Genomic DNA, 230,686 nt, shown 5'->3' with positions numbered 1-230,686 from the left:
TCGGTCAAATTCCTGCCCATCAGGGGAATATCCCCCCGGTGCATCCTCGGTTAACCGGTGGGAAAGGTCGCCGCTTATAACCACTGCCGCCCTCCGGTTGATGCGCTGCAGGACTTTGCCGATAATTTGTCCAAAGGCAAATAATTGTTTTGCCGGCAGCATACCAAAAGTAATGTGTACCATAGGCATGCGGACCCCTTCTTTATGTAAAAAGTAGAGAGGGACCATTGCACCGTGATCCAAAACCGCCTGCACTCCGTAAGCTGTGGCTTTTCGTTCTGTTATTTTGGCTGTGCGGATACCGGCCCGGTCTGCTTCCACCTCAATGGCTTCCAGCAGATGTTTATCGTTATGATACTTAAGCTCTACATTGGGTGCCCCAAACCGTGCCAACGATCCGCTTAGCGTGCTCTCTGCCAACATGGCCACCGCATCACGGAAAACAGGTCCGTGCGGCGAAATTACCACCAAAGTATCGGCGCCGCTTCCCTTCACCCGTCGGGCCATCTCCTCCATGGCGTCTACGGTTGCGGAGACTTTTTCGGCCTCTTTTCCGCCAACTTCCGGAACAATGATGGGCGGATGAGGATAAATTCCGGCATGAACAACTTTACCCACAACATAAACCTCCTTTATACAGTTAAACATCACTTATTATTTCCGGAAATGTTTTCCTTTACATCATCATAGCGGATTTTTTTATTGTTAAGCAATTCAATATTTTGATAAACTGTCAGCAAGGCTTGTTTTTAATGTTTTGTTAATGGACCAAAGGGAAACAGGTACGAAAAAAAATAACTCCCTCGGGAGTTATTGTGTCGTATCCAGATACTGATTGATAGCCACATACATGGCCCAGGCCACCTTGGATTGGTAGTGGGGGTCACTCAACAGACCGGCTTCTTCGGGATTTGAGATAAAACCGGTTTCCACCATGGCACCGGGCACTTTTGATTTATTTAAGACCAGATAATCACCCGGTTTAGCCTTGCGGTTGGTATTTTCCAAAACACGGATTAATTCCTGCTGAAGCAGTTGAGCCAACATCCGGGAGGCTTCACAGTCCCCCCTGTAAAAGACCTGGGCGCCCCGCCAGCGCGGGGCAGAAATGGCATTGGCATGGACGCTGATTAACAGGTCCGGATTTGCATCCTCTATAATTTTCAACCTGTTTTTCATGTCCTGATTCTTTTTGGGGCCGGCGGTGGGCAGCACCAACAGGTCCCGGTCCGTTTCCCGTGTCATTACCACGCGGGCGCCGGCAGACTGCAAATAATCGCGCAATGCCACCGAGATGCCCAGCGCCACCACTTTTTCTGTGATATTATTGCTTGCTACTCCAGGGTCATAACCTCCGTGCCCCGGGTCGATGACAATGGTTTTACCTGTCAGAGGCAAACCTGACACCATCGCTGTACTGCTGCGCCCCAGAACCGTTTGCAGCAACAGAACCGCTGCCAGAATCAGCACCAGGCAGATAAGAATCCTTGCTCTTCTGTCTACTTTAGGCGTAAAATAAAAGGTGACACGCATCAGGCAGACCCCCTTTCATTTATAATAATATGTCCCGGAATACCCGGTTATGAAAAAGAGGTATTTTATGAAGCAAAATCCTTACTTTCAACTGTTTAGCACATTCTTTAAAATAGGCGCCACCACTTTTGGCGGCGGGTATGCAATGCTGCCCATCATTAAACGGGAAGTGGTTGAGACCCATGGCTGGCTGCATGAAGACGAATTTGTGGACGTCCTGGCGGTAGCCCAGTCCTCCCCCGGAGCGGTGGCCATCAACTCGGCTATCTTTATCGGCTGCAAACTTCATGGCTACCCCGGAGCGGTGGCTTCCATGCTGGGGGCGGTACTGCCCTCGTTTATCGTCATTTTAACCATAGCTATCTTTTTTGCCCGCTATACAGAAATACCGGTGGTGGCCGCTGCTTTTGCCGGTATCCGCCCTGCTGTTGCCGCTCTCATTGCTGCGGCGGTTCTTAAAATCGGCAAGCCGGTCCTAAAAAGCCGGACACAAATAATTTTTGCCCTGGCCTTTCTAATCCTTTCCTCGGCTTTTAACGTCCATCCCGTGGCGGTTATTGTATTGGGTGCCGGCAGTGGACTGCTGCTGTCTTATTTGAGCACAGAGCAGGATGGGGAGGATAATGAGTCATGATTATATTGCAGCTTTATATGGCGTTTTTAAAAATCGGTATGTTCAGCATTGGCGGCGGTTATGTGATGCTGCCTTTAATTCAAAAGGAAATCATTGAAAACTACGGCTGGCTGACCCAGACAGAATTTGTGGATATCATCGCCATTGCCGAGATGACACCGGGTCCCGTGGCCATTAATTCTGCCACATTTATCGGTTATCAGACCGCCGGAATCTGGGGCGCCGCTTTTGCCACCGCCGGCGTGGTTACCCCTTCCTTAGTCCTGATGGTCTTAGCAGCAAAAATGATTAACCGCTTCTATGAAAACCGTTGGGTTCAGGCCGCATTTGGCGGCCTGCGCCCTGCCGTCATCGCTTTGATTGCCGGCGCCGCCATCTATGTGGCCGGCACCGCCATTACTGACTACATCTCAGTAATTTTCGGCCTGGCAGCGTTTGCCCTACTGATTTTTACCAAGCTCCATCCCATTGTGGTATTGGCCATTTCCGCGGTGGCGGGTATAATTATTTACTTATAAGCACCAAAAAACGGAGCCTAGCCTAAACGCTGCTCCGTTTTTTTAAATTATGAAGGTTTGTGTTATTTTGCTCTTCCTCTAAGGGCTCTGAGACCGGGATCTCTTTTGCCGGCACACCGCCCACAAAGGTGGCGGGCATGATATCATGATTCACCAAAGAATGTGCCGAAACGGTGGCTTCATCGCCCACGGTAACACCGGCCAGTACGGTGCTGTTGGCTCCAATCATTACATCGCGGCCGATGACCACTTCTCCGGTGGCCCACTGGCGCACCATAAACTCATGGGCCAAAATTGTGGTGTTGTAGCCGATAACACTGTTATCACCCACCGTTATGAGCTGGGGAAAAAACACATCAAACATTACCATTAACCCCACCGATACATCCTTGCCGATTTTTATCCCCACCATGCGGTAGAGGAAATTTTTCAGACGCAATGAGGGAATGAAACGGCACATAAAGATTACGGCGAAATTAAAGCAGACCCGCAGGGGATTAACATAACTTGTCCAGTAGTACAGCGAATTTTTCGGTCCGGGAACCTGATGCCTGGTAATTTTTCTCTTCATCGCTGCAGCACCGCCAGGATTTCAGATAAACGCTGCTTATATTCATGCCTCTCCACAACTGTGCCCGTCACCAAAATATCGGCCCCTGCCTCCAAAAGCTGCCGGGCCACCGCAGCGGTGCGAATACCTCCGCCCACAATAACCGGCATCTCCACCGTGTCTTTTACCGCTTTGACCATTTCCGGCGGAACCGAGACCGGTGAACCGCTGCCGCTTTCCAGATAAAGATACTTAAAGCCCATTAGTTGAGCTGCAGCGGCATAGCCGCAGACTGTCCATTGGTCATCCCGGTCGATGAGGTTTGCCTCTCCCACTTCGCCCACACTCATGCCCGGTGCGATAACAAGATAACCGGTGGGCAGCACCTCAATATTTAACTGCTTAATCAACATGGCACTTTCAGCATGCACGCCCACAACATAACGGACATTGCGTGAATTTAATAATGAAATAAAGAGCGTGGCATCAAATGTTAAGCTATATGCTTTATCCTGTCCGGGGAAAAATATCACCGGTTTTTCCGTAACTTTTTTCACTGCATTTACGGTGGCGGATAAATTAGCCTGATTAATGCCGCTGGAGCCGCCGATTAAAAATCCGTCTGTTCCCAACTCATCTGCGGTGGCGGCAACTTCGCCCGCTCTGTCCGCCGGCTGCTTGGCCGGATCAATTAGAGTAAGATGCGCCGGACGAAATGTGATAATTTGCTCCAAAGTTTTACGGACATGCATCTTTTCACTTCCCATACTTAGACGTTTGAAACCATTATAGCGCAAAAACAGACTTTTTTTCAATTTTTATTAATATATTGCCACTCATACTCTGCTGTGCAAAGCAAATCCTATAACTGACCCGAAAATTTATCGAGGGGGAATGAAATGTTTAAGCATGAAAAGCCCATGCTTCATCCGGTTAAGGTAGATGCGCCCAACCCGCAATATGCGGCTATGCTGCAGGAGCAGCTGGGCGGTTCAAACGGTGAGTTAAAAGCCGGTTTGCAATACATCGCCCAAAGCTTCCGTATTAAGGACCAGGAAATTAAAGACCTGTTTTTGGATATCGGTGCTGAAGAACTGAGCCATATGGAAATGGTGGCCACCATGATTAATATGTTAAACGGCCATGATTTGGAAGCTGACGCCATGTCCGGCGGCAGTATCCAGGCTCATGTTCTGGGTGGGTTGGCTCCCCTTTATACCGACGCATCCGGCTTTCCCTGGACCGGGGTATACGTAAACTGCACCGGCGACCTGCCGGCAGATATTCTGTCCAACATCGCTGCGGAGCAAAGGGCTAAAGTCGTCTATGAGTACCTATACCGTCAGATTAATGACAAGGGTGTACGGGAAACTATTGATTTTCTTCTCAATCGGGAAGAGGCCCACAACGCCTTGTTCAGGGAAGCTTTGAATAAGGTGCAAAACGATGGATCCAACAAGGATTTCGGTGTCACGGAAGATTCACGCCTCTACTTTGACCTTTCCACACCAGGCAAGTTCTTTGAGCATCCCTTCCCCACTCCTCCATCGTTTGCCAACCCCAACCAGGCGCCGATGCAATAGCCGCAGTTGAAGACCCGCAAGGGTCTTCATTTTTTGTTATAAACCCGTACAGTGAGTTTTTTTGTCAAGAATGGTTTTCACTTGATAAACAAGCGCTATCATTATGAGCATACAGATACTTACATTATCCCAAACATTCAACGTTTCTCACCGATTTTTATTGCTTTTTTTTTCCGTTACATTGTATAATATGAGTACCACTGCTTTTCCGTGGGGTTTCGGGAAATCTAGACTCCTTTGTTGGTCGGTTAGATTTACCAGTCCACGTTTCAGAAGTCAGGGGAACCACAACAAAGGAGGTTTTTGTATGTACACGGACAAAACACTGGAATGTCGTGACTGCAAAGAGGATTTCATCTTTACAACAGGGGAACAGGAGTTTTATGCGGAAAAAGGTTTTGAAAATGAGCCGGCCCGCTGCCCGTCCTGCCGCTCTGCCCGTAAACAGCGCAATAGCGGTGGAGAACGGCGCATGTATGCTGTGACCTGTTCCGATTGCGGCGTGGAAACAGAAGTGCCCTTTAATCCCACCAACGACCGCCCGGTTTATTGCCGCAACTGCTTCCAGAACCGTTAAGCAGCATTTTTTCGGCAAAGAAATCACTTGACAGGACAAACTGTAACTGACTATAATAGAAGACAATTATATTTCTTTTAAGCAATGACGGGGAAGTTGGATAACAAACGAACCCTCAGCGAGCCGGGGAAGGTGCAAGCCCGGCGGTTACGAGTTATCGAGGTTCACCCCTGAGCTCCGTGCTGAACGTAAGTAGGCGCTGGCGGCCTCCACCGTTATCTGGATAGGGTATCGATATATAAAAAATATGTCCGTACCTGAAATAAGCCGGAATGCTATTTGGCATTCAACAAAGGTGGTACCGCGGGAGATCTCTCTCGTCCTTTCTGGACGGGAGAGTTTTTGTTTTTCAAAGTATTCCAATGGAGGTGTAAGCAAATGTTAGGTATGGTAGATGCCTGGGTATCGGCAGCCTGGATCCTTTCTGTCGGCTCCGCTGTAGGTTGTGTTGTGTATGGGGCAATGCACTGGAATTACGAGGACGAGGAGTAAACAGGAGGATCTTATGAATATTACTACTTTAACCATTGTCATTTTGATCTACCTGGCAATTATGACCGGACTTATGGCTCTGGGATACAAAAAAACCAAAACCGATGCAGATTATATGGTGGCGGGACGCAGTATGCATCCCTGGGTAATGGCCCTGTCTTACGGCGCAGCGTTTATCTCTACCTCCGCCATTATTGGCTTTGGCGGTGCTGCCGGCCTGTTTGGCTTTTCTTTGCTCTGGCTCACCGTGTTAACAATCTTTGTTGGAATCTTTATTGCTTTTGCAGTTTTTGGCGTGCGCATTCGCCGTATGTCCTGTAACTTAAACTGTGATACATTTCCCTCCATGCTGGGTACCAGGTTTCAGTCCAAAGGGCTGACCGCTTACGCAGGACTTTTAATCTTTCTTTTAATGCCGGCCTACACCAGCGCAATTCTCATTGGCGGAGCCCGCTTTCTCCAGGACGCCCTGGCCATGCCCTTTAACATCAGCCTGCTGATTCTGGCTGTATTGGTGGGTATCTATGTGGTAAGCGGCGGCCTGCGCGGTGTAATGTATACCGATGCCTTTTTTGCCGTAGTCATGCTCATTGGCATGGCGGCACTGCTTTTAAGCACATACAACGCAGTGGGGGGCATTATCCCCGGGCACACCGGCCTCTCCGCCCTGGCCTCCATGGTGCCGGAAGCGTTAACCGAACAGGGACACCGGGGATGGACCGCTATGCCCGCCGTTGGCTCCAGTATCTGGTGGACCGTTATTTCCACCATGGTGCTGGGAGTTGGCATTGGTGTTCTGGCCCAACCACAGCTGACCATGCGTTTTATGACGGTAAAGCAGCCCAAATCAATTTACCAGGCAATTTTGGTGGGCGGCATATTTATCTTCTTTATGACCGGCACAGCCTTTATTGTGGGACCGCTTAGCAACCTCTATTTCGTACAAAACCAGGGGCAGATTGCCCTGCAGGTTGCAGAAGGCAACATGGACCGCATCATACCCATCTTCGTTTCACAGATTATGCCTAACTGGTTCCTCTATTTCTTTATGCTCTCTCTCTTATCCGCCGCAGTGTCAACCCTGGTCTCCCTTCTCCACGTCCAGGGCGCAGCCTTTGCCCGGGATTTGGTAGACACCTTGGGGGCCGGCAAACTCGTTCCGCAGTTTGGCACCAGGCACTGGGCCAAAGCAGGCGTTCTGGTATCCCTTTTGGCCGCCGTGGTACTGGCCTATGTTCTGCCGGCGGGCGTAATAGCCCGTGCCACCGCATTCTGGTTTGGCATCTGTGCCGCTGCATTTCTGCCTACATTGACCGCAGCGCTGTACTGGCCCGCCGCCACCAAAGCCGGCGCCCTGGCCAGCACGATTTCCGGCAGCCTCATCAGCGGACTGGGCTACGTTCTCCTCAAAGAACAGGAAGCGGTGGCCATCGGCCTTGTATCACGACTCTTTGACCGTGCCACCCTGCTGCCGTTTCCCTGGACCCATATCGACCCGCTGATTTATGCACTACCTATCAGTGCAGTGGTACTGGTCGTTGTCTCCCTTGTTACTCAAAAACCTGCTGCTCAGCATTTAAAAGATACGTTTGATAAAGTAGCCTAAGAAAAACGCTCCCACAAGGGAGCGTTTTTTAGTGCCTGGCCACCATCACTGTAGCCGGCGAATCGTGGCTAATATACTTATCACGCTTAAAGTTGCCAAAGGTTTTAACGTCAGTAAACCCGGCAGCTTCCATGTCATTTTTTAAATCCTGCTGACGGATAGGTCGAAGTTCTACACTGTTATCCAGGCGTTTTACCGAACCATCATCCATTTTCAGCTCCAGCACGGAATCAAAAATTAGCTTATTTTCACTTTGCGGGCGATATGTGCGGGTAAAACGTAAATGCTCGCGCTCAATAAGCGGCAAATCTGTATCACCCCGGGCCAGAATACGGTCAAAATTTACAATCTGAAAAACGGCCACCCCGGGTGTCTCAAGTACGCCATACATTGCCTGCAGTGTTTCCTGCAGTTCCTTTCTGCCCGTAAGGTGCGCAAGCGAGTTGCCAATACAAAACAGGCCATCAAACTTCTGTCCCAATGATTGCGGCTTGCGCATATCCCCCACAGCAAAAGAGGCATCCACGCCGAATTGTTGCGCTTTTGTCCTTGCCTGCTCAATCATACCCGGTTCTAAATCTGTCCCCCAGGCTTTATACCCCAACAGCGCCAACTCTATGGAATATGTCCCAGTTCCACAGGCTAAATCCAGTACCGAATTTGCCCTAACCACCTGAAACTCACGGTGTAAAAAAGTCAGCTTAGCAGGTTCGGACGGGAAAATATCATCATAATAACGGGCCAATGTTTCATAAAACATTTCCTTACTCCTTTCGTTACCGGATTCAGTAAGAAACTACGGGGACTGAATTGAATATTATATAGTAACACAGCTGGAGGTGATACCATCATAAATATTCTCATCACCCTGTGGTTTAAATACTTCCGTTACCTTTGGTCTGCCCTCAGACATAAACATTCAATTAAAGAGCTGCACTGTGAATACTTTGAAATCCCGGAAAACATAGCAGAAATAAAGGGTACAATGCGGGCTCTCCACAACAATTTTGTCTGGACTCAGGACGGGCCGGGCCGTCTCTTTGATAGCATAGACTCTCCCGCTTCATGTTGGGACAGAGCTTTTAACTATCCTCCCCTCAGGGATGATTGTGACGGGTTCCATTCTGCACTGTACTGGGCGGTTTCGCAGCATTTTTCCTGCCGGCTTCTTACGGTGGCAACACTGCCCCTTCACCATTCCCATACGGTTCTCATTATAAGAAACAAAGGACAATATCATCTTGCTAATTATACCTACCTCAGTACCGCTTTATCCGATTTAGATGCTGTTATTAAAGATTTGTTCAGAACCTTTTACCGCGACAAGAACGTTCAGATGGTGACCTGGGAACTGTCGGTCTGGGACAAAACAAGATGGACGCATGCTCCTTTGCAGGATTTCTTACATTAAGGAAGAAATAACCTTTACTGTGCATAATATTTTATACCAGAAATTTTTAAAAGGAGCTGTATCATGACAACGGACAAGTCAAGAACATTATGGGGCATTATCGTCATCGCCGCCGGTATCGTACTGCTACTTAACAACCTGGATTTTACAGACATTAATATATTCAGGTACTGGCCGGTTTTGCTGATTCTCTGGGGTTTAAACGCACTCTTTACCGGCAGCCGTAACCTGGCCGGCCAGGGCATCTCCGTCTTTGCCATCATCGTTGGCGCCATTCTTTTAGCCAACAACCTGGGATACACCGACATCAGACTGGGAGACATACTGCGACTCTTCTTCCCCATACTGATTATTCTCATTGGCATCAGCCTTTTTATGGGACGCTCCGTTTCCGGAAAAACCACCTCTGCCATTATGGGTGGTGTGGAACGAGGCAAGAAAAACACCTGGCACCTGGAAAACGGTTCCTACCTGGCATTTATGGGCGGCATTGAGTTAGATCTGAGGCATGCCATTATTCCCGAAGGAGAAACTTTCCTGGATCTCACCGCCATCATGGGCGGCATCGAAATCCGGGTTCCCGCCGACCTGCCGGTGGAAGCCGACGGATTTGCCGTATTAGGCGGAGTGGAGTTTTTTGGTGAAGGCAGCGGCGGCATAATCGGCTCAGCCCGCTACTCCCCCGAGGACAAGAAAGACAACACCAAAATCTTAAAAATTCAGTCCCGGGCCGTTATGGGCGGGATAGACATTAAAAGAGTATAGCCTTACCCTCTGAGGATTTCCTCAGAGGGTTTTTAATTTTCCTCGTAGCGGACGCACAGCTCACAATAATCATCGCCATCGGCAATCACACTGGGAAATTCCAAAGTCATTCCGGTAAAATTACTGACCATGCCCAAATCACCCCACCGGGCCAGACGGCAAAGCCGGGAAACCTCCTTCTCAGACAAGCCTCTTTTACGCCACGTCTCCACCAGTTCACAATGATGAAAGCGCAACCTGCTGGCTGTGGGACTCACTTCTAGGGCTTCCATGGCAAACGCCCCGCAGCCATACCCACTTTGCAATGCGGCTGCAAAATCAGCTGCATTTTTAATTTCCCCAAGCCGTTTTCCTTTCTCCACACCAAACTGCCAAATAGCTTTTTGTGCCAATTCATCGGTATTTACGCCCTTCTCTTCTGCAGCCTGCAGTAAAAGGTAAAACCAGGTGGCCCGGTCGGCTATGGCTGCCCGATACGCTTTGGTAATCTCTGATACTTCCTGTTTACTCACAAACAACATCCTTTCATGAAGCAAATAAAAGATAGCAATATGCCAATTTCACCAACACCTTCTCTAAAACCTGTTTTGTCCAAACATCTTAATTAAATATTAGGAACTTATCTTACTGCTACCTGTGTTTTTCCAGTATAAACAAATCAACCCGGCAAAAAATAAACCTGTAAGACAAACTAACAAGGAGGTCATGTTATGGAGCGCGCCCATAAAGATTCATCCCCCATTACAAGGGTAAAATGTGTGGTTGACAGTTGCGAATACTGGGACAACGGTAACCAATGCCTGGCATCAGCCATTGAAATCCAACCACCACAAGCCTCAGATACACAGGACACAGACTGCGCAACTTTCAAGCCCAAATAATTAAAGATACAAAAAGCTCCGCAATTGCGGGGCTTTTTTGCAGTATTCAGCCTTTCACAGTCGTGCTATAATTATTAATATTAACCATAGCGCAGAACCGGAGGGTTTTATGTTTACATTCAATAACATACGTTACAAAGACATTTTAGAAATCGAAGACTTACTTATTCCCGTTAACAAGGTCACCTGCATTGTGGGTGAAAGCGGCAGCGGCAAGACCACACTTTTGCGCCTGCTTAATAAAATGATCAGCCCTGATGAGGGAGAAATATTTTTCCATGACACGCCGTTAACAAATATTCCTGCAGTGGACTTACGTCGGCGTGTTGTTATGCTGTCGCAGGTTCCGGTAATTTTTCCCGGAACAATTGAAGATAATCTGCAGGCGGGGCTAAGCTTTTCAGAAAAGCCTTTAGCAGAGGAGCAAAAACTCAGGGAAGCTCTATTACTGGTACACTTAAACAAAGACCTGGCGGGCGAGGCGGACAAGCTGTCCGGAGGCGAAAAACAACGATTATGCCTGGCCAGAATGATGCTAATGGAACCGGAGGTAATGCTTTTGGACGAACCCTCCGGAGCACTGGATGAAGATACTGAGGAGCTAATCATCAACAGCCTGGTTAACTTCGCCCGGGACCACAATAAAACGCTGATTATGGTCACCCATTCTAAAAATGTGGCCCGTCAATATGCACAACAGATCATTGAGGTGCGCTCAGGAAAAATCATCAGGCAGGAGGAGGTGGCAGGTAATGCAGGACGTAATTAAACTGCAAATCTGGCAGTTAGGGGCAGCCTACATCTTTATCCTCCTGTTAATGGCCATTGTCCGTATTAAAGGTATTCCCCGGGAAAAAGAAATTATCATTGCCACATTACGCATGATTTTGCAGCTAGTCCTCACCGGATACGTTCTTGTCTATCTCTTTGAAAATCCCAGCCCTTTATTAACGGTACTGGTAATCACGGTAATGCTGGCCTTTGCCATCAATAATATCATGAAGCGGGTCAAAGTTGCCCTGTCGCAAAAAATAAAAAAGGTTATTGCTTTTTCCATGGCCATTGGGACATTGGCCAGCCTGCTTTATTTTCTCCTTGTGGTTATAGCCCTTTCCCCCTGGTATGAACCGCGCTACTTTATCCCCATCGCCGGCATGATTATCGGCAACTCCATGACCGGTATCACCCTGGGGGTAAGCCGACTGGTGGAAGGCATGCAATCCCAAAAGCAATTGGTGGAAGCGGCCCTGATGCTGGGCGCCACCCCCAAAACGGCAGCCAAACCCATCGTAAACGGCGCCTTCGATTCCGCCATTGTCCCCACCATAAATTCCATGGTGGGCATGGGCATCGTCTTTCTCCCCGGCATGATGACCGGACAGATCCTCTCCGGCGTCTCCCCCCTAACCGCCATCGAATACCAGATTGCCATTATGCTGGGCATCGTAGGCAGCGTAGCCCTCACCGTCATCCTCTTTGTGGAACTAGGCTACAAAACATTCTTCAACGAAGAACAACAACTGGACCTCTGAGACAAAGGGGACAGGTGATTTTGTCTCACAATGTGGACAGAGGGACAGGTTTATTTGTCCACAAACAGACAACTCCCCGCCGGGACCCGGCGGGGAGCTTTTGCATTACAACGGCAGCGGTAGATTTCCTGTAAAATACAAAGCTGCCACCACAAGAATAATTGCCAGAAACGCCAAACGCACAGCCATTTTCACCACAAACCGAACCACCAAAAAAGCCGCCAGGACTATCACAATCAAAGGCAAAAACTCCATTAGCCCGTCCATAATCCCCACCTCCAAAAGACTTGTCGTATTTTATTATGCAGATATAAAGAAAAAAATGCCAGCTACGGTTTATCTGAACTGACATTATCATATTCTTTATTAAGAATCAATAAGAATATAAGCTTGCCGGTATCGACAAGAGGGTCCTCAAGCCCCCTCGCTGTCCGGTTGATATTCCAGGATATCCCCCGGCTGACAATTAAGCTCTCTGCAGATTAAGTTCAGTGTGGAAAAGCGAATCGCTTTTACCTTGCCGGTCTTAATGTTTGAAAGGTTGACAACACTGATGCCAATTCTGTCGGCCAGTTCGCTCAATTGCATCTTCCTGTCTGCCAACATTCTGTCAAGTCTGAGAATAATGGCCATGATTTTACCCCTAAAGTGTAGCGTCATACTCTTCCTGCAGGTACGCGCCATAGCGGAAAACACCTGACAGAATGAGCATTAACAGCCCAGTTAAAATCATATTGCTATTGACGGAATAGTTAACAGAAAGCGCGGCAAGATCCAGTGCCTGAATTATTGCGTAGGCAGCCGCAGCTTGGGTTACCCCGGCAAATACCGAACCCACGATAAAAACTATTCCTATAGAAGTAAGCCTGCGGGCGTTTTGCCTGATAAAGGGCGTCCCTTTCTCCACAGATTTAAGCACACCACTGAGAAAAAATAAAACCAGCCCATATACCGCACTGTAAACAACAACTGAGTATAATATTCCTGCCACAACAGTTCGACTGACTCCAGGGTCGGTACTCTGTTCTGCCAAACTAAGGTTATAACGAATTACCCCGTCTGTAAGCCCCAGGTTAAAATATTCCATTGTACCCCAGCCAAAGGCAATATTCTGGGCTGTTGAAATGTAAATTGCCAAGGGTAGCAAAATCAGCACCACCAAAGCAGAACCCCAGTACCCTACTTGTGACAGCACCCGCAGTATTTTAGCCAGCTTTCTGTACCTCTCAACGGCAAAATCCGTAGACATAGATAATCACCCCACAAATTGTTCTTGAGGTGATCATAACATGATAATTTATACTATGTCAATAAGTTTTTAATGTTTATCGTTAAGTTTTTAATGATTACCCTTGCCCAGCAACCCATAAAACACCAACTCGGCAATCTCCCTGCGTAGCTTTTCATTGTCTTCGTCAAAGAACCCCGGACGTTCCATAGTTGCTCTGGCTCCTTCAATAAAAAGCAGCACACCCTTTGCAGAGATACCGGGGTTTACGTACCCCTGCTCCTGTCCTTGCTTTATAAGCCTGAGCACAGCTGGCAAAGTCTTGCTTTGCGTAAATTCATCCAACATTTCCCTTAGCTCAGGATCTTCCATGGAGATAAACTGTAAAAAACCTCTGTCTTCTATTTCTTTGGCCGATTCTTTTTTAGCAAACAGTAGTTTTTCTATTTTTTCCGGAAAAGGAATGTCCCTGGCCACCAATTCTTCCATCTCAGCCAGCTTTTCCTGCATATACTGCTCCATTACCAGATGCACCAAACGATCCTTGCTGCCAAAATAGTTATATATCGTCACCTGAGAAACATTGGCCATATCGGCAATTTCGGCAATACTTGTGGCACTTGGCCCGTTGGCAAAAAACAGTTCCCGGGCAGCGGCCAGTATAGCTTCTTTTTTTTGCTGCGTGCGCTTTTCGTATCCATCCATCGTTATCACCCAATTTAAGTATAACAAAGTTTTGAAATATCGCAAGCATCACGGTTCAAATCATTGACACACACTTTGCGCAGGAGTAGAATGAAATCAAGCAGCACATTCATTTCAAAACATGGGGGTGAACTGATGATTTCTGTTAAAGGGTTGACGAAGACCTACAAAAACGGCAAAGGGATATTTGATTTAACCTTTTCTGTAAACGAGGGGGAAGTTTTTGGCTACCTGGGCCCTAACGGTTCGGGTAAAACCACTACCATACGGCAGCTGATGGGCTTTACCAATGCAGATAAAGGTACCTGCACCATTAATGGTATGGATACCCGTACCCAAGCTAAAGAGATTCAGAAATCACTGGGCTATCTGCCCGGGGAAATCGCTTTTTTTGATGAGATGTCCGGCACACAGTTTTTGCAGTTTATGAATGATATGCGTGGCGTTAAAGATAACACCCGCAAAAAACAGTTGATCGAGCGCTTCGATTTGGAAACGGACCGTAAAATCCGCAAAATGTCCAAAGGCATGAAGCAAAAGGCAGGTCTCATTGCTGCTTTTATGCACGACCCCTGTGTCTACATCCTGGATGAACCCACCAGCGGGCTGGATCCTTTAATGCAAAAAACCTTCATTGAATTGATCCTGGAAGAAAGGAGCCGGGGCAAAACCGTCCTAATGTCCTCCCATAGCTTCGAGGAAATCGAGCGAACCTCCGACCGTGCCGGTGTAATCCGTGAGGGCAAGTTGGTGGCGGTGGAAGATGTCCACTCCCTTAAGGCTTCCCAGCGCAAAGCTTTTCTGGTTACGGTGGCCTCCCCGGCAGATGTGGACCGGCTAAAAGTCAGTGAGTTGGAAATCGGGAAAATCACCGGTAACCAGGTTGAAGTTTATATCAGCAGCGAATACGACCGCTTCATTGGCGTCCTGGCCGATTGCCATGTAAAAGGGCTTGATGTTATTTCCCAAAGTCTGGAGCAGGTCTTTATGAAGTACTATGGCCAGGAGGTGCAGTAATGAACGGTACACTTTTTAAAGCAACACTGAAAGCAAACTGGGTTATTGCCTTAATAATATTTCTGGTAATGCTCATGTATCTCTCGGTTATTATCTCCATGTTTGATCCGGAGAGCATGGAAGGTCTGATTGCCATGATGGAAACAATGCCCAGGGAACTGATTTCAGCCATGGGCATGGATGACCTCAGCACCGAACTTACCGCATTTCTTGGCAGCTACTATTACGGGTTTATCGCCATTATGTTTCCTATGATTTACTGTATTATCGTTGGTAACCGCCTGGTCGCCCGCCACGTAGACAGCGGTTCCATGGCCTATCTCCTCTCCACCCCACATACAAGGGTGACCATCATCTCCACCCAGGCTCTTTATTTCCTTATTAGTATTACGGTGTTAATGGCCCTGGTTACACTACTTGGTCTCACCTTTGCCCAGGCCCTTTTCCCCGGCGAACTAAACGTCTCCGGCTTTTTGCAAATAAACCTGATTACACTGCTTACAACCTACGCCGTCAGCGGCATCTGCTTTTTCTTCTCCTGCCTCTTTGATGACACCAAGTATTCCCTGGCTTTCGGAGCAGGGGTTCCCATTGCCTTTTTTATCCTGAACATGCTCGCCAACGTGAGCGAGCAATACGCCTGGATCGGCAATTTTTCTCTCTATACCCTGCTGGATCCCGGTAGAATCCTAAGTGGTGATTCCTTTATGGTCGTGGCCGCCGCAATTCTCATTGCTGTCTCCCTAGCTACCTACATCGGCGGCATCACAATCTTTAATCGCAGAAGTCTAGCTCTCTAACAAGCACAAAAGCCAAGACCCTGTGGTCCTGGCTTTTTATAATGAATTAATTGGTTGTAACAGAAACATCTTCATAATCAGAAAGCTTAATATTAATAGAACCCGTTGCATTATCACCGACCGCTTTAATTCTGTTTCTACCGTTGGGTACAGTTATGGCAGCACTGCCTTTTTGAGACTGACCGATAATTTCTTCCACTTCATTGTCCTCTGTTATGAGAACCAACTTAAACCTGCCTTCAGTAATATCCAGGACCGCATCAACTGTAACAGTTTGGTCCCCATTGGAATTTAAAATCCACCAGGTTTCCATGCCGTAAAATGTTTCAAAAGCGATATCTGCCGTATCCCCTCTCACACTGCCTGAACGTACAAAATAAGTATAACTGTCCGTCCGTTCAGCAATTCTTGACGGATTGTCAAATATCTTCTGCTGCTCTGCAGTCACAGTGTTTAAAATATCTCCGGCACACCCAGTGATAAGAACCATCCCTACTAGAAGTAAAATAAGTACAGCTTTTTGTTTTCTCATCATATCCTCCACTAATAGATTTCCCTACCTATTTTATATCGAATTACATTAGATAAATAGTTGTTAATTGCAAAAACATACCGTACTTCAAAAATTTAAAATAACTGCATCAAGGTTACGGAATATCCATATTACATTGCGCAGAAAATATATTTAACTCAAACAATGGAGGTTTTACTATGTCGGACTTTGCAGCGCAAGTAGATGTGCGAGAATATCCACCTAAAGACAGGCAAGCAAAGATTTTTGGCACCTATGACAGTCTAAAACCGGGTGAACAAATGGAGTTAGTTAATGACCATGACCCCAAACCTCTACGCCATATGTTCATGGCTGAACTGCCGGATCAATTTATCTGGAACTACCTGGAAGAAGGACCGGATGTATGGCGAGTGGCAATACAGAAAAAAGAACATATCAAGTGAAAGCCGGGTAGAAATTACCCGGCTTTATTGTAAAATATCCATTATCCTCTGGTTATCCGCCAACCATTTCCTATGTATCTGATAGTCCGGCATATACTCACCAACTGTTTGCCAAAACTCCTGGGAGTGGTTATGGTGCTTTAGGTGGCAGAGTTCGTGAATAACCACATAATCTATGACCTGGAGAGGACACATAACCAGCCGCCAGCTGAAATTTACCGTTCCTTTTGTGCTGCAGGAACCCCACCTTCTTGACGCATTGGTAATGCGCATCGCTTTATATTCCAGGCCCAGACGCTTAGAGTACAAATCGAGCCTTTTTACAATAACTTCTTTAGCCTTACTTTTGTACCACAAAATCATAGTCGCCTTCACATCATCGATTCCATGTGGCACTAACAGGCGGTCATCATTTAACCGTATTTGGCCTGTATAATCATTGAATTCCAGTTGATAATCCTGACCAAGATAGGGAAACCACTCCCCCTCCCGACAAAGCAAAGGAGGATAGAGCAAGTTCCTTTCCCTGATTCTTTCCTGTGTCTGTCTTATCCAATCTGCTTTTTTGATCACCAGATCCTCAATATAAGAATTGGGAGTTTGTAATGGCGCCCGGACAATCAATTCGCCCTCGGAGTTTATTATGAGGGCAACTGTTTTTCTTTTTGTTCGGATAACCTCAAAAGACATTTGTCTACATCCCTTCATCCTCTTTTAAAACATCAGCAAGAAAACCCCGGACATGCTCCATACATTGCTTGGCGGTATCCAATGACAGATGTTGCTGGTAACAATGGAAGCCTTTCTTTTCTGATTTAGCAAAAAACAGCGCCCTATGCCAAACATTGTTTTTGGATAACTCGGCGGACAGGGCCTCAGATTCGGGATGAAGACCGTCTACCTGGCCACTGCTGATAAAAGCTGGAGGAAAACCAGGGGTGATATTTTTTTTAACGGAATAATGGTCCAGAGAGGGAGACTCTGATATGTTAGTTCCCATATACAATTCAATATCCGCTTTAATTCCTATGAATTTACGGGTTACCGCGGTGACCGGATCGAACAGGCCGCTAAAAAGAAGCACACCGCGGATATTTTCCGGAGCAACAGGCACATCAAGGCCGTGCTGCTCTGCCAGTTTATTGTTTGTGCAGATTGCTGCGGCCAACCCGGCCAGGTATGCACCCGCCGAATCTCCCGCTAATATCAGCCGGTTACTGTCACCGTGGTAATGGTGGCAATTGTCTCTGACCCAGGCCATGGCAGAAAAAACATCTTCGATGGCCGCGGGATTTTTATGTTCAGGAGCCAATCGATAGTTAAGGTTTACAACGCAGTAACCATATTGGGAGAGGGTCATGCAGTACTGCCTGGTGTGAAGTTTATCCCCTGCCAAAAAGCCGCCGCCGTGGATATAGATAATTACTGGTAGCGGACCTCTGGTGTCCTGGGGATAATAAACATCCAATAGATGCGCCATCAACCCGGTATTCTTATAAGGGATATCGGCAATTACTTTAATGCCCGGGGGCAAAACAGCGCCCTTTGCCTGCTTCTCGGCTAACTTATCGATAATTTTCCAGACAAACTGAACAGTTGCGTACTTAATGCTGTTTAACACTCAGTCACCACCACTTTATAGCAAACGTGAATTACAGATTTATTTTATCATATATGCAGCAAACATGATAAATTATCTTTTTAAATTATAACCTTTTTTACTTGTTAATAGTTGATAATGGTTTATAGAAAAGATATAATGGACTTGGAGGTGATGTCATGTCCTACGACAAGGAACTGATAACAGCCCAGGCACTGGCAGCAGCGCTGAATCTGTCGGTGGAAACCATTTGGAGATACACCCGGGAAAAAAAGATACCCTATGTAGAGCTGGGTAAGAAGCAATACCGCTACAATTTGGAGGAAGTGGTTAAAGCCCTAAGCACTTCCCCGGTTCGGGAAAAAACTGCAGAATATAAATCAGATAAAGAATACACCTATGATGACTATCTTCAGCTGCCGGAGGAGCCCGGGTATCGTTTTGAGATTCTCGAGGGAACGCTGGTTAAGGAACCGTCGCCAAATGTTACACATCAAAGGGTTATACGCAGGTTGGTGAGAATGCTGGAAGATTATTTCTGGCAGGTTGATACCGAAGGGGAAGTGTTCATCTCTCCTTTGGATGTAACTTTGGGCAATCTGACAGTTGTTCAGCCGGATCTGTTCTATATTTCAGGAAAACAAAAATCAGCAATTGAAGACCAGCGCATTGACGGCGCCCCGACACTGGCAGTGGAAATCCTATCCCCTACCACCAGTCGCAAAGACCGGATGCAAAAGCGGCAAATATATCAAAAAGCCGGCGTGCAGCATTATTGGCTGGTCAGTCCGGAGGACAAAACATTTGAATGCTTTGTCCTCCGTGATGGCTTCTACGCTGTTGCTGCACAGGGCATGGATGATGAAGTGCTGGAGCATCCAAACTTTCCCGGGTTGTCTGTCCCCTTAAAAGAATTATGGCATAACCCATAAGCTTGATACAAAAAGGAGAGAACCGTTTAGGCTCTCTCCTTTTTATTACCTTTTGTTCCGGTTTTTGCGCTTGTTTTTCGGTTTATTGTGCCTGGATTTTCGGTTATCTGGTTTACCCGGTTTACCGTATTTACCGGGCTTTTGGGGGCCGGCATCTTTTCTGGGACGAATCAGGCATTTCTTGCTGAAGCCGATTAAGTCGGTACGGCCCGCTTTAGTCAGTGCTTCATGAACCAGATTGTAGTTTTGCGGTTTACGGTATTGGATAAGCGCCCGCTGCATGGCTTTTTCATGGGGAGACTTGGGCACATAAACCCGCTCCATGGTGCGGGGATCAAGCTCTGTGTAGTACATGCAGGTGGATAATGTACCCGGAGTGGGGTAAAAATCCTGGACCTGCTCTGGCATATAGCCCAGGTCCCGCAAATACTCAGCCAGTTCAATGGCATCATTTAAAGTAGAGCCCGGATGGCTGGACATCAGATAGGGAACCAAAAACTGCTTTAAGCCCAGTTTCTCATTAACCTGATGATATTTTTTGACAAAGCGCTCGTAGACATGCTTTTGCGGTTTGCCCATTTTCTCCAGCACCGCCGGTGAGATATGCTCCGGTGCAACTTTTAGCTGGCCGCTGATATGGTGCTCACACAGCTCATTAAAGAATTCATCATTCTGGTCGTGCATCAAATAGTCATAGCGCAGGCCTGAGCGGACAAATACCTTCTTCACATTGGGCAGTTCCCTTAACTTACGCAAAAGGTTCAGGTAATCACGATGGTCAACCTTCAGCTGTTTGCACGGTTCTGGGAAAAGACATTGTTTGTCGGCACAGACACCGTGCTTCTCCTGCTTCTTGCAGGCTCGATGCCGAAAGTTGGCGGTGGGCCCGCCCACATCGTGAATGTAGCCTTTAAAATCCGGCTCCCAAACCATTTGTTCCGCTTCCGCCAAAATAGACTGATGGCTGCGAGACTGAACCACCCGTCCCTGGTGGAAGTTAAGGGCACAAAAGTTACAGCTACCAAAGCAGCCCCGATTGCTAATCAGGCTGTACTTTACTTCTTTGATGGCGGGAATGCCGCCGTCTTTCTCATAACTTGGATGATAAGTGCGCATATAGCGCAGGGAGTAAATCTGATCCAGCTCCGACTGCTGCAGCGGTTGGTGGGGAGGGTTTTGTACCACATAAAAATCCCGGTACGGCTCCACCAGCGGTTTACCGGTGATGGCATCCATATTATTGTACTGCACCATAAAGCTTTGAGCATATGTTTTCTTGGATTCCAGGATTTCATCATAACTGGGTAAGAATTGCGGTTGGTAGGGCCTGTCTTTATCCTTTGTCTTATAAACGGTACCTTTGATAAAGGTAATTTCTTCGATGGGTATACCGCTTTCCAGAGCTTCAGCGATTTCAATAATCTGTCGCTCCGCCATCCCATAAACCAGAAGATCCGCTTTGGCATCTAAGAGAACAGACCGTCTTACTTTATCACTCCAGTAGTCATAGTGAGCAAAGCGTCGCAGACTGGCCTCGATGCCTCCCAGGATAATAGGCACACTACCGTAGGCCTCTTTGATGCGCTGAGAATAAACAATGCTGGCCCGGTCGGGACGATAACCGCCTTTACCACCGGGAGAATACAGGTCGTCCTTCCTCTTCTTTTTAGCCACGGTGTAGTGATTAACCATGGAGTCAATGTTTCCGGCTGTAACTAAAAAGCCCAGCCTGGGTTTACCCAATGACTTAAAGTCTTTCGCGCTCTGCCATGAAGGCTGAGCAATAATACCAACTTTGTAGCCGCGGTTTTCCAGCACCCGGCCGATTACGGCGGCACCAAAGGAAGGATGGTCCACATAGGCATCCCCGGAGACCAACACAAAATCCAGCCGGTCCCAGCCGCGCTCTGACATATCCTCTTTATTAATGGGTAAAAACTGTGTCATGAGTTTCTCCTTTGTGCCTACCCGGAAAATGGCTTAAATTTGCCGATAATTTTCTCAGCCACCTTAATTCCGTCCACGGTGGCCGAAATAATACCGCCGGCGTACCCGGCACCTTCGCCAATGGGGTAGAGGCCCGCCACATTCATGCTTTGCATTGTTTCACTGTCTCTTTCAATGCGTACCGGAGCCGAACTTCTTGTCTCCACTCCTGTTAACACTGCATCGGAACGGGCAAATCCCCGCAGCTTCTTATCCAGAGAGGCAATTGCATCCTGCAGAGACTCCACCACATATGCAGGTAAACACTGCTTTAAATCGGTGAAAGTTACGGCGGGGAGAAATGATGGTTTAATGTCTCCCTGCTGAGTGGAAGGCTTTTCTGCCAGAAAATCTCCCACCAGTTGTGCCGGTGCATTGTAGTTTTGGCCACCTGACACAAAAGCCGCCTTTTCCCATTCTCTCTGATATTCGATACCGGCCAGAGGGTGCTCACTGCCGAAATCTTTTGGGCCCACCTGCACCAACACCGCACTGTTGGCATTTTCCCTGTCCCGGGCATATTCACTCATCCCGTTGGTGACCACAGTATTGAGCTCTGAAGCGGCAGCCACCACGGTGCCCCCGGGGCACATGCAGAATGTATAAACGGAGCGGCCATTTTTGCTTTGATAGGTGAGCCGGTAGTCCGCTGCGCCCAGACGGGGATGTTCTGCCTGCTCTTTGTATTGTGAAACGTTAATCAGAGTTTGGGGATGTTCAATGCGCACCCCGATGGAAAAAGGCTTTTGCCGGATATTAACTTCCCTGGCGTGAAGCATCTGGTACGTATCCCGGGCACTGTGCCCGATGGCCAGGATTACCGCCTCTGCCGGAAGCGTTTCCTTATCATTTATTATAATGCCGGCTACGTGGCCGTTCTCAATTAAAATATCGGTAACTTTGCTGCCAAACCGGACCTCGCCGCCCAACTCAATTATGCGCCCACGGATATTTTTTACCACCGTCTTCAAAATGTCCGTGCCGATATGGGGCTTGGCGGCATAAAGGATTTCTTCTGGTGCTCCCGCTGCCACAAACTCCTCTAAAGCTTTGCGTGAGCGCAGGTCTTTGGTCCGGGTAGTCAGTTTCCCGTCGGAGAACGTTCCCGCTCCCCCTTCCCCGAATTGAACATTGGATTCGGGGTTTAATTTTCGGTTGTGCCAAAACTCCTCCACATCCCGGGTTCTGGCATCCACATCCTGGCCGCGCTCTAATAGAATAGGCCGATAGCCCCGTTGTGCCAGAATCAGTCCGGCAAACATGCCGGCGGGTCCGGTTCCCACCACCACCGGGCGGTGCTTCAAAACGCCATCCCCGGCCTCTGCATCCCGGTAGCGCAAGTCCGGGCTTTTTTGCAGGCTCTTGTTTTTTCGCAATACCCGCTCTTCATCGGTAACTTCCACATCAACGATGTAGACAAAGCTTATTTCATGCCTTTTTCTGGCATCTATGGATTCCTTAAAGATAGAAAAACTACTGATTTCCTCCGGGCTGATTCTAAGCTTCTTTGCTATTTTATTTTTCAGCAGCTTTCTGTCCTCGTCTACAGAAAGCTTAACTTCATTTACTCGGATCATATTATTCTTCCTTTTTCGGTTCTTCCTGCTATTATATCCTTTACTTTCAGGTAAAACAAATACCGGATGCTCTGGGGCATCCGGCAAATAAACACAGTTTTTAAGGATCACTTTGTTTTCTTAAGTCCGTTCCCTGGGGATCAATGCTCCAGTCAAACTCCCCTTCTAAGTGAATATCCGCTGTAAAATAAAGGCGTTCTTCACTTTCAGACCAGTCAACATTTCTAAAGCGCGGAAAAGTATCCTCTGCACTTAAATCCGGATCTTCTGACAGATCACCTCCGGATAATGTAAATTCCTTTTCCATGGAGCCCGCATTATCAACTGTCAGGTAAAAACCTTCTCCCACCGCCGTAGTAAGTGTATAGGCAAGATACGTTCCTTCAGGCGACCACAAAAACTCATCTACCTGTCCGTCGTTTTCCTCATCTATCAGGGTGACTTCTTCCGTTTCCAAATTTACTACCCCCACAAAGGACATGTAAGAGGCTGCAAAATAACTGTGCACTGAAAAAGCCAGCTTATTTTCGTCCGGAGACAAAGTGGCCGTATCCAAAAAGAAAGGATAAAGGTCTTTGGGATAAACCGGGTCCATAAATGCGGGAGTTTCCTCAAAAATGTCATCCCAATTCTCTGCGGCCCAATCTTTAAATTCTGCAAAAGTATATTCAAAAATTATGCTGCCTTCCTCATCCACAACTTGCAGCGTCTCTCCTCCATGGTCTTGCTCATTGGCAAACTCAACGCTTCTGGAAAGCTGCTCCTCTTCTGTAAAGCTTGCTGTCAGCGCCACATCTTCTTCAGCAATAAAATCATAGCTTTTTTCTGAGCTGATTTTTTGTCCTTCTATAAACCAGCCGGCAAACTCATAACCCTCCAGGGGGCTGGCTTCAACAACTACGCTTTCTCCCGCTTCATAGGTTCCGCCTCCTGTTACTCCTCCTGCTCCCTGAGGGTCTGCCTCAACACTAACTTCATATTGGGCAGAGCATCCTGAGATGAACTGTGCAAAAACAAAAAGTATAAGGAGAATAAACAATCCTGAGCCTACTTTTCTGCGCATTTTATCCCTCCTCATCTACCCCCTTCGATATATTCCACCACTTACCTTTAAGAACACACTTAAAAAAGTATTAAAATTATGCCAAACATATTAAGACATATTGGCATAGTCCGCTGGATGGAAGCAACACAGAAACACCGGAGCAAAGCTTCCGGTGTTTCTGTGGGAAAGTGTTTATTTGGCACAGTAAATAGGAACCGCATCTCTTAAGATGACAGATGAACCGGGCTTTTTAATAATATCATGAACTGTTAACACCTGCATAAACCTGCTGCTATAAAATGGATGTAGTTCATTTCTGCAAATCTTTTTGAACCCCGCCGGAGTTCTGCAAACCTACTCAGCAGCCTACTTCTCCATAATTTCCACAGCAGCTTTCACCGTTTTTTATTTTCAGCCAGTTGTTTTTCAGGACCATTCTTATTTTCGATATAAAAGGCTCCGGGCTTTCCTGCCAATTATTAAAAAAAGACTTTAAAGAAGGACGCTGTCTCTGACACATAATGACACCCCTGACTTTTTATTTTTCGCCGGTGACGTATCAATTTAACAAGGGAGGGTATGCAGTGAATTATTATGAACAGTTCATAAACTATTTTGAGCGGGAAGACAAAGAAAACTGTGTCCGCTATGCCTTAGGGTTGGTTGATGAAGGTAAAGTTGATGTTATTACTCTCTATAATAACATATTAAAACCTGCTTTGTACGAAATTGCGGGAAACAAGCGACCACAAAAGATCTCTGTCGCTCAGGAGCATCTGCGCACTGCCATTGTGCGCACCATCATCGAATGCTGCTATCCTTATGTTCTTCAGGCAAGAAAGAAAAATGGAGCAGGGGAAAGAGTAATGATACTCTGTCCGGTGGAAGAGTACCACGAAATCGGACCCCGAATGGTGGAAGATTTTTTTACCCTGGCCGGCTTTAATGCCTTATATTTGGGGGGAAACACGCCTCTGTTTGGCCTTGTAGAGATTTTAGAAAAAAACACCCCCGAATACATTGCCGTTAGCGTAACGAACTATTACAACATTTTTGCTGCCAAAAAACTAATCTCTGAAATTCGCAGCAAGTTATCCTACAAACCCAAAATTATCATTGGCGGCTACGCTTTTCAAGACCGGGACGATCCGACACAAGACCTGGGAGCTGATCTTTACCTCAACTCCTCTGAAGATATAGACCGGCTGGGAAGAGGTGAATTTCATGAAGTTCGCACTTAGTATAGCGTGGCGCTTTTTGATTTCGGGCAAAGGGCAGACACTGCTTATTCTGGCCGGAATTGCTATTGGCATTTCTGTGCAGTTGTTTATCGGGCTGCTGATTAACGGACTGCAAATTAGTCTTGTAGACTCAACCATAGGCAACGCTTCACAAATTACGGTGGAGGCAGAACAAAAAAATGAAGTATTCTCAGACTGGCAAGAAAAAGAAGAGCTTATATTAGAAAACATTGAGGGAATCAGGTACACGTCGCCTACTCTTACCTTACCGGCTTTTATCAGCTTTGATGACAATGCAGAAGCAGCAGTATTTAGAGGCTTTCTACTTGAACAGGCAGACAATATTTACGGTATTAGTTCCAAAATTGTGGCCGGAAATTTGCCAACATCAGACGGCGAAGTAGTGGTGGGAGAAAAACTGGGCGACGACCTAGACCTAAACGTTGGAGATGAATTAACCTTTTTTAATTTTGACGGGCAGCGTGGTGAGGTGATAATTAGCGGTTTTTTTGATCTGGGAGTTTCCAGCATTAATGAATCCTGGGTCATCAGCACATTAGAAACTGCTCAGGAAATTTTTGAGCGGCCTGACTCTGTTTCTGCCCTGGAGATTCAAATTGAAGATGTCTTTGAAGCCGATACACTGGCGGGTCAGATAGCAGAACTGCTTGCAGGAAACGAGCTGACCGTTTCTAACTGGAAGGAAGCCAATGAAGAACTGTTAAGCGGTTTGCAGGGACAGGATATTTCCAGTATTATGATACAGATTTTTGTTGTTGTGGCGGTGGTCTTGGGGATCGCCAGCGTTTTGGCAATCTCGGTTATTCAACGATCCAAACAGATCGGCATTCTAAAGGCCATGGGGGTAAACAATCAAGTATCAAGCCTGATCTTTTTATTTCAGGGCCTGATTCTTGGCATTGCCGGCGGAATTTTGGGAGTTATCATTGGCTTGTCATTATCGCTTGCCTTTATGCAGTTTGCAGTAAACCCCGATGGTTCTCCGGTGGTGGAGATATTTATTGATTATCGTTTTATTCTGTTCTCGTTTTTAATTGCGGTAGTAGCATCAGCCTTTGCTGCTCTGATTCCGGCAAGAAAATCATCCCGACTTGAACCGATTGAGGTGATAAGAAATGGATAAGATTCTCACTTTGCAAAATATAGATAAAGTCTATGGAACTAAAGTAAAAACCCAGGTTCTTTTTGATATTAACCTGAGCTTTGAACCAGGATCTTTCAACTCTATTATTGGCGAATCGGGCAGTGGCAAAAGCACCCTGCTAAATATTATCGGCACCTTAGACAAACCAACCAGCGGGAAAGTTCTCATTAACAATGTGGATACTGTAAGCCTGAACAACAAAGAACTGGCCAAACTAAGAAATGAGACGCTGGGCTTTGTTTTTCAGTTTCATTACCTACTGCCTGAGTTTACAACACTGGAAAATGTACTGATACCGTATCTGATAAAAAACAAAAAGCCTGACAAAGAGATTCTCCGCAGAGCGGAAGAGCTTATCGAAATTGTGGGCCTGGAAAAAGTGAAAAATAATTTATCCACCGATATGTCAGGGGGGCAGCAGCAAAGAGCCGCCATTGCCCGGGCCCTAATTAACAGACCTAAAGTAATTTTGGCCGATGAGCCCACCGGCAACCTGGATTCGGAAACCACTGATAAAATCTACAACCTGCTAAAGGAAATAAATCAGGAATTCCAGTCGACTTTTATTGTAATAACCCATGACAAAAAAGTAGCAGAAAGAACCGACAGAATAGTGGAATTAAAAGATGGCAGAGTTCACCTGGATCTCCTCAAAAACCAGAATAAAACCTGACGTTCTCATAAGAAAGGCACGCTTATTCAGCTCCCTCAACGCGTGCTTTTCAATACCGGTTACCTTAGCAGCTTCGCAAACTACGAAGCGTTATAATTTACTTCCGGTATAAACAAGGGGCTAATCTTGCGATTAGCCCCTTCTCTGCCACATCGCTTTCTATACTAACCTGTTAAACAATATATCTTCCACATTTCTTCTTCCATCGATTACTGCTAGTATCCAGACATTCTTACCTTCAAGCTTATAAATAATTCTCCAGGGCTTAACGATAAGCTCCCTGTAAATCAATACCCCAAAAAACTGCAGTTCAGGAACAACCCTTCCCCTGAAAGGTAATTGCCGCAAATCTTTAACGTGCTCTTTAATCTCCACATAGATATTCTTTGCCTGACGATTACTGTGGGAGGAAATATATCTAATTATACTTTGCAGATCTTGCAGAGCCGTTTTCGTCCAAACAACACTATAGAGTTCTTCACTCATCATCTATTCCCAACTCACGTTCCATGGTTGCAAAAACATCTTCCTGGGCTATAACATTTCCTTCAGCAATATTACGCTCGCCTTGGGCTAGCAACTTTAATAAGCCAAGCGCCTTCTTCATTTTCTCAAACGTTTCAGTGTCCACTAACACAGCTTTAGCCTCACCGTTTTGGGTTACATAGACCGGTCGATGAGTCTCATTTACCTGAGCAAGCACCTCAGCAGCATGCGCTTTAATATAAGAAATAGGCCTGATATCCTCTTTACTGTTCACAAATGCCACCTCCTGTACAAATATAGTACTAAATATGGTCCGAACAGTCAAGGTGCCTTTGGGGGTGCGGTAAAAAAAAGCACTCAGGGAACAATAGTTTTCCCTGAGTGCTTTGAGAAAGTGGGACAGTTGACCTGTCCCCTTGTCCCATTTAGATGCCTAATTCTTTGCGTTTTTGTTCGATGTGGTCGACGTAGATTTGGACTGTTTTTTCGGCGTCCATTTCTACTACTACTTTACCCAGGCCCAGGGTTTCTGTGGTTTCGGTGAGGGTTTTGACTACTACTTCGCTGCCGGTGATGGAGGGAACGGGGGCTACGTGGACGAGCCAGCCCAGAGCTACCGCTGTACAGGCGTCGGCCACAGCTTTTTGCTCCAGGTATTCCGGTGCGCCGATAACAAGAGGCAGCTTGTTGGTGTCCACATCCAAAGCATCGGCCAGTTCCATGGCGGTTTGCGTCATCTTGCCGATGTCCACACAGGCGCCGTAGGTCAACACGGGTGGAATGCCTAGCTGCTGGCAGACAGCTTTAAGGGTGTCGCCGCATTCTTCCGCCGCTTTGGGATCGGTAAGCCCGGTGTATTCCATAACCGAGGAAGTACAGCCGCCGGAGAGGACCAGAATATTGTTTTCTATTAAGCCTTTGGTAATCTTGAAAATGTTGCTGCCGCCCTGTCCGTAGCGGGCGGTGGTGCAGCCCACGATGGTGGCTACGCCACGGATGTTACCGTTGGCGATCTGGTCGATGAGGGGTTTAAAGCTGCCACCCAGAGCATTTTTGATGGATTCGGTACTAAAGCCCACCATGCAGTCGGATACGTGGGGCGGGATGTAGGTTTCACGGCCTTCGGCCTTACGGTTTTTAAATGATTCGATGGCCATATCCAGTGCTTTGGCCGCCTGTTCCTGCATTTTTTCCGGCACAAAGTCCAGGGTATCGGTGCCCTGCAGCTTAATGACGGGATGGGTACTGAGGAGTTTTGTGCCAAACTTCTTGGCAAAGAGCGGCATGGTGGGAACGGTACAGTTATAGTCAAACATGAAAAGGTCTACCACGCCGGTGGCCAACAGATACTCCTGGGAGAGCCATTCGCCTTCCTGCCCGGCGTAAGCGCTCTGGTTATGGGTTCCTTCATAGTTAATCAACTGCTGCCCTTCACAAACATGGCCCAAAATCTGAATTCCTTCGGCTCCCGCATCTTTGGCTTTCTGCTGCCATTCTTCGCTGGAAGCCAGATCAATGGCCACATGGGCCAACAGCGGCATATGGCCGTTGGTGATGACATTGACCTTGTTTTCTTTTAACAGTCCCATGTTTTGCTGCTTCTTGGTAATAGCCTGGGTTCCCATCAAAATTTCCTGGAGAATATTTAGCATAAACAGGCCCTGGTATTCGTTGGCAACGCCGAGGCGCACACCTCTGACCAAAAATTCCACCGGGTCGGAGGTGAAGTTGGTCATACACTGGGTTTGGGCGTAAGCTACTTCGCTGTAGCCGCCGCCGGGAAAGATGCCCAGTTTACGCCACAGTTCTTTTCTGCGGGCAGGAGCAAAAGCTTCCACTGTTTTTGATTCCACATGGAACGGGGCATGGATATCATTCATTACCCAGTCGGCAAAGTCCACCGCCAGCTTTTCAATGGGCTGGTTGGCATCAAGCCCTGCCATATCCGCATATTTCTTGAGTTTCTCCGCATCGCGGATTTTCAGGCCGCTTTGGGGATGCTCTCCGGCAGCCTTAAGCGTTCTGGCGGCCTGGTGGCAGTGAAAGATATTGGCGGCGGTACCGATGGTGACGTGGCGGTACATAAAGTTTCTGGCCACCATGGTGTGGGCGTCCACGCCGCAGGTGCCGCGGGGAGCTTTTTTGCTTATACGGCAGGGGCCATTGGCACAAAGCTGACAGGATAAGCCCTCAATGCAGAATTTACACTGGGTGGGCTGCTGCTGGGCAAAACGGTCAAAAACGTTGGTCATTTCCGCATTATGTACTACCTGATACATCTCCCGCATGGCGGGGTCGATAATAACGTTTAGGGGATAGCCCTCTTTGCTTTGATCGTCCTTTTTAATATGGTCGCGCTGCCACTGATGAACCTTTTCCATGTCCGGTGATTTTTCAATTTTTTGATAGTCCACCGGGCTGCCATGCTCATGCACGGCGGGGTCGTTAAAATCTTTATTGGTCAGGTCCGCGGCAAAGGTTTTGTCATCACCCCTCATTGTTTCCGCACTTTTGGTAAAGGAACTGAAGATGTCTTTAATTGACAATGGATAAACCTCCCTTAGGTTTTTATCATTTCTATTCTCCCTAATGGAAGGGATAAGTATGCTAAGGGATTTGTTTCCATTGGGGCTTGTCTGCTATAATAGGATAGAGTATAAAGAAAAGAGCAGCGTAAAAACTTTCTATGAACCCGTTTTGCGGGTTTGAGCATAAGGGGGAGTAACAGATGTCAAACGAAACTGAAGTTCAAACCAACTTTATCCATAACCTCATCAAAAAAGATGTGGAAGAGGGAAAAAACAACGGGTCGGTACATACCCGGTTTCCGCCGGAGCCAAACGGTTACCTGCATATTGGACATGCCAAGGCTGTTTTATTAAATTACAATCTGGCGAAAACTTTTAACGGCAAATTTAATGTACGCTTCGATGATACCAATCCCATCAAAGAAGAGCAGGAGTTTGTGGACTCCATTCTGGAAGACCTCCGCTGGCTGGGGGTGGATTGGGAAGACCGTCTGTTCTTTACCTCCGACTCCTTTGAAATCAAGTATGAGTTTGCGCAAAAACTAATTAAAGCGGGCCGGGCTTACGTCTGCGACTTGGACCCGGAACAAATCAGGGAATACAGAGGAACCCTGACAGAACCGGGCAAAAACAGTCCGTACCGTGACCGCTCCGCGGAGGAAAACCTGGATCTTTTTGAACGGATGCGCCAGGGTGAATTCCCCAACGGCTCCAAGGTACTGCGGGCCAAAATAGATATGTCTTCCGGCAATCTGAACATGCGGGATCCGGTAATTTACCGCATACTCCATGCCCATCACCACCGCACCGGAGATAAATGGTGTATCTACCCCATGTATGATTTTGACCATCCTTTTACCGATTCACTGGAGGGCATCACCCACTCCCTCTGCTCCATTGAGTACAGCGATCACCGGCCGCTCTATGACTGGATTGTGGACAACGCGCTGGAGCTGATGCCGGAAGTAATGAAGAGCCGCTCTCAGCAAACCGAGTTTGCCCGGCTGAATATGACCTACACCGTGATGAGTAAGCGAAAACTGCGTCGCTTGGTGGAAGAGAATCATGTGGAGGGCTGGGATGATCCCAGAATGCCCACCATTGCCGGTTTACGTAGGCGGGGCATTACACCTGCGGCCATTGCCGACTTTCAGGAACGGGTTGGCGTGGCCAGAGCTGACAGCACAGTGGATTTGGCTATGTTTGAGCACTGTATCAGGGAAGATTTGGGCGAAAAAGCCCATCGTATGATGGCGGTTTTAGACCCTCTAAAAGTGGTGATCACTAACTGGCCGGAGGATAAAGCGGAAATGCTGGAACTGGAAAATATGCCGGGCGACGAAAATGCCGGTACACGCCAGGTTCCCTTTGGCCGGGAAATCTATATTGAACAGGAAGACTTCATGGAAGAGCCGCCCAAGAAGTTTCACAGGTTGGCTCCCGGCAAAGAAGTACGCCTGAAAGGCGCGTACGTGATTCTCTGTGAAGAAGTAATAAAGGACGCCGACGGCAAGGTTGTTGAGCTGCGCTGTACTTATGACCCGCAGACCAAAAGCGGGCAGGACACCAGCGGTAAAAAAGTAAAGGGCGTTATCCATTGGGTGTCGGCAAAGCACGCCGAAAAAATTACTGTGCGTATGTACGATAATCTGTTTACCAAAGAGAATCCCGAGGATGAAGAAAACGGTGATTTCTTAAACAATATAAATCCCGATTCACTGATTACCCTCACCGATGTACCGGCAGAACCGGCCATTGCCGAAGCACCGGCGGGGAGCCGTTTTCAGTTTATGCGCAAAGGTTACTTCTACCTGGATCATGTGGATGCAGCCAAAGGTAACATCATTTACAACCGTATCGTAGGCCTAAGGGACACCTGGGCCAAGAAAAATAAATAAAGCAGGCCCCACGTTCAATGTGAACGTGGGGCCTTTATGGTTAGCTCTGCCTTTTTGCCTGGCTCTTTTTTAATTGGTTTAGGTCAAACGGTGTTTCCTGATAGACAAAATAATTTAGCCAGTTGGAATACAACAAATTGGCATGCCCGCGCCAGGTAACAATAGGGGGCTTGTCCGGATCATCATTGGGGAAATAGTTTTGGGGCACCTTGATATCCAGCCCTTTGGCAATGTCTCTGTCATACTCGGCCTTAAGGGTATGCGGATCATACTCGGAATGACCGGTGACAAAAATCTGCCTGCCCTGGTCTGTCTTCATCAAGTAAACTCCTGCCTCTTGTGATTCGGCCAGAATATCAATTTCGCTTACTTTTTCGATATCTTCCCGGTGCACTGTAGTGTAGCGGGAGTGGGGCACGTTGAAAACATCATCAAATCCCCTAAGCAGCATGGTGTTTGGTTTGGTTATAGTATGCGGAAAAACACCGAACATTTTTTCTTTTAAAGGGTGCTTCTTAATACCATAATGATAATATAATCCGGCCTGGGCGCCCCAACAAATATGGAATGTGGAAAATACATTATGCAGGCTCCACTCCATAATTTCTTTGAGCTCTTCCCAATAAGTAACCTCTTCAAACTCCATCTCCTCAATGGGAGCACCGGTAATTATCAACCCGTCAAACCTCTCGTGCTTAATTTCATCAAAGGTTTTATAAAAACTGGTCATATGCTCCTGCGGAGTATTTTTCGGACAATGGGTTTTGGGATGAACAAAATACGCTTCCACCTGCAAGGGCGTGTTCCCAATCAGGCGCAGCAGCTGTGTCTCCGTAGAAATCTTTGTGGGCATGAGGTTTAGAATGGCTATTCGTAACGGCCGGATATCCTGAGCAACCGCCCTGGTCTCAGACATGACAAAGATATTCTCACTGTTTAACGTCTCCGCCGCCGGCAAATCATTTGGAATTTTAATAGGCATCTGCACTCACCCCAACTTATTCTGCGATAGTTAATAAAAATATAGATTTTATTATAACACATAAACATAAAAACTCAACATCTTTAAATAACCAGACAAGGGACGGTTACTGTGTGGCCCGATAACAAATCAGCCTATTTATGTAGACCATAATCATCCTTTCGACTGTTTTACCCTCTTTGGCCTCTTGGTAGAATATAAGCAAAAGATGTCGGGAGGAAAAAACAATGAAAATCAGACTGGAAAAGTTTAATCCTGAAAAACATGATAAGCAGATGGTGGCTACTCTCATTTACGATGCTGATATCGAATTTAATACTCTGGTATACGGTAAAAGAGAAAAAGCAGTCCAATGCATTACCAGGCTGCTGAGCATGGAAAATAATTATTTTGCACATCCTTACGTAGAGTGCGTAATGGATGAAGAAGAAATTGCCGGAGTGGTTGTCAGCTTCCATGGCCAAGATAAAAAGGCTATTGACCAAGTTTCCGGAAAAGCTTTTTGTCAGGTATTCGGCCTTTGGTCATTTTTAAAAAAGATCCCCACCTTTATCAAAATGGGCAAAATTGTATCCAATAACATTGATGAAGACGGGTATTACATTCATAGCCTATGCGTCCGTGACTCATATCGCAGCCGGGGAATTGGTACCCAAATCATTAATGAGTTGGCAAAAAAACATACTAAACTCTATCTGGATGTTAACATCCATAATACTCAAGCAATTAAGTTCTATCAAAAAACAGGTTTTAACATCGAGTCGGAAAATATCATGCAGCACAAAAACAGAAAAATGGGTACTTTTCAAGTAAAAAAAGCTTTAGCATAACCTGCAGGAATACGCTAAGCATCACCCCTGAAAAAATGATTTCAGGGGTGATGCTTATCTATGGAATCTTTTGCTCACAGGGCACCTTTGTCTGGCATAAACCGCAGCCGGAGATTCCCACACCATATTCTTTGTTATAGACAGGGTAAACTTCATTTCGTGTGTAGTTAAAACACTTTTCTTTGTCGTGGCCCTTTTCTGTTATAGCACCGGCAGGGCAGCGTTTTATACAGGCTCCACACTTTTTTGAAGTACAGTACAGACAATATTCATAAGGACCCTGATATACCCTTGGGGTAGGTGCTAGCTTAGCCTCTACTATAATGCTGCCGCAGCGGTGGGCAATCCCCTTTTCTGTGATTAAAGCATCGTTTAAGCTAAATGTTCCCAAGCCACAGGCATAGGCTGCGTGGCGTTCCGACCAGGTAGAGGCAAGCCCTGTTCTTTCAGAGTGAACCCTACTCCACTCTTTACTAATGGACGGTGCCACGGCACGGAATCCTTTGCTGCTAAAAAACTTCTGTAGATGCTCCCGCAACTTATTATTAAACATTTCCCCGAAATAGCGGGTATGTGCCCACTCTCTGGAAGGATAACGAGAATGTAATCGATTACTCTCGATTATCTCTCTGTTGATAGGAAGTATCCAGCTGATTACTGTTCCTGCAGCAAAACTGCTCACACCAAACTCTGCAGCAAAAAACTCCGCAGGAGTTAAATGAAAGTCTCCTATTATCTCCTTATAGTCTGTAAACAATGGATCAAGGGCATCTGCATAACCTATCAAAGGCTCAATAAAATATGGCTTATCAGTGGCAGTCAGCCGATTATGCTCACTATTGTTTACAAAGCGTTTTATCTCCAGCTCGATAATATCCTTCATAAATTTACCTCATTTTAAGAATAGAATGTCGGGCCTTGGAATAGTCAAAGGTGTTAACGCAAAATGATTAAAAAGATTAAACCTGACCCCCGGAAGGGAGTTCTACGGTGAATGTGGACCCCTGCTGTGGCTTGCTTTCTACACGGATCTTGCCATCGAAGAGGTCGAGGATACGCTTTACCAAGGGTAGGCCTAATCCATTACCTTCGTTTAAATGAGTTTTGTCACCCTGATAAAACTTTTCAAAAATGCGACTTATTGCATCTTCACTGATACCGATGCCATAATCGGTGATTTGCACTTTTATTGAGGACGTATTCTGCTCCAGGCTAACAAAAATTTTACTATCATGATGAGAAAATTTAATGGCATTCCCCAAAAGATTCAGCCATACCTGCTCCAGCAGTTCTTCATCCCCATGATAAGTTACTTTTTCCAGTTCAATATCAAATTCAATATTTTTCTCGGTCCATAAATGCTCCAGCAGTAAGATACTTTTTCTGATTTGCTCATCCAGTGAAAAGGCTGTCTGCTTTTCTACAAATTCCTGGTTCTCCAGTTTGGAGAGCTTTAAGATGTTGGCGGAAAGGTTGGAGAGTCTTTTTGTTTCGTTAACAATAATATCGGTATATTCCTGCCTTTCCGTTTCAGACAGCATTCCTTGTTGTAGCAGTCTTGCAAATCCCTGAATTGAAGCAATGGGTGTTTTAAATTCATGGGAAACATTAGTAACAAAGTCTTTACGCAGGTATTCTATATTTTTCAGTTCTCTGGTCATGCGGTTGAAGTTTTCTGTAAGCTGACCAATTTCATCATCGCTTTTGTATTCAAGTTTTACATCAAAATTGCCTTTGGCCACTTCCTGTGTTGCTCCGCTTAGTTTTACTACGGGTCTGACTACTCTTTTTATCAGGAGGATAACAAGAAGGGCAGCAATTAAGACCGATGAAAGGAGCGTGAATGCCACACGGGAGCCGGCAATGCGAAAAACTGTGTTATGCGGTTGCAGCCTAATTTGCACAACCTCACCGTCTACCATGAAAATCGTGGCAGTGGCGTGAAATTTACCGCGGGACAAAAATACCATCTCATTATCTTGAACTCTTTCAATTTCCTCCGGGGTCATCTCCTGCGCTTCCATGTCTTCAAGGCGTCTAACTTCATACATGGGAGATGAAATAAAGCTCAATATTTCATCCATGCTTAACTCTGTCTTTTGCCGCAGTTCTAAGATGGATACGGCAATGGTTTCCTGGTCACGCCGGATTTCTGTACGGATGTCGTCTGTGAAAAAGATTGAAACGAGAAAAGATAAAATCGAAGAAAAAATAATCACAGCGATAAAAAACATGGCCAGTTTTACGCTGATTTTCTTCATATCTTTTTCTCCGCCTTATAGCCCAGTCCCCGAACCGTTACAATTTCAAATTCGGGAAAGTCGGCAAATTTCTCCCGCAGTCTTTTGATATGCACATCCACCGTCCGCTCATCCGCCTCTGCATCCATACCCCAAATTTCATCCATCAGCTGTTGTCTGGTAAAAATCTGCTTTGGGTAGCTCAAAAGCTTAAATAACAGGTAAAACTCCTTTTTCGGTAATATATAGGAGTTATTATTTCTATGCACTGTCAGCGTATCATAATTCAGTTCCACTTCTCCGATAGATAAACGCCGTTCATTAATAATACGGGAGCGTCTAAGCAGTGCGGCCACCCTTAAAACCATTTCATCCATGTCCACTGGCTTCACCATATAATCATCAGTTCCTACCAGGAACCCCTTTTTCTTATCATCAAAGGTTTCCCTGGCAGTTACCATTAAAACGGGCAGATTATTATTTGCTTTTCTCAGCGTGTCTGTCAGCGCGTATCCGTCCATATTTGGCATCATAATATCACAAATAATCAGATCCACATGAGCAGAGTCCAAAAGCTCCAAAGCCTGCACGCCGTCTTCGGCACATAAAACGTTATAGCCGTTTTGTCTTAGCACGGCCTTCATCAGTTTTTGCAGGTTCCTATCATCTTCAACCACCAGAATATTGAACATGCATTTCACCTCTGCCCCATATTATATCAAAATTGTAGTACCGACTCATGGTATCCTGTAGCTATCAACTCAACGTCATATAGATAAGGGACGGCCGGGCCGTCCCTTATGCTTTACATTTTGTCAACAGCCGGCACTTCATCTCCCACATCAATCTTTTTCATAGATTTTCGATGGAGAATGTCGTACATGATGGGAACCACCAATAGGGTAAGCAGAGTGGCATAAGTCAGACCACCAATGGAGACAACCGCCATGGGTTGAGTCATCTCCGCCCCTTCGCCCACCGCCAGAGCCATGGTGCTCATGGCTAAAATGGTGGTTAAGGCTGTCATCAGAATGGGGCGTATCCTGGTGCGGCCGGCCTCAATTAATGCGGCCCGCTTATCTTTGCCTTCCAGGCGCAACTGGTTTACATAGTCTACAAAGACAATCCCGTTGTTTACCACAATACCGGCCAGAACCAAGAAGCCAAGCATGGCCGGGACAGATAGCTCCATACCAATAATCCACGGCAAGAGCAAACCACCTGTAAAGGCCAAAGGCAGAGTAAAGAGGATAATAAACGGTGAGAGCAGGCTCTGGAACTGGGCCACCATAATCAGATAGATAAAGATGACGGCCAAGGTGATCATCAGAATCATATCGGAGATGGCACTGGCGATCATTTCGTTTTCACCGGCAACTTCCACCGTAATTCCCGGAGGCGGGGTGTAGTCGGCCAGAGTACGCTCAAAGTCACGGCTCACCAGGCCGATGTTGTAGCCATAATCGACATTGGCGGTGACGGAAACATAGCGTGACTGGTTATCGCGGAGTATTGATGAAGGGCTCTCCGCCTCGTAGATTTGTGCAATATCACCCAGGCGTACTTCGCTCTCTTCACCGTTTTGCCCGTTTACCGTAAAAGTATAGTCGCTCACATTATTGCGGGTTAGCTCTCCGTTTACTGCTTTAACCACGATAACGGCGTATTCGTCTATGCCTTCAGTTAAAGTAGTGGCTTGCGTTTCAGTGGACAGGGCCTCAGAAACCTTCTGGAAAACCTGGGCTACCGTCAGCCCTTCTGCCATGGCAGCATCTTTATCCACCATCACCCTGGTTTCTACCCCGGCATCCTCATCACCGGCGGAAACATTGGTGGTGCCTTCTGTAGCAATAAGCAGGTCTGCTACTTCATTGGCAACATCGGAGAGCTCATCTAAGTCATTGCCTTTAATTATTATTTCCATACCGCTGCCACCCATGGCAGCCATATCCATATCAGAGGTGGAGACAGACATTTCCACATCCAAGTCCTCGGTTTTGTCCAAAATGGCTCTGGCCACATCCTGGTTTGTCATTTGGCGGTTTTCATGCAAAAGGATATAGAAGGAGGCACCACTGCCGGATCCGCCTCCGCCCATCATCATACCGCCGCCACCGTTTCCGGACATGGCGCCCACACTGTCCACAGCCTCGATCTCTAAAATACGAGCCATTACTTCATCCGCCATGGCGTAAGTGTCTTCCCGCTCACTGCCTTCCGGCATGGTAAGGCTGGCACTCATCTGCGGTGCATCCATCTCCGGCATGAAGCTGGTCCCCATGATGGTGACTCCGTACAGACTTAAACCAAACAGGAATACTACCAGGATTAAGACAACAAATTTATAGCGCAATGAAAAGTCCAGCACTCTCGCATACTGATTCACCAGAGCATCGAACCATTTATGCCTCTTCTCATTGGTAGACTTCATCACAGTGGAGGCCATACTGGGCACCACCGTCAGAGCCACCACCAGACTGGCCAGCAAACTGTAGGCAATGGTTAACCCCATGTCACTGAAAATCTCCCGGGAAATACCGTGGGTAAAGACAATGGGTAAAAACACACAGACGGTGGTCAGGGTTGAAGCAAAGATAGCTCCTCCCACCTGCCTTGCCCCCTGCACAGCTGCCCGGTGGACAGGCACACCTTCATTGCGCATGCGGTAAATGTTTTCAATCACCACAATACTGTTATCCACCAACATCCCAACACCAAGCGCCAGACCGGAAAGGGAGATGATGTTGATGGTAACGTTACTGAAGTACATCAGCGTAATGGCAAACATTAAGCTAATGGGGATGCTAAAAGCAATTACCAAAGTAGGCCTGATATCTTTTAAGAATATAACCAGCACTATAATTGCCAGCAACCCACCAACCATCAGGTTTTGCAGGACGCTCTCAATGGTCATGTTAATATATTCGCCTTGGTCCATCAAGGGAAGAATACGCAAGCCTTCGTGCTCGGCGGTTAAATCGGCAATTGTCTCATTTACGCGGCCGGCCACATCGGCTGTGGAGGCGGTGCTTTGCTTCTGAAACATCAGCATTACACTGTCGTTGCCGTTTACCTTGGCATAAGTTTGGGCGGCATTGTCGGTTACTTCAATCTCGGCAATATCGGAAAGATAAACATCACCGATACTGTCCATGGAAAATACCAAGGTTTCTTCGATGGATTCCACCGTCTGGTATCGGTCTCCCACCTTAACCAGGTGTCCGTCTTCCCCTTCATCAATATATCCGGCAGGCATGTTAAAGTTTTGCGCCTGCAGGATACCGCTAAGCATCTCCGCGGTAACAAAATTACTCAGGTCTGCACTTTCACGGGCATCTTCGCGAGCCTTCTTTAGCTCCTCAATGCCTTTTTCCAACTCACTCTGACCGTTTTCCAGCTGCATCTGAGCTTTGGCAAGCTCGATGGACAGAGTCATTTTGCCCGTTTCCAGCTCTTCGTAACCTGCTGTTGCTTCGGCCAATCCTTGCTCCAGCTGCGGTTTCATTGCCTCCAGGGTCATCTGCCGCACCGAAATATTTTGCAACTCCGCATCGATGGCGGCTACCCGGGAACTGGCCATGGAGGCCATCTCCATCATTTCTACCATTTCACTTTGCGAAAGCTGAGACAGCTCAGCGGGAAGATGGGGGGCAAGCTGCTCCATTATAGAATCAAATGCTTCAGGAGAGAGGGCAGCTACGCCACCGGCAAATGGCTGACTAAACACAGGACCTAGTTCGGTGAGCTGAGAAAGGGCTTCCCTTTCCTGTTCAAAGGCCATCCGCTGGCCTTCAAGCAAAGTCTCCTCTGCCAGCAAAGCATTGAGATTGGCAATGGCATTATTTAGCTGCGAACTGGCCTGGGCCAGTTGAGTCTGCTGGTTCTCGGTTTCCGCCTCCAGATGGTCACGGGCGTCAACTAGCTCTCTGCGCGCCTCTTCCAATTCACTTTCTGTTTCATCCATGGTGCGGTCCAGGTCTCTTAGCACTTCTTCATTAAGTGCATCGATTTTCTCCTGGTCCAGCGTTATGCGTATCTCTCTTTCCAACAACCCTGAGGCGGTGACAGAGGCCACACCGTTAATCCGCTCAAAAGTAGGCAGAAGTGAATCGCTGACAAAGTCGGATACTTCCGCCATACCGGCTCCTTCCATATCAACGGTGGCCACCATGATGGGCATCATATCCGGATTAAGACGCATCAGCATGGGGCTGCCAACATCACTGCTCAACTGCGATGAAATCATATCCAAATTATTGGACAGCTCAATCATGGCCGTATCCATGTTGGTCCCTTGGACAAACTCCAGGATAATTAAACTGGAGTTTTCATTAGATCTGGAGCTGATACTGCTTAAACCGCTGGTGGTACCCAAAGCCGATTCCAACGGCCGGGTCACCGATAACTCTACCTGCTCCGGGCTGGCCCCCGGGTATGAGGTTACTACCACCACATAAGGCAGCTCGATATCCGGTAGCATATCGGTGGTCATGCCGGAAAAAGAAACGAATCCCAGAACTATTACCAGAATCACTGCCACAAGCACAGTGTATGGACGCTTGACACTAAATTGCGAAAGCATAATTTCCCCCCTGATATGTTAGGTGATTAATCATTACTCTATCTTTAGTACGGTTCTAACTAAAACTAAACCAACCGCATAGTATTATAAATCGTGAATGTGAACTGAAGATGAACTCCTTGTTAAGATTATCAAACTTTGCCCCTGTCAACAAGTTAAAAGAACACCGCTTTTTCCTCATTCGGAAATTGCGGTGTTCTCTCTGCTTTAAAACTATGCCGTTTTCTGTAACAACCAGGTCACCCCGGTCAACCCGCTTTCTAGCTCGTCGCACTCGGCCTGCTGACTGAAAATGTATCCTTGAAACATGTCCTTTTTTTCCGGAAACTTTCTCATTAGCTCCCGGGCCCGTTGAACTATCTGCTCTTGCTGGCTGCGGTTTATGGCAATAAGCTCGTCATGGTCAATGGGCTTTTCGGCAATCACCGCTAGATCTGCCTTGTTAAAATACTGCAGCCAGTCGCCACGGGAGGGGTATGGGTTATCTGAGCCGCCGTTGGCATACGCATCATCTAGGAAGATAAACCCTCCCTGCTTAATGGTACTTTTTAATTTAAGAAGCGTTGTTAGCGGATTGCCCAACACATCCCCCACCGCTCCCAGAATAACAAAATCATAACCCTCCTCAACTCTCACTGATTCATTAATATCATCCACAACAAACTGGCATAAATGTTGTACTCCATATTCCATAGCCTTTTCTTTGGCATAATCAATGAATTGCGAAAGGATGTCAATCCCCTTAACCTTACAACCGATGGATTTTGCCAACCCAATGCTGACAGCTCCTTTTCCGCATCCTAAGTCAAGTACTTTGCTTTCTCTGGATATGTTTGTGTGCTCTAAAGCCAGCGCAATCATATCCTTGGGGCTTGACCCAAGTTCCCACAAATCCTGCAACAGATAAGGCAGGTGCGGTATTAATTCCGTAGTTTCCGCTGTCAGTGAACGGGCTAATTTCTCTTCTCTTTCAGACATGACCCCCACCCCCTGTATTGATATCTTGGTCATAAAAACTTATCTTTCCTCAGGGTTACCCAGTTTCACATTAATATCTCTATAATTTCAGCAATGGTTCCGTTTTCTACCAATATCATTATTCCTAGCCCAATAAAAACAACAGGGACTATTATACGCTCATATTTTTCAATAGTACCGCCTAGCTGCTGTAACTTTGCCAGTCGGTAACCAAGATAGCACAACAGGGCCACTCCCATGTAAAATACTAATACAGTAACCACAAGCTCCGCTTGTGATATAGCGGCAAAAAGCGGTATATATACACCCAGGTTATCTCCTCCGCTGGCAATGGTGATGATTGTCATGGCTACCAGAAGGTTGCCGTGTTTTTTATTAGCAGCGAAGTATATTTTCTCCAGGCTCTCCTCTCCTTCCTGTTCAAATAGGACTTTCAGGCCCAATCCCAGGGGGACAAAGCCCAAAAGCCCAAGAATCCATTGCTCAGGAATAACCCGCAGGCCAAAAGCAGACAAGAGGCTTACTGCTATTAAAACAGAAGTCCCTAAAACCTTACCCCCAACGATGCGCATAACGGTAGGGTTGTCCTTCTTATGGGCAAAAAATACCAACAGAATTATTAGATTATCAATACTGGTGGCAACATATACCACTGCTGCAGTAATTATTGTAGTTATCACTTAACAGCTCTCCCGTTGTTAGTGCATTATCAAAATTATACCCGCTACTACTCACAGCCTGCCTTAAGCAATTATTAATTAGCTTCTCCCACAGTAAATATTGGGTAGAGAAAGATTTTATAAATTATGGTAGAATTACAGTAGACTGGATAAAAAGGGGGAAAATGAGATGTGGCTTTATTTTGCCCTTGCGGCAATATTCTTTTTAATCGGCCTGGCTATCCATGTTTTTAAGTGGTACTTCTTAATTGCGGGCTATAACACCATGTCCAAAGAACAACAGGCACAGGTGGATACAGAAGCACTGGGACGGTTGATGGGGTATTATTCTTATGCCAACGGTTTTGTATTATTTGTGACTGGAATCTTATATGCCTCAGGTGCAGACATCGGCATTGCCCCCTCCATTGTTTTCCTGGTTATTTCCACAGTGTACCTGCTTATAAAAGCTCAGCAGTATAATGGCAACATATCTGAAACAGGTGGAGACCTGATCCCGGGTGCACGTAAACAAGTGAAAGCCCCACTGGCAATTATCGTGGTCACACTTCTTGGAGTCGCTGGCTTAATGTATTTTTCTTCCCAGCCAACTTCCGCTTCTTTTTTGGAAGAAGGCCTGCAAATACATGGCATGTATGGCCAAACATATGCCTGGGAAAGTATCGAAGAGGTTAGACTAATTGAGACGCTCCCCACGGGCCTGCGGCGCACCAACGGGTCTGGACTTGGCCCCCATTTAAAAGGCAACTTTAGCTCAGAAGAGTTCGGAGCTAAAAAACTGTTTGTCAACAGAGACAATCCTCCTTTCATCTTCTTAAGTAACGGGGAAATAGTAATTTTCAACCTGGCAGAAGCTGAGGAAACAAAAGCTGCTTATGAACGGATTCTTGAGGAAATAAATAATTGATTGCATTCGGCCAATGCGGCCGGTTATTTCTTTTAAAAAAGGGCCCTAAGGGGCGCGAGCAACCGAACCCTTAGGTCGCATGGACGATATGATAAACTAATTCCGGCCTCTATCTAAAAACCGCCGCAGCATAAAGCTGCGACGGTTTTTGTTTTAACCGTGTATATCCCGCTGTCGATATCCCCTAAAAGCTGCAGCCAATAACATAACGGCTACGATGCTTAATACTGTAACTGCTGTCAGATTAAAATCCTCCAGAGGTACCTGCGGAACGTTACCAAAGGGAGAAAGAGTAGCCATCCATTCGGGAAACTGCAGAAGATTTCCCAGGTAGACAACAATAAAGGAATAACCCAGATAGAGCCAGGTAAGCCCTGCTCCTTTAGGGAGAACGCCTACCAGAAATGCCGCTAACCCCACCATTGCCCCTATTGCCGGCAGGTAAACTGCGGAGGCACTAAGAGCCGAGTTTAAGCTAATGGTATCTTCCATCACTGCGGCAGCTGCTGCCCACATTCCGAAGGCGCTTAGCAGCATGGACAAGAACCCAACCACCAGGGCAACAGAGAGGAAACTGGCCATCAGGTTGGCCCGGGAGACCGCACGGGCCAATAAATGTTCGGTGCGGTTTTTGTTTTCTTCTGCCAGTAGCTTAAGGGTTATTAAAAGGGCCGGAATTGCTGCCACCATGGACATAATAGACATAATCATGGTCATAAACTGCTCTGCCAGGGTAAAACCTTCTCCTGGAGGCAGTATCTGCTGCATCATTTCACTCTCGGCAAAAAATGCTTCCAAGTCGCCAAAAACAGAGCCGTAGGAGGCGCCAAGCACAAACATTCCGATTAACCAGGCGATAATCATGGTCCGCTGCAGCTTCAGGTTTAACCCTAAGGGACTCTGCAAAAATGCGGATGCTGTACTTCTGCCTGGTTTGGCCGCAATAAAGCCGGCACCCAAATCACGGGTTGAGTTAAGTTTGAGAGCAATGGCGCCAATTACTATGGCCGCCCCCACCAAGGCAAACACTGGCCACCAGTAGTCGTTGACATAGACCTGTGCATGCATGATCCAGCCCAGAGGAGAGAGCATGGACAAAGTTTCATTACTCACATCCCCTATGGCACGTACCAGATAGGCCACCCCTAAAAATGTGAAGGACAAACCGACGGTGCCGCGAGAGCTTTCCGAAAGCTGGGCAAAGAAAGCGGTTACAGCGGCAAAGAAAATCCCGACAGAACCCAAAAGGGCACCGTAGAGCAGGGAGCCGGCCAAATCCATGCTTTCCTCCCCTAAGGAATACATGCTAAAACCGGTCAGCACCGTGAGAAGAACATAGGTTAAAAACAATACCAACAATACAGCGGCTAAATTAGACAACCTTCCCACCGGCAAGGAGCGCAGCAATTCAATGCGGCCCGCTTCTTCATCAGCGCGGGTGTGGCGGGCTACAAGCAGGATGGCCATAATTGCCACCGCTATGGCGGTAAAAAGCAGCATCTGATGGCCCATCATGGCGCCGATGGTATAGTTGTCTAAACCGAAACTGGGCCCCACCATGGCGATCATGGCCGGGTTTCTCATGGTTTCAGCGATGGCCTGCCTCTCCAGCGGTGTACCGTACATTTCCTGAAAAGCCGGCACCACTACGATGGTAATTACTATCAGACAAATTAGCCACACAGGGATGCGGATACGGTCACGGCGCAAAATCAGCCTGGCGTACCTTCCCACATTTTGATAGAGCTGCTTGACCATTACGATTCACCCCCGACTCCTTCATAATGGCGCATAAAGAGGTCTTCTAAAGTGGGTGGAGCACTTTCTAATTTAACAATATCAAAGGAGCTCACATGTTTTATCACATTACCCAGCTCTTCTGTGTCAACCTGGAGGGTAAGCTTATTATCTTTTTGCTCAATATCATGGACTCCTTTGAGCTCTTCAACACCGGTAATTTCCTGCTTGGTCTCCACCAGCACGCTGGTTCTGGTTAAATGGCGCAGCTCTTCTAAAGTACCGGACTCAATAATTTTGCCTTGGCGGATAATGCTTACCTTGCTACATAACCGCTCCACCTCAGACAAAATATGACTGGATAGAAGCACGCTTTTGCCTGCATCTTTGGCTTCCATCACACAGTCCTGAAAAACTCTCTCCATCAACGGATCCAGTCCGGAGGAGGGCTCATCGAGAATATAGAGGTCCGCATCAGAGGAGAATGCCGCAACCAGAGCCACCTTTTGCCGATTCCCTTTGGAATATGTACTACACTTTTTGCTGGGATCCAAAGCAAACCGCTCAATTAGTTCTTCCCGACGGCTTTTGTTGTTTGTTCCACGCAATTTAACAAACAAGTCGATTACCTCGCCACCGGTAAGATCGGGCCACAAGTTCACATCACCGGGTACATAGGCAATTTGTTTGTGGATTTCCACCGCATCTCTCCAGGCATCTTTACCGAAAATGCTGGCACTGCCTGAGGTGGCTTTTAAGATTCCCAGCAGCACCCGGATTGCAGTGGTTTTCCCTGCACCATTGGGCCCGATAAAACCATAAACTTCCCCTTCGTTCACTTCCAGATTAATCTGATCCAGTGCAGTGAACTTACCAAACTTTTTTGTAAGATTGCTAACCTTAAGTACCGTCATCTTTTGCAAACCTCCCTTGTTTTTGTTTTTATTTATCACTTGGTTTAATGGTTGTTTTCGTAGTAGATTCGTCTCAGGACTTGCAGAAATTCGAAAAAATCTTCCCAATAAGGGTCAAAGTCCACCTCTGTCAGGTTGTGATCTTTTAGTGATGCCAAGAGTTCATTGGTGTAACCGTCCATTGACCACTGTATCAGCTTGATAATCTGCTCAGAGGGTATATCCTTTCTGAATAATGAGGTATCAATGTCCTCAAATAATTTGGCAAAGCCTTCGGCTTGTAGTTTACTCACCCGCTCTGCCAACTCCGGCGGCACCCCTTCCAGATTATTCATATAGAGATTGCCGAAAAAATTAAACACATGAGGGTTTTTTACGTAAGCCTTTAATTTACTTACTGCAGCCAATCGATACCTCTCAATAAAATCAGTCTGGTTAGTATCGAGTTGACTGAGATAATCTTTCAAAACAAATTCCAAACCATACTCCACTAAATAGTTAAAAAGCTCCTGTTTACTCTTAAAATAATAGAAAAGCATTCCCTTGCCGATACCGGCCTCCTTTACAATCCGGTTGGTTGACGCCTGCTCAAAACCCTGCCGGGCAAACTCCAGATAGGCTGCATCTAAGATCCTCTTTTTTTATCAGGCTCCAGGTTCTCAAACTTATCCGTAATAGCGCATCCCCCCTAACGTGCAACCCCAAAATAGACCACCTTGGTCTATTTTTAATATAATATGCTTCGACCACACTGGTCAAGAACATTTTCCATAATTTCTCTTAACAAGATATTAAGCAATAAAAAAACCCAGGCGAATTTTCACCCAGGCTAATCTTGCCTTTCATCTTCCACAGGAACACTACCAAACAAAACCCGCAAGTAGTCGCGCTTAGCATATAGAACCCTAGAAATAAAAACGGTATAGTTTTCAAGTTTATAGAAAATGAGGTGGTTTGCACAAACAAGAAACCGATAATCTGTCTGCATATCAATTATTGTAGAAAGTGATGCTCCCAGTTCAGGATACTCCGCCAAAGTACGTATTCTCTTCATTATTTTTGCAACCAAACCTTTTGCAGCCTGTGGGCTAGACAACTCTTCAGAAATGTACTTTTTAATTTCTGCCAGATCATTTTTCGCCTCCGGAGAAATCTTCAACTCATACATCGTCTATCCCCAGCTCGGCCTCCACTTCCTCGATAGACATCCATCCTTTTTCTTTTGCTACTTGCTCACCCTGAGCCAGTTGCGACAGAAGTTTTAAGGATGCTTTTAACTTTTCGTACTCGTCAATGTCAATGATAACAAATTTACCTCTGCCATTCTTAGTTAAAAATACTGGTTCACCATATGCAATATCACGCAACACTTCATTATAATTTCTTAAGTCGGAAATAGGTTTAATAATTGGCACAAAACCCCTCCTTCCTGCTGCTATAATTATACCATTATTTTACGTAATATTCATCTTAATTAACGCACCCATAAGTTCTCTTTTACTAATTTTACTAATTAAGCACAAACTTCTTTCTCTCCTGTTTGCAAATGCGCATAATTGTGTCTTTTCCGGTAATCAGTGCGGTGGGCAGGCCTCCGGGAGGTTGCAGCCACTGACCGCTTAAGACGATGTTATCAAGGCCTTTGATCTGGCCGGTGTGGGCTAATTCTTTACTGCGGACTGTCGGCCAGAAAGCCATAAAGGAACCGCGGTAAGCATTGCAGTAGCTTTCAAAAGTTTTCGGTGTGGCCACATCCAAAACCTTAATTTTTCCTTCCATGTGCGGCAAACGGGTAACTATAGCTTGGAGAACGTCCTCACCGATGCGCCCTTTCTCCTCACGGTAGGCCTGTTTATCCTGGGACAGTGCCTGCCACACCTCATAGTCGGCCGCTTCCTGATTAACACTGACTGTGATGACGCTATGACCCTCCGGTGCAAAGCCAGGCTCGTAGTCATAATGGGTTAAAGTAAGATAATCAACGGCGTTGGCGCCAACCTTAACGGGTGCTACCGGAAAACGCAGGGTGCGGGGAATTTCATTCATTTTACCTGCGTAACCCAAAGCTATACGCACCTCTGAAGCCAGAGGATAGTCTGTGGGGTTATTGTATCTTTTTTCAAATTCCGGGTCATTATACTCTCCCTTAAGCAGGCGCTCAAACAACACTTTGGCATCGCAGGCGGCGATAAAATAATCTGCGGTGAAAGTTTTACCGTTATTGCAGATCACACTGGTAACCTTGTTATTCTCAATGGAAAGACTTGTTGCTTCACATGGGGATTCAACCACGCCTCCCAAAGAGAGGTAACGTTCTTTCATGCGCAAAGCTAAAGCTCTGGAACCTCCCAAAGGGATGCCCGCCTGCCCTTTGGTAAAGGAGCCCATGGCAAAAATTATTGAGCTGGCGGAAGCGCCGAAATCCTCCGGCACAAAGTAGGCAAGAGCCCCACTCAAGGCGGGATGTTTAAAGCTGTTGGCATAGTCCAGCAGACTGATTTTGCCGTACTTTTGCATAATCATGCCCGCATCCTTCATGGAGAGCATAAACTTCACTTTTTCCAACACATTCATCATATCCATCGGTTTACCGGTGGGTATCTCAAAGGACTGCAACTTTTCAATGGCCTGGCAAAAATCATTAATAGCCTCTTCGTCCTCCGGGGAAATCTCAAGCCAACTGGACTTCAGGCGTTCTAAGTCACGGTAAAAGTTAACCTGGGTGCCGTTATGCTCAAAAGTAAGGAAACTGTCTGGTTGATAAACGTCCACACCGTCCAAAGCGCCTACCGTCTTCCACAAATCGTTTATGGGAGTTCCCTGCTTTGTGCCAACCAGCCAATGAATACAGCCGTCAATATGGTACCCCTGGCGGTCCCAGCCGGTGCACTCCCCGCCCAGGGTATGATGTTTCTCCAGGATAACACTTTCAAAGCCATTTTTTTGGGCAAAGATTCCCGCACTAAGCCCCGCCACGCCCCCGCCGATGATAACAACCTTTTTCATTATCTCTCTTCCTCCCGTTTCATCTGCTGCAGTCTAAAAAGCTCTTCTCCCACTTCAAGTAACAACTCTTCTGCCCCCTGCTCATCAAGCCAGGCTGGTATGTTACCGGTAGCCACCATGGCCGAAAGCCCGGTCTGAAAAACTCTCAATTTTAAAAACAGACGTTTTCTCTGTTCCACGCTCCAGTCTCTCATGTTCTCATCCCCACCCATAGCATCAACCATGGCTTTTTCTACCGATTCATAGGAAGCCATGTAAGGATTAGGCTGCAGCGCCAACTCACGAAACAGCACCGGATACTGCCGGGCAAATTCCAAGCTGGCTTTGCCGATCTTGGCAAACATGTCTTCCCCATCCTGTGCAGCTGTCAGTTCATTGGAGAGCGCGAAGACACGCTCCACCACAGCAGCCGTCAAATCATCGATGTTTGCAAAATTAACGTAGATTGGCGCCACGGAACAGCCCAACCGTTTAGCCACACTGCGGGCAGTAATTCCGGAAAACCCTTCTTCTTTGGCTATTTCAAAAGCAGCGTGCACTATCTCTTCTTTGCTGAACTTTGTTTTAGGTGACATCTAACTCCTCCTCGAATAACTTATGTTATATAACTTTAGTTATATTTTACTTAAAAATAATTTGCCTGTCAACCCTTTTCAGGCAAAATATAACGCGTGTTATACAAAATATAATATCTCTGCACTGGGAAAATATACGTTAATCTTTTCTGACAAGTATCGTTCTGCTTCCTGGTATTGTTCCTTTGTATAGACATACTTGCCGTAACCAAACTGACCGTATTTAAAGCGGCGCTCCTCTTCGCTTAGGGGAAGCTCAGATGAGGGAAAAATGGCAGCAATGTTTTGCTTGCCACGGGCGGTAAAACGGTGGGTTATGAGCTCAAAAGATGGTGCCGCTTTGGCAGGCAGGGTGTCCTTCATTTCTAAGAGCAGTTCTTCATAAGACTTTTGCCAACCGTCATAAAGGAAGATTGGAGCTACAAGAAAACCCAGCTTATAGCCGGCCTGAAACACTTTAGCTGCCGCCTGCAACCTGGCTGTCAGGCGTGGGGTGCCATGTTCAAAGCGGTTAATAATTTCCGGCGTATTGACCGAAAAACGAAACTCCGTTTTTCCTTGGTGTTTTAAATCCAGCAGCGAGTCAACACAGGTAAATTTGGTGACAAAGCGAAAGCGGGCGTGCTCTTGCTTAGCAAAAAAGGTAATGGCTTGAGCCAGTGCCCCGCTGTAGGGCTCAAGGGGGAGCGGATCTGAGGTGGCAGCACCTTCAAATACTGTTTCCTCTGGTGCTCTTTCTTTAATTACTTTCTCTGCCCGCTCCAGGATTTCTTCAACATTTACATAGAGCCGCACCACCGGCTGGCGGCCCAGGGTGGTGTGCAGATAGCAGTATTCACACATGCCGGGGCAGCTGGTGGAAAGAACCAGCTGAAAATCAGCAGACGGACGGCACTTGGCAAATTCCCCATCCTTTTTTACTCCCACCACCAAGGTGCGCTTGGCTTCTTTAAACTTTTCGGCGGGATCTTTGCCGGGCAGTCCGGTAACCCGGTTATGGCTGCCAATTACCCGAACTTCTTTATCTTCTTTTCGAAATCTCTCCCACAGGGAACGCCCTAATGGATAATCCAGGGCCCGTTCTTCAAACAAGACCCGCTGTGGAGCAAAGCATGTATTATTAGTCATAAAGAAACACTCCTTGAAGATAGCATTCCCCTAAAGAGCGTTTATTTTCGTAAATGTTGATGCACTTTTAGTGAAAAAGCGAAGACAGATCTGTTTGTTTAGGTTGATAAAAGTTGATAATAGCTAGCAGCTGATATATGTTAAAGCTGGAGGCGACTGGCGTGTCGCAGAGAAAAAAAGTAGAAGGTGATTAGGCATTTCTGCCCTAACCACCTTTTTTTTATTTCTAGATAACGCTAGACTCCGGCCGGCTGCCGCTGTTTTGTTCTGGCGATGGTGGTGTTATCTTTTTTACGGTCTTGCAAAGCTGGCACAGCATTGGGCTGTACCTCTGAGCGGTAATCCTGACCCTTCATCTGCTGATGGTTGTAAACTGCTTTATGGCTGGGGACTGCCTGAACATCGTGATTCACTTGATTCTGATACCAGAAGAAGGTATGGTAATCCGGCAGGTCATTGACATTCCTGTAATTTTCTCTGTCAGATGTTAATTCGATTTGCTGTGCAAGGATTTTGCGTACATAGTCCCTGGTATCGTGGAACTGCAGCAGTTTGGGGAAGGCTCCGCCATTGGGGATGACCTGCTCCCAGTGTTTGTTTTCATATTGCTGCAAGAGAGCTGCTGCTCTTTCCAGATGAGCTATTTCCTGATGCAGATGCATTTCCCAGATTGATTTCACATTGGGGTCAACCTCGTCCATATAGAAGGAATAATAGAGGTAGCATTCTGTGTACTCATGCATCAGCAGGTTTTCAAGCCACGTGCAGTTGGGGTCCATCAGTGACCCGTAATGAGAGACGTGCTGCTCTTCAATCATAGCAATTTCCTGATACAGCTGTCGGCCCAGGTCATTGTAGTAAGTGTTGCCTATGTTATTGTAGAAATTCATGGTTTGCTGCTCACCGGCTGTGATAATGTGTATGTTTAGCTTGGTCTGGATATCGGCAGTTTTAAAATCGATTGGTCCTTTTACCGAATCATTGGGATGCCGGTGTTCGGCAATGGTGGGACGTCCCGGAGTAATCTCAACATAATCCTTAACCAATTTCTGAGAAGGAATGTTTTTATCCAGATCCAGCAAGTTGGCATAGCGGTATAGATGATCAAAATCCTCCAGGAGAGCAAAATCCAGAGCTTGTTTTACATAAGGATCAGGTTCATTTTGCGCAAGCCAGGCGGTCAGATCCACCGCCACATGCTCGTAGCCGATGGTGGTTTCCAGCGGTGTTTCACCAATTGGTGAGAGCCAATTGATTCGCTTTTGCTGCTGCTGCTCAATGCGGCGTGAAAAGGCAAGATCGCGGCGCAGTTCATTGTTGGTACAGTTACGGTGGAATTGATGGGAGAACATGGCCGCTTCCACTTCGATACCGTTCATCAAAATGATCCGGATCTTGGTGTAGGGGTCAACTTCCATTTTTGAGTACGGCTTGGGGTAAATACCGTTCCAGTCGGTTATGGCATCGCCAAGCAGCATTGGTTTTTCATGAAAAGGGTTAAACATAAGTAGTCTCCTTTCGTTTTTCAATCATTTTAATTATTCCAGTATGTTAAGCGACATATTCTGCAAAAAAAAGGCACAAGAAAGGCGCGCTCTTTCGGTTTCCTCAGCGCGCGCTTTTGTACTGCTTACCTTAGCAGCTTCGCTATCTGCGAAGCGTTATAATTTAGCAGTAAAAAAATAGCACACACACCAGTGCGTGCTACAGAGGTTTGTGGACAAATTAACCTGTCCCTCTGTCCACAAGTACTTTTACAAAAAATGTTCTGGTGCGGGGGCCGTCAAATTCGCAGAAATAGATTGATTGCCAGGTTCCCAGCACCATTTCTCCGTTTGTGATTGGGATTGTTTGTGAGGGGCCCACAGTGCTGGCTTTAAGATGGGCGGCGGAGTTACCTTCGGCATGCCGAAAGTCAGGGCTGTCCCAGGGATATAGTTTATCCAGATGAAGGAGAATATCCCGTACCACATCGGGGTCTGCCCCTTCATTGATTGTGATCCCCCCTGTTGTATGGGGGCAGTAAATGGTGACCAGGCCTTCCTTTGCTCCCGCCTCACCGATGGCTTCCTGCACTTTCTGGGTTATGTTTAACATCTGGGAGCGATTGTTGGTGCTTAGTTGAAACTTTTTTAGCATTAGGTCCTCTCCTCTCATTTAAGAGCATTTACCGTCTTGTTCATAGATGCCGGTGGTATCCTCTGCTTTAATAGGCAAATTTGCCGGGAACATGGGTATCGGTGTAAATTTAAAACGGTTATATTTATGCAGGAGGTCTATTTTTTCCTTTAATTTAGTGTCTTCAATAATACCTTCCCTTATATAGCGATTTAATGTGTCATAGGTAAATCCCAGCACTTCCTCATCTGTTTTTCCTGTAAGCCCGTCTTCCGGGGGCTTGATAAGGAATTTTTCCGGAACGCCCAACTTCCTGCCAACCTGAATAACCTCATCTGAGGTGAGCATTGCCAATGGGGAAAGAGCTCCCGCCGTATCGCCATATAATGTGGTATATCCTATCCAATCCTCGGAGAGATTGCTGGTATTTAGCACCCTGCTTCCCGGTATAGACTGCGAAATTGCATATAGTGCGGTCATGCGCACCCTGGGAGGCAGGTTTATTTTTGTCTTATCCGATACTGACGGGATAAGATGACCCCTTAACCCTTCTAAAGCAGAGAAAAAAGCTTCCGTCACGGGATTAATTTGCATAACTGCATGGGGAATATCTAGATGAGTGCATATTTCATAGGCATACCCGATGTCTTTTTGTATACCGTCCGGCATTAAAACACCATACACATTTTTATTGCCCAGTGCTTCCACACATAAAGCAGCAGTAACAGAACTGTCTTTCCCTCCGGAAATTCCAATCACAGCCTTGCTTCCACCGTTGATTTGCATAATATTTTTTATCCAGTTGATAAGTTTTGCAGTAATATCATTTAACTTCTCCTGCTGCAATTTCATTAGTAACTCCTCACCTTCATTTTCATGCCAGCCATTATGTCTAACGCCTTTTTGTGCAAATCAGGATCAGAACTGAGGCAAAGTGAGCTGTTAATAATTACATCCGAGGTTGGAAACATGTTTTTAATGACGACGGCATTTGCCAAAACACAAACGTTGGTTTCTACTCCCACCAGTTCGATTTCTTTAATATATTGTGTTTTATCTGCACACTTTTGCCTGAAGGCTTCAAACTCTAAAGGTGAAATAGCATGATACTTTTTTTCCAGTGCATGGTGTTTTTTAAGATTTTCCTTAAGTAGAGGGTAAATAGCCTGTCCCCATTTTATTTCCTCTTTGCTACGCATATCTTCCGGCACCATATCATGGATGTTGAGCGTATAAAATATTAAATCTCCCTTTTCTTCATATATTTTAATCCGCTCCAAAATCCCGGGAATCAGCATCTCAGCCCCTTTTACAGCCATGCTCCCCCTCTTCGGATCTACAAAATCGTTTTGCATATCTATAATAAACAGCATAAAATCATCCCTATATTTCAGATAATTTAAAAGGGAACGTCCGTATTCGGGCGCTCCCACCTGCAATGCCTGATATAGCCTGCATTGATATTATATATTTATTCTGTAGGGCTCTTTTCTTCCAGACATACCATGGGCAGGAATAGCTAAGTTAATGTTACCATGTTAGAGTAGGGTTATTGGTTAATCTAATATAACAAGTAACGAAATATTACTTACCACAACATTTTTTATACTTTTTCATGCTACCGCAGGGACATGGTTCGTTGCGGCCAATTTTTTTGCGGGTTTTCAGGTCGATAACGTTTGATTCTTTTTGTGCAGCTGTTGACGGCGGGGTGCCTAACGGTGTTAAAGGCTTCTTGTTTTTTTGGGATAACTCATTAGGGGTATACCCTTTGAGTGCCCATTGTCGGGTATTATTATATAAGTTCATTATTTCCGCTGTCAGCAGTTGGGCAAAATCAAATGATGGGATCTCCACCTGTGTTTGTAAGTACTGAAGCAACTCTTCCGGTTTGGCGCCTTGATTAATACTTTTTATTAACTGCCAGGCGATTTCATTTGTCTCTTCATCTTTTAACTTATAATATTTTAAAAGCAGATTAATAAACTTGTCCATAGCCGGAGTCCTGTCAATATAGCCCGGCTCCCCGGCTTTTAAAAACTCTTCTGTGGTAAACGGATAGTAATTAAGGCCTGATTTGGTTTTCTGCTCATCCACTATTTTTCCGGGGTCAGCAACCCGATGGTCATAAATACTGTATTGGGAATATCTCATCTCACCATAGTAACCAAAAGCATGTAATATTACTTCTAAAAACTCGGAAGGATTGACATCCCTGCCTGTCAGTTCGCTAATCTTCTCAGTAATCAGTTCTACATCCATAACCCCGTAATAATAGATCATGCCGGAGGTTAAACGCAGCCACTGCGTATTGCGTTCTACTGTTTTTTCCAGCTTGTCTCCATCTGTCCGGACAAACAACTCCACAAGCTCTGACGGCAAAAACAGTACTTTCTTCCCCTGCTTCATCCCGGCAAAAGCAAGGCCGTATCCCATCAGAGCCGATGCCTTCTTCATCGAAATGTCTACGTTGTCTAAGGAACCTGAATTGGCGGCAACAGCTTTTATCAGCTCATATCTTTCCCTATCCAGACTATAAAGAAGCGTCTCAAATTCAGCAGGAATCACTTTAACGAGCTCGGCGGCCAAGTCTGCTTTGGTCAGGGAGCTTAAACCCTTCAGGCTCAGGTTCTTCCTGATTTTGTCCATTTCATCTTTGGTTAACCCCTCAATGGCCTCGGAAAGGCTGCCTGAAGTATCAACATTTCGCCAAAAACGCTTTTCTTTCTTCTCCTGTAGCTCTCGGATATGGCCGCTTTCTTTTCCTACCATATCGGATAAAGCCTTTTCTGTTCTTCTGTCCATGTACCATTCTCCCTTAGCATATTTATCTTCCTAACCTTTCGTCACCGGCAATGGTAATTCCTACTAAAACAGCACCAATATTACAATTCCTCCCCAGAAGCTATCAAGACGGCTTGGTTGAAGTGGCCCAATTCTGTGATATAATTAACTGTGATTAAGAATAAATGAAATTCCCATAGGACAGTTAACTTAGCATCAAAGCAGACAGATAGCTTCCCGACACCAGAGACTTTAATGGGAAAGAGATGTGAGCAGTTTGGATAAGAAGCTTATTTATGACAAGATGAAATCACTGTATTCTTTTATGGAGTACTTCAGCCCAAAACAGGAAGAATTATTTATTGAGGGTATGTTCAGCCGTCAGTTTACGCCGGGAAGTGTGCTGATGGAGGACGGTTTCAGCTGCAATAATATCTTTTTCATCTTAGACGGCTCCATTCGGATCTCCAGGATTTCCGAAGAAGGTCGGGAGGTTGTCTTATACAGAATCCACCGGGGCGACTTCTGCCTGATGACGGCCTACAGTATTATGACCGACACCGACTTTCCGGCCATTGCTCAGGTGGAAGAGCAAACCGAAGTTATTGCCCTGCCGGCCAAGGTTTTCAAACAAATCTTACAGGAAAATCCGCAACTGCAGAGTTTTATTTTTGCCAGCTCTTTAAACAGGCTAAAAGATGTGATCGGGGTCTTGGAGAACATCACCTTCACCGGCATAAAACAGCGCCTGGCCAAGTTCCTGATTATGCTGGCAAATGAGCGCTCCAGCGATAAGCTAAAGATTACACACGAGCAAATCGCATTAGAGATCGGTTCATCCCGGGAGGTTATCAGCCGAACACTGAAAAACCTGGAAGAAGAAGGGGCTGTGCAGCTTTCCCGAGGTCGGATTCAGATCTTATCCCTGGAATCTTTAAAAAAAATAATTCTACTGTGACTTAGTCACGGTATTAAACCTCTCTGTATTGTATTATTTAGTTACAGTTTACGGTGTTGCTCCGGAGCACACTAAATATGATACAATAAGGAGAGAAACATAATGAGAAAAGATTTAAAAGTTTTTGGTGTTAGTGCGTTGTTGTTGGTATTTCTCCTGGGCTTCTTTCTCCAAGCACCAGCTGCATTTGGGTATCCGGCAGAATGGAGAGGAAACGCGGATCCGTTTGGCGTAACAGAGCAAGAACAACAGGAACCGATGCAAATGGTTCTGGAAAATGAAAGCAAGTATGATTTTACAGAAACAGTAGAGCGTTTTAAGCAAAATGTTGAGGATGCCGGCTGGTCAGTGGTGGGAGTTTATGATTACAAGGAAATTTTAGCGGAAAAAGGTTACGACATTCTCGATATTGAGATCATTGCCCTGTGCTCAGGCGAATACTCCGCTCAAATCTTGCAAGGTGACCATGAGCGCATGGTATCTCCCTTAATGCCCTGCACCATTGCCATCTATGAAAAAAGCAATGGCAACACCTATATCGCCCGCCTGAATTCCGGTGTAATGGCTGCTCCGTTTGGAGGAGTTGTGGCAGAAGTCATGGAAGCGGTTGCTGAAGAAACAGAAGCAATGGTCCAAGACCTTATTAAGTAAGCCATATTAAAAGTCCACTCTCTTTTTGAGGGTGGACTTTTTATGTTACTTGGTTGTTTTGGCTTTTCTTTTTTCTGATACTGCTTCGGAGACCATGCAGTACATACTTTCCACTCCGCTCTTTGTAGCTTCAAAGTTAAAGGCGTTTTCCGTGGCGATACCTATGCTATCCGCTTCTCTGGCAGCGTCAATGTTGGCCCCCAGGAAGATAAACTCCCAGTTATATTTCTTTTGCTGATGCTTTATAAGCTCCTTAACTTTTTCATAAGTAAACTCCCGGCTGGCATTTTCCAATCCGTCTGTTGTAATAACAAAGATTACTTTACCCGGCTTTTTTTGCTCATTTGTTCTTGCCAGCCTGTAACCTACATCGAGTATGGTTCTTCCCACCGCATCCAGCAGAGCGGTAGACCCTCTGACATAATATTCATTCTCCGTTAGCACTGCCTTTTCCGCTTTGATGCCATTCCACAACATTTCGTACCTGTCATCAAAAAGTATTGCTGAAACAATGATATTACCCTCTAACTGCCGCTGCTTCTCAATGAAAGCATTAAATCCCCCAATGGTATCAGTTTCAAGCCCTCCCATGGAACCGCTCCTGTCCAGCAGGAAAATAATTTCCGTTAAGTTAGTATCCATAATTACCATCCTTTCATTTTAATTCATGTTATAATAATAGCTGAATTCAACCATGACCTGGTCGCCTGGCTAGCGACATTTTGGAGGTAATCCGGATATGCTTAATAAAAAAATGCTGACAGCATTACAGGAGTACGTTGACAATCACCTGGAATGTTCTAACTTTGTCCGTTGCGAGACTCCGCTGTATACAGAAAAAGAAATTTCTGAGAACATACCACAGAACGAACTGGATGATTTTATCAAAACCACACGTCAGCCAACATTTAACCAGGTGTTGTTCAGTTTCATTGATAAAACCGGCGCCAGAGACACAGAAGTTTACAAAAAAGCCGGGCTTGACCGCAGACACTTTTCCAAAATACGCTCCAACCCGGAGTACCGCCCGGGTAAAAATTCTGTTATCTCCCTGGCCATGGCATTGGAACTAAATAAAAAAGAAGCTGACAAGCTCCTCAGTGCTGCCGGCTATTCTCTGTCTGAGAGCGACACTTTTGATTTGGTAATCCAATTCTGCCTGGAAAAAAGGATTTATGACCTACATAGTATAAATCAGGCTTTAGACTATTTTAGCCTAAAGCCTTTAGCAGGAGCTTTGGAATAGTAGAAAGGATACTTTAATAGTGAAGACATTCTTAACCTGGCTGAAAAAAAGAGCAGTGCAAACAACAGAATATGACAGCCACTTTTGGCTTGTAACAGCTAAAGGTTTATGGATAGCGGCAGGCCTGGCAGTAATCATAGCAGGACTGGGGAACCCCACCGGTTTGGGGCTAATCCCTGATCTAATCATCTATTTCACCCTACATATTATTGGTTTCTTTTTGTTAACCAGAGTGACGGCCTTTTTGCTCTCACTTATGCATTTACCGGTTCCACGTTTATTTGTAAGTAGTTTGCTGTGTACAGGTTTCTTAACTTACTATATTTTATATCTTGATAAGCTGGGAATTCTGTTCTCCGCCATAATTGGGGTTACCTATGCCGTGGCGGGATTTCTGCTGGGACTGTTTATTTTTTTTCTCACCAGCAGAAAAATAAGCTTAAAACAAAAAACAGCTTTTGTTATGCTCCCTGTGGCCTTTTATCTAATCTTCCTTTTCTGGCCCCCAGGTGGTGATACCGCGCATCCCGGGTTTTCCCCCGATGCCGGCCAGATTGTCCCCCTGTCGGGTAACAGTCCGGCCACACCAGGAGGATATCCATATCACTATTTTACCTACGGTAGCGGTGGGGACAAACACCGTCCGGAGTTTAATTCAGGTGCAGAACTGCTGTCCACCTCTGTGGATGCATCCCATTATATTGATGAGTGGCCCTGGGTACGGAACTTTTTCTGGGGATTTGATGAAACCAGCATTCCTTTAAACGGCCGCGTATGGATGCCAGAGGGCGAAGGGCCATTTCCCCTGGTTCTAATTGTGCACGGAAACCACAGAATGGAGCATTTTTCCGATGACGGCTATGGCTACCTGGGGAAACTCTTGGCCAGTCGGGGCTTTATTGCCATTTCTGTGGACCAGAACTTTTTAAACTATTCAGGCTGGTCGGGCATCCCTAAAGAGGACATGAAACTGCGGGCCTGGATACTGATGCAGCACCTATTACAAATTGAAGATTTTCAGAGAATGCCGGATACACCCTTTTACCGGCAGGTTGATCTGCAAAATATTGCTTTGATCGGCCATTCCAGAGGAGGCCAGGCGGCGGCCATGGTGGCAGACTACACGACCTGGTTTACTGATGACCCCACCGTTTCAGGCATGGAAGACCTGGGAATCCAGGCAGTGGTGGGGATAGCCCCCACCGATCGCCGGATTAACGGCCGCGCTGCTAATTTAAATGATACCTTCTACCTTGTTTTGCACGGAGCTCAAGACGGTGATGTAAATTCTTTTGTGGGTGACCGCCAATATGCCCGCACTGATTTTGAACAGGGCTCCCGGAGGTTTAAAGCCTCCGTCTATATCGGGGAAGCTAACCACAGCCAGTTTAACAGCGACTGGGGCCGAATGGACAGCTCACCTCCCCGCGGGTTATTTCTTAATCTAAGAGATATTATGGAACCCCAGGAACAGCAAAAGGTAACCCAAGTCTACATTGCCGCATTTTTGGAAACTGCCCTCCGTGGCAACCAGCAGTTTATCCCCTTATTCAAAGACTATCGCTTTGGCGCAAACTGGCTTCCTGATGCTAAATATATAAGCAGGTTTGCCGACGGGCAGATTGTGCCCATGACGGAGTTTGAAAGAAACAGTGATCAGACCGCATTTGAATACGATGTGGAAGTGGAAGCTGAGGGGTTCTCACTATGGGAAATCCAAGAAGCCCTGGACCGACGTCGTAGAAATAAAGGTTTTTATGGTGTTACTCTGGCCTGGGAGGATGAAGGTCGCTATAGTACAATTCTAACCGATGCTTACCGCGCACAACTGTCTGGCCAGCCCCAGAGCGTGATTGTCTCCATGGCTAATCTGGAAAGGGAGATAGCAAAGGACTACACCTTCCCCCTCTTTGCCCCTGTCATTGAAGTTGAACTGCAAACCACAGACAATATTGCCGTGCGCCTTCCCCTTGATCAATTCATGCCATTTGCAGAGCAAATTTATATTCAATACGGGAAAATGAGCTGGTTTGACAGCTTGATGAGAAGTGGCAAATACGAGGAAGCAGCGGAACCGGTGTTCCAGACTTATGAGCTTCCGTTGCAGGTTTTTAAAGAGCAAAACCCTGATTTACAGGCCGAAAAAATTGCCAGTGTTACCCTGCATTTCTCCTCCGGCCCCGGCAAGGTTATGATAGACTCTTTAGGATTCTCTCTAAAATAGTAACAGGTGGTGGAGCTAGCGTTAGCTCTACCACCTGTTTGTTTTAGGTTAGCTTTTGTGCAGTTTTAGTCTGGAGCAACTCCCTTTCTTCCTGTCTTTGGTGCTCATCCATCTCCCGGCGTATTTCCCGGTTTATTAACACCGACAAAAGGAGAGTCATCACCACAGTAAGCCCGTCAGCCAACGGCTGAGCATAAATTACCCCATCAAGGCCAATATAGCGGGGAAGTAATATTACAAAGGGAATTAATAACAGTCCTTGACGGGATACGGAAAGTATCCCTGCAGGGACGGCTTTTCCCAAAGCCTGGAATAAAGAAAAGTAGACAAGCTGGAAACCCAGTAGCGGAAAGGGGATACTATAGGCCATTAGCGCATGGGAACCAATCTGCAGAACTTGGGGATCATTGCTAAACCAGGAGATAACAAGTTCTGAAAAAAGTATCAACAAAACTGCCAACCCCACAGTAAAGCCTGTGGTAACTTTAACGGAGAAGCGAATGGCTTCCGTCAGACGCTCAAACTTCTTGGCTCCATAACTAAAGCCGGCAAAGGGCTGAAATCCCTGACCATATCCAAATACCGCAAACATCCCCAAAGACATCACCCGCTTCACAATTCCCAAGGCCGCCACAGCTGAATCCCCGTAGGGCATGGCAGCGGTGTTAATCATAGCCATAGCCACGCTATTTAAGCACTGGGTCAAAAACATGGGAAAACCTACTTTGATAATCTGCGTCACTATCACTTTGGAGGGCTTAAACATTGCAACAGAAAGCCTGATATAGCTTCGTCCGGAATAAAAGTACCACAATTGGTAACCCACCGCCACTACCTGGCTAAGTACGGTGGCCACCGATGCTCCCAGCACCCCCATATTAAATGTAAAAATTAAGAGCGGATCTAAAATAATATTTAGCACTGCTCCCATTACCAATGCAGTCATACTGGCATGGGCACTGCCTTCAGCCCGCAGAATATTATTTAAAGTCATTTTCAGCATAATAATGGGCGAACCAATTACCAGTGCCTGCGCATAAGCCACAGCATGTGGCAAAATGGTCTCGGTGGCGCCAAACATGCCCAATAACGGCTCCAACCAGTATTGTCCCAAAACAGCAAAAATCACACCCATCAGCATTACCATACCAACAGCGGTGGCAGCGGTGTGCTCCGCCTCCTCTTTATTATCACGGCCAAGTGAGCGGGAGATATATGACGCGGCACCCATACCCACAGCAATGCCGATGGCGGCAATCAATATAAAAAACGGGAACACCACCGACACAGCTCCGATGGCACTGGTGCTGATGCGGCCCACAAAAATAGTATCTGCGATATTATAGACTCCATTTACTACCATTCCGATAATGGAGGGAATAGCCAGGGCCAGAAGAGTTTTTTGTACATTACCTTCCCTAAGCATGGCAGTTCGTTTATCCGGTACTGTCACAATTACACCTCTTTTATCCACTGCACATAACTCAGTTAAATATCAACCATTCTTCTGTCAAAGGATTATGCGCATACCTTCAGTTTAAAGCGGAAAACATTAATAAGACCTTATAAAACCCAGCTTACTTTACTGGCAAAAAGGAAATCTGCCAATTTTGGCTGAAGTTTAAATATAGCAATTAAGGAAAGGGTGAACTACATGGAACTACTGGAGCTTGCGCAAAAGCGATATTCTGTCCGCAAGTTTGACTCCAAGCCGGTAGAAAAGGAAAAAGTGAAAAGCATTTTGGAGTTTGGCCGACTGGCTCCCACAGCAAAGAATTTGCAACCTCACAAGCTGCTGGTTCTGCAGGAAAAAGACAGCCTGGCCAAACTGGATAAGTCGGCCAAAGTCTATGGCGCCCCTTTGGCCATTGTTACCTGCGCCGACCTGCAGCAGTCCTGGAAGCGTCCTTTTGATAACATGGACAGTGCAGACATCGATGTCAGTATTGTTACCACCTACATGATGCTGGAAGCAACACGCCTGGATTTGGGCACCCTTTGGGTCTGCTACTTTAATCCGGAAGTTTTGCGTAATGAATTTAACCTGCCGGAACACATTGTTCCTGTTAATGTACTGGGCATCGGCTATGCGGCAAGCGACGCTCCCCCCAGTCCGGGACAGGGCAAACGCAAGCCCTTGGAGGAAACAGTCAGCTTCGAAACTCACAACTGGATGTAAGAACAAAACCGTTGGGTCATCTTAAACCCAACGGTTTTCTTATTTTTTTAAGATAAGCTTCTTTCCCCGAGTCTGTACAGACGTAATTTCCAAGACCTTCAAAGTCCTGATCTTATCTTATTTCTTTCTGCCCACGCACATATCCTTTCCACTATTCTTTTTTGTCCCATGCTTGCCTGTTCGTTTACTAAATTTACTGGGCTGATGTTGCCTGTTTTGGGATGATACTGACTTTTTGTCCTGGCGTTCCGGTTGAATTCTACGCTGCTTCTCACTATTCTTTGGCGCATTTAAGTTATCAATAGAGTAGCCCAGGCCTTTTTCTATTGCCTGAAGCATCGGGCTGTCTTTGGGCGCCACAAGTGTGAGGGCCAGGCCCTTTTCTCCCGCCCGACCGGTGCGGCCGATGCGGTGAATGTAGCTCTCCAAGTCTTGAGGGATGTCATAATTGAACACATGGGTAATCCCTTCCACGTCCAAACCCCTTGCCGCTACATCCGTTGCCACCAGAAGTTGTATATGTGCTTGGCGAAAACGTTTCATGACCTGCTCGCGCTTAGCCTGCGACAGGTCTCCGTGTAATTCATCTGCAGAATAGCCATGCTCAAGCAGTGCTTGGTTTAGTTTGGCAGCCCTTCTTTTTGTCCGGCAAAAAATTAACGCCAGAAACGGACGATACTGATCTATCAACTTAAATAAAGTATCCTGCTTTGCCCGGTCTGTGGTAGACACCACCAGCTGGCTTATTTCATCCAAAGTAACTTTTTTACTCTCTATTTTAATATCCACCGGAGTCTTCATGTAACGCTTGGCCAGATTGCGGATGCTGCCTGGCATGGTGGCTGAAAAGAGCATGGTTTGGCGCTTTGGGGAGGTTTGCCCGATGATTTGGTCAACTTCCGGTAAAAATCCCATGTGCAGCATCTGGTCTGCTTCATCGAGAACTAACATTTGCACACCGCTAAAGCTAATAGTCCCCCGCCGCATATGATCTAATATCCTTCCCGGAGTTCCCACCACGATATGAATTGCACCTTTTAGCTTCTTAATCTGCCGCTCCACATCCTGTCCACCATATACTGCCAATGAATTTGCACCAACTGTACTTGCTAACTTGTTTAGTTCAGCTGTAATCTGCAGAGCAAGCTCTCGGGTGGGAGTAATAATCAGCGCCTGGATAAATGGTTTATCTACCTTAACTTTCTCCAAAATGGGCAGCAAAAAAGCCAGGGTCTTTCCCGTGCCGGTTTGGGCTTGAGCCACAATATCCTTACCAGACAGTAAAGCCGGGATTGCCTGCGTCTGCACAGGGGTTGGCACGCTAATTCCTAACTCTGCCAATGTTTTATGTAATTCTCCTCTTATTCCTAATGAAGCAAAATCTTTGGTCATGTAAGCTACCTCTTTCTTCTTAAATCTAATCTTTAGTATGCCAGAACGAACCAATATTAGACAACTCCAAAAGTGGGAAAAAAGAAAGCTGCGTAACGCCCACACGTTTCGCAGCTTCAGGATGTTTTTAACTAAACGGCAGTCCGTTCCAAATACTCATCATAGCTAACACGCAAATCCACAATTCCCGAAGGTGTAAATTCCATGATGCGGGTAGCAATGGTTTGGACAAATTGACGGTCATGGGAGGTAAAAATGATGTTGCCGTTAAAATCCCGCAGACCGTTGTTTAATGCTGTGATTGACTCTAAATCCAAATGGTTTGTAGGTTGGTCTAACAGCAAGACATTGGCATGACAAAGCATCATTTTAGCCAGCATGCAGCGTACCCGCTCTCCACCGGAAAGGACCTTCAGTGATTTAAGGGCCTCTTCCCCGGAAAAGAGCATTTTGCCAAGAAACCCTCTGACATAAGAATCAGCTTTATCTGTAGAAAACTGACGCAACCAATCCACCAAATTCAGCTCTTCGTCCTGAAAATAGGGAGAACTATCTTTGGGGAAATGGGCGTTTGTTACAGTCACACCCCATTTATAGTGGCCGCTGTCTGGCTCCATTTCACCGCTTAGTATTTTAAGAAGTGTGGTATAGGCCACCTCATTGGTGCCAACCAGAGCAATCTTATCCTCTTTGGCCATGGTAAAGCTAACATTGTCCAGGACTTTTTCCCCGTCAATGGTCTTACATAAATCCACCACAGTAAGGATATCGTTACCCACTTCCCGCTCCGGCTTAAACGCCACATAGGGGTACTTACGGCTGGAGGGTTCAATATCATCCAAATCGATCTTTTCCAGCATTTTCTTACGGGAGGTGGCTTGCTTGGATTTGGAAGCATTGGCACTAAAGCGGGCCACAAACTCCTGCAGCTGCTTTACCTTCTCTTCTTTTTTCTTGTTCTGGTCACGCATCATCTGCAGTGCTAACTGGACTCATACCAGAAATCATAGTTGCCCACATAGAGCTTGATTTTGCCGAAATCCACATCGGCCATGTGAGTGCAGATTTTATTAACAAAGTGACGATCGTGAGTCACCACAATAACGATACCCTGAAAAGCAATCAAAAACTCTTCCAGCCAGGTAATGGACTTAAAATCCAGATGGTTTGTAGGTTCGTCTAGAATGAGAATGCCAGGGTTACCAAAGAGTGCCTGAGCCAGCAGTACTTTCACCTTTTCTGCCCCTTGTAACTCAGACATAAGCTTATCGTGTAAATCAGTCCCAATACCCAATCCTTGCAGCAAAGTGGAAGCTTCTGATTCCGCTTCCCAGCCGTTCATTTCAGCAAACTCCGACTCAAGTTCTGCCACTTTCATTCCGTCATCATCACTGAAATCCGGCTTACTGTAGAGCTCTTCCTTCTCTTTTATAATTTCATGCAGTCGTTGGTTACCCATAATAACCGTATCCAGTACCACACACTGATCGTATTGGTAATGGTCCTGTTTTAAAATGGACATCCGTATCCCACTTGCTATTACCACTTCACCACTATCCGGTTCAATTTCACCGGCCAGGATCTTTAGAAAAGTACTCTTTCCCGCTCCGTTTGCCCCAATAACTCCATAACAATTGCCAGGGGTAAACTTTAAGTTCACATCTTCAAAGAGCTTGCGCTCGCCAAAGCGCAATCCAATATTACTAACTGTTATCACGTTGTCCCGCCTTTATTGAAAGTTTTGCACAAACGCACATTTAAGTATTGTAACACAAACAAACCCCCTTGCACAGTACAAAATCCGCACAAGGGGGTTATAACCGGGGCCTCGCTTATGTACTAACCTGTTATAGGCAATACATACAGCAAGATAGAGAGAAAATGGCACACACTGCCGCCAATCACAAATAAGTGAAAAATGGCATGGTTGTATGGAATCCTTTTAAACAGATAAAAAATGGCGCCGGCAGAATAGAGAATACCACCGCTTACCAACCATCTAATACCCTGGCCAGAAAGGTTTGCAAGTAACGGATTAAAAGCCACCACAATTGCCCAACCCATCAAAACATAGGTCAATGTTGAGATAACTTTGAACCTCTTCACAAAAAACACCTTAAGTATTATTCCCACTATGGCCAGGCCCCAGATAAAGCCGAAGATGGTCCAACCCAGAGGACCACGCAAAGCTATCAGCGTAAACGGAGTGTAAGTGCCTGCAATGAGCAGATATATTGCGGAATGGTCCATGACTTTAAAGATTGCCTTGAGCTTCTGGTTTGTAAAGCTGTGATAGAGTGTTGAAAACAGGTAGAGAACGATTAGCGTAGTTCCATAAACGCTAAATGTTACGATATGCCACACACTCCCCCTTAGTGCTGCAAATACAACCAGCACTGCAAGTGCGGCAATGGCAAGTACTGTACCTATTCCGTGTGTTATGGCATTGGCCATTTCTTCAGCAGGACTATAATTACCTGTGTTTTCCACTTTCTTTCCCCTTTCAGATAATCGTTTCTATAAATTAATCAGACCGAGAGCTCCCATAGATACAATGATGCCACTGAACCGCAGGGGGAGCATCTTTTTTTGCTACAACTTATTCTACCATACATACTTTAGATGCAACCAGACCAGCGACTACAGAATTTCTAAGGGTCATAAGTTAAATCCCAGCGGTTGCGCTGGCAGGAGCTGTTTTCCAGTTTAGTATAAATATAAGCAGCTTTGAAACATTTCAGGCAGTTGAACCCATGATTCACCTTGTAATGTGGGTGATAATTTTAACCACCGCTCTCCCTGCATTAGGATACTTCCTGATAACCAATTACATCTTAAGCAACCGACTGAATCTGGAGTAGAACAAATAACTCCCTCATTAATCTGAGGGAGTTATTTTGAATTAATCCAAAAGATGCATAAAGGGATTAAGTTATCAGCACACCGGTCATGGTGACTTTTTTATTTTCGTCACACACTATCACTTTCTCTGCATTGTTTATAATAGTTGTCAATTGTATTTTGCCATCCCACAGGGTAGCAAGGTGTTTTAAGGTTTCATAGGCGTATCTTAGTTCCAATTCCCTGCCGTCAAAATCATGATTCAATTTCAGGGTGCGGTCCCGCTGCGACATTTCCACAACCTGAATAGAGGGCATTGAAGACATCCCCACACTATTGGCAATGGTATCTCTAATGGATTTCCATCCTTTATCGTCAGCAATTTCCTCAATAATATAGAAGCTTCCTTTTTTGGCGTACTCAAATAAATTCAGTTCCCGGCAAATTTCTTCGGTTAGATATTTGCGGATAAAGGATGCATCCCGCTCCATACCACGGACTTCAAAAATTTTATCCCGCCCATATCTTTTTTCAATATCTTCAAATATTTTAAAGCCTACGTAGTATGGATTAAGACTACCATAGAAAGGCCGGATAACCTGGTTATGCCGGTTCAGAAATTCTATGTGCAGCTGTTGAGGTAGTTCCAATTGATTTAAAATCCTGTAATGCCAGAAACTTGCCCAGCCTTCATTCATAATTTTTGTCTCGATTTGCGGAATGAAATAGTTTGTTTCTTTTCTTACAATTTGTAAAATATCCTTTTCCCAGTCTTCCAGGCGGCCATAATCAATGAGAAACTGGACGAGATCATCGGTTGGTTGCAGCGGAATACGGTTCATATCGGGGTAGGAAATTTCTTTTTTTTGCTCCAGCGGACTGTTTATTTTGATGTCTTCATAGTACTGCTGGAGCATTCTGTCTTTTTTTTCCGCATCTGAAAGAGGTTTTTCCCCCACCACCCTGCTTATCTGAAACCTTAATGCATGAGCAGCGTCCAGAATACGTTCAACCTTCTCATAGCCAATACTGGGATCCTGTATATAACTCCTGATTCTGTCGGCATGATTTTTAAACATTTCCACTGTTATCTCAGCCCGGGTACCCTGGGCGAATAATCTGTTATTTTTGAAAAAATCATTATGTCCATAAACATGGGCAATGGTCAAAATTTGCAAAAGGAGTGTATTATCTTTCATAAGATAAGCGATGCAGGGATTTGAGTTAATAACCATTTCGTAGGGCAAGCCAACTAAATTATATCTGTAGAGTGTTTTCTTTTTTTCATATACTTTTCCGTAGCTCCAATGCGAATAATGGGCCGGCATACCTACGTAAGCTTCATAACAAAGCATATCCTCATAGCTGCAGATTTCAAATTCCTGCTCATAATAATCCAGGCCCTCTTGGCGGGCAATAGCTTCAATCTTATCATTCCATTGCTCCAGTTGTTGAAGGGTATATTCTCCCATATGATTTATTACTCCATTAGCGCTCGCTCTTTGGCTAATAACTTGCGAAGCGCAGGAATAATATCCTCCTTCTTTGACATGGTAACAATCGTAAAGTTGGGATAATCTATTTTAGTAGCAAACTGCGTTTTTATCGTACTGAAGCGCTGCATAATCTCTCCATAACCAAACAGATTACAGATGCTACACAGTTTTTTGGCCATCTCCACTGCCTTGGCATCATCTTCCTGCCAATTATCACCGTCACTGCAATGGAAAGCATAAATGTTCCAGATGGACGGGTCGTATCTTTCTTCAATTATTTCCAGAGCTTTTTCATAACCGCTGCTTATGTACGTTCCGCCCGATTCCCCTTTATGGAAGAAATCATCTTCTGAAACTTCCTTGCCAACCGTTGTATGGGCAACAAAGACGATCTCAACATTAACATACTTGGTTCTTATAAACTGATAAAGAAGAAAATAAAAGCTGCGGGCCAAATACTTTTTTGTACTGTACATGGAGCCGGAAGTATCCATGATACAGATCACCACTGCGTTTGACTCCCGTCGTATTTCCGGGCGTAGTCGATAGTATCTTAAATCGTCTTCTTTAAAGGGAAAACGCTCCGTTTCTTCCTCAGGTTCCGGCACTGAAGGTTTAGGCTTACCCCTTTGCGATGCCTTCTTTCTTTTTATCTTCTCAATGACCGACCTCTTTTTGGCCAGTCGCGGGGGAATCCCCTTTCTCTGATAACCCAGCTTCTTGAATATTTTTTCCGATTCAAGTTCACTGAATTTCTTTCTCTCCATAAAAGGCAGATCCAAATCCTCAAACAGGTAATTCATCAGTTCCTCGATGGTAATTTCTGTTTCGTAGATATCCTCACCTTCGGAATTACCTGCTTCGCCGTGGCCCTGGCCCTCATCCACCTGATCCTGACCTATCTTATCGCCCCTTTTTTCATCGCCTTTTCCCGTCCCTACACCGGGTTTGTTTCTCCCGTAGATAAATTGGTATTCTTTTAGGCCGCGAATGGGAATCTTAATTTTTTTGTTTTTGCTTTGGCCGATGATGCTCTCCTCGGCAACAATATCTTTAATATTGCGCTTAATGGCATCTTCCACCAGTTCCTGATGCCTTCTTCTGTCTTCTCCAGAGCGGTCCCGCCCCCTGTTGTCAAACTCTCTGAAAATGGCCATGTTTATCACCACCATTTAGCATGTGTTTAATCCTTCCACAGATTATTGGCAGCATATTTCAGAATTACATTACAGCAATGTTCGCAGTAACCGTTCTTTTTCATTTCTTCCACCATTGCGCCGTACTTTACATTCTGCTCCTTATCCCTTACTTTGGAGCGGGTTATTACACGGCTCAATTCCTTAACAGATGTGGTTAACTTTTTCTCGATGGCTTCTTTTAGAGGCTCATAGCTTTCATAATCTATTTTCCCGCCGCCGCGCATTACAAAAAACATATAGGATGTTATGTCCTGACGAAAACCGCCGGCAGCAGACTGGGTGATATTAATCTGTTCTTCGATGGACCTCATAAACGACTCATCGGGTTCCAGTTCCTCACCGGTATTACTGTCTTTGATTTTTGTTTTGTTTACATAGGCTTCGGCATGATCCAGATAATTGTTAAATAACTCTTCCGCCTGTTCCCTGTATCCATGGATAAAGGCCTTGGTTACTTCTTTTTCCAGAATATTATGGTATTCTTTTTTAATTGTATCCTGTAAAAAATTCAGATACCTTTTCTTATCCGCATCCCCAATGGTTAGTTCTTTAACCGATTTAACAAGGGTCTCTAAGACAGAGATGGGATTGATGCAACCATGCTCGGATTCAGTCATGGCAGAATCCAGCGCTTTCATAATAAAACGGGTGGAGATGCCGGACATCCCTTCACGTTGTGCTTCCTCACGTAATTCTAAAATATCAACTTTTTTTGTTGCGCCCTTCTCAACAATTTCTTCTCCGTTGTAGATCTTCAGTTTTGTTAAAGGATCGACTTTAGGTGAAGGCGTCAGGCGGGTAAGGATTGCAAACATAGAAGCAACTTGAATGGTATGCGGGGCAATATGTGTTTTAAACTGACTCTTGTTGATAATTTTATTGTAGATTTTTATTTCTTCATTTAGCTCCAAACAGTAGGGCACTTCTATTTTAACGATTCTGTCCAGTATAGCCTCGTTGGTATGGTCAGCTTTAAACTTGTTCCATTCCGCCTCATTGGAGTGGGCCAGAATAATACCGTCAAAATAGATCATGGAGCCCTTGCCTGGAGCAGGGACAGACTTCTCCTGTGTGGCGGTAATCATTGTGTGAAGATATTCCACTTCATTCTTAAAGACCTCAATAAATTCCACAATCCCTCTGTTGCCCACATTAAAAGCGCCATTTAAAGATAACACTCTGGGGTCATCTTCAGAATATAAATCTATCTTGGATATATCTACCGAGCCGATTAAAACAGAGGTGTCCTGGTTATTGGGATCAACGGGGGGGACAACTCCTACTCCTTTTCTGGAACGGATGCTGAAATCTACCGTTTCTACAGGAAAATGTTCGTATTCGTTATTGTATTCCTCTTTTAGTCGATACCTGCATACCGGGCATAAATCGCCTTCTATTTGTACTTGTAAAAGCTCTTCAAATTCCGCTCGCAGATGTTTGGGTATTAAATGGAGTGGTTCTTCCCTCATGGGACATCCCTTAAGGGCATAAATGGGCGGGCTTATCTCCAAAGCTTTCTTTAAGGCCTCCATAATGGAAGATTTCCCAGCCCCTACAGGACCCACCAGATAGAGGACCTGACGTGCTTCCTCTCCTCTCATTGCCGCAGCATGAAAATAACTGACGATTTTCATCAATGTTTTATCGATACCAAAAAACTCATCTTTAAAGAAATTGTACTTCTTCAGTACTGTGTGGCCATAGATTCTTCTTAGCCGGGGATGGTCTTCCGTGTTAACAACCTCTACCCCCCGATTGACAATCAATTCATGCATCCGCTGATGTGCCAGCATACAAAGGGACTTATCGGCCTGGAGAAGCGCCAGGTAATCCAGAAGCGTCCCTTCAAACATTTCTTTCTTTCTTTCCTGCCGGTCTTTATTAATGAGGTCTTCAAGCTGTGTCATTTTGTATACCACCTCACAATAATTGAATATACCTCTTACTCCGGAAACAAGCCACCATGCCCAGCTTAACAACAAGAAAATAATAAATCTCACAATTACAGTAGGTTTAGCTAAACATTACCAACATTTGGGTACTTTTTATTCTCCAGATAACGCGTGAGTTTGTACTCTAAATATATGAAGCACATCTGTTTTTATAACCGACAGGTTCACAACAGACATTAAAAGACCGCCGGTCAAGAATAATAGACCGGCGGCTAAAAATTGATCAGGTCCCGCAAAATGTTCGGTATGGACGTCCTGAAGGTTCAGGCAGTGTTGTGTACTCAGCCTGTTGAGGGGAGTGGGCATAGGGGTTTGACAAAACAGCCAATAGTCTCTCCATGACGCTATAATCCTCTTTCTGAACTGCTGCCTGCAGAGCTTCTTCAACCCGATGGTTACGGGGGATTATGGCCGGATTGGACTTTCGCATCAATTGCCGGGAGGATTCTTTTGAATCCTCCTGCCTTTCCAGTCTGGCCTGCCATAGCTTGCGCCACTCTGCAAATTCTGTGCTGTCATACAAATCCGTATCCTCAAACACATCTAAGGTTAAAGCCCGGAAGGTATTTGTATAGTCGGCACCATACTTCTCCATTAAATCGAGTAGCTCTTCAATCAGGGATTCATCACCCTGCTCTTCATTGAATATTCCCAGTTTCGCTCTCATTCCCGCCAGCCAATTGCAACGATATAACTCAGAATAACCTGAAACAACTTCCTGGGCCAGTTTGACGGCCCGGTCCTGGTTCTCATGCAAAAGCGGCAACAGAGTTTCCGCAAACCTGGCCAGATTCCACCCGCCAATACTGGGTTGATTACCATAAGCATAGCGGCCGTGGGCGTCAATGGAACTGAACACAGTTGCCGGGTCATAAGTATCCATGAAGGCGCAGGGCCCATAATCAATGGTTTCACCACTAAGAGCCATATTGTCGGTGTTCATTACTCCGTGAATAAAGCCGGCCAACTGCCATTTAGCAATCAGAGAAGCCTGACGTTTCACCACTTCCTGAAGTAAAAACAGATAGCGATTAGGGGCATCATCATAACCGGGAAAGTGCCTCTGCAACGTATAATCAGCCAGAGACCGGAGATCTTCAGTAGAACCCCATTCTGAAACGTATTGAAAGGTACCAACACGGAGATGGCTGGAAGCCACACGGGTCAGAATTGCACCGGGCAGCTCTGTTTCGCGGGATACCGGCTCTCCGGTGGTCACCACCGCCAGGCTGCGGGTTGTAGGAATACCAAGCCCGTGCATTGCTTCGCTGATGATATATTCGCGCAGCATCGGTCCCAGAGTCGCACGACCATCTCCCAAGCGGGAGTATGGTGTTCTGCCTGAACCCTTAAGCTGGATATCGAACCGTTCTCCTGCAGGGGTAATTTGCTCACCAAGCAAAATAGCACGACCATCTCCTAACATGGTAAAATGGCCGAATTGGTGACCAGCATAGGCCTGGGCAAGAGGCAAAGCTCCTTCAGGAATGCGATTTCCCGCAAAAACCGCTATGCCCTCATCTTTTTGCAGCTCCACAGCATTCAACCCCAAAGCTTTTGCCAGCTCTTTATTAAGGATAATAAGTTTTGGTGAGGGTACAGGGATTGGGTTAAGGATGGAAAATAATGATTCCGACAGCCGGGCAAAGCTGTTATCAAAATTCCATCCTGCTTTTTCTTGTGTCATAGTGTCTCCTTCCTAAAAAACTATTTCAATTTTAGTTTAAACATATACAAAAACAAAAATCATGAAGTTTTTCTTATTTTAATCATTTAAAAAACCACAAAGTCAATGACCGACCTTATGGTTTAGATAGAAATTATAAAGTTTACAGGCTATACATTTATAAAAGCGCACATCAATGCTTGTCAATGTATTTCTGTAATTTGTCATGCCAGACAGCAGGTTCATAGCTTTCTGCAACAGTTTCCTGTCCAAAGAGCAAATCAATAATATGCCGTGGCATTTTGCCGCCAATCTGCATTGCGTTGATGCAGGATACGCAATAAACTACCACATTTTCAGCAGGCATTTCGTTGGCGCGTTTTTTCATTTGTTCTTTGACCTTATCAATAGGCAAAGAACCATAAAAACTATCTCCACAGCAAATAGAATTAATAGCTGTTTTTTCAGGTTCTATAGTCTCAATGTTCATCTTTTGCAAGAGCTTTCTAATGATAGAATGGGTTTTCTTCTCAGCTCGGGTAGAACAGGCATCGTGAATAGTCATTTTTGCCCCTTTATAATCAGGGAATGGAAATGTTTTGCTCTCCGCCAGGATTTCCCATAATGAGATGGTGGAAATGCCGCCATGCTCTTTCTTATATCTGCTTTGACAACCCGGGCATGTGTTAATAACCGTGGTGCCGGGTTCCAGATTAGAGGCATGTCTGCAACAAATCAGGTGTTCAGGGGTGTCTCCCAGAGTTTCATATATATATCTTAATGCTTTTTTGGCAAGCTCAGGCTTATAAAGTACAAGAGCACAGCCGGGGGCAAAAACTTGCTTCATTACAACCACTCCTACAATTATCTACTAACAAGTATCTTATAAGAAATATAATCAGATTTCCACCTCAATTTTTTTAAAACACAAAAAAAAGACCAGGACGACAAACGCCCAAGCCTTTTACAGATGTTTACCGCATCCTTAACATTTGTCGGACTTGAATGTTCCACAGAAGGTCATGTCAGGACCACAGTCTTCGGTTCCGTTCTTGGCCACCTTTACCTGTTCAGCAGTACAGTTCATGTCCTGCCAATAATTACAATCCTTGACTTCGCACATAATTTTTTTGTCAGTCATGTGTTGTTCACCTCCTTGTCCACTATGATAGACTATATTTTCTCTATAGACATTAATATTTTCATACAGTTTTTTTTACTGACTTACTGATGAACGCGAATATTTACTTGTCTATTTTCAGAAGATAAAGTAAAGGAGGGATTTGTTTTGACTCAAACTATAGGTCAAATCATGACTAAAAATGTTGTTTCCGTTTCTTCTCAGCAAACTGTGCAGGAAGCTGCTCAATTAATGAAACAGCACAATATTGGCGTTATTCCTGTTGTGGATAATGGGCAGCTAAAAGGGATTGTTACCGACCGTGACATCACCATCCGGTCCACAGCCGGTGGAGTAAATGCAAATACACCGGTGTCTCAATGTATGTCCACCGATGTAAAGTTTGCAACTTCCAACATGGATGTTCACGAAGTGGCAAACTTAATGTCCCAGCATCAGATTCGCCGTTTACCGGTAGTTGAGAACAACCAGCTGGTAGGCATGGTGGCAATAGGCGACCTGGCCGAAGAAAGTATTTACAAAAACGAAGCCGGAGAAGCATTAAGTAATATCTCCACTCCGGCTAAGCCGGAGCAGCTGGAGCAATAGCTAACCAGCAGGCAGTTTAATCTAACAAATATTTAAGGTAGTGTGCGAGCACACTACCTTTTCCATGAAACAAGCCAACGAGAGAGCCTTTCCGCTCACCGTTGGCTTGTTTTCCATGCTTTTAGGAGATTTCTGTTTACTCTAGCCTAGTTACATATTTTTCAACTTATTGCTGACCAGAAGATAAAATGCAAAGCCAAAAACAGAAGCGTTAACAAGAGCTCCGACCATGAAAGTAGAGCCGAAAAACTCTAAGGCGCTTGATATTCTATCCTGAAGATTGCCCAACTGCAAAATAGTGGTGTACTGATCGATGATAAACTCCCCTATGTTTTCACTCCCTGCAATTGGAGACAGGATTAATCCTCCAATCACCAGGTTTAAAGCATACATAAAAGGAATTACAGGCCCGGTGATAATGCTGGTACCAGTTGCACTGGTACGATTTACTCTGAAAAGAACCGCAAGCAAATAAGCAAAAACGAAGCCAAACCCCATAGTAGGAAAAAAGTTTATCCCTACGCCCAGAGAACACCCCAGGGCAACTTTTTGAGGCTTGTCCTGCTTAATCTGTTTCTGTATTATGTCATAAAACCGCTTTTTAATTTTTTCCCAGCGAGAAGTTTTCTTTTGGGCCAAAGGTTTATTCCTCCTAATCTACTACTACTGTTAATTTTACAGCAAACCATAACCTACGACAATATGGGTAGGACCATCCGTTTTATGGCAGAGGAATATTTAGGCGTTAGTAACATAAGAGACCGCCGGAAAGATATGACCGGCGGTCTCTTAATTGGGTTAAAACCCTGCTAAAAAAGCGGCATATTCAAAGAGTGTGGTTGTCACTTTATAATACATCTGTTCATCATTTAGGGCATAAACAGGGTATTTATGATCTTGGAGCTTATTTACCTCTAAAACCCACACTTTTTGATTTTCGTCAACAATAACGTCTACCCCCAGATCACCATAGTTACCACAGCAAAGATCCAGCTTTTCACAGATGAGGGTACAAGCCTGAATTATTTCCTGCTCTTTTATAAAAGCGTCTCTCTCATTATATTTGAACACAGTTTTTAGTGCTTCATTACCTGAAAGAGCATATCCTGCTAACAAAAAGTTTGTGGCTATGCTGTCCTTTTTTCCGAACCTGGCGATATTACCACTACAAACCCACTTTCCCAACCTGTTTTTTTGCATAATCACTCTAAAATCAAAGTGTCGCTCTTCGTGAGTTTTAACGGGAATGGCCTGCTGTACAAGGTAATCTTTTTTCTGGTTGATTTCATTGATAAAATGCTCAATTTGTTCAGGGTCGGTATATTTTTTTGTTCCTCTAAGTCGATAGATAAAACTATATTCAGTCCCTGTCCGTACTACCTTAATAATTCCTTTTGCTTTATGACTATTTACTTTCTTTAAATATACCTCACCGTACAAATCCAACATTTCCTTGATGTCTTGAAAGCCTGTAACCCTCCTGGTATGGGGCAAATATTTCTCACAATCTTCATTAGGTGATAGCCAGGCCCACAATTCCCACTTATTGAAGAAGTAGGTATTAAACAGCTTATCTCCCAGTTCATTAATAATCTGATCATAGAGCCGGGCACTAAACCCTGTCTTGCGATACATGGCACCGGGATATGGAAAAGTGCCTTTCTTCCACTTGTTCTCAGCACCATGAGTTGGGTCATAGTAAAAACCATCTATCTTTTTTTCTTTGGTATCGATTCCGTCTATGGCACAAATATAAATCAGTCCCTGAAAGTGTGGGTAGGCTGCAAAGTAACCTTCAAAAATGTCTAATTTTTGCTCCAGCTTCTCCGTACTGTGAATCGTTAAAAAAGCTATCACCGGTCCTATTTTAAGATTTCTGCCATCCCACTGCATGTCATAATCATAACAATCCGGCAGAGTATATTCTTGCAGCAGATGCTCTGACAGGCCAATCTGGTAAGGTGCTAGTGTAGGTTCCAGAACAATATTTACTTCTTTCTTCCACTGTCCGAAGTGAAAAATCACTTTTCTTGGCAGCACATCAGATTCCTTGAAAACATCGGGTGACAACATAATTTGCGTTCTCTTCAACTTGCTTTGACTAACTATCTTCATACTTGCTCCTCTCCAAAGCCCGCCAGAAACTTGGCATAAAGCATATTAGCTTTCTTGATCTGGTAAAAAGTTTGCCGGTCGTTGGCATCAATGGAGATAGTGTGGTTGGGATCTTTATTGTTGATTTCTATGATCCAAATCTTAAAATCCTGATCGATGGCCACGTCGATACCTAGATTTCCTACGTGGATGCCACATTTCTCCAGGTTCAACGCGGCATCGATACAAACTTGAGCTATCTCCTGGCGGAATTTATAGGCCCTCTCGGCAGATAAACTGAAAATTCCTGTAAAGGTACTCATAGCTAACTCAGCACTACCCCCATCGGAAATATTGCTCACATAGCTGCCACTTTTGCCAAAGCGGGTAATAAGATTAAAATCTTCCCACTTGCCGTTCTGGTCCTTAACCAATAACATTCTAAAGTCTATGACTCTATCCTCATGTTTTAGTAAGGACAGTGGCTGCTGAATAATATATGCGTCTTTGCGTAATAGCCGTTTCATAAATGCCATGGCTTCTTCTTGGGTTTCAATTATTTTTTTCTGGATATTTCCTTCTTCCCTAAACTTAAAAACATAATGATTCCCGATTTTTTTAGCCGTTAAGATTCCTTCCCCCTGACTGCCAGAAATAGGTTTAATGAATGCTTCATTGTAGGTTTTTAAAAACCACAAAGCATCTTTGGCCGTTTCATACAAGATTGTCTCCGGCAAATAAGGTTTTGTTGTCTCAAAATTGGACAGCCAAGTGTGCATTTCCCACTTATTAAAAATATAGCTATTAAAGATTCGTTGCCCAAGCAAAGAATGAAAGTGGTCGCGAAGAGATTTTCTCATTCCCGCTCGTTTAAATAAAGATGCGGGAAACGGGTAAAGTCCTTGCTCCCATTCATTTAGATCTGGATTATAAATATAGCCGTCAATTAATTGCTTCTCTGTGTCTACGCCTTCTGCCGAAAAGGCTAAAACAGCGCCGCCTATGCTTTGGTAGTCATAAAGATAATTAGTCAGGTTAGAGATGTATTCGTCTAAGTTTGCCTTCTTCCTAAAAGCCAACAACCCAATATAGGGCCCAAACTCCATTTCATATTGGCGTATTTTCAACATATACAGAGGCTGAAGTGGAACCTGTAGTGCCCGAATAACATTACTTGACAGTAAGGCCTCATTCTTTGCAAGTTCAGGGGAAACGTACACACTAACCTCACAGCATCTACTCCCAAACCTCACATAAGTGATTTTTCGTTCTTGGCCAACTAAGCGGGAACTTAGCGTAATTCTATTTTGAAACTGTTCATCAGGTAATATTTTTATTAAGTTATTCATGCTTTTTACTCCTCTTAAAACCTGACAGCTTAACAGCATAAAAAAGGGGGGCCGAACTGATATGCAAGTAATTTTTGTACTCCAGCCTTTTAAAACCATTAAATGTGGGTCTGACATTGGCTTCAATAAACCAGATGTTTTGCTGCTCATCAAGCGCAAAGTCTAACCCGAATTCAGCAAAATGCCCATCTCCGTCATCCATCACGGTGCAAAACTCTGTGGCTACACTTATTATCTGTTTTTTTATCAATTTGACGTTAGTCTGCGGTCCGTAGGTGAGTTTAATGGCTTGGTTGATGGTAAGAGCTCTTCCCCCACGGGAAATATTTGTCAAATAGCTATTGGCTCCGGCAAGACGACATTCGATGCCGTTGCATTGCCAGCGCAAATTATCATTTTTTTGCATAATGATACGAATATCCCAGGGAGAACCATTAATCTTTGAAAAGGCCAAAAAGGGTTGCACCAGATAATTTTTTGTCAGGTACCCTCTTTCTGAAATATAGTCAACCGCCTTTTCTCTGCTCAGTTTGATTCTGATGGGAATAGCTTCTGCCAAAGAATCTACAATAGATAATTTATCGCCGTCCTGTTGGAGAACACAGATACCTCTCCCCCTGGACAAATCAGCAGGTTTTAAAATGATTTTGTCATAGCGGTCTAAAAATCTGTGAAAAACATCTATTGTCAATTTAGCCGTTTCAGGGAGGTAACGTTTAAAAGAAGGAAAACCTTGCAGCCTCTGATACATCTGCAGTTTATCCAGTTTTCTGTCATTAAACAAAGTACTTCCCACCGTCTTTTTTAATAGTTCCACATCTTTATCCTCATGATTGAACGCTCTCCGATAAATAACTGATGGAATTGGGCATTTTCCGTAGCGCCACTTCTTTTGTTTAACATCGAAGTACAGTCCGTACACACTCTCTGAGCGCCAATCAATTGAACATAGTTTAAAAGCCACAACAAGGCCTCCAAATTCTTCTGCCCTTACCATCGCATCGGTATATTCCTGCATAGTATTATGATGGTAATAATATTGCTGTTCTCCTAACAATAAACCAATTACCGGGCCTAGCTCTATCGTGCTTTCTGTTATCTTTAACTGATAGGGTTGCGTTGTCACAAGACACAATTCCTCTATCAGTGCTTTAGACAAATAGGTTATGCCATTGTCGATCTCTCCGTCCTGCTTTATCATACTAATGCCATTCTTCTTAACTTGCGCTGTAATTCTTTTGGCACCATAGACCAGCGTCACCTCATCAAACTGCAAATCGGTGCCAGGAATGCAAATCGTCTTGGCCGGACCTTCGTGCTCCTCCGTCATTTTCTCTATGCTTATCCATCTCATGAATACCACCTTTAATCCTTATTGCTAAGAAAAATCAAATACAAGCCAATGTTTAAAATGTACTTATGCCAAGTGAGAGAATGTTCATATAGAAAGTTCTCTTGTTCTGCGCCTCCCACACGCAGCAGGTAAGGGTTGGCATCTAGGTCAACAATAAAGTCAAAATAGCAGCTTCCTATATTAGGGATATAGAAATCTAAAATTAGGCTGGCGTCTATAGCAGCATCATGTATTTTTTTCTTTAAATTGCTAAGTTGATCCGGAAAAATTTCCAGTAGGATTTCTGCCAATTCGCCTGTGGAACCATCGTAGATGGAGTCTTTTGCAAAGATCTCTTTTTTGGCTATTAAGTCCAGCAGTTCCCACTGACCGTTGATGTTTTTTTGCACATACCCTCTTATTTCCAGAGGTGAATAATTCCAATTTACCGGCAAGGGGTCCTTAACAAGCATACATTTCTTGTCTCTTACTAGTTTTTTTAGTGATTTATACAGCTTCTCCCCCACAACTACCTGCCTGAAATTGCCGAGCTTTATTTCATATTGCTCACTGTCCTCATTGCTATTAACTTTTTTTATTACGATTGCGCGACATTTTTTCTTTGCCCGCTGGGGTAGTACATAGAAGCGGTCATGCTTTTTGGAAAACGTCTTTAATGAAGTAGCGGTAAGCATAATGTAGGGCAGCAGAAAATCATTTGTTTGCGTAATTCCGCTAATCATATCAAATAAGACGTTTTGATAAAACTTATTGATGGGATTTATAACTTTAATGTGTTTGGCCATTCGCAACTTGCGCATCTTGGAGACGCTGGAGGTCTTAGAGTGAAGAACAAAATTAAAAATTAGCGGTGGAATTTGACTGTTAACCACCTCTTCTTTGCTCCCGTCAAGTAAAACTGCGTTATCTATTTTGCTTTTATCTAAATCAATGTCGTTAACAGTAAATAACACCATTCTCTTCTTGTACTTCCTGGCAACCTCTTGCATAATCTGCTTCATTGCAATAAACCAATGGTGCCTGCTTGCATGCACTATAAGACCGATATCAACTGTTTTTAACTCATGAGCTTCTACAGTTGGTTTTTCCGTCTTTAAATCCGTACATGGTTCGTCTTTGCTCTCAGTTTTCAGAAGCTCAATTACCGCAGTCAAATCTTGCTGAAGTTTTCGTTGCAGCTCATTATTTTGCTCGTCAAAGACCCGGAAAATATTTTTAAGTTCCTCATTCAAATTTATCGCCCCGTCGATAAAATTCTAAGCCCTGTTTTAGAGTATGATGCAGAGATAAACTCTGTGCGGAAAAGAAAAGGACCTCTTTTGCAAGGCCTTCAATTTTCAGTGGATTTGATGGTCATAATTTGCCTTCGATATGATTGGTCCATTTTATCAAGAGACATTTTTAATAATACAACCGTATTCTCATCTGTTATTGATAATAATTTTTCCTGCAGTTCCTCCGCTGATAAGACGTTAAACACATTTGCCTGTGCAATCCCTGCCTGAATTGCTGCATCTCCAATATCTTGGGCATCTTTGCCAATGGTAATCAAACAGCTAATTCCAAGCTCTTTCATTCTTGCTCCCAGCTTTACGTGTTCCTCATGTTGCTTTGCACCTAAACGTTGCAGCTTGCCAAAAACTGCTACAGACTTCTTATTCTCAGCAATTTTTTGAAGCACTTTTAATGCGGCATAAGCAGAAGATGGATTTGAGTTCCAGGTATCATCAATGATGGTGGCACGATTTAGCCCGCGCTCCACGCTAACGTGTCTCTCCATTTGTTTGAAACTTCCTATCCGTTCAATACAACTTGACAGGTCCATACCCGTTAGATGAGCGGCGGCAATGGCGGCGGCAGCATTATAGACACATTGCTCACCCAGACCCGGCACATAAACTCTCTTTGAACTATGGCCCTTAACGTGTAGCTGAAACACCATTTTTTCTGCTGCATACTCTATTTGCGAGATACGGTAAGCACATTCACTTTTCTGTCCAAAATAGTATACCTGCCCTTTAAAGGGATGTAGATCAATCTTTTTTATATTTTCATCATCGCTATTTAGCAGTAACTGGCCTTTATAATCTAGTGCCTCAAGCATTTCACCCTTAGCGCCAATATACCGTTCAAGTGTTTTGCAAGTTTCTAAATGGGCAGTACCAATGTTTGTAATCATTCCAATGCTTGGTTTAAAAACGGCGCCACTTTTTCTGATGTTTCCCGGATAAGAAACACCCATTTCAAACACAGCAACGTCTGTATCCTCATTAATCCCCAGCAAGTATTTTAAATTTAGCACAATGCCATTCATACTTTTATAAGTGCATTGCACATTTTGCTCTCCTCGTAAAATATGGGCAAGCATTTCTTTAGTGGTGGTTTTCCCGGCAGTGCCGGTGATCCCAACTACAGGAATAGTAAATAATCCACGGTAATAAGAGGTAAAGCTAGCTAAAGCATTAACGCTATTGTCTACTGTTATCAAGGTAACATTATCATTTAATTGATCAAGATCAATCTTTTTATCCGTTACAATTGCTACTCTTTTTTTATATCTATTAAAGTTCTGGTCGATGGTAAGTCCTTTTTTGGTATGAAAAAATAAGGTGCCGTTTCTTAACCCCGGTGAAGATGTTTTAACGTCAATTATCTCAAACTCTGAGGAACCGGCGATAACTTCACCATCTATTACAGCAAGAATTTCCTTTAAGGGTAATGCCTTCAATTTAATCCTCCTTAGCTAATAAATACTTTCCATAGAGAATTGGTGTTTCAAAAGCTGCTCTCCATGCCTCATATAACTGAGCATCTTTAAACGAAAGGCGTAAGCCCCTGCCATTACATTCGATTAACTTCAGATTCCCATCTTTGGTTACACCCAGATCGATACCTAAATCAGCCAGCCCAGGATACTCATTTTCCAGCGCCTTTGCCGCTTGGAAACAAAACATTTCAATCTCTTGGAGCAGCTTTGCCTCATTAAACTTATTCTCCAGGAGAACGTCAAGCGAATATGCTTTTCCGCCCTTTGCTATATTGGTGACAAAATTGGTGTCATGAGCAAGTTTCCCCACCACTCCGGTGACTTGCCATTGTGCTGTGCCGTTTTTCTGATACGCAACACGCAAGTTATAAACACAACCTTTATATTTTGCTAAAGGAATAAACTCCTGCACAGCATAACTTCTACCCGAGATATTCTTTAGCAGTACCTGAGGAAATTCTGCGCTGAAAGAAGACTGCTTCCACTCTTTTTCCCGATTACTATAGTGAGTTAGCAGAAATTCTTCTCCTGTTCTTTCTAGCTTCATTAACCCATGCCCAAGGCTTCCTCCATTTGGCTTAAGGATAATAAGTTTATATTTTTCCAGCATGGCGTTGATGGTTTCCTTTGTTGCCCTGTACGTTTCAGGAAGGTAGGGGCGCAGCTGAGGATCCTGCCAGAGCAAATTATGAATCTCTAGCTTTAGGAAGCGGTTCCAGGGATTATAAAGTATTTTTCCGTCTGCCAATAGTGCATCAACTTTTGCTTTGGACTTCTTTGAAAAATATAACCCCCGATTATGAATTACTTTTGGTACAGGAATTATGGTCTTACGGTAACTGCCTGCATCGTTTTTTACATAAGCTTGAACCTGGCCTTTTGTTAGGTCAATATCACTTAACTGAAAGAAAGAAAGAGCAATGTTGTGTTTCTTGGCAGCGTCCTCATAAAAAGCTATATTTTCATAACCCGTTCTGCCAAATGGAATCCCCCAATAAACTAATTTATCAACTAAAACCCCCAAATTCTCTTCTCTGTGCATCATTAGCTGTCATCGCTCCTACCTTTTTCTTCAACCCTTTTTACTTCTGCCAATAAAAACCGGGCATAATTAATAGGTGTAGTAAATACATCCTTCCATTCATTGGCGATTAGCTTACCATTTTTCAGTGCCAAGGTGCCATAATCAGAAACGTGGTTAACTTCGATTAGGTAAGGAATGCCATCTTTAGATAGTCCGATATCAAAACCGAAGTCCGCCATATCTTTTTTATATAAACTAATATGGTTGGCTAGCTTTAAAGCTAAATCACAAATATCCATTTTTACTTTCTCCAAATTAAAAACGGGGTGATCCGCTAATATATATTCAATAGTTGTGGTGGTGCCGCCTTGACCAACATTGGTTAAAAATTGCCCGTCCGTTGCCACCTTCACTATAATTGCCGATACCTGCCACTCTCCCAGGTGGTTTCTTTGTGTTGACACCCTCATGTCGAACGGATTGCCTGAAAATGTTGCCAGGTCAATTGTTTGCTGCACCAAATATCGCCTATTTTTTATTTTTGTCAACAAGGTTGTCGGCAGTTCATCCTCAAAGAAAGTCTGTTTCCAAAGACCTTTTTTTCTTTCCTTTGATTTTTCATACAAACACCAAATGTCACCCTGCATTTTTTCTAACTTCATAATCCCTCTTCCAACTTCCCCGTTATCTGGTTTGATCATAAGGCTATTAAATTGACTCATCATTTCATTAATTGTTCTCGGTGAAGCTATTTTCGTTTCCGGTTGGTGTTTATTAAGCTCTTCATTGTCCCTGACCATTTTATAAATTTTATATTTATTATTATTTCTATAAGAGTTGAAGACTCTTATACCCTCGTTCATTAAAGATTCAATCAGTGGATTAATACTACTTCGGTGTCCCGTACGCTTATAAATAACCCACGGTTTAGCAACCTCCCATAACACATAGCTATTCTCCCTTTTTACATACGCCATAAAGGGCTCTTTAGTGCTTTTAAGGTCCTTGAAACGAAAATAGCATATAGATAAGTCATTCATTCTGGCGGCCTTTTCGTAAAATGATAAAATCGCTTTTAATTTTGGGCCAGGTTTAGAGAGATGATTATATTGATTAACAGGTAAGACGATGCCAATAAGATTTTCCTTGTCCATAGAGTTGCTCGCCTCCCCTGGCAGATTAAACAGTATTTGCTACCACACTCCCACCATATGTTTTTCAATATCTTTTTGTGCTTGTCTTGCTATAACACCCCGTACACACACAGCAATCCATATGTATTTAAAATCAAACACCTCGCGGCTTAGCACCTGTAGAAATTTTGAGTTAAGTGTCCACTTGAGTTTGCTGTATGCCCGGGACTACAGTCTACTTTAGCTTATATAACTTGACTAATGTTCTTTTGGGACTTTAGGTGCCCCAGACACAAAAAGTAGCGTTTCCTTTATGGAGAACGCTACTTTGAACTACTTATCATATTTCAGGTCTTTTTTCTTAAACATATTGGCTTTCAGGGCTTTATTGGTACCATGTTTATGTATACTTTTTAATTGTGCCTGCTGAGACTGGACCTCCCTGGGTTGTGGGCTGCCTTGGGGCCGATGAAGGCTTTTTTGCGTTTCTGGTTCACGATATTCGTACCCCGGTTCATCCGGCCTGCGCTTCATGTTATACACCTCCTAGTGTAAAGACGTTGAAGTCAGATGCTATTAATAATGTATCCATAATAATTTACATTATAAACAGTCAGGCCCCCCTACTTATTTTGTAGGGGGGCCTAATCCTTTACTTTATCCAAGCCTTGTGGTATGTTTTCTTACCTTTACGAATTTTTATACCGTTTTTTAATTGTTCTGCAGTTATATTAGTATCTATGCTTTCAACCTTCTCATCTTCAACAAATACGCCTCCCTGTTGAACCAACCGCCTTGCTTCACTTTTCGAAGGCGTCAGGCCGCATGCCAGCAGCAAGTCCAAGATACCGATAGCACCATCGGTTAACTGCTCTGTGGTAATTTCAGTAGTAGGCATATTAGAATCATCGGTGCCCCCTGCAAATAGTGCATGAGATGCGCTCTTTGCTTTTTTTGCCTCCTCTTCCCCATGAATCAGCTTAGTCAGTTCATAGGCCAGGATTTCCTTGGCTTCGTTTAGCTGGCTGCCTTCCCACTTATCCATGGCTTCAATTTCTTCAAGCGGCAGGAAAGTGAGCATACGGATGCATTTTAGGACATCAGCGTCGGCAACATTGCGCCAATACTGGAAGAACTCAAAGGGCGGCGTTTTATTGGGATCAAGCCAAACTGCACCCTTTGCAGTCTTGCCCATTTTATTTCCTTCGGAAGTCATTAACAGTGTAATTGTCATAGCATAAGCATCTTCGCCTAACTTGCGGCGAATCAGTTCCGTGCCGCCCAGCATATTAGACCACTGGTCATCGCCGCCAAACTGCATATTGCATCCGTATTTCTGATACAGGTAGAAGAAGTCGTAAGACTGCATGATCATATAATTGAACTCTAAAAAGGACAGGCCTTTTTCCATTCTCTGCTTATAACACTCTGCACGCAGCATATTGTTTACAGAAAAGTGAGGCCCTACTTCCCGCAGCATATCAATGTAGTTTAACTCCAAAAGCCAGTCGGCATTGTTTACCATGATGGCCTTGTCGTCACCGAATTCGATGAACTTTTCCATCTGTTTTTTAAAACACTCACTATTATGCTGGATTATTTCCGGAGTCATCATATTACGCAGGTCGGTACGGCCGGAAGGATCTCCGATATAGGCAGTTCCACCGCCTAACAGAACTATAGGCTTGTTGCCTGCCATCTGCAAACGTTTCATCAGGCTAAGAGCCATAAAGTGTCCAACATGTAATGAATCCGCAGTTGGATCAAAACCAATGTAGAATATTGCTTGTCCACTGTTGACCAGTTCCTTAATTTCTTCTTCGTCGGTAACCTGGGCTATCAGGCCACGGGCTATCAGCTCGTCATAGATTTTCATAATTACAACTCCTTTAATTTGAATAACAAATAAATATGCCCTCTGCTCCAATTGGAACAGAGGGCAAAAGATTGCGGTACCACCTCTGAAACGGGAATTCCTCACGGAATCCCCCTCAGCGAGTGTAAAAACACTCACACGCTGTTTCGGGCGTACCCGGCAAGCCCTACTATCAATTCAGGCAGCAGCTCCAGGATGTATTCAAATCAGCACATCTGCAGCCTCTCACCATCCGGCTGCTCTCTGAAAAGATGTATCCGACCTTACTTTTTCCCTTCATAGCTTTTACACAATTCAATTTTATTATATTCTAGACCATTAAACAGAAAAAGTAAAGTCACATGTCTATTGGCCGCTTGCCTGAAGTTCTTCCAAAAATGCCAGAAGGATTCTGTTTAGTTCTTCTGGGTTATCCTGATTGGCTATGTGGTGCGCATCCTTTATCACGGTGAGTTGGCTGTTGGGGTTGTTTTCATGCATTTTTTGCATGTTATTTTTTACAAAAGGCGCTTCATGGTCACCGTGGAGAAGAAGCATGGGCTCTTTTGCAGGCTCCGGAAGACCTTTAATCATATCCCTTAGCAGTTCACGGGTAATATGAGACATCACCTTTTTTCCTGTTCTTGCAGCGGTCTGTTCCATATAAGCCCTGGTTTCCGGCTTTAATGCGCGGTGGCTGGCAAATGTTTTAAAGACCGACTTCTTGGGATAGAGGCTGATGAAAAGTGCGATCAGGGGATTGAATAATTGTAAAAGCGGTGTATAACCGGGGTACAGTGACCACCCTCCGATATGGACGGTGGCTTCTACTCTTTCAGGATGCCTGTAGGCCACCTTCTGGGTAACGAAACTACCCAGGGACTGGCCAACCAGAATAGCTTTATCTGTTCCCGTGTGGTCCAATAACTCCACAATAAAATCGGCAGCAGTGTCGGTGAAAGATGACTTGTAGTCCATAGAAGAGGATAACCCGTGAGAGGGCATATCCCAGATTAATACCCGGTACCGGTCTTTAAGTGCATCAGCCTGCGGGAAGAATGTCTTGTGATCCATACATATGCCATGAGAAAAGACTAAGACCGGTGCATTGTTTTCTTCGCCGTGCAACTCGTAATATACTCTTCCCCTGTCATTTTCGTAATACATGAGCGTCCCTCTCTTCATTAAATCATTAATAACCTACTACACAGTATCCAGTACAGTGACATACCAGATTGACCTGCAGGCGCTTTTATATTACATTCCAGAAATAGAAGATCCACGACAAAGCTGCCGAAAACAATGCGAAGAAAGTATAGTGAATTCTTCCGGCAAGCTTCCAGTTACCCTTAATCCATGCAATTACCGCAAATGTTAATACTGCTAATGTCACAAAAACCATGGCATACGGCACTATTAAGTCTATCAATGAAGTAAGTGTAGAAGGCGGAGTAAATGCCGCTGCCGGCAAGCCGTACACGGGATCCGGTTCACTCCCGGCCAGAAAACCGCCTACAAAGATCAGGGTGAGCAAGCCTTGAAAAACTGCTGTTCTTTTCGCCAATATAGAACCATTTTGCAGTTCTAAGCCTTGAACATTCTTTTTGCGTATTTTAACAACCAGCCCCTTAATTCCCCAATAAAACAGGCTGCCGATAATAAACAATGCAGAAGAAAGAAGCATTAAGAGAGTTAGCCCGCTGGTCTCATACCAAGAAGCCCTGGAGTAGCTCATGGGACCATCGGTCATCAGCATTGATTTGCCCAGACTATCTGTTCCAAAAACTATGCTACTGAAGGCTCCGCCATGATCGTTGCTTCTACCTTCACGCAAATTTTGATAAACTCCCGGCTCTACTTCTACAAAGCGGCTTGTTTCCCCAAGATGGCTGACTAATAAATAGCCCTCGTCGTCAGCTTCAACCTGAACTACCCCTATCATTAAACTCAAAAGCGCATCCATGGTGGTAAATGATCGTCTATTTTGATAATACTCGCCCACAAATTCCAAAGACCTGGTTTCCATACCTGCGGCAGGTTCAGGGGCAACCACTTCTTCTGAGGGAAAATAGCGGTCCATAAAACCCTGGAATATTTCCATGTTTACAAGAAAATTTCCACCACTTTGAGAGATAAAGAAGCCTACATCCTCTTCAGGCACCAAAAACAGTCCTGTATCATAAAGCAAAGTTCCTCCGGGATGGTGAAATGTTTCTCTGTTATTAAAGGTGGACTTAATAAATCCATGGGCCATACCATCCAAACGCGGATGATGGGTATATTGCTCAGCAAACATGTTGTGCACAGTTTCCTCTTTTAAGATACTGGCTTCATCAAGCTGCCCTCCCTGAAGATAAGCCAACATAAACTTCGCCATATCTTCGGCGCTGCTGCTCATACTGCCTGCCGGCTCGGAGACAAATTCAAACTTGGCTTCCACAAACTCCCCATCCACATAGCGATAGGGTTTTGACATATTATCAGCTAAACTCTCCGGTATTGGCTGACGAAAGGTACTGTATTCCATACCCAGCGGCTGATAAATATTTTCCTCCACATACTGTACAAAGGGAACTCCTGACACGGCCTCCACAATATAGCCTGCCAGGGAAACTCCGTAATTTGAGTACGCACTAACCTCACCCGGTGCAAAAACCCTGACAGGCCTATGTTCACGCACGTACTGCTCAAGAGGAATTAAACTATCCTCAGAAAGGGAGAAAACCTCCATCATATAATCTTCAAAGCCTGGTGTATGTGACATTAGGTGCCTGATGGTAATGGGTTCAGCCTCAGTGCCACCCTGTTTGTATTCAATGACATTAGGAATCTCAAAGTCTAAATACTGGTTAACATCGGTATCTAAGTCCAGTTTCCCTTGCTCCACCAGCTGCATTATCGCTGTCCAGGTAAACAACTTCGCGGTAGACCCGATTCTAAAAAGAGATTTTTTCGGATCTACAGGTTTTCTGTTTTCATAATCTGCATACCCGTAGCCCTTAGCTAAAAGGATTTCGCCGTTATAGACAACTGAAACTGTTAAGTTTGGAATATTAAATTCATCCATTTGCTGACCTATAATTGTGTCCAAAAACGCTTCTACCTCTGCGGCATCCAGGCCTACGGCCGAAGCTGAGGCCGCTTTCACACTTACACCGGGAAGCAACAGAATACTCACAATCAAAGCATAGCATAACATTCTTTTTAATTTATTCATTTATTCCACTCCCTCACTTTCAATTTTAATTATAGGCTGGGGTACTGAACAAAAACAAAACCATTTCTAAACATTTACATCTAAAAAATCCCTCCTACGCTATGGTAAGAGGGATATGTGCAGACGTCTGTTTTGTTAAATCATGGCAAATTGTACAAATAAACCTCTCAACCATTAAGAAAAATAAGGCATGTCAAAGCTTTGTTTATATGCATCATTTGCTTTTAACTGTTGATCCCAGAAAAAGTTTATTATTTTCTTGCCAACTAAGTTAAAAAGAATTCCCATGCCTTTTCCATACCGTATTGGTCTGGCCAAACGGTCAATGTCAGTTGAGTTAAAACTCCCTTCATGCACTACGTTCTCGATGGCCTTTACCAATGGTGCAATCATTTGATCCTGGGCCTGAACCGGCCTCATGCGCAAGCTTTCCACCCCGCCTTTAATGGCTGTACCAAGATAAGCCCTTCCCAGCCTGAGAGCCAATTGCTCAAAGTATGCTTCAAGATAGTGCGATTGACTGCTTTCAGGAAAACCAGACTGGACAAAAAAGCTTATGCTCCCTTCAGAGGCTGGCAGTTTCTCCATAAACCCCATTACATGTGAAGGCATTGCGTGGACATAGAGGGGCATAAAAAACATTACATCTTTCTCTCTTTGAAAAGACTCTGCCCACTCCTCCCATTTTCCACTTTCCTTTAAATCACGTACCTCTACCCTGTCCCCAAGGGCTTCAACCACTTTTTTCAGAATAAGTGCAGAATTGCCACCACCTCTTCTGGGGGAACCGTTATAGATCACCAGTTTTTCTGCCGGTTTAGATGAAGCAAAGGGCACACTTTGCCTTTTTGCTTTTCTTTCTTCCAACGTACGCAGCTTAAGACTGCCTTCTTTTACAATGCGGTACGCTTTAGCTTTAAAATGGTAGGCTGTACGATACAAATAATCCTCAATAACCTGTTCCTCTTTTTTAGTTAATCCGTCAGTATCAAACAGAAATACCATGTCAGGATAGCTCTTGTATCTGGCCACATGATGGCATTCTCCGCCTACCATTTCTATGTAGGGATGGTAGTGGGGAATAGTCCTGTCAAAAAAAGCTTTGGCTTTGTGGTTGATAAATCCCTGAGCTGTATCCATCAGTAAAATTACAGTATCACTGTTTACATAGCGTGGATATGATTTAACCATTTCATCTTTCATCGCACATCTGCCCGGGGTCTTTAGCCAACAACTCCAACAGCCAATACATGCCGTTATTGACTCCCCAACTAATTTGACAACCTGCAAAGGTTCATTATAAAGTCCTTGGATAGCATGGTAAATTTCATCATCTTGTTTATCTCTTAAATCAAACACTGTTTTCATTTCTATCTCCCTTTCAGGGATTTTCGCAGGCACTATCTTTATGTTTAGATATACACTGTGCCTGCCTATCCCCATTAATTTCAGATGATTGGCTATACCTAATATAACCTAACATTCTGAACAAAGACTGAACATTCACCCATGATGTGTGTTAAGTTGCGAAATATCAGTTTTCTTGCCTGATATTTCTTGTGAGCTTAACGCTGTAGTGCTATAATCTTAGGCAATAAGTAACTTTTAGGAGGACAAGATGAAACAGGACATGATCGTTATTTTGGATCTGGGAAGCCGGGAAAATACAGCCATAGCCAGATTAGTAAGAGAGCTTGGCGTTTATAGTGAAATCCACCCCCATGATATTACTGTAGACGAACTTTCGCAGCTGTCAAATGTTAAAGGCATTATCATAAACGGGGGCAACAATAATCTGATTGACGGTGTAAGAATTGATGTCAGCGCAGATCTTTATAAAGCGGGCTATCCCGTCATGGCGGTCGAACATGAAGCGGCAACGTGTGAGAACAAAAGAGAACGCTGGCCTGAAACGGAAGCAGAAATAAAAGAAGTGTTAAAAGAGTTCGTCTTTAATACCTGCCAGGCCACTCCAAATTGGAACATGAAAAATTTCGTTGAAGACCAGGTTGAACTGGTAAGAAAGCAGGTAGGAGACAAAAAGGTCTTACTTGCCTTATCCGGTGGAGTGGACAGTTCAGTGGTTGCGGCACTACTCATTAAAGCCATTGGAAAGCAATTGGTGTGCGTCCATGTTAATCACGGCCTGATGCGCAAGAATGAATCGGAAGCCGTGGTTGAAGTTTTCAAGAATCAACTTGATGCCAACCTTATCTACGTTGATGCCAGCGAACGTTTCCTCAATAAACTGGCAAACGTATCTGATCCCGAGGAAAAAAGAAAAGTTATCGGTACTGAATTTATCCGGGTGTTTGAAGAAGAGGCAAGGAAACTGGAAGGCATAGATTTTCTTGCTCAGGGCACCATTTATCCCGATATCGTAGAAAGCGGCACAAAGACCGCCAGCGTTGTAAAATCACATCATAACGTAGGTGGCCTGCCTGAAGATCTGCAGTTTTCATTGGTAGAGCCCCTTTACCATCTCTTTAAGGATGAGGTACGAGCCTGCGGTATCGAACTGGGCCTGCCGGAAGATATGGTTTACAGGCAGCCATTTCCCGGGCCCGGGCTTGGGGTACGCTGCCTCGGTGCCATCACCAAAGACCGCCTGGAAGCAGTAAGAGAATCCGATGCAATCTTACAGGAAGAGTTTGCAAAGGCCGGCTTGGATAAAAAGGTCTGGCAATACTTTACCGTTGTGCCCGACTTTAAGTCTGTTGGAGTAAAAAATCATACCCGCTCCTTTGAATACCCTGTTATTCTTAGAGCCGTAAACACCATCGATGCCATGACAGCCAGCATTGAACAGGTAGACTGGCCTGTCCTCTTGAAAATTACCGACCGAATTCTAAATGAAGTCCCCCACGTAAACCGTGTCTGCTATGACTTAAGTCCAAAGCCCTGTGCCACCATTGAGTGGGAGTAAACAAAAGAAGTTTCTACCACATAAATAGATTACAGAAGCAGCCTTCATCCCGTGGTTTAAATCACAGGATGAAGGCTGCTTCTTTCCATACATTTTTTCTTTTCATATAATGATAGATTATTTTGCTCTTTGACCCAAGACACGGTTTTAGCCGTGTGGAGTGTCAATTAATATTATGCTCCATTCGGCCAATCGGCTCGTATAACTCCACATGTCCTCCAATCGATTCACCTATCTGGCCTTCGATTAATATTTGCACCTGATCTATGCTTGAGAACTCTGTCAGTGTGTTAACGATAGAAGCAATAGTCAACAATTCACCGAGGCTACCTCCCGGGTGGTTATCCCGCAATTCACTGGAAAAGTCCACATAGCAAATACCATCTTCAATACGAATGCCAAGCAACCTCGTTTCCTGGGGGACAGAACGGCCAAGATACTCAGATTGGGGCCCGGCAATCAGCTCATTCATAGCTCTTCTGGCAACTCCTAAGTCAGTCATTGTCACAACACGTCTCTCAAGGCGAACACCACTGCCATCTGGGAGGAAAAAATACAGATTCAGGCTATACTCAAACGGTTCCCGATTCGGTTCGGGATTTGGGTCGGTAGCTGGAATAAAGATATAGTAACCCGCGGTAAAGGGGTCGTCACCAAAATCCATCAAGCGTTCAAAGGACTGGATCCCAGCGCCTTCTTTTATTACCCGCTCTTCCCAGTATTGGCTGTTTTGCTCCTCGTGGCGCACTGTATATACCTTTATCCCATCTTCAATATTTACTCCTGTAATCATTCCTGTAATTGCCGCTTCATTGCCCTCCTTATCCGTTACCTGCTCCTGCCAGGATGTCCCGGCTGCCAACGGTGTTTTTATCAGTGTCAGCCGGTCAAACTTGGAATCCAGCATGGCTTCTTCCGTTTTGACCTGCACCATACTGTCCTCATCCACAATATATGAAATTAAAAGAGAAAATTCCAGTTGTGATTCACCGTCGGAAGCGTCATATACTTCTCCGGAGATATGGTATTTACGCTGGCCCTCCATCTCTGTTACAGAATCCAGGCTCATTGTATGTCCGTATTCTGCAAAACCACTGTAGTGCCATTCAAAACCTTCTTGTTGCGGCAATAAACCCGCCAACTCTTCAGAAACGGCAGGCGGCGGTGGTATATCATTGTCACCGATTGGCTCCGGGTCAGGATCCGGGCCATTAACTCTGCAGCCTGAAAGCACAGCAAAGAGCAGCGCCAATGTAATAAAAACGGAGATTCTTTTTGTTACCTTATTCATAATCATTCCTCCAGTTTCTAGTCCCATTTAATAATAAAGCAAAACCCAATGGCCATAATCGATCCCACCTGTCCGGCCCGCCATTTGTACCGTTAAATAATGACAAACATATCCCCACCTTATTTTATGAGTAAAAAGCGCCTACGGTGCGGACCCGTAACAAGCGAGATTCTCCCATTAATATCAAAAGCATCATGCCTCAAGAAAAAATTAAAGTACCTGAAAAAAAATAGCTGCTGCAACGAACTTATCGTTGCAACAGCCATTTTTAGTTCAATGCGGTCACTTCCCGATCATTGCATCTGCGTTAGGTTTTCACCCTTAATTAATAATGCTTCAAATTGGCTCACCAATTGTTATTGCTTGAGTATAAACTTAGTAATTGTCGATACAATAAGTATACAAAAAGAACGGAGAGGTTTGAAAGAATTGGACAGTAAAGAACTAATACACAAACTCAATTGGTTTTATAGTCTCGAACTCAATCAGGTTGATTTATATATGGCTCAAAGCAATCAAATAGATGACATATATATCCGCAAAGCCCTAGAACGTGCATCCTATGTAGAGCAACAACATGTTGATAATATAACTGAAATAATCAAAGAACTAGGTAGCAAACCTACTGCCTTAGGTGATGTAATATCCCCTGTTCTAGGAAAAATTGGCGGGAATTTAACCTCGTTAACCGGTCTTGTGCCTATGTTAAAGGCCAATATTCTTATAGAAAGAAAAGCAATGAGTGACTATAAGAATTTGCTTTTAAAAGTTAGTGACCAAGAAATTTTTAATATTCTTTGGTCAAATTTAATTGATGAAGATTTCCATACATCATGGTTCTCAAGCAAGGTTCAAGAATTAGAGGGTAAGTCCTTACATTAACCAATTATATGAGTTCCCCCATCCTTTGTGAGAAATTCCTTTAAGCAATTAACCATGGGCTTAATATAGTCGCTACTAGAATGGTCGTAAGAATTTAGAATAGCTTTACTGGTCCCATCTTCTATGTCTGATTTATTATTTTTAAGCTCCAGGAATTTACTATAAACTTTCATTATTGTTTTATCAGACAGACTCATTTTTTCATAATTCATCCCACTTTGAAAATAAAAGAAAGGAATATCGATTAGCTCATTTTCTGAAAAATTATCTGCTTGTATCGTAGAAATAATCATCATCAGTCACAAAATCAGGATGTCTGATCATGATTTTGTAAACGAGCTGACTTTTATCAAATGTATCTGCTGTTCTTCCTTCCTCTGTCAAATCCCATATTCCTTCTAATGGATATACTGTGTATTCAAAATAACCAGGGGGTGTAATACCTTTCTTAGGCATCATTCAGTTCCTTTATTAATTGATCCTCATATTTCCATCCTTCTTATAGTTTAGGAACTGTATCGGCAGTGCTGGTTAGAACAGCTTTTTTCTCGGGGCGCTTTGTGTTCAGCATCAGTAAGAAAGAAATGAACGCGCAGAAAGCAGCGATATTAAATGCCTGGTTTAGCGGAAACGCGGAACCGATCCAACCGCCCAGCGGCGCACCAAACCCGTAAGCTAGATAAATAATACCATAGTTACCGCCATAATCCCTCGTACCGTAAAAGTCGGCGGTTAAAGACGGGAAAACTGCCATAAAACCGCCAAAGCATGCCGCGATAGTAAAAAGAGCAATGGCGAAGGTAATGCTTGAATTGATAAAGCCAAAGGTTAGCATAACCACTGCTGTTATCAGTGAATATATAGCAATTGTCCTAGTGCGTCCAAGTTTGTCGGAGGCGGCACCCCAGAAAATTCGTCCACCGCCGTTAAATAACCCAAGCATACCTACAATAGCCGCAGCTTCTGTCACAGTGAGTCCGGCAATTTGCTGACCCACAGGTGATGCAATTCCAATCATCATTAAGCCCGAAGCGGTTCCAACCATGAACGAAATCCAAATTTTATAAAACGCTAGAGTTGAAACCATTTCTTTTTGATTAAAGTGAATAACATTTTTTTGAGTCCCAGTGGGTTCCCAGCCTTTTGGCCTATAGCCCTCAGGAGGCAGCACCATCCACTGAGCTCCGATGGCAACAAGCACAAAATAAGCAACTCCTAACACGCGCATAGCAATTAATGGACCGATGCTTTCGATTAACATCTGGCCGATAGGGCTGAAAACAATGGTGCCCAGACCCATTCCCGCCACTGCAACACCGCTGATAGTACCCCTTTTATCAGGAAACCATTTATTGCAGGTTGCCAGCGGCGTAATATAGGCAAACCCAATACCAATGCCCCCCAAAACGCCATAAAAAATATAGAGGTGCATTACGCTTGTTGCAAAGCTTGAAAGGATCAGCCCTAGCCCAAGCATGGCTCCTCCGGCAATTGTCACTTTTTTGGGGCCTATTTTATCTTGGATAAGCCCGCCTGGAATTGCTCCAAAAGCAAAAAATAAAATCACAAGGGAAAATACAAAATTAAGCGGAATCGTTAGCGAATCAGGAGACACTCCCTGATAAGCTGCAAGGATTTCAGCTAAAGGCTGCCTATAAATACTCCAAGCATAAACCGCACCTATACATGGAATAATCAATAATGTCCCTACAACAACTAGCCAACGGTTCATAAGTTTCTGTTCGGACACTCAGACATCCCTCCAAATTTTGTCTTGCTAAGAAATCTTCTTTAGGTAACGGAACCCAGCCAACGTTTCCCCCGGAAGCGGGGCTCTTCCATAGGAATTGTCATATCTGCCTACCTGTATGACTCCACCATCTTATTACTTTTGCGATAGCATCCTCTTATTACAGCCCCCTTAAGCCTTAAATTGTTTCAATTTTCTGAATATTTAATTTAATTATATTGGCTTTTTTTCACGTTGTCAAACCTACAGGGAGCCAACCGGCTCTTCCGCTTTATTAAAGAACTCCAGCACAATCACTTTAAGTTGCGCAAAATCTTTTCCATGGCTTTTCCTTTTGCCAGCTCATCGATTAGCTTGTCCAAATAGCGGATTTCCTGCATAATTGGTTCTTCAATTTCCTCTACCCGTACACCACAGATTACACCTTTAATCATAGCACGTGATGGATTAAGTTGAGGTGCTTCTGCAAAGAAGGTCTCAAAGTCTGTCTGGTTTTTCAGCTGCGCTTCTAACTCTTCCTGGCTATATCCGGTTAACCAACGGACAATTTGATCGACTTCAGTTTTCGTCCGCCCTTTTTTCTCCGCCTTGGCAACATAATGGGGATAAACACTTGCAACACTCATTGTATAGATTTTATGTTTAGTCATGATAAACCCCCCTCTATAATCTCCCTGAACAAAAACAAACTTGTTCAAACGGCCAATAACTGAGAACCGCCGAATATTATTGCCATATTTAAAAACCACGTACTGGATTTAATTACTGAGCGATGGGACAGGATTTTAAACAATTGAAGCAGGAATATTGAAAACCGATAAATCCGGCTTGATACAAACGCCAATAATGCTCATCTTTTAGCATTGCCTTCTGCTCGTCAGATGTACTATCTACTAATTTTTTTCTAAATGCCATATCTGCCCCAAGTCCGTAGGGCTGTGAATTTTTTAAGCACTTACCCACATGTGTCTTGCTTTTCTCATCTAAAGCTCCTCCAGGGCAATTTTCAACACAAATATTACATTCAATACAAAAATTATCTGTAATAGGAGGATCCGTTGGCAATTCTAAGTTAGTAAGAACAGCTGTAAATAATACCCGGGTTCCCAGCTCGGGGTGAATTACAAGATTGTGTCGCCCAAATACACCTAAACCAGCCGCCACAGCAGCGTGGCGCAGGGAAACATCACCTATAGCTCCTGAGGTTTTGTGACTCATCTCCAGAGGGTAAGATACAGAAATTGTCATAGCTTTGGCATGAAGTTCTTTTTCAATAAACTTTGCCAGTTTGTAATTACAGGAACGTGAAAATTCCATCACATCCAATCTGCCGTTCATGGCAACCTGCATATTAGGACTTTCGCAAGTGGAAAGTTCCTTATAAGCTAAAACAATAATAGATTGAGCCTTTGGAAAGATTGACTCAATTTTAGGTGATCTGGGGCTGTTATAATCTGATATTTTTGCAAAGCCTACATCGTCAACTCCCATACCTAAAACAAATTCCCTAATCTTATCTTTCATGAAAATCGGCCTCCATTTTCTTCTCCCAATATCTAGCCAGCTATTTCAAAACAATGTCAGTTACATCATTTTGCAGCTTTTTAATAGCCACTCTTCCCAATTGCGACCTTCAGCTGTTTTTTCAAAAAAGCTTTGACATACCCCGTTCTACGAAAGCAGATGGCATTAGGGTGGCGTCATCTTGCTTTTCTTTTGTTTGTTTCCCTTTGGTAGTATCCATACAGTCACCTTTTAAAATCTATTTTGCCTACAAATAAACCAGTCTGTCTATTTTGTTACCTAACTCGATTTTACACACGTCAACATAAGGTAAGCCCCCCTTGAAATCAAGGGGGCTTTGGCTGGTCTACCTTTTAACATCTTTAATTACTTACTCAGATCTACTTTAATTTCAAGACAGTTTACTGCCCCTTAATAATACGGACATTCATGTAACAGACATTCTTTATTTCTTTCTTTAAAGCTACATATATGATCATATTTTTCATCATCATACATCTTAACTCCAAAATGTTCCTCTATAAATTCTGTGGCTTCCTTTATACTGGTAAATAAGTTTCTTTTACAACACCTTGGACCGCCTGTCTTTGCTAATGATATTAGAGCTCTACCTGTCATTAGGTTTGCAAGACCCCAACTTTCCTTTGTTAGCGGAGTAGCTTCTGTAATTAGACTAATGCATATGCCTGTACCAACTGCTGCACCACAGTTGCCATAAAAGCCACAGAACCCTCCCTTTACCTCTTTGGCTCTCATCTTGGCAACTTGAAGCTTTTTAACTTTTGTGCTTTTATCACCTTTAATATTATAAAACGCTGTTAAGAGTACAGCTGGGACTAAAAAATGATGTTCTGGCCCATGCATATTTATTGCAGGGTTTTTCATTAATTCAATAGCCATTTCTATGGGGTTTACTTTTTCTGTTTCTTTACAGTAATTCTCTATAAGTGTAATTGCGTCCATTGAATGGCATATGTCGCAAACATAATGACCATTTGCACATGTCACATTGGATCTAAAACTTTTATGGCAATATGCACATTCAAGTTTCTTGTACTCTTCAAAATAATTTAATTCTAAGCCACAAATCATGCAGTCTTGGGTATGTTTTTGCGCATTTATTCTATCCATAATTATCCCCTATGTTTTGTATTACTTTTCTTCATTTTTTCTTCTTTTCCATCAAAATTCCTTTTTTTGTTTTCAATCCGGTGCGCTTTTCCGGGGAACGAATATATCGCACGATAATTGCCCGCCATCGAACGATGTGCTACAATAGTCGTACGAGGTGATGAAGATGACTGATACCACAAAAGTAATTACGGCCACGGAATTTAAAACAAACCTGGGGAAATACATTGATTATGTGATGGAGGACAATGAAGTTGTGATTACAAAAAACGGTACGAAGGCGGTGCGGCTCACACCTTATATTACCCAAATTGAACGGTATTTTACGGTAAAGGAAAAAGCACTGGATTACCAGTACGGCGGCAAAAAAGTGTCCTATGAAGAGTTTATGGAGATTTATGAGAATAGTGAGCTAAGGATGGAGTATATCAACGGTGAGATTGTGCTTTTGGGTTCACCGGATACGTTTCACCAAAATATAGCCGGTAATCTGCACGTACAACTGCGGGAATACCTAAAGAATAAGAAATGCAAAGTGTTCTTTGCGCCATTTGATGTTCATTTTTTCAAAAAGGATCTGAATACGCCCGATGTGATGCAGCCTGATTTGCTGATTGCCTGTGATGTGGATGAGGCGGTCAATGAAAAAGGGCGTTACATGGGGACACCGACACTTTGCATTGAAATACTGTCAAAGAGTACCCGCTCAAAGGATATGGTGGATAAGCTCAATACCTTTATGCTATCGGGCGTCAGAGAATTCTGGCTTGTGGATCCGGATAAACATTTTGTACTGGTCTATGGGTTTGATAATTTTGAAGTGGATGAATATACGACTTATAAGTCCGGCGATGTGTTAGAGTCTTACTTCTTTAAGGGTTTACAGATTATGGTCGATGAGATATTTTCTTTGTAATCTAGTCAAGCCACTAAATCCCATGGCTGCATAGAATGCCGGCGAACTGTTATGAAACCCAACAAACCGTTCGGGCCGGTTACTAATAGAAATAACCCTGAAGTTTTATTCTCAGCGAAGATTGGACCTTATTGTGCTTAATTTTGCAGCCCGCCGGCGGAGGATACCGCGTACGGCAAGAAATGCCGCGATAGCGGGTAACAGTAAGACAATAGCCGGCAAAGCAACAAGGGGGAAAGCTCCCACCGGGTTAATCCGGCCTGCTGTAGCGGCGTAATATGAGTCGATTTCAGGAATACCGTCGGCGTTAACAGGCTGTGACGCAGCATATTCCAAGACAGTCTGCCACACTTTGAGCTCTTCACCGTCGACCCTGACAATAAGGTCGTCCAGGTGCTCTTCAGGCACAATATTGCCGTCGCTATCTTTTAGCTCAATATTTAGCATAGGCAGCATCTCACCCACCATAGGCAAAAATGACAGTATATAAGAGTCGGTCACCAGATGGTAAAGCTCTTCGTCTCCCCTCTCAATTGATACAAACCCTTCATCCCCCATTCCCTGAAAACCATTGCCCGTATACAGCTCAGCACGGGTTACCGCTCCCCATGAACCGGGAAGTACAGCGGAAGGAATCGGCTGATTAAGCACCGGCATGTTAAACAAAACGGCATTTCCCGGATTGTAGTCATAGCGCAGGCCGGAAAACTGAAGGAAGTAAGTATCGCCAAGCATCTCCCGTAAAAGAGCCGCCACTTCCAGAACACGGCGCACCTCTTCTCCCGTAAGGTAAACGGAAACTATCGGATAACCGGCATTTCCATCCGGTCCTATGCCAAGGCCCACCAGTTCAGCCAAATCATAGAATACTATCTGACCCGATGAATGTTCAAGTGTCCCCGGTGTAATGCCGCCGCGGATAGAACCGTTGGCCTGGATAGCAATATCCACTTTTTTTCCGGTCCTCTGCGATGTAATGATACGCATGGCATCTGCTGTGAAATTTCCGAAAGGGGATTCCTGTAGTCGGGGAGTATTGGGCAATTGAAAAGAGGAGACTGCCACGGCTCCCATGACATCACTGAAACGTCCTCCCGTTTGTTGTGAAATCAGTGCATTTAACTCCTGCGTGAACTGTTCCAACAGGGCATCAATTTCAGGATCGGGAGCATAACGGTAGTCCACAGGCAGCAGGTAAGGATTGCTTAGCTGTTCGTTTCGCAGCCTCACTGAACCGGTATCCGGATTGTAAGCCAGCTCCAGCTGACCCAGATACGCCAAAAGCGATCCTCCCTGGGCAATAATCACACCGTTTTCCAGTAGCGGTTCATACAGAGCCGTATGGCAATGTCCGCCCACAATAACATCGATTCCGGACACCTCCCTGGCGAGGGCCCGGTCCTCATCAACCCCTGCATGGGTAACGGCAATGATCACATCTGCGCCCTGGGACTGCAGTTCTGCCACAGCGTCCCTGGCTGCATCCGTTTGCTCCAAAAAAGTAATGGGATATGGGTCACTGGTCACGCTGACGGCGTCCTCGCCGATTAAGCCAAACAGTCCCACACTAAGGCCGTTATCCAGCTTCATCACATGGGTTCGGCGATAAAGATCCCCGGACAGCGGATGATCGGCAGGTGCCACAGTATTGCTGGCCAGTACAACTGTCCCTTCGTGGGCTTCCGGGTATCCCGCTGCCTGGTAGTAGCGAGCTAAATTGTCGGGGCCGTAGTCAAATTCGTGGTTGCCGATAATTACCGCATCATAGCCGATTTCCTGCATCAGGGCCAGCTCGGGAGCTAAACCACGGGGAATCAGCCAGCTGTATGGAGACCCTCCAATATAGTCGCCGGCAGACAACAACAGCACCGGCTCACCCTCTGCATCTTTGTTCTCCCTGATTTCTTTTACCGCAGTGGACAGTCGGGCAAATCCCCCCACCGTGGGATTGGGCAGATCAGGATGGAAATCTGCGGCTGGAGAATGGGGAATTAATGCAGAGTGTTCATCATTTGTATGTAATATGGTAAAAAAAATTTCCTCGCTCTGGTTTGAAGCCGATACCGGGGAGCCGCCCGACAGCGGGGATAAAGCAGGATTTAAGATCAATAACATAAATAGGATTACTACAGCAATAAAAAACCGCTTTGTTTCAGACATCAAAAACCCCCTAATCTACAAAGACCCGGTTAAAGACTTGTCATGTATTATGAGGTAATTAAATTCTGTGTGAGTGCCATAAAACCCTTTATATTCTAAGGATCCGCCTTTTAGTCTTCATCAATAGGCTTGTGATGCTTACGGAAGATTCCAAGTAAAACAATGCCGACCAATGCTCCTGCGATGTGAGGATAATGACCCACTGCCGGTAACCATCCAAAGATTATGGCTCCTACTGAAACAATCAACAATACTACAGGGAGCACAACATTGGGAAGCCCAAATGGCAGTTCTCTTTTCATGGGAAATGCAAAATGATAATAGAATACAATGGCGGCAGCTCCGGCACTAAATCCAATGCCCGCCGTTTCTCTCAACAGCAAGGTTAACCCTCCTGCCAGGATTCCACCGATAACAAGTACAATATATCTGTTTGAACCAATTAACCTCTCTACCCAAATTCCTATCCATATAAGCAGTCCCATATTAATGATGATGTGATTCCAATCCACATGAACAAAACCATAGGTCAGGATTGCATACCATCTTTGGGGTAATGCTTCATAGTCGAAAGCCAGAAACCTTATGTTTTCCGGGTCTGTTCCCCTTGCCACAAAAAAGATGCCGGCAGCCATGATAAAAATCAATAAACTAACTGGATTCTTTTTGATATCTATAATTTCCGACATTGAATTTTCAACTCCTGTTCTTTAATTCTTCAATGGTCTCTTCTGCCCACTCGATCTCAGCCTTTATTTCTTTTAAGGCCTTGTTAATCGTTAGGGACCAATAATAGTATGACTTTTCCAACCCGTCCTGTTTTGCAGCTTCTTTTGCAATAATTCCTCTGCCGGGTCGGTCATCGTACGCTGAAATTTTGAGCAAGATTGCAGTGTTATTCGCCCATTAGTTTAATAAAACTCTTGGGGACTTTGGATTCTAAAGTCTTTAGTTCCAGTCCATGTTTCTCTGCCATTCTGTTATCGCCGTGTTCTTTGTAATAGTTCATGGCATAGAGATGACCAAAATATTGCTCCCGATGGTCTTCATAATCTATCAGGGGTTGGGTGTCTGCTATGTTTATGTGGGCATAGCACTGGTGGATGATTGCCGATTGAATTAAGTTAAATAGCGCTAACTCTACAGCCCTGGCCTTGGTATTTCTGACAATCCTCAGCCATCTACCCCCATCTGAGTAGAACGCTCCAGATCGTGACGGTATTAAAGTTCCAATAGATATTGCTACCGACATAGCTCCCAAGAGCAGCAAAAATGGGTGGTCAATCAGAATAAACAGGTAAAGCATTATCCCTCCAAATACCAGGGAAACCAGCGGACCGGCAATTAAGACGCGGGCAAAAGCCATGAAGTTTACAGAATCCTCGGTTTTGGGCACGGCTCCACCCACTCCGCCCCACAGAGATGGATTCTTCTCGAAATAAAAAACCACTTTGTCCTGTTCGTTACGCTTTAGACCAATTGGGCCTATCACAAAGAGGTGAAACTTAAAACCGTGGAATAAACCGGTGAGGATATGCCCTAGTTCATGAATCGTAACCACCACAAAGTAACTGGGAATAGCCATAAGCACCACAGGCAATATATTTGACAAGCATTTTCACTCCTTAGCTTAGAGGTCTGTCAAGGCAATCTCCGGCGCAACGTAGAAGGTATCAACTGACGATGTGTAGTCGAAATTGTTAAACAAAGGCTGTCCCTGGAACTTTTTGAGATCGGGGGCACCCTCTGGAACCAACATCAACCCACCTTTCTTCCTCTCATCCTCGGGGAGGAAAACTCGCTGGTCATACTGCGTGTCGAAATGGAAGAGATACGGACCCATAAACAGCAGGTAGGGAGTCTTCTGCAGCCAGCCTACCGGGCCTTCAGCCGACAGGACCTCTACGGTGCCCGGCCCGCGGGCCAGAGCTTCCCCCAGCTCTACCGCACTTAGCGGAACACCATCGGCACGGAAGACATAGCCGAGTTGAGGGTCGGCAACCACCCACTTCTGGTAATCGTCCAGCCAGACTTCAGCTACCACGTGCCCCGCACCCAAACGTGCTGTGGCTGCATGGCTGGTCTTGAGGCCCATCACCCGCGCCGGCATACCCATGGCCTGAGACGCACCAACCATGACCACGCTGTACTCCACACAGCGGAAACTGGCTCCTTCATCCGCCTCCCTGAGAATGTCGAGAGGGTTTGACGACAAAGGCATGTTGGAGCCCGAATGGCTCCATCTGCTGTTGACCCACCCCGCCAGGGCCGCAACCCGCTCAAACTCATCTTCAATACCTCTGGTCACATCGTCTAAGCTGTACTCGGCGCGTAGCTGAGCCGGACCCGGATCGTCCGGTCTATGGTACAGCAACTGACTCGGCGCCCCGGCCGCTCCTGCCCACTGAACACGCGGCACAACTAAATATGGGCCGGCAACAAGGATGAGGGCCAAAGACAGCGTCACGATGCCTCCCAACACTTTCCACCCGCAAAAATACCCCGCTAACAGAAGAAGGACACCTATCGCTATAAAAGTATAACTACTGCCCAAATAACTGATCCCAAACAGGAAAAGCAAAGTACAACCGACTACCGCTACCACCGGAAGCCCGAACCTAACCGCCGGGTGCTTTTCAAGCATTTCGATAACATTCTTCATCGAACATAATCACCTCACAACAGCATATTAATAATTGGAAAAGGGATTAACTACATTAGCTCACCTTATAATAAGCATAACGTTCCAAGTTAAACAAAAACTGAACATGCTCTGAACAAAGGAAAGCATAAAAAAATAAAAAGGTAAATGCTGCATTTATGAAAGAAGCCTTAATCCCAGGGATTAAGGCTTCACTAAATTATTAATCCAATCTCTTCGTATTATAGACATAACAAAAGGCTAGGGATGATACGATTATCCAGGCGAGAATAGTAAATATGTTAGAACCTAGATTAGCATAGCCTCCACCGCTTTGTAATTGGACGATGATCAACTCAAGATTATGATTGGGTAGCAAAAGTGCAAATCTACCAGCTAAATCACTGTCTACAGCAAGCATGGGTACAATGAGAAAGGCCACGATTACAGGGGTCCCCAGAACGCTGGTAGCTACCTGATTCTGTGCTAGCAATCCTATTATCGACCCAAGTAAAATCATCACCACAGTGACTAATGATGACCAGACAAAGAAGTGAGGCAGAAACTGTATGTCCATACCGACGAACAGGTACATAATAATATTGGCAATGGTGGTGAGCACTGCGATTACAACGGCTTTTCCCGCCAGGAACTCCAATGGTGATACGGCGGATAACATTAAAGTCCGCAGTGTATTTTTTTCCTTCTCTTCAGCGATAAGCATGGAGATAGCAAAAACGGATATGAAAATCAGGTTGAAATCTATCCCCATCTTTAGCAGTTCAAAATTAGGAACATCGCCTTGCACGTTCCCAAGGGAATTTGAAAGCATCAAGACAAGGGCAACTGGCAAGAGACAGGGTAATAAAACATATGGATTTCTAACTAAGTCTTTTGATTCCTTTTTTACTAGCGCTTTTATTCTTGTTATTGAAGCTACCATTATAATTCCCTCCCAGTTAGCTTTAGAAAGACCTGTTCTAAATTGGGTTCAAGTGAATGGATGGCAAGTATTTGCTCATCATTCATCCAACTATGGATTTTAGCTGCATCTGCTTTTTCATTATTGACTGTGATAGCTGGATTATCTTTCAAAATAACCTTGATTTTGTTATTGGTATACTTTAACTTCAAAGGTTGGGGAGACCCTATATCAACAATCTCACCGTCATTGAGAAAGGCAACAGTATCACACAACTTGTCCGCTTCCTCCATGTTATGGGTGGTCAGAAAAATAGTCGTTCCTTCCTTGTTGAGCTTTCGTAATAACCGATGGATGTCCAAAGACGTCCCTGGGTCTAAGGCAGAGGTGGGCTCATCTAAGAATAGTAACTTTGGTTTGTGAAGTACTGCCCTGGCTATCATCAATCTTTGCTTCATTCCCCGTGATAGCTTTTTGGCTTCCTGCCTGGCAGCTGGTAACAGCCCTACTCTATCTAGAGCTTCATCAATATTCTTCTTGGCTACCCCATTAATCTCGGCGAATAAACTTAGATTATCTCTCACTGAAAGTCTCTCATAGAGGCCGCTGGTGTCTGTCAGTACACCAATACTTTGATAGATATTACTCTGCTGGAGAAAGACATCCTTTCCAAATATTTTAGCTTCACCACTTGATGGCATCAGTTGTGAAGTTAGAATCTTAATGGTTGTGGTCTTCCCCGACCCACTTGGACCAAGAAACCCAAAAATTTCTCCAGCCCTTACATCGAATGTTAAATTCTTCAGGGCTGTGTTGTCCTTGAAGGTCTTACGTAGATTTCTAACAGAAATTACATGTTCCATAATTGGCACCTCATTTCGTTTTCTTAGGTCCATTATGGCAGTAATTCTGTCTTGGCTCTACAAATTTGCCTTGACCGGAGTATTTCTTAGGTTCAATGGCTCATTATTTCCCTTAAACTATTCCATTGTTGGGCAACCGAGGAGAAAAAAACCTCCCAATGAATCTATTTAAGAATCAATATCTGCTTTAATTCATCTAACCTGCCCTTAGATAAGGGAATTGAACTTTTGGGCTTGTCATCTAAAACCAGGCTATAACTATTTCGCGTCCAGGTAACAATTTCTCTAACCCGTTGCAGATTCACTATATACGATCTGTGAGATCGAAAGAAACCAAAAGAATCTAATCGTTCTTCCAGCTCATTAAGGGAAAGAGTACAGGTAAATTTTTCTCCTCGCACGTTTAACGTACTCACGCCTTGATCACTCTCTACGAAATCGATTTCCATTGGATTAAATAGGATCATCCGCTCTTCTATCTTAGCCGGAATTTTTTCTACTTTTAAAATAGGTTTGTCTTCAGCCGATGCAGGCGCAAGGTCTTCCTCTGGAGATTCTTTCTGAGAGGACTTATCTGTAGATAGATCTGGTTCTCCGTCGTGGGAAATAGCTGTTATCCCATATTCATCAAGGGTATAAACCTCCCCACCAAGCAAAATACAATCCTTTACAGAGGCCGACGTAGTTAGAACCGCAACTCCCTGAGCTCTTAACTCTTCTATGTTATCTATAATTACTCTGGTTACATCTTTATCTATATTGAAAAGGGGTTCCTGAAATATCAAGAGCTTTAAATCCTTCAGTCTTTCCCTGGCAAAGCTGAGCCTTTTTCTCTGGGGAGCAGTTAAGGCGGCGATCTTCGTAGAGCCGATATCTAACAGGGCAAGCTTCATCATAATTTCCCGATAATTAGTTTTACTGTTGAATATCTCATGAAAAAATTTTAGATATCCTTCTACAGTAAGCCTTTCGTAGAATCCCTCATTGGCAAGAACCACACCCACATTCTTCAGCTCATCCCTTGTCCCTTGAACAATAGAGTGGCCATCTAGGTGAATGCTACCCTTAGCAGGCAACTCTTTTCCAATAAGGAGATCAATTAAGAGATGGCTGACATCGACTCCACACTCTAAACTAACCAATTTACCAGCAGAAACAGATAGATTTATGTGATTGACTAGTAATTTTTCCTTTTCTTTAAACAAGTTCTTAATCTCTAACACGGTATTCCCCCCGAACTATAAGATGCACATCAGTAGTGGTGCCTGGCTATTGAGACTATTCTACAGATGCTCAGTACTCGAACCCCTGATAACTTTATCACAAGCCTGCGAATTGGACAATACGCTCCTGGGTTAAACTCATCATCTGATTATGTAGCTTTGATGACTAGCCAATACTGACCAATCACAGCAACACTTCAAAATACAAGAAAGATAGCCATGTTACTAATAAAAAAACCGCATAATAGCCCGTAGCTCCAGGCATTTTCTGCGGTTAGATATCTTTAAATTTGGAATAAAAAGATCTGCGATTCAAGGGAATCTGACGTTATAAATGATATCGTCTATTTCTCCCTTAAAATATTCATAATCTCCATTTTCTAGATGCCATATAATTCTAACCTTGCTTGGAATCTTCAATCCATCTTTCTCTTTGTAATTATCAGCAACTGCTGAAAATCTTTTTTTCACGAACTTTCCGCCTTTTTCATTATAAAACCGGTCATTTGTTTCAAAGCGAATAAACTTACCTTCTTCGTCAAAATAAAAAGTGCCGGTAACATCTATATCCTTATGAATAAATCTGGCTTTGGCGGTTAAAGAATCTATTGGTTTCCACTTTATATAATTCTGCAAACTATAACTGGGGATAAATAGAATTTCAGAAAATAATGTAATCAAAGCTGACTGGCTTGTCTCTTTTCCTTTGGCGTTCACAACAGGAATAAGGTTAAACAGCTTACCATACACTTGTCCCTGTCCTTTTCGATATATATCTCTAACTTGCAGCGGCATTGATAAAGCTTTCATATAAGCTATTCTTACAGGTTCAATTACTGAGTTAAATTGTTTCGTTTCTAATTTTGTCCAGCCTTTTTCCGGTGACAGTTTTATAAAACTTTCTTTCCAAATTACATCGGCATTGAATATCTTGGGTTTTCCAATATAACCACAAACTTTGAAGTATTTTTGAACCGGTTCAGGAAGAGAGGCAATATCACTCTCCGAAAAAATCTCGGAGCTTGTGATGTTTGAATATCTATTTATTTCTCTGGCTCTCTCCTTTTCAAACAATCTTTGCATCGATATATCATCTCCTGTCTTCATAACTATTTTGTGTCTGTTTGTTTTTGAGACAATAGCCTATCATCACTCCCACTATAATTCCCATGGCATGGGCGCCGGAGCCAACCCCTAAGTTCTGAGGGTTTATAATGGCCAAAACCGCATTCATAATAAACAATGTTACTGCCCAATGCTTTGCTTTTCCGCCCAAAATACTGACATTCGGACGCATCGCTGCAAATGTTGCGACTATACCCCAAACTGCTGCTGAGGCTCCGACTACAGTATCATTCCACTCTATGAGATAAGCAACCGGAATAATTGCCAGACTGCCAATAAAGCCAGCAATTAAGTATATTAGAAAGATGGTTTTAGGGGTAGTAATTTTCTCTAATTCCGAACCAAAGAAATATAACAGTCCCATGTTGCCAAGAAAATGAATATGAATTTCGTGTGAGAAAAACACCGTCACCAAGGTCCAGGGCCTTTCTAGTATCATAGAAACCTGTGGATCCAGAAATAATTTATCCCCAATGTTTGGAACTGTGTTTATAGCAATGAAAAACACCAAATTAATAAATATTATCACTAACGTCCCTTGTCTGTCCCGAATACTTTCCATGTATTTCTTTTCCCCCATTTTTTATTCCTCCTCGTAAATTGCTGTACTGGTGCCAGGTCCTTATGAAAGGAGCCCTAATCCCAGGTATTAAGGCTTCACTTTCTTCCTGGAAATTATTAATCCAATCTTTTCGTATTATAGACACAACAAAAGGCTAGGCAGAGAATCTGTTCCATAATAGGCACCTCATTTCGTTTTCTTACTTCCATTATGGCAGCAATTCTGTCTTGGCTCTACAAGTTTACCCTGAGTGGAGTAGATCTTAGGTTCAATGGGTGATATTTTGCATTAAACGGTTCCATTGTTGGGCACCAAAATGGAGAAAAACACTCCATACTGCGTTCAGGACTTTAGTTGATGTAACTGGAAAGCAAAATCCCCCTGAACTTATCGTCCAGGGGAACATGTACTGCTCTTCCATTCATGCCTAATCCCTTCAAACTATGTAAAAGATGGCGGTAGATTATTTATATTGCGTGCTACGCACAAATGAACATCTGTACAAGAAAAAAACACCACCAAGCTCATTAATTTGGTGGTGTTAAACTTTGCGGTGATTACTTTTTTGTACTCAAATAAATAGTGGCCCGGTAATTCCAGCAATTATGTCAGTGTTAAGTTGCACTCAAGTTATTTAAACAGACCTTGAAAGTTTAAATAAAACTCTATAGTCCTCTCCGAATTTGCAAATACCCTCACAGTGCTTATAGACATCTGAGAATAACAAATAGTGCAATGACATACAGTTAATGCCTGCAAACGAAGGGCGCTTAAGTTGTGCAATTATCTCTTTTTCCCTTGTATCCGGTGCTACAAGAAAAAAGTTATACTGCCTGTCATTCAAAGAGGACGCTAAATCAAAGAGCCGGAGAATGCCTGAATAGATTGACGTGCTCTTCTCGACTTCAAATGCACATTCTATATTGCGGGATTCTTTGTTAAGCCAAATTACGTCAATCAGGGAAACTGCCTTTAACACTTCGGGGGGCAGGTTTAATGGAGGAAGCTTGGGAAGGGTGGAAAATTGCAGCCTTTTGCCATTAAGTGACCTTGTTCTGTCGTTAGCGGCAATGAAAACATCGTAACCCAAAGCATGGCCTATTTCCGACAAAACAAACTGCATACGCAAGTGCTCGTTTTCTTCATCAACTTCCTGAGAAATTTCATCATGGCGCTTTTTCAAAGCTTTTTCAAGCTTGTTTGTTTCAAAGGCCAGAGCATTCTCCCAGGTTTGATCCAATGCAATTTTACCAACACCTACATCAAACAAAAATCCGGAAAATGCACCTAAGTCTTTTGAAAGGTAAGGCTTAACCTTTTCATTAACTGATATAATTGTCTCCCGCATAGCTAGATACTCTTTCCACGACCCCAGCTTTTTCTTATCATTAAATAAAGCGTTAAAACCATTCACCATAGCTGTATTAAAAGGCGGCATTAAAGTCGGATGTAAAAAATAAAGAATATTGGCGACAGCAGGACCCAGGCCTTTAATGTTGCACCGGTCAAGTTCCACAATATTCTTTACTAGTTTATCTGCCGTTGTAGCAGATAACGCGGCTTCAAGAAACTCGGCAAAAATATGCTGATTTTCTTCATTTTCATAAATATCAGGAATGCGAAGTTTTGGCTTCCAGTAAAATGGATGGGCAGCTCCTTGAAAAACCTGTTTCTGTTCAGTAATACAATTCAAAACAAACTCTAAAGGAGACCCTTTAAAATCGTTGCCAAAAGTTCCTTGTTTGATAGTTTCAACAACATTCATTACACCACGGCGAATTGTCCTGAATGCTTTTGTCCTCGCCTCGTTATAAATAAACCAGGTATTATAAACTGACTCAGAATCGCATTTATATCTATGGATTAGTGCCTCTAACTGTTCTACAGACATCCTGACCTCCCCTAAACTACACAAAGTAGTAGCTCCATAGCTTTATAGTATATAAATGCTGGAGAATTGTCAAAAGAATTGTTGCTAAAAAGGCATTAGGGGGTTAAAGCCTACATGAAATCAGATACTATTAAAGCCCGTTTTTATGGGTTTTTTTTGCTTTTATTGGTCTTTTAACCGTATATTATCTAGTGGTAGGATTAGTTGAATCCTGGGACTGTTTGAGTAATTTTTCTCGGCGGGTAAACGTCGCTATGTCCATCACAACGAGATCTCCCTCGCCATTTTGACAATCAGTGATATAATAATCATATCTATAAGAAGATCAGCTCTTTATGCTGTTAAGGAGTTTTCTAATGGCACTAAACGATGAGAAAAAACTATTGGAAGAGGCCGCAATTCATTGGTTCATTAAGAACATAAAGAAGCTCTGCGGTATTCAATACCATGTAAAGAAACACTATGGTGAGGATGGAATCAGCAAACCGGACTTTATCCTGACTGGGCATGAAGAAGAAATTGCCGTCGAAGTAACACATCTCTTTTACGATGAGCACGAAGCCCGGCTGCTTTTAGGAAAATTAGACCATGTACCTGACGAAATTCAATTCGTCAGCACAATGATTGATACGCTAAATGACTTAATAGCCAACAAAGTGGGGAAAAAGTACGACTACCAGGGAAGAATAGATTTACTAATCAGATGTGCCTCCCCTGCTTTTGCTATACATCACTTCATCAAAAACAGTGTCCACATTAACACCGACAACACCTATAACTTTCACCACATCTGGCTATTGCTGCGCAATGTTGAAACAGGAGAATGGTCAGACCTGTTACAGTTAAAATAATGTTCAAAATGGCAACAATCAAAACGCCTTAAGCGTTTTTCAGTACAGTTATAAAAATTAAGATTTTACTTTTGTAATAAAAAAAGGCAGTTCCGGTTAGGAATTGCCTTTTTTGATCATTAAAATATTATCTACCTACAACATTAGCGGCTTGAGGACCACGATTACCTTCGACTACGTCAAAAGATACGTCTTGACCTTCTTCAAGGTTTTTAAAACCTTCGGCTTGGATAGCGGAAAAGTGAACGAATACATCGTTACCTTCGCTAGTTTCGATAAAACCGAAACCTTTATCCGAATTGAACCATTTTACTTTACCTGTCATGTTGAAACCCCTCCTCTTCTTTGAATTGATCAAAAAGCTTAAAACCAAAAACCTTGACCAATAATAAGTAAAAGAGGTCTCAAAATAGATTTGTGTTTTTAACTTTTAACATCTTTACAACTATATCACAGTTGCTGGGATATAGCAAATTATATTTTAAAAAGTATAGTAGCACCTAAAGTTGCTACGTATTTGCTACTTCCTCTCTAGCAGCACCACTGTCTCAACATGGCTCGTATGAGGGAACATGTCTACCGGTTGGGCTTCTATAGGATTATAGCCGTTTTGCTGTAGGTATTTTAGGTCACGTGCTAATGTTGCCGGGTTACAGGAGACATAGACTATACGCTGGGGACGCATAGCGGCTATGGTTGCCAGTAGTTTTTCATCACAGCCTTTGCGCGGTGGATCTACCACCACCACATCGGCATGATAGCCTTGTTTAAACAGCCTGGGAACCACGGTTTCTGCGGTGCCGGTATGGAATTCGGCATTTTTAATATTGTTCACGTTGGCATTTTCCCGGGCATCGTGAACTGCTGCTTCTACCGATTCTACACCTACTACTTTGGCTGCTTTACGGGCTAAAAACAAAGAGATGGTTCCTATACCGCAGTACAGGTCAAAAACTGTTTCAGTGCCGCTGAGATTTGCATATTCCAAAGCCTTGTTATAGAGAACCTCTGTTTGGAGGGGATTTACCTGAAAGAATGAACGTGCTGAGACATGGAAATGCAGATTTCCCAGTTTTTCACGTAGCCAGGGGCGTCCCAAGAGGGTGAGCTCTTCGTTACCTAGAATAGTGTTGCCTTTGCGGGTATTTATGTTTTGTACTATGCCGCAAAGGTTAGGGATGGAATCTTTTAGTTGTTGGACTACCTCTTGTTTTTTGGGGAGCTGACGACCGTTAGTGACAATAGCCACCAGCACCTCTTCTGTAGTAAAGGATGTGCGGGCTAATATATGACGTACAAGCCCTTTATGCTCCCTCTCCCGATAGACTGGTACAGATAGCTGCTGCAGGATATTACGTACCGTATGCACCACATTGTCATTTGCCGGGTGCTGAATGTGACAGCACTTTAGATCAATGATATTGTGACTGCGTTTCTCATAAAACCCGGCACGGACTGTACCATTCTCCAGGCCAACGGGCACCTGTGCTTTATTGCGGTAACGCCAGGGATCCTGCATGCCCATGGTGGCTAAAACAGGAATGTCTATGCCGCCTATGCGTTTAAGCGTATCGCTAACTATGTTCTGCTTTAATTTAAGCTGCTCTTCATACTGTAAATGTTGTAATTGGCACCCTCCACATTGAGCTGCGTGCTCACAGGAAGGTGCTATTCTTGTTGGTGAACTTGTTATGACTGACTGAAGCAGGGCACGTGCATAGCTTTTCTGAACAGAAATAACTTTTGCGTTCACCGTATCCCCCGGAACAGCATCAGGAACAAAGATGGTAAAGCCCTGATAACGGCCTACCCCTTCGCCGTCATGGTTTAAACTATGTATCTCCAGCTCAACCTGCTGGCCTTTCTTAACAGGTGGTTTCTTCTTCAACTAAATCCCTCTTTTTTGTCATTTGTTTTAAAGTATACACGATTTGTGCATGCAGGACAAAAGCATGCATTTTAAGCAAGTTATATCACTGCAAAATTTTTAAATTAACTTAATAACATCTACCCTTATTGCCGAATTAATGGTATTGTAATAGAGTTGAACGAAATTTAACTCATTGTGAGGAAAAAAGATGAATAATAACTTTAAAAAGATACTAACCATAGTTTTAATCCTGGGAATGATCATGAGTCTGTTTTCTTTTTCTGCTTTTGCACAAGAAAACAATGAGAATGTGGTACAAATGGAAGAAAATGAACAGGAGGATCCGGAGCAGGAGCCTAACCCGCAACCTGATCCTGAGCCTGACCCTGAACCAGATCCTGAACCAGATCCTAAGCCTGAACCGAAACCGGAGCCTGACCCTGAACCTGAACCAGAGCCTGCCACAGGCACAATTACTGTACGTTTTGTTGATGAAAATGGGGACAACATTGTCAACCCCAGTAAGAACGATTATAAACTTGGAAACCATAGCTTTGAGGCAAAAAGCTTTTCCGGCTACGAACTTATCGGGTCTGCAAAACAATCCGTAACCCTTTCCGAGCCAGGACAGCAAAGAGAAGTTACTTTCGTATACCGCTCACAGGCACCGGAACCTGAACCGGAGCCAGAACCTGAAGCTCCCGTTGTGCAGCCGGAACCTGCTCCCAGAGAGGAAACACCTGAGGAAGAGCCGGAGCCCGTAAACGCAGTAGGTATTAGTCTCGTTGCTGAGCCTTATAAAACTGTGTATTTCGTCGGCGAAGAATTGGACCTGGACGGGTTGGTAGTTTTTAGAGAGTTGGATAACGGTGAAGAAGAAGAAATCCCCTTGGAAGAGTTAACTGTAGAAGGATTCAACAGTGAAGAAGCAGTAGAAGAGCAAGTGGTCACTGTAAAATATAACGGTTTTTATGAGGAGTTTACAGTAAGTATCGAAGAAGAAGAATCTCCTGGTTTTTTCTCCAGAATTTTTGGGAACCCTCTGCTGAACTTTTTCTTAGTTTTGGCTTTATTAATTGCTATACTGGTGTCAGCTTTTCTGTTATATAAGCGTCGACAGAAAGCAAGTGCCGGGAAACCGGAAAAAGTTAAAGGAAAAACACTATCTGCTAAAGACCGAAAAAAACGTATTATTCTCATTGCTATTGGAGTAATTATAGCTTTGCTTTTGACAGCCTACGTCGGCGCCATGTATTTCCTGGCTCAGATGGAGAGAGAAGAAATTGCTCAGGATGATGAGTCTCTTGGCATCGGAGAAGAGTCGGGTGCTCCCGGGATTACCAATATTGCCATCTTTGGGATTGATTCAACGGATGGTATGGTCGGTCGAAGTGACGCTATCATGATTTTAACCCTGGATGAAGTACACGACAAAATTAAAATAACCTCCATACCGCGGGATTCTTATGTAGATATTCCAGGGCGCAGACTGGACAAAATTAACCATGCCCATGCCTTTGGGGGTCCGGAACTGGCAATCAAAACAATAAACCAAAACTTTAACTTAGATATCCGTCATTTTATCTCGCTAAACTTCACATCCATGCCGGCCATAATCGATGCCGTTGGTGGAGTAGAAGTAGAGGTTACAGATCGGGAAGCAAGGGAAATTTCCGGGATCAGCGGCGGCGGGACCCATGTATTAAATGGGAAGCAAGCCCTGCGTTTCTCACGAATCCGTAAAATTGATTCTGATTTTGAAAGAGCCAGAAGGCAACGGGATGTAATGGAATCTACCATCGAATCTGCTTTAAGAACTCCGGTTACGTCTTACCCGGGAATGGTTAATCAGGTGTTTCCGCATTTGAGAACAAACTTAACCTCCAATCAAATGCTGAATTTAGGGCGAAAAGCAGTACTGAATAATATCAGAACGATAGAACAACAACAGTTTCCACCACGTTCCATGGGTAAAGGGCAGATGATCAACGGCGTTTATTATTACGTATTTGATCGCGATGCAGGTGCAACAATGTTAAGTGACTACATTTTCAATGATATCCCAATAGAGTAAGTCCTGTTGACTCCAAACCATAACTGCCGGTTCAATAATACTAACCGGCAGTTATTTTATTAAAGCGAAAAAAAATGGGACAGTTGACCTGCCTGTCCTCGCCAGAGGGTCCCCTTGTCCCATCCTCTCCTTATCTCAGTTTAGCGATGCATCGGTACATTGCCTGGCGCACGCTTTTTTCCCTGGGGTCGTTTACACCGTAATAGCCCATTTTGCGTGTGAAGTAGGCGTAACCGACTTTGTATTGGGGGTCGGCAAAAGCAAAGGAACCGGTGGCCCCCAGGAAGCCGAAGGCATTGCTGTTATCTGAGAATCTAAAAATGGGGTCCGGCTTCATAAAGCCCAGGCCATAGCGGGTTTGAATATTCATCACCTGGTCATGGCACCCTTTTTCCGGTTTTTCCGGTGGTGCGTTTAAGGCTTGAAATGTGGCGGGGCTAAGATTAAGCTCTTTCCCTCCGTTTGCCAGAATACTGTATAAGTATGCTGTGGAGCGTGCGGTGCCGATTCCGTTTCCTGAGGGCTGTTCTACCCGCCAGGTTTCCCTTTTGTTGGGGTTATAACCTTTAACCAGTGTCATGGACTTAATAAAGGGTGAATTGATATTAAGCATTACTTTTCTGATACCGGCAGGCATTTTCCCCATGTTTAGTAACGCAAGCAAGGGATTAGCCATGATTATTTCAGACATTCTGTCCTCTGAGATGCACTCCGGCAACCCAATATAAAAGTCCAATCCTAATGGTTTTGCTATTTCTTCATGGAAATATGTACCCAGGCTGCGGTGCTTTTCATCAATTCTTCTAACCAGCTCTCCTAAATAAAAGCCAATTGTGGTGGCCTGGTATCCCTGATATTTGCCCGGTTCCCACATAGGCTTGGCGCGGGCAATTATTGCAGCCGTCTTATCGAAGTCATCCAGTTCGGCAATGTTTAGCTTTTCATCCAGCATTACCAGTCCGGCCTGATGAGACAAAAGCTGTCTTACTGTGATATGCTCTTTGCCGTTTTGAGCAAATTCCGGCCAGTATGTAGCTATTTTCTCTTCGTAGTTCAGTAAACCGGTGGAATGAAGCTTAGCCAGTACAATTGAGGCTGTTCCCTTGGTTGCAGAAAAAATCAGGGCTAGGGTATCTTTCTCCCAAGGTTCTTTTTCTTTTCTGAGTCCTCCCCAGAAATCAAAAACCTTCTGTCCCTGATAGAAAATTGTACAGGCAGCCCCAATCTCTTTTCGCTGCGAAAAATTCCTTGCAAACTCGGCTTTTACTTCCTCAAAACCCGGCGCAGCCTGGCCTTGGACATTGTATTCTCTGTTTGTCATCGCTTCTCCTTATAATCTGGATCACATATAATAATTGGCATTAAATCTATATACATTATATCACGGGTATATTAAAATAAGTATGGAATCAGGGGTAACCTGCATGGTCAGAAACATGGGAAAGGATTGATACAATGAATAAGCTAAACGCTGCTTTATATTCTATTTTTGTAGGAATCACCATGATTGGAGCCTGGATTATGTTTTATGTAACGGATAATATACCGGAATTAGAAACGGCTCCGGTTCAGATTGGCATGCACTTGATGGCCGAGTTTGTGACGGCAGCTTTACTGATTGTCAGTGGGTTGGCAATTATAAAAAATAAGGAATGGGCGTTCAAACTATACCTGTTTTCCATGGGAATGTTGGTATATACGTTAATACAGAGTCCCGGTTATTTTTTGCAGCAGGGTGAAATAGCGCTGGCCGGTATGTTTGTTGTACTGTTTGTAATTGCATTGGCGTTTCTCTATCCGTTTTTTTCAAACAACCAATCTTCCTGAAATATTTCAGTTTAAATTAATGCCAGGCCCGTTAGGCCTGGCATTTTTGCTGTTATTATTTTGGCTAAAGGTCTAGTTTGTAGTCTCCGTCTTTGATCTTGCCGGTGTTGCGCAGCCATTGGGCAAAGAGGTAGGCCAGGATGGCCGGTAAGAGGAAGTGCAGGAGAATGATTTGTAAAAGAATCGGTGTGGTAAAGCCCATGGCGGTGGCGGTGCCGAATTGGCCTACGAAACCGCTGGTGCCCATGCCGGCTCCGGCAGGGATGTTTTCCATCCGAAAGATGGTTGTTGCCAGAGGGCCGATAATGGCTGCCGCCAAAGTGGGTGGAACCAGAATCCAGGGGTTTTTGGCAATATTGGGTATTTGCAGCATGGATGTTCCCACGCCTTGGGAAAGGAGACCGCCCCAGCCGTTTTCTTTATAGCTGGCTACGGCAAAACCCACCATTTGGGCGGCACAACCTACGGTGGCGGCACCGGCTGCCAGGCCGGAGAGCTGCATGATAATGGCGATGGCCGCACTGGAAATTGGCGCTGTAAGGGCAAGACCCATTAAGACTGCAACAATGATGCCCATGGGTATGGGTTGTAGTTCGGTGGCCCACATAATCAGCTCACCCAGCTGGGCCATAAAACTGGCCACCGGCGGCCCCAGGGTGTTAGCCGCCAGTATACCGGCAGCAATGGTTACTGCAGGAGTGACGATAATATCAACTCTTGTTTCTTTGGAAACCATTTTGCCAAATTCCGCACCGATAACAGCAGCAATAAAAGAACCGGCAGGACCGGCAGTAAATGCCCCTACACCCACAGCCGCTCCGGCGGAGCCGGTAATGGCACTGGCAAAAAGCACTAATGGGGGCGCGCCTAAGCCGTAGGCCACAGCCACACCGATGGCTGGGCCCATCATGCCCATGGCGGTTACGCCGATATCCTGTAAGAATGTAAACAGGGCGTTAGGGCCTAACAGGTTCGCCAGTTGTTCACCGGCGGTACTTAATATCAGGCCAACAATCAGTGAAGCAAACAAACCCAGCGCCATGGCGCCCAAGGCGTCGATGAAGTAGCGCTGCAGGGAAAACTCAATATTTTTACGGGCTAAGAAACCTTTCTTTTCAGTCATGGGGAACCCTCCAAACAGGATAATTTATGGTGTAAGTGTTATTGTACCCGCTTTGCCGTTAAGTACGCGCCCGATGGAGGCAGCCTCCACATTACGGCCTTTCAGGGCCGCCAGCAATTCTTTCTCCTTTTCCTCTGATACGGCAATCAACAGGCCGCCGGAGGTTTGCGGGTCGCAGAGAACATCCATTGCCCTCTCCTCAACGGCTTCCGGGTTTGCCAGGCCTTCGGCCACATACTCACGGTTGGCGTAGGCGCCGGCGGGCACCAGGCCCATGCCGGCGGCGCGCAGTGCGCCGCTAAAGAGTGGGACGCGGCCAAAGGATATCTCCAGGGCTACTCCGCTGGCTAATGCCAACTCACGGGCGTGGCCCAAAAGGCCAAAGCCGGTAATGTCGGTGGCGGCGTGAACGCCAACCTCCGCCATGACCTCCGCCGCATCCTTGTTCAGTGTTTTCATAGCCTTCTCCACCGCCAGCAGATCTCCCGCTGCCGCCATTTCCGCTTTGGCCGCGGTTAGTATCAGGCCGGAGCCCAACGGTTTGGTAAGGACCAGCACATCACCGTCTTTTGCGGCGGAGTTGGTAATCAGCTTATCCGGATGGACCGTGCCGGTAACCGACAGTCCGTACTTGGGTTCATTGTCTTCCACGCTGTGGCCGCCCACAATTAAGGCGCCGGCTTCCAAGACCTTGTCTGCTCCTCCCTTTAAAATCTCAGCCAGTACTTCAGGGCCCAGGGAGCGGGAAGGAAAGCAGACGATATTCATGACGGTAAGGGGTTTGGCCCCCATGGCGTAGACATCGGAGAGGGCGTTGGCGGCGGCGATTTGCCCATAGGCGTAGGGGTCGTCCACCACCGGCGTGAAAAAGTCCAGGGTTTGCACCAAAGCCAGATCGTCTCTGACCCGGTAAACTCCGGCGTCGGCAAAGGAATCGCAGCCCACCAGCAGGTTATCGTCTTTCATTTCCGGTAATTTGCACAGAACCTGTGCCAATGCCCCGGGGGGCATTTTTGCTGCTCAGCCACCGCTGCAGGTTAGTTGTGTGAGGCGTGCTTTTTTATCATCCACCGTTATTCCTCCTCCCCGCAGTTTTCTATATCCAGGCGCCAGGGAACCCGTTCATCCCCCATGCGCCTTGTCCATTTCAAGCGATCAAAGTTTTCCAACAGAGGTACCACAAATTTACGGGTACTACCCAGCCGCTCACGGAATTCACCGGCGGCCAGGGTTTTCTTTTCTCTGAAGTGCCGGCACAGTTCTGCCTTGGCCAGGGCAAAGTGGTCAGCGTGCATGGCCAGTTGGTCATCAAGTCTTACCAGCGTACCCTGCCAGGCCAAATACTCCAGGTATTTTTCCAATTTGGCTGTATTAAGCTTTGTCGACTCTGCCGCATCTTTTATGGTGGGGGGCTTAAAACCGCCCTGCTGGTAGAGCTTGGCCAACTGTTCCAGTTGCTTCTGTTCATCCTCGCTGGGTGTGGGCCGATGACCTGTTAGTGCTATTAAGTCACCATGGAGGGTAAGCAGGCCCTTTTCCACCATCCCCTGTACCAGCCAGTCATATACCTTAGGCGGCACCTCTTTGGGCAGTACGCTGCGCAGCTCCGCCCGGGAACGGCCCACCGCCAGGTGGTTGTCCCGGTGAAAATCTTCCAGGGAGCTGATTAGCTGCTCCTCCCACTGTCGGGCTGCCACTGCATCCACCCACAAGTCCCCAGCCTTGTGTACTTTACCTTCCTCCTGGAGCCGCTCCAGGCTGGATTTTAAAAGCTCCGGAGCCAGGCCCGCCTGTTTTTCCAGGACTTTGCCCGCCACCGCATATTCACGGCGGATTCGCTGCAGAACCGGTGCTGCCGGGTCCCCTTTCTCCAGTTCCTTGAATTTGGAGAGGACTTCTTTCTTAAAGCGTTTATGTTTAACCGGGCCTGCATCCAAAACCAGGCCGCCTCCGATGGTTGTCATGGGAGAAAAGCTGCGCACGATGAAGCGGTCGCCGCTTTGGGCCACTAACTGCTTTTCCAGACGCAACTGGACCGGTGCTTCATCGCCGGGTTTTAACTCATCCCGGTCCAATAAAGCAATGCGTCCCACCGCACGGCCGGTGCCCAGGTAAACATGAACGCGGGTCAGATTCTTAACAATTCGTGGTGCACTGGACAAAAGTTTAAGCTTGGTGTCCAGCATGTATGTAGTATCAAGGGAGTCCGGTGCGGCCACCACGCTGCCGCGGGGGAGTGCTTCCTTTTCCATTCCTGACAGGTTAACCGCTGCCCGTTGGCCTGCCACCGCCTCATTTACCACATCTCCGTGCACCTGGATCTGACGCACCCGGGCGCTACGCTTTAGAGGTAGCACATCCACCGTCATCCCCTGGGTAACTTTCCCTGCCAGCAGAGTACCGGTGACAATGGTGCCAAAACCGGCAATGCTAAACACGCGGTCCACCGGCATACGAAGCGGCGCCCGGTCATCACGGGGAGCCATTTCCCCGGTCAGATCATCAATGGCGGTTAAGAGTTGGTCCATGCCGCGGCCGGTATGGGCTGAGACACGGAAAAGGGGCGCATCCTGCAAAAACGTGCCTGTCAGCGCTTCCGACACTTCTTCCTCCACCAAGTCCAGCCAGTCTTCATCTTCGGCCAGGTCGGCTTTGGCCAGCACCACAATTCCACGCGCCACCTGTAAGAGATCCATAATCTCCACATGCTCCCGGGTTTGGGGCATTACCCCCTCTGTAACATCCACCACCAGAAGAACCAGGTCGATGCCGCCGATTCCTGCCAGCATGTTATGGATAAACCTTTCATGGCCGGGGACATCCACCACACCGGCCAGCCGTCCGCTGGGCAGGCGAAAGGGGGCAAACCCCAGCTCAATGGAAATACCACGGTCCTTTTCTTCCTGAAGCCGGTCTGTTTCCTCACCGGTCAGTGCTTTTATCAATGCGGTTTTACCATGGTCCACATGGCCCGCTGTACCGATAATTACATGAGACATCGGACCACCTCTTCCTCATCTGCTATGGAGAGAGTACGGGGATCCAACAGCAGCCAGTCGTCCTGTACACGGCCCACCAGGGCCGGCTCGCCTGTGCGCAGCTTCTGAACCCAATGACTGAAAGAACCGCTTTTTGGGCGTACGGCCACAACGGTGGTGGCCAGTTTGGTCTGCGGCATTGCCCCGCCTCCCACAAAGGAAACATCCTCCCGGGTATCAACGGTTATCAGCGCAGAGGCCTCTTGACGCAGTCTGTCCGCCAGTTTTTCCGCCCGCTCTTGCAGTTCTGCAGCAGTTGCACTAAGCATGGCCAGTACCGGAATCTCCTGCAGGGGATTTCCGGTCAGATAAATGCGCAAAGTGGCTTCCAGGGCCGCCAGAGTCACTTTATCCGGGCGCAGTGCCCGCATCAGCTGGTTTTTACGGATGCGTTCAATATAGGTACGTTTCCCCACAATGATGCCGGCCTGCGGTCCCCCTAGCAATTTATCGCCACTTAAGGTAAGAACATCCACACCGTCGGCAACCCGCTTGGCCACCAGTGGTTCCGCCTCCAAGCCATAAGGGGTTAAATCAACAAACAGTCCGCTGCCCAGATCTTCCATCACGGGTAGTTGATACTTTTTCCCCAGGGAAACTAATTGTTCCATGGAGACGTCGGCGGTAAAACCCACCACTTTATAGTTGCTGGTATGTACTTTTAACAGCAGGGCCGTTTCCTCATCAACGGCATTTTCATAATCGGCCGGATGGGTTTTGTTGGTGGTGCCTACCTCGGTGAGCTGTGCTCCGCTGGCAACCATCACATCGGGAATGCGGAAACTGCCGCCGATTTCCACCAACTCACCGCGGGAAACAATAACCTTTTTCCCTGCCGCCAAAGTGTTCAGACACAATAAAACAGCGGCTGCATTATTGTTGACCACACAGGCCGCTTCGGCCCCGGTCAGGCTTACCAGCAGCTTTTCCACATGCTCATGGCGTGACCCGCGCCGGCCCTCCAGCAAATCCATTTCCAGATTGCAGTAGCCCGCCGCTTCTTCCATGGCTTCTTTGGCTTTATCCGCCAAAGCTGCGCGGCCCATATTGGTATGCAGCACCGTACCGGTGGCATTTATGACGCGGCGCAATGAAGGGGAAGTTAACCGGCTAAGCCAGGTATCTATCCTGGTGGCTAATCCCCCCGGAGTCAGCTTCATTCCTTTTAGTTCTTTTTCATTTTCAGCCGTCAGAATCTGACGGCGTAATGTCTCCACAATTTCCTGGACAGCCTGCACCATCAGCGCATGCGGATAGTGGTTATCGGGGTTATTTTGCTTATAAGCCATAACCGCCGTATCCACCGCAGGCAGCGAGCGCAGATATGTCTGTCGCCAGTTTTCACCCATTTATTTCACCTACTGACGTTTTTTTCATCTCTTTTCTGTGTCAATTATATAGGGTTTGTCCCTGCAGTGCAAGAAGCCCGGCATTCGCCGGGCTTAGCATTTAACTGGGTTTTTGTAAGAAAATCCGAAATGTACTGCCCTTGCCGGGCTGGCTCTCAACGTCCACTTCACCGTCCATCAACTCCAGCAGTTCGCGAACAATGGCCAGTCCGATACCGGAGCCACCGGTAGAGCGGGTACGGGAAGCGTCGGCGCGGTAAAAACGCTCGAAAATATGGGGTAGGTGCTCTTTGCTGATACCTTCCCCGGTATCGGTTACAGCCACGCCGGCACGGCGTCCGGCATCAAAAACAGTGACCGTTACCTGACCGCCCTGCTGCGTATACTTTTGCGCGTTAATCAGGATATTGCCCAGCACCCGGCCCAGCAAAGTTTCGTCTGCCAGGACCACAGCCTCTTTTTCGTGGGGAGTAACAGATAAACGAATATCCTTTTGACGCATGGCCGGACGCACCCTTTCAGCCTCCCTGGCCACAAAACTGTTCAGATCCATTTCGGTTAAGTTAACATTTTTACCGCGGTATTCTGCGTTGGATAGCTCCTGCAGGTCATTTACCAAGCTGTTAAGGCGGTGGGATTCATCCAGCACCGCAGTAATATTCTGCTTGTCCGGTTTCATCACGCCGTCCAGGAATGCTTCCAGATAACTTTGGATAGTGGTCAGCGGTGTACGCAATTCATGAGAAATGTCCCCGGTCAGTTTTTTACGCAAATTGCTTTGGTCCTCCAGTCGGGAAGCCATGCGGTTCATGGTTTCTGCCAGTCTGGACACTTCATCGTCGCCCTCCGGTTCTGTCCGTACATCAAAGCGGCCCTGCCCCCATTTTTCTGCAGCGGTGGACAGATGGGCAAACCGGGCTGTAAGCCGCCGGGAAAGCAGACTACCGATAATAATCGCAGCCAGGATTGCCGCCAGGCCTGTAAGCAGAGCACTTTGCTGGACTGTGCGCCGAAAGACCATGGCTTCACCTGTCCATAATCCTTCCTGGCCCAGATGGGTTATTTCCACAAATCCAATTTGTTGTCCCTGCACAAGCAGCGGATATTCATATGTCTGGCCCCGTTGAGCCTGTTCCTCCTGCCAGCGCCGGCCCTGCATACCCTGCATCATTCCCGGCAGGGAATCGGCAATTAGGCGGCCGTCGTTGTCATAGACACGTATTTGTGTACCGGTTGTAGAGCCCATATGCATGGTAGAGTGGCGCACAGAGGACCAGGAAGCTTCTTCTCCGTAGAGCTCGCTTAGAGTTCCCACAATGAGGCGATTCTGCTCCTCCTGCACACTGCGCAGATAGCGCTGAAAGTTCCAGTCCAGCGCCAGGTTTGTTAAAAGAGCGGTAAGCAGAATACCGCCTACCGCCAAAGCTACCATAGCTAATGTGATTTTTCCCGACAATGTTTTTTTCATTTTAATCACCTGTAAATTTATAGCCCACACCATAGACGGTGCGAATCAGCTGCGGTTCATCGGGCTTAGGCTCCAATTTTTGCCGCAGATTCTTGATGTGGCTGTCAATGGTACGGTCAAAGCCGGTGGGCAGCGCTCCCTGGGCGATTTCCAAAAGTTCACCACGGGTAAAAACACGCCCCGGGCTTTTGGCCATGGCTGCCAGCAATTTAAACTCGGTTGCGGTTAAGTCAACTAACTGTCCACGCAGGGTAGCCTGGCGGCGCAGCGTGTCTATGACCAAATCTCCATCGGCAAACTCCATAACTTCCGCCAGCACACCGTTGTTAGACCGGTAACGGCGCAGTACTGCGTGTACCCTGGCCACCAATTCTCCCGGACTAAAAGGCTTGACAATATAATCGTCGGCACCCAGCCCCAGGCCGCGGATACGCTCTTCTTCCGCACCTTTGGCGGTAAGCATAATTATAGGAATATTATTCCCCTGCCGACGCAGCTGTTTGCAAACATCTTCGCCGGACATATGAGGCAGCATTAGGTCCAAAATAATCAGGGAAAAATTAAAATCTGACACCAACTCCAGCGCTTGCAAACCGTCGGAGGCTTCCTCCACGGCAAAGCCTTCCTTTTCCAGATAGGCACGAATTACCCGGCTGATTTTCTCCTCATCCTCAACTACCAGAATCCTGTCCATGCAGCCACCCCCATTAAACCGTTAACGCCATTATAGAATATATACAGACAAAAGGAAAGCCGGTTAATCCCCGGCTTTCCAGATTAATTACAGTGCTGCTGTTTCCTGTGCAGCAGGTTGCTGTGTTTGCGGATGCATGGGGCAGTAGCCTCCGCCGCCGTTACCGCGCCCGCCCCGACGTCCGGGACCGAAGTTGTAATCTCCTTCGTTCATGCGCTCCTGGCGGTATTCCCAGCTCTGGTCCATCCGCTCACGGGCCAGATCTGCATCTTCGGGATTAACCAGGCCTGCTTCCACCTGCTTGTCCAGAATTTCCTGTCTCAGCTGATGCTGCTTTTCATAAAGCGCTTCCAGCTCCTCCTTTTGAACATCGGTCAGCGCTAAGGCAGCCGGCACCATAATGGCCAGCACCAAAGCAACCACCAGTGCAATCAGTACGCCTTTTTTCATGTTGTCCACCTCCTGAGGGGTTTTTAATGTACACTTTAATCATACGCCGTTAATTTGCAGAACTTATGGAGGAAATATGGAGAAGTTGTGGAGATGGAAAATCCAATTGTGGAGACATTATGAATTCACCGATTAGCCCCATTCCTTATAAAGTTTTGCCACATTCTAAAGATACAATAGCACTGCAAATAAATACTACAGGAGGTAGTGAGCATGAAAAAATTCTTTGTTGTTTCACTGATGGCGCTGACGTTACTTATGTTTAGCGGCTCGGCCTTTGCCAACTCTTCAAATCATGTAGCACAAATGGCAAGGATGCACGGCGGCGAGCACATCGCCGAGTGTGCGCAAACAATGGATCAAGGTGTTTCAGCTATGGCAACCGCTGACTGTGTGATGTAAAGGTAGCTTGCCATAGGATCACTTAAATACTCCCAAATTGCAATGCGACAGGGAACGTCCCTGTCGCACTTTTTTTTGTAAGCAATTATACATTTTGCAACTGCACAGTTATGGCGATATGCAGTATTGAATCGCACGCGTTGAGGGAACCGAATAAGCGCGCCTTTCTTACTGCGGATAATACGTATTACGCACTTCTTTTGCTTTATACATATTGTCGTCGGCTTCTTTAATTAACCTTTCAAAATAGGTGTCTTTGGCATTTTCCACACCGGCCACGCCTGCGGAGACAGTAACCCGGCCGAAAGGCTCGTTTTGCCGGTGGTATATTTCAGCTCCGTAAATACCGGTTACAATACGGGAAGCAATCTCATTGGCCTCTTGTCTGGAGGTGTTGGGCAGGCAGATTACAAATTCTTCCCCTGCGTAGCGGCCACAGACATCATAAGCCCTGATATTTTGCTGAATAATTTCCACCACACGTTTTAGCGTCTTATCCCCGGCCTCACGGCCATACATATCGTTATAGCTTTTAAAGCGGTCCAAGTCCATCATCACAAAGCTGATAGGCCCTTTTTCTCTTCGCATGCGGTCAAACTCTGATTTTGCGCGCATATCAAAAGCTCCCCGGTTCAAGACTCCCAGCAGCCAGTCATTTTGATTGGCCAGTACCAGTTGAGCATTGACACGATTTAAGTCACGGGTGCGTTCCTCCACCTTTACTTCCAGGCTCTTGGCATGCTGTTCTAAATTATCATAGGCTTCAGACAATCTTTCTTCCAGAAAATCAAATGCCGAGCTGACATTTTCTATTTCGTCGCCATCCAAGACCACATCTGCGGCTTTACCGTTAAAACGTGTCAAAGTATCTCTGAGCCGGGTATCCAAAGAAGTTATTGGTTGCACAACCACTCTGGACATCACAGAAGAAGAGCTGCCAAAAAGCAACAGGAGCATTAAGCCGTAGGTGGCAGATAAAATCAAACTGGTCCGATTAGCCCCGGCATAGGCCTCCTCCAGTGGTATCCGAATAGAGAGCGCTGAAACCAACTCTCCCGGTTCTCGCCCAAAGGAGCGCTCCGGTCCGTAATAATCTACAAGCCCCGCAGGGGCCTGCTCCGCAGTGCCGTGACACTGTATACAGCCTTCCTCCATATATTCACCGGGCTGCATATAAACAAAGTATGTTTTGTCATTCCAGTCCATAACTTCCCTGATTTCATCTATTTCGCCGCTATTAAAACGTCTTAGCGCTTCAACTTCGTAGTCATATGCTTCATTTTGCGGGCTGCGGGCATTAACCGCCACCTCTTTATAGTAGTAATTAACAGGGACAAGCGGATCCAGATGCTCATTTATCTGACGAATCATATAAGTGGACGACATCAGCTCAGGGATAAAATCATCCTCTCCCAGATCCGAGGCATCAAAGAAAGAAGGCTTTTGTTCCTGGTTAATAAACGTGTGAACCGCCAGGTTCTGTGAGGCCAGCACCTGACTAAGCCGGTACGCCTCCTGATTTGCCACCCGTTTCATATTAATATTAATCACGGAAATAAAGATTACCCCAAAAAAGATTAATAATAATAAAATAGGCCGATACAATTTGCCTTTAATACTTGTCTGCCCATCATTGAACAACAATCTCCGCAGTTTCATAAGCGCCCCCCGAAATCTCTGACGTAAACCGGTGTTGCTTTAAAGCGTAAACAAGCAAAAACACCTTTGGCAACCGGCTGTCATAGCGGCATTCCGCCTTAGACCCATAGCTTTGCGTCCCCGCTTTTCAACGGATTTGCCTTTTATACTGGTGCAATTAGTAACAGCTTTTTCTTCTATCTATTCTATTCTGTTCAACGTATAACAGGTTGGCCATACTGTCAACCCATGTATCTTAACAAAACATTAATGATGTCCACATTAAGATATTTTCCCTGCTGTAGCAGGGAAAACAAGGCTGTCCGGGGAATTTCCTCCCAAAGAGGTGATGGCAATGCATGTAATGGCACTAAGCTTTACTGACAGTGATTTTACAACCCCGGGAGCCTACCGGGAGTATTTGCTGCAAACCATCCCATCCACAGAAAATCGGGAAACACTGATTGTTTTGCCTTCCTTTACCGCACTGTACCTGGCTTATCTGTTCGGGGAACTGGCAGACGTGTACGGTTTGGACGAAGCAGCCCGCAAGTTTATTGACCTCCCGCAATCGTGGCACGACGACATAACAGCATTGCACCAAACCATCGCCCGGGATCTTAATGTTTGGCTGGTACCAGGCACCACGTTTGTTCGCAGTAATAGCCGCACCTACCACCAGTCCTGCCTTATTTCACCACAGGGTGAAATCATAGGCCGGCAGCACCAGGCCTTTCTCTCCCGCCGCGAACAACGGTGGGGCCTGTCCCGCGGTGACGATCTGCATGTTTTTAAAGCAGGAAACTATACCGTGGGCATCATCATCGGCACCGATGCCTGGTACCCGGAAACAGGCCGTATCCTGGCCCTAAAGGGCGCAGACCTGGTCTGTCACCCTGGTGCCATGCCCGCCGGGGACAACCGCTGGCGGCAGCTGGCTGCCATGTGGCAGCAGGTTCAGCAGAATCAGTTTTTCTGCGTGGAAAGCCAGCTAAACAGCATGATTGCCGGTGAAGATTTTGCTGCCGCAAGCCAGATCCATGCGCCCTGTGAAATGACGGAGGGGTTTACCGGTATCCTGGCCAAAGAGTCCGCTACCGGCCTGGCCCATGCCGTGCTGGAAGCTAACACCCGGCAAAAAGTAATCAGCAAGTACCCGCTGCTAAAGTTGCAAAACCCGGCAGCTTACAGGCCCCTGGCCTGTCCGGGAGGTGTAAACATTGAAGATTAGGGAATACCTTTTACATAAATATCTGGCCTGGCGCACCCGCCCTGCACTATTGGAGCGCCACTGGCGCAGTAAAAAAGTGCGCTGGCGGCGGACTGACGAGAAACCGGACCGAAAGAAAATTCCGGTGGGCGCAGTACAGCTTGAAGTAAAACTGACAGATAACGCCGGGGAGTATATGGATGAAATGTGCCGCATTACAAACAAAGCCGCCCGACAGGGCGTGCGTCTGTTAGCCTTTCCTGAATACAGCACTTTTCCACTGCTAGGCTACATTCCCGGTATCGAAAAGCTGGCCGAAGGAACAGCAACCGACAACCAGGAAGTCTCTGTTGCCGACCTGTTCCGTTTTGCCGGCCCGTTTTTTAACCGGGTAGCCCACTTTACCTTCTCTAAACTGGCATCAACCTTTGGTCTCTATATAATGTCCGGCAGCATGCCCTATCCTGTGGAAGACAGAGTGGTTAACCGGGCCTTCCTTTATGGACCGGACGGCCAAATCCTGGGCCATCAGGACAAAGTCCATCTGATGCCCATGGAGCACGCCTGGGGATTCTCCGCCGGCGACGCCTTCAATGTCTTTGACACGCCCCTTGGTAAACTGGCCATGCCTGTCTGTATGGACGCCACCTATTTTGAAACCTTTCGCATCCTGGAAAGACAGGGCGCTGAAATTGTCATGGTGCCCATCGCCAATGCCGAAGAGTACAACTACTGGCTGGCTTTGCGCGGCATCTGGCCCCGCGTCCAGGAAAGCATGGTTTACGGCATAAAAAGTGCTCTGGTAGGACAAGTGTTGGGCCATACCCTCACCGGTAAAGCCGGCATCTTTGCCCCACTGGAGCTCACGCCAAACCAAGACGGCACCCTGGCGGAAGCTAAAACCTTCGACAGCCAGGAGTTGGTCACCGCCACCCTGGATTTAGAAGCATTACACAACCTTCGCGCTACCCACCCCTATCTGGGTGACCAAAACCCGGCGCTGATAGCTAAATACAGCCCGGCACCCGATTCCTCAATGAAATGAGCACCATTAATTGGTGCTCATTTTTATGACGCTACGAACAGCCTTTTGTAATTGGAGCGGCTAGCGAACATTAAAAGCATCGGGAGGAAATGCAGCCTGTTCCCCTTCCTTTACTTCCCGCTCCGGGTAGAACCAGAAGATAATGCCTCCAATTAAGACAAATAACGCCGCCACAGGGCCGGTTAACTGTACGCCCAGTGGTTCCACGGCTGTACGGCCGAAAAATTGCAGCATGAGTCCGGTAACAAAGGTGGAAAGGCCCATCATAATTTTTAAAACCAACCCCTGGGTGCCAAAATACATGGCTTCACGACGCTGTCCGGACAAACCGGCTTCCAGGTCTGTAATGGAGGATACGATGGCATCGGGAAGCACAAACAGGCTGGACAAGGGAATCCCGGCCAGAGCCATTACCAGATAAGCATGAACAACCGGGTCCAGGCCAAAGGGCGGACGACCGAGAAAATAAAACTGCGGCAATATCAGGACAAAGAGCGCCATGGAAATAATCATCACCGCCTTGTGTCCTATTTTTTTTGCCAGAATATTAACCAGTGGAAAAGCAATAAATGCCACACCGAAAGCGGCGGCAAACAAGATGGCGGTGTCCTCCTCCGGACGGCCCAACAACACTGTAACGTAAAACGGCAGACCCAGTGTGATAATGTTAAAGCCAAACCAAAAAGCTGCGTTTCCTGCCAGATAAAAACGGAAAGCCCGGTTCTTTAACGTGGTAAGCACCGCATCCACCAGGCCCAGTGTGGCTGGTTGGGCATCGGCATATTCCCGCTCCTTTACCAGGACCGGTAAATACATTAGCAGCATGCCAATTATGGCGGTGGTCCAGATCATGCCTCTAAAGCCCATACTACCAATAAGCAGACCGGATCCCACCAGGGCAGCAGCTACTCCCAAAAGCGAAAACACCGCCCGGTACGTAGCCATATCCACTCGGTCGTGGGCAGTACGGGCCAGCTCCGGCATCAGCGCCAGGTATGGACAGACATAGACGGTAAACATGAAGAAATATGCTCCGGCCATCACTAGTAGATAAATCACATTAGCGGTGCCATGTTCTGCGGCCGGCGGATAAAACAGTGCCACAAACACTGCGGTGTACAGCAGGGCACCAACCATCAGAAACGGTGTACGCCGTCCCAGTCGGCTGCTGCTGTTATCCGACCAGAGGGCCACCAAAGGATCGGCAATAGCGTCCACTATCCGGCCAAAAACCAGAATGGAACCAAATATCGCCGGCAGCACCAGAGGGTTTTCCCCCTCGGTATAATAAAACATCAACCAGGTAATCACAATCCGATCCAGCATGGCCCACCCTGCCGATGAAGCAGCATAAAGCAGCTTACCTTGTACAGGCAGTTGTTTAATCATCATCCAAACCTCCCTGCCCTTTCTCTGCTTTTTGCCCGAAAACGTGCCAAAGGGCCGATGCAATAAAACCTGCCGAAGAAGCAAACGCATGCCCGGTGGAAGCGCGACCCGATGAGGGAGACACTGTCTCACAGCAGAAACCGCTGTCCATCACAGCCCGTTTGAAAAACCGTCCCTGATCCAGGTTCTGCCCCAGCAAATCATTGGCTGCCGCCAATGGCCAGGGATTTGCGGCATGGCGGGACGCAGCACCGGTAATATAACCTTTTTCCCGGTAGTACGGATTGTGGGAGGAATGAATCCAGCGTACGGTATTTTGCCAGACCGGTTCCTCTTTCTCACAGAAACCGTAATGAGGCAAAAGTTGCAGGCTTCCCGGCGGGTTATCATACAACTGAAACCGGCCGGTACCGTCAACGGCCCAGGCAAACATGGGGCCGTATGGGCCTTCCACCACACCGTATCTAAAGATTGCCTCACGGAGCAGCTTGGCAGCTTCATTCATGTCATAACTAAACTGCCATCCCTGTTTCTGCAGTGCACCCAAAAACTCCAAGGCTCTTTGCGCCAGAGCATTATCATAAACCAGATAAGGATACTTGACCGGATCATCTGAGGGATCCAAAAATGTTTCGTACAAACCTGTGGTTTCATCACGGCAACCTGACAGCTTTGCTGCCACCACAGTGAGGCCCCGCCTGATACATTCCTCTTCCAGAATCGAGCGGTCTCCTGTTTCCTGCAGGTACAGTTTTAGGGCCAGCACGTAGGAAGACAGTTGATCCAGTTCAAAGCCGGGATACAAAAGTACGCCGTTAATGTAATGGGCATGCTCTCCCGCCCGCTCCAGATGACGACGATAACAAGCCAAGAGCACCTGCTTTGCCCCTTCCGGCTCGCAAAGAAGCAGACCGGGAAAGCTCCAAAGTAACGTATCCCGACTCCAAAAAGCAGCACTAACGTAATAACGGGGGCTTCTGGAGGTAACCGGCACCCAGTCATCGGTATCGATGGCTCTGCCCAAAGCAAAGAAATAATTGAAAAAGAGATTACGGTTAGCCGCAGAGCCCAGTTGCTTCATGGGCAAATTACGTTCTGCAAGCCACTTTTCTGTCTGGGCCAATAAGGCCTGCCAACCATGACGGCGCAAATCCACCACTGTGGTTCCGGCACCGCTTCCTTCAATGTTAACGGCTATATAGAGAGGAACAACCAACTCTTCCCCGGGCATAAGTTTAGCCGCCTTACCCGCATCAGCCCGGCAGGCACCGCCTGTGGCAGGCCGCGACCACCAGGGCTCTGCCAAATCCAATCCCAATGCCAGCGAGACCAACGGCAAACCATCTCCCACATTTAACAGGAAGCTATTGGTCCAGCGGTCAAACTCGCAGCGGATACCGGCTGTAATTTGCCGGGCACGGAAAATATGGTGGATTATGCGGCCAAAATTTACGGAGAAACCGGCTTCTGTCATCACCGGGCGTCGGTGGTTGTTTTTTACCCGCAGTAAAAACACTGCGCCGCTATGTCCCGGGGGAGCAAAGATACTACCCCGCACAGTCAGAGAACCAACCGTGGCAGTAAAGGAGGGTAGCCAGTGCTTGCGGTAAGACCAGGCCAGCTTCAGGGAAACATCCCTGCCGTCCAATTTAAAATAAGGTTTGAGCAAAGGTTTATCATCGCCGCCGGCAAGCTCCAAAAGACCCAGCGACCCCATATGCAAAACCGTTGCATTATTAACGGCACCGTCCTTGGGGTTAATATCCGGAAATGATATGTACTCATTGCCATGCATAAATAAGGTACGGTACGAGTCAGCCTCCTGCGGCACCGTCAAAATATCTTCAGGCATCACGCATCACCTACTTTATTAAATTTATTCACTTGCAAATATAACTTGAGTATAACTTTGACACCAACAGAAAAAAACCTCTAACCAGGGGTCGGATCCGACATAACCACATTTCTTTAAAATCGTTTACTCTCGGGCTCCCCATTAGTTTAGTCAAAATATCGGACCTGACCCCTCATATTCTGCAATTCATTTTTATTTTTGGGTAAGCTGATAAAAGAAAGAACCGTCTCTGGGAGGTTTTGCTTTTGTACGGGAAAAAGCTAAAAAAAGCGGCCCTTGTGGGCACTGGATTATTAGGTGGAAGTGTGGCGGCTACTATTCTTGGCCGCGGGGCAGTTAACCGTGTCCATGACGCATCACTGAAAGTTTTAATGAATGATCTTTATGATGAAAATATCTGGGAGCTGGTTTCCGCAGCAACCCGACTTGGACTGCAGAATGTGGTGGAAACAAACTTGCGCTCCTCTGAGGGCAAGGTCATTGAAAGACCCATGGGCTCTCCCAAAAAGTTTCCGGGCCTGGAAGATTTGTTGTTTACCATCTCACAAATGTATAATCTGCCCATTCCCTTAGAGCAGACCACCGACTCCAGTGTAACCATCGGCAAAAAATCTGAAAAGCCGTTTACCATCAGCATGCCTATTATGATTGCGCCTATGGCCTACGGTGTGGCATTAAGCAAAAAAGCTAAAATTGCCCTGGCCAAGGGGTCGGCCATGGCCGGAACCGGTACAAATACCGGGGAAGGGCCATTTTTGCCGGAAGAACGCCAGGCTGCAAAATATTTAATCTACCAGTTCCATCGCGGCGACTGGGGTAAAACTCCGGGAATTATGCGGCAATGTGATGCCATAGAAATTCAGTTGGGGCAGGGCTCCATCAGTGGAGTAGGCCATATCTTCCATTCCAAGGATATGGACAAAGAACTGCGCACTGCCTTTGGCTTTCCCAAAGGAAGAGATGCGGTTGCCCACTCCATGCAGCCCGGTGTTTCCTCACCAAAAGATTTAAAAGATCTGGTGGATAGATTAAGAGATGTGGGCGGGGGTATTCCAATTGGCGTTAAAATGGCCGCCGGCAAATTTCTGGAAAAAGATCTGGAAATTATCTGCAATGCCGGTGTGGACTTTATTGCTCTGGAAGGAGCAGAAGCAGCCACCAAAGCTTCGCCACCAATTCTCCAGGATGATTTTGGTGTACCCATGATTTTTGCCATTTACCGTGCCGCCAGGTGGCTGGAGAAGAATAACTATAAGAACCAGGTCAGTCTCATCGCCAGCGGAAAAATGAGAACTCCCGGTGATATTCTTAAAGCCTGCGCCCTTGGTGCAGACGCCTGCTATATCGGGACCATTGCTCTCTTTGCCATGTCACACACTCAGGTTTTAAAAGCTCTGCCCTTTGAACCTCCCACTCAGGTTGTATGGTACCACGGCAAATACCAGAACAAGTTCAACATTGAAGAAGGGGCTAAATATCTCAATCAATTTTTGCGCTCCTGCAAGGAGGAGATCAATCACGGGATCAAAGCCCTGGGCAAAACAAGCCTGCAGGATGTGGGATTGAATGAATTAATGGCCACCTCGGAAATGGTCTCCAAAGGCTGTAACCTGCCCATGGTGTATGAACCTTACGGCTAAGATAAAGCTTCTGTCCAAAACAGAGGCTTTTTTTTTTATATATTTTCATTGACAGAATGATATGCACACGCTAAGATGTTAGTGAGTACTAACATAATATGCAGGAGGGCTAATTGTGCAAAAGTTATTCGCAAGGCTTAGCGAAAAGATCATGAAGAAACCGGTTCTTACCGTGTTTTGCGCTTTACTGGTTGCTGTTTTTTTCGTAGCAGGGGTATTACAAATCAGGATGGCTACAGGAAATGAGACGTTTATCAGAACCGATACAGATACCTATCGTAACAACCTCCAGCTGGAGAATACCTTCGGCGGAGAAAACATTATGATTCATCTAAAAACTGAAGATATGGCCGATTTACTGACGGTTGAAAACTTAGACCGATTTGATACTCTGGAAAGACGATTGCTGCAGAATGAGAATGTGTACTCAGTAATCGGACCGGCCTCCACAGTCCGGCACATCACGGCAAAACAGGCAGATAACATCCTGGACAATGTGGGCGAGATGCGTGACGGACTGGCGGAAATGAGTGAAAGACTGAGTGATATCGCTCTTGCCATGACAGAAATGGAGGAAAACGCGCCGGAAATCGATTTTTCACAAATGACCGGCCAGTTTGAGCAATCCTCCAAAGCACTGGAGCAACTCATTGCCGGTCAGCAACAACTGGGTACCGGTATTGACAATCTCACCAACGGTTACGGTGAGTTCGGCAACATGGTAACCGATGTGGCGATAAATGTAGAGCAGATTGGCGGCGGTCTGGAGGCAGAACTGCAAAAACTGCCGCTGCCGGAACAAGAAAAGCAGGAACTTTTGCAAAAAACAGCAGGCCTGCGGCAAAGTGCTGCTGCGCTAAACCAGGCAGGCAGCAATATGCTGGCCATTGCTGATGAATCACAGTCTCTGCAACAAGTACCTCTGCAGACTGCTGACGGACTCACCGCCATGCAGCAGGGCCTCACGGCTCAGTCCGGGCAGCTGTCGGCAATGGAAAACGAAATTCCCGACATCAGCCAATTAGCAGAACTGGGTGAAGGGCTGGAAACATTTTCGGAGAAGCTGCTCCATATCTCACAGGGGCTGGACACGTTGTTAGAAAACAGCAACATTATGAGTCCCGCTCTGCCGTCCAATCAAGACACTCTGGAAATGATTTTATATGATGACGGTGACCTGCGGCCCATGTTCTCCCAGATGGTTATTGATGACTATAATGCCCTATTGGTGGTCCGCCTTACCGGCAATGCAGCAGACAGCCAAATCGAAGAAGTGGTTACCCTGATTAACAACACTCTGGATCGTGATCCGTTAGAAGGCACAGATGTTACAGTAACCGGCAAACCGGTACTGGATATTGCCCTACGCACAGAAATGAGAAGCAGCATGCAAAGAATGGTCATCAGTGCCCTCATTCTAATGGTGATTATTGTTTCTGTGGTGTTTAAAGTGCGCTGGCGCCTCTTCCCTTTGGTTGTTAACTTCGGTGCGGTAGTAGCTTCCATGGGATTGATGGCGCATCTGGGAATTCCCATGACCATGGTATCCATGGCCGCCTTTCCCATTCTAATCGGACTGGGCATAGATTACTCAATCCAGTTCCATAACCGGTACGAGGAAGAATATGTGACTGAGGAGGCAAACAACAATGAGATTTAACCGGATTTTTAGAAACACCTACAAATATATGGGCCCTTCTGTCTTGATTGCCATGGTGGCCACCATTCTGGGTTTTACCGCCCTCTTTATTTCTCCGGTGCCGATGATTGCCGATTTTGGCAAAACATTGACCCTGGGCCTTGCGGTAAGCTTCCTGGCGGCCCTAATCATTCTTACCACAAACCTGTATATCAGGGATAAATATTTCTGTGACCATACAGCAGCAAAAGCCTGCCAACTTCCCCCGGAAAACAAGTGGTTGGAAACAATGCTGGCTAAACTGACAAAGCTTGTGCTGTCCAAAAAGTTCCTGATTCTCACCATATGCCTGGCCATTACAGTCTGGGGGTTTTTCGGTGATACAAACGTGGGAGTGCAAACAGACATTGAAACCTTTATGCCGCAGGACACTCCGGAACTTGTTGAAATCCGGGAATTTCGGGATCTGATGGGCTCCACCGACCAACTGGCCATTATGGTTCAGGGTTCTGACTTGTTAGACGATAAAAATCTGGCGTGGGTAGATACCTTAACCACAGGAGTGGAAAATCAGTTCCCTGAAATCATCGATAGCACAGTCTCCATAACCGGGCTGTTTGGGGAGACAGTGGACAACGAAACACTTACGAAACAAAACATGTCGGACTTTCTGGACGACCTCCCTGAAACCCAGCGGAAGCTCTTTATTGATGAAGACCGGCAAACAACTATTATCACCCTTAATATTGCCCGCTTAGAAAACGATTCGGTAAAGACCTTTATTAATGACCTTAATCAATACCTGGCGGATAATGAACTGCAGGGTATAGAACCTACCGTTACAGGTCAGGCAGTAATCGATGCCGAGATGTTGTCGGCCCTAACCAGCGGACGGATGGAAATGTCACTTTTGGGAATCGGACTGGTATTTATGGGACTGCTGTTTATTTACCGCAGCTTCCTCAAAGCCATTGTCCCGGTCTTTCCCATCAGCCTTATTATCGGCTGGTCAGGGGGAGCCATGTATCTTTTGGGTCTGGATTACACGCCGCTAACAGCAACCATGGGGGCCTTAATTATCGGAATTGGTACGGAATTTACAATTCTTTTGATGGAAAGATACTTTGAAGAGAAAGCAAAAGGCGCCTCCAAGGAAGAAGCCATGGTTACAACCGTAAGCAAAATCGGGCAACCAATTCTGGCATCAGGCCTGACCACCATCGGCGGGTTTAGCGCCCTGCTTTTCTCAGACTTCCTCATTCTCAGAGAATTTGGGGTTGTGACCCTGCTTAACATCACATTTTGCCTTATCAGCGCCTTGGTTGTTCTGCCCCCGCTAATCATTATGCTCGACCGAAACAAAACAAAATCCGTTTCTGCTGTTAACCCAGCCTAGCAAAACAAAAGCATCACTCCCAACACAATGGGGGTGATGCTTTTTTCATACTTCGTTTTTAGATTTTCAGGTTTACACAGTCTTCCAGAAGTGCGCACAACCCACAGGTTTTATCTGCCTGATGGCTTTGAACGGCCAATACTCTGAATGTCTCTTTCCCTGCTTGCAGATGCCGGTTTTTCCCTGAAGGGACCACGGTGACATCACCCTCAGTCAAAGGGTAGGTCTCTTTCTCAATTACCACCGCCCCCTCACCTTCGATGACAAACAACAAGACAGGGGCATCTACCACACAATTTTCCGCAGCTTGCCCGGCCTCAAGCTTTACTTTCACCGCTTTGACATCCGGGTTATTAAAGACCATATTTTTCATGCCAGGTTCAGTGGAAAGTATGTTAACTATTTTCTGCACCACCATCACCTCTTTCTTTTTCGAACCGCTCCAGAAGCGGATCAATCGCATTTTGCAAAAACATTTCCAGATCTTCTTTATAATTTGTCTTCTTGGGCACGAAAATTCCACTAAGGATATAACCGGTTATCAATCGTACCAACAGCTCTCTCTGCCTGAGCGGATACACTGAAAACACCTTTTCAATTCTGGCCATTACACCCGCAATGGGATTTTCATTTCTTTCGGCCAAAAAGCTTTCCATAACCACCAACCGTACCAAGTCCCGCTCTTCCAACAGAAAGCGGAGTTGGTTCTCCATTAGATCCCGGACAGTTTTACGCACGTCACTTTGCTCGTTAACATCTAGACTATCTAAATACGAAACCAGCGGGTGGATGACAGCAAGGAAAATTTCATCCTTGGTGGAAAAATGCCTAAACAGCGTCATCTCCGAAACCCCTGCCTCTTTGGCAATTTGCACCGTAGTGGTCCCTTTGTATCCGTTGGTAATAAACAGTTTCTTTGCCGCTGTTAAGATGGCCTGTTGTGTTTCCGCTTTCTTCATAATTCCCTCCAGTGTTAGTGTCAGCTAACTTTAGCTTACGCAAGCCCTCTATTAATGTCAAGTATTACCGTTATTTCCACGGCAAGCATGCATTGTTAGCACATACTAACATTATGGGCTGTATTTACACAACTGTCAAGAGAGTGCTTAACAAACATAAAATTATGTTTAGCTCTGTACATTAGAAATTTATAATTTATAATGAAATTACTAACCCCTTATCTGTCAAAATCAGCCCATATAGGGCATGCACATCAGTTGATGCCTTAAGAAAAATCACAAAACCTGAGGAGCGATTAATATTGAAAATTATACTGGCACCGGACAGCTTTAAAGGCAGCCTGACGGCAACCGAAGTAACCGAAAGTATGGCCCGTGGCGTACAGCGGGTCTTTCCCCAGGCAGAAATCATTAAGCTACCGTTTTCCGACGGCGGCGAGGGCTTAGTCCATGCACTGGTAAATGCCACAGGAGGAGAAATCCGCAAGCAAAAAGTGACCGGCCCTCTTGGTGAGGAGTTATTGGCTTTTTGGGGTGTTCTGGGGGACCGGGAAACGGCAGTCATTGAAATGGCTGCTGCCTCAGGCTTGCTTCTTGTTCCTGAAGAAAAAAGAAACCCTCTGATTGCCACCACCTATGGTACCGGAGAGCTAATTAAAGCAGCTTTGTCTGCAGGCTTTACCAGGCTCATTATCGGGATAGGCGGCAGTGCCACCAATGACGGTGGAGCAGGTATGGCTCAGGCTCTGGGGGCAGGCCTCACAGACCATGAAGGAAACGAACTCCCCTTTGGCGGAGCAGCACTGGCCCGCCTGGCCCACATTGACACCTCCCAGATAAACCCATTAATTAAGGATGCAGAGATTCTGGTTGCCTGTGATGTCAACAATCCATTAACAGGCCCAACAGGAGCATCGGCAATATACGGCCCTCAAAAGGGAGCTACCGCAGAGATGGTGGCCCAGCTGGATGAAAGCCTGAAACATTACGCGCAAATAATTTTGCGCGATCTAAACATCGCCGTGGAACAAATCCCGGGAGCAGGCGCTGCAGGGGGACTGGGCGCCGGCATCATGGCCTTTCTCGGTGGTTCCCTGCGCTCCGGGATTGACCTGGTTATGGATACAGTAGGTTTTACCGAAAAACTGGCCAATTGCGATCTGATCATAACCGGGGAGGGCAAACTTGATGCCCAGTCGGCCTATGGCAAAGTGCCGGTAGGCGTGGCTCGTAAAGCTAAGGAGAAAAAAGTTCCCGTTGTGGTCCTGGCCGGCAGTGTTGAAACAACAGCAACAGCGCTTCACCAGGAAGGGGTTACAGCCTTTTTTTCAATCTGCACCGGTCCAATGGAACTAGAGCAGGCCATCTCCCAAACCGCAGCTCTATTGGAGCATACCACAGAAGAGGTGCTGCGGTTATGCAAAGGCACCTTTCTAAGAAAGTAAAGACTGGCAACCTTCAGTCATTTTTCTTGTTACGCTCCTTTGGAAATTGCAGGTTCACTAAGTCGCTTTTCCGGTAACACCAGGCTAATTATACTACCGGCTAACGCAGCAGCGGCTGCCACCAGAATCGCATATCTGTATTGACCGGTTCCGTCATATATCACTCCGGCAATCCAGGGTGCAGTTAAACCCGCTATCCCCCATGCCGTCATTAACATACCAAATACTTTAGCCAGTTGTTCTCTGCCAAAATAGACTGATACTGAAAGCGGGTAAGTGCAGGCGTTTGCTCCATAGGCAAAACCAATGAGAAGCATAGCAACAAGAGCAACCCAGACAATGGGGAAAAAAGCCAGGGCCAGTAAAACTGTAGCAGCGGAAGCCATTACCACCGTCAGAACCCGCCTGGCAGGAAAGTGCTGGCTTAGCCATCCTCCGCTAAGACGACCGGTGACATTGCCGATATTGACAAACATTGTTCCCAGTGCAATCTGAGCAGGAGCTCCCCCATACGCACTGATAATCCCTGCAGCATGGCCGATTACCATCAGGCCGGCCATGGCTCCCAGACCAAAACCAAACCACAGAACAACAAAAATTTTATTATTTACCGGTGCCGCATCCTGATACACTGCTACAGGAGGACAGGCCATGGTGGTGCCTGCCAGGACCAATAACATCCCCACAATCACCGCTGCAAACAATAAAAACAATGCCAAAGCATAAAAAGTGTTCCACACGCCAAGCGCTTCGATGGCATAAACAAGTATGGGCGCAGAGACCACAGAACCCACTGCATAACAAGCGGTTACAAACCCTGTGGCTACTCCGGTATTATGCTGCAATTCCGTATTAATCAGCTGCAGCGTCAGATTATAACCTACGCCATTGGCAATACCATAAATTATGCCATAGCCCACAATAACAACAGGCAATGACATACTGCCGGCGGCAACAGCTATTCCCAATGCCCCGACCAGCAACGCACCGGAGGCCACAGCAGCAGCACGTACCCGCCGGTAAACCGGTGCGCCAAATAATACGCCCAGTGTAAAACAGATGGTGGCAAAGGAAAATACAGCGCTAACCTCGGAACGAGAGACAGCAAGAGTTTGCTGCAATGGCTCCAAAAAAACACTCCAGGCATAAAAAGAACCCAGTGAAAAGTTTAATAGACTACAGCCGGCAATTAAAATAATGGGACGCTTTTTTCTGTTGATCTCCTGCAACAAGACACTTCCCCCTCAGATATTGTTCAGAATATTTGCAAAATTATATTTGTAGCATTCTACTGCTATAATGAAATTCCTGCTAACACAATGAAAACTGAAACTTAGCTTGTAGGCCGGTAAATCAAAAGCCCCCATCTTTCTAGCGAGATGGGGGCTTCCATGTCTAAGCATACGTCTAGTCACAACCAGATCACTATTAATATTTACCTGACAAACCTACCACCAAATAAAAGGGACAATACAAACAATACTACAAAGATGAAGAAAATAAACCGGGCAATGTCAGCAGAAGCCTGTGCTATGCCTGTAAAACCAAAGATTGCGGCAATTATGGCTACAACCAGGAAGATTAACGCCCATCGCAACAAGCTAATCACCTCCGATTATTTGTTTTTTTGATTATCATCATTCTAACACCTTCACAGGCCGTTATTATTACAAAAAAAGAAAAGCCGGCCTCATCCTCAGGATTGCAAGCTTTCATTAATCACTAGGGTATGTTTTTTTCGTAAATCAAGGTTTTAGTTCTGGTTGCTCATAAACATTTCCCAGTACTTCCATGGCCATATCACTTTTTATAAATAACTCTTCACCCTGAACATCAACATAGTATACTGCCCCTCTTCCCTCCACATGCCCGGTATATTCTTTTCCGGTCTGGGAATCTGTTATCTTTACAATGTCTCCAACATAGACCGGCTTCTGGTTTACATCTTTAATACCAAGAGACTGCATTAAAATACAGTCCCGCCCGATTTTATGCATACGGTTTGCAAAGCCGTATTTGCTGTCAAGTATAACCTCGCCGGTATGAATCTGCAAAACCTGTACCGGAGACATCTGCCACTTATATGTCCATTCCTTAGACGCTGCGTCAAACGACTGCTTAACTTTGTACCAGATGCGAAACATTGGGATATCCATCTTCTCACCTCCCTCTTATGGTGCCTATTTGCCACAAAATTAATTTGACCATAATCTGCCATTTATTATATTTAGCATTTTATGCCCATCGCTGAGAAATACTAACTTAAGTATTCACATAAAGGGGCGTTAATCTTTGAAATACAATAAGCCATTATATGCAGTTTTAATCGGAATGGCAATTGCATTTATCTTTGAAGCGTATACTCAGATCGCCAAGCTTCTTGGCCTTACCCCATTGAGTATTTTTGAAACGAACAGTTCTTTATTTATGGCCGAACCAAGCTGGATCATCGGCCTTTTAACAACGCCGCTTACGGGTGCTCTGGTCGGCTTCGTCATTTATCAAATGACCCGTTATGTAGGAGAAGATTATCTCTATTTAAAAAGTGCCCTGTTTAGTATGTTTACCTGGGCCGCAGTTCAGATTATGATAAGCTTTGCCGGACAATCGGATATGGTTCATTCGGTTAGCGGCAATGTGGTTATGGCAATGGGCGCAGCCCTTGTCGGAGCTCTGGCTGGCTACTTAATCAGTAAATTCCTTTTAAGCAAAACGGATAGCATAAAATAAAGCATAAGTTTGCCAATTGCAAACTTATGCCCCGAGTTACTTATGAATGTATTTTGGCGGGAGTAGGTGGGAATCGAACCCACCACGGACGGATCAACGCCCGCCATTGGATTTGAAGTCCAAGGCCCTCACCAGGTAGACATCTACTCCCACCTGCTATTATGCCTGAAAAAGCCCTGAAAATCAAGGTCTTTAAGGATGTAATTATTCTCAGATATGAGAACTGCCTATCTTAAGTAAGATCCCAGGATTACCTGAAAAGTAAACAAAGAGGCTCGAGCAGAGCCTCTTTGTGGTTCTAATACTTTTGGACCGGAATTTGCACTTCTGTTAGCCATTCTTCCGGATTGTCTTTATTCCATATTCCGTCAATATAGGACTCGCGGGGCAGGCCTGTTATCTGGTAGCCGTTTTGTTCAATCCAGTTCATCAGTGCCGCGTAGGCTTTACCGATGGTGCTGTACGGCCCTTTGTGCATCACAGAGGCTGCCGTTTCTACCTTTTCAATTCGTTTAAACTTCATGGTTTCCGTATCCTCACCAAACCCGGTAACGGCTTCGCAGATTTCCACGTCTATATCTGTTTCTTTGTATTCCCCGTCGTGGTAGATGGTGAAACAATATTCGGGAGTTTGGCAGGTCAGGTTTTGTGCTTCCATTTGTTTACCCATTTCAGGATAAAGGGTGTTAAAAGCTTCGTAGTTGGGGATTACCTTACGCATTGAAGCCACAATCACTTCCGGCAATTCTTTGATAAGCACATTATATTCCATATTTTTGGCCTCCTGTTTAATAGAATCAAGATAAAACTCAATGCGGTTTAGTTTTTCCTGCTCCTCTCTGAGGGCACGGGCAATCTCCTGTTGTTTGCTTTCCAGGATCTCAATCATTGTGGCAGGAGTGTCTTGCTCCAGGGCCGATTTGATTTCCTGCAGGGAAAAACCAATGCCTTTCAATGCCAGGATTCTGTGCAGCCGCGGCAGCTGGCTGGCCGAATAAAAACGGTAGCCGGTAAAATCATCCACATATGCAGGTTTAAGTAACCCTATGTCGTCATAGTGTCTCAGCGCTTTGACCGATATTTTGTTGAGTTTGGAAAACATCCCGATTTTAAACATAAATCTCCTTTTGGGTGCGCACCAGTTGATTTATGATTTAAGTATAATTCCTCCCCTTACAGGAGAGTCAAGTTTTTTTAAAAAATATTTTTTTACATGTAAAAACACCACCTGCGCAAGGTGGTGTTTCTAGTAGAACAAGCTATTTTTTTGCTGTGAGATTCAGCACCACAAACCATGCCGGCATAAGAAGCAAAAAATGTGTTAGAGGTCTTTGGCGCTATAGATTCCCTGTGATATTTTCATGGATACCAGATATAAAGTTAATACCACCACTCCGGCAAGCGCACCGGGAAGCCAGTTAAAAACATCGGACAGACTGTTAATGATATCTACTGCGAAAACCAGATTGCCGGCCATATACTGTTCCACTATAATGCGGGGCAAAAAGAAGAATCCCAGGAAGAGAAAAATGCTGAGGGTGCGGGTTGCAGCAGAGCCAAAGCGGAAGTAAAGCGGGTAATACAAGGTTGCGGCGAAAGCAACCAATGCTGCAGAAAAATAGATATCACTGCCAATAATAGAGCGAGGAGCGGCTATGGGCAGGGGTAAGATGTTAACCAAAATGGCTGTGAAGTATAGCATGACCAATCCAATTACCATATAGACAAAGACAGCAATATATTTGGCTGTTACTATACTGCTTCGCAGCACCGGCATACTGCTAATCAGAATATCACTGTTATTTTTTTCATCATTGGTGCTTGCTGTGATTAAAAACATATAGGTGACAATCACACCGCCCATAATATAGATAAATCCCTGAAATGCTTCGTTGGAAAAGACGATGAGCATAAAAAAGTTGTAGAGAAAAACAACCAGAAAGGTTTTCTTTTGTATTAACAGGTCCTTCGTTATCAGATGAATCATTATGCTTCCCCCTTTACCGTATAAAGCATGATCTCTTCCAGGGATGCTTTTTCGATTAGCGCCCGCCCATCGAACATCCGGCGGGCAGCATCGGCATCTGCCGTCAGGCCCTCAAAACCGTAAGGGCTGTTTCTCAGGCCCACAAACTGTTTTTTCATCTCTGTATCCAGTAACTCAGAGCTGCCTTTAACCAAAGCGTAGGTTTCAAACACCGCATCTTTTTCCAAACTGAATATCAGTTTGCCGTTATTTATAAAGGTGATGTAATCTGCCGTGCGATCCAGGTCACTGGTTATATGGGTGGAAAACAATATGCTGCGGGTTCCGTCCTCAATCATTTCAGCGAAGATATCAAGCAATTCTCGGCGAAAAACCGGGTCCAGGCCGGAGGTGGGCTCATCGAGTATAATGAGTTCCGCATGGTGTGATAAGGCAACAGCCAGAGCAAATTTGGCTTTCATCCCTTTGGAAAACTGCTGAATCTTTTTCCCCCGTGGAAGGTCAAAACGCTTCAGATAGGTGTTAAAAACCTGCTTATCCCACCTTTTATAAAAGGGAGCCAAAATTGCCTGCAATTCCATGGGTGTGAGCTCTTCATAAAAGTGGTTATCGTCATAGACAAAACCTATACGCTCTTTTACTGCAATTTCATTTTCAAGATTATCCATACCAAAAAGACGCACCGTGCCCGCATCCCTTTGCAGCAAATTCATAATCAGCTTTATTGTGGTTGTTTTACCTGCTCCGTTTGGGCCGATAAAACCCATAATAAAACCCATCTTCATTGTAAACGTCATATCCAGAGCAAAGTCGGGATATGACTTCTTAAGATCATTGACTTCCAGAACATTTTCCATTTATTTTTCCTCCCATAACAGTCGTAGCATTTCCTGTAGTTCCTCTAAGCTGATATTTAAAACGCGGCTGTCATCTACGATTTCGGCCAGTTTCTCTTCAATTATCCGCAGTCTTTTCTCACGCAGCAGCTCTTTGTTTTGCAGTGCTACAAACGATCCCTTGCCGGGTACAGTCTCAACAAACCCTTCCTGCTCAAGCTCCTCGTAAGCTCGCTTTGTAGTAATCACACTAATCTGTAGATCCTTTGCCAGCGTGCGAATTGATGGCAACGCACTACCTGCCTTTAACTCTCCTTTAAGAACACTTTCTCTGATTTGCCTGGCCACCTGCTCATAAAGCGGTTCATCTGAGGCATTGGAAATTATAATCCGCAAATAATCACCACCCATACTGTATATGAACAGTATATACAGTATGCACACTATTGTCAATAGTTTAAGTAGAAGTATATCTGCCCACAAAGAGAGGGAATATAAGTATAGTTCAATTTTACTGATTGGATGTGAAAAGTTTGAAGACATATCTGGCTTTAGGTATTAAGTTTGCCATGACACTTTTTGCTGCAGCTGTTGCTGCTTTAATTTCCGGATTGACTGATTGGTGGTTGATTCTGTTGGTTGGCCTGGTTGGCGCAATTGTGAATTTCATTATTGGCGATATGGTAATACTTCCCGGCTTTGGTAATATTGTAGCCACCATTGGTGACGGAATCACTTCAGCACTGCTGGCCTATGTCATTATCATCAGACAATGGGCGGGAGTAAGTGTGCTGCTTTTTGCCATCTCCTTTGGGATTCTTGTGATGATCGGTGAATATTTCTTTCATAGGTATCTTAAAGGGAAGAAGCTCTCAACCAACCCCTTAGAATGAAGCATCCTCATTGGATGCTTCTTCTTTTTTATTCAGTTTGAATAGGTGCATTATGCTTTTAAATAAGTTAAAACTAATCCTGAGTGGCAAAAAAATTGAAAGGAGCATACTATGGCGGATAAAAAATTTAAACAGACGTTTATGGGTATACCTATTGAAAAGCACGACACTGCAGCCTGGGCCGATATAGAGGAAATGAAAGCAATTTCGCAGGTGAATCTGCCTGCGGAAGAAGATATCCGTAATGCCAAGGAATATGTGGATACCAACCAAAAGTAGAAAAGCAGGAAGGCGTTTGCCTTCCTGCTTTTTTGCTAAAGTACAGTGTTTTCTGCCAGGTGTTTATACTTTTCATATCGTTCCCTGGCGTGATGGGCGGCAAGTTCGAACATTTCCGGGGCAATGTCGGGAAAGACATTCTTTAGCTGTGCGTAACGGATTTCTCCGTGAATGTACTCTTTAAAATCACCCTTGGGTTCTTTGGAATCCAGGATAAAGGGATTTTTGCCTTCCTGTTTTAAGTCGGGATTGTATCTAAAGAGATGCCAATACCCTGCTTCCACAGCCTTCTTCTCCTGCAGAATGCTGGTACCCATTCCTGTTTTAATACCGTGGCTCACACAAGGTGAGTAGGCAATAATCAGGGAAGGCCCTTTATAGCGCTCCGCTTCCAGAATGGTTTTCATGGTATGGTTCATGTCGGCTCCCATGGCGATTTGCGCTACGTAAACATAGCCGTAGGTCATGGCCATTAAGCCCAGGTCTTTTTTGCGGTTCTTTTTACCCGCTGCCGCCAGTTTGGCCACCGATGAGGTGGGTGTGGACTTGGAACACTGGCCGCCGGTATTGGAGTACAGTTCCGTATCCATAACAAAGATGTTGATATCATCTCCACTGGCCAGCACGTGATCCACACCGCCAAAATCAATATCGTAGGACCATCCGTCGCCGCCGATGGCCCAGACGGACCGTTTAATCAGGTAGTCCTGTCTCTTCATGATTTCGGCAACGGTATCGTTACCGGAGTAATCATTACCGGCAATAGCGGACAAAATCTGCTTGGTGGCCTCCTTAGAGGCTTCAGCATCATTCATGCCGTCAAGCCACATCTGAAATGCTTTTTTCAGATTATCATCAACGGAGGACTTCATGGCCTGGCGCATCAACTCCGCCAGCCTTTCTCTGATCTGCCGCACGCCTAAAAACATGCCGTAGCCAAATTCCGCCGCATCTTCAAAGAGCGGGTTGATCCAGGTGGGGCCTTTTCCTTCAGCGTTTGTTGTATAGGCTACAGACGGAGCGCTGGCTCCCCAGATAGATGAACAGCCGGTGGCATTGGAGATCATCATTCTGTCGCCAAAGAGCTGGGTTAAAAGCCGGATATACGGGGTTTCACCACAGCCCGGGCAGGCGCCGTTAAATTCCAACAGCGGCCGGACAAACTGGATTCCCTTGACAGTGTGTGGGTTTACCCGCTCATCTTTACTACGGATGGTGGTAGCAAACTCCCAGTTTTCATTCTCCATCTCCATTTCCTGCTCCGCCGGCTTCATAATCAGTGCTTTGCCTTTAGCAGGGCAGACATCAGCACAGTTACCGCAGCCGGTACAATCCATGGGAGCAACCTGAATACGGTACTGAAGGTCTTCCAGGCCTTTACCGGAGGCTTTCTTTGTCTTAAATGTATCCGGTGCCCGCTGTACCTCCTCATCGTCCAGCAGGTACGCTCTGATGGTGGCATGGGGGCAAATATAGGCGCACTGGCCACACTGGATGCACTTATCTATTTGCCATTCCGGCAGCATGGGTGCTATCCCGCGCTTCTCATACGCTGTTGTCCCTAAGGGGAATGTCCCGTCTTCCATCCCTTTAAATGTGCTGACCGGCAGTTCGTCTCCTTCATGCCGGGCCATGGGCCGCTGGATATTCTGAACAAAGGGAGGTTCTTCTTTGACAGGAGCATTTTCTGCCTGAGCCGTTGACCATTCTCCTGGCACTTCCACTTTGTGCAGGGCTTCAATGGCCCGGTCCACGGCGGCAACATTCATATCTACAATGTTTTGCCCTTTTTGTCCATACATGTCTTCAATTGATTTTTTCAGATGTTTTATGGCCTCATCTACGGGGAGTACTTTAGCCAGTTTGAAGAAAGCTGCCTGCATAACCATGTTGATTCTGTTACCCAGGCCCACCTTATCAGCAATGGCTTTGGCGTTTATTATATAGAACTCTATATTGTTTTTAGCCAGATACTGTTTCAGCGTTGCCGGCAGCCTTTCCTCCAACTCGTCGGGCTGCCAGGAACAGTTTAGGACAAAAGTGGCACCTTTTTTTAAACCTTTGAGCAGGTCGTAGTGGTAGATAAAGGCCGGATTATGGCAGGCAATATAGTCGGCGTCGTAAACCAGGTAAGGAGAGCGAATCGGTTTTTCACCAAAACGCAAATGAGATACGGTGGTACCGCCGGACTTCTTGCTGTCGTAAGAGAAGTAGGCTTGTGCATAGAGATCCGTATTATCACCGATGATTTTGATGGCTGTTTTATTTGCGCCCACCGTACCGTCTGAACCCAGGCCCCAGATTTTGCAGCTGACGGTGCCCTCAGGGGTGGTATCGACGATATCGGTTTCCGGCAGGGATGTATGGGTAACGTCATCTATAATCCCCATGGTAAAGCGGTCTTTGGGGTTTTTTTCTTTTAAGTTGGCAAAGACGGAGATTATCTGCGACGGACGGGTATCTTTGGAGGAAAGGCCGTACCTGCCCCCCACCACAACCGGTGCCGTATTGGAATCTTTAAATGCTTTAATTACATCCAGATATAGCGGTTCTCCCGCAGAACCGGGCTCTTTTGTCCTGTCCAGCACTGCCACCGCTTTAACGCTTTTGGGCACTTCCTGTAAGAAATGCTTTTCCGAAAACGGCCGATAGAGATGGACTTTAACGGCACCCACCTTTTCACCTTTATCCAGCAGATAGTCTATGGTCTCATAGATCGTATCGCACACAGAACCCATGGCAACTATCAGGTACTCTGCATCTTCTGCGCCGTAATAGTCAAACAGTTTGTAGCGGCGCCCGGTGATTTGGGCGATTTTGTCCATGTAGTCCAGCACAATCTCAGGAATGGCATTATAGAACGGATTGGCACTTTCCCGTTGCTGGAAATAGATATCGGGATTCTGTGTTGTGCCTCTGACCACCGGATGCTCGGGGTTTAGAGCCCGGTTTCTGAACTCATCAATGGCTTTTTGGTCCACCAGGGTTCTTAGGTCATCATGGTCAATAACATTAATTTTTTGGATTTCATGGGACGTTCTGAATCCATCAAAGAAATGCAGGAAGGGGACTCTGGCTTTAATGGCACACAGATGGGCCAAACAGGCCATATCCATCACTTCCTGCACATTGGAGGAGGCAAGTAGTGCCACTCCTGTCTGACGACAGGCCATCACATCCTGATGATCCCCGAAGATGGACAGGGCATGGGCGGCAATGGAGCGGGCAGACACATGAAGCACCCCGGGCAGAAGCTCCCCGGCCATCTTATACAGGCTGGGAATCATCAAAAGCAAGCCCTGGGACGCTGTATAAGTTGAAGTCAGGGCGCCGGACTGCAGAGAACCGCGCATGGCGCCGGCCGCTCCTGCTTCCGATTGCATTTCTATAACCTTTACCGGCTGGCCGAAAATATTTTTCATGCCGTGTGCGGACCACTCATCAACGCCTTCTGCCATGGGTGTTGATGGTGTAATGGGATAAATGGCAGCTACCTCCGTCAGTGCATAGGAAGCATAGGCTGCTGCCTGGTTTCCATCCATGGTCTTTGTTTTTCCCATTTAAATTCTCCTTCACTGTTTGTTTACTAGCTTTATTATTACAATGATGTGTGAGAAGAATGTATGAAGAATTCCTTTACCTGACATTGTTGATGAGAAAACTATTAAACCTACCGGCAAGCTTCGACATTTCGCTGGAAGTTTTTATGCTATACTACAGGAAAATTATTTTTAACAGGAGGACCATGAGGAGATGAGTAATTATGAAAGAATGCTTTTTGAGCAGAACTACAACCACGTAAAAAAACTCATGGTTATATATTGCTGCAATACACAGCAGGCCGAGGATTTTACCCAGGAGGCCTTTTACCGCGCTTGTGACGTACTCCCACCACCTGTAAGAGGTGGGGGCTTCTTGGGACGTATCAGCTAGTGCTGATATAATTACCAAGCTATCCCCGTTCGCCCAACGGTTCTTATCACACTAGGCAATACCAAGTATTCTGCATCCTTCAAGCTTTATATTGATGGCGGCGTTTACGTCTCGATCTAAGGTGGTTCCACATCGTTGGCATGTCCATGTCCGTTCACTTAGAGATAGCTGGTTATTTTTTTCTCCGCAACAATGGCAAAGCTTACTTGAGGGGTACCATTTATCTATGGTTATCAGTTGTTTACCCTGCTCTGCCAGCTTATATTGCAGAAATCGTTTCAGCATGCCAAACCCGTTATCGTTTGTTGATTTTGCCAGGTTTAATCCCTGAGCCATGTATTGTAAGTTCAGATCTTCAATTACAACTGCGTCATAATTGTTTGCAATTTTTCTGGATACGTTATGCAGGAAGTCTTTGCGCTGGTTTACTACTTTTTCATGAAGTTTGGCTACAATTTGTCTTTGCTTTTCTCTGTTTTTGCTGCCCTTTTTTCTTCTTGATAATTTACTCTGTTCTTTTTTTAATCTGGCTTCTGCCAGACGATAGAATTTTGGATATTCCGGACTGCTTGCTTGGCTATCGACAAACAGTGACCCAGAAGAATAGTCCAAACCTATCGTTGATTCTATTGTAGGGGCAACTGGCTTAATTGCCGCTTCCCACTCAACTAAGATAGAGATTTCATACTTTCCTGTTGCCTTTTGACTAATAGTTGCCGATTTTATTACTGCATTTTTTGGTAACTGCCGGTGGAGTTTGATATGGACATTTTTTAGTTTTGGCAGTCGTATCGTTTTACTGTCAATCAATCGAATTGTTCCCTTTTGATTGTTTGTTGTGTATGATTTTTTGCTTTTGTGTTTGCTTTTGAAGTTTGGAAATCCTATTGAGGGGTCTCGATAAAAGTTTCTATAGGCTGCATTTAGATTGAGTTGAGCGTTAGCCAGTGCCAGACTGTCTACTTCTTTCAGCCAGGGATATCTCTTTTTATAATCTGCAGGCAGGGCATATTTCTGTTGTTTTAGAGCTTCTTTATTATCTCTGTACTGCTCATAGACGGCCATACGGTTTGCAAGCATCTGGTTGTAGATAAAACGTACACAACCAAATGTTTTTTGCAGTAATATATCTTGCTCTTTATTAGGATAGAGGCGATACTTGAAAGCTTTTATCATCGCTTTTCTCCTCGACTTACAATATAATTTTGAATTATTTTCACAGGTGCTCATCAACTTCTTAGTATCTTGCGAACATTTGTTTGCGCCTAAATTATACCAAACGAATGTTCGGATGGCAAGTATTTATTGAGAGGTAAAAGCAAGCAATTCATATCCCGCCTTCGCTCTCACTAAAGTGAGCAAGGTGGCTTAGAGGCGGGAGACTTCTTGCCCTAAGAATGTCAAATCCCGCCTCCACCGGGCCCGGGTTAAACTACGGACTCTACTGGATGCAGAAAAAAATGGTTTGAACATAATTTAGCACATACATAGCTTTAATAACTGCTTAAAATACCTTATAAGAAAGGCACGCTTATTCAGTTCCCTCAGCGCGTGCTTTTCAATACTGGTTACCTTAGCAGCTTCGCTAACTGCGAAGCGTTATTATTTCCTACCAGCTTTATATTGCATTTTTGATGAGCTTTAGGTTTTCAGGGTAGTAGTATGAAAACAGGCTGACTCCATGTGGGTCAGCCTTGTTTTATCAGCACAGATTATTGAGTTCTTATTAAGTCACACCTTTATTTATGCTTTGCGCCGGGCTGAAAAAAGCAGCCAGGCACCGCCACCCAAAACAACAATCAGCGCAATAATAATATAGACATTTATGGTGTCTGAAGCGGTATTCACAGGCATGGCACCGGCCTCCAGTACATCCAGGTAAAGCGCGGAATTGTAACGGGTGCGGTCATATTCTTCCCCCTGGTACTCTCCCTGGCGGGTGGTGTCCATAAGTGTTGTTTTAATCATCCAGCGACCGCTTTCAATTGGGGTAAACGACCAGCTGCCGTCTTCATCCGTTGTCACTTCCATTGCCACCTCTGTGGGGCTGACCAATAAAACGGTTTGTCCGGCTATGGGTTCGCCGTCGTAATGCAATTGCGCGGCAAATTCCTCGTTAACCTGAAGTAGCGGAAGCCGTGCACCGACCATTTCCACCGGTAACATGGTTTGGGAAAGTTCTCCTTGGTATTGCTCTCCTACAAAAAGTGGCGTTTTGGCATCATAGAAGCGAAGCTGAAGTCCGTCGTCGGGCGTACGGTCCAACACCCCACGCGGTATATTTGCCACAACCCAATGTAGCCCTTCCTGCAGCGGCGTAAATGTGGCCGTGTATCGGTCTGTTTCCCGTTTAAACTGCAGTTCTGTTTCATCTCCGTCTGGATCAATAACAAAAAGCTGCCCGTCAGCAAACCGCTGAAAAAAATCATGTTCATAATCATAATCATCGGGAAAATGACCTAATGTAAACTCGATTGTTGCTTCTTCACCGACAGCCCCGTCCTGGGAAACATTTAAAATAATTTCATGCGCAACTAGACTTCCGCTCAAAAGAAATACCATCAATATTGCCAACAAGCCACATCTTAACCACCTGCTCATGAAAAACACTCCTTGCTTGATTTAATATTGAACAACTCACCCTTTGCAATAATAAAAGCCCTAACCAACAGGTTAAGGCTAACTTATAGAGCAAAATACACGCCCCGAAGCAGTCACCTCCCTATGCTCGTAGGTTTTGCGGCTAAAGAAAATAAGCAGGTCTCCTGGCTTAGGTTCATCGTCTTTTTCCGCCTTCCCGGCTTAGAGCCAGTGGCATTATGGAAAAGACTTCCCTTTACAGTGGCGGCACCGCACCGGATTCTCACCGGTTTCCCTTTTTACCTGAAAAAGATCAGGCCACTCATTTTCATTATCCATTTTTAATTAACTTCCACTTACAGCGCTGTTGCACAATCTTAATTCTCCCTTTGACAGGAAATATCCTGCTGAAGCAGGGTTTTAACACAAATTTTGCTTTTGTGACATGGACGAGGGGACAGGTTTGTGTGTCCACACTTTAGTCAACATAAATTTAGAAGTAGGGTGTTTGTATCAGAACTACCAAGGAAACGTGGACAGTTGAACCTGTCCCTCTGTCCACGAAAAAGAAAAAGCTGGCCTTGCGGCTAGCTTTGCTTAAATTATGCGTTTGATTTTTTGCTGGCAAAGAACAGTGATACTGCTCCGCCCAACAAAACACCGACAATAAAGGCCAGAATCATGTTGGTGGTGGAGCCGTCGTTTGCTGCAGGTGCCTCTTGAGCAGCGGGAGCTGTGGCGGCCACTGCTTCTTCACCGGGGATTTCAACCACAAGTGTGGTTGTTCTACCGGTTTTTTCGTAATCAGTACCTTCCACTGTACTGCCCTCATCGGTTTCAAAACTGACTTTTACAAGCCATGTACCGGGTGTGGAAAGGTCAACGCTGAATGTACCGTCAGCTGCAGTTTCACTTTCTACGATAGCTTCGTCTGGGCCATATGCGGAAACTGTGGCGTCTGCCACCGGCTCGCCTTCCAGCAATGCCTGGCCACTGAAAGTGCCGGTTGTAATTGAGTTAATGTCTGCATCGGGAATGATTTCAAAAAACAAATCAGTAGGTTCGGTGGAAGTGGCGGGGCCATCTCCCACAACAAATACGGTTTTAGCCAGTTGGACGCTTAAACGGGTAATACCATCACCGGGGGTATAAGTGCCCGGTGCACGCACTGCCCAAAACACGTACTCCCCTTCTTCCTGGGGAACTACAAACGCCCTGCCCTGTACCCCTGCGGCTTCCAGTTCCAGTTCCTCAGTTTGACCGTTAGGGTATCTTACAAACAAAGAAAAAGTTTCCACATTGGCAGGATCATAAAAATCCCTGATATGTCCCCAGGAAACGTCCACACGCAGTTCATCGGCAACCGGCATATGTTCTACTTCAATCCACAGTTCATGGGCAGAAGCCATGGATCCTAACATTAAAACCATCAGACAAACAACTGTAATAAGTACTGCTTTTTTCATATCTTTTTACACTCCTTGTTTTATATATTATTACTGACCCCTGCTCTACTCTGTCTGCAAAGCACCCCTCCCACAGTCATATTACTAAAAACAAATTCGTAACACTCGAGAAACATAAAAAATGTGTTACCTTTTTATATATAGTAACACATTTACATTTCGACTTTATAGCATATATTCCTGCCTCTAAATAGAATTTTTTATAGTTATTTCACTGCCTATTTCCAACAAGGGACTTTAAACTTACTGACCATCAGATATGACATACTAATCATTATAAGGGGGAAGACAAGTAAAGGCAAGGCAAAAAAATGATGGATCAGAATTGTGCCGGCAAGTATGGATCCTGCAATGGTAATCGGTACGCCGGTAAAATATTTTCTGGGTTGAGAGACGTTAAACCGGGCCAGGCGAATTGCACCGCATAAAACAAAAGCCAGCGTTACGAGGATGTCAAAGAGACTTAGTTGGCTTAAAGACACAACATAGACCAACAAAGCGGGCGCCACCCCAAAAGAAACCAGATCGGCCAGGGAATCCAGCTCCTTGCCAAAAGCAGAGACTGCATTTAGCCTGCGGGCCAGTTTGCCGTCCATACCGTCTAAGATGGCACAAATCAGAATTAAAATAGCTGCTAAATTACAACGATATTGTATGGTATGAATTAAAGCCAGTGTTCCCAGAGCCAAGTTTGCTAATGTTACGATATTGGGGATCTTTTTCTTATTCATTAAACTCTCCCTTGATGACCATAATGCCGGCCTATGGTGTAGATGATGGTCCGCTTTGGGGCTTAACGATAATGCGGCACCAGACGCTGCGACAGGGTATAGATCCCCAGGTAGGCGGCGCTGAGGATAAACACAAACCAAAATGTCACAAACCGCAAAACAAGTGCCATGGTCAGTCCCTGAGCCAACGGGACACCAATTGGAGCCAACAGAAACAACATACTGCCCTCAAAAGAGCCAAGCCCTCCCGGTAGAAGCGGCACCATGGCTACCATATAGGCAAAGTAAGTAATAACTGCAATTTGGAGAAAACTCGCCTGCAGATGCAAGGCATGAGAAATGAGGTAGGCCTTACAGGCAAAAAAAGCCCACACAAGGACGGAGAGAAAAATGAAGCCCAACATCTTCCTGCGTTGTACAAGAGCCTGCTGCAAACAATGATGCAATGACTCGGCAAATGCAGTCAGCTTGTGCCTTGCTTTTTTAACTAAAGGCAAACAACATAACACGGCGATTAATCGCTGCGGGGCAAAAACCAAGCCCAGGACAAGTGCCAGAACCAAGAGCAGAAAAGCCAGGCTAATCAACAGAACTGTTCCCTGATGGCCGTGTACACCGTAAAGATTTAAATACCAAACCATACCTATGATATTAATTAGGACAAAAGTAAAGATACTGGCCGCTTTTTGTAAGCTTACCATTGCCACCGCCTGCCCGGAGGTTAGTCCCATTTGTGAGCGGAATAAATATGCTTTGGTTACCTCTCCACCGGTTTTTACAGCAGGGGTGACGCTTTCCACAAAAGCTCCGGCCATATTGACGTAAAGGATTTTTTGTAAGGGAATATTTTGCCCGATAGCCTCTCCTGCTTTTTTCCACTGGAGATTAATCAGGAAAATGGTAAGCAGTTGCAGAAGGCAGGCGTAGATAACAGTACTGCTTTTTACCATACTGAGGTGCATACCGATTTGGTCGATATCAGCAAACCAAAGCAGGCAGATAACGGCCAAGATACCAGCTAAAGGAAGCAACATGCGTTTCACAGTACCACCTCCGGTTTTGACCTGAGCACAAAAGTTGTGTCCACTGCTACCCGCCGCTGCTTAACGCGGTTAACCAACCAACGCCTGGCAAGCTGCCCCGCTCCCGCTTCAGCGGGACTGCGCATCAATACCCGGACTCCTTTGGGAGCCGTTGTCCGGATGTTTTCCAGAACCTGCTCTCTGGGAGAAACCTGTAAGGCTATATGTACGACAGAAAAATCTGCTGCATTTACGCCTTGGCCATCGGAGAACCGGACCGACAACTTATTTGCCAGGCCCATTTTTTCCACCAAACGGGAAGCCATCTCCACCGCACTTCGGTCGTTATCCATCACGGTTACATGTGCTCCGGTAAGAGTGTGGATACGCAGCGCCGTATAGGGCAGCGGCCCACCACCTATACAGAGAACACGGTCACCGGCGGAAATTTGGGCAGCCGCCACTTCCTGCTCAACCAAACGGTTATAGTATAAGCCGTACAGTCCGATAAGGCAGGGAAACATGGCACCTGCTTTTTCAATTGTCCGGGTAACCTTTACTCTGGGATGCATAACAATACTCCCCCTGTATTGGTATTAAACAAACAAACTAACCACCTGATTTATTAGACCGCCAAAAAACAGTGCCGCCACAATGGTAGCAAGGCTAATGGAAACAGCCAGTTTCAGGCCAAATTCTTTTACCAAGACGCCAAGTACCGAGATACATGGGAGATAGAATAAGGCCACAACAGAGCCAACAAGTAGCTGCAAGGTGGTTAAGTCCATTTCCAGCATGGGCAGAACCGCCAGTTCACGGCGGACAATGCCAAGGATCAGTGAAAGCGTAATCTCACCGGGCAGGCCGAGCCAACCGGCAACCAGCGGTTCAGCATAGACGCTGACATAAGCCAGGAAACCGGTCTCCGCCACCAGAGCGGCAACGCCAATTCCAAGCAGCATGGGGATTTCCGCTTCCATCAGAAAGTGCCGGGTACGGATGGTAATTTTATTAATCAGAGCTTTGCGGTCCGGCTTTAGAAGGTTGGGAACCTCCAGGAGAATCGGATCAGTTTTACCGGGAATCATTCGGTTTAATATCATGCCGCCAAAGATGATGGAACCCATGGAGATCAAATAAACCAGCACCAGAACCAGGGCAGATTGGGCGCCTAAAAGGGCGATAAAAGCTGCGGTTTGTGATACGCACGGGATAGCAAGGGAAACAAGTGAAGTTACAATTAAGCGTTCTTTAAAGGTGGTGGCTGCCCGGGTACCCAGGATGGCGGGAACGGCACAGCCGTAGCCCATAAAAATTGGAATGATATTACCCCCCTGAATACCTATGCGCGCTAACACGCCGTCTACCAAAACAGCCAGACGCGGCAGATAGCCGCTGTCTTCCAGAAATGAAAGGACAATATAAAACAGGAATACATAAGGAAGGATAAGAGCAAAAGGCCATTCTATCCCTTTAATTAATACTCCGTACTCGCCAACCAAAACGTTACGCAACATGCCCTCAGGCACGAATCCGGAAATAACCCGGTAAATAAAGGGCATATACAGGTCATTTATCAAGGGCAGCAATAATAGGCTGCGCAGCGCCTTCCCACCACCGACCACCACGCCCAGGGCGGCTGCCATAACCAGTACAGCTATGGGCAGGCCGGGAAAAGGCATGATCATCTGATCGCCAAGCTTTTCCCAGAACGTGGGGTGGCGGTGCTCAACGCGCTGGACGTTTTCTGCTATACGCCCTACTTCCTGCCACCGTTCTCCCTGAGTCATGGCCACTTTCTTCTCTCCGGCACAGCAGGCTTCAGCCAGGCCATAGGCCTGCTCCAGGAGCTCTCTTAGGCCTACATTGCGGATAGCCACCGTGGGGATTACCGGAGCATCCAGTTCTTTTTCCAGGGCGGCCACATCAATGGTAATTCCTTTGCGCTCGGCAACGTCCAACAAATTAAGGGCAAAGACAATGGGTAGACCAAACTCCTGCAGCTGCAGGGCCAGATTTAGGTTGCGTTCCAGGTTTGTGGCGTCCAAAACACAAATTACCACATGGGCGCCCTGCTGCAAAAAGTCAACTGCCACTTCTTCTGCGCAAGAGGTGGCCTCCAGTGAGTACGTTCCCGGCACATCAATTAGAACAGCTTCCTGTCCCTTAAAGTTCACTTTTCCCTGAGTATACGTAACAGTGGTCCCGGCATAATTTGCGGCCAGGACCTCTCTGCCGGTTAGCTTGGAAAAGATTACACTTTTTCCTACGTTGGGATTACCCATGAGAAGGATTCTCATTTGATGGCATAAGTTATGTAGCTTCTCTTCGTTTCCGTGACATTGCAAGTTTAGAGCACCTCTTTTACTTCAATCTGTTCTGCCACACCCCGGGCAACGGCGATACTGCTTTTGCCCAATTGAACTACAATAGGGCCGCCAAAGGGCTGACTGGTAACTACACGAACTGTTACGCCTTCCCGCAGGCCAAGGGCGTTAAGTAATTTGATATCAGGTAACTGCTCAATGACACAACTGGTTGCCTTCTTAACTTTGTTTAATGGCATAAATGTCACCTCTTTAATTTTATGAGAATGAAATCCATTCTCATCTACAATTATAAAACGGAAGCCTTTCACATGTCAACATATTTTTGTCACAATATTGTCACACAATTTTTGAGCAAATGTCCCTGCTAAATAGCAAAAAAGCTATGCTGACAGTGAGCATAGCTTTGGGGTACAGCCATCTGCTTTACCCTTTTTTCATTTTATTTTTTTTAACATTGATAAAATGTCCCAGGGAAGCTACAAACATAAAAAATGATACACCTACAGCTGCCGCCAAAGGACGGGGTAAATCTCTTTGTACTTCACCGGGGATATAGGTGGCCCGGTGGCCCAGGCCGTCATCGGCCACTGCTCTGGAAAACGGTACCGGTGGACGCACACGTCCGTCTTCGTCAACGTTACCTTCCCAGACCATTTCATTATCCTGATATAAGCGAAGTGTGGCGCGACTGGCGATGGTGTTATCGTCATAGCGTACCAGGAGCATTTCGCCGTCCTGCTCTATTAGCATACGGTGCGCATGTACTTGAGAGGGCAACACGGCCAACATCAGTAAAGCAATTAACAATACCGTTGTAACTTGTTTCAATTTAATCATGTAACAGGGACGCTCCCTTATTTTTTTGCAAAGCGACTGCCAGAAAGCCTGCAACAAGCCCTTCACCCAACATTACAGGAGTATGGGATAAAAAGATAACCACAACACTGGCAAATGGAAACCCTGTCAACAATAGCGTAGCAGACAACAGAAAAACCATAATGATTGCAGCAACAAAACCTGCCAAAAAGGCAAACGTGGTTACACTATGCCGCCATTTTGGGAAAAGATAGCGCAAGCGAAAAATATAATACCCGGCTAGCGCAGCCATACCAATATTAAAGGCGTTTACTCCAAGTGTACTGACGCCCCCATGCTGAAACAGAAGCATTTGAAAAAATACAGCTACTGCCACGGACAGAAAGGCTGCCGGACCTAACAGTATACCGGCCAACCCTACAAAAGTGAAGTGCACCGATGTTCCCATCAGTGGAAAGTGAAGTAACGAAGCGCAAAACACTGCGGCCGTCACCATTGCCACTTTAGGAACATTATTCATCTTGAACCTGGTCCCTGTAACCACAGATAACGCTCCTGAAAGAACCAGGCCATACGCAGCAAGAGACCCGCTGATAACGCCTTCCTGAATATGTGCCATAACACCCTCCGTAACAAATATTCTTAATTAGTAACACACATACTGTAAAAAAATACTCAAGAAGAGTATAACATATTTTTTATGTATGTGTAAGAGTACTATAGAAATTCTCAGTTTATGTTGAAATGCAGAGATGTTTTACTTGCGTACGGTTAAAGCCAGTTTAAGATCTACTGTGCCGCGTTTTGAATATATCCACCCTTGCCGAAATAGATGCACCATTGTTTAGCTGATGCTGTGTGAAGTATCCTCTTCGATGGAAGGGGAAAAGTAGCGAAGCAGGTCATAATTATGGTATAATTAGCTCACAGGAATAAAGGAGATGAAAATTATGCCGCGCATTATTCCAATTAGGGACCTAAAAAAAACAAGTGAGCTTTCGGAATTGTGTCGTGAAGCCAAGGAGCCTGTTTTTATAACAAAAAACGGCTATGGTGATATGGTTATAATGAGCATGGAAACCTACGAAAAAACTATGTTAATGAACGATATTTACAGAAAACTAGATGGCGCTGAACAATCCATTGCTAAAGGTGAAGTAGTGGATGGCTTTGAATCTATTAGAAAAATAAGAGAAAAGTATGACCTATAATCTTATTGTTTCAAAAGAAGCCCACGAGGACATTGATGCTATTGTTCATTACATTGCTAACGAACTTGCTAACCCGACAGCAGCAGTAACTTTACTTAACGATGTAGAAAAAAGCTACCATGCTGTTGTTGAAAACCCAAGCATGTATAGCTTATGCCATGATGCCAGACTTAGTAGTAAGGGATATCGAAAAATTGTTGTCAAGAATTATCTAATACTATACCGTGTTGATGATGAAGCAAAGACCGTTTAATTGTGAGGATAATTTATGGTGGCAGAAACTATGCTGATCTAATCTAAAGTGATTTACTATCGCTATGCAAAGGGTTTTATGGCAGTGATACAGAAAGGTAAGACCCCTTTCCATCAGGGAGGCCTGATGGCCGGTGCGGTCATCGGTACTTTTGAAGAAACTCTGGAAACCATGGCGGCGGTGGCGTTTTTTATTCCGCTGATTATGGATATGGGGGGAAACCTGGGCACCCAGTCCTCCAGTATCTTTACCCGGGCTTATGTGCTGGGGCATATTAATATGAAAGCTTTCTCCAAGCATCTGGCCAAGGAAGTGGGCGTTGGCTTAAGTATCGGTGTTATGCTGGGAATCCTGGCTGCCATTGCAGCTACCGTGTGGCAGGGTAGTCCTGAATTGGGCATTGCGGTGGGACTGGCGCTGGCGGCAACCTGCACCCTCGCGTCGGGCTTGGGCTTCTTTATCCCCTGGATTCTGGTCCGCTTAGGTATGGATCAGGTTGCCGGTTCCGACCCTATTATTACCACTATTAAGGATATCACCGGTTTGCTGATTTACTTCTTCCTCATTAACCAGTTCGTCGGGTTAATCTAAGGCATCATTCCCATGTTTGAAGAGTGTGGAGGAGAGATACATGCTTTTTTAATGATTGAGTTCTTCACCCTTTTTTAATGGGGTAATAGCCGGCCCCTGGATTATTTCTCCGTCATAGGTAAAACGGGAACCATGACATGGGCAGTCCCAGGATCTTTCTGCAGAGTTCCAGTTTAACTCGCAGCCTAAATGGGTGCAGGTGGTATCAACAACATGCAGTTTTCCGTCCTCGTCTTTGAATACTCCTGCTTTTTGCCCGTCAATGTCTACTATCTTTGCCTCGCCCCGCTCCACATCAACCTCCTCCGGGACATAGGTCAGCTTTCCGCTGATTAGCTGTGACGCCACATTCAAATTTTCCACTACGAAAGTTTTGGCCGAGGCTGTGATTGTTTTGCGGGATGGGTTATAAACTTCCTGCCAGGGGCTTTGGCCATGCAGCATTAAATCTTTAATAATCCGGGCCGAAACCATACTGTTGGTCATCCCCCATTTTCCAAAGCCGGTGGCCAGATAGAAATTGGGTGTATTTTCGCTGAAATGCCCCACATAAGGAACACCATCCAGTGTCATGCAATCATGAGTGGACCAGCGGTAGGGGATGTCTTCCACGGTATAGTTTTGCCGGGCAAAATCCACCAGGGCCTGGTAATGCTCTCTGGTATCCGGTCCCTGTCCCGTTTTATGGTGCTCACCGCCAACAAAGATTAACTCGCCGTCCTCTGACGGCTGATAACGCAGGGAGCGGCCCGGCTCTTCTGCGGTAATGTACATACCGCCAGGGTAGGGTTCTTTTGCTTTAATGGCCACCACATACGAGCGGTCGGGATAGATTCGGGCGGAGTACAGTCCTGCTTTATTATAAATGGGGTAATGGGTGGCCATAACAATTTTTTCTGCCAATACTTTGTGGCCCTGATCTGTTTTGACAGCATATTGCTTTTCATCATCTATGTCGATGACCCTGCTTTGCTCAAAAATATGGCTGCCATCACCGGGAATCTTCTCTGCCAGGGCCAATAGATATTTGCGGGGATGAAACTGTGCCTGGTCTTCATAGCACAGCGCTCCTTTAACCTTAAACGGCAAATCCACATCTTCTGTGAAAGATGCTTTGATCCCTAATTCTTTTGCTAGTTCAGCTTCGTCCACAAGCTTTTGCAAATACCCCTCCCGCTGCGTAAAGATATACGCAGACTGAGGTATGAAGTCACAATCAATATTGTGTTCAGTAACGATATCGCTAATTAAACGAATCGCCGTTTCATTGGCCTCTGCGTACTGCTTAGCCAGTTCAACGCTCATTGTTTGCTTAATTTTACTGTAGATCAGTTGGTGCTGCGAAGTGATTTTAGCCGTTGTATTGGCGGTAACTCCCTGAACAATACGGTCGGCTTCAATTACAGCCACCGTCATCCCTTCACTCTTTAACAGCCAGGCACACGTTATGCCGGTGATACCACCGCCAATGATGGCCACATCCACTCTTATATCCTCATTTAGTTTGGGGTAATCTGTTTGCCGCGTTGAAGCCAACCAAAAAGACTGGGGTTGTTGATAAGATTGTGTTGTTTCAGACTTATTCATATGCCGCCTCCTGAATTATGAAATCATCTCTATTATTGCTCACAACGCAGATTAATATTGAGTATTTAAAAAGCCATGCTCAAAAACTGAGCATGGCTTTTGCATGTAATCTAGTATAGGCCGGGCGGCAATTCCTGCACGAAAAGGAAGACCAGAATGGCAACTATATAGCAATAGATGGCAAAATAAAGCAGGCGGCCTTTCTTTAAGAAGTCAATCAGCCAGACAATGCCGATCCAGGAAAAAACAAAGGTAACCACAAAAGAAACAAACAAGGCCTCAACACCGATGGCGGCCCACATATCAGAGGAGAGCTCACCCAGTGCCAAAACCGTGGAGCCTAAAATCACAGGTATTGATAACAGAAATGAATAGCGTACTGCCGTATCACGGTCCAGGCCTGCCCATAAAGCGGTTACCAAGGTAGACCCGGAGCGGGAGATACCGGGCAGCACCGCCACTGTCTGGCCAAGGCCCACGATAACCGAGTCCATGAAAGTCATATGTTCCTCTCTGCGGTCACCATACTTGGTGAATCGTTCGATAATTATCAAAGCGGTGCCGGTTACAGCCAGGGCCCCGGCAATAAATGCGGGAGTCTTCATGGCCTCCTCTACAGCGCCCTTAAGCAGGACACCTAATCCACCGGTAATTACTGTAGCAATAATGATATAAAGTCCAAACATAAACTGAATGCTGTTTTCCGTGTTCTTTTCCCGGAAATATGAGAAGAACCCGATTACCACAGCGACTAATTCCTTACGGAAATAAAGCATTACGGCAAACACCGAGGCAATATGCAAATAGATTTCAAAAGCCAGGCCCGGGAAATTATAGCCTAAGAGTAGCTCTGCAATAATAATATGGGCCGTGCTGGAAATAGGCAAAAACTCTGTAATTCCCTGGACAATACCGAAAATAACTGCTTCAAATAAGTGCAAAAAATCACCCCCAAAAACCAAATTGTACATACCTCATCAGAATAACATGTTGTGCGGGAGCAAGCAAGCAAAAAAAAATCCCTTCCGGGTTTAGGAAGGGTTGGCAAAAGCCGAAATTTATGGGTTTACAGGTCTAACAAATTAAATAAACAAGTTTCAAGCTTGTTTATTGCCTTTTTGTGAACTGCGGTAGTGGAAAAAGGCAGCAATAAAAATGAATGCGGATACGGCAAGCAGAACCCGGGGCAACATGGGCTCCGGTTCATTTAGCTCTGCCCCATATAACCAGCTGGCGCTATGGCCCACACCATCATTGGCTTCAATCCGGGCCACGGGTAAGCTGGTATCGTACTCAAAATATCCTTCGGAGGTTACATTTCCCTGTTCCAGTACCTGCCGGTCTTCATCATAGAGGATAACATCTGCAGTTTGCGCCACTGTGTCGTCGTCAAAAACCACCTGAATCAGGCCGGATTCCACCGGCCTGATTAACATGCGGTGCGCATAGGCCGAAGTTGTGGTTAACAGCAAAACTATAAGTATTGTTATTAAAGTGACGGTCCTTTTTCTAAGCATTATATGCCTCCATTAGAGTACTTTAGTCTTTCTCTGTGCAAACCGCAGCAGCTGATTTGCTTCCGCCGGTGTGCGTGGAGCCATGTCGGTGCCGCTAAAAGCTGTGGCTAGCATGGGAACATTAAGGCTGGCCTCAGTCATTAAATCTTTGTCCTGCAGTAATTCCGCAGTACCTTCCGCCAACACCTGCCCTTTGGACAGGATAATCACGTGGTCCGCCCAGGCATAGGCCATATCTACGTCGTGGGTGGTGATAATAATTGTACATTTCTGGTGAAACAGTTTCTCCAACAGGTCCATAAGCTGGGCGGCAAAACGGGGGTCCAGCCCTGAGAACGGTTCATCAAAGATCAGCAGTTCCGGTTCCATGGCCAGTACTCCGGCAATGGCTACCCGTTTCTTCTGGCCCAAACTTAAGTTATAGGGAGGCTTATCGGCCAAATCGGTAATTCCGGCCAGTTCCATGGCACGCCTGACTCTTGAGTTTACCGTCTGTTCATCCAATTCCAGGTTACGGGGTCCAAAGGCCACATCTTCAGCCACAGTTGTGGAAAAAAGCTGATCTTCCGGAGTATCAAAGAGCATTCCGGCTAACTGCCGGATTTTCAGCACATGCTTTTTATCCACCGGATAATAGCCCATCACGGTAACACTTCCGTCCTGAGGCAGAAGCAAACCGTTTAAATGCTGCAAAAGAGTTGTTTTACCGCTGCCGTTGGCACCAAGCAGAGCTACACGCCTGTATCTGGGAATGGACAGGGAAAGGTTATTGAGGGCTTTTGTTCCATCGGAATATGAATAGTTGAGATTTCTGATTTCTACCGCTTTCAACCCAACCACCTCCATTCCACTATGATTACTGACAATGACAGCATTAGCACAAATCCACATTTAATAATATCCCTCTTGGTAATAGGCTGAGGGTCTCCGGTATGTAACTTACCGGCAAAACCACGGGCAGCCATGGCCCGATAGACAGATTCGGAACGATCCACCGCTTTTAAGAGCAGGCCCCCGGCCATTTCACCATATACGGCCAAGGAACGTTTACTTAGTTTAGGTTGAAAAATTCTTGATGCCAGAGCCCGTTGTGTATTGGCTACCTGCTTTTTAAAAAGAAACACATAACGGTAGGCTAAAAAGAGAACCGACACCATCACCGCCGGCAGGCGCATATGGGCCAGGCCGTTAAAATAGCTTTGTACCGACTGGGTTCCCAGAAGCACCGACATTACGGCAATGGAAGTGAGCGTTTTAAAGACAATAAGACCGGCAAAGGTTACCCGCTCCGGATCAGGGGGAAGGCCTCCTCCCAAAGCCACCGGTGCAGCCATTAACAGCAAGAACGGCACAGCCCACATCATGCGGCACAATAAGGTACGCAGCGGCAGGCCTGCACTAATGGTGGCCAAAAGCACCAGGGTGTAGAGCAAAATAAGTAAAGGCAATGATTGCACACTTACCACACTGAAGACAAAAAGTATGGCTGCCAACGTCTTTGTCCGCGGTTCCCAGTGATGCGCCCATGAGCTTCCCTGTGAGAAGTCAGCACATTTTCCATGGTTGGTTCCCATAATTTAAAATCTCCTTTAGCCTGACTGGGCTTTGTTGTCTGCAAGGCCCAATAAACCCGGCCTGGACCGATAAAGAAAGTTAATGGCAAATCCGGTAACTACTGCTTCCACAATCATTAGCGGTGTATATCCTATGAGCAGAATATTTACAACAGAAAACTGGCCCTCTGCAAATAACTGATCTGTAATAAGCAATAAAAGGACTAACAGCAAAACACAGGCCATAACGCCTATCCCACCTACCAGGGCAGCGCGGGTAAAAACCGACAGGCGCTTAAGGACATAAAACAGTTTAGCGGCAATTAATGCCGGCACAGCTACTAAAATCAGGTTAACCCCCAGAGTGGTTAGGCCCCCGTGATTAAATAATAATGCTTGCAATAATAAGCCGATAAAAATGGCAATGGGTGCTTTAACACCAAGCATAATACCTAAAAGGCCCGCTAAAAGCGGATGAACCGACGTAGGCCCTACCGGCACACTGATGAGGGAAAAGACAAAAAATGCACCGGATAAAAGGCTAAGCCGAGGGATCTCTTCTTCTTTGGTGTTTTTTACCGCATAAACCAGGCTGACCCCGGCAGCAGCTGCCGCCGCACCGGCCACCGGCAAACTTACTACTCCATCAGTAATATGCATATAAACCATTCCTTCCAAAAAGCTTTGCAAAACCTGGAACAAATTGGGGACGGACCTTTTTTAGCACAAAGCAACTAGGGCTTTGCTGGGTGCAGGGGTCAGGGGTGATAAATTCCTGCGAACAAAAGTAAAACCTTAACCATAGGTTGGTTAAGGCTTTAGTGGCAGGCAAAACATACTTCCCGCTTCGTAAGACACCCCCTATGCGCGTAGGTCCAGTGGCTAAACGAAACAAGCAGGTCTACTGGCTTAGGTTCATCGTTTTCTTCCGCCTTCCCAGCCTTTGGGGCCAGTGGCCTGATGGAAGAAAACTCGCCTTTACAGTGGCGGCACCGCACCGGATTCTAACCGGTTTCCCTTTAACCTGATTTGAACTCAGGTCACTTGCTTCTATTTATCCTTATTCAGTTCTACCGGTAGGAACTTATAACGCTTCGCAGTTTGCGAAGCTGCTAAGGAAACCGGTATGGAAAGGCACGCATTGCGGAAACCGAATAGGCGTGACTTTCTTACGTTTTAACATTATTCGACCATTGTTTAATTATTCCTGCCAAGTGATGTAAAGAACTTTAGAAAAAGTGAAATGAATCTCTTTTATCGTTGTGGATATGATAGTGCAGTAGAAGTATCTGCCATTTTATTCCGTAAGCGGAAAGGAGTCCATATGGAAGTTGTAAACCGTGCTATTATCGTCTATGCCTGGTCTTTAATTCTTTTGCGCCTGATGGGTAAAGGGCTGACTTTTCAGCAAAAACCCTACGATTTTGTGGTGATGATGCTCATTGGTTCTGCCTCGGCAGCGCTGATTGTTAACCGGGACGTACCGTTGATTAATGCGCTGGCTGCTTTGGGTGTGCTGGCAATTATGCATACTGTAATTAGCCTTAGCACACTAAACAATCTACTAAAAGGGTTTATCGGCGGCCGGCCCGATCTGGCTATTCGTAACGGGAGAATCGTCAAACAAAATTTAATTAAAAATGCCATTAACGTGGAACAACTGATGGCAGCCCTTCGCAATCAGGGGTACAGGCGTATTCATGATATCGAGTTTGCTATTCTGGAACCAAACGGCCAGCTGTCGGTGATACCAAAGTCACAGGTGCGGCCGGTTACTCCCAAAGATTTGCAAATTAGCACCGTTTATGAGGGAATTGCCACCCCGTTGGTGGTGGAAGGTCAGGTGCTGCGGCAAAACCTGTTTGGCGCCGGGCTTGATGAAAACTGGCTAAAAGCAGAGTTGACAAAAAGAGGGATACGGGGAACGGATGCGGTACTCCTTCTGCTGCTGGATACCGACGGCAGCCTCTATATTGCAGAGCAGCCTCCCCTTAACCCCTTTAAAGCATTTTTTGTGGGTGAGGGCAAAGATAAGCGGCAAGGCAACGATCCTGATATGTAGGAAGACGCTCTTATCTGAAAAACGAAGCTCGCATTATGCGGGCTTCGTTTTTTTCTGATCCTCTGCAACAATATTATTCTGCCAGCCAGTCAATCTCCAACTCAGCAAGCTTACTGATGGTGGGCAGGCCCTGTTCATTTAATCCGGCCATCTGATAGTAGACCTCTCTGGCTTGGGTAAATACGGCTTCATTAAGCTTTTCGCCCCTGCGGGGTCCGTTTGTAATACCGTCGTAAACCCTCGGCGGCAGTACATCGTCGCTGGAGGTGAATCCTTCCCGTCCGTTGAAAGACCTCATCATCACCGATGCCCTTTCACCTGCTTTAAGCATCTCCCACATACTGATGTTCCAGCCGGTTACCGCTTCAACCAGCTGTGCCAGTTTTTCCAGCGACACAATACTTCGTGAAGCATAACCAAAGATACATACGCCCAGGCAGTCATACATTATGGTCATTAAATGTGTATAGTAGATAAGTTTTGCCTTCTGAGCCGAAAGCTCATCGGCCGGTACCGGCTCAGCAACTCCCAGTTGAGCAATGGACTGCATACCGCTGGAGCCTTTTTCAGTATATAGCGTGTCGTGTTGGGCAAACCAGTGGTCTGCGCCATGGCTGGAAATGGCATATTGTAGCGCCAGGCCTGCCTTTACCCTGGGGTCATGGGCTGGAAGTTCCTGTTTTTTTACCTGCAGCAGAAAATTTTCTGTTTCTTTACCCAGTTGCTGCGCCAGACGGTATGAGCCCAGTGCCAGGTCCTTACCAAAACCTTCCTTGAAGGCGGTCATGCGTATCAAATCCAGTAAAATATCTTCATTACCGAAGGTTAGTTCTATACCCCCGGTATCTTCTTTTGTCAAAAAGCCTTTTTCATAGCACTCCATGGCAAAGGAAATGGTCATTCCCAGGCTCATGGTATCCAGCGTATAACGGTTGCACAGCTCATTTGCCTTAGACACCAGTTTGATATCACCAATCCCCAGATTGGAACCCAGACATACCAGAGTTTCATATTCGGGGCCGCCCAATGCGGGGTTGATGGGCATCTCACTGTCCTTGCTCTCCACTACCCGCTTGCAGCGCACGGGGCAGGAAAAACAACCTTTACGTTTAATCAAAATCTTTTCCAGGCTCTGGGCACCTATTTCTTCTGCCCGGTCAAAAACACTCTCTTGCCAGTTCTTTGTTGGTAATGAACCATTGGCGTTCATGGTTGTGATACCGCCTGGTGTACCGTTCCAGTAAAGGCCATAGGCCAGCGCGTGGTCTTTTAAGTTTTTTGCTACCCAACGTGACAAATCTTTGGGAAACTCCTTATCGTAACAAGGAACATTTTCACTTCCCTTAACCACAATGGCTTTAAGGTTTTTGGAACCCATCACAGCCCCCAAACCATTGCGGCCGTTGAAATGTCCTAACTCGTTTACGATGTTAGCCATAAGCACCTGGTTTTCTCCACCGGGGCCGATTTGTAACACCCGGGTACCTTCTCCTTCAGCCTGCTCCAAAGCATTTTGTGTTTCCAGCGTATCTTTACCCCAGACAGCCGCCGCGCTTTTTATCTTCACTGCACCATCTGCAATATTTACATAAACAGGGTCTTTTGCTTTTCCCCTGACAATAATAGCATCATAACCTGCTTTTTTTAACTCAGGCCCCCAAAAGCCACCGGCCTCCGACTTGCCGATGGTATCTGTCAGCGGAGACTTGGCGCAAACAGTATAGCGGGGAACAGCGGGGCCAAAAGAACCGGTAAGAATTCCTGTGGCAAAAATAAGCACGTTATCCGGAGACAACGGTTCGGTGTGGGGAGTAATATTCTTTAGTGCAAAATAGGTGGCAATACCCGGCCCACCCAGATACTTTCTGTAAAAATCCTCACCCATCTTCAGAACATTATGGGTACCGGCAGTCAAATCAATCTCCAAAATCTTCCCGGTATAACCGTAACTCATCTGCATCCTCCTCTCATTAACCGCCGCCAAACAGCGGGTACAAATCTACCCGATCATTGGCCTTAATCTCAGTATCTTTATCGGCAAGCTTTTTGTTTACTAAAACAACACCAATAATTTCCGGCTCAATGCCTATGGCCGCCAGCACGTCCCTTACTTGCCACCCGTCCAAAATCTCAAGCTCTGTCTCAGGCCCTTGGCCCGAATACGTATCCAAAAAGTTGTGTAAAAAAACCCTGATGACTTTCATATTAACCCCTTCCGCCATCCGAGTATTTATTAAGTCCTATAAAGATTATACGACACATAAAACAAGGTTCCTACCCCCATTTTAACATGGACAAAAGGGACAGGTTCATTTGTCCCACAGGAACACGGAGGACTCTGCAATGACGGGCAAGTCAATTGCCTCAATTTCAACGGCGAATTTGAGATAAAATCACCTGTCCCCTTTGATTCGTGGACACTTTAACCTGTCCCTCTGTCCACAAAAAGAGGCTGCCAGCATGTTTGATATGCTTACAGCCTCTTTACTTTCGTTTATTGTTGTTTGTATTTGGGTTCCTGCTGCTGGATATACTGCTGGCGCTGCTGCAATGTTTGCAGGGCGTTGTCCATGTTTTGAGCCAGCTGCTCAAAAGTTTTCTTCGCCTCGGGATCCTGGGTTTCCAATGCAAATGATTTCATGGTGGCGGCAGCACTTTGCACGCCGGAGATAGCCTGCTGCAGTTGAGTACCTACTGTCACATATCTCACCTCCTATGCTGATTATCCCTTGGGTTTAAAAATCAGGGAAGCTATGAAGCCAAAGATGATGGCGGCGGAGATACCGGCACTGGTAACTTCAAAGATTCCGGTTAGAACGCCCACCAGGCCGTTTCTCTCCGCTTCACCGAGAGCACCGCTTACCAGGGCATTACCGAAGCTGCTGATGGGAATGGAGGCGCCGGCCCCGGCAAACTGAATCAGGGGCTCATAAAGCCCCAAAGCGCCTAATACGGCGCCGGTTACCACCAGCGTTACGGTGGTATGGGCCGGTGTAAGTTTAAAGATATCCAACAATATTTGTCCCACAACACAAAACAGACCGCCAACCACAAAGGCTATGAGAAAATCCATAGATTCCTGTCTCCTTTATCTTTCAATGACTACGGCGTGCGCCACACCGGGAATGCTTTCTTTTTGCTGGAAAGAAAGTGGAGATAGAAGAGCCCCTGTGGCTACCACCAGAATTTTGTTCAGCTCACCTTTTTGCATGCGTTTAAGAAAGTGGCCATAGGTTACTGTGGCGGAACAGGCACAGCCGCTGGCGCCGGCAATCACCGGTTGGTCATCTTTATAGATGATCAGGCCGCAGTCCGTTAGCTTTTCTTCAGGGATGTCTGTGCCATGTTTTTTGAATAAATCCACAGCTATCTGATGCCCCACTTTACCCAGGTCTCCCGTGGCAATCAAATCGTAGTGGGAAGCGTCAACACCCAGGTCGCGAAAATGTGATTCAATGGTATCCACTGCGGCGGGAGCCATGGCGGTCCCCATGTTGAAGGGGTCGGAGATACCCAAATCCACCACACGGCCAATGGTGGCAGCAGTCACTTTTGGGCCTTCGCCGCTTCGTCCTACCACAGCGGCACCGGCGCCGGTTACCGTCCACTGGGCGGTGGGGGGCAACTGTGCTCCGTATTCAGTGGGATAGCGAAACTGTTTATTTACAGACCCGTTATGGCTGGAGGTGCCTGCCAGAGTATATTGGGCGCCGCCGGCATTGGTTACAAAGGAGGCCAAGGCCAGTCCCTCCATGGCGCTGGAGCAGGCACCAAAGATGCCTAAGTAGGGAATTCCCAAAGTCCTGGCAGCAAAGCTGGAAGAAATAATCTGATTCATCAGGTCACCGCTAAAGAAGAAGTGAATATCTTCTTTTTTCAGGCCCGCTTTATCAATAGCCTTTTCACAGGCCTGCTCCAGGAGCTTTTTTTCCGCCTTTTCAAAACTTTTTTCACCCAGCCACATGTCATCATGTAAAATATCAAAATCATCGGCCACTGCACCGTTTGCTTCAAAAGGGCCGCCCACCGCTGCGGCACCAAGGATTACCGGCTTATTTTCAAATACCCAAGACTGGTGTCCTTTTAGCATTACATTCCACCTAACTTTTCAATGGTTATGCGGATGATGGCCAAAACAAAAGCAGAGAAGACGCCAAAGGTGATAACTGGTCCGGCAATTTTAAACATGTTGCCGCCTACACCCAATACGTATCCTTCGCTGCGGTGTTCAATGGCGGCAGAGGCCACCGTGTTGGCAAAACCCGTTACCGGAATAATGGTGCCTGCGCCGGCATATTGGGCGATATGGTCATAAACTCCCAGACCGGTCAGCAAAGCTGCGATCATAATCATGGTGGCTACCGTGGGATTGCTGGCCGAGACTTCGGTAAAGTTGAAATAGGTCATATAAAACCAGTGAAAAAACTGGCCTATGGTGGAAATTAAGCCTCCTACCAGAAAAGCACGCAGGCAATTGGTAAGTACCGGCCGTTTTGGCTCGCGTGCCTTGGCCAGAAACTGAAACTCCTGTTGTGGCGGTGGCGCTTTTTTGAACTTTTTATTGGACATTTACTTACCCCCTAACGCAACAGATACGGACGCAACTCTTCTGTCAGACTATGTATCCTCTGCGCATTTTCACTAAACATATCCCTTGCCTGTTGGTCCTGTGTTTCATAAGCATACTTTTCCAGGTCTGCCTCTGCTTTTTGCAGGTTGGCAAAGAGCATCTCCCTGACAGAGGGATTAGCTAGCTGCATGGAATCGTCGAAAACATCAAGGTATAGCTCCCCTGCAGAGTTAACCTGACCCAAAAAAACATTATCCAGGGAAACACCACTACTTTCCAACTGCGTTTGTATCCAGCTTCTGGTCAGGCCCAATTCTGTCAGCGGGTCATGGAGAACGTTGCCGTCTAAGATTACGGTCTGCGGTTCGGTCTGGGGCATCACTTTCCATTCCATATCAAAGGCGGTGATGGGCTTCTTATCCGACTTTAACATCACATTGATATCCCCGGAGGTTTCAAGCACCGCAAACTCTACATCGGCCACACTGAAAACATCCTTGGCCCGTAAATCTTTTAGCAAATCTTCACCGGTAAGCCGGACCTTTTCCAGGTTTTCCTCCATGATTTTGCCCTGTTTAATCAGTACTGTCTCTTTGCCGTGCAAAAGATCATGGACAGCTTTACTGCGCAGTGCCAGATAGTCAAACAAAAGAGGCAGAACCAACCACACGCCCAGTGCCACCAGGCCCAAAGCCAGGTTTTCCACAACTTCCATAATTATCAGGGCGGCAAGAACGGCAATCACTACATTTGCCACAAAGCGAAATGGCGATGTGGTGGGGTGCTTCTTGCCCATAACACGCATGAAAAAGAAGATAATTACAAACAGCCCCAGGGAACGGAATAAAAACAACAGCCATTCAGGCATTTACTACTCACCTCATCCCTTGTATTGTGGCTCCTCAAATTCCAGAGTCTGCAACCGGCCTTCCAGATCAGACAGAATCTGTTCCAGCTTATCTGAAGCCTGGGAGAAAGCCCGGCGAGTTTTCTCATGCTGCGCCTGAGTTGCATAGACTTTAGCCGTTCCCTGTATGCCTTTCAGGCTGACAATGGTCTGCTTTAATTGCGAACCGACTGTCATTTGCCTCACCTCACTTAATAAGACTCCCTCTTATTTTTCACCAAACTAACTTGCTACAATGCAAAAAGCCTAAAAAAAAACCATCCTTTTTGGATGGCATAAATACTTATTTTTCGATGGGACAGGTGGTGGAACTCCAGCCGGCCAGGCCGCCCAATACCACAACGATGTTCTCCATACCTTCACGCTTTAGCAGGCTGGCGGCCACCATGGACCGCAGGCCGCTGGCGCAGAAGATATAGACTTCACGGTTTTGGGGTATCTCCTTTAGATGCCGGGGAAGCTGAGTAAGGTGCACATGGTGCGCTCCGGGGATGCGCCCGTCCCGGTCTAGCTCCTCTTTTGTGCGCACATCAAGAATCCAGGGTTCAAGTCCGTCATCCAGACTACGGCAGAGCTGCTGGACGATGATGGTGTCCACAGATTCACTGGCAAAACCTGCAGTATGCCAGCCAAGCATACCTCCCGACAACGTACCCAGTACATTGTCAAAACCCATGCGGATTAATTGCCTGACGGCAATTTCCAGGTCATGCTGCTCGGCAATTAATAAAATAGGTTTATCGTAGGGCAAAAACCAACCGGCAAAACCGGACAGGCCCCCCATCCAGATAGAAATGGCACCGGGGACATGGGCACCGCTAAAGCTTATGTCACTGCGCACATCTAAAACCACCGCATTTTCCCGGGCTTTACGAAAAGCTTGCGGGTCATAATGTTTAAGCTGTGGCACGGTACTTAACAGGGGCGCACCTTCCACATTTAGCTTTTCCATTTGCAGAAAATAGGGCGGACGCTCCAGCATCATTGCGGTATTTACAATAAATTCATCCCTGCTTGCAAACTTAAGCCGCGGGTTTTTATCCTTCTCCTGGCCGATTGTGGTCCAGGGACGGTCGGCAATGGCTGTGCCGCAGACCGAACCGGGCCCGTGTGCCGGGCAAACCAGTATACCATCACCCAAAGGAAGGATCTTGTTGTACAGTGAGTCATATAGCTGTCCGGCCAGCTCTTCACTCTGCTCTTTGCCCAACAAGTCCACCCGGCCCACATCTCCGGCAAACAGCGTATCACCGGTAAAGACGGCCCAGGGTGAGCCTTCTTTGTCATCAAGGACATAGCTGACAGAGCCGGGGGTATGGCCGGGGGTGTGCATGGCGCGCAGCCGCAAAGAGCCGATTTGCCATGTAGCTCCGTCGGTTACCGGTTTGCCGTATCCATACTCCAATTGAGAATCGGCGTGCCAGATTTGTGCGCCGGTGCGGGCGGCCAACTCCACCGAACCGATACAATAGTCTTCGTTTCTGTGCGTTTCAAAGATATGGGTAATACGCATCCCGGCTCTGGTGGCCTGTTCAATATATTCTTCACAGTCCCGCCTGGGATCAATTACCGCGGCTTCTCCCCTGGTGCCAAAAAGATAAGAATAATGAGAAAGCCCTTCCGATTCAATACGCGAAAAAAGCAATTCCCTCTCTCCTTTTTGCTAAGTTTTAAGACAAAAACAGGGTATGGAAACCCTGTTTTCGTGGTGCTAAAATTTTATGTACTTTTTACTCGGCGGCAGCATTTAACTTGTTTAACAAGTCGGTGGGATCCTGTCCATGCTTGAGGGCCGCCTCATGCACCGTCTCGTTGGTGGCTGACGGACAACCCAAACAATGGATGCCAAGACCCATAAACACTTGGGCAGTGGCAGGGTAGTCAGTGAGAACCTGCGCGATTGTCATATCAGGCTTGATTTTGTTAGCCATTTTGTCACACTCCTTTTTTTATCTGTATATAGTATAGTTAAAACGCCCGGAAAAATCAATCCAGACGGTACTTCTCTTTTAAACGGGCAGCCACACGCTGCAAAAGTTCATAGGCCTGCTCCACCGCTTCTTCATTTCTGGGACCAACCAAATTACATGTGGCCGGTGCCAACTGGGCATTCTGCACTACTTTTTCCTTATCTGCACCCTTGGCTACCAAAGTATCCCAGAGTCCTTCCAGGCGGTCTATAATGGAATCTTCCGTCTCGTTTTCGATTTGCTCTATATGGGAGGGAACGATGCCCCAAGCCAAGACCTTTCCTTCCTCAATAAAGCGCTGCACACTTTCATAGCGGACAATAACATCACCACGATTGTAGGCATCAAAGGAAAGGACGTCGATATCGGCATTGAGTAAGAAATCCCAGTCCGGATTACCGCAGAGGTGGACACCTTTAATACCGTCAATCCCTGCCAAAAGATCGGCCAGGTCGCGCTTGGCCATATCACTGGTATAGCCGGAAATACTGTTAAACACAAACTCCAGGCCCGGTTCATCAAAAAAGATAATGGGGTTGGGATTATGCTGCCGCAAGACGCGATACTGATGATTTATTTTTTCACGGGTGAATTCAAAGAGGACCATGCGGACATCATCATGAAAAATTATGGGCTTGCGGTCTTCATCGGTGATCCGCAGGCCAAATGAGATGGGCCCCATCACCTGCCCCTTAATGGCCGGGTACTTGCTCAAATCATGTTCCAGGAAACGATGAAACACATAGGCATATTTCTCAGATAAAGCGAAAGTATCCGGATCCGCACTTTTTTCCAGGTATGCCGGCAACTCCTCGTAAAAGAGAGCTGTATCCAGCGTGATGCGCTGTTCTTCATCAATTTTTATTCCGGGAAAATGTTCAGAAAACTGAACATACATATCTTCATAATATGAGACGTGGGGCAGCTGTGGCCAAAAGGGTATATCCAGGGAAAAGGCCATTTCTAAAGCTTTGTCCACGTCTTTATGGGGGAGAATTCCCATCGCCGATGTAGCGCAACCTCCAATAACTTGCATGCCATTTCTCCTTTCCAGCACTTTCTCTCATTATAGCATGCGTCAAAAAACGAGGTATTAACAATGAATTAAGGTCTAAGGGCAAAAAAAACTAAACCCGCAGGTTAGTTTTCTTCAGTTTCATCATCTTCTGTTGTTTCTTCATCATCGGTTTGGGCATCCGCCTCATCCTCTGTGGAGTTCTCTTCAAACTGGCTGGGATCACCAATCAGTTGATTCATCTCCGCTTCTGCCTGGGCAATGAAGCCGCGGGCGTTGGCTACCAACTGCTGTTGGTCGGAGGGGTTTAACTCCAGTACTTCATTCCACTGCTCAATGGCGGCAGTGGCATTATTGCGGCCGAAGTATTGGAAGATGCCGTAATTATAACGTGCCTGTACATGGGTAGGATCAGTTTCGATGGCCTTTTCAAACTGCTCTTCAGCCAAATCATAACTGTCGGAGTAGAAGGCCGAGACCGCCCGGTCAACACGGACATTAACGTCATCCGGTTCAATTTCCAGCGCCTTGCCGTAAGGTTCAATTGCATTAGCAAAATTTTCGGCAGTTTTTTCCGCATCATCCATTTCACTGTATACAAGGGCTAACTGATAATAACTGTTGCCCAACTGTGTCCACAGAGCGGCATTATCCGGGGATGACTCCAAACTGTTTTCATACTGACGGATTTGGAATTCCAAATCTTCAATGGTGCCGGCTAAATTACCTCTAGCCGCCGGAGGTGTCATAAATCCTCCCGCTAATCCAATAGCAACAACAGAAAATAGCATGCCGGCTGCTGCCAGAATCACCACAATCTTAACCATCTTCTTATCAAGCCTACGAATAGCACTTTTCTTCTTTCCCATATTACAACCTCCCGGATTGTGCATAGATGGTCAAACATTTAACCTATTCGCTTTATTATAGCATATCCCTTTAATTAATATTTGAACTTTTTGTGAACATTTTCTTTAGTCAATTTAACAGCCCTGGCACGTATACTTTAAAAAGTCCTTTATAAAGGAGGCGCCATGCTAAAAGAACATACGGTTTTCACCATGGCGGCACTGCGGATTCTGTCCGGCCTGCTGGAGGTAGGCGCTGCGCTTATTATTCTCCGTTTCAATAAAATTGAAACGGCGCTGCGCGTAAACGGCGTTTTAGCTGTTATAGGGCCCACAATCCTGCTTTTGGGAATCACCTTAGGGGTAATGGGCCTTTCCGACCGTTTACCGCTGGGCAGAATGCTGATGATTTATGCCGGGGTATTTTTAATTTTTTGGGGAACACGTCGCCTGTAGAGAGCAAAAAACGGAACGGATGCTTTTTTTGGCATCCGTTCCGTTTAGTTTTTAGCGACTCATTTTTGTTGCTGCCACTCAGTTTCCGCTACATTTGCCGCCACGGTCAGCGCTTCCCACACTCCTTTGTACGGTGGCGCATAACACATGTCCACTTCAGCAAACTCTCCTAATGTCATACCATTGGTGATGGCGGTAGCCAAAATATCCGCCCGGTGGGCAACCCCTTCATGCCCCACAATCTGACCGCCCAACAACGTGGCAGTCTTTCTGTCATAGACCAGCTTGATACGGATCTTTCTGGGATTGGGATAATAAATGGCATGATCCAGAGTAGTTACCGTGGTTGACAGCACATCAAAACCGAAATCGCGGGCTGTTTCCTCGGTAAGACCGGTAATGGACACAGCTAAATCAAAAATTTTAGCCACCGATGTGCCCAGTACACCGGCAAATTCCTCCGGCGCACCGCAGGCATTCTGGCCTGCCAACCGGCCCTGACGGTTGGCCGTGGTACCCAGTGGGATATAAACATTTTTATGCAGCAGGCGATGGTATGTTTCAGCGCAGTCACCGGCAGCAAAAACATCGGGCACGTTGGTACGCATCTGACGGTCCACCACCACAGCTCCCTTGAAACCCACTTTGATGCCGGCATTATGAGCCAACTCACAGTTTGGCCTCACGCCGATACTCAAAATTGCCAGATCACAGGGATATTCACCTTTCTCCGTAACCACTGCTTCAACCCGCTCATTTCCCCGGAAAGCCACCAGTCCTTCCCCGGTATGAACATGTACCTGATTTCTTTCCAACTCATCAGAAACGATTTGAGAAAATTCGGAATCAAAATTAACCAGCAATCGTTCTGCTTTTTCTATAACTTGCACCTCTTTGCCTAACAGGCGCAGGTTTTCAGCCACTTCCAACCCGATATACCCGGCCCCCACAATAACAACCCGTTTAACAGAGGGAGATGCCAAAGCATCCTTAACTTTTAGGCCGTCGTTTAAGGTGCGTAAGGTATAAACTCCGGGGAGATCAACTCCCGGCAGATTCGGAACAATTGCCCGGGCGCCGGTGGCATAAATCAGCTTACTGTAGGGCTGTTTTTTGATTTCACCGCTATCCAGATCTTTAACCTGTAGTTCTTTGGCTTCGGTATCAATGGAAAGAACTTCATGTTTGGTCAACACCGCAATTCCCAGTCGTTCATCATAATATTGTGGTGTACGAATCACCATCTTATTATGGTCAGGAATCACATCAGAGAGATAATAAGGGATTCCGCATGCTCCGTAGGAAACATATTCGGATTTTTCAAAAACCACCACAGGCAAATCCGGCTGCAGGCGTCTCGCTTTTGATGCGGCACTCATGCCGGCGGCTACCCCACCGATTATAACTAAAGGATGCTGCATATAAAAACTCACCTCCGTGCTCTTTGTATTCGGCGCTCAATGTAGCTTTCCTGCAACAAAAACGCGTCGTTATCTTTTTGTAAGCATTGTCAGGGAATATTTTCCCGCTTTTCGGTGACGCTATGGGTATTAAACATTTGCAGGTGATGCTATTTTGAACGTATACCAGATGCCGATTTGGGAACTTCAGTCTTTGCCCGGCTTAAAACAGGTGGAAGCAAGGTTACGGGAGCTTAGTCGCGGTGAGGATTCCTGGACCCCTTTGTTTTCCGACTCCGTTATTCGCGGCGGCAAGCGACTGCGTCCCGCCATGGTTTTACTTTGCGGGTCCTTTTATGCATCTCCGCAAACTGAACTTGTGGATATGGCAACAGCCATTGAATTGATTCATACCGCTTCCCTTGTTCATGACGATGTCATAGACCATGCCGCTTCCCGGCGCGGCCACCCCACCGTTTCCGCCAAGTGGGGAGACCACCAGGCGGTGCTCTACGGTGATTTTCTTTTTGCCCGTGCCTTTTCCCTCCTGACCAAACATGGCCAGGTAGGAGTCCTGGAAAATATGACCCGTGCCATCAGCCTGATGTGCGAAGGTGAAATCGAGCAGGCCGCTTCACGGTTTAACCCCAATGTAACAGAAGCAGATTACATTTCCTACATCCATAAGAAAACTGCCTATTTTATTTCCGCCTGCTGCCTGGCCGGGGCAGAAGCATGTGACATGCCGCCTGCGGAAAAAAAGGCGCTGGCCACCTTCGGCCTGCAGCTGGGGTATGCGTTTCAGATGATAGATGACTTATTGGATTACACTGCAAACCCGGGAGCTTTAGGCAAACCGACGCTACAGGATTTAAAAGAAGGGTACCTGACCCTTCCTGTTATTCGCCTGCTTAAGGAACCACGCTTTGCACTCCATGTCCGCAAGATTATTGAAAACCGTGACTTCACCGCCAACAATATGGAATTTATCTCCAGAGCTCTCCAGGAGTGCGGAATTTTGCAACAAACCCAGGAAAGAGCGAGAACATTGATTGACCGGGCCAAGCGAAACCTGGAGAAGCTGCCCCAAAAACCACCAAAGATCATCCTGTCCCGTCTGGCCGATTATGTGGTGCGGCGCACATGTTAACAATCAGATAATACCCTTACTGCGTAAAGCCAGACAGACTTTATACAGCCAAAATGTTTCCGTTCCACCATATCGCAGCAACTGCTGCGATATTTTATTACGGCCCGACTGGGACGCTTTGGGATCTGACAAATACATGGCCAAAAGACCAATGGCTACGGTGCGGTGAAACCCGGAGCGCGGCATAGTCTCTACCCGCTGCATCGCCTCCTGGGCAAACTGCTTTAAACCTTCTTCCATGGCCATTTGTGTGGGGTAAAACGAAACGAAATTTAAATCACCAAATTCACGGTCTTCATCCAGATCAATAAAGTAATCCAGCAGAATATGCAGGCCGCAAACCCAGGGAAAGTAGCATGCCAACAGCTCCCTTCTTTGCTCCGAAGACACCGGACCAGCCGAAGCCATGGCCGCCAGGGCAAACATTGCCAAAGTTGAACCGGTTGCAGCGGCAAACTCCCACCAATACAACTGCAGGGTCGGATCTTTTTCCCGCTCAAACCAGGAAACCAACTGCTCTACCCTCAGTCTCTTCTCCATGTGCTTATAAACCTGCAAGTCAGAGTACAAACTGACAAGCCCCACCAAATCAGCCTTAATATCGCCATAACCGGGAAAAGCAGCCACCGTTTCCCGGCATACCTTTACCAGCAAATCCAAATACCCACCGTCATTTTGGTGGGGATAACTATCATACCAATGGGTAAGCGGCAAATCGGTATCAACTGCCGCCCGCATGGCCTGGTGGAGGGTGCGGAATGTGGTGTCATCGGCTCCTTCCACCCGGTCACAAAGGTTATCCAGATAATCACTGATGGTCTGCAGCGCCACAATAAAACGCACCATCTCCCGGGTCTTGCCACCGGTATAGAGAGAAAAAATAGCTCCACCCTGACAGTGAAACCGCTTCATTTTCATACTGGCCAAAGCCTGCCGGCGCAGCTCTTCATCAGGAATGGCCGAAGCCTTCACACGCCACAACTTCAAATCGTGCTCAACCATGGGAAAAACACGAAAAATATAGGGAAAAATAACAGCTCTATCCTTTGACCTCTCCCAAACAGATAACGTCATACTTATCCTCCCGTCGCCACGGTGTTCCCTATAGTATACCACAAGCACCCATTTTTATGGCTTAGAACAGGGGAACCCCGTTCTTTCTTGTCTGGCAAATCCGAATTTAGCACTTAAAGCAGGGATTAATATAAAAATAGTCGAACAATACCGCAGGAGTTGATACAATGAAAAAAATGGCCTTTGGTTTTAAGGAAATCAGGGAACACATTTTAGACAAGCCCGAGGATATGACCCAATACGCCTGCACACAAATGGATGCAGTGCAAAAGGTTTTAAAAGACATGCCTGATTACACCTGCCCTGCATCCTGCAACGATTGCTGCCACGGCTCGATTCTAATGTCTTATGTGGAGTATGTGGGAATTTTAAAATGCCTGCGGGAACGCTACAGCCCGGAAGAACTGGAGCAATTGTTTGCCGAGCGCCTTGGTGTCCTGGAAGAAGAGGGGAAACTGCTTTGCCCATTTGTGAGGGACGAGCGAGAAAAAGAACACTGTGCAATTTATACACACCGCCCTTTAATCTGTCGGGTATTTGGCACCACCGCTTCTCCGTGCAGCGTCAAGGAACTGGAACCGGCACATTTGCCGGAGGCGCCTTTTTACCGGGCCTATAACATGCTCTACTATATGGAAGACGGCAGTTTTATCGGCCTGCCGCTAACCGATGATTTGGCACTTTATGAAGCTCCTTTTGATATCTGGGCCATTGCCGACAGCGGACAGACTGAGGAATTAATTGACCTCTTTAACGAGCACGGCAGCATGCGGGCAGTGATATGCGATGTCCCACAAAACCGCTTTTTCACCTTGCTGCCTGATGGCACCCGTCAATACCTGGAATAGAAAGTGGGACAAGAAAACCACCGAATCAAGTGATCCGGTGGTTTTGTGTTAGGCGGAGAGTTTTTGGGGCTGGTTTGCGGTTCCGTCTAAAGAGATTTTTACTGTTTGTACCGGGATGTCCACACCGGCACGTTTTACTGCTTCACGTACGATGCTGATTAAGCCGCTGCAGCAGGGAACTTCCATGTGGGCCACGGTAATGCTGTTTAAGTTGTTCACACGAATAATTTCAGCCAGTTTTTCCACATATGACATGGCATCATCCAGTTTGGGGCAGCCAATGGCCAAGGCACGGCCGCTGAGGAAGTCTTTGTGGAAGTCTGCATAAGCAAAGGGCGCACAGTCGGCTGCTACCAGCAGGTCGGCATTCTTAAAGTAGGAAGCTGCAGGGTTCACCAGTTTAAGCTGTACAGGCCACTGGCCCAGTTCGGAGGGAGTTTCCCCTTCCGCTGTTACCGGCTTGGCATCTTTTTTCGGTGCCATTGTTCTGGCCATGGTGCCGGGGCAACCGCAGCCCAGAGGCTGTTGTTCCTGAGCCTGTGTCTTTTTCTGTTCTTCCAGGTGCTTTTCCACCGCTTCTTCGTCAAAAGCATCTGCATCCCGTTCTTCGATAATCAGTGCATCCTGGGGGCAATTACCCAGACACTCACCCAGGCCGTCACAAAGCTTATCTTCAATCAGGCGGGCTTTACCGTTAACAATTTGCAGTGCTCCTTCAGCACATGCGGGGATACATTGGCCGCAGCCATCACACTTGTTTTCATCAATACGAACTATTTGTCTTTTCATGAGAAATTTCCTCCTCTTAATGTCTTAGCGTTAGACACAGTATAGCACGGTATTTGCCTGTTGAATGTGATGTATATCAAACGGACAGAAAAAATAAATGATATATATTGTCAAAAAAGCAGGATTTACGACTTGACAAAAGAAATACTTGTTAAACATATAACTTTAGCACTATGGAGAGGTGAGTAAATGAATATTGGCATTATCGGCGGCGGACGCGGCGGTTTGGCTATCCTGAATTTGCTGATGACCATTGATAGCGTCAGGGTACTCTGGGTTGCAGACGTTCAGGCCGATGCACCGGCACTGGCCAAAGCCCGTGAACTGGGCATTGGTGCTGTGACCGACTTTATTCCCAAATTAACTGAACCCAACCTGCAGATGGTTATCGAAGTTACCGGCGTGGAAAAAGTAAAGGATCTGGTAAAAGCAAATATCCCGGAAGAAGTAGCACAAATGGATGCCTCTGCAGCAAAACTATTGATTACCATTGTGCAAAGCCGGGAAGAGCTGTTTAAAAAGATTTATGCCAATGCCGAAGAGTTGGCACGCTACATAGAGCAATTAAATGAGTCGGCAGGGCAAATCCGGGCCAGCATGGAACAGTTGGCCGGGGAAGCGGAAAAACTGGCCAACTATGGCGAAACACTGACCGAAACATCACAGACTGCCACAACAGAAGCAGAAAAAACGCAGCAGATTTTAAAGATAATCGAGGATATTGCCAAGCAGACCAATATTATAGGACTAAACGCTGCCATTGAGGCAGCACGGGTGGGACAGGCCGGACAGGGTTTTTCCGTTGTTGCCACGGAGATCCGCAAGCTTGCGGAAAACACCAGCGTATCCACCAAAGAAATCGGCACCATTACCTCAACAGTTAAAGACTATATGTCGACCATCAACAACGGCATCAAAGAATCAGGCCTTATTGCCCAAAGCCAGGCGGCAGCTACCGAAGAGACTCTGGCTGCACTGGAATCCCTGGCGGATGTTTCCCAAAGACTGCAAAAATTATCTGCCGACTTATTAAAACTTCAATAATAAGAAAAGCACTTCAAATCGGTTTCCTTTAGCAGCTTCGCAAACTGCGAAGCGTTAATTTCCTACCAATACAAAGAAAAGGCGGTTGCCCGCCTTTTCTTTTTTCTTTCTGGCTAGATTAATTTACCGGTAAATATTTGATATCTTCAGATGCTCCGATTCAATATCAGCCAGAGCGCGAAAGACTTCCTGTACTCGTTTTTCGGGAGCCCGGTCAGCCACCTGCAGGTAAAACTGAATGGCACGCTGCTCACGGTCATGGGCATCGGCCAGATTTTGTGCGTCATCATTTCCGGCACAATCTTCATCCGGCAGATCCGGCTCCTCCACTCCTGCCATTTCCGCCAGCAACTCGGCATGTTCCGCCTCCTGCTTCTGCAGGCGCTTAAAGATTGCCTGGGTAACCTGTGTCTGAGCATTTTTCTGGGCACATTTATAAAAAGCGGCGTTGCCCACTTCCAGCTGGATGGCTTTCATACAATCCTCGTAACTTTGCTCACTCATTTCAACTTTACCGGTTTTAACCCATTCGGCAGCACCCATCATCCAACGGCCGTGTGCACCGCAATAGGGACAGCGATCAGGAGCATCACTGCCGAGATATGTTTCACCGCAAATCTGACAACGATATGGACTAAACATTTATGCAACACCTCCAATTTTAAATATCTTCTTCTAACTAACAATTTGCTCAATTTCTGTTCTTTTCCTTCAAAACTAATTTGTGTTTATAAAAATGTAAGATTCTACCCGCAGGAACTATTGAATATGTTTACCTTTTAACCTGATGTTTATGATTGAGCTTTCCAATTAACAGATAGCAGCATCTTTTTTGAGCAATCATCCAGAGTATATTTAACTTGGAGGGATTGGCCAGGAAATTGTCGAATGGTAACTTGCAACCGCGTATTATGCCTTTGCCGGCAAGCGGTTAAACTGATTAATAATGGGGGAGATTGGTTGGGAAAAGCAGCTGGCAGGATCGGCGGTGCCTTTGGCGGCTACAGCATTGAATGCACCCGTGAGGGCAATATTTTTCACGGCCGCCTGGGAGGAAAAGTTAGTGGAAACGACATCAACCTGGAAATATCGGCAGAAGGCAACCATCTTTGGGGAAGAGTCGGCGGTGAGGTGATTGGCAAGGACCTGAATATGGCACTGGAGCCGGGCCGGGCCTTCGGCCGCTTAGGCGGAGAAACCATCGGAGATGACATTTCCCTGGAGGGCCATGAGCAAATCAGCGGCAGAGTGGGCGGCTCCATCGTAGGGTTTGACTGCAACCTTAAATTCATAGCCGCAGAAGGCCGGCTGCAGGGCCGCCTGGGCGGAACCTTTGTGGGGGCCGACGTAAACCTGGACTTAGTGGACTTCCCACCCCTTGTGGCGGCTGTTTTAGCCTGTGTGGTGTACAAAATTTATCTGGAGCGCTCCAGGGCGGCCAAGGGTGGTCGCTAAAAATGCCCGCAAACTGTACGGTTTGCGGGCATTATTTTACTGATTCTGTTTTTTGGTGTGGTTTAACAGGCCACCGTCTTTAATAATGGCAATCTGTCGCGCTGTAAGGCCGTGTTCCACGGTAAAAGTAGCTCCGCTGTTGCGGTTTGCGACCGTCAATTCATCGCCCCGCTCCAACTGTTGACGGAGATTGGTAATTTCCAGCACATCGCCCTGACTGATTTTTTCATAATCTTCTTCCTTCACAAAGGTAAGGGGCAAGATACCGAAATTCACCAGGTTAGCACGATGAATACGGGCAAAAGATTTGGCCAGCAGAGCTTTTACACCCAGATACATGGGAGCCAGTGCCGCATGTTCCCGGCTGGAGCCCTGGCCATAGTTATGACCACCCACCACAATGCCGGCTTTGGAATCCTTGGCTCGAGTGGAAAACTCCGCATCTACACCGGAAAACACATACTCGCTGATGGCGGGAATATTGGAACGCAGTGGCAGAATCTTTGCTCCTGCCGGCATAATATGGTCCGTAGTAATATTGTCTTCAACTTTTAACAGCACATCAACGGTTAAAGTTTCAGGCAACTCCTCATTAACCGGCAGCGGCTTAATATTGGGACCGCGCACAACTTCCACAGCATCGGGATCCTTTGCCGGAGCAATAATCATGCTGTCGTCGATGAGGAATTTCTCCGGCAATTCAACCGGCTTATATTCTCCCAGCGTACGGGGATCTGCCAGCTTGCCTGTCAGAGCCGAAGCGGCTGCCACTTCCGGGCTGGCCAGATATACGCCGGCATCGGCTGTGCCGGAACGACCGGGGAAGTTACGGTTAAAGGTTCGAACGGATACGGCGCCGGATGGCGGTGACTGCCCCATACCGATGCAGGGTCCACAGGTTGCCTCCAAAATCCTGGCTCCGGCGGCAATCAGGTCTCCCAGGGCACCGTTACGGGCTAACATTTCAAAGACCTGCTTTGAGCCAGGCGAGATAACCAGACTCACTTGGTCATTTACTTTTTTACCACGGAGGATATTGGCCACCTGCATTAAGTCGGCGTATGAAGAGTTGGTGCAGCTGCCGATGGCCACCTGATCCACTTTAATATGGCCCAGGCTGCTCACCGTCTCTACGGCATCCGGGCTGTGCGGTGCGGCTACCAACGGTTCCAGCTTGTCCAAGTCAATGATAACTTCCTCATCATAGGTGGCGTCCGCATCGGGCAGCAGTTCAGTCCACTGGTCCTCCCGATCCTGGGCTTTTAGGAAGGCACGGGTAATTTCATCACTGGGGAATACCGAAGTGGTTGCGCCCAACTCAGCCCCCATATTGGTAATGGTAGCCCGCTCAGGAACTGTAAGGCTTTTTACACCAGGTCCGGTATATTCAATAACCTTACCCACACCACCTTTTACCGAAAGGCGGCGCAACACTTCCAAAATCACATCTTTGGCAGAAACCCAGGGCTGCAGTTCTCCCTGCAATTCCACCTTCACCACTTTGGGCATGGTGAGATAAAACGGGCCTCCACCCATGGCCACAGCCACATCCAGGCCGCCGGCACCCATGGCCAGCATGCCGATGCCGCCGCCGGTGGGGGTATGGCTGTCGGAACCTAAAAGAGTTTTCCCCGGCACCCCAAAGCGCTCCAAATGCACCTGGTGGCAGATACCGTTGCCGGGCCGGGAAAAGTAAATCCCGTATTTGGCAGCCACCGATTGCAGAAAGCGGTGATCGTCTGCGTTTTCAAAACCGGACTGCAATGTGTTATGATCGATATAAGATACGGATAGTTCCGTCTGCACCTGCGGAACACCCATGGCCTCAAACTGCAGATAAGCCATGGTACCGGTAGCATCCTGTGTCAGAGTCTGGTCAATTCTTATGGCTATTTCACTGCCTGTCTTCATTTCCCCTGAGACAAGGTGCTCAGCGATGATTTTTCTTGTCAGATTTTTGCCCATATTTCGCATTCCTCCTGTCATGTCTACACTTGAATGTATCATAAAAACACTTTTTCTGTCAACGAAACCACCGGGAAGGAAAAACAGCCTCTCAGGGAGAAAAAGAAAAATAACCCACTTTTTTGAAAGCGTGGTGACCAACATGCCGGCAAATCTCACACCGCAATATTATGAGGCAGAAGCAAGATATAAAAAAGCCAGCACCCCTGAAGACAAAATGGATGCCCTGCAGGAAATGCTCTCCATTATGCCTAAACACAAGGGCACCGAAAAACTACAGGCCGATATCAAAAAGCGCCTGGCTCAATTGCGCGAGGAAAGCCAACAGAAGAAAAAACAAAAGGGCGGCTACAACCCGTTTCATGTGGAAAAGCAAGGCGCGGGACAGGTGGCCCTTGCCGGCTGCCCCAATACAGGAAAATCGGCACTGATATCCACCCTGACCCGGGCCAAGGTAAAAGTTGCGGATTTCCCCTTTACCACTTCCATTCCCGCTACCGGTATGATGCCCTATGAAGATATCATGATTCAGTTGGTGGATACGCCGCCTTTTACCGAAGACGGTGCCCCACCGGGCCTGATAGGCACATTTCGTAACGCAGATATGATTCTGCTTACCATTGATCTTAGTTCAGGCGACTGCCTTGATCAGGTGGAAACTTCTTTTACCCTCCTGGAGGAGCGCGGCGTAATTGACAGAGAAGGCGAAAACCCGGTGGCTCTGCCCTTTCTCCTGCTGGGAATGAAAGCAGACCATCCTGACGCCGATGCTAATCTGGAAGTGTTAAAAGAGCTGTATCCACAGCTGGAGCTGACTCCCGTCTCCATCCATCAGGATTTGACCAATCTGCAGGAAACCATTTTCAAAATACTGGATGTTATCCGCATTTACGGCAAAACTCCGGGCAAAAAGGCACAGCTGGAAAGGCCCTTTATTCTTAAATCCGGTTCCACGGTCCTGGATCTGGCATACACGGTCCACCGTGATTTTCCGGATAAATTAAAAAGCGCCCTGGTTTGGGGCTCAGCCCGTTTTGACGGCCAGGCGGTGGCCAAAGATTATGTATTACACGACAAGGACATAGTTGAGCTGGTAATTCAATAAAGCCGCGCAAAAATTGCGCGGCTTTCTCTTATGACTAAGTCTAGGCCGGGGAAAAACCCTGCTGCCCCCACCATTCTTCTTTTAGGGTGTCATAAATGTTCTGCAAAGACTCCAGATGACTGTCCTCCCATTCGGCCAATCGCTGCAGTAACTCTTTGAGTTCAGGAGTTTGGGCTTCCTTGGCGGCATTGCGGTAAAAGACCATGGATTCTTTCTCCATCAATATACCAATTTTATAAACTGAGATTTCCAGAGAACCGGATTCCGTACCTACATTGCCCGGCCTGAATATCCTGGGTGACGGAGCCTCGGTCACATCCAGGCCCTCCAAAGTGGGAGTCTGGTTATCCGAAAGCTGCCGATACATTTTCCGCAACCAGGATTCATGCTGCTGCTCCTCCTTGGCCAGATGATTAAAGGCGTCTTTTACAGATTCATCTTCGGCGCGCATGGCAGCCAGACTGTAGAACTGATAGCCTTCCACTTCATTCAGTATGGCTGTTCTTAAAATGTTTAACTCGTCCATACCTCTCACCTCTTTTGCATATTTTCATATATCTTAGCATTTCTCTCTCTTTCTTATCTTATCAGAATCTTAAACTTGTCCTTAACCCGACTTATCAGGTCAGATTTTTCTGCCAAACTGCAGGAAATAAATCTGTGGAGCGCGAATGTTAACGTCATGGCTAATCCGGGGAGGACTGAGATGAAAGCTAATATTCTGGAAGCCATTGGCGAAACGCCTTTGGTACGAATCAATCGTTTACATACCAATCCACAGGTTACCCTGGCTGTAAAGCTGGAGGGCAACAATCCGGGCGGAAGTGTTAAGGACCGGATTGCCTACTACATGCTGCGAAAAGCTGAAGAAAAAGGTGAACTGACCAAAAATAAAATTATCCTGGAGCCCACCAGCGGCAACACCGGCATCGGCCTGGCCATGGCTGCCTCGGTGATGGGCTATCGCCTGGTGGTGACCATGTCTGAAAAGATGAGCAGTGAGCGACGCAAAATGCTGGAGGTGTTTGGCGCCGAATTAGTACTGACTCCAGGCGAGTTGGGCACCGATGGTGCCATTATGAAGGCCCGGGAAATGATAGCCAAGGACCCGGACCGCTACTATATGCCTAACCAATTTGCCAATGAAAACAACTATATGGTACACTATGAAACAACCGCTGAAGAAATCTGGCGACAAACCGATAATAAGGTAACACACTTTGTGGCCGGTATGGGGACCACCGGCACATTAATGGGCGCTTCTAGACGCCTCAAAGAACTGAATCCCGACATTAAGATTATCGGTGTAGAGCCTTATATGAACCATAAAATCCAGGGACTCAAGAACATGGAAGAGGCCATTAAACCGGCCATATATGATTCCAAACGACTGGATGAAAAAATAAATGTCAGCGATGAAGATGCTTTTGAAATGGCCTTCCGTCTCACCCGGGAAGAAGGAATCTTTGCCGGAATTTCTGCAGGAGCAGCCATGCATGCAGCAATCAGTGTGGCCAATAAACTCACCTCAGGCTTTGTGGTTGCCATTATTCCAGACCGCGGTGATAAGTATATGTCCACCGATTTATTCTGTGCTGAACGTTGCAAAAGGCGCAGACCCGACTGCCTGTTGACGGAGAATCTCTTTTAAGGCACGCTGCGGCGTGCTTTTTATAACCTGCACTGCGCTACCGCGAATAAGCGCGCCTTGTTAAGAAATTATTATCAATTTACCCTGTTATCTTAGCATATAATGTTTATTACCCCCTTTTTACAAGGGCACAATAAAGAGAGCATGCATAATGCTGTGAAAGAGGGATGAGCATTGACAAATAATAAAAAAGAGTTAACCGTTGATATTCTTCTCCCCGACAATGAAATTATTGAACTGCCGGGAAACCGCTCTTTGCTGGAAATCAGGCGTGATGTGGCAGAACACTTCCCCTCCACCATCGTGGCAGCACTGGTGGATGAAAAAGTCCGGGACCTGGAAACGGTGGTTGACACGCCTTCGGTGATAAAATTTCTGGACCTGTATACTAAAGAAGGAGCGCGCATTTACCAGCGTAGCCTGACCTTCCTTTTGCTCTATGCCACACACGTTCTATTCCCCAAAGCCGAAGTAAAAGTGGAACATTCGTTGGGTAAAGGTCTCTACTGTGAGATTGACAAAAACTCCAAACTCACCGCCGACGAGGTGGCTGCCATAGAACAAAAAATGTGGGAAGTGGTAAACCAGGACCTGCCCATTGTGAAGAACAAAGTACCTGTGGACGAAGCCATTGAGATTTTCCGCAAAGAGGGGTTTGAAGATAAAGTCCGCCTCTATAAGCGCTGGCCCAAAGAAACCCTTACTCTCTACGGCATAAACAGTTTCCATGACTCACTCCACGGCTATATGGTGCCAAGCACCGGTGTTTTACAGCTCTTCAGCCTGGAATATTACGAACCCGGCGTTATCCTGCGCTTCCCCGACGAAAAAGATCCGTTTTCCATTCCCCGCTTTGTGGAGCAAAATAAGCTCTTTGACATCTTCCGTGAATCGGAGCGCTGGGCCCGCATTCTGGGCGTAAGCACAGTAGGGGTATTAAACGACGTGATTGAAGAAGGCCAAGGTGCAGACATTATCCGCATCAATGAAGCGTTGCATGAAAAGAAAATTGCCCAAATTGCCGATATGATTACAGAACGGGAAGACGAAATCTGTGTCATCCTCATCGCCGGGCCCTCTTCCTCAGGCAAAACCACCTTTGCACAACGTCTCCGCACACAGCTCTTGGTAAACGGCATCCGTCCCTTCCCCATCTCTTTGGACGACTATTTTGTGGATCGGGACAATACGCCCTTAGACGAATCAAACAAACCGGATTTTGAGCATATTGAAGCCATTGATTTAGACCTCTTCAACAAACACCTCATCGATCTGATTAACGGCGGGGAAGTGGATATCCCCACCTTCAATTTTTCCACCGGTACACGTGAATACAACGGTAAACGGATCAAACTGGAGAAAAACCAACCGCTGATCATCGAAGGGATTCATGGCCTAAACGAACGGCTGACCCAATCTATTCCCCGTAACCGTAAATTTAAAATCTATGTCTCCGCCCTCACCGCTTTAAACGTGGATCAGCATACCCGCATCCATACCACAGATACCCGGCTCCTGCGCCGCATAGTCCGCGACAATCAGTTCCGCGGCACCGATGCGCTCACCACTATCCGCCGCTGGCCCTCAGTACGCCGCGGCGAAGACCGCAACATCTTCCATCTCCAGGAGGAAGCAGATATCATGTTTAACTCCGCACTGGTTTACGAACTGGCCATCCTTAAACAACACGCCGAACCGCTCCTGGAAAAAATCGAACAAACAGAGCCGGAATACGTGGACGCCAAACGCCTACGCCTGTTCCTCTCCGGCTTTGTCCCCTTAGATTCCCACGACGTCCCTTCAAACTCCATCCTACGCGAGTTCATCGGCGAGTCATGCTTTTTCCGGATATAACAAGAGCCCACGGCAACGTGGGCTCTTTCCTATTCTTTTCTTGATACAAACCATCCCCCGGCACAACAGCTAATTACCATCATCCACAATAAATTAGTATTCATGCCATAACTTTCGTAAGCAGGCGGCATCGTAATCCAGGTATCCAAGGAGGAATTGGCTGCCCAGGGGCTGTAGTCCACATCTCCCTCAATTACATCGCCGGGAGTCTGTGTTCCCCACCAGTTATTTGTTGCATCAATGGTTTGTGATGCATTGCTATGCAGAGCAAAGTCGCCATATTCTAAAAATTGACTCTGGTTAATCCTAATATTGCTAACGTCATCCAAAATTGTTACTGCTGACCCTCCGGGATTACTTACTGTAATACCCTGTACGGTAACATTCTTTACAGCCTTCCTATCCCCCTCAATTTTTAAAGCCGTTCCACCATTCCCAAAAAAAATTAAATCCGCTATAACCAGATGAGCCCGATCATGTTTGATATGAAAAGCAAAACTGCCACCACTAAAATCCAACACAGGCAATGGCACATCACTTTCCTTAGCCGCCACTGTAATAGGGTTATCCACAACCAGGTTCTTTTCAGAGTAAGTACCCGGATAGATTAGAACTTTCGAGTTTTGATTGGCAGATATAATATCCAATGCCTCGGCTACGGTATTTACGTACCCGTGTCTGGGATCTGAAAATTCTTTGTTCACGTGAACAGTCTCCGGTTTGCCCACAGAATATCCTACCAGGCTGTCTGTTTCAGAAAACATTGACATCATGCCGTCACTTTTAAAATGAGCCGTATAAAACATTTTAAATACGTGTGATCCATTTCCTACAGTAAGGTCATTTAAATTGTACCGAATGTCACTACTATTTTCTAAAATAGGATTATCTGCACCACGGACCACTGTCCAGTTATCGATACCATCTTCAGAATACGCCAGACCGGCGTAAGCAGGCGTCTTGTCATCTTCCTGATCCGCCAAAAAGAAAAGATAATAACCGTCGTAATATGGTATGACCTGCCCAGTAGGCCGGTAAGAATGCTTGTTTAGCACTACATTAGCTGTCCCGTTAAACTCTGTAAAGCCATCTCCCTTGGAAAGAGAGCGCTTAACGGCATTATCGCTTGCCTCGTCGATCCAATAAAGCCATACCTGATTATCCACCACCAGTGTATCTACAACGCCCTTTACCGAATCAGGAAGACCCTCAACCCTTACCGGGTTATTCCAGTTCTTTCCGTCATCGCTATAAGTGTAACTTAGCCCTCCGTTTTCCAAAAAGTACATCGCAAACTCCCCATCCGGCTTTATAAACACAGCAGGTCTGCGAATGTTTTGTTGGTAATTGTGCCTTCCTTCTACTATAATTGGTAATCCATCATCAAAGTTATCCTGTCCTGATGATGATTGCGCAAATTTAACCGTCCCACCTGCAACGGACTGATCCTCATACCATAATAAAAACGGATTTTCTTCTGTTCCTTCACCCAACATGGAGACATAACGGACAATGCTATTGGGCCTTTCCAAGTGACCCTTATCACTCACATGGAGGTTTGTGGCCAAATCTGACGATGCACTGGCCGGTTGTCCAAATGCGATTGCGACAATTATCACAAATAAAAATACAGAACTTACTTTTTTAACTGACAAAGAATCGCCCCCCCGAACGGTATCCTTTATCAGCCTATCATGTTATCGGGAAAAACTCCCAAGAAAACAGTCGCGTATTTCGTCACTATTTTTGGTTGTTTTTGTTGAAAAAAGAAATAACCGCGCGGTTGCACGGTTTATTGATATATTACCTTCTTTTCTTTACTTACTAAGAAAATTCCACCGGCAAGACAGAGTATGGAGATAACCTCAACAGATTTTATTCATGTCATAGCTGGTATAGGCCGGTGGTTCTGCACTCTTAGAGTTCACCTGAGCAAATTGAGAAAATGAAGTTGTTTCTACTTCAATATATTTTGTACATCTGTTTCTTTTTTATTAATTGACATGATGTGGAATAATACTTTAGGATTAGTTTAAAAAGTCTCTGCAAGGAGGGGCATCTAATGGATATCAGCAAGTTCACGGAAAAAGCTCAGGTAGCCTTAAAAGAAGCTCAGGATATATCTGTGCGTAAAAGCCACCAGACTGTGGATGCGGAACATCTTCTCCAGTCTCTTTTGGAACAGGAAAACGGTCTTGTTCCCAAACTGTTAAGCAAAGCAGGAGGTAATATTGAAACGCTTTCCTCCCGCCTTAATCAGTCTCTGGATAAAATACCTGCAGTTAGCGGTGCAGGTTCCACATACATGACACAGCGTATGAATCAGATTCTGGTCCGTGCTCAGGATGAAGCCAAAAACCTGACCGATGAATATGTCAGTGTTGAACATTTGGTTCTGGCCATGTTTGAAGATACTACCATCAGTAAATTACTGTCGGAAAGTGGTGTCACCCGCGCTTCATTTATGGAAGCCATGACCCAGGTACGGGGCAACCAGCGTATTACCAGTGCCAATCCGGAAGATACCTACGAAGCGCTGGAAAAGTACGGCCGCGACTTAACGGAAATGGCGGAGCAGAACAAACTGGACCCGGTCATTGGTCGGGATACGGAAATACGACGTGTTATTCAGGTTTTATCCCGCAGAACCAAGAATAACCCGGTTCTCATAGGTGAGCCGGGGGTGGGCAAAACAGCCATTGCTGAGGGACTTGCCCGGCGGATTGTGGCCGGTGATGTACCGGACAGCTTAAAAGACCGGCGGATTGTCTCGCTGGATATGGGGGCTCTGGTGGCCGGTGCCAAATACCGCGGTGAATTTGAGGAACGGCTAAAAGCAGTACTGCAGGAAGTAACCCAGTCTGCAGGCCGGATTATCCTCTTTATTGACGAGCTACACACAGTGGTTGGCGCAGGCAAAACCGAAGGCTCCATGGATGCGGGTAATATGCTAAAACCCATGCTGGCCCGGGGCGAATTGCATTGCATCGGGGCCACAACAATGGATGAGTACCGGCAGCATATTGAAAAAGATGCCGCATTGGAGCGGCGCTTCCAACCGGTAATTGTGGCTGAACCCACCGTGGAGAATACCATCTCCATTCTGCGGGGTCTGCGGGAGCGTTATGAACTGCACCATGGTGTACGCATCCAGGATGCGGCGCTGGTCTCGGCCGCAACCCTTAGTCACCGCTATATCTCCGATCGCTTCCTGCCTGACAAAGCCATTGACCTGATTGACGAAGCAGCGGCCAAACTGCGCACCGAAATGGAAAGCATGCCAGAAGAGCTGGAAAACCTGGAGCGGCGTCTGATGCAGCTGGAGATTGAGCGGGAGGCGTTGCGCAAAGAAAAAGACCAGGCCTCTCAGGAACGGCTGAATGCCCTGGAAAAAGAAGTGGCTGAGCTGCGATCCGAGCGGGATACCATGCGTGCCCAGTGGGAGGAAGAAAAGTCCACCATTGGCGGCTTGGGCTCCATTCGTGAAGAGCTGGAAAAAGCCCGGCATGAAATGGAGCAGGCCCAGCGTGAATACGATTTAAATAAAGTGGCGGAATATCAGTACGGACGGATTCCGGCGCTTGAGAAAAAACTAAAGGAAGCAGAAGAACGGCTGGGCAGTGACGAAGCCAAGCTGATTAAGGAAGATGTGACCCCTGAGGAAGTGGCGGAGGTGGTTTCCCGCTGGACCGGGATTCCCCTTTCCCGTTTGCTGGAAGGAGAAAAGGAAAAACTGCTGCGTCTGGACGATATATTACACGAACGGGTCATTGGCCAGGACGAAGCGGTCAACGCCGTTACAGATGCGGTGATTCGCGCCCGCTCCGGTCTAAAAGACCCCAAACGTCCCATCGGCTCATTCATCTTCCTGGGTCCCACCGGTGTGGGCAAAACGGAACTGGCCCGTGCCCTGGCAGAATCGCTTTTTGACAGTGAAGAGAACATGATCCGTATCGATATGAGTGAGTACATGGAAAAACACACGGTGGCCAGGCTTATCGGGGCCCCTCCCGGTTATGTGGGTTACGATGAAGGTGGCCAGCTCACCGAGGCGGTTCGCCGCAAACCATACAGCGTTCTTCTTTTTGATGAAATAGAAAAAGCCCATTATGATGTGTTCAACGTCCTGCTGCAGATTCTCGATGACGGCCGCCTCACCGACAGTCACGGCCGTACAGTGGACTTTAAAAACACCATCATTATCATGACATCCAATCTGGGCAGCATGCATCTTTTGGAAAATGCCGGTGAAAGCGGCGACATTGCCGAAAGCGTCAAAGATAAAGTAATGGCGGAGTTGCGCAGTCATTTCCGTCCCGAGTTTTTAAACCGGGTTGATGAAATTGTGCTCTTTAAGCCTTTAACTCTGGAAGAAACAAAGCAGATCATCGACCTGCAGCTGGAACTTCTGTACAAACGGCTGGCCGAACGCTACATTACTCTGGAAATGACCGAGGCGGCCAAAGAGCATGTGGCCCGTGCCGGTTATGACCCGGTTTACGGTGCCCGTCCTCTGAAGCGCTACCTGCAACGCCAGGTGGAGACGGTGCTGGCCCGGAAACTTATTGCCGGGGAAATCGCCGATCACAGCCATATTACAGTAGACGCAGACGAGAACCAGCTGATTTTTAGAATTTAACAAAAAATCTCCCGTCCGGTTTGGGCGGGAGATTCTATTGTGCCGGCAAAGCGGTAACTTTAAGCCTTTTTGTTTCATGGAACATGGGAGCACAGGTTAACAGTGTCAGTTGTTCATGGCCGGTTAGTATGTACAGTTGGGGATCGTCTGCATCCAGAGTTTCCTTTCCCTCCACCAGGTATGTGTAGACCTGCTCCTGATACGCAAGGTAAATGGGGTCTCCCTGGTTGAGGGAATCCAGTAAACCGAAGCTGCTTTGAGGACGATGTGCAGTAGCCGGGTTATACTGGTGTCCCACAATAATTATGTTGGTCCCCTCCCCGGGGAAACCGCTTCCCGGCAGATGGGCTACAGCCTGGTTCAGCGTATGTCGGGACACCTCTCCCAACACCACTGAATCCACATTTATTTCCGGAATGACAAGCCAAAAGGAGCCGGCTGCCACCACCTCCGGATTCATGAGTGGGCTCGGAGCAAATCTGGCGTAGACCTGGGGATAAAGCATGGAAGCGGCAATAAGCAGGCCGGCAAAGATTAACAGGATACCGAACCAGCGCCTGAGCTTATTCTTTTTCTCCAACACTTTTCCTTTAGTTTTCAAAACTTTAATCTCCCATGCCAGGTTTAAAGTAAGCAAACCACAGCCCAAAGTCGAAACCGGCCACACTATGATTCCGGTACTGGGCGTAGAGCCCCCTGTAACCTTCGGCCAGATAGTGGGATCTGATTCCGTGCGAAATGGAAAGATAAGCTTCCATATAAGCGGCAAAATGGTCGCAGACCCGAATCAGCTCCCCGTCAATGGGCGAGTATCGGTCTTCGTTGTACTTTTCGCCTATTGTATCTACAATTTCTACGCGCCCGTTTTGACAGATTTTATTGGCAAATTCCTCTTCGGTAAAATAACGAAGTTCTTTATGCCAGGCCGCCGGCAAAAGGGGCAGAAGCAGTTCCTCCACCTGGCGGTTTTCAATTTCCTTAATTAACTCATCAAGCCCTTCTACAGACCGTTTCACAGGGGACACAATGTCCCTGGTCAGCACTTCCGGCAAATCATGAAAGAGTCCGGCGAAATAATTATTTGCCGTCCGTTTTGGGCAGGCGTCCAGTTCCTTGCTGCATAAGTAAGATAGCATAGCTACAATCAAGGTATGGCCCAATACGGAAGTTTCCGGAATACGGGGCGTCTGCGCCCAACGCTGCTGAAAACGCAGCTGCCCCACCAGATCCATGAAATGGCTGGTTTTTTTGCCTAACTGCAGCTTCTGTACCCCGGCCAAATGGTAATGTTCTTCTATTTCATCGGCTATTTTTTTTCGCGTCTCATCCAGGCCGTACAGATTGGCATTTAAATTATAGATTATCTGAAACTCCCAGTTAGTAGCCAGATAATGTGCCGCTTTAAGAATTTTCTTCTCCTGCATACTGTATTCGGGGTCAAAAAAGTAGGCGTGGAACTTATCCAGCAGCCCGCCTTCCACCGGCCCAATGCGGTCCCGCAATTGTTCCAGTACCCAGGTATTTAAAAGCTCTCCTTTTTCCAGCATCAGTTTATGAAAGATGGGCGGCTTGATATCGGTAAGGACAATACGGTGGAGAAATTCAAAAAATCCACCTTCAATGAGCTTTACCCAGTCCACCTCTGCGCCCCGGTCCGACTCCTCAAACTTGGTGAGCACATAAGCAAAGACCATCTTGTGGGCCTGCTTGTCCAGCTCAGCAAAGCCCTTGTGCGGCCGGATATGGTCATTCCAGCGCTGGATGCTGGCCGCTTCAAACAATAATTCCAACAGTTCCTTTTTGATCATCTGCACCGCCCCGCTTTCTTCTCTTCATCCCATATATCTCTGGTAAAATTCCCGGATGGTTTTCTTTAAATCGGCCGGCAACCGGCTTAACGCTTCAACCTCCAACTTTGGAGGAATTTCTTTGTAATAAGCCTCTGCCATGGCTCCTGCCATACAAGCCAGTGTATCGCTGTCACCGCCGATAGACACCGCCAGGCGTATGGCGTGTGTAAAATCCCTGCTCTCCAGAAAGGCCCGGATGGCATGGGGAACAGAGCCCTGGCAGGATACATCGAAAGAGTACCAGCGACGCACACTGTCAAGAGATTGAGTAAGGTCATAACCAAACTCTTTGGTTATAAAGGTTGCAATCTCATCTTTTCCGGCACCGTTTTGACTCATAAAAACAGCGGCTCCCACCGCCTTTGCCCCATTGATGCCTTCAGGATGATTATGGCTCACGGCGGCGCTTTCGGCCGCTTTTGCCAACACTGCTTCCAATGTGTTGCAGGCAAAACCCACAGGGCCTACTCTCATGGCAGAGCCGTTGCCGAAACTGCCGTATGGCTCCCTCACTCTCCCCTTTGCCCAGCGGGCAAAGTTGCCACCATACCCCGCCTGGGGATAACGGTGGTAGTAATCCTGGTACACCTGACGAAACGGCCTGCTGTTTAGCAGCACGTCTGCGGTGGCCACCGTAAGCACCGTATCGTCGGTAAAGCGGCTTTGCTGAGTGAACAGTGGGAAATCCAGACTCTTTATATTATTAAACTCATAAACTGAGCCGATGATATCACCGATAATTGCTCCAAGCATCGCTTTACCCCCTGCTCTGCTATCGTTTCTGCTTAACAGCGCAAAAATCCTGCACAGCAGCTGACCTATGAGGTTAATTAGGCCAAAATTCCTTTTTGCGTAAAAATAACAGTACCTGGGCGATTACCGTCAATACCGGTAGTTCAATTAGAGGCCCAATAATTAATACCAGGGCAATTAAGGGCCTGTCCGGGAAGGCGGAAACAGCAATGGCCAACGCCAGCGGAGAGTTTCGTGCCAGGGTAGTGAAATTAAAGCAGGCCACGTTCTCATAGGAGAACTTAAATAAACGTCCAATCCCCTGGCCCAGCAGAAAGTTAATAGCAAAAAATAGTATAATCGGAGGCAGCAGCCTAAGAACGATGGCGGGATTTTGTAGCAGTATTTCCCCCTGGGAAGCAAACATGGCCATAATGGTGAGCGCAAGAAAAACAAACTGCATGATGGATACTTTGGGCAAGACCTGCGCCTCCAGCCAGCTTTCATTCTTTTTAAGCAGCAAGAGCCGGCGGGTAATTAAGGCCAGAATAAAGGGAACAACCAGGACCTGAACCAGACTGGTAAAAAGAATGGCAGTATTAATTTCCACAATAGCCCCGGCCAGAAGTAACAGATATATAGGCAAGAGCAAAAGCTGCAGTAACAACTTCCACGGCAGTTGGACCGTGGCCAGAGGCACATTTCCGCAGGCTATATTGGTAAAAACAATGTACCAATCGGTACAGGGCGTTACCATGAGCATAATCAGGCCGACCCAGAGATCAGGGGCCCCTCCGAGAAAAAGATAGCCCAAGAGAAAGGCCAAAGCAGGAGTCCAGATAAAGTTCATGGCCATACTCAATCCGGTAAAACGAAAGTCCTTCAGAGCCGTTCCCAGATGATTGAGTGGCACTTGTAGAAAAACACCAAATAACATGGCCATTAAAAATGGGGTGATAAATAATGAGGCATTTGCGGCAACCCAGTTTAAATTACCCAGCAGGAGCCCCAAAGCAACGGCTGCCAGAATAAAAAACACCTGAAACCTTTCAAATATATTCATATTATCTCCTTGGCAAGGTTCTACTTAATCAGTATACATGGGGCAGTTAAATGCTGCAAGCGCAAACAAAGCACCGCGCTATGCGGTGCTTTGTTCTGAAAAAAAAATGCGTGCCGGAACCGGCCGTTGCCAGAAGCTGGGTGGGCCAACCCGCCGGTGGCGATAACAGCGAAATTGGATCTGCAGCTCCGCACGCAAAGTGAACAACGTGGCATTACTCAGTGGGCAATAACACAAAAGTCCGACGTATGCGCATATTTCGCAAACGTCGGACTGCAATTAACTGATACTAAACCCTTTAAATGCCTTCCGGGCTATTAAGTTTTTACAAAGACTATGGTTAACAGTGGATACCTCGCCAAACCGATTGCGTAAGCAACCTTTTTAGCTGAGCCATCCTAAATATTTATCTCAGTAATAAAAATAATACGCTATCAGTACTAAAAAAGCAAGTACATATTTTGGTAATACTTTATCTATTTTTTTGAAAACTTTTCAATACGGATAACCCGGACATCTGTGGCATAAACAATTCCGGCATAGTTGTTTAGATACTGCTCGCACACCTCACGCATTACCTTCTCCGCTTTTTCTTCACTGGAAATCACCGTCTCAATTCTGACATTCTCGCCAAAACCACCAAGTCCACCGGAACCGAAACGCACACCCCTGTCACCTTCCCCCGTCACACCATGATATATGGTGTAGCCCTTGATACCCATTGACTTAATCAAGCTGATTATATTGCTTTCTATTGCCGCTTCAGTAATAATCACAACTAACTTGGCATTTTTGAGTTCCATTTTCAAGCCCCCTGTTTTTATCTGGTGAAGAGCATTGAAACCAGCTGCGCCGCCTGATAGTAAAGTGGAATACCCACAGTAACATTAAACGGAAACACCAAACCCAGCGCCATAGCCAGGGAAAGTGAAGGGTTAGCTTTGGGGATAGCAGTACGCATTACAGATGGAGCGGAGATATATGAAGCTCCTGCGGCAAGGGCAGCAAAAATTGTAGCTCCACCCGGGCTAAGCCCTATAACGGTGGCAAGAATAACAGCAATAAGTCCATGAACCGCAGGTAGAATCAATCCTACCGCAAATACTTTTTTATCCACAGCTAACAAACCAGGTAGACGGCTGCCCGCCAGCAAACCAACATCCAGCATAAAGAGAGTCAATACACCGGGAAAGATCAGGGCATAAAAGGGCATAATTGCTTCTGTTCCCTCTGCTCCATTGGCAAAACCGATGATAAAGCCCCCTAACAGCAAAAGCGAAGGCTTGGAGACAATTGCCTCATAAATCAGCCGGAGCTCAGTCTTGTTCTTACCGTTTTGACCAGCCCCACCAATACGGCCCAAAACCACTGCGGTAATCAGGGCGGCTATGTCCATGAACGGATACAGCGCAGGAACAAATTGTTCAAAGCTTGCTCCTATGTTGTCCAGATAAACCAGAGACAACGCCAGCGTAATACTGCTTACCGCCCCATAATGACCTGCCAGGGATGCAGCATTTGCTTTATCCAGTCTGACAATTCCGGTAAAAACACTGTAAACCAGTATCGCCAGCAATATCCCGGTAATAACCGCAAGCAATGCAGGTAAAGCTACTGCACCGACACCTACCTGATTTACTGAAACACCGGCCCGTAAACCGATAGAAATAAGTACAAAGACAGCAATTGCCGCCCCCGCTGCATCAGGTATTTTAAGGTCTGAGTTTAAAAGGGTAGCCAGCACACCGAGAGCAAAAAATAAAATGGGAGGAGAAATTATATTCTGTAAAACTAAATCCACCGACAACGTGTACCCACCACCTAGTTTTTTACAAAATATCAAGCTGCATTCGTTATTTAATACTCCCCCGTAAAGAAAGTAATCTTTTATGTAGGATAACAGATTTCTACCGGACTTAGCAAGAGAAACAGGATTACTGTATTCTGTTGTAGGCTACTTGCTCTTTTCTGACAGTACGGGTTGACCAGGCGTTTCTGAAGTGAAAGACAAGCACTGTGGTTCCGTATCCTGTGGCTATACCAACCATTGTTAATACAGGAGCAGCCTGCCCGCCTACGTAACCGATTATACCACCGATAAGAAAGCCGGAATACTTAATTAAAAGAAAGACTGCATGCTTTTTTTTGCCCGCTGCCAGGGCTATTCCCAAATCTGTAAGGTCCCCGGTAAGATGGGTAGTCCTCCCTATCCGTCCCTGTGATGTAATACTGTTTTGCCAACCGGTGGAAAAAGCCAGTAACATGGCTAAAACATAGCGTCCCGCGGATATTTCGTATATACCCGTAACATAGAATCCCACATATACAAATCCGGCGGCCAGCAAGACCGGCAAAACCGGCATAAGTAAACCATAAGTCATACCAAGTTGGGGCAGTGCTTTAGTGGCAGAGAAAGAACCGGTAATAAAAGAGATGATGATAATGGTTACTAGTATAGCCATTGCAGGATTGGTTAGCACATACTTGGCCTGATCTGTAACCGGTCCTGTCAGATGGGCTATCCTCATAAACAGGACTGCAGATGTTGTCAGAGCATTCATAGCGCCTGCCCAGAACGTAAGCCACCAACCTACGGTACATAAGACCTTGTTTTTACACAATATTTCCCAGTCAAATTTAACCGACAAGTCATCTGTACCCATTTTCTGCTCATCCTTTCCTGGAAAAAAAAAGTCCGACGCATGTGTAATTAAACACAACGTCGGACTGCATATAACTGATATTAATACCCTTCACATGCCTTCCGGTTTTTTATTTTATTGGATACTCCTTTTTAACCAATTGCATAGCAACTATTTAATTAGGTGTATCCCTATAAAGCTTATCTGCGGCATATTTGCCTACTCAATACTGTTAAGAAATTTCTCAGCTTCGGGACTGATAAACTCTTCAAAAGAATAATAGTCCGCTTCTGCTTCCTTGGCCACTTTAACGGTTTGATCCGGAGAAAACTTCAGGTTTGTGGGACAAGGCGTATAGATTTGTACATAAGAGGGGCCGACTTCACGGGCCACCAGGATAGCTTTTTTCACTACCTGCCCAATTTTCTTCGGGCTGGCTACTGTGACCCGGGCTCCATAGGCACAGCCGGAAGAACGGGCCAAATCAAAGACAGGGATTTTGGGGAATTTTTTCCCGTCGGGAGCCATATTTAAGACTTCCCCTTCCTTTGTCATGCCGCTTTCCTGACCTCCTGTATTACCATAAACCTCGTTATCCACCATAATGGTGGTGATCTTTTCCCGGCGCAACCAGGAGTGCAGTGTCATATCCAGGCCAATGTCAGCAATACCGCCGTCACCTACCAAAACCACCACATCCTTGTGCTGATCCGGATAGCGAATCTGAAGCATCCTTTTTAAGCCGGAAGCCACAGCGTTTTGGTTACCAAAGGCTGTATTGGAGTAGTTAACTGCGGTCTGGGCCAGACCAAAGAAGGAGCATCCGGGAGTGCCGATTATCAGCGTATCTGCCGGTGCAGGCAGGGAAGCGCCCACCAAACGTACGCCAAGAGCCACTCCGCAGCCGGCACAATGGGGGTGCTCTTCAATGATTTCCTTAAATGTTCCCAGGTCCGAAACCCCTTTATCCCCTGAGAACGGGCCATTTTCAACCAGATCCTTATATTCCTGAGGCAGCAAATGGGCAAATTCGGCGGTAGGCTTTAATATTTTCAAAGACATATATCCTGCCTCCTTTATTGGCCGCCGCTTTGGCTTCTCAAAGCCTTGCGGACTTCGTCGATGATTAGTTCTTTTGGTATGGTCATTCCGCCAAACACACGGGGGCCTGCCACAACTCTGTGGTTTTCATTAAGAGTTGCTTTGATTTCCCTGGCCAACCAGCCGCCGGCGTTAAATTCTGGAACAACGATTAGTTCTGCGTTTGCTGTTACTTCCGCCAGCTCTTCTGTGGGGAAAGGACGGATTGATTTAATTTTGATTAAGCCCACGTCCAAGCCTTCAGCCCGCATATCTTTTAGCGCTTCACGGCCCTGTGAAACAGCGGTGCCGGAGGCGGCTATAAAGATTTTGGCATCAGGGTTCTCCACTTCTAAAAGCCCGCCCAGGTACTGGTGAATATGTTTACGTGCTCTTTCTGCCGCAGCCAGCACTTCCTGATGCCAGCTGGCATTGGCAGCGTAACTTATAAAATTACTTTTGTTTAAGAGCGGATCACGGGTAATCCTGATGGGCGGTGTCTCCATATCAAAAACGGGAACCGGTGAATTATTAGCATCATAGGATGCAAGTTTCAGATCCTCCGGGGGAAGAAGTACAGTATCCCGGGTATGGGTAACGAAAAAACCATCTACAAATACGCCTACGGGCAGGTGTACTTCCGGTTTTTCCGCAATTACATAAGCTTTTAGCAGCATGTCAAAAAAGTCCTGGGCATTCTCGGCATGAAACATTAGCATGCCGGTATCCAACAGCATACTCATTTCAATGTTTTCCGGCTGAATTGAAGGGGGTAGAGACACTCCCCGACACATAAAGGCGCTGACAATGGGCTGGCGTGAACCGGCCCAGACCGGAAACATTTCCATGGCCCTTAATGTACCGGGACCACTGGTGGCGGTAAAAACCCGACCACCGCCCAGAGCTGCGCCATGGACAGCAGCCATGACGGCAAAACTCATTTTCCCCCCGATAGTAATCTTTGAGATAGCCTTGTTTATAGAGATCACCAATAAGATGCATGCTTTCACTCTGAGGTGTAATGGGATAGGCAATGGCCATATCTACATTGGCTCTTTTAATAGCTTCCATTACCGCCTCACTGCCGGTGATAAATGCAGAGGACCTTTCTGCTTCAAACAATAACTCTGTGGCGTCTACAGCATTTTGTACTTTGTCCATTACACATCACCTGCTTTCTAGCTACTAACATTAAGTGCTTTCTTTGGACAAGCTACGACGCACAGGCCGCAGCCTTTGCAGCGTGCTTCATTTATAGCAACTATTTTTGCTTCTTTGTTTAGTTTAATTACATTGGGGTCGGGACAGGTAAAGATGCACACCTTACATCCGCTGCATTTATCATTATCAACCCTGGCAGCTACATACATAGAACTCTCCTCCTTCTAAATAACAAACTCTTTTACAGCGGATTTGGCCGCTTCCATAACTTCCATATTTTGATCAATTAACTGTGTGATTTTTTCATATTTGCCCTTTAGAGCATCATCAAGAGCGGCTGTGGTCCCGGAAGCTACAAACTTACCGCCGCCGAACCTTTCCGTCAGAGCATCTTTGAGAGATTCGCTTGAGACAAGCTGCTTTACACCAAGCAGTCCCCCCAGCATGGCCATGTTTGTAGCTAACTCTGTACCACCCACATCCAGCGCCACCTGGGTAGCGGAAAAATAATAGAGTTTAGCGTTTAATTGGGCTAACTTCTGCAGTTCGTCCTCACTAAGCTGTGGGAATTCTTCTGAATTAGCCAAAATTATACCGTTTTCCTGCAAACCGTCAAAGAACGGCATGGTATAGCATTTGCCCATGGTGATTACGTGGGGGTGAAAGATCATAATAATATCCGGGTAAAGCACCTCTCCACGCTCATGAATACTTTCCGAATCAATGCGGACATAACTCTCTGCAGGTGCCAGCCTTTTTTCTGCTCCAAAGAAGGGGTTTACAGTACTAACCAGACCATCCTTGGTGGCAGCATTACCTAAAATGTGGGCAGCGGTAACAACTCCTTGACCACCAAGGCCAGACATACGAATACTATGTTTATTACTCATTCTTTTTGCCCTCCTCAATACTTGCCAGGTATTCCTGTGCTGCGGTGTTTATATATTCCTTTGTTTGATAATGGCCTTCCTTCTGATGCTGTTTAATCCTGGAAACAGTTTCCTGCGGCTTAAACTTGTAATTGGTAGGGCAGGGAGAAAAAATCTGCACATAGGAGGGCCCTACTTCACGGGCTGTTAAAATCGCCCGCCGGACCATTTTTTCCAATCGCTTGGGCTGCGCCGGCGAAATGGAAGCCACATAGGAGCAACCGGCTTCGCGCGCTATTTCCGGCAAGGAAATCTTGGGGAAATTCTTACCCTTGGGGGCCATGTTCATTACTGCACCTTGTTGGGTCATGCCGCTTTCCTGGCCGCCGGTGTTGGCATAGGCTTCGTTATCAAGCATGATGGTGGTGATGCTTTCAGAACGGAACCAAGACTGCATTACCATATCCAGCCCGATATCCGCTGTTGCACCGTCACCGGCAATCACAACCACATCCTTGACTTTGTCGGGAAATCTAAGCTTAAGGGCACGTTTTAAACCGGAAGCTACCGCGTTTTGGTTACCAAACAAGGAGTGAATATTATGCACGGCCACCTGCGGAAAGGCCAGAGCACTGCAGCCGGTGGATCCCACAATGACGGTATCCTCAGGATTTGGCAAAGAAGCAAGTATTAAGCGCAGCGACAATGCCAGGCCGCAGCCTGCACAAAGGGGATGTTCCTCAAGCAGTTCCTTAAATGTGCCCATGTCCGAAACACCCAAATCTTTACCGTACGGGCCCGATTCCACCAGTTCCTTATATTCATCCGGCATAATATCTTCAAAGCCGGGAGAAATACGAAAAATGTTTTTACTCACTGGCGCACCTCCTGATTTCCTCCAGTATCAGTTGTGGTGGCATGGTCATGCCGCCGAACACTCTGGGAGCACCTACTACCTTGGTGGTGTCCTCCACTGCTGTCATAACTTCACGGCTGAGCCAGCCTACCCGGTTAAACTCGGGAACGATAATGGCTTTGGCTCCAGCTGCCAGTCTTCTTAATTGCTCCGCCGGGAAGGGACGAAGGCTCTTGATTTTAACCAGCCCCACGTTCAGCCCCTCTGCCTGAGCCAGTGCAATCGCTTCTCTGCTCTGAGAAACTGCTGTTCCTGAAGCCATAATCAGGATATCGGCATCTTCGTTTTCCACTTCAATCAGGCCGCCAAGCAGCCGGTCAATATGTTTACGGGATCTTTCACCGGCAGCCAGGACTTCCTGCTGCCAGGAAGCATGAGCGGCGTAGCTGATAAAGTTACTCTTCATTACGAAGGGATCACGCATCTGACGGACCGGGACGGTCTCCATATCCATGGCCGGAACCGGAGACATATTGGGATCATAAGGAGGCAGTTTAATATCTTCCGCAGCAATTTTTACATTGTCGCGGGTATGGGTCACAAAGAAACCGTCGGCAAACACCCCTACAGGAATATGCACCTCGGGCTGCTCGGCAATAATAAAGGCCTTTAAAAGCATGTCGTATAAGTCCTGAGCATTCTCGGCATGTAGCATAAGAATGCCGGTATCCAACATATAAGCCATCTCCAGCGTATCAGGCTGAATGGTCAAAGGAGAATTAAGACCCCGGGTCAGAAATGCACAGACTATTGGCAACCGTGCACCGGACCAGGTGGGAAATGTTTCGAAAGCACGAAGTGTTCCCGGCCCCCCGGTAGCTGTAAACACACGCACACCGGCCATGGCAGCACCGGAAACGGAAGACATAACAGCAAATTCGTTTTCACCACGAAAATATTCCTTAATATATCCTTCGGCAAAGATATCGCCCACCAGATGCATGCTTTCAGACTGCGGTGTAATGGGATAAGAGATGGCCATATCCACATTAGCCCTTTTTATCGCTTCCCTCACTGCTTCACTGCCTGTAATAAATTGCTCTTCACGCTCAGCCTCAGAAAAAAGCTGCTCCGGCGCTACTACCTTTTGCTCAATCATGAATTAGCAACTCCTTTCAGGCGAGTAACAGCTTCGATCAAAGCTTCCAGCTGAGCCAGCCCAACATCGCGCAAAGAAATCATGGCATCTTCATGACCGGCCTCACCACACAAAGCAATGGTGTAACAATCAGTTCCACCGCGAATAATCTTTAAAGCCACATTGGCATAATGGCAGTGAACCCCAATAAACAAGCAAAGATCAATTTTATTATGCCAGATAGTCAGGTTAGGGTGATTGGGATTAATCTCTATATCCGGGTTAATCATCGGATATTTGGGACGGTAATCAGGCATGGGTATAATCTTAATCCCCGCCACTTCCGCCAGCTTTTTCACCAAAGCAGCCTTTTGGGCTACCCCCTCTTTCCAGTCCCATAACAGCAGCGGTCCGGGAAAAAAGAAAGGATTTTTTGCCTGGAGAATCTTTTCAGCAATTTTCTCAATAGCGTCCTTTTCCGGCACGATTGTGCCCTCCACCAGGGCCAGCCCCTCGTCCGGCAGTGTGACGCCCTTGGAAGCGGCAGCGGGCGGCAGATAACCCTCCGGACCTGTAAGTACTTGGTATTTACTTTCTAACAACACTCATCCCTCCAGCTTTTTTCTCTTTTTTTGTATATAAAAAAGCCCAGCACCAAATAAGGCTTGGTGTCGGACTTTATTTAACGGTAAAAACTACCCTTAAGCTAACTTCCAACGCTATATTTCTTTATCCAGCATAAACACAAAAAGGCGTTCTCCCGTCTTTGTGCTGATGTCTGTATGCAAACTAATTACATTGGCAGATGTCACCTTTTTTACAATTTCTTCAAGTTGGGGACGCCCCTGCTCAACTAATTGCTGTCGCAACTTTTTGATTAGCACCATCCCGTCCTTATTTTGTGCCAGGTGACATTCAGCCGGTGTCAGAATTCCTCTTAACTGGACAATTACCATATTACGGAGAATATCAGTTTTCGCTTCCGTTGGACCCCGTCCCTTGTACTCCCGTTCCCAGTGAATCATTGCCTTTGTAATTTCATCTTCCATTTGACCTTTGGAATATGCCACATCCATTACCTCAATTTTTATTGTTTATTATACGATAAGAGTTAACTTTATTCAAGACCTTAGAACAGAAAAATTAAAACTTTCAGAAAACTCTTTATCATACACCCATTATTATGGTATAATTAATGTTTTAAATATCACTGGCAATATCAACCAACCCGCCAGGTAATATTATCTAATAAAAAGGAATTGCTGGAATAAAATAGAATAAACAATAATCTTAAGCATTTCCTTAAAAAATTACAGAGGTGAGACCGATAGAAGGCAACATCATTGACAAGCTAGAACTTGGCAGAAAAAGCGAGAAACTCCTGGAGGATCTGAAAAATGAACAGGAACGGGAACGTTCTATCTTTGCTATGATTCCCATTGGTATTGCTGTAGCAACAGATTCCAGCTGCCAGGAAATCATCCATAACCCCGCATCGGCAGAGATATTTCGCATTCCCGGATGGCACTCCACGTCATTTGCCAATCCTAAACACCCTCCCGTTGGCGCTTACCAAAATAATAAACTGCTGGTAGCAGAGCAAATGCCACTGCAGAGAGCCGCCTGGAAAGGGGAAAATGTTGATGATATGGAGTTTATGATTCGTTGGCCCGATGGTGTTACCAAACACATCCAGGCCAGCAGCCGTCCTTTGCTAAACAGGGAAGGAAAAATTATCGGAGCCATATGCACAACTAAAGATATTACCCCCCTGGAAAATAAAAATCATGAGCTGCAGGAAAAAAACAAAAACCTGGAGGACATTGTCAGAGAAAGGACAGAAGCGCTCTTAGAGATGCAATCACAATTTGCCCGCTTGAGCCGCTTGGATCTGATGGGCGAGTTGGCCGGCAGTATCGGACACGAAATCAGAAACCCCATGACCACCGTCCGTGGCTATCTGCAACTGCTTCTTAATAATCAGACCACTACAGACACAAATGCCATCTTCGAAATCATGATAGATGAGCTAGACCGTGCTAACGATATCATTACCGAATTTCTATCCATCGCACAAACTAAGACCAGTGAATTAAAGGATTGCAACCTAAACACCATTATAACCTCTCAGTTTCCACTGATGGAAGCCAGATGCATTATGTCTGATGTTACCTTAAAAACAGAATTAGATCTTTTACCCTTGCTCAAATTAGATGCTAAATTGATAACTCAACTTTTGTTAAACTTAGTACACAACGGCCTTGAAGCAATGGACGATGGGGGTGTGCTGACAATCAGCACCTATACCACCGGAAGCGAAGTGATCTTATCTGTTGCAGATCAGGGGAAAGGCATTCCGCCACAAAATATGGAAAAAATCTCTAAGCCCTTCTTTACTACAAAAGAGTCGGGAACAGGGCTTGGCCTGCCTGTTTGCCAAACCATCGCCAGAAAACATGATGCCGTAATTGATTGTCAAACCAGCAAAAACGGAACCACATTTATTGTCAAATTTAAAATCTGAATTTTTGAATAGAGTTACAACTAAAACTCGTTCTATTAGCTCGACTTGCTCGGCTTATGGATTTGCATTGTAGCCCCATAATAAGAAAAGCACGCTTATTCAGTTTCCTCAACGCGTGCTTTTCGATACCGGTTTCCTTAGCAGCTTTGCAAATTGCGAAGCGTTCCTACCGGCACAAAAAAACACCGCGCTTATGCGCGGTGTTTTGGGATTTCTACAAAGCAGACCTGTAAGCCGAGTTCTGTTCCCCTTGCGGGGCGATAGTCATCTCTCTGGGATGCCAGTTACCTGACACCTCTAGCGACCTAACCCGGGAGATCGGCGGGCAACGTCAACTCTCCCCTATTTGGTCTTGCTCCAGGTGGGGTTTACCTAGCCGGCCAGTCACCTGGCTCGCTGGTGCGCTCTTACCGCACCGTTTCACCCTTACCTCCAATGGAGGCGGTCTGTTCTCTGTGGCACTTTCCTTAAGGTTACCCTCACTGGGCGTTACCCAGCACCCTGCCCTGTGGAGCTCGGACTTTCCTCGAGGATACGAAATCCCCGCGACTATCCGGTCTGCTTTGTATTCTTTTGTCTTCAGGACTATTATTATAACACCTGAAAATATCCATGTCAAAGGCAATAACCGGAAGAGATATTATAGCTTTACCAAAATACGGCCACAATTTTCACAGCTAACTTTACAGTCCGGAATGTGCAGACTGGACTGGACGGTTGAGGAGACGGAAACACGGCAACCGCCGCAAAGCTCTCTCTCCACCCGGGCAAGGGGACGCCCGTTGAATTCTTTGCGTTTTGCACGGTATTCGTTCAGCAGTGGCTCACTGATTTGTGAAGCAAGCTGGTCGCGCTTTTCCCGGTTCGCCAAAATTTCCTTCTTTAATTCATTTATCTTTTGATTGCCGCTCTTTTGCAGGACACGCAGTTCTTTACTGATATCCGTATATTCCACCTTTGACTTTTCCAGGGCTTTTTCCAGCTCTTCTGTCCCTTCCATGGCAGCGATAACTGTTTCCTCATGCTCTTCCTTCTCCTGCTGCAGCGTTGCTGCTTTACGCTCTAACTGCTCCAGCTCTTTGGCGCTCTGATCTCCGGCATACAAATTGGACTGCAGCTCTTTATGCTTCTGCTCTGCCTTTTGCAGGTCTTCATCCAGCCGCTTTACCCTTTTGCGATGTTCTGCCAGCTTGGTATCCGCCCACCCATGTGCTTCTTTGGCATCGGCGGCCTTTACCTGCAGAGCTTTAAACTCCGCAAACACAGGAAGCTTTTTTAATTGCTTCTCCAGCTGGTCCAGCTTTTCTTCAATCTGCTGCAGCTCAAACAGACTTTGCAGTTCATTCATGTTTTCCCTCCTTTTTGTTAAAACAAGAAAGGCGCGCTCTTTCGGTTTCCTTAGCGCGCACTTTTCAGTACTGCTTACCTTAGCAGCTTCGCTATCTGCGAAGCGTTATAATTTGCTAGCAGTAAGAAAAAGACAGGTGAAAACACCCGTCTAAAAGTACCTCCAGGGAGCCGTTTCTACGGCCGATTCCATAATTGTAGTACTGTAGCCATTAGCTCTGAGCTTTTCTTCCAAATAAGTGCGCAGTGCGGGAACAACTACCCGCTCCGTGGCATCATGGCCGGCATCAATTATTGCTAAACCCACAGTCTCTGCCTCTTGCGCTTCATGATATTTTAAATCTCCCGTTACCAACACATCCGCTCCGGCAAAAGAGGCGGCATGAATCATATCACCGCCGGCACCGCCGCAGACTGCCACCTTATTGATAGTTTTGGTGTAATCTCCGGTGATACGCAGGGTATCTGCCTGAAGTTGTTTTTTTGTATATGAAGCAAACTCCTGCAGCGTACAGGCTTCCTGGAGTTTGCCCACACGGCCCAGGCCGTAAGGTTCGCCTTCATTTAGCAGGGGATACACATCGTAGGCCACTTCCTCGTAGGGGTGGGCTTTTTTCATAGCTCTGACCACCCGGTTACGCATGGAAGAAGGCACGATGGTTTCCAGCCTCAATTCATCGGCGTATTCCAGCTTACCCTGCTGGCCGCTGAACGGATTGGTCCCTTCCCGGGGCATAAATGTGCCGGTGCCCTGGGACTGGAAGGTGCAGTGGCTATAATTACCGATCCAGCCGGCCCCAGCCGCAGACAGTGCGTCCCGTACATTGTCCTGGTAGCCCTGGGGAACAAAAACCACAATTTTTTCATACTGTTGCCGGCCGCTGATGCGCAAAACCTTTGTGTCCGTTAAACCAAGCCTGGCGGCCAAGGCATCATTTACGCCGCCGGCCGCCACATCAAGATTGGTATGAGCGGCATAAATGCGAATATTATCGTTAAGCGCCGTTTTAATCATGGACCCCAGGGGCAAATCGGTGCGCAGGGCGGAAACGGGGCGGAAAATGAAAGGATGATGGGTGACGATAAAGTCGACACCCTCATCCTTTGCTTCTTGCAAAACTGCAGAATTTACATCCAAGGTAAGAAGAATTTTGTTTACAGTACCCTGCGGACTGCCAAGCTGCAGGCCCACGTTATCCCAATCAAAAGCCAGGCGCTTAGGCGCCAATTCCTCCAGATAACTAATCAGTGTCTGCGCGTTCAACTGCACCTGAAAGCACCTCCTCAAGGCATTGCAATTCTTTCTCCACTTCCCGGATTTTCCCGCTTAAATCTTTCTGCCTGGCTTTTTGCAGGCTGTTATACATTATCCGCAGTTTGCGGATTTTCTCTTTAAGCAACACATCAAAAAGCGGCGGTTTTTTTTCCAACAGCCGGGGGCCGAGGGAAAGGCGAAATGGGTCTTTTTCCTGCTCCATGCCGGGCTTGGCCAGAATAATTTCATACAGACGCCGGCCTTCCATCACCAGGCTTTCATGAACCAGGGCAAAACCGTTTTCTGCCAAAAACAGACGTAAAAAGCCTGCTTCGTTCATGGGCTGTAAAATCAGATGGCGAACGGTTTTTAGCTTGTCGCGTCCGTCGGCCAGAATAGAGGCGATGGTTCTCCCGCCTAAGCCGGCAATAACGACGGTATCCACATTGTCCTCTTCACGCAGAGCACCCAGTCCGTCGCCCAGACGCAGTTCAATTTTATGCAGACAATTAAAGGCGGCCACCGTTTCCCTGGCCTGCTGCAGGGGATGAGGATTTACATCGGCAGCAACGATACGCTGACTTATTTGTTCCAGTAGCAAATAAACTGGCAGATAGCCGTGATCTGTGCCAATGTCGGCCACCACACTGCCGGGCTCTATTAGTTCCGCGATTGCCTGTAGGCGCGGGGTGAGTTTCATAAGGGTACACCTCCGCTATGTAGAATTTCCAGTTCTACCTTAAATTATGAAAATCCTGCTTAACAGCGATCTTTTTCTGAAATAAGTTTCTCAGTGGACTTGGGCGAAATGCCTCTCTCCTCCGGGGTGCCGGGAATTACGTTATCCAAAATCAAGCCCAGAATAGCTGCTACAGCCATACTGGTCTGCCCGATGGTGGAGACAATCTCTGCCAGCCACTGGGGCCAGGAGGGAGCGAAGGTGATCCCGGCGGCCTCCAGGCCCTGGAAATAGGCGGGGACACTAAGGCCCATAAAAAGAATAAAGCCGATAATCATCATATTGCGGATGGAGGACAGATCCGCTTTGGCAGTGTTACTGATACCAATTGCAGCAATCAGGCCAAACAGGGCTGTGTACAGTCCGCCCACAATGGGTGAAGGAATGGTGGCCACAGCGCCGCCGAACTTGCCGAAAATCCCCAGAAAGATTAAGACAACAGCGCCAATGTTGACAACATACCTGCTGGCTACTCCGGTCAGTCCCACCAAGCCTATATTTTCAGTATAACTGGTATTGGCCAGCCCGCCAAACATGCCGGCAAAGAAGCAACCCACCCCTTCCATGCCGATACCGCGGCTTACCTGTTTTTCCGTTAGCTCAGGTCCTTTGGCAGCTTGATTTACGGCATGGTAATCTCCGTATGATTCAATAAGCGAGGCCAGATAAGCAGCCATAACAGCCAGAAAGAAGCCAAGATCAAAGCGGGGCAATCCCCAGGGGAAGATTAAACCGGTACGGATGAAATCAGCATCGGCAATGGGTGAAAAATCCACGGCGCCGGGTGTTGTCGCTCCGTACACGCCGGTTACAGTAAGAATCACCGCCACCCCATAAGCAATGGCCACTGACATCAGGATGCTGAAAACGGAAATCATGGGCTTTTTACGTCCCAACACCAAGGTTAAATAAAAAATAGATACAATAACTATGCCGGACAAAAGCCAATTCTCGCCGGCCATAGGAGCACCGGCACCAAAAAGAGCCAACCCAATAAGGGCAATGACCGGGCCGATAACCACCGGGGTAAGCACATTTTGGATTTTACCAATCAAGCCGGAGAAGCCGACAAACATCTCTACAAAGGAACCAAGGATAATTGCGCCGGCAATATAAGTCATGATGGTGGCCGGATCTCCGCCCCGGCCGGATATTGTACCGATAATGGCAAAAAACGGGCCCAGGAAAGCAAAGGACATGCCCTGTACCAGGGGCAGCCGCGTTCCCAGGTTAACCTGCAGCAGGGTGGCCACTCCGGCGGCCAGCATGGCCGCTGCCACCAGCACAGAAGTTTCCTGGGCAGTCATTTCCATGGCACCTGCTAAAAGCAGCGGCACGGCCACTGTGGCGCCAAACATGGTCAGCACGTGCTGGATGCCAAGCCCCAGCGCTTTGGGAAAAGGCTTTGGTACGTCGTCTAATCCATACAAAATACGTCGTTGTTCACTCATGCGACTAATCTCTCCAATCTTACCGGATTTGTTAATACAGCCTATATTACAATTATTTTCTCCCTTGGCCCTGCCTATAACACCCCCCATCTTGTCGGAACAAGAATATATCCCTCAAACTATGTCGTTTGAGGGATATATTCTCTACTCCACCTCATTGTCCCTGCGAAAAATCTACCAATTATCCGCCGGCACGTAAAAATTTCAAACGGAAATCGTTTATCAGCTCATTTACCACATCTTCTTCACCACGGAAAATCACTTCCGATTCTTCAATGAAACAGTTAAGTATTTTTGCTTCTCTCTCCTGCCCCACAACCACTTCCCAGTCCGGCCCTACTATCCGGCCCGGTTCAACCTCTTTACCTAAAGCAAGAAAATAATCAAGATATTCCTGTCGGGGGACTCCTCTGCGCAGTAGTTTTATTTCTTTCTTTACCACGGTTAACTCGCTCCTTTGATCTGCATCGACTATGTGTATATTATAAGCAGGGAAGATTAAAAAAACATTAACTACTGATAAAAAAAGTGATATATTAGAATATAATGTCGAAGCATAAAACCAGTCAGTAAGAAAGCAGGGTTATAAATGAAAAAAGAGTACACACTGGCCTATGGCAAAAACGCAGTTACATTGGAATTAGAGGAAGAAAAAATAATCGATGTGCTCCGCTCCAAGGAGTTACCCTCCCCTGAAAATGAGGAAGCTCTGATTAGGGAGGCAATGGCCAATCCCATAGGCACGTCCAGGTTAACTGAGATAATAAATGCCAATGAAACCGTCTGTATTGTCATTGGCGATATAACCCGGTTATGGATCCGTCATCACGTTATTGTCAAAGTACTGCTTGAGGAGCTAAACAACAGCGGGATTGCCGATGAGCAGATAACCATAATTTCTGCCCGGGGTTCCCACCGCAACCAAACCACTGAAGAGATTAAAATGCTGGTGGGTGATGATATTTACCGGCGGATACCGGTCATTGAACATACCGGGAGCGCAGAAGATTTGGTGGACCTGGGACATACCTCACGAAATACACCGGTTCGCCTAAACCGCCACGTGGTGGAAGCAGACCGGGTTATACTTACCGGCGGAATTGTGCATCACTACCTGGCCGGCTACGGTGGCGGCAAAAAATCGGTTCTTCCCGGTGTCTCTTCCCGGGAGGGGATTATGGCCAACCATAAACATTCACTAAACCCCAATGGTCCCGGACTTAATCCGGATGTGCGGGCCGGCAAACTGCAGGGCAATCCCCTCTCAGAAGACATGGTGGAAGCAGGCAGGATGCTGGGAGTGGATTTTATTGTAAACATCCTGATTAACGACCAGCACAAAATCGCCTTGGCGGTGGCAGGAGATCTGGTGGAAGCACATGAAAAAGGCTGTGCTCTGGCCGATGAATATTACGGCGTACCCATCCGGGAGAAGGCGGACCTGGTAATCGCCTCCTGCGGCGGTTATCCCAAGGACATCAATATGTACCAGACCTATAAAGCCAGTCATAATATGGTCCATGCCATGAAAAAAGGCGGTGTGGGCATCTTGGTCTCCCAGTGCTGCGACGGCATCGGCAGTGATTTGTTCTACAATATCTGTACCGATTTTGCCGACAACCAGGCCCGGGAACAGCATTTAAGCAATGCCTATGATATCGCCAAATTTGCCGGCTACACCCAACTGGTTTGGACCCAACAGAACCGCTTTATCGCCATCTCTGATCTGCCCGATGAGCAGATTCGCTGTATGGGCATGACGCCGGTTAACACCCTGGAGGAAGCACTAACCCTGGCCCAAGAATGGCTGGGTGACCATTACAAAGCCTACATTATGCCGGAAGGCGCCACCACCTTCCCCATGCTGAAATAGGGGCCAGGTCCGACATATCGACATTTTGATAACAGCATGATAATGAAAAGACCAGACACGGTGTCTGGTCTTTTGCTGTTGCTATGCTTTTAGTTCTTCCGGGATCTCCGGTTTTGGTGTAAAAAGGGAGACCACTACATAGACCACCAACGAGATTGCCCCTGCAGCGGCGATATTGGGAACGTCACCGTAGGAGACCCAGCCCTGAAGGCCGGCCAGTCCGGCAATGGAGCCGGCAATAATGGCTGTGATGGCACCCATTTCGGTGCCGCCTTTCCACAGAATACCCAATACAACCGGAACAAAAACACCGGAAGCGTACATGGTATAGGAGAAAATCAGGACGCTGATGATACCGGGCATGGCCAAAGCAAAAAACAGTGCGGCAATACCAAGAATTACAGTCCAAAGGCGGGAAATGGCCAAAATCTTTTTGGTATCGTCGGCGATTTCGGGGTTAATCAGCTTAACGTAGAAGTCATTGGTAACGTGGGATGTGCCTGCAATCAACAGGGAGTCGGCGGTAGACATCACTGCGGCCAGAATGGCCGCCACCACGATGGCGCCTAGGCCCACCGGCAATACTTCGGAAATCAGCATGGGCAATGCGGAAGCGGTTGCCGGTATTTCACCAAAGATGGCCCGTGCCGCCATACCACCCATAACAGGGAAAATACCGAAAACCAACAGCAGCACGCCGGCCAGTAAAGCACCATTGCGCGCAGTGTTTTCATCCTTGGCGGAAAAAAGCCGCTGATAAAAGTCCTGGCCAATCAGGTCGTACATAATTACCGGGGTAATAACGCCCAGCATAATGGGAATGCCCCGACCACCAAAACTAAAGTACGCATCGGCACCGCCCTCTATCGGTAAAGCGGCAATGGTTTGCTGCATTGCGGCCCAGCCGCCGGCTTGCTGCATCCCCAGTACCGCAGCTACAGGAAGACCGATAAAAATAATAATTAACTGAATGCTGTCGGTAAGGGTAACCCCCCACATACCGGCAAACGCGGTGTAAGCAATAAATAAAATGGTGGCAACCACGGCGCCCGCTTCCGGAGAAACGCCAAGAATAGTTAACGCACCACGGGTGGCACCAACCTGAGCAGCCACGATACCCACAATGGCCACCAGGGAAAGAAGTGCACCCATCACCCGGACAATTTTACTGTTATAGCGCATCTCCAGGTAATCTGTAATGGTAAATAAAGAAAGTTTACGGAGCGGTTTGGCCGCAATGAGGCCCAAAAAGATTAGGCCCAGGCCGGTACCGGCTGCGTAATAAATCCCGGAGAGGCCAAAATTGTAGCCATCCTGCCCCCCGCCCATTACAAAACCGCCACCGAAGTGTGTGGCCGCCAGTGTTGCCGTTGTAAGTAAGAGTCCAAGTTTTCTGCCTGCCAACAAAAAGTCGGTGGAAGATTTAACAAAACGAGAAGCATAAAAACCGATGCCGAAAATAATAGCAAAATAACCAATTACAATAATAAGTCGTATGTTGTCCATTATTACCCTCCCTAAAAAATATTTCCTGGCACAGTAAGCCTAAACTTTTTAGCAAACCACCTCCACCTGTTTTTAACAAAGCTTCTTTTCCGTTAACGCTTTACCGCGGTGATTTGTATTCGCTAAAAAACGACTCATTCCTCTTTTCCCTCCACTAAATTTTAAAACCTATTCTAAAATTTTTAGAGGCGAACTACCCCATAACTTAAGAAGAACGACCTAAGCGGTCGTTCTTCTGCTTTCCAGGCTAGATTCCCCAGAATTTTTTTATTATACGCTGATCTGGTTTTGGCGTTGCATAGGTGGCGATAACAAAAGCAGCCAGAGACAATATCAGGGGTAAGACAATGGTATGAAAGCCCAGCGGCCTCGCCCAGTACATATCAAAGGCAATGTAGGAGCCGATGCCGGTAACGATGGAGGCAAAAGCACCGGCGGTGTTGGCCCGCTTCCAGTACAGCCCCAGTATTACCGGCCACAGAAACGTTGAGATCAGGCCGGCGTTGGCGTACAGGTTTAGCCAGACCATCAGTTCCGGTGGGTCAAAGGAGGCGATAAAAACAATGGCTCCGATTACAATGGAACTGATAAAAGTGATTTTTGCTGTATTCTTGACTTTGGTATTTATCAGGTTGGCGTAAATATCATTGACAATGGCACCCACCGCCAGAAGAAGCTGAGAATCCACCGTGGACATTACAGCGGCCAGCGGCCCGGCCAAAATAATACCGGCAACCCAGTTGGGAAACAACGTGGTGGTTACTGTAGGAACCACCAGGTCCCCGGTCAAATCCGCAACCATTGTGCGGCCAAATGCGCCCAGTAAATGCATGCCCAACAGGAGAATCATGGAGACCACAGTACCATATATAATCCCGTTTTTCAGGCTGGTGCTGTCTTTGTAGCCCATGGCCCGGGTTGCAACCTGAGGCAAACCAACAATGGCAAAACCAACAAGGATCCAAAAGGAAGCTACCCAAGCCATACTGGTGAGTTCCGGGTTCGGTCCATACGGGGAAATTAATCCGGGGTCAATCTCTAACATTCCCTGAATGATACTTGGCACCCCTCCGCCGGCAACAATTACCGCCACCAGCACCATGGTGGTGCCGATAGTCATGACAATCCCCTGCAGCGTATCGGTGAGAATAACGGCCCGAAAACCGCCGATAATGGTATAGATTAGCACAGAAATACCGAAAAACGCCAGGGCCGTTTCGTAAGGAACACCAACGGAGCCCTGAATCAGGCGGGCGGCGCCTATGAACTGCGCACTCATGGCGGCTATAAAAAAGAAGACTACAGCCAAAGACACCACCACAACCAACAGCGTGTTATCATAGCGCTCTTTTAGAAAATCAGTAACGGTCACGGCATTAATCTTGCGGGCAACTATTGCAAACTTCTTACCCAAAACCGCCAGAGTAAAATAGCCGGTGGGCATTTGCGACATGGCCAGAAAGACCCAGGACAGCCCATTGGCGTATGCGGCACCGGGCCCGCCGATAAAGCTACCGGCACTCAGATAGGTAGCTACCAGAGTCATGGCCAGGACAAAGCCGCCCATATTGCGGTCACCGATGAGGTACTCATGGAGAAAACCGGTTCCCTCTCTGTGACTGGCTCTGGTGACAAACCTCATGCTGTAGAAACCCAGGGCATAAATCACAATAAAGTAGAGAATAAGTGGAATCAGCACATCCATCCTGGCATCAGCCATGCTCTCTTCCCCCCTCCTGCAACTCCTTTAGATCGTCTTCTTCGAGAGGGCCAAGAGGCATGTCCCGGAAGTATTTTCTTACCATAATTATGGCCAGAACGGTAAACAAAATGGCCCCTACAATTGAGCTCATGAAAAACCAGAGGGGAAATCCTAAAATATAAGTATATCCCTCCACCGGTTGAGAGCCAAAGCCATAGCCCCAGGCAAACCACCAGATAAAGTTGGCAATCCCCAGGCCAAGGCCCAGCAATGCTTCCCTGTTGCACTGTTTATAGCGGGGGTCTTCCACAAAATTAGCGTCATCGGTATTAATTTTTTCTGTCATTGTAATACCTCCTTTTCCCATCAGGTAATTTGCAGCGAATTATGACACGAATGTCCGACAGGAAAGTACTTCCACATGAATTTATTATTTCCCTTCTCTCAGGAAACATAAGGAAAGCGTTATAATTTTCGGCCTAAAAAAAGAACGGCCGGAGTCTACCTCCTGCCGTTCTAAAAAGATTTTAACTTTCATGGGCCAACATATATACTTCTTCTTCAGTTTTTTGTATCTTATCCAGAGTAAAGTCGATTCGCTTGTTCAGTGCTTTGATGTCATCCTTGGTGGCCACATTGTACAGCATCTCTGTGTTACGTGACAACTGTTGTTTAACCGCATCCAACTGTTTTTGCAAATACGCCTGTCCTTTTTCCAAGTTGTTGAGGCCGGTCTGAAGTGTACTTACATCCCCCTTTAGACCGTTGACGTCGGACTTTAGTACACCTACATCGCCTCTTAGCTCGCTGACATCGGACTTTAGTACGCCTACATCGCCTCTTAGCTCGCTGACGTCGGACTTTAGTACACCTAATTCTGCTTTGTTTTCATGCTGCAATTGGGTTAGAGTCTGCAGTTGCTCCAATACCATTTCCTGAAAGTTTTCGGTATTCACCTTGTCACCTCCAATTGCATTTATTTCCTAACCAGACCATAGCAAACAGGTGTTCGCTTGTCAAGTAAAATTAGTTTCCATACTAATACAACAAATGGGTCGCAAATCCTGCCCGTAACAAGAAAAGCGCGCTCTTTCGGTTTCCTCAGCGCGTACTGCTTACATTAGCAACTTCGCTATCTGCGAAGCGTTATAATTTCAGCAGTAAAAAAAAAGCAGTCATCAGTGTTCAACTGATGACTGCTGTGTTTACATGGTGGGCGATGACGGGGTCGAACCGCCGACATCCTGCTTGTAAGGCAGGCGCTCTCCCAGCTGAGCTAATCGCCCTAATGGTGACCCCTACGGGAATCGAACCCGTGTTACCGGCGTGAAAGGCCGGTGTCTTGACCGCTTGACCAAGGGGCCATATTAAGATATTTTGGTGGGCCCACTAGGATTCGAACCTAGAACCGACCGGTTATGAGCCGGGAGCTCTAACCGTTGAGCTATGGGCCCAGGCTTACCGAGTAGACAAAATCCACCAGGTTACGTGCGCTACCGCTTGAAGCTTGTTCAGTAGTGCATTGCCTATTATAGCGAAATATTTGCTGTTCGTCAACCCCATATATGACTAATAATTTCTGGAAGTTATTCCAGGTAATCTTTCAGGCGCTTACTGCGCATGGGATGACGCAATTTGCGTAAAGCTTTGGCTTCAATCTGCCGGATACGTTCCCGGGTTACGCCAAATACCTGGCCTACTTCTTCAAGGGTACGGGAGCGGCCGTCTTCCAGCCCGAACCGCAGGGTCAGCACTTTTTTCTCCCGTGGTGTAAGAGTCTCCAAAACATCATCCAGCTGTTCTTTTAAAAGTTCAAAGGCTGCTGCTTCGGCGGGAGCCTGCACATCCTGATCTTCAATAAAGTCGCCCAAATGGGAATCGTCTTCCTCACCAATAGGCGTTTCCAGGGAAACCGGCTCCTGAGCAATTTTTAAAATCTCCCGGACGCGCTCCTCAGAGATATTCATAACATGGGCTATTTCATCGGGAGCAGGCTCGCGGCCCAACTCCTGCACCAATTGCCGGGAAACGCGGATAAGTTTATTGATGGTTTCCACCATATGAACGGGAATGCGGATGGTCCGCGCCTGGTCTGCGATGGCGCGGGTTATGGCCTGCCGAATCCACCAGGTGGCATAGGTACTGAATTTATAACCTTTACGGTAGTCAAACTTCTCTACCGCTTTAATCAGGCCCAGGTTACCTTCCTGGATTAAGTCCAAAAACAGCATACCGCGGCCCACATATTTTTTGGCAATACTAACGACCAGGCGAAGGTTAGCTTCGGCCAGGCGGCGCTTTGCTTCTTCATCCCCTGCTTCCATTCGCTTAGCCAGCGCTATTTCTTCATCGGAGCTAAGCAGGGGGATTTTACCGATTTCCTTGAGATACATGCGGACGGGATCGTTAACGCCAATGCCCTCAGGTACGGTCAAATCGATTTCTTCTTCGGGTGTATCTTCTTCTTCCTTGATGGTTTCTTCATCCACATCCAGCGTTTCCAGTTCGGCCACGTCATCCACAACGTCCACACCGAGGCGGGAGAGGTGATCGTAAAACTCATCAATTTCTTCGGCAGATAAATCCATTTCCTGCAGCGGCTCAATGATTTCTTTATATGTGAGCAGGCCGCGTTTTTTACCGCGCTGTACGAGTTCATCCTGAATCAATTTGAGCTGCTCTGCTTTTTCCAAACCTTTAGCCAACACCTTTCCCTCCTTCCCTGGGATGATTAATTGTTTCTTCCAGCTTGCGTAGTTCCAACCATTTTTTTGACAACTCGTTTATTTCCCCTTTCGCAGCGACGGGGTCCAAACTCGCCATTTGCGCTTCCAGTTCCTTGCGTTGGCGGGCGATACGGACACATTTCAAAAGTCTGATACAATCGTCGATCGCTTTTTTAGCGATTTTTTCGTCATATTCTTCATGTATTAACAAACGGCTAAGAGTTTGCCGGTGTTTTTCCTCTTGCAGGGAATCAAGCAGCCGTGCTGCCGAAAAACTTGCTTTTTCTTTCTGTGCTTCTAAAAAGGCGGGTATAAGTTCGGCCGGAAAATCTTCTTCTTCCAGTTGTCCGGCAGATTCTTCAATCAGTGAGGGGAACCGGCCCCACAAAGCAATGATTTGCATGGGCGCCTTTTGGGCCGCGGTTTCTCTTTGCAAAGAAGGTTTAATAGTTGAGGATTTGCGGGTCTGACTGTGTGGCCTGGAGGCTGACTGTTTCTTTTTGTTTAACTCTTCGCGAACTGCAGTGGCAGGAAGCTTAAGCATGGCTGCAGCCTTTGTTACATAGTCTTCCCGTTCCATGGCATTATCCACAGAAGCCAAAATTTCACTGATTTTATTGAACAGGCGAATTCTGTCTTCATCTTTGTCCAAAGAATACTGCTGGGCCAAACTGGCCATCTGGTAGTCTACAAGAAGCAGTGCCTCTCCGATAATATCTTTGCGAAAGGCATCCCCACCATGGCGGCGGATATAATCATCGGGATCCATCCCGGCAGGTAAGCGGCCAACTTTCACCAGACAGCCTGCTGATTTAAGAATTTGCAGTCCGCGCCACGTGGCAGCCTGGCCGGCGGCATCAGCATCATAAACAATAACCACTTCCTCAGCCTGGCTGCGCAACAGCCTGGCCTGGGCTTCTGTCAAAGATGTGCCCAGGGAAGCCACAGCATTGGTCACTCCTGCCTGATGCGCTGCAATGACATCCATATATCCTTCAAATATTATTGCCTGCTTTTCACGACGAATCGCTTCGCGTGCCAGGTGGATGGCGTAAAGATTTTTGCCTTTATCAAATAATGGCGTTTCCGGGGAGTTGAGATACTTAGGCTCACCATCATCAAGGATCCGGCCGCCAAAAGCGATTGTTTCACCCCGTGGGCTGCAAATGGGAAAAGTAATGCGATTTCTAAAGCGGTCATAAGTTTTTTTAGGATTGTCACTTAACAGTCCTGCATCCAGCAGCTCGCGTTCAGTAAAGTCTTTTTTTCTCAAAAATTGCTTAACCGCTTCCCAGCGGTTAGGGGCAAAGCCCAAACCAAAACTTTCTATAATCTCCCGGGTCAGGCCGCGCTTCTCCAGATAGTGCAGTGCTTTTGCGCCATCCTGATGCTGCAACCAGTAACGATAGTATTTATCCGCCCAGGCCATGGCTTCGCGTAATCGACTTTTTTTCTGCTCGGCCCGCTGTGCTGCCACTGAACTTACCGTGCTGGGCAACTGCATGCCGGCACGCCGGGCCAGTTCTTTCACTGCTTCGGGAAAGGGAATCCCTTCCATTTTCATCAGAAAGGAAAATACATTGCCTCCTTCGCCGCAGCCAAAGCAGTGAAAAATTTGTTTGTCCTGTGATACACTGAAGGAAGGAGTTTTTTCGCCATGGAACGGGCAAAGTCCAAAATAGTTACGGCCCGACCTTTTTAGCTGAACATATTCAGAAATCAGTTCCACCACATCAAAGCGGGTTCTGACTTCATCAACAAACTCATTGGGGATATTCCCTTCCATTTATATCACCTGCGTATTCCTGACGGCAGTCGAGGCATATTTATTCGCCAAAATGCGGCAAATTCCTGCAAAAATTTTCCCGTCATAAATTTCAATAAAAGACCTCATCCCTAAGCAGAGAGACGAGGTGGTTGTTGGGCTGTGAAAGCCTGCTTTGCCTCTCTTTACAGCATAATGACTGCCTGTTTCCTCCTTTGCCTGACAACCTTTTTGGTTCGTCAAACTTTACCATTTTATTCTACATCACTTGTTTGATTCCTTCTTTTTCACATTAATCCTATCATTTACTTATAAATATAAAATAATTTAACGTGCTTTATTATATACCATTTCCTGCTTATTATACGATTTTCTGCTTAATTACTGCGTTTTAAGCACTTTTCCAGGGCTTTGGCAAAAAAAACTCATGATATCGTGCTAAAATGTAGCGATCGGTCATGCCTGCCACATAATCGCAAACAGTTTGCGGCAATCCTTCCGACTCTATACGGCGCTTGGAATCTTCCGGCAAAAAGTCAGGTTCGGCAAGCAAGTAGTTATATACTGATTCAATTACATGCCGGGCACGATGCTCCTCCCTCTTGGCATTGGAGCCAATATAAACACAGCGGAACATAAAATCACGCAGGCTGTTCATGGCTTCAGTCATTTCCTCACCAATGGTAATGGCTTCTTTTTGCCAGGAATTTTCTATCATTGCTTTGACCATCCTGTTAATACGCACAGAGGAGTTCTCACCTAAGATCCTGATTTCTGCCACCGGCATATCGCTGAAGTTTAAAATGCCGGCCCGCAGGGCATCATCAATGTCATGATTAATATATGCAACACGGTCACAGATTTTTACCAACTGTCCTTCCAGCGTGGCCGGAACAAAGGGACCGGTGTGATGCAAAATTCCATCACGAACCTGTTCTGTAAGGTTTAACCCCTTATCCCTTTCCAACACATCTACTACACGCAGGCTTTGTTCATTGTGCTTAAAGCCACCGGCATGCGTGGCATCGAGGATATCTTCACCGGCGTGGCCAAAAGGCGTATGCCCCAGATCGTGGCCTAAAGCAATGGCCTCCGTCAGGTCTTCATTTAGCTTAAGGGCTCGGGCAACGGTCCGGGCAATCTGACAGACTTCCAGAGTATGAGTTAACCTGGTTCTGTAATGGTCTCCTTCAGGAGCAATAAAAACCTGTGTTTTATGTTTCAAACGCCGAAATGCTTTAGAATGAATTATTCTGTCGCGGTCACGCTGAAAAGCTGTACGCACATCACACTCAGCTTCCGGCCTGGCCCGACCCGCATCATTACTTCGTGCCGCCCCGGGGCACAGGAGCTTTTCTTCCCAGGCTTCCGCTTCTTTTCTCAGCAGCATGCCGCTCCCCCATTTCTCTTTGAACGCGCGCTTTTCCATGCCAGAAAAGCAAATACTTTATAGTTCCTTTAAAGCAGTGATAATACATTTCGCTATCTGCACCTAAAAACCTTTATCGGAAAAAAAAGCAACATAAAATTCATTTTTTATTCACAAATTGCTCATATTTGTGGGGTAGAGTTATGTTAAAGTGTGAATATTTCATCTCTTGCATGTAAGAAAGAGTTCATCCTTTGTTCACGAACATGACACATTTGCTTGTTATAATAAGTTATAAGCCACGCAATTGTGGGTTGTGTGGCAAGAAGCGCAAGGCAACGTTGTGGCAAACGTTGCTTTTTTTTACCTATAACGCTTCGCTATCTGCAAAGCGTTATAATTTTCTGGCACTATGAAAAAAAGGCCCTGCCGCATGCGGCAGGGCTTCTTTTATGCTTTTTTAAGAGTGAAATAGAAGGTGGAGCCTTTGCCGGGTGTACTCTCCAGTCCTACGTCGCCGCCGTGGGCATCCACAATTTGTTTTACAATGGATAATCCCAGGCCGGTCCCGCCAAAGCTGCGTGTACGGGCCTTATCAACCTTATGGAAGCGTTCCCAGATTTTATCCTGCTCCTCCGGAGGTATACCCATGCCGGTGTCGGTTACCTGAACTTCAACCTTATCGCCCACATCTTTGGCAGACAGGGTTATTTTTCCACCGGGAGGTGTAAAGGATATGGCGTTACCCAGCAGGTTAATTAGTACCTGCTGAATCCGGTCACGGTTTCCTGTTACCGCAGAAATGTTTTCAGGTGTATCGATGTCCACCGACAATTCCTGTTTGGCAACCTGGGGCTGCAGCTTAGATGCCACATCGGCAAACAACGGCTTGAGCTCAATGGTTTCCATGGGCCATCCCACCTCCCCTTTCTCCAGGCGGGAGAGATCTAAGAGGTCACTGACTAATCGGTTTAACCGTACCGTTTCATCCAAGATTACATTAAGGTAGCGGTCCTGACTTTCTTTATCCTCAGCCAATCCGTCAAGCAGCGCCTCCACAAAGCCCTGAATAGAGGTCATGGGCGTCCTTAACTCATGGGAAACATTGGCCACAAAATCACGCCGCATTTGTTCTAAGTGACGCACTTCCGTTACGTCCTGCAGAATACCCACCGCACCCCAGGTCTGATTATTCCGGTACAGAGGGGCTATTTGCAGGGAAAGGACCTTGCCGCCAAACACCTGGTATTCAGCGGAGTGAACTTCACTGCTGGCAATTACATCCATAAATAACTGATTCATTTCTTCCTGAGGCAATAAAGAGCTTATCTCTTTGCCGGTCAGATCTGTTTCACTCAGCTTGAGAAGCGAGCGGGCCTGGGGGTTGGCCAGAATAACTTTTCCCTGCCCGTCAATGGCCATTACACCTTCATTCATACTTAGCATGATGTTTTCCAGTTTAGACTTTTCGTGGGACAAATCCTCTACCGTTTGCTGCAGTGTAGAGGACATATAGTTAAAGGTGTGGGCCAGCTGACCCACTTCATCGCTGGAGGCAACCTCAACCTGCTGCTGGTAATTTCCATCCGCCACCTCCAGTGCAGCCCGGTTCATCTGCTGCAGAGGCAATGAAATTGATTTGGACATAAAGAAGCCCACAATCATGGACAGTAGGGTAGCCAGTGCCCCCGCATACAGAATCATCTGGCGCATCTGACCCACCGTATCGGAAATTCCGGTTAAAGGCGCGTTAAGAAAAATACCGCCCACCACTTCGTTCATAACCATTGTGGGAACAGCTACCGTAACCACCTGCTCATTTGTGCCGGGCAAAAATATTCTTTTAGAGATAGACTGGCCCTGCATAACCTGCGACAACTCATCATCGGTGAGGCGCACACGCAAACCGGTTTCTTCAAAACCTGGACAAGAGGCCAGAAGCAGTTCTTCTCGCCACAAATAATGCAGCTCTGCGTCGAGAAAACTCTGCAGACTTAACATAAGATAATTAGTAATCCGGGGATCCTGAAAACCAGCAATTTCATTGGCAATAATTCCGGAAACCTGTTCACCCTGGATGCGCAGTTCCCTTTCCCGGGCATTATAAAAGTATGTCTGAAAAAGCTGGGTAAGAAAAAGGCTAACAACAAATAAGGTGATCAGAATGATCACCAAATATGTCGTTAGCAGTTTGCTGAAGATGTTGGATTTCATTTTTCCTGCACCTCGAACTTATAGCCAACTCCCCAGATAGTTTTAACGTGGGGGGTGTTGCCGTCCCGCTCCACCTTTTCCCTAAGTCGCTTAATATGGGTATCCACTGTACGCAGGTCACCATAGTAGTCATAACCCCAAACCGCAGTCAGCAACTGCTCGCGGGTAAAGACTTTTCCGGGGTGTGTGGCCAAAAACCACAACAAATCAAATTCTTTTGGCGTCAGCGTAACTTCCCGGTCATCCACATGGACCTCCCGGGAAGAATGGTTGATGGCCAAACCCGGAAATGTCAACACATCTTCGGTGTCAGTCTGCTCCTCCGGTGTAGCTCTGCGCAGAATTGCTTTTACTCTGGCTACCAGCTCACGGGGAGAAAAGGGCTTGGTTAAATAATCGTCTGCTCCCAGCTCCAGGCCCAGAACCTTATCAAATTCTTCGCCTTTGGCAGTTAGCATAATTATGGGCACTTCGGAAAACTTGCGCACTTCACGGCAAACATCCCAACCGTCCAGCTTGGGAAGCATTAAATCAAGAATAATCAACTGAGGAGTGGTTGATTTCGCTTTTTGCACGGCTTCCTCTCCGTCTGCAGCCAGGGCAACGGTAAAGCCTTCCTTTTCCAGGTACAGACGCACCAACTCACGAATATGTTCTTCATCATCTACGATTAGAATCAGACCTTCACTCAAGGCACTCCCTACTTTCCTCTAGGCTCATGAGGTTATTATACATGAAAAAGACCTATTTCACAATCATTCTCCTACGTATTGTAGAATTATTAAGAAATATTGTTATTTTTCCCTGTAGTTTTCTCTGGATCTGGCAAAT

224 protein-coding genes, 4 tRNA genes, 1 other RNA gene, 4 pseudogenes, 3 riboswitches and 2 other annotated features (1 of these 238 cut by a window edge) are annotated in these 230,686 nt (G+C 46.3%); of the genes and pseudogenes, 59 read left to right on the top strand and 174 right to left on the bottom strand.

Annotated features, from left to right (window positions below; all coding sequences use genetic code 11):
* Positions 1-618: the 5' portion of an AmmeMemoRadiSam system protein A gene (gene amrA / locus DEALDRAFT_RS01130; RefSeq protein WP_008514048.1), read on the bottom strand. 750 nt of this gene lie to the left of the window's left edge; 618 of the gene's 1,368 nt are visible here — the first part of the coding sequence; the start codon lies at positions 616-618; its stop codon lies beyond the left edge, outside the window.
* A gap of 192 nt (positions 619-810) precedes the next feature.
* Entirely contained in the window at positions 811-1,533 is a 723-nt protein-coding gene (locus DEALDRAFT_RS01125; protein ID WP_008514046.1) for an N-acetylmuramoyl-L-alanine amidase, read from the bottom strand.
* Between the two features lie 67 nt (positions 1,534-1,600).
* On the opposite strand from DEALDRAFT_RS01125, the gene DEALDRAFT_RS01120 reads away from it, so the two are divergent.
* Positions 1,601-2,167: a chromate transporter gene (locus tag DEALDRAFT_RS01120; protein WP_008514045.1), complete on the top strand. Its 567-nt coding sequence runs from the start codon at positions 1,601-1,603 to the stop codon at positions 2,165-2,167.
* Positions 2,164-2,685, top strand: coding sequence for a chromate transporter (locus DEALDRAFT_RS01115; protein WP_008514043.1), 522 nt, complete (start codon positions 2,164-2,166; stop codon positions 2,683-2,685). Before DEALDRAFT_RS01120 ends, DEALDRAFT_RS01115 begins: the two co-directional genes overlap by 4 nt.
* Before the next feature lie 22 nt (positions 2,686-2,707).
* On the opposite strand, the gene DEALDRAFT_RS01110 is transcribed toward DEALDRAFT_RS01115, so the two are convergent.
* Both DEALDRAFT_RS01110 and DEALDRAFT_RS01105 read right to left on the bottom strand, forming a co-directional pair.
* On the bottom strand, positions 2,708-3,256 hold the full coding sequence (locus DEALDRAFT_RS01110; RefSeq protein WP_008514040.1) for an acyltransferase: 549 nt from the start codon (positions 3,254-3,256) through the stop codon (positions 2,708-2,710).
* On the bottom strand, positions 3,253-3,987 hold the full coding sequence (locus tag DEALDRAFT_RS01105; protein ID WP_008514037.1) for a geranylgeranylglyceryl/heptaprenylglyceryl phosphate synthase: 735 nt from the start codon (positions 3,985-3,987) through the stop codon (positions 3,253-3,255). The genes DEALDRAFT_RS01110 and DEALDRAFT_RS01105 overlap by 4 nt, the downstream gene beginning before the upstream one ends.
* Positions 3,988-4,134: 147 nt before the next feature.
* Between DEALDRAFT_RS01105 and DEALDRAFT_RS01100 the strand changes: the two genes are divergently transcribed.
* The 4 genes from DEALDRAFT_RS01100 (at position 4,135) to DEALDRAFT_RS01090 (ending at position 7,493) form a co-directional block, all read left to right on the top strand.
* Positions 4,135-4,818 carry a manganese catalase family protein gene (locus DEALDRAFT_RS01100; protein ID WP_008514035.1) on the top strand — a complete coding sequence of 228 codons (684 nt, stop codon included), beginning with the start codon at positions 4,135-4,137 and terminating at the stop codon, positions 4,816-4,818.
* Positions 4,819-5,125: 307 nt separating this feature from the next.
* Positions 5,126-5,395, top strand: a complete 270-nt coding sequence (locus tag DEALDRAFT_RS01095; protein ID WP_008514033.1) for a zinc-ribbon domain containing protein — start codon at positions 5,126-5,128, stop codon at positions 5,393-5,395.
* A gap of 75 nt (positions 5,396-5,470) precedes the next feature.
* Positions 5,471-5,723: a binding site (T-box leader), on the top strand.
* Between the two features lie 50 nt (positions 5,724-5,773).
* Entirely contained in the window at positions 5,774-5,887 is a 114-nt protein-coding gene (locus DEALDRAFT_RS17520; protein WP_008514031.1) for a symporter small accessory protein, read from the top strand.
* 13 nt (positions 5,888-5,900) lie between these two features.
* The gene (locus DEALDRAFT_RS01090) at positions 5,901-7,493 is read left to right on the top strand and encodes a sodium:solute symporter family protein (protein ID WP_008514029.1); all 1,593 of its coding nucleotides are present in this window, start codon (positions 5,901-5,903) and stop codon (positions 7,491-7,493) included.
* Positions 7,494-7,521: 28 nt separating this feature from the next.
* Here DEALDRAFT_RS01090 and DEALDRAFT_RS01085 read toward each other — a convergent pair whose 3' ends face one another.
* The gene (locus DEALDRAFT_RS01085; protein ID WP_008514027.1) at positions 7,522-8,253 is read right to left on the bottom strand and encodes a class I SAM-dependent methyltransferase; all 732 of its coding nucleotides are present in this window, start codon (positions 8,251-8,253) and stop codon (positions 7,522-7,524) included.
* 225 nt (positions 8,254-8,478) lie between these two features.
* Between DEALDRAFT_RS01085 and DEALDRAFT_RS01080 the strand changes: the two genes are divergently transcribed.
* Positions 8,479-8,904, top strand: coding sequence for a hypothetical protein (locus DEALDRAFT_RS01080; protein ID WP_008514026.1), 426 nt, complete (start codon positions 8,479-8,481; stop codon positions 8,902-8,904).
* Positions 8,905-8,967: 63 nt separating this feature from the next.
* Complete coding sequence (locus DEALDRAFT_RS15720) at positions 8,968-9,669, top strand: LiaF domain-containing protein (RefSeq protein WP_008514024.1); 702 nt, start codon at positions 8,968-8,970, stop codon at positions 9,667-9,669.
* Between the two features lie 32 nt (positions 9,670-9,701).
* Here DEALDRAFT_RS15720 and DEALDRAFT_RS01070 read toward each other — a convergent pair whose 3' ends face one another.
* On the bottom strand, positions 9,702-10,181 hold the full coding sequence (locus tag DEALDRAFT_RS01070) for an L-2-amino-thiazoline-4-carboxylic acid hydrolase (protein ID WP_008514022.1): 480 nt from the start codon (positions 10,179-10,181) through the stop codon (positions 9,702-9,704).
* A gap of 198 nt (positions 10,182-10,379) precedes the next feature.
* Here DEALDRAFT_RS01070 and DEALDRAFT_RS16350 point away from each other — a divergent pair, with 198 nt between their 5' ends.
* The 3 genes from DEALDRAFT_RS16350 (at position 10,380) to DEALDRAFT_RS01060 (ending at position 12,082) form a co-directional block, all read left to right on the top strand.
* On the top strand, positions 10,380-10,550 hold the full coding sequence (locus DEALDRAFT_RS16350) for a DUF1540 domain-containing protein (protein ID WP_008514020.1): 171 nt from the start codon (positions 10,380-10,382) through the stop codon (positions 10,548-10,550).
* Positions 10,551-10,659: 109 nt separating this feature from the next.
* Positions 10,660-11,319, top strand: a complete 660-nt coding sequence (locus tag DEALDRAFT_RS01065) for an ABC transporter ATP-binding protein (protein ID WP_008514018.1) — start codon at positions 10,660-10,662, stop codon at positions 11,317-11,319.
* Positions 11,303-12,082, top strand: coding sequence for an ABC transporter permease (locus tag DEALDRAFT_RS01060; protein WP_008514016.1), 780 nt, complete (start codon positions 11,303-11,305; stop codon positions 12,080-12,082). The genes DEALDRAFT_RS01065 and DEALDRAFT_RS01060 overlap by 17 nt, the downstream gene beginning before the upstream one ends.
* A gap of 105 nt (positions 12,083-12,187) precedes the next feature.
* On the opposite strand, the gene DEALDRAFT_RS16785 is transcribed toward DEALDRAFT_RS01060, so the two are convergent.
* The 4 genes from DEALDRAFT_RS16785 to DEALDRAFT_RS01045 form a co-directional block, all read right to left on the bottom strand.
* On the bottom strand, positions 12,188-12,349 hold the full coding sequence (locus DEALDRAFT_RS16785) for a hypothetical protein (protein ID WP_008514014.1): 162 nt from the start codon (positions 12,347-12,349) through the stop codon (positions 12,188-12,190).
* Positions 12,350-12,496: 147 nt separating this feature from the next.
* The gene (locus DEALDRAFT_RS01055) at positions 12,497-12,715 is read right to left on the bottom strand and encodes a helix-turn-helix domain-containing protein (RefSeq protein WP_040378251.1); all 219 of its coding nucleotides are present in this window, start codon (positions 12,713-12,715) and stop codon (positions 12,497-12,499) included.
* 10 nt (positions 12,716-12,725) lie between these two features.
* The gene (locus DEALDRAFT_RS01050; protein ID WP_008514010.1) at positions 12,726-13,331 is read right to left on the bottom strand and encodes a DUF2975 domain-containing protein; all 606 of its coding nucleotides are present in this window, start codon (positions 13,329-13,331) and stop codon (positions 12,726-12,728) included.
* A gap of 90 nt (positions 13,332-13,421) precedes the next feature.
* Positions 13,422-14,015 carry a TetR/AcrR family transcriptional regulator gene (locus DEALDRAFT_RS01045; RefSeq protein ID WP_008514008.1) on the bottom strand — a complete coding sequence of 198 codons (594 nt, stop codon included), beginning with the start codon at positions 14,013-14,015 and terminating at the stop codon, positions 13,422-13,424.
* A gap of 135 nt (positions 14,016-14,150) precedes the next feature.
* Between DEALDRAFT_RS01045 and DEALDRAFT_RS01040 the strand changes: the two genes are divergently transcribed.
* Both DEALDRAFT_RS01040 and DEALDRAFT_RS01035 read left to right on the top strand, forming a co-directional pair.
* Positions 14,151-15,032, top strand: coding sequence for an ABC transporter ATP-binding protein (locus DEALDRAFT_RS01040; protein ID WP_040378250.1), 882 nt, complete (start codon positions 14,151-14,153; stop codon positions 15,030-15,032).
* Positions 15,032-15,832 carry an ABC transporter permease subunit gene (locus DEALDRAFT_RS01035; protein WP_008514005.1) on the top strand — a complete coding sequence of 267 codons (801 nt, stop codon included), beginning with the start codon at positions 15,032-15,034 and terminating at the stop codon, positions 15,830-15,832. The genes DEALDRAFT_RS01040 and DEALDRAFT_RS01035 overlap by 1 nt, the downstream gene beginning before the upstream one ends.
* Before the next feature lie 46 nt (positions 15,833-15,878).
* On the opposite strand, the gene DEALDRAFT_RS01030 is transcribed toward DEALDRAFT_RS01035, so the two are convergent.
* The gene (locus DEALDRAFT_RS01030; protein WP_143753326.1) at positions 15,879-16,367 is read right to left on the bottom strand and encodes a hypothetical protein; all 489 of its coding nucleotides are present in this window, start codon (positions 16,365-16,367) and stop codon (positions 15,879-15,881) included.
* 176 nt (positions 16,368-16,543) lie between these two features.
* Between DEALDRAFT_RS01030 and DEALDRAFT_RS01025 the strand changes: the two genes are divergently transcribed.
* Positions 16,544-16,789: a DUF2249 domain-containing protein gene (locus DEALDRAFT_RS01025; RefSeq protein ID WP_008514001.1), complete on the top strand. Its 246-nt coding sequence runs from the start codon at positions 16,544-16,546 to the stop codon at positions 16,787-16,789.
* 24 nt (positions 16,790-16,813) lie between these two features.
* Here the strand turns inward: DEALDRAFT_RS01025 and DEALDRAFT_RS01020 are convergent, their stop codons facing one another.
* Both DEALDRAFT_RS01020 and DEALDRAFT_RS01015 read right to left on the bottom strand, forming a co-directional pair.
* Positions 16,814-17,479, bottom strand: a complete 666-nt coding sequence (locus DEALDRAFT_RS01020; protein WP_008513999.1) for a M48 family metallopeptidase — start codon at positions 17,477-17,479, stop codon at positions 16,814-16,816.
* Between the two features lie 4 nt (positions 17,480-17,483).
* On the bottom strand, positions 17,484-18,410 hold the full coding sequence (locus DEALDRAFT_RS01015; protein WP_008513998.1) for an alpha/beta hydrolase: 927 nt from the start codon (positions 18,408-18,410) through the stop codon (positions 17,484-17,486).
* 158 nt (positions 18,411-18,568) lie between these two features.
* Between DEALDRAFT_RS01015 and DEALDRAFT_RS01010 the strand changes: the two genes are divergently transcribed.
* Complete coding sequence (locus DEALDRAFT_RS01010) at positions 18,569-19,321, top strand: Uma2 family endonuclease (protein WP_008513997.1); 753 nt, start codon at positions 18,569-18,571, stop codon at positions 19,319-19,321.
* A gap of 45 nt (positions 19,322-19,366) precedes the next feature.
* Here DEALDRAFT_RS01010 and DEALDRAFT_RS01005 read toward each other — a convergent pair whose 3' ends face one another.
* The 3 genes from DEALDRAFT_RS01005 to DEALDRAFT_RS00995 all read right to left on the bottom strand — a co-directional run bounded on the left by DEALDRAFT_RS01005 (position 19,367) and on the right by DEALDRAFT_RS00995 (position 23,947).
* Positions 19,367-21,268 (bottom strand): YgiQ family radical SAM protein, encoded by a 1,902-nt coding sequence (locus DEALDRAFT_RS01005; protein WP_008513996.1) that lies wholly within the window; start codon positions 21,266-21,268, stop codon positions 19,367-19,369.
* Between the two features lie 17 nt (positions 21,269-21,285).
* Complete coding sequence (locus DEALDRAFT_RS01000; RefSeq protein WP_008513995.1) at positions 21,286-22,884, bottom strand: NAD(P)/FAD-dependent oxidoreductase; 1,599 nt, start codon at positions 22,882-22,884, stop codon at positions 21,286-21,288.
* A gap of 100 nt (positions 22,885-22,984) precedes the next feature.
* A complete protein-coding gene (locus DEALDRAFT_RS00995; protein ID WP_008513994.1) occupies positions 22,985-23,947 on the bottom strand; it encodes an InlB B-repeat-containing protein in 963 nt (320 codons plus the stop codon).
* Positions 23,948-24,513: 566 nt separating this feature from the next.
* On the opposite strand from DEALDRAFT_RS00995, the gene DEALDRAFT_RS00990 reads away from it, so the two are divergent.
* Genes DEALDRAFT_RS00990 through DEALDRAFT_RS00980 form a run of 3 tightly spaced genes read left to right on the top strand, consistent with a single transcriptional unit; the run spans position 24,514 to position 27,008 of the window.
* Positions 24,514-25,170, top strand: coding sequence for a cobalamin B12-binding domain-containing protein (locus DEALDRAFT_RS00990; protein WP_008513993.1), 657 nt, complete (start codon positions 24,514-24,516; stop codon positions 25,168-25,170).
* Positions 25,154-26,314, top strand: coding sequence for an ABC transporter permease (locus tag DEALDRAFT_RS00985; RefSeq protein ID WP_008513992.1), 1,161 nt, complete (start codon positions 25,154-25,156; stop codon positions 26,312-26,314). The genes DEALDRAFT_RS00990 and DEALDRAFT_RS00985 overlap by 17 nt, the downstream gene beginning before the upstream one ends.
* A complete protein-coding gene (locus tag DEALDRAFT_RS00980) occupies positions 26,307-27,008 on the top strand; it encodes an ABC transporter ATP-binding protein (protein ID WP_008513991.1) in 702 nt (233 codons plus the stop codon). Before DEALDRAFT_RS00985 ends, DEALDRAFT_RS00980 begins: the two co-directional genes overlap by 8 nt.
* A gap of 159 nt (positions 27,009-27,167) precedes the next feature.
* Here DEALDRAFT_RS00980 and DEALDRAFT_RS00975 read toward each other — a convergent pair whose 3' ends face one another.
* The 3 genes from DEALDRAFT_RS00975 to cooS form a co-directional block, all read right to left on the bottom strand.
* On the bottom strand, positions 27,168-27,497 hold the full coding sequence (locus DEALDRAFT_RS00975) for a type II toxin-antitoxin system RelE/ParE family toxin (protein WP_243441119.1): 330 nt from the start codon (positions 27,495-27,497) through the stop codon (positions 27,168-27,170).
* Positions 27,487-27,768, bottom strand: a complete 282-nt coding sequence (locus DEALDRAFT_RS00970; RefSeq protein ID WP_008513986.1) for a type II toxin-antitoxin system Phd/YefM family antitoxin — start codon at positions 27,766-27,768, stop codon at positions 27,487-27,489. The genes DEALDRAFT_RS00975 and DEALDRAFT_RS00970 overlap by 11 nt, the downstream gene beginning before the upstream one ends.
* Positions 27,769-27,919: 151 nt before the next feature.
* Entirely contained in the window at positions 27,920-30,040 is a 2,121-nt protein-coding gene (gene cooS / locus DEALDRAFT_RS00965; protein ID WP_008513984.1) for an anaerobic carbon-monoxide dehydrogenase catalytic subunit, read from the bottom strand.
* Positions 30,041-30,222: 182 nt separating this feature from the next.
* Between cooS and DEALDRAFT_RS00960 the strand changes: the two genes are divergently transcribed.
* Entirely contained in the window at positions 30,223-31,920 is a 1,698-nt protein-coding gene (locus DEALDRAFT_RS00960) for a glutamine--tRNA ligase/YqeY domain fusion protein (protein ID WP_008513982.1), read from the top strand.
* A 40-nt stretch (positions 31,921-31,960) separates the two neighbouring features.
* Here DEALDRAFT_RS00960 and metA read toward each other — a convergent pair whose 3' ends face one another.
* On the bottom strand, positions 31,961-32,902 hold the full coding sequence (gene metA, locus DEALDRAFT_RS00955; protein WP_008513980.1) for a homoserine O-acetyltransferase MetA: 942 nt from the start codon (positions 32,900-32,902) through the stop codon (positions 31,961-31,963).
* 227 nt (positions 32,903-33,129) lie between these two features.
* Between metA and DEALDRAFT_RS00950 the strand changes: the two genes are divergently transcribed.
* On the top strand, positions 33,130-33,732 hold the full coding sequence (locus tag DEALDRAFT_RS00950) for a GNAT family N-acetyltransferase (protein WP_008513978.1): 603 nt from the start codon (positions 33,130-33,132) through the stop codon (positions 33,730-33,732).
* A 58-nt stretch (positions 33,733-33,790) separates the two neighbouring features.
* Here the strand turns inward: DEALDRAFT_RS00950 and DEALDRAFT_RS00945 are convergent, their stop codons facing one another.
* The 6 genes from DEALDRAFT_RS00945 to DEALDRAFT_RS00920 all read right to left on the bottom strand — a co-directional run bounded on the left by DEALDRAFT_RS00945 (position 33,791) and on the right by DEALDRAFT_RS00920 (position 42,212).
* Entirely contained in the window at positions 33,791-34,615 is an 825-nt protein-coding gene (locus tag DEALDRAFT_RS00945) for a 4Fe-4S double cluster binding domain-containing protein (RefSeq protein WP_008513975.1), read from the bottom strand.
* A 76-nt stretch (positions 34,616-34,691) separates the two neighbouring features.
* On the bottom strand, positions 34,692-35,993 hold the full coding sequence (locus tag DEALDRAFT_RS00940; protein ID WP_008513974.1) for a HAMP domain-containing sensor histidine kinase: 1,302 nt from the start codon (positions 35,991-35,993) through the stop codon (positions 34,692-34,694).
* Positions 35,990-36,664 carry a response regulator transcription factor gene (locus DEALDRAFT_RS00935; RefSeq protein ID WP_008513972.1) on the bottom strand — a complete coding sequence of 225 codons (675 nt, stop codon included), beginning with the start codon at positions 36,662-36,664 and terminating at the stop codon, positions 35,990-35,992. The genes DEALDRAFT_RS00940 and DEALDRAFT_RS00935 overlap by 4 nt, the downstream gene beginning before the upstream one ends.
* 113 nt (positions 36,665-36,777) lie before the next feature.
* Positions 36,778-40,554: an efflux RND transporter permease subunit gene (locus tag DEALDRAFT_RS00930; RefSeq protein ID WP_008513970.1), complete on the bottom strand. Its 3,777-nt coding sequence runs from the start codon at positions 40,552-40,554 to the stop codon at positions 36,778-36,780.
* A gap of 213 nt (positions 40,555-40,767) precedes the next feature.
* Positions 40,768-41,532 (bottom strand): class I SAM-dependent methyltransferase, encoded by a 765-nt coding sequence (locus DEALDRAFT_RS00925; RefSeq protein ID WP_008513968.1) that lies wholly within the window; start codon positions 41,530-41,532, stop codon positions 40,768-40,770.
* A 65-nt stretch (positions 41,533-41,597) separates the two neighbouring features.
* Positions 41,598-42,212 carry a CadD family cadmium resistance transporter gene (locus tag DEALDRAFT_RS00920; protein WP_008513966.1) on the bottom strand — a complete coding sequence of 205 codons (615 nt, stop codon included), beginning with the start codon at positions 42,210-42,212 and terminating at the stop codon, positions 41,598-41,600.
* A gap of 169 nt (positions 42,213-42,381) precedes the next feature.
* Here DEALDRAFT_RS00920 and DEALDRAFT_RS00915 point away from each other — a divergent pair, with 169 nt between their 5' ends.
* Positions 42,382-43,119: a DUF3784 domain-containing protein gene (locus DEALDRAFT_RS00915; protein ID WP_008513964.1), complete on the top strand. Its 738-nt coding sequence runs from the start codon at positions 42,382-42,384 to the stop codon at positions 43,117-43,119.
* Positions 43,120-43,272: 153 nt separating this feature from the next.
* Here the strand turns inward: DEALDRAFT_RS00915 and DEALDRAFT_RS00910 are convergent, their stop codons facing one another.
* The 14 genes and pseudogenes from DEALDRAFT_RS00910 to DEALDRAFT_RS00850 form a co-directional block, all read right to left on the bottom strand.
* Positions 43,273-44,877, bottom strand: coding sequence for an ABC transporter permease (locus DEALDRAFT_RS00910; RefSeq protein WP_008513962.1), 1,605 nt, complete (start codon positions 44,875-44,877; stop codon positions 43,273-43,275).
* Entirely contained in the window at positions 44,877-45,770 is an 894-nt protein-coding gene (locus tag DEALDRAFT_RS00905; RefSeq protein ID WP_008513960.1) for an ABC transporter ATP-binding protein, read from the bottom strand. Before DEALDRAFT_RS00905 ends, DEALDRAFT_RS00910 begins: the two co-directional genes overlap by 1 nt.
* 44 nt (positions 45,771-45,814) lie before the next feature.
* The gene (locus DEALDRAFT_RS00900) at positions 45,815-46,249 is read right to left on the bottom strand and encodes a TetR/AcrR family transcriptional regulator (protein WP_243441118.1); all 435 of its coding nucleotides are present in this window, start codon (positions 46,247-46,249) and stop codon (positions 45,815-45,817) included.
* A 75-nt stretch (positions 46,250-46,324) separates the two neighbouring features.
* Positions 46,325-46,384: pseudogene (locus DEALDRAFT_RS17515) on the bottom strand (hypothetical protein); the annotation flags it as partial.
* A 215-nt stretch (positions 46,385-46,599) separates the two neighbouring features.
* The gene (locus DEALDRAFT_RS00895) at positions 46,600-46,938 is read right to left on the bottom strand and encodes a type II toxin-antitoxin system RelE/ParE family toxin (protein ID WP_008513955.1); all 339 of its coding nucleotides are present in this window, start codon (positions 46,936-46,938) and stop codon (positions 46,600-46,602) included.
* Positions 46,931-47,185: a type II toxin-antitoxin system Phd/YefM family antitoxin gene (locus DEALDRAFT_RS00890; protein WP_008513954.1), complete on the bottom strand. Its 255-nt coding sequence runs from the start codon at positions 47,183-47,185 to the stop codon at positions 46,931-46,933. Before DEALDRAFT_RS00890 ends, DEALDRAFT_RS00895 begins: the two co-directional genes overlap by 8 nt.
* Positions 47,186-47,279: 94 nt before the next feature.
* Positions 47,280-48,776 carry a phytoene desaturase family protein gene (locus tag DEALDRAFT_RS00885; RefSeq protein ID WP_008513951.1) on the bottom strand — a complete coding sequence of 499 codons (1,497 nt, stop codon included), beginning with the start codon at positions 48,774-48,776 and terminating at the stop codon, positions 47,280-47,282.
* The gene (locus DEALDRAFT_RS00880) at positions 48,776-49,351 is read right to left on the bottom strand and encodes a TetR/AcrR family transcriptional regulator (protein WP_008513950.1); all 576 of its coding nucleotides are present in this window, start codon (positions 49,349-49,351) and stop codon (positions 48,776-48,778) included. Before DEALDRAFT_RS00880 ends, DEALDRAFT_RS00885 begins: the two co-directional genes overlap by 1 nt.
* Before the next feature lie 99 nt (positions 49,352-49,450).
* Positions 49,451-50,479 (bottom strand): spore photoproduct lyase, encoded by a 1,029-nt coding sequence (gene splB / locus DEALDRAFT_RS00875; protein WP_008513947.1) that lies wholly within the window; start codon positions 50,477-50,479, stop codon positions 49,451-49,453.
* 236 nt (positions 50,480-50,715) lie between these two features.
* Positions 50,716-51,984, bottom strand: coding sequence for a hypothetical protein (locus tag DEALDRAFT_RS00870; protein WP_008513945.1), 1,269 nt, complete (start codon positions 51,982-51,984; stop codon positions 50,716-50,718).
* 220 nt (positions 51,985-52,204) lie between these two features.
* Positions 52,205-52,618, bottom strand: coding sequence for a secondary thiamine-phosphate synthase enzyme YjbQ (locus DEALDRAFT_RS00865; protein ID WP_008513943.1), 414 nt, complete (start codon positions 52,616-52,618; stop codon positions 52,205-52,207).
* A gap of 18 nt (positions 52,619-52,636) precedes the next feature.
* Positions 52,637-53,449, bottom strand: coding sequence for an NAD(+) synthase (nadE, locus tag DEALDRAFT_RS00860; RefSeq protein ID WP_008513942.1), 813 nt, complete (start codon positions 53,447-53,449; stop codon positions 52,637-52,639).
* Positions 53,449-53,970 carry a cysteine hydrolase family protein gene (locus DEALDRAFT_RS00855; protein WP_040378291.1) on the bottom strand — a complete coding sequence of 174 codons (522 nt, stop codon included), beginning with the start codon at positions 53,968-53,970 and terminating at the stop codon, positions 53,449-53,451. Before DEALDRAFT_RS00855 ends, nadE begins: the two co-directional genes overlap by 1 nt.
* Positions 53,971-54,181: 211 nt before the next feature.
* Positions 54,182-55,402: a YecA family protein gene (locus DEALDRAFT_RS00850; RefSeq protein WP_008513937.1), complete on the bottom strand. Its 1,221-nt coding sequence runs from the start codon at positions 55,400-55,402 to the stop codon at positions 54,182-54,184.
* Between the two features lie 247 nt (positions 55,403-55,649).
* On the opposite strand from DEALDRAFT_RS00850, the gene DEALDRAFT_RS00845 reads away from it, so the two are divergent.
* Both DEALDRAFT_RS00845 and DEALDRAFT_RS00840 read left to right on the top strand, forming a co-directional pair.
* Positions 55,650-56,339: a Crp/Fnr family transcriptional regulator gene (locus DEALDRAFT_RS00845; protein ID WP_008513935.1), complete on the top strand. Its 690-nt coding sequence runs from the start codon at positions 55,650-55,652 to the stop codon at positions 56,337-56,339.
* 102 nt (positions 56,340-56,441) lie between these two features.
* Positions 56,442-56,990: a DUF302 domain-containing protein gene (locus DEALDRAFT_RS00840; RefSeq protein WP_008513933.1), complete on the top strand. Its 549-nt coding sequence runs from the start codon at positions 56,442-56,444 to the stop codon at positions 56,988-56,990.
* Positions 56,991-57,035: 45 nt separating this feature from the next.
* On the opposite strand, the gene DEALDRAFT_RS00835 is transcribed toward DEALDRAFT_RS00840, so the two are convergent.
* Positions 57,036-57,632 carry a vWA domain-containing protein gene (locus tag DEALDRAFT_RS00835; RefSeq protein WP_008513931.1) on the bottom strand — a complete coding sequence of 199 codons (597 nt, stop codon included), beginning with the start codon at positions 57,630-57,632 and terminating at the stop codon, positions 57,036-57,038.
* Between the two features lie 97 nt (positions 57,633-57,729).
* Between DEALDRAFT_RS00835 and DEALDRAFT_RS00830 the strand changes: the two genes are divergently transcribed.
* On the top strand, positions 57,730-58,236 hold the full coding sequence (locus DEALDRAFT_RS00830) for a hypothetical protein (RefSeq protein ID WP_008513929.1): 507 nt from the start codon (positions 57,730-57,732) through the stop codon (positions 58,234-58,236).
* Between the two features lie 19 nt (positions 58,237-58,255).
* On the top strand, positions 58,256-60,460 hold the full coding sequence (locus DEALDRAFT_RS00825) for an alpha/beta hydrolase family protein (RefSeq protein WP_008513926.1): 2,205 nt from the start codon (positions 58,256-58,258) through the stop codon (positions 60,458-60,460).
* 43 nt (positions 60,461-60,503) lie between these two features.
* Here the strand turns inward: DEALDRAFT_RS00825 and DEALDRAFT_RS00820 are convergent, their stop codons facing one another.
* Complete coding sequence (locus DEALDRAFT_RS00820; RefSeq protein WP_008513924.1) at positions 60,504-61,913, bottom strand: MATE family efflux transporter; 1,410 nt, start codon at positions 61,911-61,913, stop codon at positions 60,504-60,506.
* A gap of 201 nt (positions 61,914-62,114) precedes the next feature.
* Between DEALDRAFT_RS00820 and DEALDRAFT_RS00815 the strand changes: the two genes are divergently transcribed.
* Complete coding sequence (locus DEALDRAFT_RS00815; RefSeq protein ID WP_008513922.1) at positions 62,115-62,639, top strand: nitroreductase family protein; 525 nt, start codon at positions 62,115-62,117, stop codon at positions 62,637-62,639.
* 117 nt (positions 62,640-62,756) lie between these two features.
* Here the strand turns inward: DEALDRAFT_RS00815 and DEALDRAFT_RS00810 are convergent, their stop codons facing one another.
* The 9 genes and pseudogenes from DEALDRAFT_RS00810 to DEALDRAFT_RS16345 form a co-directional block, all read right to left on the bottom strand.
* On the bottom strand, positions 62,757-64,031 hold the full coding sequence (locus tag DEALDRAFT_RS00810) for a DEAD/DEAH box helicase (protein WP_008513920.1): 1,275 nt from the start codon (positions 64,029-64,031) through the stop codon (positions 62,757-62,759).
* A gap of 131 nt (positions 64,032-64,162) precedes the next feature.
* Positions 64,163-65,730: pseudogene (locus tag DEALDRAFT_RS00805) on the bottom strand (ABC-F family ATP-binding cassette domain-containing protein).
* 140 nt (positions 65,731-65,870) lie between these two features.
* Positions 65,871-66,521, bottom strand: coding sequence for a PAQR family membrane homeostasis protein TrhA (trhA, locus tag DEALDRAFT_RS00800; RefSeq protein WP_008513917.1), 651 nt, complete (start codon positions 66,519-66,521; stop codon positions 65,871-65,873).
* 437 nt (positions 66,522-66,958) lie between these two features.
* On the bottom strand, positions 66,959-68,344 hold the full coding sequence (locus tag DEALDRAFT_RS00795; RefSeq protein ID WP_008513916.1) for a SpoVR family protein: 1,386 nt from the start codon (positions 68,342-68,344) through the stop codon (positions 66,959-66,961).
* A gap of 8 nt (positions 68,345-68,352) precedes the next feature.
* Positions 68,353-69,525, bottom strand: a complete 1,173-nt coding sequence (yhbH, locus tag DEALDRAFT_RS00790) for a sporulation protein YhbH (protein ID WP_008513915.1) — start codon at positions 69,523-69,525, stop codon at positions 68,353-68,355.
* 26 nt (positions 69,526-69,551) lie between these two features.
* Entirely contained in the window at positions 69,552-71,474 is a 1,923-nt protein-coding gene (locus DEALDRAFT_RS00785) for a PrkA family serine protein kinase (RefSeq protein ID WP_008513914.1), read from the bottom strand.
* Between the two features lie 268 nt (positions 71,475-71,742).
* Positions 71,743-73,206 (bottom strand): protein adenylyltransferase SelO, encoded by a 1,464-nt coding sequence (locus tag DEALDRAFT_RS00780; RefSeq protein WP_008513913.1) that lies wholly within the window; start codon positions 73,204-73,206, stop codon positions 71,743-71,745.
* Positions 73,207-73,378: 172 nt separating this feature from the next.
* The gene (locus tag DEALDRAFT_RS00775) at positions 73,379-74,032 is read right to left on the bottom strand and encodes a (Fe-S)-binding protein (protein ID WP_008513912.1); all 654 of its coding nucleotides are present in this window, start codon (positions 74,030-74,032) and stop codon (positions 73,379-73,381) included.
* A gap of 138 nt (positions 74,033-74,170) precedes the next feature.
* Positions 74,171-74,326: a DUF1540 domain-containing protein gene (locus DEALDRAFT_RS16345; protein WP_008513910.1), complete on the bottom strand. Its 156-nt coding sequence runs from the start codon at positions 74,324-74,326 to the stop codon at positions 74,171-74,173.
* 147 nt (positions 74,327-74,473) lie between these two features.
* Between DEALDRAFT_RS16345 and DEALDRAFT_RS00770 the strand changes: the two genes are divergently transcribed.
* Positions 74,474-74,914: a CBS domain-containing protein gene (locus tag DEALDRAFT_RS00770; protein WP_008513908.1), complete on the top strand. Its 441-nt coding sequence runs from the start codon at positions 74,474-74,476 to the stop codon at positions 74,912-74,914.
* A 150-nt stretch (positions 74,915-75,064) separates the two neighbouring features.
* On the opposite strand, the gene DEALDRAFT_RS00765 is transcribed toward DEALDRAFT_RS00770, so the two are convergent.
* From DEALDRAFT_RS00765 to DEALDRAFT_RS00705, 13 genes are all read right to left on the bottom strand, one after another.
* A complete protein-coding gene (locus DEALDRAFT_RS00765) occupies positions 75,065-75,553 on the bottom strand; it encodes a DUF2062 domain-containing protein (RefSeq protein WP_008513906.1) in 489 nt (162 codons plus the stop codon).
* Positions 75,554-75,712: 159 nt separating this feature from the next.
* Positions 75,713-77,029, bottom strand: a complete 1,317-nt coding sequence (locus DEALDRAFT_RS00760) for a YheC/YheD family endospore coat-associated protein (protein WP_008513905.1) — start codon at positions 77,027-77,029, stop codon at positions 75,713-75,715.
* On the bottom strand, positions 77,026-78,357 hold the full coding sequence (locus DEALDRAFT_RS00755; RefSeq protein ID WP_008513904.1) for a YheC/YheD family endospore coat-associated protein: 1,332 nt from the start codon (positions 78,355-78,357) through the stop codon (positions 77,026-77,028). The genes DEALDRAFT_RS00760 and DEALDRAFT_RS00755 overlap by 4 nt, the downstream gene beginning before the upstream one ends.
* Entirely contained in the window at positions 78,350-79,711 is a 1,362-nt protein-coding gene (locus DEALDRAFT_RS00750) for a YheC/YheD family endospore coat-associated protein (RefSeq protein WP_008513903.1), read from the bottom strand. Before DEALDRAFT_RS00750 ends, DEALDRAFT_RS00755 begins: the two co-directional genes overlap by 8 nt.
* An 11-nt stretch (positions 79,712-79,722) precedes the next feature.
* Positions 79,723-80,943: a YheC/YheD family protein gene (locus DEALDRAFT_RS00745; RefSeq protein ID WP_008513902.1), complete on the bottom strand. Its 1,221-nt coding sequence runs from the start codon at positions 80,941-80,943 to the stop codon at positions 79,723-79,725.
* A gap of 98 nt (positions 80,944-81,041) precedes the next feature.
* Entirely contained in the window at positions 81,042-82,439 is a 1,398-nt protein-coding gene (locus DEALDRAFT_RS00740) for a Mur ligase family protein (RefSeq protein ID WP_008513901.1), read from the bottom strand.
* Position 82,440: 1 nt separating this feature from the next.
* Positions 82,441-83,523 carry a YheC/YheD family endospore coat-associated protein gene (locus DEALDRAFT_RS00735; protein WP_008513900.1) on the bottom strand — a complete coding sequence of 361 codons (1,083 nt, stop codon included), beginning with the start codon at positions 83,521-83,523 and terminating at the stop codon, positions 82,441-82,443.
* Positions 83,523-84,656, bottom strand: coding sequence for a YheC/YheD family protein (locus DEALDRAFT_RS00730; RefSeq protein WP_008513899.1), 1,134 nt, complete (start codon positions 84,654-84,656; stop codon positions 83,523-83,525). Before DEALDRAFT_RS00730 ends, DEALDRAFT_RS00735 begins: the two co-directional genes overlap by 1 nt.
* A gap of 312 nt (positions 84,657-84,968) precedes the next feature.
* The gene (locus DEALDRAFT_RS00725) at positions 84,969-85,169 is read right to left on the bottom strand and encodes a hypothetical protein (protein WP_008513898.1); all 201 of its coding nucleotides are present in this window, start codon (positions 85,167-85,169) and stop codon (positions 84,969-84,971) included.
* Positions 85,170-85,287: 118 nt separating this feature from the next.
* Positions 85,288-86,511 carry a tyrosine--tRNA ligase gene (gene tyrS, locus DEALDRAFT_RS00720; RefSeq protein WP_008513897.1) on the bottom strand — a complete coding sequence of 408 codons (1,224 nt, stop codon included), beginning with the start codon at positions 86,509-86,511 and terminating at the stop codon, positions 85,288-85,290.
* 56 nt (positions 86,512-86,567) lie between these two features.
* Positions 86,568-86,800 (bottom strand) — a binding site (T-box leader).
* 56 nt (positions 86,801-86,856) lie between these two features.
* The gene (locus DEALDRAFT_RS00715) at positions 86,857-87,657 is read right to left on the bottom strand and encodes an alpha/beta fold hydrolase (protein ID WP_008513896.1); all 801 of its coding nucleotides are present in this window, start codon (positions 87,655-87,657) and stop codon (positions 86,857-86,859) included.
* Positions 87,658-87,742: 85 nt separating this feature from the next.
* Positions 87,743-89,707 (bottom strand): serine hydrolase domain-containing protein, encoded by a 1,965-nt coding sequence (locus DEALDRAFT_RS00710; protein ID WP_008513894.1) that lies wholly within the window; start codon positions 89,705-89,707, stop codon positions 87,743-87,745.
* 174 nt (positions 89,708-89,881) lie between these two features.
* Positions 89,882-91,075 (bottom strand): hypothetical protein, encoded by a 1,194-nt coding sequence (locus DEALDRAFT_RS00705; protein ID WP_008513892.1) that lies wholly within the window; start codon positions 91,073-91,075, stop codon positions 89,882-89,884.
* 250 nt (positions 91,076-91,325) lie between these two features.
* Between DEALDRAFT_RS00705 and guaA the strand changes: the two genes are divergently transcribed.
* Positions 91,326-92,633 (top strand): glutamine-hydrolyzing GMP synthase, encoded by a 1,308-nt coding sequence (guaA, locus tag DEALDRAFT_RS00700; RefSeq protein ID WP_008513891.1) that lies wholly within the window; start codon positions 91,326-91,328, stop codon positions 92,631-92,633.
* A 163-nt stretch (positions 92,634-92,796) separates the two neighbouring features.
* Here the strand turns inward: guaA and DEALDRAFT_RS15715 are convergent, their stop codons facing one another.
* Entirely contained in the window at positions 92,797-93,924 is a 1,128-nt protein-coding gene (locus DEALDRAFT_RS15715; protein WP_008513888.1) for a GerMN domain-containing protein, read from the bottom strand.
* A 429-nt stretch (positions 93,925-94,353) separates the two neighbouring features.
* Here DEALDRAFT_RS15715 and DEALDRAFT_RS00690 point away from each other — a divergent pair, with 429 nt between their 5' ends.
* Complete coding sequence (locus DEALDRAFT_RS00690) at positions 94,354-94,806, top strand: ferritin-like domain-containing protein (RefSeq protein ID WP_008513887.1); 453 nt, start codon at positions 94,354-94,356, stop codon at positions 94,804-94,806.
* A gap of 291 nt (positions 94,807-95,097) precedes the next feature.
* Here DEALDRAFT_RS00690 and DEALDRAFT_RS17595 read toward each other — a convergent pair.
* From DEALDRAFT_RS17595 to DEALDRAFT_RS00665, 5 genes and pseudogenes are all read right to left on the bottom strand, one after another.
* Positions 95,098-95,265 (bottom strand): annotated as a pseudogene (locus DEALDRAFT_RS17595) (GyrI-like domain-containing protein); the annotation flags it as partial.
* A gap of 40 nt (positions 95,266-95,305) precedes the next feature.
* A complete protein-coding gene (locus tag DEALDRAFT_RS00680; protein WP_008513882.1) occupies positions 95,306-96,556 on the bottom strand; it encodes an L-lactate MFS transporter in 1,251 nt (416 codons plus the stop codon).
* 293 nt (positions 96,557-96,849) lie between these two features.
* On the bottom strand, positions 96,850-97,206 hold the full coding sequence (locus DEALDRAFT_RS00675; protein WP_008513880.1) for a DUF2200 domain-containing protein: 357 nt from the start codon (positions 97,204-97,206) through the stop codon (positions 96,850-96,852).
* 112 nt (positions 97,207-97,318) lie between these two features.
* Positions 97,319-98,080, bottom strand: coding sequence for an epoxyqueuosine reductase (locus DEALDRAFT_RS00670; RefSeq protein ID WP_008513879.1), 762 nt, complete (start codon positions 98,078-98,080; stop codon positions 97,319-97,321).
* 411 nt (positions 98,081-98,491) lie between these two features.
* A complete protein-coding gene (locus tag DEALDRAFT_RS00665; protein WP_008513877.1) occupies positions 98,492-99,211 on the bottom strand; it encodes a DUF5714 domain-containing protein in 720 nt (239 codons plus the stop codon).
* A gap of 166 nt (positions 99,212-99,377) precedes the next feature.
* Between DEALDRAFT_RS00665 and DEALDRAFT_RS00660 the strand changes: the two genes are divergently transcribed.
* The gene (locus tag DEALDRAFT_RS00660) at positions 99,378-100,127 is read left to right on the top strand and encodes a type II toxin-antitoxin system prevent-host-death family antitoxin (RefSeq protein WP_008513874.1); all 750 of its coding nucleotides are present in this window, start codon (positions 99,378-99,380) and stop codon (positions 100,125-100,127) included.
* 111 nt (positions 100,128-100,238) lie between these two features.
* Here DEALDRAFT_RS00660 and DEALDRAFT_RS00655 read toward each other — a convergent pair whose 3' ends face one another.
* The 11 genes from DEALDRAFT_RS00655 to DEALDRAFT_RS00605 form a co-directional block, all read right to left on the bottom strand.
* Positions 100,239-102,287 (bottom strand): bifunctional metallophosphatase/5'-nucleotidase, encoded by a 2,049-nt coding sequence (locus DEALDRAFT_RS00655; protein ID WP_008513873.1) that lies wholly within the window; start codon positions 102,285-102,287, stop codon positions 100,239-100,241.
* 110 nt (positions 102,288-102,397) lie between these two features.
* Positions 102,398-102,976, bottom strand: coding sequence for a rhomboid family intramembrane serine protease (locus DEALDRAFT_RS00650; RefSeq protein ID WP_008513870.1), 579 nt, complete (start codon positions 102,974-102,976; stop codon positions 102,398-102,400).
* Positions 102,977-102,983: 7 nt separating this feature from the next.
* The gene (locus DEALDRAFT_RS17510) at positions 102,984-103,097 is read right to left on the bottom strand and encodes a hypothetical protein (RefSeq protein ID WP_395857718.1); all 114 of its coding nucleotides are present in this window, start codon (positions 103,095-103,097) and stop codon (positions 102,984-102,986) included.
* Positions 103,098-103,182: 85 nt separating this feature from the next.
* Positions 103,183-103,899 carry a M50 family metallopeptidase gene (locus tag DEALDRAFT_RS00640; protein ID WP_008513869.1) on the bottom strand — a complete coding sequence of 239 codons (717 nt, stop codon included), beginning with the start codon at positions 103,897-103,899 and terminating at the stop codon, positions 103,183-103,185.
* A gap of 18 nt (positions 103,900-103,917) precedes the next feature.
* Complete coding sequence (locus DEALDRAFT_RS15710) at positions 103,918-104,949, bottom strand: transglutaminase-like domain-containing protein (protein WP_008513867.1); 1,032 nt, start codon at positions 104,947-104,949, stop codon at positions 103,918-103,920.
* Between the two features lie 202 nt (positions 104,950-105,151).
* Entirely contained in the window at positions 105,152-105,871 is a 720-nt protein-coding gene (locus tag DEALDRAFT_RS00630) for an ABC transporter permease (RefSeq protein ID WP_008513865.1), read from the bottom strand.
* Entirely contained in the window at positions 105,871-106,713 is an 843-nt protein-coding gene (locus tag DEALDRAFT_RS00625; RefSeq protein ID WP_008513863.1) for an ABC transporter ATP-binding protein, read from the bottom strand. Before DEALDRAFT_RS00625 ends, DEALDRAFT_RS00630 begins: the two co-directional genes overlap by 1 nt.
* 164 nt (positions 106,714-106,877) lie before the next feature.
* Entirely contained in the window at positions 106,878-107,936 is a 1,059-nt protein-coding gene (locus tag DEALDRAFT_RS00620) for a LytTR family transcriptional regulator DNA-binding domain-containing protein (RefSeq protein ID WP_008513862.1), read from the bottom strand.
* Between the two features lie 312 nt (positions 107,937-108,248).
* The gene (locus DEALDRAFT_RS00615; protein ID WP_008513860.1) at positions 108,249-109,019 is read right to left on the bottom strand and encodes a DUF6544 family protein; all 771 of its coding nucleotides are present in this window, start codon (positions 109,017-109,019) and stop codon (positions 108,249-108,251) included.
* A 7-nt stretch (positions 109,020-109,026) separates the two neighbouring features.
* Positions 109,027-109,641: a rhomboid family intramembrane serine protease gene (locus tag DEALDRAFT_RS00610; protein WP_008513858.1), complete on the bottom strand. Its 615-nt coding sequence runs from the start codon at positions 109,639-109,641 to the stop codon at positions 109,027-109,029.
* 616 nt (positions 109,642-110,257) lie between these two features.
* Complete coding sequence (locus DEALDRAFT_RS00605) at positions 110,258-111,514, bottom strand: hypothetical protein (protein ID WP_008513856.1); 1,257 nt, start codon at positions 111,512-111,514, stop codon at positions 110,258-110,260.
* Positions 111,515-111,870: 356 nt separating this feature from the next.
* Here DEALDRAFT_RS00605 and DEALDRAFT_RS00600 point away from each other — a divergent pair, with 356 nt between their 5' ends.
* Positions 111,871-112,365, top strand: coding sequence for a hypothetical protein (locus DEALDRAFT_RS00600; RefSeq protein WP_008513854.1), 495 nt, complete (start codon positions 111,871-111,873; stop codon positions 112,363-112,365).
* A gap of 127 nt (positions 112,366-112,492) precedes the next feature.
* Here DEALDRAFT_RS00600 and DEALDRAFT_RS00595 read toward each other — a convergent pair whose 3' ends face one another.
* A complete protein-coding gene (locus tag DEALDRAFT_RS00595; RefSeq protein ID WP_008513852.1) occupies positions 112,493-112,690 on the bottom strand; it encodes a cold shock domain-containing protein in 198 nt (65 codons plus the stop codon).
* Positions 112,691-112,885: 195 nt separating this feature from the next.
* On the bottom strand, positions 112,886-114,253 hold the full coding sequence (gene rlmD, locus DEALDRAFT_RS00590; protein WP_008513851.1) for a 23S rRNA (uracil(1939)-C(5))-methyltransferase RlmD: 1,368 nt from the start codon (positions 114,251-114,253) through the stop codon (positions 112,886-112,888).
* Positions 114,254-114,443: 190 nt separating this feature from the next.
* On the opposite strand from rlmD, the gene DEALDRAFT_RS15705 reads away from it, so the two are divergent.
* Positions 114,444-116,309 (top strand): LCP family glycopolymer transferase, encoded by a 1,866-nt coding sequence (locus DEALDRAFT_RS15705; protein WP_008513849.1) that lies wholly within the window; start codon positions 114,444-114,446, stop codon positions 116,307-116,309.
* Between the two features lie 130 nt (positions 116,310-116,439).
* Here the strand turns inward: DEALDRAFT_RS15705 and DEALDRAFT_RS00580 are convergent, their stop codons facing one another.
* On the bottom strand, positions 116,440-117,630 hold the full coding sequence (locus DEALDRAFT_RS00580; protein ID WP_008513847.1) for an EstA family serine hydrolase: 1,191 nt from the start codon (positions 117,628-117,630) through the stop codon (positions 116,440-116,442).
* Positions 117,631-117,764: 134 nt separating this feature from the next.
* Here DEALDRAFT_RS00580 and DEALDRAFT_RS00575 point away from each other — a divergent pair, with 134 nt between their 5' ends.
* On the top strand, positions 117,765-118,136 hold the full coding sequence (locus DEALDRAFT_RS00575) for a hypothetical protein (protein ID WP_008513845.1): 372 nt from the start codon (positions 117,765-117,767) through the stop codon (positions 118,134-118,136).
* A 64-nt stretch (positions 118,137-118,200) separates the two neighbouring features.
* Here the strand turns inward: DEALDRAFT_RS00575 and DEALDRAFT_RS00570 are convergent, their stop codons facing one another.
* The 7 genes from DEALDRAFT_RS00570 to DEALDRAFT_RS00540 all read right to left on the bottom strand — a co-directional run bounded on the left by DEALDRAFT_RS00570 (position 118,201) and on the right by DEALDRAFT_RS00540 (position 126,258).
* Entirely contained in the window at positions 118,201-119,259 is a 1,059-nt protein-coding gene (locus DEALDRAFT_RS00570; protein ID WP_008513843.1) for a PTS transporter subunit IIC, read from the bottom strand.
* A gap of 24 nt (positions 119,260-119,283) precedes the next feature.
* Positions 119,284-120,330, bottom strand: coding sequence for a selenide, water dikinase SelD (gene selD / locus DEALDRAFT_RS00565; RefSeq protein ID WP_243441117.1), 1,047 nt, complete (start codon positions 120,328-120,330; stop codon positions 119,284-119,286).
* 2 nt (positions 120,331-120,332) lie between these two features.
* On the bottom strand, positions 120,333-122,258 hold the full coding sequence (gene selB, locus DEALDRAFT_RS00560; RefSeq protein WP_008513839.1) for a selenocysteine-specific translation elongation factor: 1,926 nt from the start codon (positions 122,256-122,258) through the stop codon (positions 120,333-120,335).
* Entirely contained in the window at positions 122,246-123,646 is a 1,401-nt protein-coding gene (selA, locus tag DEALDRAFT_RS00555; RefSeq protein WP_008513837.1) for an L-seryl-tRNA(Sec) selenium transferase, read from the bottom strand. Before selA ends, selB begins: the two co-directional genes overlap by 13 nt.
* Positions 123,647-123,746: 100 nt before the next feature.
* Positions 123,747-125,114 carry a sensor histidine kinase gene (locus DEALDRAFT_RS00550; protein WP_008513835.1) on the bottom strand — a complete coding sequence of 456 codons (1,368 nt, stop codon included), beginning with the start codon at positions 125,112-125,114 and terminating at the stop codon, positions 123,747-123,749.
* Position 125,115: 1 nt separating this feature from the next.
* Positions 125,116-125,808: a response regulator transcription factor gene (locus tag DEALDRAFT_RS00545; RefSeq protein ID WP_008513833.1), complete on the bottom strand. Its 693-nt coding sequence runs from the start codon at positions 125,806-125,808 to the stop codon at positions 125,116-125,118.
* 87 nt (positions 125,809-125,895) lie between these two features.
* Positions 125,896-126,258, bottom strand: coding sequence for a DUF2680 domain-containing protein (locus DEALDRAFT_RS00540; RefSeq protein ID WP_008513832.1), 363 nt, complete (start codon positions 126,256-126,258; stop codon positions 125,896-125,898).
* A gap of 213 nt (positions 126,259-126,471) precedes the next feature.
* Between DEALDRAFT_RS00540 and DEALDRAFT_RS00535 the strand changes: the two genes are divergently transcribed.
* Positions 126,472-126,660 (top strand): hypothetical protein, encoded by a 189-nt coding sequence (locus tag DEALDRAFT_RS00535; RefSeq protein WP_008513831.1) that lies wholly within the window; start codon positions 126,472-126,474, stop codon positions 126,658-126,660.
* Positions 126,661-126,828: 168 nt separating this feature from the next.
* Here DEALDRAFT_RS00535 and DEALDRAFT_RS15700 read toward each other — a convergent pair whose 3' ends face one another.
* Entirely contained in the window at positions 126,829-128,319 is a 1,491-nt protein-coding gene (locus DEALDRAFT_RS15700; RefSeq protein WP_008513829.1) for a diguanylate cyclase, read from the bottom strand.
* 65 nt (positions 128,320-128,384) lie between these two features.
* Positions 128,385-128,470, bottom strand: a riboswitch (cyclic di-GMP riboswitch).
* Positions 128,471-128,653: 183 nt separating this feature from the next.
* Here DEALDRAFT_RS15700 and DEALDRAFT_RS00525 point away from each other — a divergent pair.
* Both DEALDRAFT_RS00525 and DEALDRAFT_RS00520 read left to right on the top strand, forming a co-directional pair.
* Positions 128,654-129,529, top strand: a complete 876-nt coding sequence (locus tag DEALDRAFT_RS00525; protein WP_008513827.1) for a carbon-nitrogen hydrolase family protein — start codon at positions 128,654-128,656, stop codon at positions 129,527-129,529.
* Positions 129,519-130,553, top strand: coding sequence for a carbon-nitrogen hydrolase family protein (locus tag DEALDRAFT_RS00520; protein WP_008513825.1), 1,035 nt, complete (start codon positions 129,519-129,521; stop codon positions 130,551-130,553). Before DEALDRAFT_RS00525 ends, DEALDRAFT_RS00520 begins: the two co-directional genes overlap by 11 nt.
* 60 nt (positions 130,554-130,613) lie before the next feature.
* On the opposite strand, the gene DEALDRAFT_RS00515 is transcribed toward DEALDRAFT_RS00520, so the two are convergent.
* Together DEALDRAFT_RS00515 and DEALDRAFT_RS00510 are read right to left on the bottom strand one after the other, a co-directional pair.
* Positions 130,614-131,945: an MFS transporter gene (locus DEALDRAFT_RS00515; RefSeq protein ID WP_161598004.1), complete on the bottom strand. Its 1,332-nt coding sequence runs from the start codon at positions 131,943-131,945 to the stop codon at positions 130,614-130,616.
* Positions 131,935-133,794, bottom strand: coding sequence for a glycoside hydrolase family 125 protein (locus DEALDRAFT_RS00510; RefSeq protein ID WP_008513822.1), 1,860 nt, complete (start codon positions 133,792-133,794; stop codon positions 131,935-131,937). The genes DEALDRAFT_RS00515 and DEALDRAFT_RS00510 overlap by 11 nt, the downstream gene beginning before the upstream one ends.
* A 248-nt stretch (positions 133,795-134,042) precedes the next feature.
* On the opposite strand from DEALDRAFT_RS00510, the gene DEALDRAFT_RS00505 reads away from it, so the two are divergent.
* The 3 genes from DEALDRAFT_RS00505 (at position 134,043) to DEALDRAFT_RS00495 (ending at position 138,472) form a co-directional block, all read left to right on the top strand.
* Positions 134,043-135,437, top strand: coding sequence for an FMN-binding glutamate synthase family protein (locus tag DEALDRAFT_RS00505; protein ID WP_008513819.1), 1,395 nt, complete (start codon positions 134,043-134,045; stop codon positions 135,435-135,437).
* Between the two features lie 115 nt (positions 135,438-135,552).
* Positions 135,553-137,097 (top strand): MMPL family transporter, encoded by a 1,545-nt coding sequence (locus DEALDRAFT_RS15695; RefSeq protein WP_008513817.1) that lies wholly within the window; start codon positions 135,553-135,555, stop codon positions 137,095-137,097.
* The gene (locus tag DEALDRAFT_RS00495; RefSeq protein WP_008513816.1) at positions 137,087-138,472 is read left to right on the top strand and encodes an efflux RND transporter permease subunit; all 1,386 of its coding nucleotides are present in this window, start codon (positions 137,087-137,089) and stop codon (positions 138,470-138,472) included. Before DEALDRAFT_RS15695 ends, DEALDRAFT_RS00495 begins: the two co-directional genes overlap by 11 nt.
* A 58-nt stretch (positions 138,473-138,530) precedes the next feature.
* Here DEALDRAFT_RS00495 and DEALDRAFT_RS00490 read toward each other — a convergent pair whose 3' ends face one another.
* Positions 138,531-138,884, bottom strand: a complete 354-nt coding sequence (locus DEALDRAFT_RS00490) for a cupin domain-containing protein (protein WP_008513814.1) — start codon at positions 138,882-138,884, stop codon at positions 138,531-138,533.
* Positions 138,868-139,431 carry a TetR/AcrR family transcriptional regulator gene (locus DEALDRAFT_RS15690; protein WP_008513813.1) on the bottom strand — a complete coding sequence of 188 codons (564 nt, stop codon included), beginning with the start codon at positions 139,429-139,431 and terminating at the stop codon, positions 138,868-138,870. Before DEALDRAFT_RS15690 ends, DEALDRAFT_RS00490 begins: the two co-directional genes overlap by 17 nt.
* Positions 139,432-139,733: 302 nt before the next feature.
* Here DEALDRAFT_RS15690 and DEALDRAFT_RS00480 point away from each other — a divergent pair, with 302 nt between their 5' ends.
* Entirely contained in the window at positions 139,734-140,876 is a 1,143-nt protein-coding gene (locus DEALDRAFT_RS00480; protein ID WP_008513811.1) for a glycerate kinase family protein, read from the top strand.
* Positions 140,877-140,905: 29 nt separating this feature from the next.
* On the opposite strand, the gene DEALDRAFT_RS00475 is transcribed toward DEALDRAFT_RS00480, so the two are convergent.
* From DEALDRAFT_RS00475 to DEALDRAFT_RS15685, 3 genes are all read right to left on the bottom strand, one after another.
* Entirely contained in the window at positions 140,906-142,108 is a 1,203-nt protein-coding gene (locus DEALDRAFT_RS00475) for an MFS transporter (protein WP_008513809.1), read from the bottom strand.
* Between the two features lie 203 nt (positions 142,109-142,311).
* A complete protein-coding gene (locus DEALDRAFT_RS16335; RefSeq protein WP_008513807.1) occupies positions 142,312-142,476 on the bottom strand; it encodes a DUF1328 domain-containing protein in 165 nt (54 codons plus the stop codon).
* Positions 142,477-142,621: 145 nt separating this feature from the next.
* Positions 142,622-143,032, bottom strand: a complete 411-nt coding sequence (locus DEALDRAFT_RS15685) for a YopX family protein (RefSeq protein WP_008513805.1) — start codon at positions 143,030-143,032, stop codon at positions 142,622-142,624.
* A 136-nt stretch (positions 143,033-143,168) separates the two neighbouring features.
* On the opposite strand from DEALDRAFT_RS15685, the gene DEALDRAFT_RS00460 reads away from it, so the two are divergent.
* A complete protein-coding gene (locus DEALDRAFT_RS00460) occupies positions 143,169-143,606 on the top strand; it encodes a hypothetical protein (protein ID WP_008513804.1) in 438 nt (145 codons plus the stop codon).
* 54 nt (positions 143,607-143,660) lie between these two features.
* Here the strand turns inward: DEALDRAFT_RS00460 and DEALDRAFT_RS00455 are convergent.
* The 5 genes from DEALDRAFT_RS00455 to DEALDRAFT_RS00435 form a co-directional block, all read right to left on the bottom strand.
* A tRNA-Sec gene (locus DEALDRAFT_RS00455) sits at positions 143,661-143,757 on the bottom strand.
* Between the two features lie 147 nt (positions 143,758-143,904).
* Positions 143,905-144,723, bottom strand: a complete 819-nt coding sequence (locus DEALDRAFT_RS00450; protein WP_008513802.1) for a MerR family transcriptional regulator — start codon at positions 144,721-144,723, stop codon at positions 143,905-143,907.
* A 204-nt stretch (positions 144,724-144,927) separates the two neighbouring features.
* The gene (locus DEALDRAFT_RS00445) at positions 144,928-145,593 is read right to left on the bottom strand and encodes an ABC-2 transporter permease (protein WP_008513800.1); all 666 of its coding nucleotides are present in this window, start codon (positions 145,591-145,593) and stop codon (positions 144,928-144,930) included.
* Positions 145,593-146,450 (bottom strand): ABC transporter ATP-binding protein, encoded by an 858-nt coding sequence (locus tag DEALDRAFT_RS00440; RefSeq protein WP_008513798.1) that lies wholly within the window; start codon positions 146,448-146,450, stop codon positions 145,593-145,595. The genes DEALDRAFT_RS00445 and DEALDRAFT_RS00440 overlap by 1 nt, the downstream gene beginning before the upstream one ends.
* Positions 146,451-146,825, bottom strand: coding sequence for a GntR family transcriptional regulator (locus DEALDRAFT_RS00435; protein ID WP_008513796.1), 375 nt, complete (start codon positions 146,823-146,825; stop codon positions 146,451-146,453).
* A gap of 137 nt (positions 146,826-146,962) precedes the next feature.
* Here DEALDRAFT_RS00435 and DEALDRAFT_RS00430 point away from each other — a divergent pair, with 137 nt between their 5' ends.
* On the top strand, positions 146,963-147,322 hold the full coding sequence (locus tag DEALDRAFT_RS00430) for a DUF2512 family protein (protein WP_008513795.1): 360 nt from the start codon (positions 146,963-146,965) through the stop codon (positions 147,320-147,322).
* A gap of 111 nt (positions 147,323-147,433) precedes the next feature.
* On the top strand, positions 147,434-147,601 hold the full coding sequence (locus DEALDRAFT_RS16330) for a CDIF630_02480 family spore surface protein (RefSeq protein WP_008513794.1): 168 nt from the start codon (positions 147,434-147,436) through the stop codon (positions 147,599-147,601).
* A 35-nt stretch (positions 147,602-147,636) separates the two neighbouring features.
* Here DEALDRAFT_RS16330 and nifJ read toward each other — a convergent pair whose 3' ends face one another.
* Positions 147,637-151,161, bottom strand: a complete 3,525-nt coding sequence (nifJ, locus tag DEALDRAFT_RS00425; RefSeq protein WP_008513793.1) for a pyruvate:ferredoxin (flavodoxin) oxidoreductase — start codon at positions 151,159-151,161, stop codon at positions 147,637-147,639.
* 193 nt (positions 151,162-151,354) lie between these two features.
* On the opposite strand from nifJ, the gene DEALDRAFT_RS00420 reads away from it, so the two are divergent.
* The gene (locus tag DEALDRAFT_RS00420; protein WP_008513792.1) at positions 151,355-151,534 is read left to right on the top strand and encodes an RNA polymerase sigma factor; all 180 of its coding nucleotides are present in this window, start codon (positions 151,355-151,357) and stop codon (positions 151,532-151,534) included.
* Between the two features lie 51 nt (positions 151,535-151,585).
* Here DEALDRAFT_RS00420 and DEALDRAFT_RS00415 read toward each other — a convergent pair whose 3' ends face one another.
* The 10 genes from DEALDRAFT_RS00415 to DEALDRAFT_RS00365 form a co-directional block, all read right to left on the bottom strand.
* Complete coding sequence (locus tag DEALDRAFT_RS00415; protein WP_008513791.1) at positions 151,586-152,710, bottom strand: RNA-guided endonuclease TnpB family protein; 1,125 nt, start codon at positions 152,708-152,710, stop codon at positions 151,586-151,588.
* A 567-nt stretch (positions 152,711-153,277) separates the two neighbouring features.
* Entirely contained in the window at positions 153,278-154,135 is an 858-nt protein-coding gene (locus tag DEALDRAFT_RS00410; protein ID WP_008513790.1) for a DUF4198 domain-containing protein, read from the bottom strand.
* Positions 154,136-154,272: 137 nt separating this feature from the next.
* A riboswitch (cobalamin riboswitch) is annotated at positions 154,273-154,455 on the bottom strand.
* 261 nt (positions 154,456-154,716) lie between these two features.
* On the bottom strand, positions 154,717-155,580 hold the full coding sequence (locus tag DEALDRAFT_RS00400) for a DUF4198 domain-containing protein (protein ID WP_008513789.1): 864 nt from the start codon (positions 155,578-155,580) through the stop codon (positions 154,717-154,719).
* A gap of 218 nt (positions 155,581-155,798) precedes the next feature.
* A complete protein-coding gene (gene pssA, locus DEALDRAFT_RS00395; RefSeq protein WP_008513788.1) occupies positions 155,799-156,311 on the bottom strand; it encodes a CDP-diacylglycerol--serine O-phosphatidyltransferase in 513 nt (170 codons plus the stop codon).
* Between the two features lie 62 nt (positions 156,312-156,373).
* Positions 156,374-157,345 (bottom strand): lysylphosphatidylglycerol synthase transmembrane domain-containing protein, encoded by a 972-nt coding sequence (locus tag DEALDRAFT_RS00390; RefSeq protein ID WP_243441123.1) that lies wholly within the window; start codon positions 157,343-157,345, stop codon positions 156,374-156,376.
* A 5-nt stretch (positions 157,346-157,350) separates the two neighbouring features.
* Complete coding sequence (locus DEALDRAFT_RS00385) at positions 157,351-157,905, bottom strand: SAM-dependent methyltransferase (protein WP_008513786.1); 555 nt, start codon at positions 157,903-157,905, stop codon at positions 157,351-157,353.
* A 24-nt stretch (positions 157,906-157,929) separates the two neighbouring features.
* On the bottom strand, positions 157,930-159,681 hold the full coding sequence (locus DEALDRAFT_RS00380; RefSeq protein WP_008513785.1) for a ferrous iron transporter B: 1,752 nt from the start codon (positions 159,679-159,681) through the stop codon (positions 157,930-157,932).
* A 2-nt stretch (positions 159,682-159,683) separates the two neighbouring features.
* Positions 159,684-159,899, bottom strand: a complete 216-nt coding sequence (locus DEALDRAFT_RS00375; RefSeq protein ID WP_008513784.1) for a FeoA family protein — start codon at positions 159,897-159,899, stop codon at positions 159,684-159,686.
* A 187-nt stretch (positions 159,900-160,086) separates the two neighbouring features.
* The gene (locus DEALDRAFT_RS00370) at positions 160,087-160,500 is read right to left on the bottom strand and encodes a hypothetical protein (RefSeq protein ID WP_008513783.1); all 414 of its coding nucleotides are present in this window, start codon (positions 160,498-160,500) and stop codon (positions 160,087-160,089) included.
* Positions 160,493-161,098 carry an energy-coupling factor ABC transporter permease gene (locus DEALDRAFT_RS00365; RefSeq protein WP_008513782.1) on the bottom strand — a complete coding sequence of 202 codons (606 nt, stop codon included), beginning with the start codon at positions 161,096-161,098 and terminating at the stop codon, positions 160,493-160,495. Before DEALDRAFT_RS00365 ends, DEALDRAFT_RS00370 begins: the two co-directional genes overlap by 8 nt.
* Positions 161,099-161,429: 331 nt before the next feature.
* Here DEALDRAFT_RS00365 and DEALDRAFT_RS00360 point away from each other — a divergent pair, with 331 nt between their 5' ends.
* From DEALDRAFT_RS00360 to DEALDRAFT_RS00350, 3 genes are all read left to right on the top strand, one after another.
* Entirely contained in the window at positions 161,430-161,690 is a 261-nt protein-coding gene (locus DEALDRAFT_RS00360; protein WP_008513781.1) for a type II toxin-antitoxin system prevent-host-death family antitoxin, read from the top strand.
* The gene (locus DEALDRAFT_RS00355; RefSeq protein ID WP_008513780.1) at positions 161,680-161,943 is read left to right on the top strand and encodes a type II toxin-antitoxin system RelE/ParE family toxin; all 264 of its coding nucleotides are present in this window, start codon (positions 161,680-161,682) and stop codon (positions 161,941-161,943) included. Before DEALDRAFT_RS00360 ends, DEALDRAFT_RS00355 begins: the two co-directional genes overlap by 11 nt.
* An 84-nt stretch (positions 161,944-162,027) precedes the next feature.
* On the top strand, positions 162,028-162,534 hold the full coding sequence (locus tag DEALDRAFT_RS00350) for a magnesium transporter (protein WP_243441116.1): 507 nt from the start codon (positions 162,028-162,030) through the stop codon (positions 162,532-162,534).
* Between the two features lie 48 nt (positions 162,535-162,582).
* Here the strand turns inward: DEALDRAFT_RS00350 and DEALDRAFT_RS00345 are convergent, their stop codons facing one another.
* From DEALDRAFT_RS00345 to DEALDRAFT_RS00320, 6 genes are all read right to left on the bottom strand, one after another.
* A complete protein-coding gene (locus DEALDRAFT_RS00345) occupies positions 162,583-164,121 on the bottom strand; it encodes an FAD-dependent oxidoreductase (protein ID WP_008513774.1) in 1,539 nt (512 codons plus the stop codon).
* A gap of 110 nt (positions 164,122-164,231) precedes the next feature.
* Positions 164,232-165,062: an undecaprenyl-diphosphate phosphatase gene (locus DEALDRAFT_RS00340; protein ID WP_040378270.1), complete on the bottom strand. Its 831-nt coding sequence runs from the start codon at positions 165,060-165,062 to the stop codon at positions 164,232-164,234.
* A gap of 156 nt (positions 165,063-165,218) precedes the next feature.
* Complete coding sequence (locus DEALDRAFT_RS00335) at positions 165,219-165,638, bottom strand: hypothetical protein (RefSeq protein WP_008513771.1); 420 nt, start codon at positions 165,636-165,638, stop codon at positions 165,219-165,221.
* Positions 165,639-165,650: 12 nt separating this feature from the next.
* On the bottom strand, positions 165,651-166,478 hold the full coding sequence (locus DEALDRAFT_RS00330) for an energy-coupling factor ABC transporter ATP-binding protein (protein ID WP_395857716.1): 828 nt from the start codon (positions 166,476-166,478) through the stop codon (positions 165,651-165,653).
* The gene (locus DEALDRAFT_RS00325; protein ID WP_008513768.1) at positions 166,466-167,212 is read right to left on the bottom strand and encodes an energy-coupling factor transporter transmembrane component T family protein; all 747 of its coding nucleotides are present in this window, start codon (positions 167,210-167,212) and stop codon (positions 166,466-166,468) included. Before DEALDRAFT_RS00325 ends, DEALDRAFT_RS00330 begins: the two co-directional genes overlap by 13 nt.
* A 15-nt stretch (positions 167,213-167,227) precedes the next feature.
* Positions 167,228-167,860 carry a CbiM family transporter gene (locus DEALDRAFT_RS00320; protein WP_083798573.1) on the bottom strand — a complete coding sequence of 211 codons (633 nt, stop codon included), beginning with the start codon at positions 167,858-167,860 and terminating at the stop codon, positions 167,228-167,230.
* A 208-nt stretch (positions 167,861-168,068) separates the two neighbouring features.
* Positions 168,069-168,254: riboswitch (cobalamin riboswitch) on the bottom strand.
* 261 nt (positions 168,255-168,515) lie between these two features.
* Here DEALDRAFT_RS00320 and DEALDRAFT_RS00315 point away from each other — a divergent pair.
* Positions 168,516-169,253, top strand: a complete 738-nt coding sequence (locus DEALDRAFT_RS00315) for a DUF421 domain-containing protein (protein ID WP_008513760.1) — start codon at positions 168,516-168,518, stop codon at positions 169,251-169,253.
* 73 nt (positions 169,254-169,326) lie between these two features.
* Here the strand turns inward: DEALDRAFT_RS00315 and DEALDRAFT_RS00310 are convergent, their stop codons facing one another.
* From DEALDRAFT_RS00310 to DEALDRAFT_RS00255, 12 genes are all read right to left on the bottom strand, one after another.
* Entirely contained in the window at positions 169,327-171,207 is a 1,881-nt protein-coding gene (locus tag DEALDRAFT_RS00310; protein WP_008513758.1) for an aldehyde ferredoxin oxidoreductase family protein, read from the bottom strand.
* Between the two features lie 16 nt (positions 171,208-171,223).
* Positions 171,224-171,457, bottom strand: coding sequence for a MoaD/ThiS family protein (locus DEALDRAFT_RS00305; protein ID WP_008513757.1), 234 nt, complete (start codon positions 171,455-171,457; stop codon positions 171,224-171,226).
* 290 nt (positions 171,458-171,747) lie between these two features.
* Positions 171,748-171,954, bottom strand: coding sequence for a DUF1657 domain-containing protein (locus DEALDRAFT_RS00300; RefSeq protein ID WP_008513755.1), 207 nt, complete (start codon positions 171,952-171,954; stop codon positions 171,748-171,750).
* Between the two features lie 21 nt (positions 171,955-171,975).
* Complete coding sequence (gene spoVAE, locus DEALDRAFT_RS00295) at positions 171,976-172,326, bottom strand: stage V sporulation protein AE (RefSeq protein ID WP_008513753.1); 351 nt, start codon at positions 172,324-172,326, stop codon at positions 171,976-171,978.
* A 15-nt stretch (positions 172,327-172,341) separates the two neighbouring features.
* Entirely contained in the window at positions 172,342-173,343 is a 1,002-nt protein-coding gene (spoVAD, locus tag DEALDRAFT_RS00290) for a stage V sporulation protein AD (RefSeq protein WP_008513752.1), read from the bottom strand.
* Positions 173,343-173,822, bottom strand: a complete 480-nt coding sequence (spoVAC, locus tag DEALDRAFT_RS00285) for a stage V sporulation protein AC (protein WP_008513750.1) — start codon at positions 173,820-173,822, stop codon at positions 173,343-173,345. Before spoVAC ends, spoVAD begins: the two co-directional genes overlap by 1 nt.
* A gap of 11 nt (positions 173,823-173,833) precedes the next feature.
* Positions 173,834-174,691: a DUF421 domain-containing protein gene (locus DEALDRAFT_RS00280; RefSeq protein WP_008513747.1), complete on the bottom strand. Its 858-nt coding sequence runs from the start codon at positions 174,689-174,691 to the stop codon at positions 173,834-173,836.
* Positions 174,692-174,703: 12 nt separating this feature from the next.
* Positions 174,704-174,907, bottom strand: coding sequence for a DUF1657 domain-containing protein (locus DEALDRAFT_RS00275; RefSeq protein ID WP_008513746.1), 204 nt, complete (start codon positions 174,905-174,907; stop codon positions 174,704-174,706).
* Between the two features lie 106 nt (positions 174,908-175,013).
* Positions 175,014-176,375, bottom strand: a complete 1,362-nt coding sequence (locus tag DEALDRAFT_RS00270) for an MBL fold metallo-hydrolase (protein ID WP_008513744.1) — start codon at positions 176,373-176,375, stop codon at positions 175,014-175,016.
* 85 nt (positions 176,376-176,460) lie between these two features.
* Positions 176,461-176,661 carry a DUF1858 domain-containing protein gene (locus tag DEALDRAFT_RS00265; RefSeq protein WP_008513743.1) on the bottom strand — a complete coding sequence of 67 codons (201 nt, stop codon included), beginning with the start codon at positions 176,659-176,661 and terminating at the stop codon, positions 176,461-176,463.
* 55 nt (positions 176,662-176,716) lie between these two features.
* A complete protein-coding gene (locus tag DEALDRAFT_RS00260; protein ID WP_008513742.1) occupies positions 176,717-177,736 on the bottom strand; it encodes a uroporphyrinogen decarboxylase/cobalamine-independent methonine synthase family protein in 1,020 nt (339 codons plus the stop codon).
* A 104-nt stretch (positions 177,737-177,840) separates the two neighbouring features.
* On the bottom strand, positions 177,841-178,584 hold the full coding sequence (locus DEALDRAFT_RS00255; RefSeq protein ID WP_008513740.1) for a tetratricopeptide repeat protein: 744 nt from the start codon (positions 178,582-178,584) through the stop codon (positions 177,841-177,843).
* 165 nt (positions 178,585-178,749) lie between these two features.
* Between DEALDRAFT_RS00255 and DEALDRAFT_RS00250 the strand changes: the two genes are divergently transcribed.
* Complete coding sequence (locus tag DEALDRAFT_RS00250; RefSeq protein WP_008513739.1) at positions 178,750-179,019, top strand: YqhV family protein; 270 nt, start codon at positions 178,750-178,752, stop codon at positions 179,017-179,019.
* Between the two features lie 59 nt (positions 179,020-179,078).
* Here the strand turns inward: DEALDRAFT_RS00250 and DEALDRAFT_RS00245 are convergent, their stop codons facing one another.
* Positions 179,079-180,440: a CoA-disulfide reductase gene (locus DEALDRAFT_RS00245; protein ID WP_008513738.1), complete on the bottom strand. Its 1,362-nt coding sequence runs from the start codon at positions 180,438-180,440 to the stop codon at positions 179,079-179,081.
* Between the two features lie 154 nt (positions 180,441-180,594).
* Here DEALDRAFT_RS00245 and DEALDRAFT_RS00240 point away from each other — a divergent pair, with 154 nt between their 5' ends.
* Positions 180,595-181,569 carry a polyprenyl synthetase family protein gene (locus DEALDRAFT_RS00240; RefSeq protein WP_008513737.1) on the top strand — a complete coding sequence of 325 codons (975 nt, stop codon included), beginning with the start codon at positions 180,595-180,597 and terminating at the stop codon, positions 181,567-181,569.
* Positions 181,570-181,572: 3 nt separating this feature from the next.
* Here the strand turns inward: DEALDRAFT_RS00240 and DEALDRAFT_RS00235 are convergent, their stop codons facing one another.
* Positions 181,573-182,643, bottom strand: coding sequence for a tetraprenyl-beta-curcumene synthase family protein (locus tag DEALDRAFT_RS00235; RefSeq protein ID WP_008513735.1), 1,071 nt, complete (start codon positions 182,641-182,643; stop codon positions 181,573-181,575).
* 167 nt (positions 182,644-182,810) lie between these two features.
* Here DEALDRAFT_RS00235 and DEALDRAFT_RS00230 point away from each other — a divergent pair, with 167 nt between their 5' ends.
* Positions 182,811-183,491, top strand: coding sequence for a YkgJ family cysteine cluster protein (locus DEALDRAFT_RS00230; RefSeq protein ID WP_008513734.1), 681 nt, complete (start codon positions 182,811-182,813; stop codon positions 183,489-183,491).
* 48 nt (positions 183,492-183,539) lie between these two features.
* On the opposite strand, the gene DEALDRAFT_RS00225 is transcribed toward DEALDRAFT_RS00230, so the two are convergent.
* Positions 183,540-184,280 carry an ATP-binding protein gene (locus tag DEALDRAFT_RS00225; protein ID WP_008513733.1) on the bottom strand — a complete coding sequence of 247 codons (741 nt, stop codon included), beginning with the start codon at positions 184,278-184,280 and terminating at the stop codon, positions 183,540-183,542.
* Between the two features lie 189 nt (positions 184,281-184,469).
* Here DEALDRAFT_RS00225 and DEALDRAFT_RS00220 point away from each other — a divergent pair, with 189 nt between their 5' ends.
* On the top strand, positions 184,470-185,324 hold the full coding sequence (locus tag DEALDRAFT_RS00220) for a methyl-accepting chemotaxis protein (protein WP_008513732.1): 855 nt from the start codon (positions 184,470-184,472) through the stop codon (positions 185,322-185,324).
* Positions 185,325-185,447: 123 nt separating this feature from the next.
* Here DEALDRAFT_RS00220 and DEALDRAFT_RS00215 read toward each other — a convergent pair whose 3' ends face one another.
* Positions 185,448-185,966, bottom strand: coding sequence for a ferritin family protein (locus tag DEALDRAFT_RS00215; protein ID WP_008513731.1), 519 nt, complete (start codon positions 185,964-185,966; stop codon positions 185,448-185,450).
* 318 nt (positions 185,967-186,284) lie between these two features.
* Between DEALDRAFT_RS00215 and DEALDRAFT_RS00210 the strand changes: the two genes are divergently transcribed.
* Positions 186,285-186,779, top strand: a complete 495-nt coding sequence (locus DEALDRAFT_RS00210; RefSeq protein WP_050780743.1) for a hypothetical protein — start codon at positions 186,285-186,287, stop codon at positions 186,777-186,779.
* A 36-nt stretch (positions 186,780-186,815) separates the two neighbouring features.
* On the opposite strand, the gene DEALDRAFT_RS00205 is transcribed toward DEALDRAFT_RS00210, so the two are convergent.
* Positions 186,816-188,744, bottom strand: coding sequence for an aconitate hydratase (locus DEALDRAFT_RS00205; protein ID WP_008513728.1), 1,929 nt, complete (start codon positions 188,742-188,744; stop codon positions 186,816-186,818).
* A gap of 142 nt (positions 188,745-188,886) precedes the next feature.
* On the opposite strand from DEALDRAFT_RS00205, the gene DEALDRAFT_RS00200 reads away from it, so the two are divergent.
* The gene (locus tag DEALDRAFT_RS00200; RefSeq protein WP_040378267.1) at positions 188,887-189,849 is read left to right on the top strand and encodes a GTPase; all 963 of its coding nucleotides are present in this window, start codon (positions 188,887-188,889) and stop codon (positions 189,847-189,849) included.
* A 40-nt stretch (positions 189,850-189,889) separates the two neighbouring features.
* Here the strand turns inward: DEALDRAFT_RS00200 and DEALDRAFT_RS00195 are convergent, their stop codons facing one another.
* Positions 189,890-190,375 carry a ferritin-like domain-containing protein gene (locus tag DEALDRAFT_RS00195; protein WP_008513726.1) on the bottom strand — a complete coding sequence of 162 codons (486 nt, stop codon included), beginning with the start codon at positions 190,373-190,375 and terminating at the stop codon, positions 189,890-189,892.
* A 180-nt stretch (positions 190,376-190,555) separates the two neighbouring features.
* Here DEALDRAFT_RS00195 and DEALDRAFT_RS00190 point away from each other — a divergent pair, with 180 nt between their 5' ends.
* Together DEALDRAFT_RS00190 and DEALDRAFT_RS00185 are read left to right on the top strand one after the other, a co-directional pair.
* Positions 190,556-191,500, top strand: a complete 945-nt coding sequence (locus DEALDRAFT_RS00190; protein WP_008513724.1) for a PLP-dependent cysteine synthase family protein — start codon at positions 190,556-190,558, stop codon at positions 191,498-191,500.
* Positions 191,501-191,674: 174 nt separating this feature from the next.
* Entirely contained in the window at positions 191,675-193,354 is a 1,680-nt protein-coding gene (locus tag DEALDRAFT_RS00185; protein WP_008513723.1) for a nucleoside kinase, read from the top strand.
* Between the two features lie 29 nt (positions 193,355-193,383).
* Here DEALDRAFT_RS00185 and DEALDRAFT_RS00180 read toward each other — a convergent pair whose 3' ends face one another.
* Positions 193,384-195,009 carry a glycoside hydrolase family protein gene (locus tag DEALDRAFT_RS00180; RefSeq protein ID WP_008513722.1) on the bottom strand — a complete coding sequence of 542 codons (1,626 nt, stop codon included), beginning with the start codon at positions 195,007-195,009 and terminating at the stop codon, positions 193,384-193,386.
* A 407-nt stretch (positions 195,010-195,416) separates the two neighbouring features.
* Between DEALDRAFT_RS00180 and clpB the strand changes: the two genes are divergently transcribed.
* Complete coding sequence (clpB, locus tag DEALDRAFT_RS00175) at positions 195,417-197,993, top strand: ATP-dependent chaperone ClpB (protein WP_008513721.1); 2,577 nt, start codon at positions 195,417-195,419, stop codon at positions 197,991-197,993.
* 34 nt (positions 197,994-198,027) lie between these two features.
* On the opposite strand, the gene DEALDRAFT_RS00170 is transcribed toward clpB, so the two are convergent.
* The 16 genes and pseudogenes from DEALDRAFT_RS00170 to DEALDRAFT_RS00100 form a co-directional block, all read right to left on the bottom strand.
* Positions 198,028-198,594, bottom strand: a complete 567-nt coding sequence (locus DEALDRAFT_RS00170) for a sortase (RefSeq protein WP_008513720.1) — start codon at positions 198,592-198,594, stop codon at positions 198,028-198,030.
* A 4-nt stretch (positions 198,595-198,598) separates the two neighbouring features.
* Positions 198,599-199,801 (bottom strand): HD domain-containing protein, encoded by a 1,203-nt coding sequence (locus DEALDRAFT_RS00165; RefSeq protein ID WP_008513718.1) that lies wholly within the window; start codon positions 199,799-199,801, stop codon positions 198,599-198,601.
* 24 nt (positions 199,802-199,825) lie between these two features.
* The gene (locus DEALDRAFT_RS00160; RefSeq protein WP_008513717.1) at positions 199,826-200,596 is read right to left on the bottom strand and encodes an ADP-ribosylglycohydrolase family protein; all 771 of its coding nucleotides are present in this window, start codon (positions 200,594-200,596) and stop codon (positions 199,826-199,828) included.
* Positions 200,597-200,669: 73 nt separating this feature from the next.
* Complete coding sequence (locus tag DEALDRAFT_RS00155; protein WP_008513716.1) at positions 200,670-201,638, bottom strand: arsenic resistance protein; 969 nt, start codon at positions 201,636-201,638, stop codon at positions 200,670-200,672.
* A gap of 476 nt (positions 201,639-202,114) precedes the next feature.
* The gene (locus tag DEALDRAFT_RS00150) at positions 202,115-202,441 is read right to left on the bottom strand and encodes a P-II family nitrogen regulator (RefSeq protein WP_008513715.1); all 327 of its coding nucleotides are present in this window, start codon (positions 202,439-202,441) and stop codon (positions 202,115-202,117) included.
* A 17-nt stretch (positions 202,442-202,458) separates the two neighbouring features.
* A complete protein-coding gene (locus tag DEALDRAFT_RS00145) occupies positions 202,459-203,439 on the bottom strand; it encodes a sodium-dependent bicarbonate transport family permease (RefSeq protein WP_243441122.1) in 981 nt (326 codons plus the stop codon).
* A gap of 133 nt (positions 203,440-203,572) precedes the next feature.
* Entirely contained in the window at positions 203,573-204,301 is a 729-nt protein-coding gene (locus DEALDRAFT_RS00140; protein WP_008513712.1) for a DUF1275 family protein, read from the bottom strand.
* Between the two features lie 198 nt (positions 204,302-204,499).
* Positions 204,500-205,342 (bottom strand): thiamine pyrophosphate-dependent enzyme, encoded by an 843-nt coding sequence (locus DEALDRAFT_RS00135; RefSeq protein WP_008513711.1) that lies wholly within the window; start codon positions 205,340-205,342, stop codon positions 204,500-204,502.
* 14 nt (positions 205,343-205,356) lie between these two features.
* Positions 205,357-206,301 carry a transketolase C-terminal domain-containing protein gene (locus DEALDRAFT_RS17350; protein ID WP_008513710.1) on the bottom strand — a complete coding sequence of 315 codons (945 nt, stop codon included), beginning with the start codon at positions 206,299-206,301 and terminating at the stop codon, positions 205,357-205,359.
* 55 nt (positions 206,302-206,356) lie between these two features.
* Positions 206,357-206,401, bottom strand: a pseudogene (locus DEALDRAFT_RS17345) (hypothetical protein); the annotation flags it as partial.
* Between the two features lie 137 nt (positions 206,402-206,538).
* Positions 206,539-206,730 (bottom strand): 4Fe-4S binding protein, encoded by a 192-nt coding sequence (locus DEALDRAFT_RS00125; protein ID WP_008513709.1) that lies wholly within the window; start codon positions 206,728-206,730, stop codon positions 206,539-206,541.
* A 15-nt stretch (positions 206,731-206,745) separates the two neighbouring features.
* Positions 206,746-207,411 (bottom strand): 2-oxoacid:acceptor oxidoreductase family protein, encoded by a 666-nt coding sequence (locus DEALDRAFT_RS00120; protein WP_008513707.1) that lies wholly within the window; start codon positions 207,409-207,411, stop codon positions 206,746-206,748.
* On the bottom strand, positions 207,404-208,267 hold the full coding sequence (locus DEALDRAFT_RS00115; protein WP_008513706.1) for a thiamine pyrophosphate-dependent enzyme: 864 nt from the start codon (positions 208,265-208,267) through the stop codon (positions 207,404-207,406). The genes DEALDRAFT_RS00120 and DEALDRAFT_RS00115 overlap by 8 nt, the downstream gene beginning before the upstream one ends.
* A complete protein-coding gene (locus tag DEALDRAFT_RS00110) occupies positions 208,260-209,405 on the bottom strand; it encodes a transketolase C-terminal domain-containing protein (protein WP_008513705.1) in 1,146 nt (381 codons plus the stop codon). Before DEALDRAFT_RS00110 ends, DEALDRAFT_RS00115 begins: the two co-directional genes overlap by 8 nt.
* On the bottom strand, positions 209,402-209,986 hold the full coding sequence (locus DEALDRAFT_RS00105) for a carbon monoxide dehydrogenase beta subunit family protein (protein ID WP_008513702.1): 585 nt from the start codon (positions 209,984-209,986) through the stop codon (positions 209,402-209,404). Before DEALDRAFT_RS00105 ends, DEALDRAFT_RS00110 begins: the two co-directional genes overlap by 4 nt.
* Before the next feature lie 117 nt (positions 209,987-210,103).
* Entirely contained in the window at positions 210,104-210,454 is a 351-nt protein-coding gene (locus tag DEALDRAFT_RS00100; RefSeq protein WP_008513701.1) for a DUF2294 domain-containing protein, read from the bottom strand.
* A 248-nt stretch (positions 210,455-210,702) separates the two neighbouring features.
* On the opposite strand from DEALDRAFT_RS00100, the gene DEALDRAFT_RS15680 reads away from it, so the two are divergent.
* The gene (locus DEALDRAFT_RS15680; RefSeq protein WP_008513698.1) at positions 210,703-211,908 is read left to right on the top strand and encodes an ATP-binding protein; all 1,206 of its coding nucleotides are present in this window, start codon (positions 210,703-210,705) and stop codon (positions 211,906-211,908) included.
* A gap of 214 nt (positions 211,909-212,122) precedes the next feature.
* Here the strand turns inward: DEALDRAFT_RS15680 and rnpB are convergent.
* From rnpB to DEALDRAFT_RS00070, 6 genes are all read right to left on the bottom strand, one after another.
* An RNA gene (gene rnpB / locus DEALDRAFT_RS15760) (RNase P RNA component class A) lies at positions 212,123-212,473 on the bottom strand.
* 75 nt (positions 212,474-212,548) lie between these two features.
* Complete coding sequence (locus tag DEALDRAFT_RS00090; RefSeq protein ID WP_008513697.1) at positions 212,549-213,256, bottom strand: zinc ribbon domain-containing protein; 708 nt, start codon at positions 213,254-213,256, stop codon at positions 212,549-212,551.
* A gap of 150 nt (positions 213,257-213,406) precedes the next feature.
* Positions 213,407-214,525 carry a Nif3-like dinuclear metal center hexameric protein gene (locus DEALDRAFT_RS00085; RefSeq protein ID WP_008513695.1) on the bottom strand — a complete coding sequence of 373 codons (1,119 nt, stop codon included), beginning with the start codon at positions 214,523-214,525 and terminating at the stop codon, positions 213,407-213,409.
* A complete protein-coding gene (locus tag DEALDRAFT_RS00080; RefSeq protein ID WP_008513692.1) occupies positions 214,497-215,210 on the bottom strand; it encodes a tRNA (adenine(22)-N(1))-methyltransferase in 714 nt (237 codons plus the stop codon). The genes DEALDRAFT_RS00085 and DEALDRAFT_RS00080 overlap by 29 nt, the downstream gene beginning before the upstream one ends.
* A 59-nt stretch (positions 215,211-215,269) precedes the next feature.
* Entirely contained in the window at positions 215,270-216,700 is a 1,431-nt protein-coding gene (locus DEALDRAFT_RS00075) for a uracil-xanthine permease family protein (protein ID WP_040378241.1), read from the bottom strand.
* 181 nt (positions 216,701-216,881) lie between these two features.
* On the bottom strand, positions 216,882-217,142 hold the full coding sequence (locus DEALDRAFT_RS00070) for a hypothetical protein (protein WP_008513690.1): 261 nt from the start codon (positions 217,140-217,142) through the stop codon (positions 216,882-216,884).
* Positions 217,143-217,289: 147 nt separating this feature from the next.
* Between DEALDRAFT_RS00070 and larA the strand changes: the two genes are divergently transcribed.
* On the top strand, positions 217,290-218,573 hold the full coding sequence (gene larA, locus DEALDRAFT_RS00065; protein ID WP_008513688.1) for a nickel-dependent lactate racemase: 1,284 nt from the start codon (positions 217,290-217,292) through the stop codon (positions 218,571-218,573).
* 81 nt (positions 218,574-218,654) lie between these two features.
* Here the strand turns inward: larA and DEALDRAFT_RS00060 are convergent, their stop codons facing one another.
* The 12 genes from DEALDRAFT_RS00060 to DEALDRAFT_RS00005 all read right to left on the bottom strand — a co-directional run bounded on the left by DEALDRAFT_RS00060 (position 218,655) and on the right by DEALDRAFT_RS00005 (position 230,547).
* Complete coding sequence (locus DEALDRAFT_RS00060; RefSeq protein ID WP_008513686.1) at positions 218,655-220,079, bottom strand: sodium:solute symporter family protein; 1,425 nt, start codon at positions 220,077-220,079, stop codon at positions 218,655-218,657.
* A gap of 247 nt (positions 220,080-220,326) precedes the next feature.
* Positions 220,327-221,799 (bottom strand): sodium/pantothenate symporter, encoded by a 1,473-nt coding sequence (gene panF / locus DEALDRAFT_RS00055; RefSeq protein WP_008513684.1) that lies wholly within the window; start codon positions 221,797-221,799, stop codon positions 220,327-220,329.
* Complete coding sequence (locus DEALDRAFT_RS00050) at positions 221,792-222,127, bottom strand: YhdT family protein (protein WP_008513682.1); 336 nt, start codon at positions 222,125-222,127, stop codon at positions 221,792-221,794. Before DEALDRAFT_RS00050 ends, panF begins: the two co-directional genes overlap by 8 nt.
* Before the next feature lie 181 nt (positions 222,128-222,308).
* Entirely contained in the window at positions 222,309-222,737 is a 429-nt protein-coding gene (locus tag DEALDRAFT_RS00045) for a coiled-coil domain-containing protein (RefSeq protein WP_008513679.1), read from the bottom strand.
* Between the two features lie 254 nt (positions 222,738-222,991).
* Positions 222,992-223,067 (bottom strand) — tRNA-Val (locus DEALDRAFT_RS00040).
* A 3-nt stretch (positions 223,068-223,070) separates the two neighbouring features.
* Positions 223,071-223,145: transfer RNA gene (locus DEALDRAFT_RS00035), tRNA-Glu, on the bottom strand.
* A 14-nt stretch (positions 223,146-223,159) separates the two neighbouring features.
* A tRNA-Ile gene (locus DEALDRAFT_RS00030) sits at positions 223,160-223,235 on the bottom strand.
* A 132-nt stretch (positions 223,236-223,367) separates the two neighbouring features.
* Positions 223,368-224,486, bottom strand: a complete 1,119-nt coding sequence (gene rpoD, locus DEALDRAFT_RS00025; RefSeq protein WP_008513677.1) for an RNA polymerase sigma factor RpoD — start codon at positions 224,484-224,486, stop codon at positions 223,368-223,370.
* The gene (gene dnaG / locus DEALDRAFT_RS00020; protein ID WP_008513674.1) at positions 224,479-226,293 is read right to left on the bottom strand and encodes a DNA primase; all 1,815 of its coding nucleotides are present in this window, start codon (positions 226,291-226,293) and stop codon (positions 224,479-224,481) included. Before dnaG ends, rpoD begins: the two co-directional genes overlap by 8 nt.
* A 370-nt stretch (positions 226,294-226,663) precedes the next feature.
* Positions 226,664-227,662 (bottom strand): deoxyguanosinetriphosphate triphosphohydrolase, encoded by a 999-nt coding sequence (locus DEALDRAFT_RS00015; RefSeq protein WP_008513673.1) that lies wholly within the window; start codon positions 227,660-227,662, stop codon positions 226,664-226,666.
* 429 nt (positions 227,663-228,091) lie between these two features.
* Positions 228,092-229,855 (bottom strand): two-component system histidine kinase PnpS, encoded by a 1,764-nt coding sequence (gene pnpS / locus DEALDRAFT_RS00010; RefSeq protein ID WP_008513671.1) that lies wholly within the window; start codon positions 229,853-229,855, stop codon positions 228,092-228,094.
* On the bottom strand, positions 229,852-230,547 hold the full coding sequence (locus DEALDRAFT_RS00005; RefSeq protein ID WP_008513669.1) for a response regulator transcription factor: 696 nt from the start codon (positions 230,545-230,547) through the stop codon (positions 229,852-229,854). Before DEALDRAFT_RS00005 ends, pnpS begins: the two co-directional genes overlap by 4 nt.
* Between the last annotated feature and the right edge of the window lie 139 nt (positions 230,548-230,686).

Source organism: Dethiobacter alkaliphilus AHT 1 (assembly GCF_000174415.1).
Classification (GTDB): Bacteria; Bacillota; Dethiobacteria; order Dethiobacterales; family Dethiobacteraceae; genus Dethiobacter; species Dethiobacter alkaliphilus.
Note: the sequence above shows the minus strand (reverse complement) of the source record. Positions and strands in the feature narration are given on the sequence as shown.

What these genes read in the sequence shown, in the direction of transcription:
- DEALDRAFT_RS01125 (WP_008514046.1), bottom strand. Translation starts at nt 1,533, where the DNA reads ATGCGTGTCACCTTTTATTTTACGCCTAAAGTAGACAGAAGAGCAAGG.
- DEALDRAFT_RS01120 (WP_008514045.1), top strand. Translation starts at nt 1,601, where the DNA reads ATGAAGCAAAATCCTTACTTTCAACTGTTTAGCACATTCTTTAAAATA.
- DEALDRAFT_RS01115 (WP_008514043.1), top strand. Translation starts at nt 2,164, where the DNA reads ATGATTATATTGCAGCTTTATATGGCGTTTTTAAAAATCGGTATGTTC.
- DEALDRAFT_RS01110 (WP_008514040.1), bottom strand. Translation starts at nt 3,256, where the DNA reads ATGAAGAGAAAAATTACCAGGCATCAGGTTCCCGGACCGAAAAATTCG.
- DEALDRAFT_RS01105 (WP_008514037.1), bottom strand. Translation starts at nt 3,987, where the DNA reads ATGCATGTCCGTAAAACTTTGGAGCAAATTATCACATTTCGTCCGGCG.
- DEALDRAFT_RS01100 (WP_008514035.1), top strand. Translation starts at nt 4,135, where the DNA reads ATGTTTAAGCATGAAAAGCCCATGCTTCATCCGGTTAAGGTAGATGCG.
- DEALDRAFT_RS01095 (WP_008514033.1), top strand. Translation starts at nt 5,126, where the DNA reads ATGTACACGGACAAAACACTGGAATGTCGTGACTGCAAAGAGGATTTC.
- DEALDRAFT_RS17520 (WP_008514031.1), top strand. Translation starts at nt 5,774, where the DNA reads ATGTTAGGTATGGTAGATGCCTGGGTATCGGCAGCCTGGATCCTTTCT.
- DEALDRAFT_RS01090 (WP_008514029.1), top strand. Translation starts at nt 5,901, where the DNA reads ATGAATATTACTACTTTAACCATTGTCATTTTGATCTACCTGGCAATT.
- DEALDRAFT_RS01085 (WP_008514027.1), bottom strand. Translation starts at nt 8,253, where the DNA reads ATGTTTTATGAAACATTGGCCCGTTATTATGATGATATTTTCCCGTCC.
- DEALDRAFT_RS01080 (WP_008514026.1), top strand. Translation starts at nt 8,479, where the DNA reads ATGCGGGCTCTCCACAACAATTTTGTCTGGACTCAGGACGGGCCGGGC.
- DEALDRAFT_RS15720 (WP_008514024.1), top strand. Translation starts at nt 8,968, where the DNA reads ATGACAACGGACAAGTCAAGAACATTATGGGGCATTATCGTCATCGCC.
- DEALDRAFT_RS16350 (WP_008514020.1), top strand. Translation starts at nt 10,380, where the DNA reads ATGGAGCGCGCCCATAAAGATTCATCCCCCATTACAAGGGTAAAATGT.
- DEALDRAFT_RS01065 (WP_008514018.1), top strand. Translation starts at nt 10,660, where the DNA reads ATGTTTACATTCAATAACATACGTTACAAAGACATTTTAGAAATCGAA.
- DEALDRAFT_RS01060 (WP_008514016.1), top strand. Translation starts at nt 11,303, where the DNA reads ATGCAGGACGTAATTAAACTGCAAATCTGGCAGTTAGGGGCAGCCTAC.
- DEALDRAFT_RS16785 (WP_008514014.1), bottom strand. Translation starts at nt 12,349, where the DNA reads ATGGACGGGCTAATGGAGTTTTTGCCTTTGATTGTGATAGTCCTGGCG.
- DEALDRAFT_RS01055 (WP_040378251.1), bottom strand. Translation starts at nt 12,715, where the DNA reads ATGGCCATTATTCTCAGACTTGACAGAATGTTGGCAGACAGGAAGATG.
- DEALDRAFT_RS01050 (WP_008514010.1), bottom strand. Translation starts at nt 13,331, where the DNA reads ATGTCTACGGATTTTGCCGTTGAGAGGTACAGAAAGCTGGCTAAAATA.
- DEALDRAFT_RS01045 (WP_008514008.1), bottom strand. Translation starts at nt 14,015, where the DNA reads ATGGATGGATACGAAAAGCGCACGCAGCAAAAAAAAGAAGCTATACTG.
- DEALDRAFT_RS01040 (WP_040378250.1), top strand. Translation starts at nt 14,151, where the DNA reads ATGATTTCTGTTAAAGGGTTGACGAAGACCTACAAAAACGGCAAAGGG.
- DEALDRAFT_RS01035 (WP_008514005.1), top strand. Translation starts at nt 15,032, where the DNA reads ATGAACGGTACACTTTTTAAAGCAACACTGAAAGCAAACTGGGTTATT.
- DEALDRAFT_RS01030 (WP_143753326.1), bottom strand. Translation starts at nt 16,367, where the DNA reads ATGATGAGAAAACAAAAAGCTGTACTTATTTTACTTCTAGTAGGGATG.
- DEALDRAFT_RS01025 (WP_008514001.1), top strand. Translation starts at nt 16,544, where the DNA reads ATGTCGGACTTTGCAGCGCAAGTAGATGTGCGAGAATATCCACCTAAA.
- DEALDRAFT_RS01020 (WP_008513999.1), bottom strand. Translation starts at nt 17,479, where the DNA reads ATGTCTTTTGAGGTTATCCGAACAAAAAGAAAAACAGTTGCCCTCATA.
- DEALDRAFT_RS01010 (WP_008513997.1), top strand. Translation starts at nt 18,569, where the DNA reads ATGTCCTACGACAAGGAACTGATAACAGCCCAGGCACTGGCAGCAGCG.
- DEALDRAFT_RS01005 (WP_008513996.1), bottom strand. Translation starts at nt 21,268, where the DNA reads ATGACACAGTTTTTACCCATTAATAAAGAGGATATGTCAGAGCGCGGC.
- DEALDRAFT_RS01000 (WP_008513995.1), bottom strand. Translation starts at nt 22,884, where the DNA reads ATGATCCGAGTAAATGAAGTTAAGCTTTCTGTAGACGAGGACAGAAAG.
- DEALDRAFT_RS00995 (WP_008513994.1), bottom strand. Translation starts at nt 23,947, where the DNA reads ATGCGCAGAAAAGTAGGCTCAGGATTGTTTATTCTCCTTATACTTTTT.
- DEALDRAFT_RS00985 (WP_008513992.1), top strand. Translation starts at nt 25,154, where the DNA reads ATGAAGTTCGCACTTAGTATAGCGTGGCGCTTTTTGATTTCGGGCAAA.
- DEALDRAFT_RS00980 (WP_008513991.1), top strand. Translation starts at nt 26,307, where the DNA reads ATGGATAAGATTCTCACTTTGCAAAATATAGATAAAGTCTATGGAACT.
- DEALDRAFT_RS00975 (WP_243441119.1), bottom strand. Translation starts at nt 27,497, where the DNA reads ATGATGAGTGAAGAACTCTATAGTGTTGTTTGGACGAAAACGGCTCTG.
- DEALDRAFT_RS00960 (WP_008513982.1), top strand. Translation starts at nt 30,223, where the DNA reads ATGTCAAACGAAACTGAAGTTCAAACCAACTTTATCCATAACCTCATC.
- metA (WP_008513980.1), bottom strand. Translation starts at nt 32,902, where the DNA reads ATGCCTATTAAAATTCCAAATGATTTGCCGGCGGCGGAGACGTTAAAC.
- DEALDRAFT_RS00950 (WP_008513978.1), top strand. Translation starts at nt 33,130, where the DNA reads ATGAAAATCAGACTGGAAAAGTTTAATCCTGAAAAACATGATAAGCAG.
- DEALDRAFT_RS00945 (WP_008513975.1), bottom strand. Translation starts at nt 34,615, where the DNA reads ATGAAGGATATTATCGAGCTGGAGATAAAACGCTTTGTAAACAATAGT.
- DEALDRAFT_RS00940 (WP_008513974.1), bottom strand. Translation starts at nt 35,993, where the DNA reads ATGAAGAAAATCAGCGTAAAACTGGCCATGTTTTTTATCGCTGTGATT.
- DEALDRAFT_RS00935 (WP_008513972.1), bottom strand. Translation starts at nt 36,664, where the DNA reads ATGTTCAATATTCTGGTGGTTGAAGATGATAGGAACCTGCAAAAACTG.
- DEALDRAFT_RS00930 (WP_008513970.1), bottom strand. Translation starts at nt 40,554, where the DNA reads ATGCTTTCGCAATTTAGTGTCAAGCGTCCATACACTGTGCTTGTGGCA.
- DEALDRAFT_RS00925 (WP_008513968.1), bottom strand. Translation starts at nt 41,532, where the DNA reads ATGTCTGAAAGAGAAGAGAAATTAGCCCGTTCACTGACAGCGGAAACT.
- DEALDRAFT_RS00915 (WP_008513964.1), top strand. Translation starts at nt 42,382, where the DNA reads ATGTGGCTTTATTTTGCCCTTGCGGCAATATTCTTTTTAATCGGCCTG.
- DEALDRAFT_RS00910 (WP_008513962.1), bottom strand. Translation starts at nt 44,877, where the DNA reads ATGGTCAAGCAGCTCTATCAAAATGTGGGAAGGTACGCCAGGCTGATT.
- DEALDRAFT_RS00905 (WP_008513960.1), bottom strand. Translation starts at nt 45,770, where the DNA reads ATGACGGTACTTAAGGTTAGCAATCTTACAAAAAAGTTTGGTAAGTTC.
- DEALDRAFT_RS00895 (WP_008513955.1), bottom strand. Translation starts at nt 46,938, where the DNA reads ATGTATGAGTTGAAGATTTCTCCGGAGGCGAAAAATGATCTGGCAGAA.
- DEALDRAFT_RS00885 (WP_008513951.1), bottom strand. Translation starts at nt 48,776, where the DNA reads ATGAAAAAGGTTGTTATCATCGGCGGGGGCGTGGCGGGGCTTAGTGCG.
- DEALDRAFT_RS00880 (WP_008513950.1), bottom strand. Translation starts at nt 49,351, where the DNA reads ATGTCACCTAAAACAAAGTTCAGCAAAGAAGAGATAGTGCACGCTGCT.
- splB (WP_008513947.1), bottom strand. Translation starts at nt 50,479, where the DNA reads ATGACTAATAATACATGCTTTGCTCCACAGCGGGTCTTGTTTGAAGAA.
- DEALDRAFT_RS00870 (WP_008513945.1), bottom strand. Translation starts at nt 51,984, where the DNA reads ATGTTTAACCCTTTTCATGAAAAACCAATGCTGCTTGGCGATGCCATA.
- DEALDRAFT_RS00865 (WP_008513943.1), bottom strand. Translation starts at nt 52,618, where the DNA reads ATGCTAAAAAAGTTTCAACTAAGCACCAACAATCGCTCCCAGATGTTA.
- nadE (WP_008513942.1), bottom strand. Translation starts at nt 53,449, where the DNA reads ATGAAATTGCAGCAGGAGAAGTTAAATGATATTACTGCAAAACTTATC.
- DEALDRAFT_RS00855 (WP_040378291.1), bottom strand. Translation starts at nt 53,970, where the DNA reads ATGCTGTTTATTATAGATATGCAAAACGATTTTGTAGATCCGAAGAGG.
- DEALDRAFT_RS00850 (WP_008513937.1), bottom strand. Translation starts at nt 55,402, where the DNA reads ATGGACAGAAGAACAGAAAAGGCTTTATCCGATATGGTAGGAAAAGAA.
- DEALDRAFT_RS00840 (WP_008513933.1), top strand. Translation starts at nt 56,442, where the DNA reads ATGAGAAAAGATTTAAAAGTTTTTGGTGTTAGTGCGTTGTTGTTGGTA.
- DEALDRAFT_RS00835 (WP_008513931.1), bottom strand. Translation starts at nt 57,632, where the DNA reads ATGGATACTAACTTAACGGAAATTATTTTCCTGCTGGACAGGAGCGGT.
- DEALDRAFT_RS00830 (WP_008513929.1), top strand. Translation starts at nt 57,730, where the DNA reads ATGCTTAATAAAAAAATGCTGACAGCATTACAGGAGTACGTTGACAAT.
- DEALDRAFT_RS00815 (WP_008513922.1), top strand. Translation starts at nt 62,115, where the DNA reads ATGGAACTACTGGAGCTTGCGCAAAAGCGATATTCTGTCCGCAAGTTT.
- DEALDRAFT_RS00810 (WP_008513920.1), bottom strand. Translation starts at nt 64,031, where the DNA reads ATGACCAAAGATTTTGCTTCATTAGGAATAAGAGGAGAATTACATAAA.
- DEALDRAFT_RS00795 (WP_008513916.1), bottom strand. Translation starts at nt 68,344, where the DNA reads ATGGGAGAATATACCCTTCAACAACTGGAGCAATGGAATGATAAGATT.
- yhbH (WP_008513915.1), bottom strand. Translation starts at nt 69,525, where the DNA reads ATGGCCATTTTCAGAGAGTTTGACAACAGGGGGCGGGACCGCTCTGGA.
- DEALDRAFT_RS00785 (WP_008513914.1), bottom strand. Translation starts at nt 71,474, where the DNA reads ATGACACAGCTTGAAGACCTCATTAATAAAGACCGGCAGGAAAGAAAG.
- DEALDRAFT_RS00780 (WP_008513913.1), bottom strand. Translation starts at nt 73,206, where the DNA reads ATGACACAAGAAAAAGCAGGATGGAATTTTGATAACAGCTTTGCCCGG.
- DEALDRAFT_RS00775 (WP_008513912.1), bottom strand. Translation starts at nt 74,032, where the DNA reads ATGAAGCAAGTTTTTGCCCCCGGCTGTGCTCTTGTACTTTATAAGCCT.
- DEALDRAFT_RS16345 (WP_008513910.1), bottom strand. Translation starts at nt 74,326, where the DNA reads ATGACTGACAAAAAAATTATGTGCGAAGTCAAGGATTGTAATTATTGG.
- DEALDRAFT_RS00760 (WP_008513905.1), bottom strand. Translation starts at nt 77,029, where the DNA reads ATGAAGATAGTTAGTCAAAGCAAGTTGAAGAGAACGCAAATTATGTTG.
- DEALDRAFT_RS00755 (WP_008513904.1), bottom strand. Translation starts at nt 78,357, where the DNA reads ATGAATAACTTAATAAAAATATTACCTGATGAACAGTTTCAAAATAGA.
- DEALDRAFT_RS00750 (WP_008513903.1), bottom strand. Translation starts at nt 79,711, where the DNA reads ATGAGATGGATAAGCATAGAGAAAATGACGGAGGAGCACGAAGGTCCG.
- DEALDRAFT_RS00735 (WP_008513900.1), bottom strand. Translation starts at nt 83,523, where the DNA reads ATGATGCACAGAGAAGAGAATTTGGGGGTTTTAGTTGATAAATTAGTT.
- DEALDRAFT_RS00730 (WP_008513899.1), bottom strand. Translation starts at nt 84,656, where the DNA reads ATGGACAAGGAAAATCTTATTGGCATCGTCTTACCTGTTAATCAATAT.
- DEALDRAFT_RS00725 (WP_008513898.1), bottom strand. Translation starts at nt 85,169, where the DNA reads ATGAAGCGCAGGCCGGATGAACCGGGGTACGAATATCGTGAACCAGAA.
- tyrS (WP_008513897.1), bottom strand. Translation starts at nt 86,511, where the DNA reads ATGAAAATCTATGACGAGCTGATAGCCCGTGGCCTGATAGCCCAGGTT.
- DEALDRAFT_RS00715 (WP_008513896.1), bottom strand. Translation starts at nt 87,657, where the DNA reads ATGTATTACGAAAATGACAGGGGAAGAGTATATTACGAGTTGCACGGC.
- DEALDRAFT_RS00710 (WP_008513894.1), bottom strand. Translation starts at nt 89,707, where the DNA reads ATGAATAAATTAAAAAGAATGTTATGCTATGCTTTGATTGTGAGTATT.
- DEALDRAFT_RS00705 (WP_008513892.1), bottom strand. Translation starts at nt 91,075, where the DNA reads ATGAAAACAGTGTTTGATTTAAGAGATAAACAAGATGATGAAATTTAC.
- guaA (WP_008513891.1), top strand. Translation starts at nt 91,326, where the DNA reads ATGAAACAGGACATGATCGTTATTTTGGATCTGGGAAGCCGGGAAAAT.
- DEALDRAFT_RS15715 (WP_008513888.1), bottom strand. Translation starts at nt 93,924, where the DNA reads ATGAATAAGGTAACAAAAAGAATCTCCGTTTTTATTACATTGGCGCTG.
- DEALDRAFT_RS00675 (WP_008513880.1), bottom strand. Translation starts at nt 97,206, where the DNA reads ATGACTAAACATAAAATCTATACAATGAGTGTTGCAAGTGTTTATCCC.
- DEALDRAFT_RS00670 (WP_008513879.1), bottom strand. Translation starts at nt 98,080, where the DNA reads ATGAAAGATAAGATTAGGGAATTTGTTTTAGGTATGGGAGTTGACGAT.
- DEALDRAFT_RS00665 (WP_008513877.1), bottom strand. Translation starts at nt 99,211, where the DNA reads ATGGATAGAATAAATGCGCAAAAACATACCCAAGACTGCATGATTTGT.
- DEALDRAFT_RS00660 (WP_008513874.1), top strand. Translation starts at nt 99,378, where the DNA reads ATGACTGATACCACAAAAGTAATTACGGCCACGGAATTTAAAACAAAC.
- DEALDRAFT_RS00655 (WP_008513873.1), bottom strand. Translation starts at nt 102,287, where the DNA reads ATGTCTGAAACAAAGCGGTTTTTTATTGCTGTAGTAATCCTATTTATG.
- DEALDRAFT_RS00650 (WP_008513870.1), bottom strand. Translation starts at nt 102,976, where the DNA reads ATGTCGGAAATTATAGATATCAAAAAGAATCCAGTTAGTTTATTGATT.
- DEALDRAFT_RS15710 (WP_008513867.1), bottom strand. Translation starts at nt 104,949, where the DNA reads ATGAAGAATGTTATCGAAATGCTTGAAAAGCACCCGGCGGTTAGGTTC.
- DEALDRAFT_RS00630 (WP_008513865.1), bottom strand. Translation starts at nt 105,871, where the DNA reads ATGGTAGCTTCAATAACAAGAATAAAAGCGCTAGTAAAAAAGGAATCA.
- DEALDRAFT_RS00625 (WP_008513863.1), bottom strand. Translation starts at nt 106,713, where the DNA reads ATGGAACATGTAATTTCTGTTAGAAATCTACGTAAGACCTTCAAGGAC.
- DEALDRAFT_RS00615 (WP_008513860.1), bottom strand. Translation starts at nt 109,019, where the DNA reads ATGCAAAGATTGTTTGAAAAGGAGAGAGCCAGAGAAATAAATAGATAT.
- DEALDRAFT_RS00610 (WP_008513858.1), bottom strand. Translation starts at nt 109,641, where the DNA reads ATGGGGGAAAAGAAATACATGGAAAGTATTCGGGACAGACAAGGGACG.
- DEALDRAFT_RS00605 (WP_008513856.1), bottom strand. Translation starts at nt 111,514, where the DNA reads ATGTCTGTAGAACAGTTAGAGGCACTAATCCATAGATATAAATGCGAT.
- DEALDRAFT_RS00600 (WP_008513854.1), top strand. Translation starts at nt 111,871, where the DNA reads ATGGCACTAAACGATGAGAAAAAACTATTGGAAGAGGCCGCAATTCAT.
- DEALDRAFT_RS00595 (WP_008513852.1), bottom strand. Translation starts at nt 112,690, where the DNA reads ATGACAGGTAAAGTAAAATGGTTCAATTCGGATAAAGGTTTCGGTTTT.
- DEALDRAFT_RS15705 (WP_008513849.1), top strand. Translation starts at nt 114,444, where the DNA reads ATGAATAATAACTTTAAAAAGATACTAACCATAGTTTTAATCCTGGGA.
- DEALDRAFT_RS00580 (WP_008513847.1), bottom strand. Translation starts at nt 117,630, where the DNA reads ATGACAAACAGAGAATACAATGTCCAAGGCCAGGCTGCGCCGGGTTTT.
- DEALDRAFT_RS00575 (WP_008513845.1), top strand. Translation starts at nt 117,765, where the DNA reads ATGAATAAGCTAAACGCTGCTTTATATTCTATTTTTGTAGGAATCACC.
- DEALDRAFT_RS00570 (WP_008513843.1), bottom strand. Translation starts at nt 119,259, where the DNA reads ATGACTGAAAAGAAAGGTTTCTTAGCCCGTAAAAATATTGAGTTTTCC.
- selB (WP_008513839.1), bottom strand. Translation starts at nt 122,258, where the DNA reads ATGTCTCATGTAATTATCGGTACAGCGGGCCATGTGGACCATGGTAAA.
- selA (WP_008513837.1), bottom strand. Translation starts at nt 123,646, where the DNA reads ATGGGTGAAAACTGGCGACAGACATATCTGCGCTCGCTGCCTGCGGTG.
- DEALDRAFT_RS00550 (WP_008513835.1), bottom strand. Translation starts at nt 125,114, where the DNA reads ATGAAAAAAACATTGTCGGGAAAAATCACATTAGCTATGGTAGCTTTG.
- DEALDRAFT_RS00545 (WP_008513833.1), bottom strand. Translation starts at nt 125,808, where the DNA reads ATGGACAGGATTCTGGTAGTTGAGGATGAGGAGAAAATCAGCCGGGTA.
- DEALDRAFT_RS00540 (WP_008513832.1), bottom strand. Translation starts at nt 126,258, where the DNA reads ATGAAAAAAGGCGTACTGATTGCACTGGTGGTTGCTTTGGTGCTGGCC.
- DEALDRAFT_RS00535 (WP_008513831.1), top strand. Translation starts at nt 126,472, where the DNA reads ATGAAAAAATTCTTTGTTGTTTCACTGATGGCGCTGACGTTACTTATG.
- DEALDRAFT_RS15700 (WP_008513829.1), bottom strand. Translation starts at nt 128,319, where the DNA reads ATGAAACTGCGGAGATTGTTGTTCAATGATGGGCAGACAAGTATTAAA.
- DEALDRAFT_RS00525 (WP_008513827.1), top strand. Translation starts at nt 128,654, where the DNA reads ATGCATGTAATGGCACTAAGCTTTACTGACAGTGATTTTACAACCCCG.
- DEALDRAFT_RS00515 (WP_161598004.1), bottom strand. Translation starts at nt 131,945, where the DNA reads ATGATGATTAAACAACTGCCTGTACAAGGTAAGCTGCTTTATGCTGCT.
- DEALDRAFT_RS00510 (WP_008513822.1), bottom strand. Translation starts at nt 133,794, where the DNA reads ATGCCTGAAGATATTTTGACGGTGCCGCAGGAGGCTGACTCGTACCGT.
- DEALDRAFT_RS00495 (WP_008513816.1), top strand. Translation starts at nt 137,087, where the DNA reads ATGAGATTTAACCGGATTTTTAGAAACACCTACAAATATATGGGCCCT.
- DEALDRAFT_RS15690 (WP_008513813.1), bottom strand. Translation starts at nt 139,431, where the DNA reads ATGAAGAAAGCGGAAACACAACAGGCCATCTTAACAGCGGCAAAGAAA.
- DEALDRAFT_RS15685 (WP_008513805.1), bottom strand. Translation starts at nt 143,032, where the DNA reads ATGGATATCCCAATGTTTCGCATCTGGTACAAAGTTAAGCAGTCGTTT.
- DEALDRAFT_RS00450 (WP_008513802.1), bottom strand. Translation starts at nt 144,723, where the DNA reads ATGTTTAAAATCGGGATGTTTTCCAAACTCAACAAAATATCGGTCAAA.
- DEALDRAFT_RS00445 (WP_008513800.1), bottom strand. Translation starts at nt 145,593, where the DNA reads ATGATTCATCTGATAACGAAGGACCTGTTAATACAAAAGAAAACCTTT.
- DEALDRAFT_RS00440 (WP_008513798.1), bottom strand. Translation starts at nt 146,450, where the DNA reads ATGGAAAATGTTCTGGAAGTCAATGATCTTAAGAAGTCATATCCCGAC.
- DEALDRAFT_RS16330 (WP_008513794.1), top strand. Translation starts at nt 147,434, where the DNA reads ATGGCGGATAAAAAATTTAAACAGACGTTTATGGGTATACCTATTGAA.
- nifJ (WP_008513793.1), bottom strand. Translation starts at nt 151,161, where the DNA reads ATGGGAAAAACAAAGACCATGGATGGAAACCAGGCAGCAGCCTATGCT.
- DEALDRAFT_RS00420 (WP_008513792.1), top strand. Translation starts at nt 151,355, where the DNA reads ATGAGTAATTATGAAAGAATGCTTTTTGAGCAGAACTACAACCACGTA.
- DEALDRAFT_RS00415 (WP_008513791.1), bottom strand. Translation starts at nt 152,710, where the DNA reads ATGATAAAAGCTTTCAAGTATCGCCTCTATCCTAATAAAGAGCAAGAT.
- DEALDRAFT_RS00410 (WP_008513790.1), bottom strand. Translation starts at nt 154,135, where the DNA reads ATGAGCAGGTGGTTAAGATGTGGCTTGTTGGCAATATTGATGGTATTT.
- DEALDRAFT_RS00400 (WP_008513789.1), bottom strand. Translation starts at nt 155,580, where the DNA reads ATGAAAAAAGCAGTACTTATTACAGTTGTTTGTCTGATGGTTTTAATG.
- pssA (WP_008513788.1), bottom strand. Translation starts at nt 156,311, where the DNA reads ATGAATAAGAAAAAGATCCCCAATATCGTAACATTAGCAAACTTGGCT.
- DEALDRAFT_RS00390 (WP_243441123.1), bottom strand. Translation starts at nt 157,345, where the DNA reads ATGTTGCTTCCTTTAGCTGGTATCTTGGCCGTTATCTGCCTGCTTTGG.
- DEALDRAFT_RS00385 (WP_008513786.1), bottom strand. Translation starts at nt 157,905, where the DNA reads ATGCATCCCAGAGTAAAGGTTACCCGGACAATTGAAAAAGCAGGTGCC.
- DEALDRAFT_RS00375 (WP_008513784.1), bottom strand. Translation starts at nt 159,899, where the DNA reads ATGCCATTAAACAAAGTTAAGAAGGCAACCAGTTGTGTCATTGAGCAG.
- DEALDRAFT_RS00370 (WP_008513783.1), bottom strand. Translation starts at nt 160,500, where the DNA reads ATGATTAAATTGAAACAAGTTACAACGGTATTGTTAATTGCTTTACTG.
- DEALDRAFT_RS00365 (WP_008513782.1), bottom strand. Translation starts at nt 161,098, where the DNA reads ATGGCACATATTCAGGAAGGCGTTATCAGCGGGTCTCTTGCTGCGTAT.
- DEALDRAFT_RS00360 (WP_008513781.1), top strand. Translation starts at nt 161,430, where the DNA reads ATGCCGCGCATTATTCCAATTAGGGACCTAAAAAAAACAAGTGAGCTT.
- DEALDRAFT_RS00355 (WP_008513780.1), top strand. Translation starts at nt 161,680, where the DNA reads ATGACCTATAATCTTATTGTTTCAAAAGAAGCCCACGAGGACATTGAT.
- DEALDRAFT_RS00345 (WP_008513774.1), bottom strand. Translation starts at nt 164,121, where the DNA reads ATGAATAAGTCTGAAACAACACAATCTTATCAACAACCCCAGTCTTTT.
- DEALDRAFT_RS00335 (WP_008513771.1), bottom strand. Translation starts at nt 165,638, where the DNA reads ATGCTTAGAAAAAGGACCGTCACTTTAATAACAATACTTATAGTTTTG.
- DEALDRAFT_RS00325 (WP_008513768.1), bottom strand. Translation starts at nt 167,212, where the DNA reads ATGGGAACCAACCATGGAAAATGTGCTGACTTCTCACAGGGAAGCTCA.
- DEALDRAFT_RS00320 (WP_083798573.1), bottom strand. Translation starts at nt 167,860, where the DNA reads ATGGTTTATATGCATATTACTGATGGAGTAGTAAGTTTGCCGGTGGCC.
- DEALDRAFT_RS00315 (WP_008513760.1), top strand. Translation starts at nt 168,516, where the DNA reads ATGGAAGTTGTAAACCGTGCTATTATCGTCTATGCCTGGTCTTTAATT.
- DEALDRAFT_RS00310 (WP_008513758.1), bottom strand. Translation starts at nt 171,207, where the DNA reads ATGAGTTACGGTTATACCGGGAAGATTTTGGAGATTGATTTGACTGCC.
- DEALDRAFT_RS00305 (WP_008513757.1), bottom strand. Translation starts at nt 171,457, where the DNA reads ATGAAAGTCATCAGGGTTTTTTTACACAACTTTTTGGATACGTATTCG.
- spoVAE (WP_008513753.1), bottom strand. Translation starts at nt 172,326, where the DNA reads ATGGATTTTCTCATAGCCTTTGTGGTTGGCGGTCTGTTTTGTGTTGTG.
- spoVAD (WP_008513752.1), bottom strand. Translation starts at nt 173,343, where the DNA reads ATGCTAAAAGGACACCAGTCTTGGGTATTTGAAAATAAGCCGGTAATC.
- spoVAC (WP_008513750.1), bottom strand. Translation starts at nt 173,822, where the DNA reads ATGTCCAATAAAAAGTTCAAAAAAGCGCCACCGCCACAACAGGAGTTT.
- DEALDRAFT_RS00280 (WP_008513747.1), bottom strand. Translation starts at nt 174,691, where the DNA reads ATGCCTGAATGGCTGTTGTTTTTATTCCGTTCCCTGGGGCTGTTTGTA.
- DEALDRAFT_RS00275 (WP_008513746.1), bottom strand. Translation starts at nt 174,907, where the DNA reads ATGACAGTCGGTTCGCAATTAAAGCAGACCATTGTCAGCCTGAAAGGC.
- DEALDRAFT_RS00265 (WP_008513743.1), bottom strand. Translation starts at nt 176,661, where the DNA reads ATGGCTAACAAAATCAAGCCTGATATGACAATCGCGCAGGTTCTCACT.
- DEALDRAFT_RS00260 (WP_008513742.1), bottom strand. Translation starts at nt 177,736, where the DNA reads ATGCAAGTTATTGGAGGTTGCGCTACATCGGCGATGGGAATTCTCCCC.
- DEALDRAFT_RS00255 (WP_008513740.1), bottom strand. Translation starts at nt 178,584, where the DNA reads ATGGGAAAGAAGAAAAGTGCTATTCGTAGGCTTGATAAGAAGATGGTT.
- DEALDRAFT_RS00250 (WP_008513739.1), top strand. Translation starts at nt 178,750, where the DNA reads ATGCTAAAAGAACATACGGTTTTCACCATGGCGGCACTGCGGATTCTG.
- DEALDRAFT_RS00245 (WP_008513738.1), bottom strand. Translation starts at nt 180,440, where the DNA reads ATGCAGCATCCTTTAGTTATAATCGGTGGGGTAGCCGCCGGCATGAGT.
- DEALDRAFT_RS00235 (WP_008513735.1), bottom strand. Translation starts at nt 182,643, where the DNA reads ATGACGTTATCTGTTTGGGAGAGGTCAAAGGATAGAGCTGTTATTTTT.
- DEALDRAFT_RS00230 (WP_008513734.1), top strand. Translation starts at nt 182,811, where the DNA reads ATGAAAAAAATGGCCTTTGGTTTTAAGGAAATCAGGGAACACATTTTA.
- DEALDRAFT_RS00225 (WP_008513733.1), bottom strand. Translation starts at nt 184,280, where the DNA reads ATGAAAAGACAAATAGTTCGTATTGATGAAAACAAGTGTGATGGCTGC.
- DEALDRAFT_RS00220 (WP_008513732.1), top strand. Translation starts at nt 184,470, where the DNA reads ATGAATATTGGCATTATCGGCGGCGGACGCGGCGGTTTGGCTATCCTG.
- DEALDRAFT_RS00215 (WP_008513731.1), bottom strand. Translation starts at nt 185,966, where the DNA reads ATGTTTAGTCCATATCGTTGTCAGATTTGCGGTGAAACATATCTCGGC.
- DEALDRAFT_RS00205 (WP_008513728.1), bottom strand. Translation starts at nt 188,744, where the DNA reads ATGGGCAAAAATCTGACAAGAAAAATCATCGCTGAGCACCTTGTCTCA.
- DEALDRAFT_RS00200 (WP_040378267.1), top strand. Translation starts at nt 188,887, where the DNA reads ATGCCGGCAAATCTCACACCGCAATATTATGAGGCAGAAGCAAGATAT.
- DEALDRAFT_RS00195 (WP_008513726.1), bottom strand. Translation starts at nt 190,375, where the DNA reads ATGGACGAGTTAAACATTTTAAGAACAGCCATACTGAATGAAGTGGAA.
- DEALDRAFT_RS00190 (WP_008513724.1), top strand. Translation starts at nt 190,556, where the DNA reads ATGAAAGCTAATATTCTGGAAGCCATTGGCGAAACGCCTTTGGTACGA.
- clpB (WP_008513721.1), top strand. Translation starts at nt 195,417, where the DNA reads ATGGATATCAGCAAGTTCACGGAAAAAGCTCAGGTAGCCTTAAAAGAA.
- DEALDRAFT_RS00165 (WP_008513718.1), bottom strand. Translation starts at nt 199,801, where the DNA reads ATGATCAAAAAGGAACTGTTGGAATTATTGTTTGAAGCGGCCAGCATC.
- DEALDRAFT_RS00160 (WP_008513717.1), bottom strand. Translation starts at nt 200,596, where the DNA reads ATGCTTGGAGCAATTATCGGTGATATCATCGGCTCAGTTTATGAGTTT.
- DEALDRAFT_RS00155 (WP_008513716.1), bottom strand. Translation starts at nt 201,638, where the DNA reads ATGAATATATTTGAAAGGTTTCAGGTGTTTTTTATTCTGGCAGCCGTT.
- DEALDRAFT_RS00150 (WP_008513715.1), bottom strand. Translation starts at nt 202,441, where the DNA reads ATGGAACTCAAAAATGCCAAGTTAGTTGTGATTATTACTGAAGCGGCA.
- DEALDRAFT_RS00140 (WP_008513712.1), bottom strand. Translation starts at nt 204,301, where the DNA reads ATGGGTACAGATGACTTGTCGGTTAAATTTGACTGGGAAATATTGTGT.
- DEALDRAFT_RS00135 (WP_008513711.1), bottom strand. Translation starts at nt 205,342, where the DNA reads ATGTCTTTGAAAATATTAAAGCCTACCGCCGAATTTGCCCATTTGCTG.
- DEALDRAFT_RS17350 (WP_008513710.1), bottom strand. Translation starts at nt 206,301, where the DNA reads ATGAGTTTTGCCGTCATGGCTGCTGTCCATGGCGCAGCTCTGGGCGGT.
- DEALDRAFT_RS00125 (WP_008513709.1), bottom strand. Translation starts at nt 206,730, where the DNA reads ATGTATGTAGCTGCCAGGGTTGATAATGATAAATGCAGCGGATGTAAG.
- DEALDRAFT_RS00120 (WP_008513707.1), bottom strand. Translation starts at nt 207,411, where the DNA reads ATGAGTAATAAACATAGTATTCGTATGTCTGGCCTTGGTGGTCAAGGA.
- DEALDRAFT_RS00110 (WP_008513705.1), bottom strand. Translation starts at nt 209,405, where the DNA reads ATGATTGAGCAAAAGGTAGTAGCGCCGGAGCAGCTTTTTTCTGAGGCT.
- DEALDRAFT_RS00090 (WP_008513697.1), bottom strand. Translation starts at nt 213,256, where the DNA reads ATGAATGAACTGCAAAGTCTGTTTGAGCTGCAGCAGATTGAAGAAAAG.
- DEALDRAFT_RS00080 (WP_008513692.1), bottom strand. Translation starts at nt 215,210, where the DNA reads ATGAAACTCACCCCGCGCCTACAGGCAATCGCGGAACTAATAGAGCCC.
- DEALDRAFT_RS00075 (WP_040378241.1), bottom strand. Translation starts at nt 216,700, where the DNA reads ATGAGTGAACAACGACGTATTTTGTATGGATTAGACGACGTACCAAAG.
- larA (WP_008513688.1), top strand. Translation starts at nt 217,290, where the DNA reads ATGAAAAAAGAGTACACACTGGCCTATGGCAAAAACGCAGTTACATTG.
- DEALDRAFT_RS00060 (WP_008513686.1), bottom strand. Translation starts at nt 220,079, where the DNA reads ATGGACAACATACGACTTATTATTGTAATTGGTTATTTTGCTATTATT.
- panF (WP_008513684.1), bottom strand. Translation starts at nt 221,799, where the DNA reads ATGGCTGATGCCAGGATGGATGTGCTGATTCCACTTATTCTCTACTTT.
- DEALDRAFT_RS00050 (WP_008513682.1), bottom strand. Translation starts at nt 222,127, where the DNA reads ATGACAGAAAAAATTAATACCGATGACGCTAATTTTGTGGAAGACCCC.
- dnaG (WP_008513674.1), bottom strand. Translation starts at nt 226,293, where the DNA reads ATGGAAGGGAATATCCCCAATGAGTTTGTTGATGAAGTCAGAACCCGC.
- DEALDRAFT_RS00015 (WP_008513673.1), bottom strand. Translation starts at nt 227,662, where the DNA reads ATGCTGCTGAGAAAAGAAGCGGAAGCCTGGGAAGAAAAGCTCCTGTGC.
- pnpS (WP_008513671.1), bottom strand. Translation starts at nt 229,855, where the DNA reads ATGAAATCCAACATCTTCAGCAAACTGCTAACGACATATTTGGTGATC.